The sequence below is a fragment of the Kitasatospora sp. NPDC008115 genome (genome assembly GCF_042957205.1).
Classification (GTDB): domain Bacteria; phylum Actinomycetota; class Actinomycetes; order Streptomycetales; family Streptomycetaceae; genus Kitasatospora.
Genome location: NZ_JBIBHU010000013.1, coordinates 55618 through 230581, shown reverse-complemented (window position 1 = coordinate 230581; position 174964 = coordinate 55618). Strand labels below are relative to the sequence as shown.

The 174964-nt window shown below is 73.5% G+C and carries 154 protein-coding genes, 2 pseudogenes and 3 riboswitches (1 of these 159 cut by a window edge); of the genes and pseudogenes, 85 read left to right on the top strand and 71 right to left on the bottom strand.

What is annotated here, in order from left to right; translation table 11 throughout:
* Window positions 1-407 precede the first annotated feature (407 nt).
* From ACFZBX_RS18890 to ACFZBX_RS18870, 5 genes are all read right to left on the bottom strand, one after another.
* On the bottom strand, window positions 408-2540 hold the full coding sequence (locus tag ACFZBX_RS18890; RefSeq protein WP_391534853.1) for a hypothetical protein: 2133 nt from the start codon (window positions 2538-2540) through the stop codon (window positions 408-410).
* 85 nt (window positions 2541-2625) lie between these two features.
* Window positions 2626-4344 (bottom strand): hypothetical protein, encoded by a 1719-nt coding sequence (locus ACFZBX_RS18885; protein ID WP_391534852.1) that lies wholly within the window; start codon window positions 4342-4344, stop codon window positions 2626-2628.
* Window positions 4345-4359: 15 nt separating this feature from the next.
* Window positions 4360-4746 (bottom strand): ATPase, encoded by a 387-nt coding sequence (locus ACFZBX_RS18880; RefSeq protein WP_391534851.1) that lies wholly within the window; start codon window positions 4744-4746, stop codon window positions 4360-4362.
* 19 nt (window positions 4747-4765) lie between these two features.
* A complete protein-coding gene (locus ACFZBX_RS18875) occupies window positions 4766-5617 on the bottom strand; it encodes a hypothetical protein (protein ID WP_391534850.1) in 852 nt (283 codons plus the stop codon).
* Window positions 5614-5901 (bottom strand): hypothetical protein, encoded by a 288-nt coding sequence (locus ACFZBX_RS18870; RefSeq protein WP_391534849.1) that lies wholly within the window; start codon window positions 5899-5901, stop codon window positions 5614-5616. Before ACFZBX_RS18870 ends, ACFZBX_RS18875 begins: the two co-directional genes overlap by 4 nt.
* A gap of 719 nt (window positions 5902-6620) precedes the next feature.
* Between ACFZBX_RS18870 and ACFZBX_RS18865 the strand changes: the two genes are divergently transcribed.
* A complete protein-coding gene (locus ACFZBX_RS18865; RefSeq protein WP_391534848.1) occupies window positions 6621-7394 on the top strand; it encodes a helix-turn-helix domain-containing protein in 774 nt (257 codons plus the stop codon).
* Window positions 7391-7864 (top strand): NUDIX domain-containing protein, encoded by a 474-nt coding sequence (locus ACFZBX_RS18860; RefSeq protein ID WP_391534847.1) that lies wholly within the window; start codon window positions 7391-7393, stop codon window positions 7862-7864. Before ACFZBX_RS18865 ends, ACFZBX_RS18860 begins: the two co-directional genes overlap by 4 nt.
* Before the next feature lie 8 nt (window positions 7865-7872).
* Here ACFZBX_RS18860 and ACFZBX_RS18855 read toward each other — a convergent pair whose 3' ends face one another.
* Window positions 7873-8406 (bottom strand): HD domain-containing protein, encoded by a 534-nt coding sequence (locus ACFZBX_RS18855; RefSeq protein WP_391534846.1) that lies wholly within the window; start codon window positions 8404-8406, stop codon window positions 7873-7875.
* A 28-nt stretch (window positions 8407-8434) separates the two neighbouring features.
* Window positions 8435-8869 carry a GntR family transcriptional regulator gene (locus ACFZBX_RS18850; RefSeq protein ID WP_391534845.1) on the bottom strand — a complete coding sequence of 145 codons (435 nt, stop codon included), beginning with the start codon at window positions 8867-8869 and terminating at the stop codon, window positions 8435-8437.
* A gap of 337 nt (window positions 8870-9206) precedes the next feature.
* Between ACFZBX_RS18850 and ACFZBX_RS18845 the strand changes: the two genes are divergently transcribed.
* The 4 genes and pseudogenes from ACFZBX_RS18845 to ACFZBX_RS18830 all read left to right on the top strand — a co-directional run bounded on the left by ACFZBX_RS18845 (window position 9207) and on the right by ACFZBX_RS18830 (window position 15165).
* Window positions 9207-10340, top strand: a complete 1134-nt coding sequence (locus ACFZBX_RS18845) for a toll/interleukin-1 receptor domain-containing protein (RefSeq protein WP_391534844.1) — start codon at window positions 9207-9209, stop codon at window positions 10338-10340.
* A gap of 179 nt (window positions 10341-10519) precedes the next feature.
* Window positions 10520-10609: pseudogene (locus tag ACFZBX_RS18840) on the top strand (glutamine synthetase); the annotation flags it as partial.
* Between the two features lie 153 nt (window positions 10610-10762).
* Window positions 10763-11995, top strand: a complete 1233-nt coding sequence (locus ACFZBX_RS18835; protein WP_391534843.1) for an LAETG motif-containing sortase-dependent surface protein — start codon at window positions 10763-10765, stop codon at window positions 11993-11995.
* A gap of 137 nt (window positions 11996-12132) precedes the next feature.
* Window positions 12133-15165, top strand: a complete 3033-nt coding sequence (locus ACFZBX_RS18830) for a bifunctional [glutamine synthetase] adenylyltransferase/[glutamine synthetase]-adenylyl-L-tyrosine phosphorylase (RefSeq protein ID WP_391534842.1) — start codon at window positions 12133-12135, stop codon at window positions 15163-15165.
* A 121-nt stretch (window positions 15166-15286) separates the two neighbouring features.
* Here ACFZBX_RS18830 and ACFZBX_RS18825 read toward each other — a convergent pair whose 3' ends face one another.
* The gene (locus ACFZBX_RS18825) at window positions 15287-16198 is read right to left on the bottom strand and encodes a phosphatase PAP2 family protein (protein ID WP_391534841.1); all 912 of its coding nucleotides are present in this window, start codon (window positions 16196-16198) and stop codon (window positions 15287-15289) included.
* Between the two features lie 239 nt (window positions 16199-16437).
* Between ACFZBX_RS18825 and ACFZBX_RS18820 the strand changes: the two are divergent.
* The 5 genes and pseudogenes from ACFZBX_RS18820 to ACFZBX_RS18800 form a co-directional block, all read left to right on the top strand.
* Window positions 16438-16644: pseudogene (locus ACFZBX_RS18820) on the top strand (hypothetical protein); the annotation flags it as partial.
* Window positions 16645-17025, top strand: coding sequence for a hypothetical protein (locus tag ACFZBX_RS18815; protein ID WP_391534868.1), 381 nt, complete (start codon window positions 16645-16647; stop codon window positions 17023-17025).
* On the top strand, window positions 17004-17306 hold the full coding sequence (locus ACFZBX_RS18810) for an alpha-1,6-glucosidase domain-containing protein (RefSeq protein ID WP_391534867.1): 303 nt from the start codon (window positions 17004-17006) through the stop codon (window positions 17304-17306). The genes ACFZBX_RS18815 and ACFZBX_RS18810 overlap by 22 nt, the downstream gene beginning before the upstream one ends.
* The gene (locus ACFZBX_RS18805) at window positions 17300-17383 is read left to right on the top strand and encodes an alpha-1,6-glucosidase domain-containing protein (RefSeq protein ID WP_391534866.1); all 84 of its coding nucleotides are present in this window, start codon (window positions 17300-17302) and stop codon (window positions 17381-17383) included. The genes ACFZBX_RS18810 and ACFZBX_RS18805 overlap by 7 nt, the downstream gene beginning before the upstream one ends.
* 568 nt (window positions 17384-17951) lie before the next feature.
* Entirely contained in the window at window positions 17952-20288 is a 2337-nt protein-coding gene (locus ACFZBX_RS18800) for a M4 family metallopeptidase (protein ID WP_391534840.1), read from the top strand.
* A 179-nt stretch (window positions 20289-20467) separates the two neighbouring features.
* Here the strand turns inward: ACFZBX_RS18800 and ACFZBX_RS18795 are convergent, their stop codons facing one another.
* Window positions 20468-21211, bottom strand: a complete 744-nt coding sequence (locus tag ACFZBX_RS18795) for an SDR family oxidoreductase (protein ID WP_391534839.1) — start codon at window positions 21209-21211, stop codon at window positions 20468-20470.
* Between the two features lie 391 nt (window positions 21212-21602).
* Here ACFZBX_RS18795 and ACFZBX_RS18790 point away from each other — a divergent pair, with 391 nt between their 5' ends.
* On the top strand, window positions 21603-22709 hold the full coding sequence (locus ACFZBX_RS18790; RefSeq protein WP_391534838.1) for an alpha/beta hydrolase: 1107 nt from the start codon (window positions 21603-21605) through the stop codon (window positions 22707-22709).
* A 30-nt stretch (window positions 22710-22739) separates the two neighbouring features.
* On the opposite strand, the gene ACFZBX_RS18785 is transcribed toward ACFZBX_RS18790, so the two are convergent.
* A complete protein-coding gene (locus ACFZBX_RS18785) occupies window positions 22740-23582 on the bottom strand; it encodes a hypothetical protein (RefSeq protein WP_391534837.1) in 843 nt (280 codons plus the stop codon).
* Window positions 23583-23618: 36 nt separating this feature from the next.
* Window positions 23619-24152: a sigma-70 family RNA polymerase sigma factor gene (locus ACFZBX_RS18780; RefSeq protein ID WP_391534836.1), complete on the bottom strand. Its 534-nt coding sequence runs from the start codon at window positions 24150-24152 to the stop codon at window positions 23619-23621.
* A gap of 261 nt (window positions 24153-24413) precedes the next feature.
* On the opposite strand from ACFZBX_RS18780, the gene ACFZBX_RS18775 reads away from it, so the two are divergent.
* A complete protein-coding gene (locus tag ACFZBX_RS18775; RefSeq protein ID WP_391534835.1) occupies window positions 24414-25178 on the top strand; it encodes a hemerythrin domain-containing protein in 765 nt (254 codons plus the stop codon).
* Window positions 25179-25282: 104 nt separating this feature from the next.
* Here ACFZBX_RS18775 and ACFZBX_RS18770 read toward each other — a convergent pair whose 3' ends face one another.
* A complete protein-coding gene (locus ACFZBX_RS18770) occupies window positions 25283-26857 on the bottom strand; it encodes an FAD-dependent monooxygenase (protein ID WP_391534834.1) in 1575 nt (524 codons plus the stop codon).
* Window positions 26858-26990: 133 nt separating this feature from the next.
* Between ACFZBX_RS18770 and ACFZBX_RS18765 the strand changes: the two genes are divergently transcribed.
* Window positions 26991-27641 carry a TetR/AcrR family transcriptional regulator C-terminal domain-containing protein gene (locus tag ACFZBX_RS18765; RefSeq protein WP_391534833.1) on the top strand — a complete coding sequence of 217 codons (651 nt, stop codon included), beginning with the start codon at window positions 26991-26993 and terminating at the stop codon, window positions 27639-27641.
* Between the two features lie 258 nt (window positions 27642-27899).
* Here the strand turns inward: ACFZBX_RS18765 and ACFZBX_RS18760 are convergent, their stop codons facing one another.
* From ACFZBX_RS18760 to ACFZBX_RS18745, 4 genes are all read right to left on the bottom strand, one after another.
* Window positions 27900-28502, bottom strand: coding sequence for a DUF6891 domain-containing protein (locus tag ACFZBX_RS18760; RefSeq protein WP_391534832.1), 603 nt, complete (start codon window positions 28500-28502; stop codon window positions 27900-27902).
* Between the two features lie 96 nt (window positions 28503-28598).
* Entirely contained in the window at window positions 28599-29144 is a 546-nt protein-coding gene (locus ACFZBX_RS18755) for an FHA domain-containing protein (protein ID WP_391534831.1), read from the bottom strand.
* On the bottom strand, window positions 29141-30556 hold the full coding sequence (locus ACFZBX_RS18750; RefSeq protein ID WP_391534830.1) for a hypothetical protein: 1416 nt from the start codon (window positions 30554-30556) through the stop codon (window positions 29141-29143). The genes ACFZBX_RS18755 and ACFZBX_RS18750 overlap by 4 nt, the downstream gene beginning before the upstream one ends.
* Before the next feature lie 68 nt (window positions 30557-30624).
* The gene (locus ACFZBX_RS18745; protein ID WP_391534829.1) at window positions 30625-31182 is read right to left on the bottom strand and encodes a DUF1697 domain-containing protein; all 558 of its coding nucleotides are present in this window, start codon (window positions 31180-31182) and stop codon (window positions 30625-30627) included.
* Window positions 31183-31301: 119 nt separating this feature from the next.
* Here ACFZBX_RS18745 and ACFZBX_RS18740 point away from each other — a divergent pair, with 119 nt between their 5' ends.
* A complete protein-coding gene (locus ACFZBX_RS18740) occupies window positions 31302-31772 on the top strand; it encodes a pyridoxamine 5'-phosphate oxidase family protein (protein ID WP_391534828.1) in 471 nt (156 codons plus the stop codon).
* A 12-nt stretch (window positions 31773-31784) separates the two neighbouring features.
* Here ACFZBX_RS18740 and ACFZBX_RS18735 read toward each other — a convergent pair whose 3' ends face one another.
* A complete protein-coding gene (locus tag ACFZBX_RS18735) occupies window positions 31785-32141 on the bottom strand; it encodes an arsenate reductase family protein (protein WP_391534827.1) in 357 nt (118 codons plus the stop codon).
* A gap of 223 nt (window positions 32142-32364) precedes the next feature.
* On the opposite strand from ACFZBX_RS18735, the gene ACFZBX_RS18730 reads away from it, so the two are divergent.
* Entirely contained in the window at window positions 32365-33582 is a 1218-nt protein-coding gene (locus ACFZBX_RS18730) for a cytochrome P450 (protein ID WP_391534826.1), read from the top strand.
* Here ACFZBX_RS18730 and ACFZBX_RS18725 read toward each other — a convergent pair.
* Together ACFZBX_RS18725 and ACFZBX_RS18720 are read right to left on the bottom strand one after the other, a co-directional pair.
* The gene (locus ACFZBX_RS18725; protein WP_391534825.1) at window positions 33572-34207 is read right to left on the bottom strand and encodes an exonuclease; all 636 of its coding nucleotides are present in this window, start codon (window positions 34205-34207) and stop codon (window positions 33572-33574) included. The genes ACFZBX_RS18730 and ACFZBX_RS18725 overlap by 11 nt on opposite strands.
* A 70-nt stretch (window positions 34208-34277) precedes the next feature.
* Window positions 34278-37055, bottom strand: a complete 2778-nt coding sequence (locus tag ACFZBX_RS18720; RefSeq protein ID WP_391534824.1) for an ATP-binding protein — start codon at window positions 37053-37055, stop codon at window positions 34278-34280.
* A gap of 117 nt (window positions 37056-37172) precedes the next feature.
* On the opposite strand from ACFZBX_RS18720, the gene ACFZBX_RS18715 reads away from it, so the two are divergent.
* Window positions 37173-37637, top strand: coding sequence for a pyridoxamine 5'-phosphate oxidase family protein (locus ACFZBX_RS18715; RefSeq protein ID WP_391534823.1), 465 nt, complete (start codon window positions 37173-37175; stop codon window positions 37635-37637).
* Window positions 37638-37679: 42 nt separating this feature from the next.
* A complete protein-coding gene (locus ACFZBX_RS18710) occupies window positions 37680-38123 on the top strand; it encodes a hypothetical protein (protein ID WP_391534822.1) in 444 nt (147 codons plus the stop codon).
* Between the two features lie 91 nt (window positions 38124-38214).
* On the opposite strand, the gene glnA is transcribed toward ACFZBX_RS18710, so the two are convergent.
* Window positions 38215-39627 carry a type I glutamate--ammonia ligase gene (glnA, locus tag ACFZBX_RS18705; RefSeq protein WP_380764129.1) on the bottom strand — a complete coding sequence of 471 codons (1413 nt, stop codon included), beginning with the start codon at window positions 39625-39627 and terminating at the stop codon, window positions 38215-38217.
* A 291-nt stretch (window positions 39628-39918) separates the two neighbouring features.
* Here glnA and ACFZBX_RS18700 point away from each other — a divergent pair, with 291 nt between their 5' ends.
* Entirely contained in the window at window positions 39919-40386 is a 468-nt protein-coding gene (locus ACFZBX_RS18700) for an RDD family protein (RefSeq protein ID WP_391534821.1), read from the top strand.
* A gap of 91 nt (window positions 40387-40477) precedes the next feature.
* Here ACFZBX_RS18700 and ACFZBX_RS18695 read toward each other — a convergent pair whose 3' ends face one another.
* The 7 genes from ACFZBX_RS18695 to ACFZBX_RS18665 all read right to left on the bottom strand — a co-directional run bounded on the left by ACFZBX_RS18695 (window position 40478) and on the right by ACFZBX_RS18665 (window position 48006).
* Window positions 40478-41167: a DUF4191 domain-containing protein gene (locus ACFZBX_RS18695; protein WP_380764127.1), complete on the bottom strand. Its 690-nt coding sequence runs from the start codon at window positions 41165-41167 to the stop codon at window positions 40478-40480.
* Window positions 41168-41246: 79 nt separating this feature from the next.
* Window positions 41247-41483 (bottom strand): hypothetical protein, encoded by a 237-nt coding sequence (locus ACFZBX_RS18690; RefSeq protein WP_391534820.1) that lies wholly within the window; start codon window positions 41481-41483, stop codon window positions 41247-41249.
* Window positions 41484-41669: 186 nt separating this feature from the next.
* The gene (gene lipA / locus ACFZBX_RS18685) at window positions 41670-42623 is read right to left on the bottom strand and encodes a lipoyl synthase (protein WP_344333782.1); all 954 of its coding nucleotides are present in this window, start codon (window positions 42621-42623) and stop codon (window positions 41670-41672) included.
* A 144-nt stretch (window positions 42624-42767) separates the two neighbouring features.
* Window positions 42768-43538: a lipoyl(octanoyl) transferase LipB gene (lipB, locus tag ACFZBX_RS18680; RefSeq protein WP_391534865.1), complete on the bottom strand. Its 771-nt coding sequence runs from the start codon at window positions 43536-43538 to the stop codon at window positions 42768-42770.
* 112 nt (window positions 43539-43650) lie between these two features.
* Window positions 43651-45612, bottom strand: a complete 1962-nt coding sequence (locus ACFZBX_RS18675; protein WP_391534864.1) for a helix-turn-helix domain-containing protein — start codon at window positions 45610-45612, stop codon at window positions 43651-43653.
* Between the two features lie 129 nt (window positions 45613-45741).
* Window positions 45742-47124 carry an MFS transporter gene (locus tag ACFZBX_RS18670; protein WP_391534819.1) on the bottom strand — a complete coding sequence of 461 codons (1383 nt, stop codon included), beginning with the start codon at window positions 47122-47124 and terminating at the stop codon, window positions 45742-45744.
* Window positions 47125-47244: 120 nt separating this feature from the next.
* Entirely contained in the window at window positions 47245-48006 is a 762-nt protein-coding gene (locus ACFZBX_RS18665) for a 3-hydroxybutyrate dehydrogenase (protein WP_391534818.1), read from the bottom strand.
* A gap of 321 nt (window positions 48007-48327) precedes the next feature.
* On the opposite strand from ACFZBX_RS18665, the gene ACFZBX_RS18660 reads away from it, so the two are divergent.
* A complete protein-coding gene (locus ACFZBX_RS18660; protein ID WP_391534817.1) occupies window positions 48328-50193 on the top strand; it encodes a regulator in 1866 nt (621 codons plus the stop codon).
* Window positions 50194-50205: 12 nt separating this feature from the next.
* Here ACFZBX_RS18660 and ACFZBX_RS18655 read toward each other — a convergent pair whose 3' ends face one another.
* The 3 genes from ACFZBX_RS18655 to ACFZBX_RS18645 form a co-directional block, all read right to left on the bottom strand.
* Window positions 50206-51438 carry a cation:proton antiporter gene (locus ACFZBX_RS18655; RefSeq protein WP_391534816.1) on the bottom strand — a complete coding sequence of 411 codons (1233 nt, stop codon included), beginning with the start codon at window positions 51436-51438 and terminating at the stop codon, window positions 50206-50208.
* Between the two features lie 142 nt (window positions 51439-51580).
* Window positions 51581-52909 carry an NAD(P)/FAD-dependent oxidoreductase gene (locus ACFZBX_RS18650; protein WP_391534815.1) on the bottom strand — a complete coding sequence of 443 codons (1329 nt, stop codon included), beginning with the start codon at window positions 52907-52909 and terminating at the stop codon, window positions 51581-51583.
* Window positions 52910-53267: 358 nt separating this feature from the next.
* On the bottom strand, window positions 53268-54173 hold the full coding sequence (locus tag ACFZBX_RS18645) for a TIGR01777 family oxidoreductase (RefSeq protein WP_391534814.1): 906 nt from the start codon (window positions 54171-54173) through the stop codon (window positions 53268-53270).
* 104 nt (window positions 54174-54277) lie between these two features.
* On the opposite strand from ACFZBX_RS18645, the gene ACFZBX_RS18640 reads away from it, so the two are divergent.
* Together ACFZBX_RS18640 and ACFZBX_RS18635 are read left to right on the top strand one after the other, a co-directional pair.
* On the top strand, window positions 54278-54778 hold the full coding sequence (locus tag ACFZBX_RS18640) for a GNAT family N-acetyltransferase (protein ID WP_391534813.1): 501 nt from the start codon (window positions 54278-54280) through the stop codon (window positions 54776-54778).
* A 128-nt stretch (window positions 54779-54906) separates the two neighbouring features.
* Window positions 54907-55950 carry a DUF2510 domain-containing protein gene (locus ACFZBX_RS18635; RefSeq protein ID WP_391534812.1) on the top strand — a complete coding sequence of 348 codons (1044 nt, stop codon included), beginning with the start codon at window positions 54907-54909 and terminating at the stop codon, window positions 55948-55950.
* Window positions 55951-55980: 30 nt separating this feature from the next.
* On the opposite strand, the gene ACFZBX_RS18630 is transcribed toward ACFZBX_RS18635, so the two are convergent.
* The 7 genes from ACFZBX_RS18630 to cobU form a co-directional block, all read right to left on the bottom strand.
* Entirely contained in the window at window positions 55981-56496 is a 516-nt protein-coding gene (locus tag ACFZBX_RS18630; protein WP_380763128.1) for a DUF4240 domain-containing protein, read from the bottom strand.
* A 162-nt stretch (window positions 56497-56658) separates the two neighbouring features.
* The gene (gene sucB, locus ACFZBX_RS18625; RefSeq protein WP_391534811.1) at window positions 56659-58437 is read right to left on the bottom strand and encodes a 2-oxoglutarate dehydrogenase, E2 component, dihydrolipoamide succinyltransferase; all 1779 of its coding nucleotides are present in this window, start codon (window positions 58435-58437) and stop codon (window positions 56659-56661) included.
* Between the two features lie 57 nt (window positions 58438-58494).
* On the bottom strand, window positions 58495-59901 hold the full coding sequence (lpdA, locus tag ACFZBX_RS18620) for a dihydrolipoyl dehydrogenase (RefSeq protein WP_380763539.1): 1407 nt from the start codon (window positions 59899-59901) through the stop codon (window positions 58495-58497).
* Between the two features lie 389 nt (window positions 59902-60290).
* The gene (locus tag ACFZBX_RS18615) at window positions 60291-61799 is read right to left on the bottom strand and encodes a leucyl aminopeptidase (protein ID WP_391534810.1); all 1509 of its coding nucleotides are present in this window, start codon (window positions 61797-61799) and stop codon (window positions 60291-60293) included.
* 315 nt (window positions 61800-62114) lie between these two features.
* On the bottom strand, window positions 62115-62831 hold the full coding sequence (locus ACFZBX_RS18610) for an adenosylcobinamide-GDP ribazoletransferase (RefSeq protein WP_391534809.1): 717 nt from the start codon (window positions 62829-62831) through the stop codon (window positions 62115-62117).
* 128 nt (window positions 62832-62959) lie between these two features.
* On the bottom strand, window positions 62960-64075 hold the full coding sequence (locus ACFZBX_RS18605) for a nicotinate-nucleotide--dimethylbenzimidazole phosphoribosyltransferase (RefSeq protein WP_391534808.1): 1116 nt from the start codon (window positions 64073-64075) through the stop codon (window positions 62960-62962).
* 125 nt (window positions 64076-64200) lie between these two features.
* A complete protein-coding gene (gene cobU / locus ACFZBX_RS18600) occupies window positions 64201-64773 on the bottom strand; it encodes a bifunctional adenosylcobinamide kinase/adenosylcobinamide-phosphate guanylyltransferase (protein WP_391534807.1) in 573 nt (190 codons plus the stop codon).
* Between the two features lie 76 nt (window positions 64774-64849).
* Here cobU and ACFZBX_RS18595 point away from each other — a divergent pair, with 76 nt between their 5' ends.
* A complete protein-coding gene (locus tag ACFZBX_RS18595; RefSeq protein WP_380763529.1) occupies window positions 64850-65083 on the top strand; it encodes a hypothetical protein in 234 nt (77 codons plus the stop codon).
* 53 nt (window positions 65084-65136) lie between these two features.
* On the opposite strand, the gene ACFZBX_RS18590 is transcribed toward ACFZBX_RS18595, so the two are convergent.
* Both ACFZBX_RS18590 and ACFZBX_RS18585 read right to left on the bottom strand, forming a co-directional pair.
* On the bottom strand, window positions 65137-65832 hold the full coding sequence (locus ACFZBX_RS18590; protein WP_391534863.1) for a class I SAM-dependent methyltransferase: 696 nt from the start codon (window positions 65830-65832) through the stop codon (window positions 65137-65139).
* A 257-nt stretch (window positions 65833-66089) separates the two neighbouring features.
* Entirely contained in the window at window positions 66090-66689 is a 600-nt protein-coding gene (locus ACFZBX_RS18585; protein WP_391534806.1) for a DUF3043 domain-containing protein, read from the bottom strand.
* A gap of 300 nt (window positions 66690-66989) precedes the next feature.
* Between ACFZBX_RS18585 and ACFZBX_RS18580 the strand changes: the two genes are divergently transcribed.
* Window positions 66990-67799 (top strand): PspA/IM30 family protein, encoded by an 810-nt coding sequence (locus ACFZBX_RS18580; protein ID WP_391534805.1) that lies wholly within the window; start codon window positions 66990-66992, stop codon window positions 67797-67799.
* A gap of 60 nt (window positions 67800-67859) precedes the next feature.
* Window positions 67860-68153: a hypothetical protein gene (locus tag ACFZBX_RS18575; RefSeq protein ID WP_391534804.1), complete on the top strand. Its 294-nt coding sequence runs from the start codon at window positions 67860-67862 to the stop codon at window positions 68151-68153.
* A gap of 89 nt (window positions 68154-68242) precedes the next feature.
* On the opposite strand, the gene nadA is transcribed toward ACFZBX_RS18575, so the two are convergent.
* A complete protein-coding gene (nadA, locus tag ACFZBX_RS18570; RefSeq protein ID WP_391534803.1) occupies window positions 68243-69475 on the bottom strand; it encodes a quinolinate synthase NadA in 1233 nt (410 codons plus the stop codon).
* Between the two features lie 201 nt (window positions 69476-69676).
* Between nadA and ACFZBX_RS18565 the strand changes: the two genes are divergently transcribed.
* The 3 genes from ACFZBX_RS18565 (at window position 69677) to ACFZBX_RS18555 (ending at window position 72757) form a co-directional block, all read left to right on the top strand.
* Window positions 69677-70600 carry an NADP-dependent oxidoreductase gene (locus ACFZBX_RS18565; RefSeq protein ID WP_391534802.1) on the top strand — a complete coding sequence of 308 codons (924 nt, stop codon included), beginning with the start codon at window positions 69677-69679 and terminating at the stop codon, window positions 70598-70600.
* Window positions 70601-70737: 137 nt separating this feature from the next.
* Window positions 70738-71202, top strand: coding sequence for an Lrp/AsnC family transcriptional regulator (locus ACFZBX_RS18560; RefSeq protein WP_391534801.1), 465 nt, complete (start codon window positions 70738-70740; stop codon window positions 71200-71202).
* A gap of 187 nt (window positions 71203-71389) precedes the next feature.
* Entirely contained in the window at window positions 71390-72757 is a 1368-nt protein-coding gene (locus ACFZBX_RS18555; protein WP_391534800.1) for a pyridoxal phosphate-dependent decarboxylase family protein, read from the top strand.
* A 70-nt stretch (window positions 72758-72827) separates the two neighbouring features.
* Here ACFZBX_RS18555 and ACFZBX_RS18550 read toward each other — a convergent pair whose 3' ends face one another.
* Entirely contained in the window at window positions 72828-73697 is an 870-nt protein-coding gene (locus tag ACFZBX_RS18550; protein ID WP_391534799.1) for a GNAT family N-acetyltransferase, read from the bottom strand.
* A gap of 243 nt (window positions 73698-73940) precedes the next feature.
* On the opposite strand from ACFZBX_RS18550, the gene ACFZBX_RS18545 reads away from it, so the two are divergent.
* A complete protein-coding gene (locus tag ACFZBX_RS18545) occupies window positions 73941-74294 on the top strand; it encodes an iron-sulfur cluster assembly accessory protein (protein ID WP_350549538.1) in 354 nt (117 codons plus the stop codon).
* An 85-nt stretch (window positions 74295-74379) separates the two neighbouring features.
* Here the strand turns inward: ACFZBX_RS18545 and ACFZBX_RS18540 are convergent, their stop codons facing one another.
* Together ACFZBX_RS18540 and ACFZBX_RS18535 are read right to left on the bottom strand one after the other, a co-directional pair.
* Window positions 74380-75165 (bottom strand): hypothetical protein, encoded by a 786-nt coding sequence (locus ACFZBX_RS18540; protein WP_391534798.1) that lies wholly within the window; start codon window positions 75163-75165, stop codon window positions 74380-74382.
* Between the two features lie 125 nt (window positions 75166-75290).
* Complete coding sequence (locus ACFZBX_RS18535) at window positions 75291-75509, bottom strand: hypothetical protein (RefSeq protein WP_391534797.1); 219 nt, start codon at window positions 75507-75509, stop codon at window positions 75291-75293.
* Between the two features lie 268 nt (window positions 75510-75777).
* Here ACFZBX_RS18535 and ACFZBX_RS18530 point away from each other — a divergent pair, with 268 nt between their 5' ends.
* Complete coding sequence (locus ACFZBX_RS18530) at window positions 75778-76755, top strand: carbohydrate kinase family protein (protein ID WP_391534796.1); 978 nt, start codon at window positions 75778-75780, stop codon at window positions 76753-76755.
* Here ACFZBX_RS18530 and ACFZBX_RS18525 read toward each other — a convergent pair.
* The gene (locus ACFZBX_RS18525; RefSeq protein WP_391534795.1) at window positions 76748-78142 is read right to left on the bottom strand and encodes a cysteine desulfurase/sulfurtransferase TusA family protein; all 1395 of its coding nucleotides are present in this window, start codon (window positions 78140-78142) and stop codon (window positions 76748-76750) included. The genes ACFZBX_RS18530 and ACFZBX_RS18525 overlap by 8 nt on opposite strands.
* A gap of 365 nt (window positions 78143-78507) precedes the next feature.
* On the opposite strand from ACFZBX_RS18525, the gene coxB reads away from it, so the two are divergent.
* The 4 genes from coxB to ACFZBX_RS18505 all read left to right on the top strand — a co-directional run bounded on the left by coxB (window position 78508) and on the right by ACFZBX_RS18505 (window position 82979).
* The gene (gene coxB / locus ACFZBX_RS18520; RefSeq protein WP_380764143.1) at window positions 78508-79362 is read left to right on the top strand and encodes a cytochrome c oxidase subunit II; all 855 of its coding nucleotides are present in this window, start codon (window positions 78508-78510) and stop codon (window positions 79360-79362) included.
* A complete protein-coding gene (gene ctaD, locus ACFZBX_RS18515) occupies window positions 79359-81137 on the top strand; it encodes a cytochrome c oxidase subunit I (protein WP_391534794.1) in 1779 nt (592 codons plus the stop codon). The genes coxB and ctaD overlap by 4 nt, the downstream gene beginning before the upstream one ends.
* The gene (locus ACFZBX_RS18510) at window positions 81134-81550 is read left to right on the top strand and encodes a cytochrome c oxidase subunit 4 (protein ID WP_344335590.1); all 417 of its coding nucleotides are present in this window, start codon (window positions 81134-81136) and stop codon (window positions 81548-81550) included. The genes ctaD and ACFZBX_RS18510 overlap by 4 nt, the downstream gene beginning before the upstream one ends.
* A 172-nt stretch (window positions 81551-81722) precedes the next feature.
* A complete protein-coding gene (locus tag ACFZBX_RS18505; RefSeq protein ID WP_391534793.1) occupies window positions 81723-82979 on the top strand; it encodes an Ig-like domain-containing protein in 1257 nt (418 codons plus the stop codon).
* Between the two features lie 18 nt (window positions 82980-82997).
* Here the strand turns inward: ACFZBX_RS18505 and ACFZBX_RS18500 are convergent, their stop codons facing one another.
* The 5 genes from ACFZBX_RS18500 to ACFZBX_RS18480 all read right to left on the bottom strand — a co-directional run bounded on the left by ACFZBX_RS18500 (window position 82998) and on the right by ACFZBX_RS18480 (window position 87839).
* Window positions 82998-83381, bottom strand: coding sequence for a GntR family transcriptional regulator (locus tag ACFZBX_RS18500; RefSeq protein WP_391534792.1), 384 nt, complete (start codon window positions 83379-83381; stop codon window positions 82998-83000).
* Between the two features lie 118 nt (window positions 83382-83499).
* Window positions 83500-85158, bottom strand: coding sequence for a cytochrome bc complex cytochrome b subunit (locus tag ACFZBX_RS18495; RefSeq protein WP_391534791.1), 1659 nt, complete (start codon window positions 85156-85158; stop codon window positions 83500-83502).
* A complete protein-coding gene (locus tag ACFZBX_RS18490) occupies window positions 85155-86213 on the bottom strand; it encodes a Rieske 2Fe-2S domain-containing protein (RefSeq protein WP_391534790.1) in 1059 nt (352 codons plus the stop codon). Before ACFZBX_RS18490 ends, ACFZBX_RS18495 begins: the two co-directional genes overlap by 4 nt.
* Window positions 86214-86221: 8 nt before the next feature.
* The gene (locus ACFZBX_RS18485) at window positions 86222-87031 is read right to left on the bottom strand and encodes a c-type cytochrome (RefSeq protein WP_391534789.1); all 810 of its coding nucleotides are present in this window, start codon (window positions 87029-87031) and stop codon (window positions 86222-86224) included.
* Window positions 87032-87218: 187 nt separating this feature from the next.
* Window positions 87219-87839, bottom strand: a complete 621-nt coding sequence (locus ACFZBX_RS18480; protein WP_344335583.1) for a heme-copper oxidase subunit III — start codon at window positions 87837-87839, stop codon at window positions 87219-87221.
* Between the two features lie 391 nt (window positions 87840-88230).
* On the opposite strand from ACFZBX_RS18480, the gene ACFZBX_RS18475 reads away from it, so the two are divergent.
* The 3 genes from ACFZBX_RS18475 (at window position 88231) to ACFZBX_RS18465 (ending at window position 91515) form a co-directional block, all read left to right on the top strand.
* Window positions 88231-88656, top strand: coding sequence for a hypothetical protein (locus ACFZBX_RS18475; protein WP_380760777.1), 426 nt, complete (start codon window positions 88231-88233; stop codon window positions 88654-88656).
* A gap of 140 nt (window positions 88657-88796) precedes the next feature.
* Window positions 88797-89873: an anthranilate phosphoribosyltransferase gene (gene trpD, locus ACFZBX_RS18470; RefSeq protein WP_391534788.1), complete on the top strand. Its 1077-nt coding sequence runs from the start codon at window positions 88797-88799 to the stop codon at window positions 89871-89873.
* A gap of 107 nt (window positions 89874-89980) precedes the next feature.
* A riboswitch (SAM riboswitch) is annotated at window positions 89981-90098 on the top strand.
* A 52-nt stretch (window positions 90099-90150) separates the two neighbouring features.
* Window positions 90151-91515 carry an aminotransferase class V-fold PLP-dependent enzyme gene (locus tag ACFZBX_RS18465; protein WP_391534787.1) on the top strand — a complete coding sequence of 455 codons (1365 nt, stop codon included), beginning with the start codon at window positions 90151-90153 and terminating at the stop codon, window positions 91513-91515.
* A 17-nt stretch (window positions 91516-91532) separates the two neighbouring features.
* Here the strand turns inward: ACFZBX_RS18465 and ACFZBX_RS18460 are convergent, their stop codons facing one another.
* Together ACFZBX_RS18460 and ACFZBX_RS18455 are read right to left on the bottom strand one after the other, a co-directional pair.
* Window positions 91533-91814 (bottom strand): Lrp/AsnC ligand binding domain-containing protein, encoded by a 282-nt coding sequence (locus tag ACFZBX_RS18460; RefSeq protein ID WP_350549500.1) that lies wholly within the window; start codon window positions 91812-91814, stop codon window positions 91533-91535.
* Window positions 91811-92659, bottom strand: coding sequence for a rhomboid family intramembrane serine protease (locus tag ACFZBX_RS18455; RefSeq protein ID WP_391534786.1), 849 nt, complete (start codon window positions 92657-92659; stop codon window positions 91811-91813). The genes ACFZBX_RS18460 and ACFZBX_RS18455 overlap by 4 nt, the downstream gene beginning before the upstream one ends.
* Window positions 92660-92859: 200 nt before the next feature.
* Here ACFZBX_RS18455 and ACFZBX_RS18450 point away from each other — a divergent pair, with 200 nt between their 5' ends.
* From ACFZBX_RS18450 to ACFZBX_RS18425, 6 genes are all read left to right on the top strand, one after another.
* A complete protein-coding gene (locus ACFZBX_RS18450) occupies window positions 92860-93123 on the top strand; it encodes a hypothetical protein (protein WP_380760786.1) in 264 nt (87 codons plus the stop codon).
* Between the two features lie 308 nt (window positions 93124-93431).
* Window positions 93432-94778 (top strand): NYN domain-containing protein, encoded by a 1347-nt coding sequence (locus tag ACFZBX_RS18445; RefSeq protein ID WP_391534862.1) that lies wholly within the window; start codon window positions 93432-93434, stop codon window positions 94776-94778.
* A gap of 211 nt (window positions 94779-94989) precedes the next feature.
* Window positions 94990-96033, top strand: coding sequence for an NlpC/P60 family protein (locus ACFZBX_RS18440; protein ID WP_391534785.1), 1044 nt, complete (start codon window positions 94990-94992; stop codon window positions 96031-96033).
* 345 nt (window positions 96034-96378) lie between these two features.
* Window positions 96379-96535, top strand: a riboswitch (cyclic di-AMP (ydaO/yuaA leader).
* Between the two features lie 10 nt (window positions 96536-96545).
* On the top strand, window positions 96546-97745 hold the full coding sequence (locus tag ACFZBX_RS18435) for an NlpC/P60 family protein (RefSeq protein WP_391534784.1): 1200 nt from the start codon (window positions 96546-96548) through the stop codon (window positions 97743-97745).
* 251 nt (window positions 97746-97996) lie between these two features.
* Window positions 97997-99061 carry an NlpC/P60 family protein gene (locus tag ACFZBX_RS18430; protein WP_391534783.1) on the top strand — a complete coding sequence of 355 codons (1065 nt, stop codon included), beginning with the start codon at window positions 97997-97999 and terminating at the stop codon, window positions 99059-99061.
* Between the two features lie 140 nt (window positions 99062-99201).
* Window positions 99202-100245 carry a hypothetical protein gene (locus ACFZBX_RS18425; RefSeq protein ID WP_391534782.1) on the top strand — a complete coding sequence of 348 codons (1044 nt, stop codon included), beginning with the start codon at window positions 99202-99204 and terminating at the stop codon, window positions 100243-100245.
* Here the strand turns inward: ACFZBX_RS18425 and ACFZBX_RS18420 are convergent.
* Complete coding sequence (locus ACFZBX_RS18420) at window positions 100242-101693, bottom strand: glycosyltransferase 87 family protein (RefSeq protein WP_391534781.1); 1452 nt, start codon at window positions 101691-101693, stop codon at window positions 100242-100244. The genes ACFZBX_RS18425 and ACFZBX_RS18420 overlap by 4 nt on opposite strands.
* Before the next feature lie 254 nt (window positions 101694-101947).
* Here ACFZBX_RS18420 and ACFZBX_RS18415 point away from each other — a divergent pair, with 254 nt between their 5' ends.
* Window positions 101948-103084 (top strand): glycosyltransferase family 4 protein, encoded by a 1137-nt coding sequence (locus tag ACFZBX_RS18415; RefSeq protein WP_391534780.1) that lies wholly within the window; start codon window positions 101948-101950, stop codon window positions 103082-103084.
* Between the two features lie 67 nt (window positions 103085-103151).
* On the opposite strand, the gene ACFZBX_RS18410 is transcribed toward ACFZBX_RS18415, so the two are convergent.
* Window positions 103152-104945: an AMP-dependent synthetase/ligase gene (locus tag ACFZBX_RS18410; protein ID WP_391534779.1), complete on the bottom strand. Its 1794-nt coding sequence runs from the start codon at window positions 104943-104945 to the stop codon at window positions 103152-103154.
* A 339-nt stretch (window positions 104946-105284) separates the two neighbouring features.
* Between ACFZBX_RS18410 and ACFZBX_RS18405 the strand changes: the two genes are divergently transcribed.
* From ACFZBX_RS18405 to ACFZBX_RS18385, 5 genes are all read left to right on the top strand, one after another.
* On the top strand, window positions 105285-105743 hold the full coding sequence (locus ACFZBX_RS18405; RefSeq protein ID WP_391534778.1) for an SRPBCC family protein: 459 nt from the start codon (window positions 105285-105287) through the stop codon (window positions 105741-105743).
* A 34-nt stretch (window positions 105744-105777) separates the two neighbouring features.
* Window positions 105778-106950 (top strand): ArsA family ATPase, encoded by a 1173-nt coding sequence (locus tag ACFZBX_RS18400; protein ID WP_391534777.1) that lies wholly within the window; start codon window positions 105778-105780, stop codon window positions 106948-106950.
* A gap of 113 nt (window positions 106951-107063) precedes the next feature.
* Window positions 107064-107438 (top strand): DUF5304 family protein, encoded by a 375-nt coding sequence (locus ACFZBX_RS18395; protein WP_391534776.1) that lies wholly within the window; start codon window positions 107064-107066, stop codon window positions 107436-107438.
* Window positions 107439-107630: 192 nt separating this feature from the next.
* Window positions 107631-108575 carry an ROK family glucokinase gene (locus tag ACFZBX_RS18390; protein WP_391534775.1) on the top strand — a complete coding sequence of 315 codons (945 nt, stop codon included), beginning with the start codon at window positions 107631-107633 and terminating at the stop codon, window positions 108573-108575.
* A 121-nt stretch (window positions 108576-108696) separates the two neighbouring features.
* Entirely contained in the window at window positions 108697-109440 is a 744-nt protein-coding gene (locus tag ACFZBX_RS18385; RefSeq protein ID WP_391534774.1) for an endonuclease/exonuclease/phosphatase family protein, read from the top strand.
* Between the two features lie 18 nt (window positions 109441-109458).
* On the opposite strand, the gene ACFZBX_RS18380 is transcribed toward ACFZBX_RS18385, so the two are convergent.
* Both ACFZBX_RS18380 and ACFZBX_RS18375 read right to left on the bottom strand, forming a co-directional pair.
* Window positions 109459-110241, bottom strand: a complete 783-nt coding sequence (locus ACFZBX_RS18380) for a hypothetical protein (RefSeq protein ID WP_391534773.1) — start codon at window positions 110239-110241, stop codon at window positions 109459-109461.
* Window positions 110242-110251: 10 nt separating this feature from the next.
* Window positions 110252-111046 carry an alpha/beta hydrolase gene (locus ACFZBX_RS18375; RefSeq protein ID WP_391534772.1) on the bottom strand — a complete coding sequence of 265 codons (795 nt, stop codon included), beginning with the start codon at window positions 111044-111046 and terminating at the stop codon, window positions 110252-110254.
* Between the two features lie 264 nt (window positions 111047-111310).
* Here ACFZBX_RS18375 and ACFZBX_RS18370 point away from each other — a divergent pair, with 264 nt between their 5' ends.
* From ACFZBX_RS18370 to ACFZBX_RS18360, 3 genes are all read left to right on the top strand, one after another.
* On the top strand, window positions 111311-112126 hold the full coding sequence (locus tag ACFZBX_RS18370) for a lysophospholipid acyltransferase family protein (RefSeq protein ID WP_391534861.1): 816 nt from the start codon (window positions 111311-111313) through the stop codon (window positions 112124-112126).
* Window positions 112127-112163: 37 nt separating this feature from the next.
* A complete protein-coding gene (locus tag ACFZBX_RS18365; protein ID WP_391534771.1) occupies window positions 112164-113450 on the top strand; it encodes a DUF5931 domain-containing protein in 1287 nt (428 codons plus the stop codon).
* Window positions 113451-113516: 66 nt separating this feature from the next.
* Window positions 113517-114215, top strand: coding sequence for a response regulator (locus ACFZBX_RS18360; RefSeq protein ID WP_380760098.1), 699 nt, complete (start codon window positions 113517-113519; stop codon window positions 114213-114215).
* Between the two features lie 51 nt (window positions 114216-114266).
* Here the strand turns inward: ACFZBX_RS18360 and ACFZBX_RS18355 are convergent, their stop codons facing one another.
* A complete protein-coding gene (locus ACFZBX_RS18355; RefSeq protein ID WP_391534770.1) occupies window positions 114267-116201 on the bottom strand; it encodes an anthranilate synthase family protein in 1935 nt (644 codons plus the stop codon).
* A 308-nt stretch (window positions 116202-116509) separates the two neighbouring features.
* On the opposite strand from ACFZBX_RS18355, the gene ACFZBX_RS18350 reads away from it, so the two are divergent.
* Complete coding sequence (locus tag ACFZBX_RS18350; RefSeq protein ID WP_391534769.1) at window positions 116510-117847, top strand: class II 3-deoxy-7-phosphoheptulonate synthase; 1338 nt, start codon at window positions 116510-116512, stop codon at window positions 117845-117847.
* Window positions 117848-118031: 184 nt separating this feature from the next.
* Window positions 118032-118289: a bacterioferritin-associated ferredoxin gene (locus ACFZBX_RS18345; RefSeq protein ID WP_391534768.1), complete on the top strand. Its 258-nt coding sequence runs from the start codon at window positions 118032-118034 to the stop codon at window positions 118287-118289.
* A 34-nt stretch (window positions 118290-118323) separates the two neighbouring features.
* Here the strand turns inward: ACFZBX_RS18345 and bfr are convergent, their stop codons facing one another.
* On the bottom strand, window positions 118324-118803 hold the full coding sequence (gene bfr, locus ACFZBX_RS18340; RefSeq protein WP_380760107.1) for a bacterioferritin: 480 nt from the start codon (window positions 118801-118803) through the stop codon (window positions 118324-118326).
* Window positions 118804-119049: 246 nt separating this feature from the next.
* Here bfr and ACFZBX_RS18335 point away from each other — a divergent pair, with 246 nt between their 5' ends.
* A complete protein-coding gene (locus ACFZBX_RS18335) occupies window positions 119050-119679 on the top strand; it encodes a molybdopterin-dependent oxidoreductase (protein WP_391534767.1) in 630 nt (209 codons plus the stop codon).
* 38 nt (window positions 119680-119717) lie between these two features.
* Here the strand turns inward: ACFZBX_RS18335 and pknB are convergent, their stop codons facing one another.
* The 4 genes from pknB to thiO form a co-directional block, all read right to left on the bottom strand.
* Complete coding sequence (pknB, locus tag ACFZBX_RS18330; RefSeq protein WP_391534860.1) at window positions 119718-121496, bottom strand: Stk1 family PASTA domain-containing Ser/Thr kinase; 1779 nt, start codon at window positions 121494-121496, stop codon at window positions 119718-119720.
* Window positions 121497-121623: 127 nt separating this feature from the next.
* Window positions 121624-122421: a thiazole synthase gene (locus ACFZBX_RS18325; protein WP_391534766.1), complete on the bottom strand. Its 798-nt coding sequence runs from the start codon at window positions 122419-122421 to the stop codon at window positions 121624-121626.
* Between the two features lie 3 nt (window positions 122422-122424).
* Window positions 122425-122646, bottom strand: a complete 222-nt coding sequence (gene thiS, locus ACFZBX_RS18320; RefSeq protein ID WP_380284762.1) for a sulfur carrier protein ThiS — start codon at window positions 122644-122646, stop codon at window positions 122425-122427.
* The gene (thiO, locus tag ACFZBX_RS18315; protein WP_391534765.1) at window positions 122643-123806 is read right to left on the bottom strand and encodes a glycine oxidase ThiO; all 1164 of its coding nucleotides are present in this window, start codon (window positions 123804-123806) and stop codon (window positions 122643-122645) included. The genes thiS and thiO overlap by 4 nt, the downstream gene beginning before the upstream one ends.
* A riboswitch (TPP riboswitch) is annotated at window positions 123798-123910 on the bottom strand. It overlaps the preceding gene by 9 nt.
* Window positions 123911-123993: 83 nt before the next feature.
* On the opposite strand from thiO, the gene ACFZBX_RS18310 reads away from it, so the two are divergent.
* From ACFZBX_RS18310 to thiE, 3 genes are read left to right on the top strand one after another with little or no spacing between them, the layout of a single operon-like run.
* Window positions 123994-125226, top strand: a complete 1233-nt coding sequence (locus ACFZBX_RS18310) for an NAD(P)/FAD-dependent oxidoreductase (RefSeq protein ID WP_391534764.1) — start codon at window positions 123994-123996, stop codon at window positions 125224-125226.
* 59 nt (window positions 125227-125285) lie between these two features.
* Complete coding sequence (locus tag ACFZBX_RS18305) at window positions 125286-125651, top strand: Rv2175c family DNA-binding protein (protein ID WP_350549447.1); 366 nt, start codon at window positions 125286-125288, stop codon at window positions 125649-125651.
* Window positions 125648-126322, top strand: coding sequence for a thiamine phosphate synthase (gene thiE, locus ACFZBX_RS18300; RefSeq protein ID WP_391534763.1), 675 nt, complete (start codon window positions 125648-125650; stop codon window positions 126320-126322). Before ACFZBX_RS18305 ends, thiE begins: the two co-directional genes overlap by 4 nt.
* 98 nt (window positions 126323-126420) lie before the next feature.
* Here the strand turns inward: thiE and ACFZBX_RS18295 are convergent, their stop codons facing one another.
* A complete protein-coding gene (locus ACFZBX_RS18295) occupies window positions 126421-127527 on the bottom strand; it encodes a polyprenyl synthetase family protein (RefSeq protein WP_391534762.1) in 1107 nt (368 codons plus the stop codon).
* Between the two features lie 188 nt (window positions 127528-127715).
* Between ACFZBX_RS18295 and metF the strand changes: the two genes are divergently transcribed.
* Window positions 127716-128630: a methylenetetrahydrofolate reductase [NAD(P)H] gene (metF, locus tag ACFZBX_RS18290; RefSeq protein ID WP_391534761.1), complete on the top strand. Its 915-nt coding sequence runs from the start codon at window positions 127716-127718 to the stop codon at window positions 128628-128630.
* Between the two features lie 123 nt (window positions 128631-128753).
* A complete protein-coding gene (locus ACFZBX_RS18285; RefSeq protein ID WP_391534760.1) occupies window positions 128754-129608 on the top strand; it encodes a hypothetical protein in 855 nt (284 codons plus the stop codon).
* Window positions 129609-130502: 894 nt separating this feature from the next.
* Here ACFZBX_RS18285 and ACFZBX_RS18280 read toward each other — a convergent pair.
* Together ACFZBX_RS18280 and ACFZBX_RS18275 are read right to left on the bottom strand one after the other, a co-directional pair.
* Window positions 130503-132008, bottom strand: a complete 1506-nt coding sequence (locus tag ACFZBX_RS18280; RefSeq protein ID WP_391534759.1) for a phytoene desaturase family protein — start codon at window positions 132006-132008, stop codon at window positions 130503-130505.
* 10 nt (window positions 132009-132018) lie between these two features.
* Complete coding sequence (locus tag ACFZBX_RS18275) at window positions 132019-132657, bottom strand: DUF4126 domain-containing protein (RefSeq protein ID WP_391534758.1); 639 nt, start codon at window positions 132655-132657, stop codon at window positions 132019-132021.
* A gap of 441 nt (window positions 132658-133098) precedes the next feature.
* Here ACFZBX_RS18275 and ACFZBX_RS18270 point away from each other — a divergent pair, with 441 nt between their 5' ends.
* The 3 genes from ACFZBX_RS18270 (at window position 133099) to ACFZBX_RS18260 (ending at window position 135351) form a co-directional block, all read left to right on the top strand.
* Complete coding sequence (locus ACFZBX_RS18270) at window positions 133099-133692, top strand: SAV_6107 family HEPN domain-containing protein (protein WP_391534757.1); 594 nt, start codon at window positions 133099-133101, stop codon at window positions 133690-133692.
* Between the two features lie 64 nt (window positions 133693-133756).
* Complete coding sequence (locus ACFZBX_RS18265; RefSeq protein ID WP_391534756.1) at window positions 133757-134509, top strand: methyltransferase domain-containing protein; 753 nt, start codon at window positions 133757-133759, stop codon at window positions 134507-134509.
* 452 nt (window positions 134510-134961) lie between these two features.
* A complete protein-coding gene (locus ACFZBX_RS18260; protein WP_344344599.1) occupies window positions 134962-135351 on the top strand; it encodes a DUF3040 domain-containing protein in 390 nt (129 codons plus the stop codon).
* An 87-nt stretch (window positions 135352-135438) separates the two neighbouring features.
* Here ACFZBX_RS18260 and ACFZBX_RS18255 read toward each other — a convergent pair whose 3' ends face one another.
* The 4 genes from ACFZBX_RS18255 to ACFZBX_RS18240 all read right to left on the bottom strand — a co-directional run bounded on the left by ACFZBX_RS18255 (window position 135439) and on the right by ACFZBX_RS18240 (window position 141088).
* On the bottom strand, window positions 135439-137892 hold the full coding sequence (locus ACFZBX_RS18255; RefSeq protein ID WP_391534755.1) for a DUF3488 and transglutaminase-like domain-containing protein: 2454 nt from the start codon (window positions 137890-137892) through the stop codon (window positions 135439-135441).
* Entirely contained in the window at window positions 137889-139211 is a 1323-nt protein-coding gene (locus ACFZBX_RS18250; RefSeq protein ID WP_391534754.1) for a DUF58 domain-containing protein, read from the bottom strand. The genes ACFZBX_RS18255 and ACFZBX_RS18250 overlap by 4 nt, the downstream gene beginning before the upstream one ends.
* 2 nt (window positions 139212-139213) lie before the next feature.
* Window positions 139214-140263: an AAA family ATPase gene (locus ACFZBX_RS18245; protein WP_391534753.1), complete on the bottom strand. Its 1050-nt coding sequence runs from the start codon at window positions 140261-140263 to the stop codon at window positions 139214-139216.
* A 282-nt stretch (window positions 140264-140545) separates the two neighbouring features.
* Window positions 140546-141088: a beta-class carbonic anhydrase gene (locus ACFZBX_RS18240; RefSeq protein ID WP_391534752.1), complete on the bottom strand. Its 543-nt coding sequence runs from the start codon at window positions 141086-141088 to the stop codon at window positions 140546-140548.
* Window positions 141089-141594: 506 nt separating this feature from the next.
* Here ACFZBX_RS18240 and rsmH point away from each other — a divergent pair.
* The 16 genes from rsmH to ACFZBX_RS18160 all read left to right on the top strand — a co-directional run bounded on the left by rsmH (window position 141595) and on the right by ACFZBX_RS18160 (window position 160135).
* Window positions 141595-142569, top strand: coding sequence for a 16S rRNA (cytosine(1402)-N(4))-methyltransferase RsmH (gene rsmH / locus ACFZBX_RS18235; protein ID WP_391534751.1), 975 nt, complete (start codon window positions 141595-141597; stop codon window positions 142567-142569).
* Window positions 142570-142642: 73 nt separating this feature from the next.
* Window positions 142643-143281 (top strand): cell division protein FtsL, encoded by a 639-nt coding sequence (locus tag ACFZBX_RS18230; RefSeq protein WP_391534750.1) that lies wholly within the window; start codon window positions 142643-142645, stop codon window positions 143279-143281.
* Window positions 143278-145518 (top strand): penicillin-binding transpeptidase domain-containing protein, encoded by a 2241-nt coding sequence (locus ACFZBX_RS18225; protein ID WP_391534749.1) that lies wholly within the window; start codon window positions 143278-143280, stop codon window positions 145516-145518. Before ACFZBX_RS18230 ends, ACFZBX_RS18225 begins: the two co-directional genes overlap by 4 nt.
* A 6-nt stretch (window positions 145519-145524) precedes the next feature.
* Window positions 145525-147177 carry a UDP-N-acetylmuramoyl-L-alanyl-D-glutamate--2,6-diaminopimelate ligase gene (locus tag ACFZBX_RS18220; RefSeq protein ID WP_391534748.1) on the top strand — a complete coding sequence of 551 codons (1653 nt, stop codon included), beginning with the start codon at window positions 145525-145527 and terminating at the stop codon, window positions 147175-147177.
* Window positions 147174-148574: a UDP-N-acetylmuramoyl-tripeptide--D-alanyl-D-alanine ligase gene (murF, locus tag ACFZBX_RS18215; protein WP_391534747.1), complete on the top strand. Its 1401-nt coding sequence runs from the start codon at window positions 147174-147176 to the stop codon at window positions 148572-148574. Before ACFZBX_RS18220 ends, murF begins: the two co-directional genes overlap by 4 nt.
* The gene (gene mraY / locus ACFZBX_RS18210) at window positions 148574-149635 is read left to right on the top strand and encodes a phospho-N-acetylmuramoyl-pentapeptide-transferase (protein ID WP_380759925.1); all 1062 of its coding nucleotides are present in this window, start codon (window positions 148574-148576) and stop codon (window positions 149633-149635) included. Before murF ends, mraY begins: the two co-directional genes overlap by 1 nt.
* On the top strand, window positions 149632-151080 hold the full coding sequence (gene murD / locus ACFZBX_RS18205; protein ID WP_391534746.1) for a UDP-N-acetylmuramoyl-L-alanine--D-glutamate ligase: 1449 nt from the start codon (window positions 149632-149634) through the stop codon (window positions 151078-151080). Before mraY ends, murD begins: the two co-directional genes overlap by 4 nt.
* A gap of 48 nt (window positions 151081-151128) precedes the next feature.
* Window positions 151129-152505, top strand: a complete 1377-nt coding sequence (gene ftsW, locus ACFZBX_RS18200) for a putative lipid II flippase FtsW (protein WP_391534745.1) — start codon at window positions 151129-151131, stop codon at window positions 152503-152505.
* A gap of 6 nt (window positions 152506-152511) precedes the next feature.
* Window positions 152512-153618 (top strand): undecaprenyldiphospho-muramoylpentapeptide beta-N-acetylglucosaminyltransferase, encoded by a 1107-nt coding sequence (murG, locus tag ACFZBX_RS18195; RefSeq protein ID WP_391534744.1) that lies wholly within the window; start codon window positions 152512-152514, stop codon window positions 153616-153618.
* On the top strand, window positions 153611-154387 hold the full coding sequence (locus tag ACFZBX_RS18190) for a cell division protein FtsQ/DivIB (RefSeq protein WP_391534743.1): 777 nt from the start codon (window positions 153611-153613) through the stop codon (window positions 154385-154387). The genes murG and ACFZBX_RS18190 overlap by 8 nt, the downstream gene beginning before the upstream one ends.
* Before the next feature lie 363 nt (window positions 154388-154750).
* Entirely contained in the window at window positions 154751-155992 is a 1242-nt protein-coding gene (ftsZ, locus tag ACFZBX_RS18185; protein ID WP_391534742.1) for a cell division protein FtsZ, read from the top strand.
* The gene (gene pgeF / locus ACFZBX_RS18180; RefSeq protein WP_391534741.1) at window positions 155989-156720 is read left to right on the top strand and encodes a peptidoglycan editing factor PgeF; all 732 of its coding nucleotides are present in this window, start codon (window positions 155989-155991) and stop codon (window positions 156718-156720) included. The genes ftsZ and pgeF overlap by 4 nt, the downstream gene beginning before the upstream one ends.
* The gene (locus ACFZBX_RS18175) at window positions 156720-157526 is read left to right on the top strand and encodes a YggS family pyridoxal phosphate-dependent enzyme (RefSeq protein WP_391534740.1); all 807 of its coding nucleotides are present in this window, start codon (window positions 156720-156722) and stop codon (window positions 157524-157526) included. Before pgeF ends, ACFZBX_RS18175 begins: the two co-directional genes overlap by 1 nt.
* A 228-nt stretch (window positions 157527-157754) precedes the next feature.
* Window positions 157755-158357, top strand: a complete 603-nt coding sequence (locus ACFZBX_RS18170) for a cell division protein SepF (RefSeq protein WP_380284732.1) — start codon at window positions 157755-157757, stop codon at window positions 158355-158357.
* 93 nt (window positions 158358-158450) lie between these two features.
* Window positions 158451-158732 (top strand): YggT family protein, encoded by a 282-nt coding sequence (locus ACFZBX_RS18165; protein ID WP_030301231.1) that lies wholly within the window; start codon window positions 158451-158453, stop codon window positions 158730-158732.
* 59 nt (window positions 158733-158791) lie between these two features.
* The gene (locus ACFZBX_RS18160; protein ID WP_391534739.1) at window positions 158792-160135 is read left to right on the top strand and encodes a DivIVA domain-containing protein; all 1344 of its coding nucleotides are present in this window, start codon (window positions 158792-158794) and stop codon (window positions 160133-160135) included.
* A 140-nt stretch (window positions 160136-160275) separates the two neighbouring features.
* Here ACFZBX_RS18160 and ileS read toward each other — a convergent pair whose 3' ends face one another.
* Complete coding sequence (gene ileS, locus ACFZBX_RS18155; RefSeq protein ID WP_391534738.1) at window positions 160276-163407, bottom strand: isoleucine--tRNA ligase; 3132 nt, start codon at window positions 163405-163407, stop codon at window positions 160276-160278.
* Between the two features lie 579 nt (window positions 163408-163986).
* On the opposite strand from ileS, the gene ACFZBX_RS18150 reads away from it, so the two are divergent.
* The 6 genes from ACFZBX_RS18150 (at window position 163987) to ACFZBX_RS18125 (ending at window position 170635) form a co-directional block, all read left to right on the top strand.
* The gene (locus tag ACFZBX_RS18150; protein ID WP_391534737.1) at window positions 163987-164508 is read left to right on the top strand and encodes a TraR/DksA family transcriptional regulator; all 522 of its coding nucleotides are present in this window, start codon (window positions 163987-163989) and stop codon (window positions 164506-164508) included.
* Window positions 164509-164643: 135 nt separating this feature from the next.
* Complete coding sequence (gene lspA / locus ACFZBX_RS18145; RefSeq protein ID WP_391534859.1) at window positions 164644-165393, top strand: signal peptidase II; 750 nt, start codon at window positions 164644-164646, stop codon at window positions 165391-165393.
* Window positions 165394-165449: 56 nt separating this feature from the next.
* Window positions 165450-166388, top strand: a complete 939-nt coding sequence (locus ACFZBX_RS18140) for an RluA family pseudouridine synthase (RefSeq protein ID WP_391534736.1) — start codon at window positions 165450-165452, stop codon at window positions 166386-166388.
* Complete coding sequence (locus ACFZBX_RS18135; RefSeq protein WP_391534858.1) at window positions 166385-166861, top strand: GNAT family N-acetyltransferase; 477 nt, start codon at window positions 166385-166387, stop codon at window positions 166859-166861. Before ACFZBX_RS18140 ends, ACFZBX_RS18135 begins: the two co-directional genes overlap by 4 nt.
* A 97-nt stretch (window positions 166862-166958) precedes the next feature.
* A complete protein-coding gene (locus ACFZBX_RS18130) occupies window positions 166959-169772 on the top strand; it encodes an alpha/beta fold hydrolase (protein ID WP_391534735.1) in 2814 nt (937 codons plus the stop codon).
* Between the two features lie 17 nt (window positions 169773-169789).
* Window positions 169790-170635 (top strand): ABC transporter permease, encoded by an 846-nt coding sequence (locus tag ACFZBX_RS18125; protein ID WP_391534734.1) that lies wholly within the window; start codon window positions 169790-169792, stop codon window positions 170633-170635.
* 64 nt (window positions 170636-170699) lie between these two features.
* Here ACFZBX_RS18125 and ACFZBX_RS18120 read toward each other — a convergent pair whose 3' ends face one another.
* Window positions 170700-173915 (bottom strand): LPXTG cell wall anchor domain-containing protein, encoded by a 3216-nt coding sequence (locus tag ACFZBX_RS18120; RefSeq protein ID WP_391534733.1) that lies wholly within the window; start codon window positions 173913-173915, stop codon window positions 170700-170702.
* 161 nt (window positions 173916-174076) lie between these two features.
* Window positions 174077-174964 carry the 3' portion of an alkaline phosphatase D family protein gene (locus ACFZBX_RS18115; RefSeq protein WP_391534857.1) on the bottom strand. It continues 747 nt past the right edge of the window, so 888 of the gene's 1635 nt are visible here — the last part of the coding sequence; its start codon lies beyond the right edge, outside the window; the stop codon is at window positions 174077-174079.

Below are 174964 nucleotides of genomic sequence, written 5' to 3'. Positions count from 1 at the left end.
AGTCGGACGAGGGAGGCGAGGAAGTCGTTCACGGGTCCGGCGGCGCCGGTTCCGGCGGCGGTGAAGCCGGAGAGCCAGAGCACGAGCGCGGTGGGTAGGGAGACGCGTCGGCCCCGGATGAGGACGGCGGAGATGATCGCGAACAGGACGGTGGTGCTGAGCGCAACGATCACGGCGGGGCTCTCTTCCGAGGGGCGGTTCGAGGCGTGGGCGGCCCGCCTGGAGGTGCGTGGGGGCGGGTGGTGGTGCCTGTCATCCGGGGTGTCATCCGGCCTGTCTGTCACCTGTCGCCTGTCACCTGTCTGTCACCTGTAATCCGCAGGTCACAGAGGGGGTGACAGGTTCCGGGAGCCTCAGGTGCCCCCCTGTGTGGGGCGGGGTGACAGGTGACAGACAGGCGGTCGGGGTCAGGCGTCGGGGGCGTGGTCGCGGTGGACGTAGCGGGTCTTGCTGCCCTCGCCGATGCGGAGCGCGTCGCCGCTTTCGACCCATGCCTTGAGCCAGTTCTGGAGCACCGGGCGGCGGGTGCCGTAGGTGTCCTTCAGGGCCCGTTCCATGGCGGATGCGCCGGTGCCCTCGGGCCCGGCGTCGCGCAGCAGTCGCAGCGCGGCGTCCTTCGCGTCGGGCGTCTCCGGCGCGGCGGGCTCGCGGCCGGTGGACCAGGTGGACGGGTCGGACCAGTCGGTGCCGGGCGGGGTGTTGTCGGTCTCGGTGCCGGCGGCGGGCAGGAGCCAGATCGATTCGAGGTCGTCGGCCGGCGCCTCGGCGGGGGTGTCCCATCCGGCGGTGGCCTTCCACCCACCCGTCGGGGCGGCGCCCCGGCCGGTCCCGGCACCCGTGGTGGTGGTGCCGGCGGCGCCCGGGGTGGTGGCGGTACTGGTAGCCGACGCGGGGGTGGTGACGGTCTCGGTGTCGGTGGCCCAGAGGTGGCCGCAGCGTTCCAGCAGCCAGCGGTCGGTGTAGTCGGTGCCGGCGGCCTCGAGGGAGGGGGTGTCGAGGGCGGGGCGGCGGTGGGAGGTGAGTGCGCTGATCTCCTCGATCATGTCGGGGGTGATGCGCGGCTGGCGGGCCTTGGCGGGCTGCTTGCCCTCGGTGCCGACCAGTACCGACCCCGGCCCCGAGAAGCTGTCCTCGGCGCGCAGGGCGCGCCAGCCGAAGAGGTGGCCCAGTTCGGAGTCCTCGAACGCGCCGGTCGCGAGCCGGTTGGACGCCATCTTGCGTACGAGCGGGTCGGGCATGACGTCCTGGGTGACGCGCAGGACGGACACCACGGCGCGGATGGCCATGGCGCGGGCGATGCGGATGACCTCCGAGACGCCGGCGAGGACGGCGCGGGCTTCGCGGGTGGCGGCGACCTCGGCGCCTTCGTCCATGACGATGACGATCTCCGGCACGGTGGGGCCGACGGGGAGCTTGTCGTCGTTGGCGTCGCGCATGGCGTCCTGGTAGGCGGCCTTGCGGCGCTTGGCGATCCGCACCGCCGCCGCCAGCATGCGCTTGGCCTCCTCCGGGGTGGAGGCCACCCAGTCCACGCCCGGCACGGGGATCTCGGCGTCGGCCCAGCGTGAGGTGGGGCGGTGGAGTTGGGCGTCGCGCCAGGCGTTCAGCCAGGGCAGGCCGATGCTCCCGGCGTTGAGGTCGATCACCCACACGAGCGTGTCGTTCGTCTGGAGCAGGCGGGCGATCAGCGAGTGGAGCCAGTTGGTCTTGCCGCTGCCGGTCGGCCCGGTCACGATCGTGGAGGCCTGCCGCAGGTCCATCTCCGCCCGCATCCCGTTCGACATGAGCGCGACCGGGATCGGGTTGTTGACCGTGGTGACCTCGCCCATCTCGTCGACGGGGAAGAGGAGTTGGTCGGTGAGGACCTTGGTGGTGACCTGGATGAGGACGCGGCGTCGGGAGATGCCGGGCATGACCTGGAGTCCGCAGCCGTCGGGCAGGTCGAGGTCGGAGCCGAGGCCTTCGGTGCGGTCGGTGATGGACCGTCGGGTGGTGCCGCCCTCGGGTAGTTCGATCTCCAGCGTGTAGCCGGCGCCTGAGGGCCAGTGCTCGATCCCCAGGACGGTGACGTCCACGTTGCAGACGCGCTTGATGCGGTCGGTCCACTCGGCGGCGATCTGGCGGCGGGCGCCGATCAGCAGGAGGTGTTGGCGCTTGGCCTGCTCGACTTCCTCGTGGGCGGCGAAGCCGACGGCGAGGGTGCCGGCGGCGATCCCGGCGGCGGCGAGCGAGCCGATCTCGGGCCACTGCCACGGCCCGCCGTGGGCGAGGGCCCAGGACGACCAGCCGCCGGCCGTCATCCAGCACGTGCTGCGGAAGGTGAGGGTGGCGGCGGTCAGGCGCTTGCGCAGGCCCGATCCGATGGTGCCGAGCGCCCCGGCGGTGCCGGCGGCGAGCGCCCAGGTGGCGGGCATGCCGCTCGCGTGGCCGAGCGCGGTCGTGGTCAGCGCGCCGGCGGTGGCGTTGAGGGTGCCGGACAGGACGCCGTGTCCGGCCTTCCAGTCCACCTTGGGGCCGGTGGTCTTGGTGGTCTTGGTCATGCGGTGGTCTCCAGCCGTACGGGGCCGGGCCGTCCACAGGGTGTGGACGGCCCGGCAGGGGTGTGGGTGCTGGGGAGAGGAGGGGTCAGACGTTCCACTTCCGCTCGGCGTCCAGGCCGTTGCGGGGGTTCTCGTGGCGCTCCAGGTCCTCGGCGTGGGCCTTGCGGAAGGTGGGGGCGACCTCGTCGAGGGCGTGGACGACGGCGCCCATGGCCCGGTAGCCCTGGCTGATCTCCTCGACCACGGCCGGGTCGAGGGGCAGGCGCTCGGCGGCCTGCTCGGCGAGGACGCGCAGGACGTCCTGGAGCGTGGTGAACGCGACGGGCAGGTCGTCGGCGAACGCGCCGAACTCGATCATCGTCTCGGGGTCGAAGGTGGTCGCGGCCTGGAGCAGGACGTCGGCGGCGGAGGTGAGGTTGAACGAGGCGGCGGTGGTGCTGCCGTCGAGGTCGGACACGGTGGACTCCTTCACGGTGGACTGGCCGAGGGTGATCGGGGCGACGGCGGGGGTGGTGTCGGGCCGGGAGGGGCGGCCGAAGATCTCGGCCGCGACGATGCCACCGGCATTGGGGGTGGCGGTGGTGCCGGCCGGGGTGGGGGTGGGGCGGCCGGGGATGTTGACGTACTGGGCGGGAACCGGCACCGACACCGCCCCGGCGACCGGGGTGTTGTGGGTGCCGGTCGGATTGGCGGTGCCCAGGATCGCCGCGTCCCGGGCGGCGCGCACGGCGCGGGCCCGGGCGGCCATCCGGGCCCAGGTGCGGCGCACGTGGCCCGCGACCTTGCCCTTGTGGCGCCAGTTGCCGACCGCCGCCGACGCCAGGCCGACCAGGCCGGTCGCGGCGGCGACACCGGCCATCCGCGCCCGGTGACGCGCCGCCGAGCGGCGCAGGGCCTTCGCCTGCACCGGCGAGGGACCCGAGCCGCGCAGGACGCCGGGCCCCGCCGGGTGGACGCCCGCGCCGGTCGCGGGGTCGATCCCGGCGGCCCGCTCGGCCCTGGCCTGACCCTTGGCCACCCTGCGGGCGGTGCGCTCGGCGACCTTCGCGAGCCGCCGGTCCCGCCGCTCGGCCCGCCGGTCGACCTGCCCGCCGCCGGCCCCGGCGTGCGGGGCGGAGCCGGGCAGACGGGACGCGGCCTTGGCCAGGGTGTGCGCGGCACCGCCGCCCGCCCGGTGGCGCGGCCCACCGGCCTTCGAGCGGGGGCCGGCGGCCGTGCCGGACGGCCCGGTCGCGCTGCGGGCGGGGGACGGGGTTCCGGCCGTTCGACCCATGGCGGAGGGTCCTTTCCGAGACACGGAGGAGGAGGCGGGAGCGGCGGACGCCCGCCCGGCGGCGGCCCCCGCCGGAGCGGCGGCACGGCCGGCCGAACGGGCACCGGACGGCGCGGAACGGGCCGAGAGGGAAGGCGAGCTGACGCCGCCTGCCCGGGCGCGGCTGGTCGGGGCGGGGGTGAAGAGGCCACCCGGCGCGGCGGCGCGCTGAGCGGCGGCGCGGCGGGCGGCGGTGTGCGGGGTGTGGCGGCGGGGGGTGCGGGAGCGGCGGGCCAGGCCGCCGATCGCAGCTGCGCCCGCGGCGGTGCCGGCCACGGCGAGGGCGACGGGGCCGCTGAGGGACAGCGCCCCGGCGACGGTGCCGCCGAGCGCGTTCGCCACGGCCACCGCGAGCGGCACCCCCGGTACCGCCCCGCCAACGGGGGCGGGGGCGGGGGCGGGTGGTGTCTTCACCGCAGGACCGGCGGTGGGCGGCTGGATCTGGGGGACGGTCGTGACCTCGACCAGCGTCGGCGCGGGAGGTTCGGACATCGCTTCCTCCCTGGCTCAGCGGTCCACGACGGGCTTGCCGAGGTCGCGGTGGGTGAGGTGGACGGCGGTGCCGGTCTTGCCGACGCGCCGGGCGATGGCCATGGCGACGGTCGCGGCCCGGTGCCGGCCGCCCGCGCAGCCGACCGCGATGGTCAGCGGCGCCTCGCTCGGCCCGGCGTCGAACGCGTCGGCGACCAGCGCGGCGGCGGTGATGGCCTCCCGGATGCCCGGGGTGCCCAGGACGGCCCGACGGACCGGCAGGTCGTGAGCGGTCTGGTGGCGCAGGGCGGGGTCGACGTGGGGGTCACGGAAGTGGCGGCGCAGGTCGAGGGTGAGGTGGGCCTCGGGCGGGGCGCCGTGCAGGTACCCGAAGCTGATCACATTGATCTGGGTCACGGACATGACTGCGGTCTCCCGGGGTTCAGGCGGCGACGGGCGTGGGGGCGGTCGCCTGGCGAGTGCGGAGCTGGTCCTGTACTCGCTGGGCGCGGGGCTGTCCGATGCCGTACTCGGCGCGCAGGGTACGGATGGAGGGGAGGGCGCCGTCGGCGAGTACGGTGGCGAAGTGCTCGGCGGCGACCGGGGTCAGCTCGTCGAGGTCTTCGGGCTGTTCGCGCTGGTCGGGGCGGGTGTATCCGGTGTATCCGCCGTCCTCGGGTACGTACTCGGCAGCCGGGTACGGGCGGATACGCTCCGGCCCGGCTGCGAGTACGGGGCGGGGCGGGAGCGGGCAGAACTCCAACTCCACCACCGGCTCGGCGGCGGGCAACGGGGCGGCCTCGGCTGCGGCGGGTACGGGTTGCGGGTACGCCTCGGGCGGCGCGGGTGCGGCGGGTACGTCCGCCGGATACGGCCCGCCCGGGGCGGGTACGGGCTCGGCCCACAACGGCGGCAGGTCGTCCTCCGCCGCCTGCTCCGGGTCTTCGGCGGCGGGCGTGGTGTAGGTGTGCAGGACGTGCACCCGCCACAGGACGAGCGGGGCGATCGCCGAGACGGCGACGATCAGCCGCCAGTCCGGGGTGATGACGCCGGCGCCGAGCAGGTGCGCGGCGGCGTTCGTGGCGATCATCCCGAGCACCGGCGGGAACACCTCCCGGCCGGCCCGAAGGGCCCGCAGCGCGTAGGTGTCCAGGGCCAGGGGGAGGCCGGCGGCGACGACGGGGTGAAATCCGCTGTCGACGGCCAGCGCCCACTCTCCGTGCGCCGAGACGACGACGGCCGCGCTCATCGCCAGCCAGGCCAGCAGGTCCATCCGTCCGGCGGCCCGCTTCACGCCGCCACCCGGGCGGTGCTCGCGGTGCGGCGGATGACGGCCGGGCGCCGCAGCGGCACCGGCGCGGCGCTCAGCAGGCGCTCGGCGTAGGCGGCCAGCGCCGGGTCCTCCCGGCGCAGGTCCGCCACGATGTCGGCCGCGGCGTCCATCCGGGCGGCGCGCTCCGCCTCGCTCTCACCGGGCACCCCGGTGAACAGGCGAGTGAACTCGGAGTCCACGCCGAGCGCCAGCTCGGCGAACTCGCCCTCCGTCAGGGCCGTCTGGCCTGCAACAATCGACCTCACGGGTCTACCTCTTCTCTGTTGGGGGTGTGGGCCCGGGGCCGCCGCGCGATCCTTGGCCGGGAGCGCGGCGGCCCGCTTCATTCAGGGCCCTGGCCGTTCGAACGGTCACGAGCAGCCACGGCCCCCGGCACCCGCCCCGCAGTCATGGATGCGAGGGGGTGTCGAGGGCCGTGGTCACTGGTGAAGCAAGGGGCTCGGTCTCAGCTGGACGCGGTGCAGCTCGCTCCGGGGAAATCCCTCCCGGAGATCGTCGCCGGCGAAAAGGTCGGCCGCGTCGGTCTTTTGAGTCGGCTGCGTGTCCCATGGACAGCCCGCCGTCTGAAGGGCGGGCCGAGGTGTCAGGGCGTGCGCCCCTTCTCTGCCGACTGGTCTCCACTCACCCCGACCGGCGTGGTCACGGACGGACTGCGGTGGTGGATCACTCTTTTGAGTTGTCGGGGTAGTGCGTTTATGCAGCTCAGAGCAGCCCAAAGAAGGGCCGTCAGTTCATCCGCCTCGCCATGCGAGACATGTTGAACATGTCTCTTACGATGCCGAGAAGCCGACGCTCCGTCAAGTCCTTCGTTTGGTTCGGTCGGAGATTCCGACCGTGCATCACTAGATTCGGCGCTTCGGCCGTGTCGGAACACGGCGCGTCTGGACGGCTACGATCCGACTTCGCTACGGTCGAGTCGTCCCAGATCGTCCAAGCGCCGCAACGTCGTCCAGGGGAGGGCGCGATGGCCAACGAGAGGCTGCGAGGGGCCATCCTCGCGAGCAAGTTGACGATTGAGCAGATCGCCGAGCGCCTAGGAACGAGCCCGCGGACGGTTGAGCGGTGGGTGGAGGCCAAGGATGGGCGCCGGCCCTACCGGCGTTTTCAGTACGCGCTCGCCAACCTGTTGCAGCGGGACCTGTCGGAGCTGTGGTCGGACGAGCAGACCAGCAGCGCGACGGCCGAGGCTGGCCGGGCGGAGTTGGTGAAGCTCTACCCTCACCGGGCCGTCGTCCCGAAGGAGCTGTGGACCTCGCTTTACTCGAAGGCCACGCGCCACTTCGACCTGGTGGTCTACGCGGGCTTCTGGCTGTCCGAGGACCCACTGTTCTTCCGGCTCATCCGGGAGAAGGCAGAGGCTGGCGTGCCCGTGCGGCTCATGCTGGGCGATCCCGAGAGTCCCGGCGTGGCTCAGCGCGGTGAGGACGAGGGGATCGGGCCTGCGATGGCGGGCAAGATCCGGAATGCATTGGCCAACTACGCGCCGCTGTTCGGGATTCCCGGAGTCGAGTTCCGGCTCCACTCGACGACGCTCTACAACTCGCTCTACCGCGCCGACGACGACCTGCTCGTCAACGGGCACGTCTACGGAGTCGGCGCCTACCTGGCTCCTGTCCTGCACCTCTCGCAGGTGCCGGGCGGAGAGCTGTTCAGCACGTACGCGGCGAGCATCGAGCGCATCTGGGAGGGTTCCCGGACCATCGCCTTGCCCCAGCTCGAAAGTGAGGTCGTCGTATGAGCCGGATCGACTACTTCCATGACCCGGCCGCCCCGCCGGCGAACTCCGTTGTGCCGTCCGTCACCGCGATGGTGACAGACGAGGCGGGGCGACTGCTGCTGATCCACAAGACCGACAACAACCTCTGGGCGCTCCCCGGCGGCGGGCACGACATCGGGGAATCCGTCGCGGACACGGTGGTCCGCGAGGTGCGCGAGGAGACGGGAATCGATGTCGAGGTCGACTCCGTCGTGGGCCTGTACACGGACCCGGGGCACGTCATGGCGTACGACGACGGGGAGGTCCGGCAGCAGTTCTCCATCTGCTTCAGGGCCCGGCCTGTCGGCGGCGAACTGCGGACGAGTTCGGAGTCGAAGGAGGTCCGCTGGGTGAACCCGGCGGACCTCGACGACCTAGACATTCACCCGTCCATGCGGCTGCGGATCACCCATGGCTTGGAGTCCGCCCGGGTGCAGCCGTACATCGGCTAAGCCGTGGCTCAGGCCTGGATGAGCTGGCCCTCGATCCGGCGTGCAGCCGCGTCGATCTCAGGCTCGGCACGGCGGATGAACCGCCCGACGATGCTGTCGGGCCCGTACCGGCCCACGATCTCCGCGATCCGGTCGGGAGTCGTCGTCGGCGTGCCGTCCGGCGTCGTCGTCATGTCGCAGTAGATCAGGGCGTCCACCAGGTGAGGCTCCTCCAGCGGGAACTCCTCCTCCAGCTCCCGCCGCAGGCCGCGCTCCTCCGCTTCGAGCAGCGCGCACGAGTGGTGGGCGACCAGCCGTACGACGCGCTCGTCCACGTTCTCCATGCGCAGGAATCGCGCGCCGTCGAGCGGGTGGAAGCCGGTGTCGACGAGCCGCGGTGAGTATCCGACGTCGTGCAGGACGGCGGCGGCCTCGAGTAGCTCCGCGTCCGGGCCGAGGATGCCGGAGAGGGTGCGCGCCTTGCTGGCCACCCCCTTCGAGTGGGACCAGCGGCGGGGAAGGTCGGCGGACAGGAGGGACTCGGCAAGCTCGTAGGCCCACACGGTTGTATCTGCTCCTCGGTGATCGTGGTCAGGAATGATCGGCGGGAAGCGCCCGGACGCGCCGGCCCTTCCCATGGCGGACTTCGAGAACGCCGGCGCCTTCCAGCTGGGCGAGGGCTCGTCGGACGGTGCCCCGCGCGGCGCCGGTCGTCTCGGCGAGCTCCTTCTCCGAGGGGAAGTCGGCTCCGACATCTAGCGTTCGCACCAGCGCGGTGAGCTGGTCGAGTACCGGCGGCTTGCGCTCGGCACCCACAACGACCCACCCGGCTCCGGGACGCGACGCGATGAGCCCTTTCGCCGCAAGGGAGTCCAGGGCGCGACGAACCGTGGTGCGGCCAACGCTGTGGGTCTCCATCAGTCGGGCTTCGGAAGGAAGCGACGTCACTGTGGAGTTCCCGCTGATCTCGGTCTCGATCGCGTCGGCGATCCGTAGGTAGGTACCGCGCGGGCTCCGCTCGGCCACTCGCCGCTCCCTTCTCTAGGCAGATACCTTGCTCAGGATGAGCGATTGGGGGCGGCAGATGCCAGCCTCTGGGGCGGGAACCTGCGGCTGGCATCTCTCCAGGCCATGTCGGGCCGGCTGCGGGTATTAGTCTTCTTGATGCTTCAAGGATGCCCACGGCGCGCCAGTATGAGGCTCGGCCGCTTGCCGCCGCTCCTGTCGCGTACGCGGCGACGGTGGTGGTCAGTCGCGCCGCGGAGGCCGGACGGCGTAAGGCGGATTCATCGAGATCGGAGGCGAGTGGCAATACTTGCCATTCGCCAGACGTGGGACGGTGGCAGGGTCTACGCTGCTCGCTATGGCGGAGAACGGGCCCGTGGGCTTCTGGTCTTACACGCATCGCGACGACGAATTGGTCGATGGCCGGATTCTTCGGCTAGCCAAGGCGATCGGGGATGCCTTTGAGTTGATCACGGGCGAGGAGTTGGGTGTATTCGTCGACAACAAGGATATTTCCTGGGGCGACGCATGGAGGGCAAGAATTGATTCCGCTCTGCTGAGCGGGACATTTCTGATTCCAGTAGTTACGCCCAAGTTCTTTTTGAGTCAGGAATGCAGGCGCGAAGTTCTCACTTTTGCCGGTAATGCGGCTAGTCTCGGAGTGAGCGACCTGCTTCTGCCAATTCTCTATGTGGACGTTCCGGCGCTTGCCGATAATCCTGCAAGTGACGAGGTGGTGGCTCTCGTTGCCTCACGTCAGTGGGTCGATTGGCGCGATCTCCGCTTGGAGGACGAAGGATCGCCAGCCTATCGAAAGGCTGTTGTAGGACTTGCGGAACGTCTCAATAGTATCTTGAGCGCCACCCAGATTGAGCCGATTCGTCCAGCAGTTGACGGGGCTTCTCCCGTAGATGGGGGCGAGTCGGAGAGTCTTGATGATGCTCCAGGATTCCTTGAGGTTATGGCCAAGGCCGAAGCCGCGATGCCCAAATGGGCTCAAACGATGATATCCATCTCGGAAGTTACCACCGAGGTGGGTATTATTACCGTCTGGGCTGCCGGTAAAATGAAGGAGTCTGACGAGAAAGGTGAAGGCTTTGCTGGGCGTATGGCGATTGCGAATCAGCTGAAGGATCGCCTTGAGGTGCCAGTCGAAAGGTATGCCGAGCTTGGGTCTCAGTATTCCGCTGAGCTTGTGGCGATTGATCCGGCAATTCTTGCCATGATTCGCCAAATCGCTGAGGAGGAGCTCGGGGGAGAGGTGACGGATGCCTCCCGGGAGTTCCTGTCTGGTATCAAGGCGCTCGTGGAGGCGAGTAAGGTAAGCCTGCCGTCCCTGCAGGAGCTCGCTGAGAGTTCCAAAGCCCCCGCCCAGCTGGTAAGCAGTCTTCGGCCAGTTATGAAAAAGCTTCAGACTGCTATTCAGCAGGTAGTGGACGGCAGGACAATCCTTGATGAGTGGGGTCGGCGGATCGACGAGCTGGGCCTGTAGTACTCCGCAGGGTGAGCTTGGGCATTCCTCGCCATCGTGGCCGTGAGTAGCGGCGCGGCGGGAAGTGCTGGGCCGCGTGTGGGCCGTCCGGGATCGGCCGATGGTGGCCAAGGGTACTCGCCAACGACCGCTCAACGGTTGCCCATCGGGTGCTGATTCGTCCCGCCCTGGGGAGTCATCAGTTCCTGCGCAACAAGAAGCAGGAGTGGGAGGAGTACCGCTCCGAGGTCACCCCCTTCGAGCTGCGGAAGAATCTTCAGGTTCTCTGACGGCCCGTCAATCGTTCCGGGTGGGGCGGGCGGTGTCCCCCGCGCATGGTAATCCGTTAGGCCAGTGTGGCTACTCTGCAGCGGTGCGAGCCGTTGCGGGGGCGCGAGTGGGCGTATGCAGAAGATCCGTTTTGCGGATCACCCTGGAGTGTCATGCGTACTCGAATCACCACCCTGGCCCTGTCCGGACTGACCTCGGCCGCCCTCGTGTGGGGGGCCGCCTCCGCCGCCTACGCCTCGCCCTCCGCCGACGACCACCGTGCGGCCGCCGGATCGGCGGAGGCCCAGGGTGAGTGGGTCGACGGGCTCCTCCGTGTGGCCGCGGAGGACAGCGGCAGCGCCGCCCACGCCTGGACGTTCGACAACCGGGGCGGGCTGCCGGAGGAACTGACGGTTCGTCATTCCTACTGGTCGGACGGCCTTCCCGGGGCGGCCGCCGTCGAGCAGGGCATGGCGGCCGCGACGGGCGCGACGGACTCGGCGGTCGAGCCGGCCGGGGAGGAGGCCGGGCGCGACCGGCCGACCCCCCGGCCGCTGACGCCCGAGGCCTCCGACGAGTCGGGCACGTACTCGGCCCCCACCGGCGAGCCCTGCCACGAGGAGACCCCCGTCTGCCCCTGCCACCACGGTGACCACGAGGGCCACGGCGGGCACGAGGGCCACGGCGGTGGGAACGGCGGAAGCGGCGGGAACGGCGGCAATGGCGGGGCCGGTGGCAACGGCGGGGCCGGCGGGAGCGGCGGCGAGCAGAGCCAGGCCGAGAGCCAGGAGCAGGCCCAGGGCCAGTTGCAGGGGCAGGGCCAGTCCCAGGGCCAGTCCCAGAACGGCCAGCAGACCCAGGACCAGCACGTCAACGTGACGGTCATCGTGCAGAACCACATCCACAACGACCTCAACAACAGCGCGAACAACAGCGCCACCAGCAACTCGAACAACACGTCGCAGAACTCGGCGCAGAACTCGGCGTCCAACAACGCCTCGAACAGTGCCTCGAACAACGCTTCGAACTCGAACTCCAACTCCAACACGGCCTCGAACGCGGCGCACAACAGCCAGTCGGCCTCGCAGGCGAACAACCTCTCCAACGTGAACAAGGCCAAGTTCGGCGCGGGTGAGCGCGGGTCGTACCGGCCGGGGCACGGCGGGCACCAGGGTCACCAGGGCGGCGGCGGCCAGGGCCACCAGGGTTACCAGGGTCACCAGGGCGGCGGCCAGGGCGGCCACCACGAGGAGGACGGCGGCCACCACGGCCAGGAGAACGGCCGGCACCACGAGGAGCTGGCCGAGACCGGCAGCGAGTCGACGCCGGTCCTGCTCGGCCTCTCGGCGGCGTTCGTCGCGGCGGGCGCGGCGGCCATGCGGATCGGTCGCCGCCGTTCCGCCTGACCGGAGCGGGTGGTGAACGACGGGCGGTGCGCGAAGCGGCGCACCGTCCGTCGCCGCGTCCGGGGCCGCCCGGCCGGGTTCGCGGGTGGCGCGGCGCCCGGGCGCGTAGCCTGCTGGGGCGGACGGACGGAGAGGCGATGACGGTGGAGGAACAGCGGGCCGGCAGCCGGGTCAGCCGGCCGGAGATCAGGCTGGTGCGGCGCGGCTTCACCGATCCGGCGCGGGCGCTGCGGCTGCTCGCCGAACCGGCCCTGGACGGCCTCGGCGCGGACCCGCTGCTGCTCGACGCGCTCGCCGCCACCGCCGACCCCGACCTCGCGCTGCTCGGCTTGTCCCGGCTGCTGGAGGCCGCCGACCCGGCCGACCGGCGGACCCTGCGGGACACCCTGACCACCTCCAAGCCGCTGCGCGACCGGCTGCTCGGCGTGCTCGGAGTCTCCACCGCGCTCGCCGACCACCTGGCCAGGCACCCGCACGACTGGCACGTCCTGGTCACCTTCGAGCTGCGCGACATGCACCCCGGCCCGGAGGACTTCCGCCGCGCGCTCGCCGAGGCCGTCGCCCCCGCCGTCGCCGACCCCGCCGGGCGCCCGGCCGACGCGCTGCGCGTCGCCTACCGCCGCTGCCTGCTGGCCATCGCCGCCCGCGACCTCACCGGCACCACCGACCTCTCCCAGGCCGCCGCCGAACTCGCCGACCTGGCCGGCGCCACCCTGCAGACCGCCCTCGACCTGGCCGCCGCCGAGGACCCGGACGCCGCCGAGGCCTGCCGCCTCGCCGTCATCGGCATGGGCAAGTGCGGCGGGCGCGAACTCAACTACGTCTCCGACGTCGACGTCATCTACGTCGCCGAGCCGCGCGAGGGCGTCGACGAGCAACGGGCGCTCCAGGCCGCCACCCGGCTGGCCGCCGCGCTCACCCGGCTGTGCGCCGACACCACCGGCGAGGGCACCATCTGGCCGGTCGACGCCAACCTGCGCCCCGAGGGCCGCAACGGCCCGCTGGTCCGCACCCTGGCCAGCCACCTCGCGTACTACCAGCGCTGGGCCAAGACCTGGGAGTTCCAGGCGCTGCTCAAGGCCCGTCCGGTGGCCGGCGACCAGGAGCTCGGCGAGGCGTACACCGCCGCCCTGGCGCCGCTGGTCTGGCAGGCCGCCGCCCGGGAGAACTTCGTCACCGACGTGCAGCAGATGCGCCGCCGGGTGATCGACTCGATCCCCGTCACCGAGCTGGACCGCCAGCTCAAGCTCGGCCCGGGCGGGCTGCGCGACGTCGAGTTCTCCGTCCAGCTGCTCCAGCTGGTGCACGGCCGCACCGACGAGGCGCTGCGCAGCGGCAACACCCTGGAGGCGCTGGCCGCGCTCTCCCGCGGCGGGTACGTGGGCCGCGCCGACGCCGCCTCGCTGGACACCGCCTACCGCTTCCTGCGCTCGCTGGAGCACCGCATCCAGCTGCACCGGCTGCGCCGCACCCATCTGATGCCCACCGGCGAGGAGGACCTGCGCCGGCTCGCCCGCTCGCTCGCCCCGCTGATCAACGACGACACCCGGGCCGACCCGGTCGCCGCGCTCCAGCGGGAGTGGAAGCGGCACGCGGTCGAGGTGCGCCGGCTGCACGAGAAGCTGTTCTACCGCCCGCTGCTGGACGCCGTCGCCGAACTGCCGCCGGGCGCGGCCGGCCTGCGCCCGGAGGCGGCCCGGGCCCGGCTGGAGGCGCTCGGCTACGCCGACCCGGCCGCCGCGCTGCGCCACCTCACCGCGCTCGCCTCCGGGGTCAGCCGCAAGGCGGCCATCCAGCGCACCCTGCTGCCGGTGCTGCTCGGCTGGTTCGCCGATTCCGCCGACCCGGACGCCGGGCTGCTCAACTTCCGCCAGGTCTCCGACGCGCTCGGCCGCACCCCCTGGTACCTGCGGCTGCTGCGCGACGAGAGCGCCGCCGCCGAGCAACTGGCGCGGGTGCTGTCGGCCGGCCGGCTGGCCCCCGACCTGCTGCTGCGCGCGCCCGAGGCGGTCGCCGTGCTGGGCGATCCACAGGGTCTGGTGCCGCGCGGGCGGGCCGCCGTGGAGCGGGAGGTGCTGGCCGCCGTCGGCCGGGCCGATTCCACCGCCGCCGCGGTGGCCGCCGTCCGGGCGGTGCGTCGGCGCGAGCTGTTCCGCACCGCCGCCGCCGATGTGCTCGGCCGGTTCGGCGAGGACCCGGCGCAGGCCCTGGAGACCGCCGGCGAGGCGCTCACCGCGCTGAACGCCGCCACCCTCCAGGGCGCGCTGCGGGCCTGCGTGGCCGGCTGGGAGGCCCGCAACGGCGCGCTGCCGACCCGGCTCGCGGTGATCGCGATGGGCCGCTTCGGCGGGCACGAGCTGGGCTACGGCTCGGACGCGGACGTGCTCTTCGTCCATGAGCCGCTGCTCGGCTCGCTGGAGGAGGACGCCGCCCGGGCCGCCCAGGCGGTCTGCCTGGAACTGCGCGCCCTGCTGGCCGCGCCGTCCACCGAGCCGCCGCTGGAGGTGGACGCCGACCTGCGGCCGGAGGGGCGCAACGGCCCGCTGGTGCGCTCACTTGCCTCGTACGCGGCGTACTACCGGCGCTGGTCGCACGCCTGGGAGAGCCAGGCGCTGCTGCGGGCCGAGCCGGTGGCGGGCGACGCCGAGCTGGGGGAGCGGTTCCGGCAGCTGGTCGACCCGCTGCGCTACCCGGGCACCGGGGTGCCGGAGCGGGACCTGCTGGAGATCCGCCGGATCAAGGCCAGGATCGAGGCGGAGCGGCTGCCGCGCGGCGCCGACCCGACCACCCACACCAAGATCGGCCGGGGCGGGCTGGCGGACGTCGAGTGGACCGTCCAGCTGCTCCAGCTCCAGCACGGGCACGGGCTGCCGGGGCTGCGCACCACCCGGACCAGGGCGGCGCTGGCGGCGGCGGCCGGGGCCGGGCTGGTCGGCGCGGAGGACGCGGAGGTGCTGGACGCGGCCTGGGTGCTGGCCTCCCGGGTGCGCTCGGCGGTGATGCTGGTGCGCGGCCGGCCGGGGGACTCCTTCCCGGCGGACGCCCGGGAGCTGGCGGGGGTGGCCCGCTACCTGGGGTACGGGGCCGGGCACAGCGGCGAGCTGGTGGACGACTACCGGCGCACCACCCGGCGGGCCCGGTCGGTGGTGGAGCGGCTGTTCTACGGGTGACGCGGAAGCCGGACGGGGCTGGACGGGGTGGGGCGCGGCGGGACGGGACAGGGTGGGACGGGGCGGGACGGCAGAGGGGCCCCGGTGGTGTCCGGGGCCCCTCTGTTCGTCCGTGCCGGCGCTACCGCCGGGCGCTGGTCACCGCGGGTTCGCTCCACTGCTCCGGGACGGTGACCGGCTCGGCCGGCTGCTCCGCCCTGACGGGCACCTGTGGGAGTGAGTAGACCCAGGAGTGGTACAGCCAGCGGGCGGCGAGGTAGCCCACCAGCAGGCAGAGCACGCCGCCGACGGCGTCCATCCAGAAGTGGTTGGCGGTCGCGACGATCACCACCAGGGTGGCCACCGGGTAGAGCAGGCCGAGCACCCGGACCCAGGTCCGGCGGGCCAGGAAGAAGATGGTCAGACCGCACCACGTCGACCAGCCGATGTGCATCGAGGGCATCGCGGCGAACTGGTTGGAGACATGGGTGGCCGGGCCGGAGGCCATCGAGCCCCAGGTGCCGTGCGTCTTCACGGTGTCGATGAAGCCGCCGTCGGTCATCAGCCGGGGCGGTGCCAGCGGGAAGAAGTAGAAGCCGACCAGCGCGATCGCGGTGGTGACGAACAGCACCGTGCGCACCGCGCCGTAGCGGCCCGGGTGCCGGCGGTAGAGCCAGACCAGCACGCCGATGGTCACGATGAAGTGCAGTGTCGCGTAGTAGTAGTTCATGCCGGTGATCAGCCAGCCGATGCTGTCGGCGGCGTGGTTGACCGAGCGCTCGACGGCGATGCCGAGGGACTTCTCCAGGTCCCAGATCCAGCCGGCGTGCTTCTGCGCCACCGACTCCTGCTCGGGGACGGCGTTGCGCACCAGCGAGTAGATCCAGTAGCTGAGGCCGATCAGCGCCAGCTCGAACCAGATCCGAGGCCGCGCCGGGGAACGGCGCTGCTCACGCACACGGGTGCGCAGGGTGGCGGTTCGGGAAGGGGCCGCGCTAGTGGCTCCGTCGGGCATGCGGCCGCCGTTCTGCTGGATCTCGGTCGGTTCCCCCATGGACGAGAAGTCTGCCAGACGTCCCGTAGCCGTCCGCTCATCCTCCGGAAGTGGATTCTTCACCAGCTGTCCCCCTTGAGAGGTAGGGGGTGGCTCCCACCGGGGGAGGGGGTGCGATCGGGTCTGGTGCGAACCGGTGGGACGGGCATACGTCCCATTGTCATGCCGGGAGGGCCGGGTGGCGCAATCGGGGGTGGGCATCAGGAAGGGGGACGCATTCTCCTTGCCCGAAGCGCTTTCTGCATCTTGCCGGAACATATTGCAGGCCGCCGGCGTCTCGGCAACCCGAGCCGGTCCGGCCGCCCTCGCCGCCGCCCGCCCGGCCCGGCCCGCCCACGGACGCCGCGCTCGCCGCCACCGCCGGGCGGCACGACCTCACCCGTGAGCAGTTCTCCTTCGTCCTGCCGGACCGCTTCGCCAACGGCGACCGGGGCAACGACACCGGCGTGGAGAAGAACGGCGTCAAGGACGTCGAGACCGACCGGCACATCGACATCGGCGCCACCGGCGAGGTCCGGGTCGCCGAGGGCGACCCGGCCGTCCGCGACAAGGACCTGCCCGACGACCAGTCCCTCGACCTGGCCGCCGACAGCCGCGAGGTCTGGCTCCTCGGCGGCCGCCCCGGCCACCTGCTGCCGCAGTCCGCAGGCGCCTCCTCCCAGCTGGACCCCGGTACGGCCAAGGCGCAGTGGATCGACGCGCGGACCGTCGTCGTCCCACCGGGTTTCTCGGTCCAGGTCTTCGACACCGCTACCGGCGGCACCCCGAAGACCCTGCCGCTCAAGCGCGACGACGAGACAAGGCCCTGCCGGCCGATCCCCGGCTGACCGTCGGCGCCGCCGACATCCGGGCGGCGAGCGCGCAGTACCAGGACCTGCCGCGGATCAAGCGCTCCTCGCCGCTGTTCGCGCTGCCCACCCTGGAGGCCGTCCAGCAGTGGCTCTCCTACCCGCTGTCCGGCACGCCCGGCGAGCCGCCCGGGGTGATCACCCTGCACCTCGACGGCACCGGGCTGCCGGGCGCGGAGAAGGGCGTCACGGTGGCGTCGCTCGCCGGGACGGCCCAGGCGCTGCACCCGGTGCAGGCGAAGGCGCCGATCCGGTGGTGAGGCAGGCCGGCTTCGACGCCGCGACCGGCACCTTCACCGTGCCGGGCCGCACCGTGGCGGTGTTCGTGCAGGGCTGACGGAGCGCCGCCGTTCGGGTCCCGTGCCGCCATCGGCGGTGCGGGACCCGAACGGTTTCAAGCCGCTTCCGGTTCCATTCAATGAATGGAGTTGTCCGAAAACCGCCCCTGGCACGGCCGGAAAGGTGAGGTGCCGCGCCGGTCCGGCGCCGGCCCGCACCGTCCGGGCCGGACACGCCTCCTGAGCGCTGGTCAGTGCCCGCGGGAGGTGGCCAAACCTCTTCGGCGGGGATGAAAACGATTTCCAGGAGTTCTCATCGGCGTAACACCGCCACGCTCCTGACGGATGTACGGGCCGGTAGCTAATCGGCCAATCCATGGCATGCATCTGTCATTAACGGCTCGTTTGCTGCCACGATTCCTGCGGCTGCAGACGAGGGGGCCCCACCCCCCGGTGCAGCTGTCCCAGGTGAGGAACGGCGCGTCCCCTGCCGGAAACCGCTCGACCACCTCGCTCCGCAACCGCACCCGCGCCGCGTATCGGCGGCGGGGGCCCCCACTGAGTCGCAACCCCGCGGCCAGGTTCTCTCCACCGCCGCGACCCGCGGCGGTCGGAAAAGGAGTCCGCATGTCCCGTTACGCCCACGCCCGGAAGGCGGCGGTTGTCATGGCCGCCACCACCGCGCTGCTGGTGACCGGAATCCCGGTCATCGCGCAGGCGGCCACCCCTGACGCACCGGCGGCCGTCGCCGCGCAGCAGGCGAGCCGGGCCGAGCTGATCGCCTCCGCCAACCAGCAGACCGTCGGCATCGCCCAGACCCTGGGCCTGACCGGTGACGAGAAGCTGGTCAGCAAGGACGTCGTCCAGGACGCCACCGGCGCCCGCCACCTGCGCTACCAGCGCACCTACGCCGGCCTGCCGGTGCTCGGCGGCGACCTGATCGTCCACCAGGACGCCACCGGCGCCACCACGGGCGTGACCAAGGCCAGCGAGGCCGTGCTGAGCGGCGTGAACACCACTCCGAAGCTCGCCGCGCCGAACGCCCAGGCCGCCGCGCTGGCCGCCGAGGCCGGCTCCGCGCTCGACACCGCCCCGCGCCTGGTCGTCTGGGCCGCCGACGGCACCGCGAAGCTCGCCTGGGAGACCGTCGTCTCCGGCAAGCAGGAGAACGGCACCCCGAGCCGCCTCAAGGTCGTCACCGACGCCACCACCGGCGCCGTGCTGAGCAAGGTCGAGAGCGTCAAGACCGGCACCGGCAACGGCGTCTTCGTCGGCACCGTGCCGCTGACCACGACCCAGAGCGGATCCTCGTTCCAGCTCAAGGACGGCACCCGCGGCGGCCAGTACACCACCGACATGGGCAACCGGACCACCGGCAACGGCACGCTGTTCTCCAAGTCCAGCGACACCTGGGGCAACGGCTCGGCCACCAACCGCGAGTCCGCCGCCGTCGACGCCCAGTACGGCGCCGCCGCGACCTGGGACTTCTACAAGAACACCTTCAACCGCAGCGGCATCCGCAACGACGGTGTCGGCGCCTTCAGCCGCGTCCACTACGACACCGGCTACGTCAACGCCTTCTGGGACGACGGCTGCTTCTGCATGACCTACGGCGACGGCGACGGCGACACCCACCCGCTGACCGAACTCGACGTGGCCGGCCACGAGATGAGCCACGGCGTCACCTCCGCCACCGCCGACCTCAACTACTCCGGCGAGTCCGGCGGCCTCAACGAGGCCACCTCGGACATCTTCGGCAACGCGGTCGAGTTCTACGCCAACCTGGCGAAGGACAACCCCGACTACCTGGTCGGCGAGCTCATCGACATCAACGGCAACGGCACGCCGCTGCGCTACATGGACAAGCCCTCCAAGGACGGCCGCTCGGCCGACTCCTGGTACTCGGGCGTCGGCAACCTGGACGTGCACTACTCCTCCGGTGTCGCCAACCACTTCTTCTACCTGCTGGCCGAGGGCAGCGGCGCCAAGGTGATCAACGGCGTCAGCTACAACAGCCCGACCGCCAACAACGTCACCGTCACCGGCATCGGCCAGGCCAAGGCGCTGCAGATCTGGTACAAGGCGCTGACCTCGTACATGACCTCCACCACCAACTTCGCCGCGGCGCGCACCGCGACGGAGAACGCCGCCAGGGACCTCTACGGCGCCGGCAGCCCCGAGGTGATCGCGGTCGGCACCGCATGGGCCGGCGTCAACGTCGGCACCGTGCCCCCGAACCCGGGCGGCGTCACCGTCACCAACCCGGGCAACCAGAGCACCAAGACCGGCACCGCGGTCAACCTGGCCATCAAGGCGAGCGGCGGTGCCGCCCCGCTGACCTACTCGGCCACCGGCCTGCCGGCCGGCCTGTCGATCAACGCCTCCACCGGCGTGATCACCGGCACCCCGACCACCCTCGGCACCTCGAACGTCACCGTGACGGCCAAGGACTCGGCGAACAAGACCGGCACGGCGAGCTTCACCTGGACGATCACCGACTCCAGCAGCACCTGCACCCCGGCGCAGCTGCTCGGCAACGCGGGCTTCGAGACGGGCACGGCCTCGCCGTGGACCGCCTCCAGCGGCGTGGTCGACAACTCCTCCTCGCAGGCGGCGCACGGCGGTTCGTGGAAGGCCTGGCTGAACGGCTACGGCTCGACCCACACCGACACGCTGTCCCAGACGGTGAGCATCCCGGCGGGCTGCCGCGCGACGCTGGGCTTCTACCTGCACATCGACACCGGTGAGTCCGGCTCGACGGTGTACGACAAGCTGACCGTCCAGGTCAACGGCACCACCCTGAAGACCTACTCCAACGTCGACGCGGCCGCCGGCTACCAGCTGCGGACCTTCGACCTGTCGGCCTACGCGGGCCAGACGGTGACCCTCAAGTTCACCGGCACCGAGGACGCCTCGCTGCAGACCAGCTTCGTCATCGACGACACCTCGATCGCCACGAGCTGACCCGGCGCCGGTGACGCCGGCGGAAACCAGGTGAGACAGGGGCAGGGCCCGGCGGGTGCGACCGCCGGGCCCTGTTGTCGTGCGCGGACGGCTGCGTGAGGCCTGCACGAGGCCTGTACGAGGCATGTGACGCTGAACGACACCTGGCGTCCGTAGCCGTCCCCCTTCCTCGTGCGGGTTCAGCCGCGACCGATGAACGGCATGGCGCTCGCCATCACCGTCGCGAACTGCACATTGGCCTCCAGCGGCAACTCCGCCATGTGCCGCACCGTGCGCGCCACATCGGCGACGTCCATCGTCGGCTCCACCACGATCCGCCCGTCCGCCTGCGGCACACCACGGCTCATCGCGGCCGTCATCTCGGTGGCGGCGTTGCCGATGTCGATCTGCCCACAGGCGATCCGGTACGGACGGCCGTCCAGGGAAAGGGACTTGGTCAGCCCGGTGACGGCGTGCTTGGTCGCGGTGTACGCGGCCGAGCGCGGCCGTGGGGCGTGCGCGGAGATCGATCCGTTGTTGATGATGCGGCCGCCCTGCGGCTGCTGTGCCCGCATCTGCCGGAACGCCGCGCGGGCACAGAGGAAGGTCCCGGTGAGGTTGAGGTCGACCGCCGCCCGCCACGCATCGACGTCGATGTCGTCCACGGTGCCTGCGGGCCCGAACGTCCCGGCGTTGTTGAACAGCAGATCCACCCGCCCGAACCGCTCCACCGCAACCCCGAACAGCGCCTCCACGGCAGCCGCGTCGGTGACATCCGTCGGCACCGCGAGCGCCCCCACCCCACTCAACCGCCCGGTCTCCCGCAACGCCTCCTCCCGCCGTCCCGCCAGCACCACCCGCCAACCCCCGGCCGCGAGTTCGACCGCCACCGCCCGCCCGATCCCACTCCCGGCTCCGGTGACAACGGCGACGCGTTCCAACATGTCAGGCTCCTGAGGTCTCCGACGGTCTGCTCGATCCGCTCAAAGATGTCAGCGCCGGTCTCCTGCGGCCATCCCGCCGGCGGCGGGCGGTCGCTCGGTGGAGTGGTTCGGGGGTGGTGGGGTGCACCCCCGTCGGGTGGCGGGGGTGGGGGCCCGTCGGGTGGGAGGGGTGGGTGGGGGGCTTTGCCCGATTGGGGGCAAACATTGGATACGTGCTGGCCAAGGCGCAACCGGGGGGTGGTGGGGGACGTCATAAGATCGCAGGACGGCGTGCCCCCGGGGTGGGCGGCGCGCTGTCTCCCGGGGGTCTCCCGGGTCTGTCCGGCCCCACCCGGGGGCCACCGCCCGGCTCCGTGGGAGCGGGCGCGACACCGGTCGGAGAGTTCTCACCGTGCAGCCGCAGTCCTCCCGTTTTCGCGCCGTGCTGACCGGCGCCACCGTCGTCACCCTGGCCGCCGCGTTGGCGGCGTGTGGGAGCAAGGACGGTGGGAGCGCGGGGAAGTCGGGGGATGCGGCGGCGGCCACGGGGGCCGCGGGCTCGGCGTCGTCGTCCGCGCCCGAGGCCCCGGCGACGACTGCCCCGGTGACGACGGCTCCGGCCACGACGGCTCCGGTCACGACCGCCCCGCCGGCGACCGCGCCGCCCGCGCCCTCCGGCAAGGTGCTGATGCCCACCGGCCCGCAGGCGGCGTTCAGCAAGGCCAGGGACACCGCCGCCGGCCAGATCATGATGACCACGCTGGCCGGACCCAAGTCCGGGGTCACCGGGAAGGTCTGGGTCTGGGTGCCGCCGGAGTACAACGACCCCAAGTACGCGAAGACCGGCTTCCCGGTGCTCACCCTGTACGCGGGCGGCCAGAGCGCCGGCTACAACACCTGGACGGACAACCAGCTGCCGATCCAGGAGATCGACGCCGACCTCGCCCGGCAGGGCAAGGCGCACCCGTTCATCATGATCATGCCGGTGCAGAACCTCGAATCCAACGAGGCCAAGGCCCTGGAGTGCGCGGACATCCCGGGCCAGCCGAAGATGGGCACCTGGATGGCCGAGGACGTCCCCGACTTCGTCCGCGCCAACTTCCGCACCGTGAAGGGCCGTGACGGCTGGGGCCTGATGGGCGCCTCCACCGGGGCGTTCTGCAGTGCCAAGCTCGCGCTCCAGTACCCGGACCGGTTCAAGGCCGCCGTTCCGATCGACGGCTACTTCAACCCGGACTCGCCGCTCTGGAGGGGGCACGAGGCCGAGCGCCAGGCCAACAGCCCCGACCTGCTGGTCGCCCAGGGCAAGGCCGACGTGCGGATGCTGGCCACCGCCGGCGGCGGCAACGCGTACGAGATGAGGCTGGTCAAGGCCTGGATCGCGAAGGCCGCACCGCCGCTCACCGTCGAGTACTACGAGCAGCCCGGCGGCAAGCACCTGACCAGCGACTTCAAGAAGATGATCCCGGACACCCTGCAGTGGCTCAGCAGGAACCTCGCGGGGCCGCAGAGCGACTGAGCCCGCAGGGCGTCCGGGCGGGCTCGGCTCTCAGCGGACCGCCGAGTCCTGCCACCCCTCGTCGACCGCCCGGACGAACCCGGGCGCCGCGGCGAGGTCCCGCACCGCCTCCAGGGGGACCGTGGTGTAGGTGCCGTCGACCGGGGTCGAGTCGAGGCTCAGGGTGAACTGCCGGCCCTGCGCGGTGACGAGCCGGATCCAGACCGACTTCGGCTGGTCGCGGTACGTCGGGTGCAGGACCCAGGCCAGCGCCCCGTCGGGGAGCGGCACGGTGAGGCAGCCGGTGCCGACGGGGTCCGCCGTCTCGCCGTTGGGGAGCGTCCGGGCGGCGCAGGGCGACCCCCGGTCCCCGGGGGAGCCGACGGGTCCCTCGAACTCCCGCATGAACCTGACCTGGCCGTCGTTCGCGCGGCGCATGGTGAACTCCCGGACGCTCGTGGTCCCGTCGACGCCGGTGACGCCCGGCAGTGGGTGGTCGCGCAGGAATCGCAGCAGTTCGGCGTGGCCGGCGCCGTTGAGCCGCCGGTCGGCGGCCAGGGGGTCATCGGCGGGCGAGGCGGGCGGGGTGGTCGGGTCGGCCGGCCCGGTCGGGGTACCGGAAGGGGACGGCACGTCCGGCACGCTCGGCGTGACGCCCGCGGCCGGGGCGTCCGGCCCGGAGCGGCCGGTCACCGCGACCCCGGCCGTGGCGACCGCCGCCACGGCGACCGCCGCCGCCGTCACGGTCAGCACGCGCCGCCGCAGCCGAAGCCGGGCGCCGGCCCGCTTCACCTGCGGACCCACCGACGGCACGGCGGGCTCCCGCTGGTCCAACACCGTACGGAACAGCGCGCCCACCCGCTCGGCGTCGAGATCCCGGTCCTCCTGGCCCATCGCCCTTCCTCTCCTCATCAGCTCGCGGTGGTCGGGTCAGCCCGCGGCGATCTCGTGCACCGAGTCGCCGAGGATCGCCCGCAGTTGGGTCAGGCCCCGGTTGGTCGCGGACTTCACCGCGCCGGTGCTCTGCCGCAGCGCGGCCGCCGTCGACTCGATGGACTGGTCTTCCCAGAACCGCAGCACCAGCACGGCCCGGTAGGCCGGGGTGACCTGGGCCAGCGCCGCGAGCAGCGCCAGCCGCCGCTCCGGGTCGGCCTGCGCCCCGGTCCGCCGCCCGCCGTCGCGGCCGTCCTCCAGGAGGACGGCCGGGTCGGGCGCCGCCACCTCCTGCGAGTCGCGCCGCCGCCGGGTGTCGATGTAGGCGCGGACCAGCGTCGTCCGGGCGTAGCCGTACGCCGCCTCGGGCTCGCGCAGCCGCGGCCAGCGGGCGTAGAGCCGCACCAGCGTGGTCTGCACGAGGTCCTCGGCGAGGTGCCAGTCGCCGCAGAGCAGGTACCCGGTGCGGCGCAGCGCGGCGTACCGGCCCGCGACGAACTCGTCGAACGTCCGTTCCTGATCCGGTGACATCCGGCCTCGCTGTTCCTCGTCGGCTTCCCGGTGCGGCGTACGACGCACCCTCGCCCTGGTACACGGGACGGGTGCGGCGGAATGTTGCGCCGCGTTCGCCGGAGCGCCCGCCGGAACCGGCCGTACGGCCGCTGAGCTGCACGTCAATCGGACATTGATTCGCCTCTGATGTCCTCTCACCACTGTGGTGGAGCACCGTCCCCGCCAGCTGTGCCAGGCCGTGCCAGTGCCAAGCCCTTGTCCGAGCGTGAAAAGAGTGCCATGCCCACCCACCTGCTGCCCGTAGCGTCCCCGGTCTCGCCGGCCGTGCCCGCCCAGGGCGGCCCCGTGCACGAGCACATCGCCGACGAGGAGCCGCAGGCCGTCCGGTTCGCCGGACTGCGGCTGGTCCACGCCGCGCTCCGCCGCGACCTCGCCCGGCTGCCCAACGCGCTGCGGCTGCTGCAGCCCGACGAGGACGAGAAGGGGGCCGCGCTGCTGCGGCACTGGACCTTCGTCACCGCCATGCTGACCTGCCACCACGAGCAGCAGGACACCCGGGTCTGGCCGATCGTGCGCCGGTTCGCGCCCGAGCTGCGCCTGTTGCTGAACTGGCTGGAGGCGGACCACCACAACCTCGACCACTCGTTCACCAGGGTCACCACCCTGGTCCGGATCGCCAGCCGGGACACCGGGTCGGTCTGGCCGGTGGCGTACGCCATCGAGGACCTGGCGGCCCGGCTGGAGACCCATCTGCGGATCGAGGAGCGCCAGCTGCTGCCGCGGATGGAGTCGGTCTTCGCGGAGGGCTCGCGGGTCGGCAGCCTGCCCGAGCTGCTGGACGTGCTGCACTCGGCCGACGGGCCGGGCAGTCCGGACGCGCTCGCCTGGCTGCTGGACGGCGTCGAGCCGGCGGTGGTCGAGTGGCTGCTCGCCGACTGCGACGACATGGTGGCCCGGCACTGGCCGCACTGGCAGGCCACCTACCAGCGATGCACCGAGCCGCTGTGGGGGGCGCCCGGCGCCTGGGAGGCGGTGGACGACTGAGCGCCGGGGGTTTTCGCGGGCCGTTGATCTACGCGCGGAGCATATGCCTCCGGCGTATGCCGGGCACGCTACCGGGGTGGTCGGGGGCCCCGGGCGGGGAGGGTTCAGCGCAGGCCGAAGCGCTCCAGGTACCCCGGCAGGTCGGCCGGGTCGTGGGTGGCCAGGCCCAGGTAGCCGTCCGGCCGGACGACGAACAGGCCCCGCCCGTACGCCTGCTCCGCGACGCCGCCGTCGACGCGGTGCCCGCGCACCCCGGCGGGCAGTGGCGGCAGGGGGTGGCCGACCGCGAGCACGGTGACGTGCGGGCCGCGGAACAGCTCGAACAGCCGGCGCGCGCCCGCGCCGTCCAACGGGGTGTCGTCCGCCGACGCGTCGTTCGCCGACGCACCGTCCAACGGGGCGTCGGGTGCCCGCTCGCCGGCCCGCAGCGCCTCCTCCGGCAGGCCGGGGCGCAACTCGACGGTCAGCGGGCCGTCCTCGTAGCCGAGCCCGAGCTGCTCGGTGCGCGGGCCGCGCCGCAGCGCGCCGGCCCGGACGCCGCCCGCGCGGTGCAGCCGGGTGGAGATCTCCAGCACGTCGGCGGCGATCGGCAGCCGCTCCTGCTCGTAGCTGTCCAGCAGCGACTCGTCGGCGCCGTGCCGCAGCACCTGGCCGAGCTTCCAGCCCAGGTTGTAGGCGTCCTGGACGCTGGTGTTGAGGCCCTGGCCCCCGGCCGGGGAGTGGATGTGCGCCGCGTCGCCGGCCAGGAAGACGCGGCCCTCGCGGAACCGCTCGGCGAGCGCCGCGCGCGGCCGGAAGGCGGACGCCCAGTGCACGGCGCCGACCGCGGACTCCGGCAGGTGGGTACGGGCGGCGATGGTCCGCCGCACACCCTCCGCCGAAGCGTCGGGCTCCTCCCCGGGGCCGCCGTCCCCGGGGCCGCCCTCCCCGGAACCGCCCTCCTCGCCGAACTGGGCGAACAACTGGAAGGCGGTGGTGCTCGGCAGCGGGCAGAGCAGCAGGGCGCCGCCGGGGCCCTTCGGCCAGCAGTGCCAGTTCTCGCGGTCCAAGCCGTCGATCTCGACGTCGGCGACCAGCGCCGGGCGCGGGTCGACCTGCTCGCCCGCCATCGGGATGCCCACCGCCCGCCGGGCGGTGGAGCGCCCGCCGTCGGCGGCGACCAGGTAGCGGGCGGTGACCGTGCGCCCGGTGCCGTCGGGCCCGGTCAGCCGGGCCTCGACCCGGTCGGGGTGCTGGTCGAGGCCGCTCAGCGCGGTGCCGAAGGCGACCTCGCCGCCGAGCTCGCGCAGCCGGTCGTGCAGCAGTTCCTGGGTGCGCCACTGCGGGAGCATCCAGACCGCCGGGTAGGGCACGGTCGGTTCCGGCTCGGCGCGCCCGACGAGGTCCCACTCACCCTGCCGCTCGCCGTTCTCCCAGCTCACCATGCGCGGGTACGGGCGGCCGGCGGCGTGCACGGCGTCGAGCAGGCCGAGGTCCTCGAAGACCTCCTGGGTGCGGGGCTGGAGGCCCTTGCCGCGTGAGCCGGGGAACAGCGCCGGGGCCTGCTCGACCAGTAGCGCGGAGACCCCGCGCCGGGCCAGGTCGCAGGCGAGGGTCAGCCCGGTCGGCCCGGCACCGACGATCAGGACCTCGGTCGCGCTCCGGTCCTGGGCCCGGTTCCGGTTCTGGGCGTGCGCCATCGCACACTCTCCTTAACGTTGTTAAGTGGCGGACGTCCAGAAGCATGGGCTTAACGGTGTTAAATTGTCAACGCCGGACGTCGAGGCTGGACGTCGCGGCCGAGCGAGAACAGCCGCCCGGAAGGAGCGCGACATGCCGCCGAAGCTGGACCGCGCCCAGGTGGTCGACACCGCCCTGCGCCTGCTGGACGAGACCGGCCTCGACGGGCTCACCCTGCGCCGGATCGCCACCGAGCTGGACGTCAAGGCGCCCGCGCTGTACTGGCACTTCGCCAACAAGCAGGCGCTGCTCGACGAGATGGCCACCGAGATGCTCCGCCGGATGTCCGCCGGGCCGACCGCCGTGCCGGACAGCTGGCAGGAGGCGGTCACCGGTACCTGCCGCACCCTGCGGACCTCGCTGCTCGGCTACCGGGACGGCGCCAAGGTCTTCAGCGGCACCCGGCTCACCGACTCCGGGCACACCGAGGGGCAGCACGCCCTGCTCGCCGCGTTCGGCCGGGCGGGCTTCGAACTCGGCGACGCCGTCCTGGCCTTCACCACCGCCTACGCGTTCACCATCGGCTTCGTGATCGAGGAGCAGGCCGTCCACCCGGTGCCGGGGGAGCGGGCGCCCGGCTACGACCCGGAGCAGCGGGCCGCCGGCATCGACCCCGAGCACGCCCTCGCCGCCGCCGCGGGCCGGGACCTCTTCGGCGGCTTCGAGCAGCGCTTCGAGCGCGGCCTGGCGATCGTCGTCGCCGGGATCGAGGCCGCGCTGCCGTCCTCGCCCGGCTCGGGGTGAGGCGCCGCCCGCTCAGGTGCGGCGGGTGGTGGACGTCCGGATGAAGGTGACGGTCCCGGTGACGGGGTGGGGCCGAGTGCGGGTGAGTCCGTCGGGCAGGCGGCTGTTGGCATCGTCGACGGCGAAGCCCACTCGGACGCGCCCCCGCCCACGTCGGTGAGCCCCTTGACCTAGGACATCCGGGAGTTCGGCCTCACCTTGGCCGGGAGCCGAACCCGGGTTCCACCTCCTGACGGACCGTCCGGGAGGCGGCGGCCGCTACTCCGGCAGGCGGTTGAGCCAGGTGATGGGCGTGACCGCGATCGCCGTCTCCGGGGAGCCGTCCCACTCCACCGGAAGCCCGGCCGCCGTCAGCGCGGCGGCGACCTCCCGCCCGACCTCGGCCGTCCGCCGCACGGCCGCCTCGGTCGGCTCGCCGTCCACCTGGAACCCGCCGTACCGCAGCATCAACGCACCGCCGTCGGCGGCCCGTTCGGTGTCCTGCTGATGGAAGAACACGAACCCGCGCGAATCCTCCTCGGCCTCGCCCCCGATCTCGGCGTAGCCGCAGTTCGCGCAGCAGGTGAAGTCCATCGCGGCGACGATGCCCAGCTCCTCCAGGGCGTCGAAGGCGGCCTCCAGCCGGTCGACGTCGGTCGTCTCCGGCCAGGCGGCCTGCTCCCGCAGACGCTCCCGCCACAGCGGAGCGACGATCCGCTCCGCCTCCTCCACCGTCAGTCCCTGGTCGTCGAGGTCATCGACCAGGGACTCGGCTATCTCGTCAGGCTCCTGGAAGCCGCACCGGATCAGTTCGAGGGCCCGCTCCTCGGCGTCCCGCAGTACCTCGGCGGCAAGGGTGGTCTGCACGGTGTCCTGGTCCATGCCCGCATCCAACCACCCGCTACTGACAATCCGGCCCTCCCGTCGGCCCTCCCGTCGGCGCTCCCTCCGGCCCGGCACCCGGGCGTCCTCGTGTGCTCAGCCGGAGGCCAGCCGGAACTCCAGGTTGCCGAACCGCACCTGGTCGCCCGGCCGGACCCGCGCCGCGCCGACGATCCGGTAGCCGTTCACATGCGTCCCGTTGGTCGACCCGAGGTCGTACAGCACCCAGCCGTCGCCCTCCCGGCGCAGCTCGGCGTGGTGCCGGGAGACCGACGCGTCGTTCAGCCGAAGCCCCGACCCGGGGATCCGTCCTATCGTCAACTGCCCGGCCCCGGCCTCCGGGAGGCTCAGCCCTGGCAGCCGCTCGGCGCGCCAGGCGTCGCCCAGCCGCACCCCGAACGCGGAGGCCCAGCCGACCGTGCGCAGCACGAAGCGCCCCACCGGGTTCCCGCCCGGCAGGTCCGCCATCACCGCGTTCAACTCGGCGCGGCTGCCCGCATGGAGCACGAGGTCCAGCCGCCCGAGGAAGGTGTCGTGCGACAGCCGGCCGTTCCCCGCGCCCTCCCGCAGCACTCCGAGGGCCCGTTCCCGCTCGGCCTCGGACGGCCGGACCACCCGGGTCCGGTTCTCACGCGACATCATGGACCGATTCTCGGCCGCTCCCCGCCGACCTGTCCAGATTCCGCGGACCGCCGCTCCAGCGTGAAGTCGGCTCCCACCGTCAGCCGTTCGCCGTCCTCCCGTACCGCCCGCGCCGTGCCGAACGCCGCGGGCCCGAGCCGGAACCGCTCCAGACGCCCGGTCTGTTCGACGATCAGCCCCCACGGTCCGCCCTCCCCCGTCGGCACCGCGAGGTGGACGACCGCCGATGCGGGCTCGTCCGGGTCGTGGCCGTGGCCCTCGAAGTGGACCGCCAGCAGCCGCACCGCCGCCCTCTCGGGCCGCGGCCGGGGTTCGGCGACGGGCGGCGGCACCTCCCGCAGCCGATCGACCAGGCGCTCCGCCCACTCCCCGGTCCGGCCGGGCCGGCTCCGTGAGGCGAGCTGATCCGCGAACCAGCCCGCCCAGGGGTCGCCGCCGCGTGCCACCCAACGTTCGATCAGCGCGCGCCCGCCCGCCTCGCCCTGCCGTGCCGCCGCCGCCAGGTCCGTTCCCGCCCCCTCGAAGATCCGGCAGAGCTCCAGGATCGCGCGTCGGGAGACCGCGTGGGGGTGCCGCGCCAGCCGGATGTCCAGCATCGCGCGGTGGACGAGGACCGCCGCCAGCCACTGCGACCCGCCGTCGCGGACGGTGAACGGCGGGCCGGGCGTCCGCTCGGCGAGCCCGGCCGGCCGGCCGAACGGCCCGGACCGGCGGTCCGCCGACCAGTCGGCCCCGATCGGGTGCCGGTGCCGGTCCTCGACGGTCAGCGAGGCCCGGGCCGCCCGCAGCAGGCCGGCCCCGCCCACCCGGAGCTCCACCCCGTCCGCGTCCACCCGCCACTTCAGCGGGCCCGCTGCGGCCGGTCCCGCCTCGAACGCGACCGCCGACACCTCGTCCAGCGACAGGAACAGCCTCGGCGGCCTCCCACCTCCCGCGGGCAGGGCGTCCGTGCGCGGCGCCGCCACGTCCAGCGCCACGTCCAGCCGGTCGCCGGAGTGTTCCGCCAGCAGCCGCAGCAGCCGGCAGCGGGAGAGGTCGTACCCGTCCACGGCCGTCTCCGCCAAGGGCAGGGGCGCGTACCTCCGGAAGAGGCCGGGCCCGTCCGGTGGCGGCGGCGGTATCAGACCCTCGACCGGGTGCCCGGCCGCCGCCGACTGCTCCAGCATCCACGCGTACCGCGCCTCGCCCAGCCCGGCCATCCAGCGCAACCCGGCCCGGGCGGCCCGCTCGCGGCGCAGCGCGGTCCGGCGGACCGCGGTCGCGGACAGCGGGAAGGTGTTGTTGTCCCAGACGTCCGCGCAGCGCACGATCGTCGAGCGGTCGAAGGCGCGGCCGTCGGCCGCCGCCTCCGCGATCCGGGCGAACGAGCGGTCGAGCAGCGCGGTGTACGCGTTCAGCGCGGAACGGGCCAACAGGGCCTCCGGATCGTCGTGGACGGGCCGTGGACGGGCGCGAGCGGGTCGCGGGCGGGCCCGGGGCGTCAGGCCTTCCGGGCGGCGGCCAGAATTTTGGCCGTGGTGTGCAGGAACCGGGAGGTCACCGAGCCCCGGTAGGACTTCCCGAAGAGCGCACCGCCGGTGACCCACTTGCCGTCCTTCAGGTGCACCACGACGTACGCGGTGCCCGGGTCGGCGCCGATCACCTCGTAGTCGCCCTTCGGCGAGGTGTAGGGGACCGGGAAGTCGGCGGGCAGCGGTTCGGAGAGGAAGTTGACCGTGAGCCGCACGTCCGGGGTGGCCTCGACGCCCGCGAACGGCTCGGCGTCCAGCACCGCCTGGACCTCGTCGGCCGTGCGCAGCAGCACCGGCACCGGGAAGCCCAGCCGCTCCTCCAGATGGCGTTCGATCCGCCCGGTCAGCGCGGCCCGGCCCGCCGTGTCGGCGGCCTCGGCGGTGAAGAAGACGTTGCCGCTCTGGATGTAGGAACCGACGCGTTCCAGGCCCAGCTCGCCGAACAGTGCGCGCAGGTGCTCCATCTTCACCGTCCGGCCGCCGACGTTCACGGCCCGCAGGAAGGCGATGTAGGTGGTGGTGGTCACCCGCCCAGTGTGGCACCGGGCACGGACACCGGACGGGACGCCGGGCACCGACGCCGGGCAGCGACACCGGACGCGATCGCCGGACGGCGGCCGTCGGTGCCCGGTGCCACACTGGCGCCATGGCTACCTGGCAGGATTTCGAGCACGAGGCCCCGGACCTGGCCCCCGCCGTGCGGGCCCGCTTCGAGGCCAACAAGCACCACGTCCTGGCGACGCTCCGCAAGGACGGCTCGCCCCGGGTGAGCGGCATCGAGGTGGACTTCATCGGCGCCGACCTGATGATCGGATCGATGGACGGCGCGGTCAAGGCGCTGGACCTGCGCCGCGACGCCCGCTTCGCGCTGCACAGCAACCCGAGCGACGAGACGCTGGCGGGCGGCGACGCCAAGGTGTCCGGCCGGGCCGTCGAGCTGACCGACGCGGCCGAACGCGCCGCCTACGAGGCCGAGCTGCCCGAGCCGCCGCCCGGCCCGTACCAGGCCTTCCGGCTGGAGCTGGAGTTGGTGGTGCTCACCACCGTCGAGGGCGACGCGGTGCGGATCACCTCCTGGCACCCGGGCGAGCCGGTGCGGCGGTTCGAACGCCGCTGACGGCGGCGGCCGTCAGGGCAGCACGGACTTGAGTGCCTCGGGGGTGCGGGCGACCACGGCGTGCCCGTCGTCGGCGGTGATGATCGGGCGCTGGAGCAGGATCGGGTGCTCGGCCATCGCCGCGAGCCAGCGCTCGCGGTCGCCCGCCTCCCGGCCCCACTGCTTCATGCCGAGGTCCTTGGCCACCTGCTCGTCGGTCCGGGCGATGTCCCACGGCTCCAGGCCCAGCCGCTCCAGCACCTGCTCCAGCTCGGCGACGCTCGGCGGGTCCTCCAGGTAGCGCCGCACGGTGTACGTGACGCCCGCGCCCTCCAGTCCGTTCAGCGCGGTACGGCACTTCCCGCAGCGCGGGTTGATCCAGATCTCCATCCCGCCACCCTACCGACCGCACGTGGCCCGGGTGCCGCGTGCGGCCCCGGTGCCCGGGCCGCGCGCCGCCCCGCCCGGCCGCCGCCCCGGCTTCCGCCCGCCGGCCGAGTCGCGCCGCCGGCCCCGTCCTCTCCCGGGAACTCCCCTCCGGCCACCAACAGTTGTCCGTCGGGGAGTCGGATCCGCGGTGGATCCTGGCCGGTTCCACGGAGGGGTAGGCCGCATGGACGGCGCGTCGATCATCGAGCAGCTCATGACCATCGAGGGGCGCTCCAACCCCTACCCGCTGTACGCGCGGGCGCATGAACTCGGCCCGGCCGCCCCGGCCGGCCCCGGGGCGGTGCTGGTGGTCGGCCACGCCGCCGCCAACCAGGTGCTGCGCAACCCCGCCTTCGCCCTGGAGGACACCGAGGACCTCGCCGCCGACTACGCGGAACTGCTCGCCCACCCCTCCATCGAGCTGCTGGGCCGCTCGATCCTCCAGCGCAACGCCCCCGACCACGGCCGGGTCCGCTCGCTCGTCGCCTCGGCCTTCAACGCCCGCCGGGTCGCCGCCCTGCGGCCGGCGGCCGAGGCCGCGGTGCACCGGATGCTCGACGAACTGGCCGACCGGGGAGCCGACGGCTCGCCCGTCGACTTCATGGACGCCTTCGCCTTCCGCCTCCCGGTCGAGGTGATCTGCGAGCTGCTCGGCGTTCCCGCCGCCGACCGCTTCCGCTTCCGCGGCCTGGTCTCGGACCTCACCGTCGTCCTGGAGCTCATCCAGGACTTCGCCGAACTGGCCGCCGCCGATGCCGCGGCCCTTGAACTCTCATCCTACTTCGAGGAGTTGAGTGCCGAGCGGCTGGCCCGTCCGACCGGCGACCTGGTCAGCGAGCTGGCCCGGACCGCCGTCGACTCCCCGGACCGGATCTCCGGCGAGGAACTGCTGAGCAACCTCGTCCTCCTCCTGGTGGCCGGCTTCGAGACCACCACCAACCTCCTCGGCAACGGCCTCGCCCTGCTTTTCCGCCACCCGGAGGCCGCCGGGGGCCTGCGCACCGGCGCGATCGACCCCGCGCTCTTCACCGACGAGGTGCTGCGCCACGACTCCCCGGTCCAGGTGACCTCCCGGATCTCCACCGCCCCCGGCCTCGACGTGGCCGGAGTGCCCGCCCCGACCGGCACCATGGTGTTCGTCATGCTGGGCGCCGCCAACCACGACCCGGCCCGCTACCTCCGCCCGGACCGCTTCGACCCCACCCGCACCGACAGCCAGCCGCTCAGCTTCGGCGGCGGCCCGCACTACTGCCTCGGCAGCCAACTCGCCCGCCTGGAGAACGACATCGCCGTCCCCGCCCTCCTCGACCGCTTCCCCCGGCTGGCCCCCGGCGGCGTCGCGACCCGCCGCGACCGCCTCGTCCTGCGCGGCTACGAGACCCTGCCCGTCATCACCCGCTGAGCTCCGGCCCCTCCCACTCCATCAGGTTGGCGAACAGCACGGCCTGCTCCCGGGCGTCGTCCAGCGCGTGGTGCGTGTGGGGGAGGCCGGGCAGCAGTTCCCCGGGCATCGAGCGCTTGCCGATCCCCGCGAACGGCACGCCCGCGCGCGCCGCGTACAGCGTCTTCATGTCCAGGCACCCGGAGTGGCCGAACGGGCTGGAGCCGGTGAACCGTACCAGGTACCAGTAGAGGAACTGCCAGTCGTAGACGGCGGGATAGCCCACCATCACCGGCCGGTACCGCCGCCCGTCCGGCCCGGTGCGCGACTGCTCCAGCCAGCCGGTGAACGCGCGCATGGCGACGCCGGGTTCGGTGCCGCCGGCGAGCAGCGCCGCGCGGTCCAGCCCCGAGACGGCCAGTGCCTCGGGCACCCAGGTGTCGGAGACGGGCCGCAACTCCCGGTAGAAGCCCGACGATTCGACGTTCCCGGACCGCCGGAAGCCGTCCGCGTCGTGCCACCCGGCCACCACCGCGCCGAAGCTGACCATCGAGTAGGGGCCGGGGATCGGCCCGTCCGCCTCGACGTCCACCGACACGTACACCGTCGGCGTGACCTTGACCGCCGCCCCGCTCCGCTTTCCCATGAGCCAAGTCTCGTCCCCCGGAACGGCCTTGACCACCGGGTTTCGGCGGGACGGCCGACGGCCCGGCGCGTCAGCCGCCGCCCCGCCCGCCGTCCGCGAGGTGCAGGGTGCGGGCGGACTGGTAGGGGCAGCCGACGGCGTCGAAGGCCGCCGCGACGGCGCGCAGCCGTGGCAGGTCGCCGTCCAGGAGGGCCTGCGCCCGGTCGAGTTGGGCGGTGGCGACCGGGTTGCCGGCGACCACGGGGCGCGCCTCGGCAAGACGGGCGCGGGCGTCCGGGTGGCCGGCGAGCACCGACGCCTCGACGCGGGTCGCCGCGTACCAGTGCAGCCAGACCCAGGAGACCCACTTCCACACCTCCCCGGGCGCCGGCGCGATCCGCTCCAGGGCGGCCCGCGCGTCCCCGTGGTGCAGCAGCACCATGGCGTCGAACACCGCGCCGTAGCCGTACCGGTGCTCCTCCTCGGGGCCGGCCCGGCCGGCGACGGCGAGCCAGGAGGCCCGGGCGTCCTCGTCACCGCGCAGGCCGTGGACCATGGCGACCGCGGCGGCGGCCGGGCCGAGCGAGAAGGAGCGCGGACGGCCGTCCTGCTCCCACGCGTCGAGGAAGCGCACACCGGTGGCCGGCACCTCCTCGGTCCGCCCGGCGAAAGCGTCCGCGACCAGCAGCCAGGACGTCGCGTGGTGGCCGACCTCGGCCAGCAGCGGATGCCCGGCGAGCCGCCGGCCCCACTCCCGGGCCCGGTCCAGCTCGCCGACGCCGATCGCGGTGGCGGCCGCCATCGCCAGGGCGTCCACCCGTTCGTGCGTACCGGCCGGGGTGCCCGGCGCCGGGGCCGGCAGGCCGACCCGGCGGCGGGCGGCCTCGGCGGCCGCGAACGGCTCACCGGCCCAGCTGCGCGCGCCCGAGAGGGCGTCCAGGGCGGCCGACTCGGCCACCGGGTCGCCGGTGCGCCGGGCCAGTTCGACGGCCCGCTCGGCGTAGGCGACGGTCTCCCGCGCGGTGTTGTCCGGGCTGCCCTGGACGGAGCCGTAGGCGTCCGCGAGCACCGCCGCCTCGGCCAGCGCCAGGGCGGCGCGGGTCGCGGTCGCGGTCGCGGGGGAGCCCTTGGAACCGTCGGGCTCGTCAGCTGCCGCCCGCGCCCGCGCGAGCAGGCCGGCCACCTCGTCGGCGGGGGGAATGCGGGTAAAGGTGCTGGAGAAGCGGTATGCGACGGTGGCGGCGGCCGCCAGGTCGCGGGCCGCGCCGGCGCCGTCCCCGGCTTGGTGGGCGGCCTCGGCGGCGGCGCGGTGCAGGCGGTACAGGTCGTCGCCGAGCCGGCGGCACCCCGCCACCCCGGCGGCCTCCCGCAGCGCCGTCGCGGCGCCGGCCGCGTCCTCGGCCAGCGCGGCCGCCTGCTCGTAGCGCTGCTGCGACTCCCCGAGCAGGTTGCGCGCGAACGCGGCCTCCCCCAGGGCCAGCGCGAGCCGGTGCGCCCGCTCCCGCAGCTCCGGCCGCCCGGCCGCCCAGCCGAGGGCGGCCCGCAGGTCGTCGGCCACCGCGTCGAACCGGGCCCGCAGGTCCGGGCCCTCGGCCCGCGCCAGCCCGTCCGCGCCGGCCAGGCACCAGGCGAGGTGCCGGGAGCGGACGTCCGCCGCCTCCCCGGCCTGTTCGAGCCGCTCGGCCCCGTACTGGCGGATGGTCTCCGCCGCCCGGTACCGGGTGCCCTCCGCCGCCGGGGCGACGGTGAGCAGGCTCTGCTCGGCGAGCCGCCCCAGCCCGTCGGCCACGGCCGCCGGATCCAGCGGGTCGGACCCCGCCACCGCGACCGCCGCCCCGGCGGTGAACGGCTGGACGAACACCGACACCCGGCGCAGCAGCGCCCGGTCGGCGGGCTCCAGCAGGTCGTGGCTCCAGTCCAGCACGGCCCGCACCGACCGGTGCCGGTCGCCCGCGCGCGGACCGCCGGCCAGGATCCGCAGCTGGTCGCCGAGGCCGGCCGTGAGTCCGTCCAGGCCGAGCGTCGGCCAGCGGGCCGCCGCCAGCTCGATCGCCAGCGCCATGCCGTCGAGCCGCTCGCAGACGGCCGCTATCCGCTCCCGGAGCGCCGGGTCGGGGGCCGCGCCGGCCGCCGCCGCCCGTTCGACGAACAGCGCGACCGCCTCCGAGTCGCCGCCGCCGTCCCGGGACAGCGGCGGCACCGGGAAGACCCGCTCGAACGGCACCAGCAGCCGGGCCCGGCTGGTCGCCAGCACCTTCAGCCGCGGACAGTCCGTCAGCAGCCGCTCCAGGAACGGCGCCACACCGTCCCTGACCTGCTCGCAGTTGTCCAGCACCAGCAGCGCCCGGTGGTCGGCCAGCGCGGCGGACACCGCCTCGTCGTGACCGCGCCCGGGCCGCTCGCCGACGCCCAGCGCGGCCGCGACCGCCGCGGCCACCCGCTGCGGCTCCGTGACCGGGGCCAGGTCGACGAACCAGGCGCCGTCGGCGAAGTCGCCCGCCAGGTCCGCCGCCACCGCCAGCGCCAGCCGGGTCTTGCCCACCCCGCCCGGGCCGACCGCGCTCACCTGCCGGTGCGCGGCCACCGCCCCGGCCAGTCCGGCGCGCTCCCGCTCCCGGCCGACGAACGCGGTCAGCGGCGCCGGCAGGGCGGGCGCGGGCCGTGAGCGCCCGGCGCGGGCGAGTTCGGCCGCGTGCCGGGTGAGCGCCCGCCGGTCCGGCAGCTCCAGCTTGCGCAGCAGCGCGGAGGTGTGGGACTCGACCGTGCGGACGGAGATGAACAGCCGAGCGGCGATCTCGGCGTTGCTGAGGTGCTCGCCGAGCAGCGCGAGCACATCGGCTTCACGGGGCGAGATCACGGAACCGGACACCGCGCCATTATGCGGGGCGGCTCCGTAGGGCGTTCCGTAGTCACTACGGATGCGGCGCCCACCCCGCTCGCGGGAGGCTGTGACCACGCCCGCCGACAACGACAGGAGTGAGAGACCATGGCCGGACCGCGTCCCCGCGCCCTGCGCCGCCACGACGCCGAGCAGCGCCTCGCCGACGACGTCGACGTCTGGGTGGCCACGGCCTCGCCGGACGGCGCGCCCCACCTCGTCCCGCTCTCCTTCGACTGGGACGGCGAGGCACTGCTGCTGGCCACCCCGGCCGGCAGCCCGACCGGCCGCAACCTCGCCGCCACCGGCACCGCCCGCCTGGCCCTCGGCCGCACCCGGGACGTCTGCCTGATCGACGGCGCGGTCGAGGTCCTCGCCCTCGACGCCCTCCCGCAGGAGCGCGGCGACCGCTTCGCCGAACGCACCGGCTTCGACCCGCGCGCCTCGGCCGCCTCGTACCACTGGTTCCGGGTCACGCCCCGCCGCGTCCAGGCCTGGCGGGAGGCGAACGAGCTGGCCGGCCGCGACCTGATGCGCGAGGGCCGCTGGCTCGACCACCCGACCGGCTCCTGAAGCACCCCCCTCTCCCCGACTCCCCGAAAGGCACCCCCCCCCATGACGACCAAGCAGAACTTCGACGGCTTCACCGAGGACGAGCGCGCGGCCATGAAGGAGCACGCCAAGGAGCTCAAGGCCGCCGCCCGCCGCAGCCCCCGCACCGCCAAGGCCGACGCCGAGCAGGACGTCCTCGCCAAGATCGCCGACATGGAGCCCGCCGACCGCGCCCTCGCCGAACGCCTCCACGCCCTCGTCAAGGCCGCCGCCCCGTCCCTGACCCCCAGGCTCTGGTACGGCATGCCCGCCTACGCCAAGGACGGCAAGGTCCTCTGTTTCTTCCAGAGCGCCCAGAAGTTCAAGTCCCGCTACGCCACCCTCGGCTTCAGCGACGTCGCCACCCTCGACGACGGCCCGATGTGGCCCACCACCTACGCCCTCACCACCCTCACGCCCGCCGTCGAGTCCCGCATCACCGCCCTCCTCACCCGCGCCACCTCCTGACCGCCCGGCCGGCCGGCGGGAAACGAAACGGCCCGCGGGAGCGCACCGTCGTCGAACGGTGCGCTCCCGCGGGCCGGGGTGCCCGGTGCCTCTAGAGGTCGTAGTAGAGCTCGAACTCGTGGGGGTGGGGGCGGAGGGCGATGGGGGCGATCTCCTGGGTGCGCTTGAAGTCGATCCAGGTCTCGATGAGGTCGGGGGTGAAGACGTTGCCGGCGAGGAGGTACTCGTGGTCGGCTTCGAGGGCCTCCAGGACGGCGGGGAGGGAGGAGGGGACCTGGGGGACGTTGGCGTGGTCCTCGGGGGCCAGTTCGTAGAGGTCCTTGTCGACCGGCTCAAGGGGTTCGATCTTGTTCTTGATGCCGTCCAGGCCGGCCATCAGCATGGCGGCGAAGGCCAGGTAGGGGTTGGAGGAGGGGTCGGGGGCGCGGAACTCGATGCGCTTGGCCTTGGCGTTGGAGCCGGTGATGGGGATGCGGATCGCGGCGGAGCGGTTGCGCTGGGAGTAGACCAGGTTGACCGGGGCCTCGAAGCCGGGGACCAGGCGGTGGTAGGAGTTCACCGACGGGTTGGTGAAGGCGAGCAGCGACGGGGCGTGCTTGAGCAGGCCGCCGATGTAGTAGCGGGCGGTGTCGGAGAGGCCCGCGTAGCCCTGCTCGTCGTAGAAGAGCGGCGATCCCTCGCTCCACAGCGACTGGTGGACGTGCATGCCCGAGCCGTTGTCGCCGAAGATCGGCTTCGGCATGAAGGTGGCCGTCTTGCCGTTGCGCCAGGCGACGTTCTTGATGATGTACTTGAACAGCATCAGGTCGTCGGCGGCGTGCAGCAGGGTGTTGAACTTGTAGTTGATCTCCGCCTGGCCGGCCGTGCCGACCTCGTGGTGCTGGCGCTCGACCTCCAGGCCGGCCCGGGCCAGCTCCAGGGACATCTCGGCGCGCAGGTCGGCGAAGTGGTCGACGGGCGGGACGGGGAAGTAGCCGCCCTTGTACTTGACCTTGTAGCCGCGGACGTCGCCCTCGGTGGAGCCGCTGTTCCAGGCGCCGGCCTCGGAGTCGATGTGGTAGTACGAGGCGTTGGCGCTGGTGTCGAAGCGGACCGAGTCGAAGACGTAGAACTCGGCCTCGGGGCCGAAGAACGCGGTGTCCGCGATGCCGGAGGAGGCGAGGTAGGCCTCGGCCTTCTTGGCGACGTTGCGCGGGTCGCGGCTGTAGGCCTCGCCGGTCACCGGGTCCTGGATGAAGAAGTTGATGTTGAGGTGCTTCTCCTGGCGGAACGGGTCGAGCCTGGCCGTGGCGAGGTCGGGGACCAGCGCCATGTCGGACTCGTGGATGGCCTGGAAGCCGCGGATCGACGAGCCGTCGAACATCAGGATCTCGGACGGGTCGAACGTCGCCGCGGGTACGGAGAAGTGCTGCAAGACGCCCGGCAGGTCGCAGAAGCGGACGTCGACGAACTTCACGTCGTTGTCCTGGATGAACTGCTTCACTTCGGCGGCGTTGTTGAACATCCATCCTCCTCGGTGTGGCGAATTGGGGCTCACCCTAGGAATGGGCCGTTTCCGGCCGGTGACCCAGTCGTTTCCTGAATGTTAACCGCCGTCGCGGCCTGGGCGGCAAAGCCGTACGGGACGGGGCAAAGCACCTCGCCCCGCCAGGTGGGGTGGCCGTAGTGGTCTAGACCATTGGTGCGGGGCGGTGGAAAGCCGCCGGTGACCGGGTTCACTCTTCGGTGGCGGATCCGGCGGGCCCGCGGGGGAGGCGGTGGCCGTCCCCGGCGTTCGCCCGGTTAGTGTGGATTCGTGGACACCAGAGAAGCGTTGGGATCGTGGATCGACGGCCCGAAGGCGGCCGCCGAGAAGATGGGGGCCGACTTCGGCCACCGCGGTGAGCGCCTCGGACTGCCCAAGGACGGCCCGGGTTCGATCGCCGGCCCCGGCCGCCGGATGGGCGCGCTGTTCGTCGACGGCTGGCTGATCGCCCTGATCTCCTACGGGCTGATCGGCAAGGGCTCCGCGGCCTCGGCGAACATGTGGACCACCCCGCTGTTCTTCGCCGTCACCGTGCTGCTGCTCGCCACCACCGGGACGACCGTCGGCAAGCGGCTGTTCGGGCTGCGGGTCGTCCGCCTGGACGGCAGCCGGGCGACCATCCCGCAGGTGCTGCTGCGCACCGTGCTGCTCTGCCTGCTGGTGCCGGCGCTGGTCTGGGACCGGGACACCCGCGGGCTGCACGACAAGGCGGTCGGCACCGTCGAGGTCCGGATCTGATTCCGGGAGCACCGGCCCGAGAACGTCGAACGGCCCCGCCGCGGAAGCTTCCGCGGCGGGGCCGTTGTCGTGCTGTCGACGGGGGAGGGGCTCAGCGGACCTGGCCGCCCTTGGGCATCCGGGCGCCCTTGGGCATCGGGCCCTTGGGGATGGGCGCCTTGGAGAGCAGGTCGCCCAGCGCGCGCAGGCGGTCGTTGGTCTCGGTGACCTGGGCGGGCGTGATGGCGCGCGGCAGGCGCATCAGGTGGATCTGCAGCTTCTTGAGCGGGACCTCGTCCTCGCCGTTGCCCACCACGATGTCGTGCACCGGCACGTCGCCGACGACCCGGGCCATCTTCTTCTTCTCCGACGCGAGCAGCTGGCGGACCCGGTTCGGGTTGCCCTCGCCGATCAGCGCGATGCCGGCCCGGCCCACGGCGCGGTAGACCGCGTCCTGGCTGCGGGTGACGGCCACCGGGGTGGTGCTGGCGCTCCAGCCGCGGCGGATGTTGTTCAGCACCGCCGCGACGGCGCCCGGCTGGCCCTCCATCTGTCCGAACGCGGCGCGCTCGGCCCGGCGCCCGAAGACGATCGCCATGGCCAGGAAGGCCACGATGAAGCCCAGGATGCCCAGGTAAACGGGGTGCTCGATCGCGAAGCCGATGGCGAGGAACACGCCGAAGGTCAGCAGGCCGACGCCGGCGATGATCAGGCCGATCTTGGTGTCGACCTTCTTGGTCATGGTGTACGCCAGGCGGATCTGCTTCAGCCGCCCGGGGTTCTCGGATGTTTCCCTCGCCATAACGCTCATGGTACGTGGCGTGGGTACGGGATATCCAAGCCCGGGTGCCCGTTCGCCCCGAACCGTGACCCGGGTGCCGCTACGGAGGCGTCCCCCGGCGCACCGGCCGGCCCGCCGCGGCGCCCGTCCTCGCCCCGCCCGCCGCCCCCGCCGGCGTCCCCGACAGCAGCGCGTCGTGCCGGCGGTCGGCGGCGTACCGGCGGTTCTCGCACACCGCCGCCCAGGCGTTGCGCCGGGCCTGCCGCTGTCCGCCGGACAGCAGGACGCTCTCGGCGAAGCGCAGCGCAACCCCCATCGACCGCATCCGCATCCGCATGCCGAACAGCTCCCCTCGCGGCCGTGGCCGTGGCTGAGAAGAATCGAACAACCGTGACGGGTCCATCGTCACCACCCCGTGTTACCAGCCCGTGACCTGGCAGTCAAAGCGTGATGAACGCGGAAGGGCGGAGCCGAGGCTCCGCCCTTCCCATGGCTCGAACACGCCCACGCGCGCCCGGTCGGCTCAGACCGAGGCCTGCTCGCGACGCTCCAGCGCCTGCCGGTACAGCCGCCCGGCGCGGTACGACGAGCGGACCAGCGGGCCGGACATGACCCCGGCGAAGCCGAGCTCCTCGGCCTCCTCCTGCAGCTCGACGAACTCCTGCGGCTTGACCCACCGCTCCACCGGGTGGTGGCGCAGCGACGGGCGCAGGTACTGGGTGATGGTGATCAGCTCGCAGCCGGCCCCGACCAGGTCGGCCAGCGCCTGGCTGACCTCCTCGCGGGTCTCGCCCATGCCCAGGATCAGGTTGGACTTGGTGACCAGCCCGGCGGCGCGCGCCTGGGTGATGACGTCCAGCGAGCGCTCGTAGCGGAAGGCGGGGCGGATCCGCTTGAAGATCCGCGGCACCGTCTCGACGTTGTGCGCCAGCACCTCGGGGCGGGACGAGAAGACCTCGGCCAGCTGCTCCGGCACCGCGTTGAAGTCCGGGATCAGCAGCTCGACGCCGGTGCGGCCGCCCTCGCGGCCGGCGGTCATCGCGTGCACCTGGCGCACGGTCTCGGCGTACAGCCAGGCGCCGCCGTCCGGCAGGTCGTCGCGGGCGACGCCGGTGATGGTGGCGTAGTTGAGGTCCATGGTGACGATGGACTCGGCGACCCGGCGCGGCTCGTCCCGGTCGAACTCGGCGGGCTTGCCGGTGTCGATCTGGCAGAAGTCGCAGCGGCGGGTGCACTGGTCACCGCCGATGAGGAAGGTCGCCTCGCGGTCCTCCCAGCACTCGAAGATGTTGGGGCAGCCGGCCTCCTGGCAGACCGTGTGCAGCCCCTCCTTCTTCACCAGCGACTGGAGGGCGTTGTACTCCGGGCCCATCTTCGCGCGGGTCTTGATCCACTCGGGCTTCCGCTCGATGGGGGTCTCGCTGTTGCGGACCTCCAGGCGGAGAAGCTTCCTGCCGTCGGGTGCGACAGCGGACACGTGCGACTCCTAGAACTAGACGGGGTACCCCCAGGGTACGCCTGTGCTTGTACGGCCTTCGCCGGGGCCACGGCCCCGCAATCGCAGGGCAACACGGCTACCGGCGGGTAGATTCCCGGGGGTCGGCCCGGGGACGGGAGGGCCTCAGCGGCCGGGCGCCGGCTCCGGCAGCTCGGCGAACACCTCGGCCAGGTGCTTCTCGACCAGCGGCACCGCCTCCGGCACCGGGAAGTCCCGGCCCAGCTCGCCGGCCAGCGAGGCGACCCCGGCGTCCCGGATGCCGCACGGCACGATCCTGTCGAACCAGGTCATGTCCGGATCGCAGTTCAGCGCGAAGCCGTGCATGGTCACCCCGCGCGCGACCCGGACGCCGATCGCGGCCAGCTTGCGGTCGTCGCCGCGCTGCCCGGCGTTGGACGGCGCGTACTCGGGGCCGGCCAGCCGGGGGTCGATGCCCAGCGGCAGGCCCATCCGCAGGGTGAGCTTGCCGATGTCCACCACCTGCGCGGGGTCCACCACCGCGTCCGGGATGGACCGGCCCAGCACCCAGACGCCGCTGCGGCCCTCGACCCGGGTGGTCTCCACGCCGAACCCGCCGCAGGCGCGGATCAGCGCCTCCTCCAGCCGCCGCACGTACGCGATCACGTCGATCGGGTCCGGCAGCTTGACGATCGGGTAGCCGACCAGCTGGCCGGGGCCGTGCCAGGTGATCTCGCCGCCCCGGTTGACCTCGACCACGGGGGTGCCGTCCAGCGGCAGGTCGGCCGGGTTGGTGCGCTTGCCCATGGTGTAGACGGGCTGGTGCTCCAGCAGCAGCACCGTGTCCGGGATCTCGTCCGCGACCCGCAGGGCGTGCAGCCGCTGCTGCTCCTCCCAGGCCTCCTGGTAGGGGACGGCGCCCTCGCCCGTGCCCATGCGTATGAACCGCACGTTCTCGCTCACCGCTGCTCCTTGCCAGGCGTTCGAGACCAACCTCGCCACTGTACGCCCGAGCCGAGCGGACCCGGTCCGGCCCCACCCGCCCACGTCACGGCCCGGACAGCAGTTGGAGCCGCAGCGCCAGCTGGAGCTCCAGGGAGCGCTCCGGGCCGTTCCAGTCCGGGCCCAGCAGCACCTCGACCCGGTCCAGCCGCTGCACCACGGTGTTCACGTGCACGTGCAGTTCGTCCTTGGCCCGGGTCAGGCTGCCCCCGCAGTCGAAGTACGCGCGCAGCGTGCGGACCAGCTCGGTGCCGCGCCGGGCGTCGTACTCCAGCAGCGGGCCCAGCGCCGCGCGGACGAAGCCCGCGACGTCGTGGCCGTCGCCGAGCAGCACGCCCAGGAAGCCGAGCGCCCGCGCCGAGGCGCCCTCGCCGGACCGGCCCAGCACCCGCAGCGCCCGGACGCAGCGCAGCCCCTCGCCGTACGCGGCGGCCAGCGCGACCGGTCCGGCGGTGGGACGGCCGGCGCCCACGGTGACCGGGAACCCGGCCAGCCGGGCGAGCCGCTCGGCGGCCTGCCCGGCGGCCCGCTGCGCGGCGTCCCCCTCGCCGGACCCGCCGGACCCGCCGGACGCACCCGAGGCACCCGATCCGCCGTCCCCGGCCGGGACCAGCAGCACCACCGCCTCCCCGTGCTCCGCGCTGATGCCGCGCGAGCCGAACAGGTACCGCCCGGCCGCGCCCGCCAGCCGGGAGCGGGCGCCGGTGTCCCGCGCCCCGCCCGGCTCCGCGACCAGCACCAGGTGCGGGCGGCCGAGGTCCACGCCCAGCCGCCGGCCGCGCGCGATCAGCCCGGCCGGGTCCCGGTCGGGGGCGGTGAGCAGGTCGGCCAGCAGCTCGCCGCGCACCCGGTTCTCGGTCTCGGCGACCGAGCGCCGCAGCAGCAGGAGCAGCGCGGTGACCACACCGGCCCGCTCGAACAGCCGGCGGTCGGCGTCGTCGAGGTCCGGGCGGCCGCGCAGCACCAGCGTGCCCAACTGCTCCTGCCCGGCCAGCACCGCGCACACCCAGGCCTCGCCGTGGCGCACCGAGCGCCCCTCGGCGCGGGACGCGGCCGCCGCCTCGGCCAGCCCGGTGCCCGGCGCGGCGGCCGGTCCGGCCAGCGGCTCGCCCTCGGCGTCCAGGACGGCTATCCCGCCGCCGAGCAGGGCGGCCACCGCGGCGGCCACGTCCGGTACCTCGGCCCCGCGCAGCACCAGGTCGGTGAGCCGGTCGTGGCCCTGCTCGGCGCGCTGGACGGCGGCGGAGTGGGCGCGGATCAGCGCGTTGGCGCTGTTCAGCTCGGTGAGCGCGGCCCGGGTGTCGGCCAGCGACCTGGCGGTGTCCAGCGCGATCGCGGCGTGCGCGGCCAGTGTGCAGAGCAGCGCGACCTCGTCGGGGGAGAAGGCGCGCGGTGAGCGGTCGGCGGCGAACAGCACGCCGATCACCCGGCCGCCGAGCAGCAGCGGCACGCCGATGATCGCCACCAGGCCCTCGTCCAGCACGCCCGCGTCGATGGTGCCGGTGTGGTGGAAGCGCTCGTCGGCGCGGTAGTCGGGGGTCGCGTACGGGCGGGCGGTCTGCGCGACCAGGCCGCCGAGCCCGTCGCCGAGGCTGAGCCGCAGGGTCTGGAAGAGCACCGAGACCGAGCCGTCGGTGACCCGCATGTAGGTGTCGCCGGCGTCCTCGTCCGGGAGGGTCAGATAGGCGGTGTCGGTGCCGAGCAGCATCCGGGCCCGGCGGACGATCGCCTGGAGCACCGCGTCCAGGTCGCGGGAGGCGGCGAGGTCGCCGGCGGTGTCGAACAGGGCCGTCAGTTCGGCCTCCCGGCGCCGGTGCTGGCGCATCGTGCGGTGGACCCGCAGCGCCTGCCAGGTGGCGTCGTCGATCTCGCTGAGCACCGCGGCCGGCGCGCCCCGCCGGCGGGCGTCGGCGAGCACGTCGGCGAAGTCCTCGGTGGCGGCGCCGGAGGCGAGCAGGTCCAGCAGGCGGCGGAGCGCGGGCGCGGAGCCGGAGTGGAGGTCGTTCATGGTGCGGCCGCCCATCGACAGTGGGTGTACGTGCCCCGGGGAGGGAAGCGAGATCGTAACCGCTCGGCCCGGTCGGTCGTCGGCGGCCGGCGCGCGTGCGGTAGTGCGCGCCGACCGCCGGACGCCACGTCAGGCGGTGGCCGCCTTCCCGGCCGCGGGCGCCGTCGTCCCGTCCTGCCCGGCGGGCGCCTCCACCTCCGCGAGGTCGTGCCCGCGGGTCTCCCGGCCGCACAGCACCGCCAGCACCGTGACGGCCGCCGCGATCGCCACGTACACCGAGATCGGCGTCGAGCCGCCGTAGTCCTTCAGCAGCGCGGTGGCGATCAGCGGGGCGGGGGCGCCGGCCGCCACCGAGGCGAACTGGGCGCCGATCGACGCGCCGGAGTAGCGCATCCGGGTGGCGAACAGCTCGGAGAAGAAGGCGGCCTGGGGCGCGTACATCGCGCTGTGGAAGACCAGCCCGACGGTCACCGCGAGCACCAGCGACCCGAAGGACCTGGTGTCCACCAGCCCGAAGAAGACGAACGCCCACACCCCGACGCCGACCGCGCCGACCAGGTAGACCGGCTTGCGCCCGACCCGGTCGGAGAGCGCCCCGAAGAGCGGGATCAGCGCGAACTGGACGGCGGAGGCGATCAGCACGGCGTTCAGCGCGGTCTGCTTGGGGAAGTGCACGTGCGAGACGGCGTAGGCCAGGACAAAGGTCGTCATCACGTAGTACGAGATGTTCTCCGCCATCCGGGCGCCCATCGCGACCAGCACCTCCCGCCAGTGGTGGCGCAGCACCCCCACCAGCGGCGGCTGCTCGGCGCCGCCGCGCCGCTCCGCCCGGGCCAGCGCCTCCTTGAACAGCGGCGACTCGTCCACCGCCAGCCGGATCCACATCCCGACCCCGACCAGCACCGCCGACAGCAGGAACGGCACCCGCCACCCCCACGCCAGGAACGCCGCCTCCGACTGCAGGCCGGTCATCAGCGACAGCACCCCGGCCGCCAGCAGATTGCCGGCCGGCGCCCCGCCCTGCGGCCAGGACGCCCAGAACCCGCGCCGGCGCGCGTCCCCGTGCTCCGACACCAGCAGCACCGCGCCGCCCCACTCGCCGCCGAGCGCGAACCCCTGCACCAGCCGCAGCGTGGTCAGCAGTACCGGCGCCGCCACCCCGATCGAGTCGTACGTCGGCAGGCAGCCGATCAGCGTGGTCGAGCCGCCCATCAGCAGCAGGCTCACCACCAGCAGTCGCTTGCGCCCCACCCGGTCCCCGAAGTGGCCGAACACCAGGGCGCCGAGCGGCCGCGCCGCGAAGCCGATCGCGTAGGTGAGGAAGGACAGCAGCGTCCCGGTCAGCGGGTCGCTGTTCGGGAAGAACAGCTTGCCGAACACCAGCGCCGCGGCCGTACCGTACAAAAAGTAGTCATACCACTCGATAGTGGTACCGATCAGACTCGCCGCCACGACTCTGGGCAGCGAACTCCTGCTTGCGCGATCCGATGGATCCGGGACAGCGGCCGTCATGGCTCACCACTTCCAGGCTCGGGGGGAGGGTGCTGGCACGAGGTGGGGAGCGCGGGGGCCGGCACTGTGTGACCGGCCCATACATCCCGGCGCCCTGTCATAGGTGCAGGGACCACGTCCTCAGCGGGCCGTCCAGGCGCCGTCGAGCGGGAGCGAGGCACCCGTGATGGAGGAGGCGTGGGGCAGGCAGAGATAGAGGGCGAGCCCGGCGACCTCGGCGGGCTCGATCAGGCGCTTGACGGCGGTGCGGTCGAGCAGGACGCGCTCGACCACCTCCTCCTCGGGGACGCCGTGGACGCGGGCCTGGTCGGCGATCTGGTGCTCCACCAGCGGGGTGCGGACGTAGCCGGGGTTGATGCAGTTGCTGGTGACGCCGTGCGGCGCGCCCTCCAGGGCGACGGTCTTGCTGAGGCCCTCCAAGGCGTGCTTGGCCGTGACGTAGGCGGACTTGAAGGGGCTCGCCCGCAGCCCGTGGACGGAGGAGACGTTGACGACCCGGCCCCAGCCGCGCGCGTACATGTGCGGCAGGGTGCGGCGCAGGATGCGGAACGGCGCCTCGACCATCACCCGCTGCATCAGCGCGAAGCGGTCGGGCGGGAACTCGTGGACCGGGGCGACGTGCTGGAGGCCGGCGTTGTTGACCACGATGTCGGCATCGTCCGGCAGCGACTCCATCGCCTCCGGGTCGGCGAGGTCGGCGACGTGCGCGACGCCGCCGATCCGCTCGGCGAGCCGGCGGGCCGGGTCGGCGGCGAGGTCGACGACGTAGACCCGGGCGCCGGCCTCGGCGAAGGCCTCGGCGCAGGCCCGGCCGATGCCCGAGGCGGCTCCGGTGACCAACGCGGTGCGGCCGTCGAGCGGGCGGGCTGAAGTGGTGTCCATGGCCGAGAACGGTAGGAATCCGGGGCCCGCGCTCCTATGTGGCGGTCCCCCACAGCACCCCGCTGAACTGTGGTGTTCCGCGCTATCACGCCGCCGTCGCGACCGTCGGCCGGCGGACGCCCTCGAAGCCAAACCCATCCTGAGGTGTCTTCCCCACAATGGGCGCGGATGCTTCACCCGTTCGGAGGATTGCTCGGTCAGAACCACCCATAGCGCCCGAATGCTCGCTACATTCACGCCGAATTCCCGACAGGGGGCGTCGCCACAGGCAGCCGAACCGCTGGTGGAGCCGGTGCGGCGTCCGAGAGGTGTTGACTGACTATGCCCCAAAGGCCTGCAACCGACAGCCCGGCGTACGGACCGCTCGACCCGCTCGACCAGCACCGGGGTCCGGTCGGCCGGTCCCTTCCGGACGCCCCCGAAGCCCCGTCCGCCGCCGACGACCTGCGGCTGCCCGAGCAGGCCACACCCGCCGACCGGCCGGGGCCCGAGCGCCACGTCCCCGAGCGCCATGCCCCCGAGCGCCACGCGGCCGAACGGCACGTCCCCGAGCGCCAGACGCCGCCCGAACGGCACGCGCCCGAGCGCCACCAGCCGGCCGGCACCACCCAGAACCTCCAGCTCGCCGCGCTGATCGAGGAGGCCGGGTTCTCGCACGCGGGCCTGGCCCGCCGGGTCGACCAGCTCGGCCTGGAGCACGGCCTCGACCTGCGCTACGACAAGACCTCCGTCACCCGCTGGCTGCGCGGCCAGCAGCCCCGCGGTGCCACCCCGGCGCTGATCGCCGAGGTGTTCACCCGCCGGCTCGGCCGCCGCCTCACCGCCCAGGACCTCGGCCTGGACGCCTGCGCCCCGGTCTACGCCGGCCTGGAGTTCGCCGAGACGCCGCAGGAGGCGGTGGACATCGTGGCGAGCATGTGGCGCAAGGACATCGGGCCGCAGTCCGAGCTGCGCCGGATCGCCTTCACCCCGGCCGGCCTGGTGGTGCCCAGCCGGGACTGGCTGATCGGCCGCACCGACGAGCGGGTCGCCAGGGACGGCTCCACGCTGGCCCGGCCCGACCCCGGAACCGGGTCGCCGCCCGCCGGTCCGCCCGGCGCGCCGGGCAGCCCCGTGACCCGCGGTCCGGCCCCGGGCGTCCGGACCGGCCCCGCCGCGGCGCCGACGGCCGGTGCCGGCTCCGCCGCGCTCGGCGCCCGGGTGCCCACCCAGAGCCGCCGCCCGCCGATCGCCGTCGAGCCGCCGTACCACGACCCGGGCCGCGACCAGCGCCCGGCGCTGCGCGTCGGCCGGGGCGACATCGCCGCCATCCGCGCCGTCGGCGACCTGTTCCGCGCGCTGGACCACGCCTACGGCGGCGGCCACGCCCGCCAGGCGCTGGTCCGCTACCTGGAGAGCGAGGCCGAGCCGATGCTGCGCGGCCGCTACGGCGAGCAGATCGGCCGCGCCCTGTTCGGCGCCGTCGCGGACCTCACCCGGCTGGCCGGCTGGACGTCCTTCGACATCGCCGCGCACGGCCTGGCCCAGCGCTACTTCGTCCAGGCGCTGCGGCTCTCCCAGGCCGCCGGGGACCGCGCGCTCGGCGGGTACGTCCTGGTGACGATGAGCCAGCAGGCCGTCCACCTCGGCCACGGCCGGGAGGCCGTCCAGCTGGCCAGGGTCGCCCAGCAGGGCGTGGGCACGGCGGTGCCGCCGACCGTGCAGGCGCTGCTGCACGCCGCCGAGGCGCGCGGCCACGGCCTGCTCGGCGACGTCCGTTCCTGCACCACCGCGCTGGTCCGGGCCGAGCGGGCGCTGGCGGCCGTGCGGACCGGCGACGAGTTGCCGTCCTGGGCCCGGTTCTTCGACGAGGCGCAGCTCTCCGACGAGTTCGCGCACTGCTACCGGGACCTCCAGCAGTGGCGGACGGCCGCCCAGCACGCCGAGAAGTCGCTGCGGCTGCGCTCGCCCGCGTACGCCCGCAGCCGGATCTTCTGCCGGCTGGTGCTGGCCACCGCCCGGCTCGGCATGGGGGACCTCGACGAGGCCTGCGGCATGGCGACCGACGCGCTGCGGGCGGCGGGGGAGATGCGGTCGGCCCGGTCGCTGGAGTACGTGCGCGACTTCCACCGCCGGCTCACCCCGTACCGGGGCAGTCCGGTGGCGCGCGCGTTCGAGGAAACGGCCCGCCAGGCGGGGGTGATCTGACCGGCCCGAGGACTACCAGCTCTCGGCGTTCACCCGCGGCCGGCCGCCCCCGACGGCGGCCGGCGGCCGGACGTCCCCGCGCAGCCGCTGCGCGGTCAGCGGGAACAGCAGCACCGAGAGCATGCCCGCGCCGACCAGGGCGGCCGCGGTCGAGGACGGCAGGTGGCCGGCGTCCACCTCGATCGTGGTGATCACCACGACCAGCGGCAGCGCGGTCGCGCCGTACAGGCCGAGCGCGGCCCGGTCGCGCCGTCCCAGCCCGGCGGGGGCGAGCAGCGCGGCGGGCAGTCCGCGCAGGGTGAGCAGCAGGAGCAGGAAGACCGGCAGGAGCAGCAGCGTGCCCGGATCGCCGAGCAGCGCGTCCAGGTCGAAGTTCATGCCGCTGACCACGAAGAACACCGGGACGAGGAAGCCGAAGCCGATGCCCTCCAGCTTGGCGTCGACGACCTCCGCGGTGTGCCGCGGGATGTCGGCGAGCAGCAGCCGGGAGACGATGCCGGCGGTGAACGCGCCGAGCAGCATGTCCAGCTCCAGCCAGAGCGCGGCGGCCACCATGGTGGCGAGCACCAGGATCACGGTGCGTACGGCGAACTGGCCGGAGGTGCGCAGGGTGCGCCGGATCAGCCCGGTCATCCAGGCCGGCCGGGGCCGCCGGGCGCCGCCGACCGCGACGGCGGTGATCACCGCGAAGGCGGCCAGGATGACGGCGGTGCGGGCCGGGGTGTTGCCGCTGAGCAGGGCGGCGACGGCGATGATCGGCCCGAACTCGCCGACCGCGCCGGTGGCCAGGACCAGTGAGCCGAACGGGGTGGGCAGCTCCCCGGAGTCGCGCAGCACCGGCAGGATGGTGCCGAGCGCGGTGGTGGTGAGCGCCAGTCCGGCGAAGGCGCCGTCCAGCGGGTCGGGGTTGACCAGCGCGCCGAGGCCGAGCGCGGCCGCCACGGTGACCAGCCAGGCGGCGACGGAGCGGCGCAGCGGGCCGCCGCGCAGCCGGGCGAGGTCGATCTCGTACCCGGCCAGGAACATCAGCATGGCCAGGCCGAACCGGGAGAGCGCGTCGACCAGGACGTCGGTGTGCACCCAGCCGAGCACGTCGGGGCCGATCAGGACGCCGAGCAGGATCTCGAACACCACGGTGGGGACGGCGATCCACCGCAGCAGCCGGTCGGCCAGCAGCGGGGCGGCCACCGCGGCGGCGGGGACCAGGACCAGCGCGAGCGGCTGGACGGCGGGCCCGGCGCTCACGCGGCGGCCGGCGGTGGAGCGGGCATCGGTGATGAGGCGGGAATCATCCGATCAGCGGTCATATCGGCATATTGGCACGCGGTCCTGCACCGGTCCGACAGCCGGACCGGTGCAGGACCGCGCGCCCGCTCCTCGCGGGTCGTCAGGCCGCGGCCGCCTCCCGCTCGGTGGCCGGCAGCCCGAGGTCGCGCGCCACCGCCTCGGCCGCGCGCCGCCCGGAGACCAGCGCCCCCTGCACGCTGCTGGTGTCTCGGTGGTCGCCGCAGACGTACAGCCCGGCCAGCAGCCGCACCGGCCGGCGGGTGTTGTGCGGCGGCGGCATGGCGGGCACCGCGTCCGGCAGGTGCCGCACGCTCAGGAACTGCCAGCCGCCCACCGGGGTGCCGTACAGCTCCGCCAGCCGGCCGCGCACGGCCGGCTCCAGCGCCGCCGGCCCGCCGGCGTCGAAGGTGCGGCGGCCGAGCACGGTGGTGGCGATCAACGCCTGCCCGGGCGGGGCGTACGAGGGGTGCAGTTCGCTGAGCACCAGCGAGTGCGAGACCAGCGACGGCTGCCCGCCCGGCCGGTCGCCGTCCAGCAGCAGCGCGGCCTCGCCCAGCGGCGCCCGGTCGGCCGCGTGGTAGAAGGTCGTGACGGGGTGGAAGTCCGGCAGCCGCAGACCGGGCAGCAGCCCGGCGGCGGAACGGGGGTCGGTCGCGACGATCACGGCCTGTGCGCCGATCCGCCCGTGCGCGGCGGTCTCCACGCCGTCGGCCGCGATCGAGACCACCCGCACGCCGGTGCGGACGGTGCCGGGGGGCAGCGCGGCGGCCAGCTGGGCCGGCACGGCCGCGATCCCCCCGGCGGGCAGACAGAGCCGACCGCGGGCGTAGCAGCGCAGCACCAGGTCGGCGACCCGGCTGCTGGTGCCCAGGGCGGGGTCGCTGAGCAGGGCGCCGAGCAGCGGGCGCAGCAGGCCGTCGACGGTGCGCGGGGCGAGCCCGCGTTCGCCGAGGGCGCGGGCGGCGGTGGTCTCCGGCCGGGTCTTCAACCGGGCGGGCGGGGTGGCGGCGAGCCGGTTGAGCCAGCCGCCGAGGCGCGCCTTGTCCAGCGGGTTGCCGAGCGGCGCCCGGGCGGCGGCCTGCCGGGCGGTGGTCAGCTGCGGGTCCCCGACCCGGTACCGGCGCCCGCCGTTGTGCACCAGGACGCCCGGGGAGAGCGGGCGCAGGTCGAGGCGGTCGAGGTCGAGCGCGCGGCGCGGCTCGGGGAACGCGGTGTTCAGCAGATGGCTGCCGTGGTCGAGGCGGAAACCGTCCAGTTCGTGGGCGGCGGCGCGGCCTCCGATCAGGTCCGCGGCCTCCAGGAGCTGGACGGTGACGCCGTGGCCGGTGAGTACGCGGGCGGCGGTGAGGCCCGCGAGGCCGGCTCCCACCACGATGACGTCCGGGTCGGACTGTCGGCGGGTGCGGCGGATGAAGTCGTACGTGGGCACGGGTGGCTCCCTCCCTGGTCCCGGATGTTTCGGGCCGGCGCAGGCAGCGGGGTGCTGGGACACGGTCCGATCGGTGTGATGCCCAGTCAGTGCGAGGGTCAGACAGTCGTACCGGTCCTGATTCCGGGGCCGGGAAGGGGAGTGATCGCATCCAGTGGGCGTGCCGTCACGGAATGTGCGCAGATCCGGCCGCGATTCCCGCCGGACGGGCGCGCACGGTCACCGACGGCGCGGAACGCGCCCACCGTGTGCTCCTGTGCGCCCCCTCCCAGAGCCCCTCCGGAGAGCCTTCCGGCGGTCACCCGCCCTCCGCCCGGCGAACCGCCGGTCCCGAGCCCCGTCCCGGGCCGACCCGTGCTCAGAGGGCCGCCCGCACCGCCGAGTCGACGTCCGGGTGCTCGAACCGGAAGCCCGCCTCCAGCAGCCGGGCCGGCACCACCCGGTGGCTGCCGACCACCTCGACCGCCAGCTCGCCCAGCACCGCGTCCAGCACGGCCCTCGGCACCGGGAACGGCGTCGGCCGGTGCAGCGCCCGCCCGAGCGCCTTGGTCAGCTCGGCGTTGGTCACCGGCTCCGGCGCGGTCAGGTTGACCGGGCCGCTCACGTCCTCCCGGTCGATCAGGAAGCGCAGCGCCGCGACCTCGTCGGCGAGCGAGATGAAGCTCCAGTACTGCCGACCGTCGCCCAGCCGCCCGCCGAGGCCCAGCCGGAACAGCGGGAAGAGCCGCCCGCCCGCGCCGCCGGCCGCGGAGAGCACCAGCCCGGTGCGCGGGTGGACCACGCGGATCCCGGCCCGTTCGGCCGGCCCGGCGGCGGCCTCCCACTCCACGCAGACCTCGGCCAGGAAGTCGTCCCCGGCGGGTGAGGACTCGTCGATCACGCGGTCCCCGGTCTGGCCGTAGTAGCCGACGGCCGAGGCGCTGACGAAGACCTTCGGCGGCTCGTCCAGCCGGGCCAGCGCGGCGGCCAGGGTCTCGGTGCCGAGCACCCGGCTCTCCCGGATCTCCCGCTTGTAGCCCTCGCTCCAGCGCCGGTCGCCGACGCCCGCGCCCGCGAGGTGCACCACCGCGTCGACGCCGGCCAGCCCGGCCCGGTCGACCTGGCCCAGCAGCGGGTTCCAGCCGATGGCGGTGGTGCCGTCCGGCCGCGGCCCGGTCTTGGAGCGGTACCGCACCAGCCGCACCACCTGGTGCCCGTCCGCCAGCAGCGAGTCGACGAGCGCCGAGCCGATCAGTCCCGTGGATCCTGTGACCGCGATTCTCATGCGCCCATCCTCGCAGTGGGTCCCGCGCGGACCGGAACGCCCGCTCCGTCCGGTTCCGGGTAATTCCGTGTACGCCCGCGCGCGCGATCGTTAGCATGCCGCGCATGCGCGAAACCGACGATCTGATCATCCGCCCCGCTCAGGCCGACGACGAGAAGGAGCTCGCCGTCCTCAACCGCCTCACCTGGACCCCGCTGGCCGAGGTAGGCCCGCGGCCCGCCGAGGACGCGGGGGTGTTCGACGAACGCCACACCCCGGACCAGTTCCACCTCGCCCTGCTCGACGGCAGGATCGTCGGTTACATCCGGATCGTCCCGCCGACCCCGCTGCCCAGCAACCGGCACGTGCTCCAGATCCAGGGGCTCGCCGTCGACGCCGCCGCGCGCGGCCGGGGCATCGGTGTCGCGCTGGTCGAGGAGGCCTGCCGGGTGGCCCGCGCCCGGGGCGCCCGCCGGATCACCCTGCGGGTGCTCGGCCACAACGCCCCGGCCCGCGCCCTCTACGCGCGCTGCGGCTTCGTGGTCGAGGGCTCGCTGACCGGGGAGTTCCTGATCGACGGCGCCTACGTCGACGACATCTGGATGGCCCGCCCGCTCACCGGCTGAGCCCCGGCGGCACCGGCCGTACCACCCGTTCCGCTACTGACAAGTCGTCAGGGCCGGTACACGGGTGGTGCAGAGTCGTGACAGACCCGGCCTGTCTGGAGCATCACCCGGACGGGTACGGTCTTGCCGTGAGCAACTCGACGCCTCCCGGGTGGTACCCGGTTCCGGGTGCGGACGGCACGGCCGGCCACGAGCGCTGGTGGAACGGTACGGCCTGGACCAGTGACGTGCGCCCCGTCCAGGCGGGCGGCGGCCAGATTGCCGACGCCCCGACGCAGGTCTCCTGGCAGAACCCCGCCCAGTCCGCCGCGCCCCCGCCGCCGTCCTACGGCTACGGCGCGCAGCAGCAGGGGCAGCCCGGGTACGGCTACCCGGCGCAGAACCCGCCGGCCTACGGCTATCCGCCGGACGCCTATCCGCCGCCGTCCCGGCCGAACCGGATGAAGCCCGGTACGGCCGTCGGCATCGGCGTCGCGGTGCTGGCCGTGGTCGGCGTGGTCGCCGCCATCGCGCTCAACAGCGGCGGTGACGGCCCGTCCGCCAAGCCGACCCCGCCGGTGACCACGGTCACCGTCACCGACACCCCGAGCCCGACCGCCCCGGCGCCGACCACGACCAAGCCGGTCTCGCCGCCGCCCACCACCACGCCGCCGCGCCCCGCCCCGGTGCTCAAGGACACCGTGGCGGACCCGCAGCACGCCATCACCGTGCCGGTCTTCGAGGGCTGGGAGGCGAACACCAGCGGCTCGCACTCGACGGTCTTCCTCGGCACCGGCCAGTACACCTGCCCCGGCGGCGGCAGCTGCATCCGAGGCCAGTTCTCGGTCGAGAAGGAGACCATCTCCGGCAGCACCGCCCGCGCGGCGGCCGAGGCGGCGATGCCCGCCTACGCGGCGGCGATCTTCAACAGCATCACCTCGCACACCGACGCCGGCTCGTCCAGCACCACGGTCGCGGGCATCTCCGGCTACGCGGTGCGCTGGCACGTCGTGACCTCGGACGGCAGCAAGGGCTACGTCCTGATGGTGGCCGTCCCGGCCAAGGGCGGCGGCTACGTGGCCTTCGAGGGCGGGGTGGACGACGCCGCGGGCGCGCCCGACCCGTCCGTCCTGGACCAGATCCTCAAGGGCATCAAGCAGGACACCAGCGCGGCCGACGACTCCGGCGCCTGAGCCCCGCCCGGGGACGGCGCCGGGCCGGGCTCACTCCCCGTAGCGCTCCCAGAGCTTGGGGAACCGTTTCGCCATGACGTCCGGGTCGTCGAAGTCGAAGCCGGCCCCGGACGGCCGCGCGGGCTGCCGCCCGCCCACCTCGGGCAGCGGCAGCCCGGTCAGCTGCTCGTACGCCTCGTCGGCCGCGTAGCCGAGGTCCTCGGCCTCGCCGTCCTCCTCCTCGTCGAACTCCGGCAGCAGGTCCGCCAGGTCGTCCGGCTCGTGCAGACCGCCCTCGAAGACCTCCCGGCCCTGGCCGATCAGCCAGCAGCGGAAGTAGTCGAAGGAGTCCTCGGAGGCCCCGCCCAGCAGCAGGTACGCCGCGCCCCACAGGTCGTGGCGGTACGCGCGCTGGAAACGGGCCTCGAAGAGCCGGGCGAAGTCGATCACATCGTCCGGGGCCAGCTCGCCCAGCCGTTCCACCAGGCGGTCCGCCTGCTCGTCGGGGTCGCCCTCGGCGGCCTCCCGGGTCTCGTCGATGATCAGCCAGAAGTCGGTCTCGTCCATCACCGCTCCAGCATCCCTGTTCGGCCGCACGCGCGCATGCGAAGAACGGGTGAATCACCCGGAACCGCGCGAAAAACCCGGAACCGGGCCCGGACGCGCGGAACCCCGCACCGTCCGGGGACGGTGCGGGGTTCCGGTGCCGTGGAGCGGACTCCCGGGGCCTTACAGGCCGAGTTCGACCTCGAACTCGCCGGCCTCCAGGATCTCCTTGACCGCCACCAGGTAGCGGGCGGCGTCGGCGCCGTCCACCAGGCGGTGGTCGTAGGAGAGCGACAGGTAGGTCATGTCGCGGATGCCGATGGCGGTGCCGCCGTCGGCCTCGATGACCACCGGGCGCTTGACGGTGGCGCCGATGCCCAGGATCGCGGCCTGGTTCGGCGGCACGATGACGGTGTCGAACAGGGCGCCGCGCGAACCGGTGTTGCTGATGGTGAAGGTCGCGCCGGACAGCTCGTCCGGGGTGATCTTGCTGTCGCGCACCTTGCCGGCCAGCTCGGCGGTCTTCTTGGAGATGCCGGCGATGTTGAGGTCGCCCGCACCCTTGATGACCGGGGTCATCAGACCCTTCTCCGAGTCCACCGCGATACCGATGTTCTCGGTGTCGAAGTAGGTGATGGTGCCCTCGGCGTCGTTGATCCGGGCGTTGACGACCGCGTGGGCCTTCAGCGCCTGGGCGGCGGCCTTGACGAAGAACGGCATCGGGGAGAGCTTGACGCCCTCGCGGGCGAGGAAGCCGTCCTTGGCCTTGGCGCGCAGCGACATGATCCGGGTGACGTCCACCTCGACCACGCTGGTGAGCTGCGCCTGCTCGTGCAGGGCCTTCATCATGTTGTCGCCGATGACCTTGCGCATGCGGGTCATCTTGACCGTCTGGCCGCGCAGGGCGGACGGAGCGGCGGCGGCCTTCGGCGCGGCGGCCGGGGCGGCGGCGACCGGGGCCGGAGCCTGGGCGGCCTTGGCGGCGGCCAGGACGTCCTGCTTGCGGATGCGGCCGCCGACGCCGGTGCCGGCCACGGAGGACAGCTCGACGTTGTGCTCGGCGGCGAGCTTGCGCACCAGCGGGGTGACGTAGGCGTCACCGGCGTCGGCCACCGGGGCGGCCGGAGCAGCCGGGGCGACCGGGGCCGGAGCGGCGACCGGGGCCGGGGCGGCGGGGGCAGCGACCGGAGCCGGAGCCGGGGCGGCGACCGGGGCGGCCGGAGCGGCGGCGACCGGGGCCGGAGCCGGAGCGGCCGGGGCGACCGGAGCCGGGGCGGCGGCGGGGGCCTGCGCGACCGGGGCCGGGGCGGCCGGAGCGGCGGCGGGGGCGGCGACGGCACCGGCGGCACCGATCAGCGCGAGCTGGGCGCCGACCTCGGCGGTCTCGTCCTCGCCGACCAGGATCTTCACCAGCGTGCCGGCGACCGGCGACGGGATCTCGGTGTCGACCTTGTCGGTGGAGACCTCGAGCAGCGGCTCGTCGACCTCGACGGTGTCGCCCTCGGCCTTCAACCAGCGGGTGACGGTGCCCTCGGTGACCGACTCGCCCAGCGCGGGCAGCAGCACCGGGGTGGCGTCGCCGGCCGGGGCGGCGGCGGGAGCGGCCGGAGCCTCGGCGACCGGCGCCGGAGCGGCGGCCGGAGCCTCCGCGGCCGGGGCGGCGGCGGGGGCGGCGGCCGGAGCGGCCTGCGCGGCCGGGGCCGGCGCGGCGACCGGGGCGCCCGAGCCGTCGTCGATGATCGCCAGCTCGGCGCCGACCTCGACGGTCTCGTCCTCGCCGACCTTGATCGAGGCCAGGATGCCGGAGGCCGGCGCCGGGATCTCGGTGTCGACCTTGTCGGTGGAGACCTCGAGCAGGGGCTCGTCGACCTCCACGCGCTCACCCTCGGCCTTCAGCCAACGGGTGACGGTGCCCTCGGAAACGCTCTCGCCCAGCGCGGGCAGTGTTACTGAGACCGCCATGGTTTCAGCGACTCCTATCAAGTCTTGCGAACTGGAATGGGGGGTTTGGGGGCGCGATCAGTCGTGCGCGTGCAGCGGCTTGCCGGCCAGCGCCAGGTGCGCCTCGCCGAGGGCCTCGGACTGGGTCGGGTGGGCGTGGATGAGCTGCGCGACCTCGGCCGGCAGGGCCTCCCAGTTGTAGATCAGCTGGGCCTCGCCGACCTGCTCGCCCATGCGGGCGCCGACCATGTGGACACCGACCACGGCGCCGTCCTTGACCTGGACGAGCTTGATCTCGCCGGCGGTCTTCAGGATCTTGCTCTTGCCGTTGCCGGCCAGGTTGTACTTGAGGGTGACGACCTTCTCCTTGCCGTACAGCTCGACGGCCTTGGCCTCGGAGATGCCGACGGAGGCCACCTCGGGGTTGGAGTAGGTCACGCGCGGGACGCCGTCGTAGTCGATCGGCACCGGCTTGAGGCCGGCCAGGCGCTCGGCGACCAGGATGCCCTCGGCGAAGCCGACGTGCGCCAGCTGCAGGGTCGGGGCGAGGTCGCCGACGGCCGAGACGGTCGGCACGTTGGTGCGCATGTACTCGTCGACGAGGACGTAGCCGCGGTCCATCGCGACGCCGTTCTCCTCGTAGCCGAGGCCGGCCGAGACCGGGCCGCGGCCGATGGCGACGAGCAGCAGGTCGGCCTCGATCTGCTTGCCGTTCTCGGTGGAGACGCGCACACCGGTCTCGGTGTACTCGACGCCGGTGAAGCGGGCCTTCAGCTCGAACTTGATGCCGCGCTTGCGGAAGGCGCGCTCCAGCAGCTTGGAGGAGTTCTCGTCCTCCAGCGGGACCAGGTGCGGCAGGGCCTCGACGATGGTGACGTCGACGCCGAACGACTTCCAGACGGAGGCGAACTCGACACCGATCACGCCGCCGCCGAGGATGACGGCCGACTTCGGGATGCGGTCGAGCTTGAGGGCGTGGTCCGAGGAGATGACGCGGTTGCCGTCGATCTCCAGGCCCGGGATCGAGCGCGGCACGGAACCGGTCGCCAGGACGATGTGGCGGCCCTCGATGCGCTGGCCGTTGACGTCCACCGAGGTCTGCGAGGAGAGCTTGCCCTCGCCCTGGATGAAGGTGACCTTGCGGGACGCCACCAGGCCCTGCAGACCCTTGTACAGGCCGGCGATGACGTCGTCCTTGTACTTGTGGACGCCGTTGATGTCGATGCCCTGGAAGGTGGCCAGCACGCCGAACTCGGCGGCCTCCTTCGTCTCGTCGGCGATCTCGGCCGCGTGCAGCAGCGCCTTGGTCGGGATGCAGCCGCGGTGCAGGCAGGTACCGCCGAGCTCACCCTTCTCGATCAGGGCGACGCTCAGGCCCAGCTGGGCGCCGCGGAGCGCCGCGGCGTAACCGCCGCTTCCGCCTCCGAGAATGACTACGTCGAAAACGGTGCTGGCGTCGTTCGCCACGTCACGTCCTCCATGCAATGGGGTGTGGATCGCCGGGCCGGTCGCGGTCCGGTGGGTCGGAAGCCTTTGTGGGGCGCCCAGTCGTGCCGGAAATACATCTTCGCACTTGTTCGCGGCCGCTGATGTCCGGGTCCGCTCCAGGGGTGTCCCGAGGGGCGGTCGCGGGGGTGGGAACACCCCGGACGGAGGGGCATCGTCGCAGCTCAGGGCGGGGTTGACAGGGGGAGGGGTGGGGGCTGGCGGGGCCTGCGGAGCCCGGGGTTCCGCACTGCGGAACAAAGTTTCGCCCGCAGCGAACAGGGGTGCGGCGGGCGGCCCGGCCCCTACCAGCGGGTAACCGGCCCCGGGAAGCCGGACGGGGTCCGGCGCGCGCGCACCGGACCCCGTCCCTCGGTCGTACCCGGCCGTCAGGCCTTGCCGCCCGCCGCCTTCTGCTCGGCGAAGCGGACCAGGGTGCGGACCGCGGAGGCGGTGCCGCCCTTGGGGGTGTAGCCGAACGGCGCGCCCTCGTGGAACGCCGGGCCGGCGATGTCCAGGTGGGCCCAGTCGATGCCCTCGGCCACGAACTCCTTCAGGAACAGGCCGGCCACCAGGCCGCCGCCCATCCGCTCGCCCATGTTGGCCAGGTCGGCGATGGTCGACTCGGTCATGCCCTTGCGCAGCTCGGCCGGCAGCGGCATCGGCCAGGACTGCTCGCCCACCTCGCCGGCGGCCGCGTGCAGGGTCTCGCGCAGCTCGTCGGCGTTGGCCATCACACCGAAGGTGCGGTTGCCCAGCGCCATCATCATCGCGCCGGTCAGGGTGGCGACGTCGACGATCACGTCCGGGTTCTCCTCGCCGGCCCGCACGATGGCGTCGGCCAGCACCAGACGGCCCTCGGCGTCGGTGTTCAGCACCTCGACGGTCTTGCCGCCGTACATGCGCAGCACGTCACCCGGGCGGGTGGCGGAGCCGGACGGCATGTTCTCCGCCAGCGCCAGCCAGGCGGTGACGTTGACCTGGAGGCCGAGGCGCTTGGCGGAGACCACGGCGGCGAACACCGCGGCGGCGCCGGCCATGTCGCACTTCATGGTCTCGTTGTGGCCGGCCGGCTTCAGCGAGATGCCGCCCGAGTCGTAGGTGATGCCCTTGCCGACGAACGCCAGGGTGGCCTTGGCCTTCGGGTGGGTGTAGGCCACCTTCACCAGCCGCGGCGGGTTGACCGAGCCGTTGCCGACGCCGAGCAGGCCGCCGAAGCCGCCCTTGAGCAGCGCCTTCTCGTCCAGCACCTCGACCTTGAGGCCGTGCTCCTTGCCGGCCGCCTGGGCGAGCGCTGCGAAGGACTTCGGGTTCAGGTCGTTCGGGGCGGTGTTGACCAGGTCGCGGGCGCGGTTCATCTCCTCGCCGACGACCAGGGCGCGCTCGACGGCGGCCTTGGCCTCCTTGCTGCCCTTGCGGGTCGACAGCAGCACCAGCTCGCCGACCGGCTCCTTGCCCCCGTTGCCGTTGTTCTTGTAGGTGCCGTACGCGTACGAACCCAGCAGGGCGCCCAGCGCGACGGCCTCGATCTCGTCGGCCGACTCGGCCGGCAGCGCCAGCGCGGCCTTCTTGGCACCCGCCAGGGTGCGGGCGGCGACACCGGCGGCGCGGCGCAGGGCCTCCAGCCCGTAGCCGCCCTCGGCGGCGTCACCGAGACCGACCGCGAGCACGAGCGCGGCCTTCAGGCCGGCGGGGGAGGGGACCTTGACGGTCTCGCCCTCGGCGCCGGTGGCGCCCAGCGTGCTGAGAACCTCGGCCAGCTTGCCCTCGAACGCCTCGGCCACGGCCTCGGCGCCGGGGGCCAGCACGATGCCCTTGGGGCCCTTCGCCACACCGATCACCAGGGCGTCCGCGCGCAGCGAGGCGGCGGAGGAGGTGCTCACAGACAATGCAGTCACGTAAAACGTCCTGTTCTTTCGCGGTCCACGACCGGCCGCGGCGCGAGTGCCGCACCGGCGCAGCCGGGACCGCCGGACAGGCCGCCGACCGGCCGGCGTCCGCCGGGCCCGGGGCCCCTGGCTGCGCGCGCCCACCGACGCGGCGGTCGCGCACACCAGAGGCCCCGGCGCCCCAACGCGCGCCGGACGGGCAGGACCTGCGGCGGTGCAGGGCTGCGGTGCTCCCCGCATGGTAGTCCGCATGCTGGGATCACGCGCCGCCCGGTGTACCGCCTTTCGGCACACGGCCTTTGGCACCTTCCCTGGTTGTCCGCCTCAGCGCAGCAGCGCGAGTGCCAGCAGTCCGCCGGTCGCGGCGGTCTCCGCCATCGCGCCGAGCACGTCCCCGGTGACCCCGCCGAACCGCCGCAGGCAGCGCCGCAGCAGCAGCCGTGCTCCGCCGACGCCCAGCACAACGGACAGCGGCAGAAAGACGATTGACCGATCGTCGGAAAGGCCCGCGAGGGCGAGCAGGGCCGCCGCGCCGCCCGTCGAGGCGAGGGCCGCACCCGGCGCCACGGTGCTCGCCACCATCGCGCCCAGCCCGCCCGGACGGGCCGCCGGCACCGACCGCAGGCACCCCCAGGCGAGCGCGCAGCGGGCGGCCACCGCCGCCGCGAGCACCGCGAGCGCGCCGCGCAGCGGGGAGGCGGCGAACTGCCCGGCCAGCGCCGCGACCTGCGCCAGCAGCACCAGCACCAGGGTGAGCACCCCGAACGGGCCGATGTCCGACTGCTTCATGATCCGCAGCGCGTCCTCGGCGGGCTTCCCGCTGCCCAGGCCGTCCGCGACGTCCGCGAGCCCGTCCAGGTGCAGGCCCCGGGTGAGCACCGCGAGCACCCCGACCGCCGCCACCGCCCCGAGCAGCCCGCCCGCGCGCCAGGCGACCAGCGCGCCGGCGCCCGCCGCGACCGCCCCCAGCACCACCCCGACCAGCGGCGCGAGCACCATCGCCCGGCCCCCGGCCTCCCGGTCCCACCGTCGCACCCGCACCGGCACCACCGACAAGGTCCCGAACGCGAACCGCACCCCGTCCCACACACCGACCACCCACCGACCACTCGGAAACAGCGAAAGGGCCCGGACCGGTCATCACGACGCGGCCCGGGCCCGGACTCCGACTACAGCTTCCCCAGCAGCTCCGCCGCCGTCGGCAGCCTGGCCGGCTCCTTGGGCGCGGCCGGGGTGAACGGCTCCGGCATCTTCTCGGCCAGCGTGTCCGCCGCCGCCTGGAGCAGCGGCAGCGCCATCAGCGCGCCGACCCCCTCGCCCATGGTGATGCCCTGCTCCTGCAGCGGCGTCAGCGTCAGCCGGTCGTACGCCTTCGCCTGCGCGGGCTCGCCGCTGCTCTGCCCGGCCCGCCACCACTCCGGCGCCCGGAACGCGATCCGCTGCGCGACCAGCGCGCAGGCCGCCGAGACCACCCCGTCCAGCACCACCGGCAGCTTGCGCACCGCGGCCTGGAGCAGGAACCCGGTGATCGCCGCGAAGTCCGCGCCGCCGGTGGCCCCGAGCAGCGCCAGCTGGTCGCCCAGCACCGGACGGGCCCGCCGCAGCGAGTCCCGCACCGTCGCGCACTTGACCATCCACACCCGGTCGTCGATGCCCGAGCCGCGCCCGGTGACCGCCGCCGCGTCCGTCCCGCAGAGCGCGCCGACCAGTACGGCCGCCACCGTGGTCGCACCGACGCCGAGGTCGCCCAGCACCACCAGGTCGGTCCCCGCGTCGGCCTCCTCGTCGGCCACCGCCATACCGGCCCGGAACGCCTTGGCGGTCTCCTCGGGGCTCAGCGCGTCCTCGACGTCGATCCGCCCGGAGCCGCGCCGCACCCGGTGCGCCGTCACCTCGCCGGGGAAGTCGCCCGCGTCGGCGTCGACCGCGACGTCCACCACCCGCACCCCGGCGCCGAACCGCCGGGCGAGCAGCGCGACCGGCGCGGTGCCGGCGAGCACGGCCCGCACCCGTGCCGCGGTGCCGCCCTGCGCGGGCAGCCGCGACACCCCGAGCCGGGCCACCCCGTGGTCGGCGGCGAACAGCACCACCTTGGGCGCCGACAGCGGCCGCACCGGGGAACACCCCTGCACGGACGACAGCCAGGCGCCCAGCTCCTCCAGCCGGCCGAGGCCGTTGCGCGGCCGGTCCAGCGTCTGCCACCGCTCCTCGGCGGCGCGCCGGGCGCTCTCGTCGGGGCGCTCGACGAGCGAGGAGAACGTATCGAGATCCACGGTCGTGTCCATCGTCCGGAAGGCTACACGCCGCGGCTGTTCACCGGAGGGGTGCGCCGGTGCCGAAAGGGAGAAGGGCCGAGCCGCCGACCGTCGGCGCCGGACAGGTGCGTCCCGGAGGTGAGTGGACGGATCGTTCAGCCGGCGGCGGGCTTGACGGTGAGAACCTGCCCCGCGACCACCAGCAGCACACGCTCGGAGGCGTCCGCGACCGCCATGTTGAGCCGGCCCAGGGTGTCCCGGAACCGCCGGCCGGCCGCGGTGGCCGGGACGACGCCCATGCCCACCTCGTTGGAGACCGCCACCACCCGGCGCCCGGTGCCGGCCCAGGCCCGCGCCAGCGCCTCGCACCGCCGCTGCACCGCCGCCTCGCCGCCGTCCGCCCAGAGCGCGTCGTCCCAGGCCCCGCACTCGTCCATCACGGCGGTCAGCCACAGCGCCAGGCAGTCGACCAGCACCGGCGCCGGGTCGGCGGTGTCGGCCAGGACCGCCTCCAGGTCGCAGGTCTCGGCGGTGCGCCAGCCCGCCGGGCGCCGCTCCCGGTGCAGCGCGACCCGCTGCGCCCACTCGGCGTCGCCGTCCCGGCTCCCGCTGGTGGCGACGTACAGCACGTCCTCGTGGTGGGCGAGCAGCTGCTCGGCCCTGGTGGACTTGCCGGACCGGGCGCCGCCGAGGACGAGGGTGCGGGGGAGCGGGGCGTCAGGAGTCATGCGACCCATCCTCGCGCACCGCGCATACCGAAGATCCCGCCGGGCAACCTGAGGGCTTAGGGTGCGCTCACAGCGCATGGCTGATCGTCGGCGGGAGGAGCCGGGCATGGTCTGGACGTGGCGGTACGAGAAGGCGGACGGCACCGTGGTGGCCCCGGACAGCGGCCAGGCGGAGGAGTTCGCCGGCCAGGGGGACGCGGAGACCTGGATCGGGGAGAACTGGAAGCAGCTGGCCGAGGACGGCGTGGACCGCGCCGTGCTGCTGGACGACGACCGTGAGATCTACACGATGAGCCTGCACGAGGACTGAGTCCTGCCGGACGGCCGCCGCCCGCGCGGGTGGCGGCCGCCGCGTACCGGCGGCTACTTCATCCCGACGACGTGCAGCAGCGCGGCGACCCGCCGGTACGGGTCGGTGCGCCCGGCCCGCTCCTCGGCCTCCAGCAGCTGGGCGAGCTGGCGGCCGTCGACCGGCGCCGCGTCGTCGGGGGCGTGGTCGGTGAAGACCCGGACGCCGTACCAGTGCCGCAGCGGCACGGACACCTCGGAGAGGGTCACGGTGAGGTCGGCGATCCGGTCGGCGCGGGCGGCCAGCCCGAGCCGGTTGTAGTACCGGTCGCTCTCGAAGGCGTCCAGGGCGGCCCGCCAGTCGCCGGCCGCGGCGGGCCGCAGCGCGAGCGCGTCGCGGTTGCGCACCACCAGCGAGAGCAGCCCGCCGGGGGCGAGCAGCCGGGCCAGCGAGGCGATCATCGGATCGGGGTCCGGCAGGTACATCAGCACGCCGTGGCAGAGCACGGCGTCGAAGCTGCGCGCCCCGAACCAGCGCCCGCACTGGTGCCCGTCGCCGATCAGCAGCTGGACCCGCTCGCGCACCGCGTCGGGCTCCGCGGCGAGCACCTCCTGGGCGGTGCCCAGCGCGGCCGGGTCGGAGTCGATCCCGGTGACGTAGTGGCCGGCCCGGGCCAGCCGCAGCGCCTGGGTGCCCTGGCCGCAGCCGATGTCGAGGACGCGCTGCGCGGTGCGGCCGGCGAGCTGCTCGGCGAGCTGCCGGGCGACCATCTCCTGCCGGACGAGGTTGCGCAGCGAGCCGGGCCGCCCGGGGGAGGGGCCCGCGCCGCCGGCGAAGGAGCCGCTGCGCGAGGGCAGCCGCCGCTCGTACCCGGTCAGCTCGTGCCCGCCGCGCTCGTAACCCGCGCGGTCGTACCCGCGCTCCTGGGCGGCCCGGTCGTGGCCGCCGCCGCCCTGGCCGGGGAGCGCGTAGAGGCCGGGCCCGTCCCAGACGGGAGGGGCCCAGCCGGAGTCCACCGGTTCGGCGGTCAGGGCTTCTCCCCGCGCCGCACCTGCGGCTTGGGCAGTCGCAGCCGGCGCATCTGCAGGATGCGCATCATGCCGTAGGCGACCGCGCCGCGGGTGTTCTGCCCGGCGAAGCGCTCGGCGAGCTGCTTGCGCAGGCCGAAGCCCAGCCGGACGAAGTCCAGGATCACCAGGACGAAGAAGAGCAGGAACAGCACCGTGGAGAGCAGCTGGAGGGCCGGCACCTTGACGATGCTGAGCACCAGGATGAGGACGGCGGCCGGAAGGAAGAACTCGGCCAGCGACCAGCGGGCGTCCACGTAGTCGCGGGCGAACTTGCGCACCGGGCCCTTGTCACGGGCCGGCAGGTGGCGCTCGTCGCCCTCCAGCAGCGCGGTGCGCTGCTTCTCGCGCTCGGCACGCATCCGGTCGCGGGCCTGGCGGGCGGCCTCCTTGCGGTCCTTGGGCACGCTCACCCTGGTCCGCCGGTTGGCCTCGGCCTCACTGCGCTTGGGCGTGGGCCGGCCCTTCTTCGCCTGCGGGTCGCGGGGCTGGGTCGTCTCGTCCTGCTTCTCCAGCACGGCGGCGGAGGCAGCGGCATCATCTGAACGGCGTCGGAACACACCACCAGCCTACGGGGTGCGGGACTCCGTTCTCCGGTCCCCCGGGAACCAAACGCATATCGATCGCGTCCCGGGCCGGCGGCTTCGGGTTTCCCCGGGGTTCCCCGTAGGGGATCACTCCGCTGACCGGCGGGTGGAAGGAGAACGGAATCCACCCCCCGGAGGAGGCTTTGCGGGACCGACCTGTAGCAGGCTTGTTGCAGGCAGGTGCACTGCGGCGACGGGCTCGCTGCACATACACTCGTCGTGTCTGGTAACGAGAAAAAGACCGCAGGCCGGAGAAGGGGGCACCCGAGGCCCATGAGCGACGGAATCATGAAGCGTATGGGGCTGATCTTCCGCTCCAAGGCGAACAAGGCCCTGGACCGGGCGGAGGACCCGCGCGAGACGCTGGATTATTCGTACCAGAAGCAGCTGGAGCTGCTGCAGAAGGTGCGTCGCGGCGTCGCGGACGTGGCCACCTCGCGCAAGCGCCTGGAGCTCCAGCTGACCCAGCTGCAGCAGCAGTCGGCGAAGTACGAGGACCAGGGCCGCAAGGCGCTCTCGCTCGGCCGGGAGGACCTCGCCCGTGAGGCCCTGACCCGCAAGTCGAACATGCAGTCCCAGATCAACGACCTTCAGGTGCAGTACCAGCAGCTCCAGGCCGAGGAGGAGAAGCTCACGCTCGCCTCCCAGCGGCTGCAGGCCAAGGTCGACGCCTTCCGCACCAAGAAGGAGACGATCAAGGCCACCTACACCGCGGCCCAGGCGCAGACCCGGATCGCCGAGTCGTTCTCCGGCATCTCGGAGGAGATGGGCGACGTCGGCCTGGCGATCCAGCGGGCCGAGGACAAGACCGCCCAGATGCAGGCCCGGGCCGGTGCGATCGACGAGCTGCTGGCCTCCGGCGCGCTCGACGACGCCAGCGGTCTCGGCCGCAAGGACGACATCGAGGCCGAGCTGGAGCGGGTGGCCGGCGGCTCCGACGTCGAGCTGGAGCTGGCCCGGATGAAGGCCGAGCTGACCGGCGGCTCCCCGGCCTCCGGCCCGCAGGCGATCGAGCAGGGCCGTCCGCAGGACGCCCCGCCGCAGCAGCAGCAGGACAGCCCGCGGATCAACTACAACAAGTGACCTGAGCTCCGCCCCGGAGCACCTCCGGGAGAAATCCCCAGGAACAGGGAGACGCACGGCATGATCATGAGGGTCATGGGTGAGGGCCAGTTCGAGGTGGGCGAGACCCACCTGAACCGGCTCAACGAGCTCGACGAGGAGCTCCTCACCGCACTGGAGACGGGGGACGAGGAACACTTCCGCCGGGCGCTCGGTGAGCTGCTCGGCGCGGTGAAGGAATTCGGCACCCCGCTGCCGGACGACTCCCTGGAGCCGTCCGACCTGATCCTGCCGGACGCCGAGGCCACCATCGACCAGGTCCGCGAACTGCTGCGGACCGAGGGCGACGGCCTCATCCCGGGCGTCCCGGGGTAACCGCCGTCTCGGCCAGACACCGGGGCGGGCCCCCTCCCACCGGGGAGGGGGCCCGCCCTTCGTCGTTGCGCGGCCCGTGCGGCGGGCCGCTACGGCAGGGCCAGCATCCGGTCCAGCGCCGCCTTGGCGTGCTTCTCGGTCTCCGGGTCGACGGTGATCACGTTCGGCACCCGGCCCTCGACCAGCGACTCCAGCGCCCAGACCAGGTGCGGCAGGTCGATCCGGTTCATGGTCGAGCAGAAGCAGACCGCCCGGTCCAGGAAGACGATCTCCTTGTCCGGGTGCGCCTTGGCGAGCCGGCGGACCAGGTTCAGCTCGGTGCCGATGGCCCACTTGGAGCCGGGCTCGGCGGCGTCCAGCGCCTTGATGATGTACTCGGTCGAGCCCACCATGTCGGCGGCCGAGACGACCTCGTGCCGGCACTCCGGGTGCACCAGGACGGTGACGCCGGGGATCCGCTCGCGCACGTCGTTCACCGAGTCCAGGGTGAACCGGCCGTGCACCGAGCAGTGGCCGCGCCAGAGGATCATCCTGGCGTCCCGCAGCTGCTCGGCGGTCAGGCCGCCGTTCGGCTTGTGCGGGTTGTAGACGACGCAGTCGTCCAGCGAGAAGCCCATGTCGCGCACCGCGGTGTTGCGCCCGAGGTGCTGGTCGGGCAGGAAGAGCACCTTCTGGCTCACCCGTCGCCCATCACCGCCCTCGATCGAGGCGCTTCGCGCCGCACCTTCCTCGAACGCCCACTCCAGCGCCCGCTTGGCGTTGGAGGAGGTGCAGATGGTGCCGCCGTGCCGGCCGGTGAAGGCCTTGATGTCGGCGGAGGAGTTCATGTACGAGACCGGGACGGTGACGTCGGCTATGCCGGCGTCGGTCAGGACGTCCCAGCACTCGGCGACCTGCTCGGCGGTGGCCATGTCGGCCATCGAACAGCCGGCCGCGAGGTCCGGCAGGACGACCTGCTGGGCGTCGCCGGTGAGGATGTCGGCCGACTCGGCCATGAAGTGCACACCGCAGAAGACGATGTACTCGGCCTCCGGGCGGGCCGCCGCGTCGCGGGCGAGCTTGAAGGAGTCGCCGGTGACGTCGGCGAACTCGATCACCTCGTCGCGCTGGTAGTGGTGGCCCAGGATGAAGACGCGGTCGCCGAGCGCGGCCTTGGCCGCCCGGGCGCGCTCGACGAGGTCCGGGTCGGAGGCCGGGGGGAGGTCACCGGGGCATTCGACGCCGCGCTCGCTGTTCGGGTCGGCCTCACGGCCGAGCAGCAGCAGAGCGAGCGGCGTCGGGGTGGGGTCGACGCCGTAGGTCTCGGTGATGGTGGTGGTCACGGGCGGGTGCCCTTCTGTGCGGCCGATCAAGCGGTGCAGCCTTTTCGTCTATCTGACGCAATCTATGATAACCGGTTAGCGTCAGAGTGACGATGGCCATCCTGTCGATGTGACGAGAACCGCTCGCCGGTTCGGAGCCTTCCCGGCCTCCTGCGGCGTGGCCGAAACGGGATCCGGGTCCGTCCGGGTTTCGCTGGTCACATGAAGGCAATCGCGATCCACCGCTACGGCGGCCCCGAGGTGGTCGAGTACACCGACCTGCCCGATCCGAAGGTCGGTCCGGACTCGGTCCTGGTGCAGGTCAGGGCGGCCGGGGTGAACCCGGTCGACTGGAAGGTGCGGGAGGGCCGGCTGGACGGCCTGCTCGACGCGCACTTCCCGCTGGTGATGGGCTGGGACGCGGCGGGGGTGGTCCGGGCGGTGGGCGGCGGCGTCACCGAGTTCGCCCCCGGCGACGAGGTCTACGGCTACGTCCGCAAGGACACCGTCGAGCACGGCACCTACGCCGAGCTGGTCGCCGCGCCGGTCCGCACGCTGGCCCGCAAGCCGGCCGCGCTGGACTGGGCGCAAACCGGCGGGCTGCCGCTGGCCGGGCTCACCGCCCTCCAGGCGCTGCGGGCGGTGGGCGTTGGTGCCGGGGACACCGTCCTGGTGCACGCCGCCGCCGGCGGGGTCGGCCATCTGGCGGTCCAGATCGGCAGGGCCTTCGGCGCCCGGATGATCGGCACCGCCGGCGAGCGCAACCACGACTACCTGCGCTCGCTGGGCGCCGAGCCGGTCCGGTACGGCGAGGGCCTGGCGGACCGGGTCCGGGCGCTCGCCCCGCGGGGCGTGGACGCCGTGCTGGACCTGGTCGGCGGGGACGCCGTCGAGGTCTCGGCCGGGCTGGTCGCCGACCCGGCGCGGATCGCCTCGATCGCCGACTTCGGGGTCAAGGCGCTCGGCGGACGGTACGTCTGGGTCCGTCCGGACGCCGCCGGGCTGGCCGAACTCGCCGCACTCGCCGACGACGGGCGGCTGACCGTGACCGTCGCCTCCACCTTCCCGCTCGCCCAGGCCGCCTCGGCCCAGGCACTCAGCGCGGAGGGACGCACCCGGGGCAAGATCGTCCTGCTGATGCCCTGAGCACCTCCATCGCTGTCATTCGTCAGAGGTGGACTCGCTCCTGTCATCCGCCAGAATGGGTGCCGAACCGTTTCGGCGGGCCGCCGCCGCCCCCGCCCCCGTCCCCGACGCCGCACGACCCGTGGAGCCCCGCACCGATGAGCAGCAGCCGAGCGCACGAGACGGTCGGGGCCTCCCTGGACGAGACCGACCGCCTCCTCCTCGCCCGGCTGGCCGGGGACGGCCGCGCCTCCTACGCGGAGATCGGCCTCCAGGTGAACCTCTCCGCCACCGCCGTGCGCCGCCGGATCGACCGGCTGCGGGCCCGCGGGGTGGTCCGCGGCTTCACCGTGGTGCTCGACCCCTCGGTGCTCGGCTGGCAGACCGAGGCCTTCGTCGAGGTCTACTGCCGCGAGCGGACCGCCCCCGAGGAGATCCTCGCCAGCCTGCGCCAGTTCCCCGAGGTGGTCGCCGCCTGGACGGTCACCGGTGACCCGGACGCGCTGGTCCACCTGCGGGCCGGCGACATGCGGCACCTGGAGGCGGTCATCGAGCGGATCCGCCGCGAGCCCGGCGTCCAGCGCAGCCGCTCCTCCGTCGTCCTCTCCCAGCTCATCGGCTGACCCCTCCGGGGCCCGCGCAGGAATCCTGCGCACGCCCCGTCGAAGACGCCCGAAAGCTGCCCGACCGGCCGCGTTCCGACGCGCGGCCGGGGCCCGTCGCTGCCTACGCTGATCATGTCCGGCCGCGCGGTGCCGATCCCCGTGCCGCCGGACCCTCCCCGACACCCCACAGCCGAGAGGGACACCCGTGTCCGCAGCCCCCGACCGCATGCACCGGCCCGACAGCGACCTGGTCGACCTGGTTTTCGACTACATGCGCGAGCGGCTGCAGTACGACCCCGTCCCGCTCGACCACCCCGGTGACGGCGAGCACCTGCGCGCCCGGCTGTCCGGCCTGCTCAACCAGGACGGCAACAACGCGGCCGACGTGCTCAAGCTCTACGACCACGAGCTCTCCCGCGCGGTGATCTCCGCCGACAGCCCGCGCTACCTGTCCTTCATCCCGTGCGCCCCCACCAAGGCCGCGCTGCTCTTCGACATGGTCGTCTCCTGCGCCTCGCTCCAGGGCATCTCCTGGCTGGAGGCGGCCGGCGCGATCGCCGCCGAGAACCAGGTGCTGCGCCTGATAGCGGACCGCGCGGGCATGCCCGAGTCGGCCGGCGGCGTCTTCGTCTCCGGCGGCTCGGCCGGCAACCTCTCCGCGCTGGTGGTCGCCCGCGACACCGCCCGCCGCAGGCTCGGCGTCGGGCCGGAGGCCCGGCTGCGGATCGCCGTCGCCGACCAGGTGCACTCCTCGGTCAAGAACACCTTCAACATCATCGGCGTCGAGGCGTTCAAGGTGCCGACCGTGAACCGCCGCTTCACCGGCGAGGCGCTGCGCGCGGCGCTGGCCGCCGACCCGAACCCGGAGACCGTGATCGCCGTCGTCGGCACCGCCGGCACCACCAACGAGGGCATCGTCGACGACCTCCAGGGCCTGGCCGAGGCCGCCCGCGAGCACGGCCTCTGGTTCCACGTGGACGGCGCCTACGGCGGCGCGGGCCTGTTCGCCCCCTCCGTCCGGGAGCGCTACAACGGCATCGAGCACGCCGACTCCTTCGTCGTCGACCCGCACAAGTGGCTCTTCGCGCCGTTCGACTGCGCCGCGCTGATCTACCGCAACCCCCAGCTCGCCCGCGCCGTGCACACCCAGGACGCCTCCTACCTGGACGTCCTGCACACCGAGGGCGACGAGTGGAACCCCACCGACTACGCCTACCACCTGACCCGGCGCGCCCGCGGCCTGCCGCTCTGGTTCTCGCTCGCCGTGCACGGCGTCCAGGCGTACACCGACGCCATCGAGGCCGGCCTCACGCTCGCTCGGGAGACCGCGCGGCTGATCCGCGAGAGCGACCACCTGGAGCTGCTGTTCGACCCGCAGCTCTCCGCGGTCTGCTTCAAGCGCAAGGGCTGGACCAACGACGACTACTACCGCTGGTCGCAGCAGCTGCTCGCGGACCAGATCGGCTTCGTCACCCCCACCGGCTGGGACGGCGAGACCGTCGCCCGCTTCGCCTTCCTGCACCCGGGCACCACCATGGAGATGGTCCGCGAGATCCTCGACACCATGGCGTGATCCGCACGCACCGACGGACCCCCGCCCGGCACCCGCCGCGGCGGGGGTCCCGCCGTTCCGGGGGTGTGCCTCACAGCAGCCCGCCGTTCGGCACGTACGTCGCCGGCGGGCGCATCCCGCGCAGGCCCACGAAGCCCCGGGTCTCCACGGTCAGGCCCACCTCCAGGCCGACGTCCAGCGCCCACTCCTGCTCCGCGGTGAGTGCCTCCACCCGGGCCTCCACGCCCTCCGGCACCCGGGCCAGCGCCTCGCGCAGCAGCCGGGTGGCGATCCGCTTCGAGGTGGCCGCCAGCAGCTTCACCTCGCCGCCGTCCCGGTAGCAGTAGCCGCTGCCCGCCAGCGCGTCCGCGATCAGCAGCTCCTCGCAGTGGGCGAGCAGCAGCTCGTGGTCCGGCCCGTGCGCGGAGCCGCGCTGGCGCCGGTCCACCGAGTCCAGCAGGTGCAGGTGCGTCGCGTTGCCCCGGTGCACCGGGATGTCCCCCGGATCGACCAGCCCGGACCGGTCCACCCGCCCGGTCAGCTGCATCGCCGGGTGCAGCGTGAACCCCGCCAGCCGGTAGCGGCGCACGGCCGCCGGCGACGGCGAGGCGCACAGCATGCCGCGCAGACAGCCGCGCCCGTACGCCAGGCCCCGGTCCAGCAGCAGCCGGCCCACCCCCTTGCCCTGCGCCTGAGGCAGCACCACCAGCAGCGCCAGCACCCAGACGCCCTCGCGGCGCAGCGACAGCACCGCACCGACCGGCTCGCCGTCGAGCTCGGCGATCCAGCAGCCCTGCGGATCGGTGCGGGCCAGGTGTCTCGTCCTGGCCAGCTGGTACACGGACGGCCGGGGCGGCCCGGCCTCCGCCGGGGCGTCGGGGAGGGAGGCGAACGCGGCACGGGCGACGTACTGGACGACCTCCGCGTCGGCGGCGGTGTCCTGGACCGGGCGCAGGATCATGCCCACCATCCTGGCGGCCCGGGCGCCGCCGCGGGGCCGGTTCGCCCCGATCGGTCCGCTCGGACGGTGACCCGTGTCCGCCGGTGTGCGAGCATGGGGAGCGTAGAGGGAGCGGGTGCACGCCCGGCCCACGGAAACGCGCCGCCACGAAGCCGCCGAAAACACCCGCCGTCCGGGAAATGAAACCGGGCGGCCGTCGGTTGGCATTGGCGGCAGACCGTCGTCAAGACCGGGAGTAAGCAGATGACCGTCAAGGACGAGACCACCGTAGAGGGTGGCATCCTCCTCACCGACGCCGCCGCGGGCAAGGTCAAGGCCCTGCTGGAGCAGGAAGGCCGGGACGACCTCGCGCTGCGCGTCGCCGTCCAGCCCGGTGGCTGCTCCGGCCTGCGTTACCAGCTGTTCTTCGACGAGCGGTCGCTCGACGGCGACGTGGTCAAGGACTTCGACGGCGTCAAGGTCGTCACCGACCGGATGAGCGCCCCGTACCTGGGCGGCGCCACCGTCGACTTCGTGGACACCATCGAGAAGCAGGGCTTCACGATCGACAACCCGAACGCCACCGGCTCCTGCGCCTGCGGCGACTCGTTCAGCTAATGGTCTTAACCGAGGGCGGCCCCGGATTGCCGGGGCCGCCCTCGTCGTGTCCGGGCACCGCTCACGCGGTCACGGGCTCACGCGGTCACGGGGCGCCCGGGACGTCCGGGACCACCGGGTCCGGGCCGGCTTTGGCGTCCGCCTCCAGCGGAACCTCCTGCCCGGTCGCCAGGTCGGTCACCGTCCGGCCCCGCAGCGGCTGCTTGAGATCGGCCGTCACCGTCTGCCGCCGGGCCACCGCGACGCAGTCCTGCCCGGCCGGCACCGGCGCCGCCGTGGTCACCCGGATGTCCACCCGGCCGGGCTTCGACTCGTCCGCCTTGAGCGCGTACCGCTCGCAGACCCCGCCGTAGAACCAGACCGTCAGCCGGTTGCCGTCCGCCCGGTAGGTGACCGCCGGCTGCGCCTGCGGGCCGTTCCCCGTCCCGTTCGGCGCCGGCTCGCCCACCGCGATGCCGTTGCCGCCCAGGCCCGGGGGAGTGGCCGCCGGGAACGGGGTCGACGCCGGGCCGGTGGCGGCGGTGTCCGGGCCGGTCGGCCGGGGGTCGGGCGCGGTGGCCGAGGGATCGGCGGGCGGCGTGGTCACCGGCGCCGGAGCCGGGGCGGACGGCGCGCCCGTCGGCGCTGCCGTCGACGCGGGGGCGGCCGGATCGACCGGGGCGGTAGGGGCGGTAGGGGCGGTCGCGGTGCCCGGCTCGGCGGAGGCGGACGCGCCCGCCGACGCCCGCTCCGCGCCGGAGCCCGCCGTGTCCGAGCCCGCCGTGGTCCCGCCGCCGCACCCGGCCACCACGGCCACCGCCGCCAGCGCGAGGCCCGCCAGTGCCGTCGCGCGCACCCGGCCGGAACGCCGGGGCATGGTCTCCAGATCCATCTGCACATCCTCCCGAGGGTTCGGCGGCGCTCCGTGCCGGCCGCACCGCGCGGATGTGACGTGCCCCGGACGATCCCGGTTCCCCGTCCGCCCCTCGGGGCCCGCGCCCCGTCCGGAGAGCCGGCTCAGGGACCGTACTCGGGCATCCCCGCGACCAGTCGCTGCGCCCCGGAGGAGACCTGGAAGCCGGACCGGGCCGGCGCGCTGTCCTGCCCGCCGGTCGCCAGCAGCGGCCAGAACCGCCGCAGCCGTCGCGAGGAGTCCACCAGCGCGTCCAGCGACTCGCCGTCCGCGTCGCCGCGCAGGGCGGGCGGAACCCGCAGCGGGTGGTGACTGGGCATCATCGGCCATCACTCCGATCCACCGTGCCGTGGCAGCGGCGCCACGGGCCTGGGCGGGGGCCGGAAGGGCGGCCCCTCCCCTGCGACCCTAGGCCGGGCGGACCGGGGCCCACCAGAGCTACCGGAGGGTAGTACACGTTCGGGGACGACGGGTGACAGCCGACCGCACCCGGAGTGTTCGCGCTCTTGCTGGCGCCCCGCCTCCGCCGGGTACCGTGGGTGGGTTCCACTCCGTTGCCCCATGGCCCCGCCGCCATCCTGAGGAGACCCCGTGCGTATCGCCGTCGCCGGCTCGATCGCGACCGACCACCTGATGACCTTCCCCGGCCGGTTCGCCGACCAGCTGGTCGCCGAGCAGCTGCACACCGTGTCGCTGTCCTTCCTGGTCGACACCCTCGACATCCGCCGCGGCGGCGTCGCGCCGAACATCGCCTTCGGCATGGGTGTCCTGGGCCTGCGCCCGGTCCTGGTCGGCGCCGCCGGTGCGGACTTCGCCGAGTACCGCAGCTGGCTGGAGCGCAACAACGTGGACTGCCGCTCCGTCCACATCTCCGAGACCCGGCACACCGCGCGCTTCATGTGCACCACGGACGAGGACCACAACCAGATCGCCTCGTTCTACACCGGGGCGATGGCCGAGGCCCGCAACATCGAGCTCCAGCCGATCGCCGACCGCGTCGGCGGCCTCGACCTGGTGCTGATCGGTGCCGACGACCCGCAGGCGATGGTCCGCCACACCCAGGAGTGCCGCACCCGCGGCTACGCCTTCGCGGCCGACCCCTCCCAGCAGCTGGCCCGCCTCGACGGCCACGACATCCGCGAGATCGTCGACGGCGCCGCGTACCTCTTCACCAACGAGTACGAGGCCGCGCTGATCGAGACCAAGACCGGCTGGGACTCCGACGAGATCCTCACCCGGGTCGGCACCCGGGTGACCACCCTGGGCAGCAAGGGCGTCCGGATCGAGCGCAAGGGCGAGGCCCCGGTGGTGGTCGGCTGCGCCCCCGAGACCGCCAAGGCCGACCCGACCGGCGTCGGCGACGCCTTCCGCGCCGGCTTCCTGGCCGGCCTCTCCTGGGACCTGGAGCTGGAGCGCGCCGCCCAGGTCGGCTGCATGCTCGCCACCCTGGTGATCGAGACCGTCGGCACCCAGGAGTACGAGCTGCGCCCGCACGACTTCCTGCAGCGCTTCACCGCCGCCTACGGCGAGGCCGCCGGCGCCGAGGTCGGCGCGCACCTGGTCAGCTGACCCGCCGCACCAGGTAGGCCGAGCCCCGGTCGCCGCCGTACCCGGCGGCCGGGGCCTCGCCCAGGTACTCCTGCCCGCGCATCGCGCACCAGGCCGGGACGTCCAGCCGGGCCGCCTCGTCGTCGGCCAGCACCGCGACCGTCCCGCCCACCGGCACCTCGCCGATCCGCTTGGCCAGCTCGATCACCGGCAGCGGGCACCGCTTGCCCAGCGCGTCGATGGTGAGCGTCCCGTCGGACGCCTCCCCGGCCCCCGCCGGCGGCGCCAGGTCCAGCCCCAGCGGCGCCCGGACGCCCGCCACCACCTCCGGCAGCACGGTCAGGAACCGCTCGACGTCCGCCTCCCCGGTGCCGAACGGCAGCGAGACCCGGACGTTGCCCTCGGTGAGCACCCCCATCGCCGCCAGCACATGGCTGGGCGTCAGCGTCGAGGAGGTGCACGAGGAGCCGGAGGAGACCGCGAACCCGGCCCGGTCCAGCTCGCCGAGCAGCACCTCGCCGTCCACGTACAGGCAGGAGAAGGTGACGAGGTGCGGCAGCCGCCGCACCGGGTCGCCGACCACCTCGACCTCGGGCACCAGCCGCGGCACCCGGGCCCGGATCCGCTCGACCAACTGGTGCAGCCGGGCGTTCTCCCGCTCGGCCTCGGCCCGCACCGCCCGCAGCGAGGCCGCCGCCGCGACGATCGCCGGCACGTTGACGTACCCCGGCACCCGGCCGCCCTCGCGCTCGTCGGCGGGCAGCGGCGAGGCGTACCGCACGCCCTTGCGCACCGCGAGCACCCCGACCCCGGCCGGCCCGCCCCACTTGTGCGCGCTGGCCGCCAGCAGCGACCAGCCGGCCGGCACGTCCACCCGCCCGGCGCTCTGCGCGGCGTCCACCAGCAGCGGCACGTCCCCGCAGCGGTCGGCGGTCTCGGCGACCGGCTGCACGGTGCCCACCTCGTGGTTGGCGGACTGCAGCACGGCGAGCGCGGTGTCCGGCCGCAGCGCCGCCGCGAACGCCGCCGGGTCGACCCGGCCGAGCCGGTCCACCGGAACCGAGGTCACCTCGCCGCCCGCCGCCTCGTGGCGCTCCGCGGTGTGCAGCACGCTGGAGTGCTCGACGGCGGAGTGCACCAGGTGCCGGCCGCGCCGCCGGTTGCCGTGCAGCGCGCCCAGCACCCCGAGCTGGACGGCCTGGGTGCCGCTGGCGGTGAAGGAGATCTCGTCGGCCCGGCAGCCGAGCACCCCGGCCACGGTCTCCCGGGCGGCGTCCAGCAGCATCCGGGCCTGCCGCCCGGAGCGGTAGAGCCGGGCCGGGTCGGCCCACCCCTCGTCGAGGGCGGCGGTCAGCGCCTGCCGGGCGACGGGGTGGAGCGGTGCGGTGGAGGCCACATCGAAGTACACGGTCACATTTAACGACACTCCCGGGTGTGTTCCGGGCTCCGGCGGCGGCTCAACGGTCGTCAGTCGATCATCCAGAATGTCCGGATAGTCCGCGTCCGACGGGGCGTCATACACGTTGTCCGAGGTCATCCCCCGATCGGGCGTACGGACCCCGAATGCCTAGGATGACCTGCGGCGCAGCCCCTGCCGGGCCTGATCGGGTGTCCGGGCGGCGCGTTACCGGGACCTGCCCGTCAGCAGCGCATAAGGCTGGAGTAGGGTTTGGCCCGCATAAGCATTCAAACCGTGCCCGTGGACGGGTCGCCGAGGAGGGGAAGCCTCCCCGGGGCGACGCGAAGGCGGGCGAGACTTCGGGAAGGCGCTACGTGAGTCCCAACGGCTCCGACCGCTCGCCGCGGCGCACGATGCGGCGGAAGCTGCCTCAGGCGCTGGCACTGGGCCTCGTCATCGCGACCGCCACCGGCTGCTCGGCCAACGACCTCCCCAGGCTTGGCCTCCCGAGCCCCGTCACCAAGGAAGGGCCGATGGTCCTCCACATGTGGCAGGGCTCCTGGATCGCGGCGCTGGTGGTCGGCGTACTGATGTGGGGTCTGATCATCTGGAGCGTGATCTTCCACCGGCGCAGCCGCACCGGCGTGCAGGTCCCCCCGCAGACCCGGTACAACGTGCCCATCGAGGCGCTCTACACCGCGGTCCCGATCATCATCGTGTCGGTCCTCTTCTACTTCGTCGCCCGCGACGAGTCGAAGCTGATCGCCGTCTCCGAGAAGCCCCAGCACACCGTCAACGTGGTGGGCTTCCAGTGGAGCTGGGCGTTCAACTACGAGAACACCGAGACCCCGGACCCGGCCAACCAGGAGGCCGCGTACGAGGTGGGTACCCCCGGCGAGCCGCCGACCCTGTACCTGCCGGTCGACGAGACGGTGCAGTTCCGCCTCACCTCTCGTGACGTGATCCACGACTTCTGGCCCATCAACTTCATGATGAAGATGGACGTCGTGCCGGGTGTGGTCAACAAGTTCGAGGTCACCCCGACCGTCAAGGGTGAGTACATGGGCAAGTGCGCCGAGCTCTGCGGCGTCGACCACTCGCGCATGCTGTTCAACGTGAAGGTCGTCGACCGTGCCGAGTACGACCAGCACCTGAAGGACCTGCGGGCCAAGGGTCAGACCGGCGCGGTGCCCTCCGGCATCACGACCATGGGAAGTGAAGAGAAGTGACCATCCTCAACGAGCCCGCCGCGGCCGGCGGGGGCGCCGGGGCCGTCACGGTCGGGGCGCAGCGGACCCGGAAGCCGGGTTCCACCATCATCAAGTGGCTCACCACCACTGACCACAAGACGATCGGCACGCTCTACCTGGCGACGTCGTTCGCGTTCTTCCTGATCGGCGGCGTGCTGGCGCTGGTCATGCGTGCCGAGCTGGCTCGTCCGGGGACCCAGATCCTGTCGAACGAGCAGTTCAACCAGGCGTTCACGATGCACGGCACGGTCATGCTGCTGATGTTCGCGACGCCGCTGTTCGCCGGTTTCGCGAACTGGATCATGCCGCTGCAGATCGGCGCGCCCGACGTCGCGTTCCCGCGTCTGAACATGTTCGCCTACTGGCTGTACCTGTTCGGCTCGCTGATCGCCGTCGCCGGCTTCATCACCCCGCAGGGTGCCGCCGACTTCGGCTGGTTCGCCTACGCGCCGCTGTCGGACGCGGTCCGCTCGCCGGGCATCGGCGCCGACATGTGGATCATGGGTCTGGCCTTCTCCGGCTTCGGCACCATCCTGGGTGCGGTCAACTTCATCACCACGATCATCTGCATGCGGGCCCCCGGCCTGACGATGTTCCGGATGTCGATCTTCACCTGGAACGTCCTGCTGACCGCGGTGCTGATCCTGCTGGCCTTCCCGGTCCTGGCCGCCGCGCTGTTCGCCCTGGAGGCGGACCGCAAGTTCGGGGCGCACGTCTTCGACCCGGCCAACGGCGGTGCGCTGCTCTGGCAGCACCTGTTCTGGTTCTTCGGCCACCCCGAGGTGTACATCATCGCGCTGCCGTTCTTCGGCATCGTGTCGGAGATCATCCCGGTCTTCAGCCGCAAGCCGATGTTCGGCTACTCCGGCCTGATCGCGGCCACCATCGCGATCGCCGGTCTGTCCGTGACGGTGTGGGCCCACCACATGTACGTCACCGGCCAGGTGCTGCTGCCGTTCTTCTCCTTCATGACGTTCCTCATCGCCGTCCCGACCGGTGTGAAGTTCTTCAACTGGGTCGGCACCATGTGGAAGGGCTCGCTCAGCTTCGAGACCCCGATGCTGTGGACCGTCGGCTTCCTGGTGACCTTCCTCTTCGGTGGTCTGACCGGTGTGCTGCTGGCCTCCCCGCCGATCGACTTCCACGTCTCGGACTCGTACTTCGTCGTCGCCCACTTCCACTACGTGGTCTTCGGCACCGTCGTCTTCGCGATGTTCGCCGGCTTCCACTTCTGGTGGCCGAAGATGACCGGCAAGATGCTGGACGAGCGCCTCGGCAAGGTCACCTTCTGGACGCTGTTCTTCGGCTTCCACGCCACCTTCCTGGTGCAGCACTGGCTCGGCGCGGAGGGCATGCCCCGCCGCTACGCCGACTACCTGGCCGCCGACGGGTTCACCACCCTGAACACCGTCTCGACCATCGGTTCGTTCCTGCTCGGTCTGTCGATCCTGCCGTTCCTCTACAACGTCTGGAAGACCGCCAAGTACGGCGAGAAGATCGAGGTCGACGACCCGTGGGGCTACGGCCGCTCGCTGGAGTGGGCGACCTCCTGCCCGCCGCCGCGGCACAACTTCCTCACCCTGCCCCGGATCCGCTCCGAATCCCCGGCCTTCGACCTCCACTACCCGGAGATCGCCGCGCTGGACTACCTGGAGAACCACGGCGAGCCGGCCAAGCACCTCGCCGGTGTGACCCCGGCGAAGTACGACGCCCCGCAGCTGGGCAAGGGCAAGAAGGAGGGTGACGCCCGATGAAGGAACAGGGCAAGATTTTCCTGGGCCTGTCGGTCTTCGTGCTGGCCATGGCGATCACCTACGGCCTGTGGACCAACAGCTCCGACCACGGCATCGAGGCCGCCGGTACCACCGCGCTGTTCCTCGCCTTCGGCCTGTGCGCCTTCATCGGCTACTACCTCGCCTTCACCGCCCGCCGGGTGGACAGCGGCGCGGGTGACAACCCCGAGGCCGAGGTCGCGGACGACTCCGGCGAGCTGGGCTTCTTCGCCCCGCACAGCTGGCAGCCGCTCTCGCTCGCGGTCGGCGGCGCGCTCGCCTTCCTCGGCGTGATCTTCGGCTGGTGGCTGATGTTCTGGTCGCTGCCGATCATCCTGATCGGTCTGTTCGGTTGGGTCTTCGAGTTCTACCGGGGCGAGAACCAGAACCAGTAGGCACTGGCTCCCCTCGCACAGGGCCGGGCATCCCGCACGGGATGCCCGGCCCTGTTGCGTCCCCGGAGTGACGGCCTCACCCCGGCGGCCCAACGGCGCCCCATTCGGTTGTCGCTCGGCCGGAGGCGGTTCCTACGATCTGACCAATCGTGCGAAACCCCGGGAGGCGGTCATGGCCGACAGACGCGGAATCGCGGGTCTCGGTGGCATCACGCTGGCCCTCGTCGTACTGGTCCCGCTGGCGGGCTGCACCTCCGGCGGCGACGACGGCGGGGCGGTCCGCAAGGTCGACGCCGCCGCGCTGGTGCACCTGTCCGTCACCGAGCGGGCGGACCCCGCCCAGCCGCTCACGGTGACCGCCGAGCCGGGCAGCCGGCTGACCGACGTCACCGTCGTCGGCCCGGACGGGCGGGTGGTCGCCGGGCGGCTGTCCGAGGACCAGCGCAGCTGGCAGACCACCGGACGGCTCAAGGCCGCCACCTCCTACACCGTGCGGATCGCCGCCGACGACGGCCGCGGCGGCCGCGGCGAGACCACCGCGGGCTTCTCCACCCTGGCCGCCCAGCACCTGCTGACCGCCAAGCTCGGCCCGGACTCCTCCGGCAGCGGCGTCTACGGCGTGGGCCAGCCGCTCACCGTCCAGCTCTCCGAGGCGGTCAAGGAGCCGCAGGCCCGCCAGGAGGTGGAGCGCGCGCTGACGGTCGTCTCGCAGCCCGCCGTCACCGGCGGCTGGTACTGGGTGGACGACCGGAACGTGCACTTCCGTCCCGAGGACTACTGGCCCACCGGAACCACCGTCAGCCTGGTCTTCGAGGCCACCGGCAGCCGGATCTCCGAGGGCCTGTACGGCGGCGACCGGGCCGCCCTGGCGCTGCGGATCGGCGAGCGCGTCGAGACGGTGGTGGACGCGGCCGCGCACCAGCTGACCCTCAAGCGCGACGGCCAGGTGGTCCGGACGATGCCGGTGACCACCGGCAAGCCCGGCTTCGACACCCGCAACGGCGTCAAGGTGGTGCTGGGCCAGGAGCGCAAGGTCCGGATGAGCGGCGAGACGATCGGCATAGCGGCCGGCAGCGAGGAGTCCTACGACCTCGACGTCGAGTGGGCCACCCGGGTCACCTGGAGCGGCGAGTACGTGCACGCCGCGCCCTGGTCGGTGGGCTCCCAGGGCGTGGAGAACGTCAGCCACGGCTGTACCGGGATGAGCACCGAGAACGCCCGCTGGTTCTACCAGAACACCAGGGTGGGGGACCTGGTGACGGTGGTGAACAGCCGTGGCAAGACCATGGAGCCGTTCGGCAACGGCTTCGGCGACTGGAACATCACCTGGGCCGAGTGGCTCGGCCACAGCGCCCTCGGCGGGCCCGTCAGCACCACCGCCCCGGTCACCCGGGCGCCCGCCACCGGGATGATCGCCCCGCAGCTCTGACGGGGCCGCGCAGGTCCGCTAGCCCTCCGCGGCGTCGTCCCGGTACGCCACCCGCAGCGCGCCGTCCACGGCGGCCAGGGCGTCCGCGAGCGGCACGCCGAGCCGCCGGGCCCGCTCGGCGTACTCGGCGGCGGCCGCGGCGGCCAGCCGGTGCGCGGAGTCGCCGACCGCGGCGATCAGGGTGCCGCGCCGGCCGTGCGTCTCCACCACCCCGTCCGCCTCCAGCTCCCGGTAGGCGCGGGCGACCGTTCCGGCGGCCAGCCCGAGCGTCTCGGCCAGCGCGCGGACGGTGGGCAGCCGCAGCCCGGTGGCCAGCTCGCCGGTGCGGGCCTGCTCGGCGATCTGGGCGCGGATCTGCTCGTACGGGGGAGTGGCCGAGGCCGGGTCGACGGACAGCTGCACGGTGGGCTCCTGGGGTTCGCTTCGGGGGAGGGGCGCGGGTACGGCAAAGCCCGAGGGCCGCCGACCAGAAGAACTCTGGTCAGCGGCCCTCGGGAGTGACGCGGGGGTGCGTACGGGATCAGTGGTGGCCGTGGCCGCTGGTGATCTCGTGGTGCTCCTCGGCGGTCGGCTTGGGGATCTGGCTGCCCTCGCCGTAGAAGCCGCGGGCGAGCTTGGCCCGGGTCCGGGAGAGGACGCCGGCCTTGCGGGCCACGCCGTTCTCGTCGGTCTCGGCCGGCAGCTCGTACGGCTGGACCTGCTCGTGCGCGGTGAGCTTGTGCAGGTCCTGCTGCGGCAGCTGGGCGTGCACCTCGATGAACTCGCCGTGCGGCAGGCGCTTGATGACGCCGGTCTCGCGGCCGTGCAGCACCTTCTCCTTGTCCCGGCGCTGGAGGCCGAGGCACCAGCGCTTGGTGACGATGAAGACCACGACCGGGATGACGAAGAAGCCGACGCGGACGAAGTAGGTGACCGAGTTGATCGACAGGTGCAGGTGGGTGGCGAACAGGTCGTTGCCGCCGGCGACCAGCAGGATCAGGTAGAGGCTGATCCAGGCGGCGCCCAGCGCGGTGCGGACCGGGGCGTTGCGCGGGCGGTCCAGGATGTGGTGCTCGCGCTTGTCACCGGTGATCCAGCCCTCGATGAACGGGTAGACCGCGATCGAGACCAGCACCAGCGGGAAGATCGCCAGCGGGACCAGGACACCCAGGTTGAGGGTGTGGCCCCACAGGCCGATCTCCCAGCCCGGCATCAGGCGGATCAGACCCTCGGAGAAGCCCATGTACCAGTCGGGCTGGGCGTCCGTGGACACCTGGTCCGCGCGGTACGGGCCGACCGACCAGACCGGGTTGATGGTGGCGATCGCCGAGATGGCGGCGATGACGCCGAACACCAGGAAGAAGAAGCCGCCGGCCTTGGCCATGTAGACCGGCATCAGCGGCATGCCGACGACGTTCTTCTCGGTCTTGCCCGGGCCCGCCCACTGGGTGTGCTTGTGGTAGAAGACCAGGATCAGGTGCGCCACCAGCAGGCCGAGCATGATGCCCGGGATCAGCAGCACGTGGATGGTGAAGAACCGGGGCACGATCTCGGTGCCCGGGAACTCGCCGCCGAACAGGAACATCTGGATGTAGGTGCCCACCAGTGGGACGGCGAGGATCGCGCCTTCCATGAAGCGGATACCGGTGCCCGACAGCAGGTCGTCCGGCAGCGAGTAGCCGAAGAAGCCGTCGAACATGCCCAGGACCAGCAGCAGGAAGCCGAAGACCCAGTTGACCTCGCGGGGCTTGCGGAACGCGCCGGTGAAGAAGACGCGCATCATGTGCACCAGCATCGCCGCCACGAAGACCAGGGCGGCCCAGTGGTGGATCTGGCGGACCAGCAGACCGCCGCGCACCTCGAAGCTGATGTCGACCGTCGAGGCGTAGGCCTCGGACATCGGGAGGCCCTTGAGCGGCACGTACGAGCCGTTGTAGATGACCTCGCCCATCGAGGGCTTGAAGAACAGCGTCAGGTAGACGCCGGTCAGGATGATGATGACGAAGGTGTAGAGGCAGATCTCGCCCAGCATGAAGGACCAGTGGTCCGGGAAGATCTTGCGCAGGTTGGCCTTGGCGAGGGAGTAGATCCCCAGCCGGCCGTCCGTCCAGTCGGCCGCGGCCTCCCACTTGTTCGCGGGCTTGGCGCGCGTGCTGGCCGGCTTGGCGGCGCCGGATTTGGTGCTGCTCGCACTGCTCATCGAGCACGCTCCCAGAAGCTCGGGCCGACGGCTTCGTCGAAGTCGCCGTGGGCGACCAGGAAGCCCTTCTCGTCAGTGGTGATGTTCAGCTGCGGCAGCGGGTGGCCGGCCGGGCCGAAGATGACGCGCGCGCCGTCCGCCAGGTCGAAGGTCGACTGGTGGCACGGGCAGAGCGCGTGGTGGGTCTGCTGCTCGTACAGGCTGATCGGGCAACCGACGTGGGTGCAGATCTTGGAGTAGGCGAGGATGCCCTCGAAACCCTTCTCCTTGGACTTCTCGTCCTTGATGTCCTCCGGCGCGATGCGCACCAGCATGAGGGCGTCCTTCGCGATGCGAACCTGGAAGTCCTCGGAGTGCGTGGTCAGACCCTCGGGCATCGCGAACACCAGGGAGCCCTGGATGATGTCCTCGGCCTTCATCGGCAGGTTGGTGTTCATGTTGATCAGCTGCAGGGGCTTGGCCTCGGTGGCCTCGTCCCAGCCGGTGTGCTGAAGCTTGTCCTCGGGCAGCGGGCCCAGGTCGCGGAGCAGGACCACGCCGGAGAGCGGGACCAGCGCCATCGAACCGATGAGGGTGTTGCGGATCATCTTGCGGCGGCCGAAGCCGGACTCCGCGGCACCGGTCTTGAACTGCTCGATGACGTCGGCGCGGACCTCGTCGTCGGCCTCGATCGGGTGACGCTCGGCCGGGATCTCGTGGTCCGACATCAGGGTGCGGGCCCAGTGGACCGCGCCCGCGCCGATCAGGAACAGGGCGACGCCGAGGGTCATGCCGAGCGCGAAGTTCATCGCGCTGACGTGGCCCAGCGGCCAGATGTAGACGATCTTGTCCGGGTCGATGGCCACGTACGAGGCGATGAAGCCGACGGTGGCGATCATCGACACGACGAACATCAGCGACACCTGGCGCTCGGCCCGCTTGGCGGCCCGCTCGTCGATGTCGGTGCGGCGCGGCTCGTGGGCCGGCAGGCCGGGGTCGGCGAACGGGTCACCGTGGGCGGCAACCTCGTGGTGCCCGGCGGAGCCGTGCGACTCCGGGAGCTTCTCTTCTGACATGTCGTGGCTCATGACTTCTTGGCCTTGGTGGTGTGGGCGGCGACCCAGATCGCGACCGCGATGAGCGCGCCGAGACCGAAGATCCAGCCGAACAGACCCTCGGTCACCGGACCGAGGCTGCCGAGCGTGAGACCGCCGGGGTTGGGCTCATCGTTGGTGGTGTGGCGTACGAAGGCCACGATCTGCTTCTTCTGCTCCTCGGGCATGATGCTGTCCGGGAACGAGGGCATGTTCTGCGGGCCGGTCTGCATGGCCTCGTAGATGTGCTTGGCGTCCACGCCTTCCAGCGACGGGGCGTACTTGCCCTGGGTCAGGGCACCGCCCTGGCCGGCGAAGTTGTGGCACTGGGCGCAGTTGGTGCGGAACAGCTCGCCACCCTTGGCAAGGTCCTCGGGGTTGGTCGAGGTGAACTGCTCATCGGTCGGCGTCACCGGGCCGGGGCCGAGCGAGGCGACGAAGGCGGCGAGCTGGTCGATCTCCGCCTGCGAGTAGATGTTCGGCTTGCGCGGCACCTGGGCGCCGGGCTGCTGGGCAGGCATGCGGCCGGTGGCCACCTGGAAGTCCACCGCGGCGGAGCCGACGCCGACCAGGCTCGGACCGTCACTGGTGCCCTGGCCGTTCAGGCCGTGGCAGGAGGAGCAGCCCACGGCGAAGAGCTTCTTGCCCTCGTCGATCGCGAGCGACTGCGCGGCGACGTCGGCCTGCGCCTTGTCGGCGGGCGCGAACGCGGCGTACAGCCCCCCGGTTGCCGCCAGGGCGAGAAGTAGGACGACCAGCGCCGCCAGTGGGTGGCGCCGTCGTGCGGAGAGCTTTTTCACGGAATAACCCCGGTGTCAGGATCTGGTCGACTGGTGGGTGCACCCGGCGGCCGGTCTGGCCGGCACGAGGCTGCCTGTCTAGGGCTGCGCGCGCGGTCGGTCGGTGGGAGCGTCGGCACCGGCGAAATCGGGCCGTCGCCGGTGAGGGCGGGACCCGAGGCCGGTGGCCAGCGACCTGATCAGCTGGTTACTTGATCAGGTAGATGGTCGCGAAGAGGCCGATCCACACGACGTCGACGAAGTGCCAGTAGTACGACACCACGATCGCGGCGGTGGCCTGCTCGTGCGTGAAGCGCTTTGCTGCGTACGTCCGTCCCAGGACCAGCAGGAAGGCGATCAGACCACCCGTCACGTGCAGACCGTGGAAGCCGGTGGTCAGGTAGAACACCGTGCCGTACGGGTCGGAGGACAGCGTCAGACCGTCCTTCTTGACCAGCTCGGTGTACTCGAAGACCTGGCCGCCGATGAAGATCGCGCCCATCACGAAGGTGATGATGAACCACGAGCGGAGCTTCTTCACGTCCCCACGCTCGGCGGCGAAGACACCGAGCTGGCAGGTGAGCGAGGAGAGCACCAGGATCGTGGTGTTGACCGAGGAGAAGGGCACGTTGAGGGCGTGCGCCTTCTCGGTCCAGAACTCCGGCCCCTTGACGGAGCGGAGCGTGAAGTACATCGCGAAGAGGGCCGCGAAGAACATCAACTCGGAACTGAGCCAGACGATCGTTCCGACGCTGACCATGTTCGGCCGGTTGACCGATCCGTGCGCGTGCCCGGTTTCTACTGCTGTTGCTGTCGCCACGACGGACATTATGTCGGTCCCTTATTCCGTCTTCACGCCGGGGGGTGTCCGTCGGAGTGTCCGGTGCGTGCGGTATGCCCCCCTGGCACCCGATGGGCTGTCGGTACCCCTGCTGAGCAGCGGCGTGTCCCTTTTCTGACGGTTGTTGGAAGGCCTCTTCGGGGCCCTTCGCGGCGTGTCGCGACGGCCCTTCGGGGCCGTCGGTAGTAAGGGGAGAGACCACCCGTCCGCCGTACGGGTGGTCTGTGCGGGCGGGGTGACGCGCGGTGCTCCGCCCGGACCAGTCGCGGGGGCGCCCGGCCGAGGAGGATCTCCCCGGAAGGGCTCGGCGGCGGGTGATCGGGAGTAGCATCCGGGGAGAGGCGAACGTGGTCCGGATCACACGTGAGGGAGCAGGCCCATGGCGTACACGACCGACGAGACCTTGACCGTTCTCGTCTACAGCCACGACCGCACCACCCGCGAGCAGGTGCTGACCGCTCTCGGCCGCAGGCCCGCGGAGGACCTGCCGGAGCTGGAGTACCTGGAGTGCGCGACCACCCCCGCGGTGCTCAAGGCGCTGGAGAAGGGCGGGGTGGACCTCTGCGTGCTGGACGGCGAGGCGGTTCCGGCCGGCGGGCTCGGGCTCGCCCGGCAGTTGAAGGACGAGATCTACGGCTGCCCGCCGCTGCTGGTGCTGATCGGCCGGCCGCAGGACTCCTGGCTGGCGGCGTGGAGCCGGGCCGACGCGGCGATCTCCCAGCCGGTGGACCCGGTGGCGCTGGCCGGGGCCGCCGCCACCCTGCTGCGGGCCCGGCTGGCCAAGCGGACGCCCGCCGCGCGTTAGGGCGGGGCCGGTGTCTCACGCCGGCGTCTCAGTACAAGAGAAGAAGGGTGAACGGCGGAGCCCGGGGCCCCGCCGCTCGATAGGCTGACTCCGTCCCTACGTCCTTCCCCGTCCGCGGGGAGCGAGAGCTGGAGTCGGTCATGGTGAACGTGCAGCCTGCGAACGGCGGTAGCGAGCCCGCGCAGGTGGTCCGCACCTGGCCGGACATCCTGTCGGCGCTGCTGCGGGGGGAGGACCTCGACCGCTCGGCCACCGCGTGGGCGATGGACCGGATCATGAGCGGGGAGGCCTCCCCGGTGCAGATCGCCGGCTTCATGGTGGCGCTGCGGGCCAAGGGCGAGACGGTCGACGAGATCTCCGGTCTGGTCGACTCGATGTACTCCCACGCGGAGCCGCTGCTCATCCCCGGCCCGGCGGTGGACATCGTCGGCACCGGCGGCGACCGGGCCAAGACCGTCAACATCTCCACCATGTCGGCGATCGTCGCCGCGGCGGCCGGTGCCAAGGTGGTCAAGCACGGCAACCGGGCCGCCTCCTCGGCCAGCGGCTCCTCGGACGTGCTGGAGAAGCTGGGCATCAGCCTGAACCTGCGGCCGCGCCGGGTCGCCGAGGTGGCCGAGGAGGTCGGGCTCACCTTCTGCTTCGCGGCCACCTTCCACCCGTCGATGCGGCACGCCGGCCCGGCGCGCAGCGAGCTCGGGGTGCCGACCGCCTTCAACATCCTCGGCCCGCTCACCAATCCGGCCCGGGTCACCGCGCACGCGATCGGCTGCTTCGACACCCGCCTCGCCGGGCTGATCGCCGGCGTGCTGGCGCGGCGCGGTGCCAGCGCGCTGGTCTTCCGGGGTGACGACGGGCTGGACGAGCTGACCGTCACCACCACCTCGCGGGTCTGGGTGGTCCGGGACGGCGACGTCACCGAGACCTCCTTCGACCCGCGCGACGTCGGCATCGAGCCGGTCGGCATCGAGGCGCTGCGCGGCGGGGACCCGGCGTACAACGCGGAGGTCGCGCGCCGGCTGCTGGCCGGGGAGCACGGGCCGGTGCGGGACGCGGTGCTGCTGAACTCGGCGGCCGCGCTGGTGGCGCTCGACCTGACCGACGCGCCGCTCGCCGAGCAGCTCGGGGCCGCGATGCGGCGCACCGCCGCGGCGATCGACTCGGGCGCGGCGCGCGATCTGCTGAAGCACTGGTCGGAGGCCACCACCCGGGCGTGACACGGGAGTCGGGGCCCGTGGGAGACACCTCCCACGGGCCCCTGCGGCTGTCCGGGATACGGACTCCTGTTTGACCGCGGGACGCACGCGACCTAGAGTCTTCGCCAGGTCATGAGCGACAGCGTCAAGCCCCAGCTGGCTGTCCGGCAACCCTCCGTCCGTGGCGGGGTGCCCTGGGTGAGGACCGGGTCACGCGGCGATCGGTCCGCGTGGCAAGCGCGGACGCCGGACTGAACGCACTCCCGGGGTCCCTGACCCGTCACAGGAGTGCATCCTCATGTCCCTCGCCACCTCCTTCCGCGCCCCGCTTCCGGTCCTCGGCCACGACGTCCAGGTCCCGCTCGCCAACGGCGAGAAGGTCGGCTACGCGGCGCTCGACTACGCCGCCAGTTCCCCGGCGCTCCAGCGGGTCTGGGACGACGTCGCCGCCTACGCCCCCTACTACGGCAGCGTGCACCGCGGTGCCGGCTACCTGTCGCAGCTCTCCACCGACCTGTTCGAGCAGAGCCGCCGCACCGTCACCGAGTTCCTCGACCTGCGCGAGGGCGACCAGGTGGTCTTCACCCGCGCCACCACCGACTCGCTCAACCTGCTGGCCGGCGCCGTCCCGGCCGGGACCCAGGTGTTCGCCTTCGAGACCGAGCACCACGCCTCGCTGCTGCCCTGGGCGCACGCCGGCCTGCCCGTCACCTACCTGCGCGCCCCCCGCTCGCACGCCGAGGCGGTCGCCGCCTTCGACGCCGCGCTGGCCGGCGCGCCCGAGGGCCCGAAGCTGCTCTGCGTCACCGGCGCCTCCAACGTCACCGGCGAGCTGTGGCCGGTCGCGGAGCTGACCCGCACCGCGCACCGCCACGGCGCCCGGGTGGTGCTGGACGCCGCGCAGCTGGCCCCGCACCACCGGGTCTCGGTGCGCGAGCTGGACGTCGACTGGATCGCCTTCTCCGGCCACAAGCTGTACGCGCCGTTCGGCGCCGGGGTGCTGGCCGGCCGGGCCGACTGGCTGGACGAGGCCGAGCCGTACCTGGCCGGCGGCGGCGCCACCCGCACGGTGGCCCGGGAGACCGACGGCTCGGTGGCCGTGCAGTGGCACACCGGCCCGGCCCGGCACGAGGCCGGCTCGCCCAACGTCATCGGCGCCTACGCGATCGCCTCGGCCTGCCGGGCGCTCACCGAGGCCGGGTTCGACGCGCTGGAGGCCCGCGAGCGGGAGCTGGTCGCGCGGCTGAAGGACGGGCTGGCGCAGATCCCGGAGGTCCGGGTGCTGAACCTGTTCGGCGCCGAATCGGACCGGGTGGGCGTGCTCTCCTTCGTCGTCCGGGGCTGGAACAGCTCGCACTTCTCGGCCGCGCTGTCCGCCGAGTACGGCATCGGGGTCCGCGACGGCCTGTTCTGTGCCCACCCGCTGGTGCGCACCCTGCTCGGCGACGAGGAGGCGGCGCCCTCGGAGTGCGGCGCGCCGGAGCCGTCGCTGCCCGGCGAGCGCAGCCTGAACGCGATCCGGGTGAGCTTCGGCGCGGGCACCCCGGACGAGCACGTGGAGCGGTTCCTGACCGCCGTCCGCGAGCTGGTCACGGACGGCGCGGCCTGGACCTACCGCAACGAGGGCGGTCGCTGCGTGGCGGACACCCGCCGCGAGGGCTGAGCCCCCGAAGGCGTGGCCTACTCGTCCAGGCCGATCGCGAACGCGGCCTCCAGGTCGTGCTGGGAGTAGGTGCGGAAGGCGATCTGGGTCTCGGTGTGGGCCACGCCCGGGACCTTGTTGAGGCGGCCGGGGATCACCTCGGCGAGGTCGTCGTGCCGGGCCACCCGCACCATCGCGACCAGGTCGTAGCCACCGGTCACCGAGTAGACCTCGCTGACGCCCTCGATGGCGGCGATCGCCTCGGCGATCTCCGGGATGCGGTCGACGCTGGTCTTGATCAGGACGATGGCGGTGATCACGGTGGCGTACTCCTTTGTGAGGTGCCGCCAGGGTATCGGGCGTCGGCGGCACCGTCGCGGGGGCGGGTGGCCCGCGGACGGCGCTCGGTGAGGGTGCAGGCGTAGAGGAAACCGGCCGCGAAGCCGATCACGTGCACCAGGTACGCCACCCCGGGCCCGGCGGAGTGCACCGACCACCACTGCAGGGCGAACCAGAGCCCCAGCACCAGCCAGGCCGGGAAGCGCAGCGGCAGGAAGAGCAGCAGCGGCACGAGCGTGGTGACCCTGGCCCGCGGGTGGAAGCGCAGATAGGCGCCGAGCGCGGCGGAGATCGCCCCGGAGGCGCCGATCAGCACCCTGGTCGAGTCCGCCGAGTGCGCCTCGGCCAGTGCGAAGCCGTAGGTGGCCAGCGCCCCGGACGCCAGATAGAAGAGGAGGAACCGGGAGCGCCCCAGCCGCCGCTCCACGGTCGGTCCGAAGACGTGCAGGAAGAGCAGGTTGCCGAGCAGGTGCAGCCAGCCGGCGTGCAGGAACAGCGCGCTGAGCACCGAGAGCGCCGGGTGCTTGCCCGGGGTCGGCGCGGCCGGGCAGCCGGGCACCGGGTCGGGGGCCTCGGCGAGCTGGCCGGCGGTCAGGGGGCGCCCGGTCAGCAGTTCGGCGGGGACGGCGCCCCAGCGCTGCTCGTAGCGCTGCTCCGCGCAGACCCGGCTCTGGCCGCGGCCGTAGAGCGGGTTGAGACCGGCGGCCGGTCCGAGCAGGAAGACCGCGGTGTTGAGCGCGATCAGCGCGTAGCAGACGGCCGGGGCGGTGCCGGCCGGCCGGCCGCGGCGCGCGCCGGGGTGGGCGGGGAGGACCGGGATCGCCATGGGCCCAGCATCCCTCCGGCACCGGGCGGGCACCGCGCGGTTACGGCAGGTGGGCTACCGGCGGGGGCCGGTCGGCCGGTGGCCGCGAAGGTTGCCCCAGGCAATAGGCTTGGGCCGGGCATTCCCGCCTCCCGCCGCCGACGCCGGGGCTCCGGGGGGAGCGCCTGAGCCCGTTCAGGGACCACCCGAGAGGACCCCCGATGACCGTCCCCGCCCTGACCGCCGAGACGCGCTGGCGCTGCACGCTCTGCGGCAACCTGACCCGCTTCGACGTGACCCGGACCGCCCGGGTCACCGAGTTCCTCCACTTCGACCTGGCCGGCGAGTCGAAGGTCGAGGAGACCCAGGTGCTCAGCGAAACCGTCGAGTCGGTGCGCTGCCGCTGGTGCAACGCGGTCGACCAGGTCGAGCTGGTGGCCCGCCCCGGCGCGGCCGATGGCGCCGAGGCCCCCGAGCAGGCCTGACCGCCTGATCCGTGCGGCGGGCGGTGCAGGGCGTGGCCGGTCGCCGCACGGGACAATACAGAGGGAACGTACGGAGTGTGACGGGGGTGGCGGCCGGGGCCGTACCCCGCTGGACCAGGATCGGAGCCGAGGACGTGGTGGACGCAGCGAAGGAGCCCGGCGGCCCGCAGGGGCGGCAGCCCGCTGTGGACGCGCAGGCGCCGGACGCGGCAGGAGCCGCCCCCTCCGGCACCGGGGCCCCGGCCGAGGCGGCCGCCGGCGAGGAGTCCGGCGGCGGTGACGACCCGGCGGCAGCCGTCGAGGGGTCGGTGCGCGACGGCGGGGACGCCGCAGGCGCGGGCGACGCGGAGACGCTGGACCGGCCGCTGCCCGAGGGCGTGCGCCGGCGCGTGGTGGGCCTCGCCTCCGACGCGCTGGGCGGGCTGCCGCTCGCGGAACTGCCCCAGTCGCTGCGCCAGTACGCCAAGTTCACCCCCGCGCGCCGGGCCAAGTACGCGGCGACCGCGCTGGCGGCGGCCCTGGAGGCGGAGCCGGCCTTCCGCTCGCGGATAGCGGAGCGGCTGCGGCTGGGCCAGCCGGACCTGGTCAGGGCGCTGGAGTCGGGCACCGTGCCGGGCGCCGCCGACCCGATGGACGTGGCGGCGGCCGCCTACCTGGTGCGCTCCGCCGGGTGGAGCCGGCTGGTGGCCGAGGCCGGCGAGGAAGCCGAGCGGGCGGGCGCCGAGGGTGCGGCGGCCGAGGCGGCCCGGCTGGTGGAGAAGTTGCAGGCCGAGCTGGCCGAGGTGCGCTCCGCGGCGCGCTCCGACCTGGAGCGCCAGCGGGCCGAGTCGGAGGACGTCCGGCGCGAGGCGGACTCGCTGCGCCGCAGACTGCGGTCGCTGGAGAGCGACACCCGCCGGGCGCAGGCGGAGACCCGCAAGGTGGCCGCCGAGCTGGAGGCGGCCAGGGCGCAGGCCGCGGCCGAGCGGAGCACGGCGGAGAGCGAGGCGCGCCGGCTGCGGCACCGGGTCACGGAGCTGGAGAACGCCGTCGAGCAGAACCGCCGGTCGGCCCGTGAGGGGCGCAGCGTCGAGGACATGCGGCTGCGGCTGCTGCTGGACACCGTGCTGCAGTCGGCCCAGGGGCTGCAGCGGGAGCTGGCGCTGCCGGTGTCCCAGATCCGTCCGGCGGACCTGGTGGAGGCGGTGGTGCCGGGCGCGGCCTCGCCGCACGACGTGGCGCGGCGCGGTCTGGCCGAGGACGATCCGGCGCTGCTGGACCAGTTGCTGGCGATCCCGCAGGTCCATCTGGTGGTGGACGGCTACAACGTGACCAAGACGGGCTATCCGACGCTGCCGCTGGAGCAGCAGCGGATCCGGCTGCTGGGCGGGCTGGCGATGCTGGCGCAGCGCACCCAGGCGGAGGTCACCTGTGTGTTCGACGGCCAGGACCTGGACGTGCCGGTGATCATGGCGCCGCCGCGCGGGGTGCGGGTGCGGTTCAGCCGGACCGGGGAGACGGCGGACGAGCTGATCCGCCGGCTGGTGCGGGCCGAGCCGCAGGGGCGCCCGGTGGTGGTGGTCTCCACCGACCGGGAGGTCGCGGAGGGCGTGCGGAAGGCCGGCGCGCGCCCCGTCGCATCGGTGCTCCTGCTGAACCGGCTGGCCCGGCCGTAACCGCTTCCGGGGTGCGGGCCGGTCGGTATGACGGCTGGTCAGCGCCCGGATTGCGGTGTTGTGCGAGTTTTGTGAAGTCAGATGGGCGGTCCAGGTTCACGCGATCGGGGGAGTGGCGCGAACCGTGGATCTTGACTAGTGTCTGGCGTCAAACCTATTTTCCGGATTCTCACCCGTTCGGGTGAGGCCATTGGAAGAAGGAGCCGGTCCCTTGGCCTCCCACCGCCGTCCCAAGCAGCCGAGCCGCGCGCGGGTCTCCGTGCTCACCGCTGCCGCTGCGACCGCGGTCGCCCTCTCCGCCCAGGTCGCCGCTCACGCCGCGCCCAGCCCGTCGCCCAAGAAGGACGACGTGAAGGCGCAGATCGACCAGTTGCAGGAGGAGGCCGAGCAGGCCACCGAGAAGTACAACGGCGCCAAGGAGCGCGCGGACCAGCTGCGCAAGCAGGCGGACCAGCTCCAGGACCAGGTCGCCCGCGGCCAGGAGCAGATGACCCAGCTTCAGGCCGGGCTGGCCGAGGTGGCGGGCGAGCAGTACCGCACCGGCGGCATCGACCCGTCCGTCCAGCTGATGCTGACCTCCGACCCGTCCGGCTACCTGGACAAGGCCTCCAGCGTGCAGCAGGCCAGCTCCAGCCAGGCCGAGGCGCTGAAGGGCCTCCAGGACCAGCAGCGCCGGCTCGACCAGCAGAAGGCCGAGGCGGCCGCCGTCCTGGCTTCGCTGGACAGCACGACCAAGGACCTGAACCAGTCCAAGGCCGAGGTCAACAAGAAGCTGAAGGAGGCCCAGGACCTGCTGAACTCGCTCAGCGCCTCCGAGCGGGCCGCCCTGAAGGCGCAGCAGCAGCAGTCCGAGCGCGCCTCGCGCGGCTCCGAGCGCACCGACCTGGGCAGCCTGCCGCAGGCGAGCGGCAAGGCGGGCGCCGCGGTCTCCCTGGCGATGAGCAAGACGGGCTCGCCGTACGTCTGGGGCGCCACCGGCCCGAGCGGCTTCGACTGCTCCGGCCTGATGGTCTGGGCGTACGGGAAGGCCGGCGTCTCGCTGCCGCGCACCTCGCAGGCGCAGGGCAACTACGGCACCCGGGTGCCGTCGATCGCCGAGGCCCAGCCGGGCGACCTGGTCATCTACCGCGACGACCGCAGCCACGTCGGGATGTACATCGGCAACGGCATGGTGGTGCACGCGCCGCGCACCGGTGACGTGGTGAAGGTGATGAAGGCCGACGCCATGAAGATCAACACCATTCGCCGGGTCTGACGGACCGGCACGACACGCCCGGGGGCCCGTCGACGCCCCTGTGATCAGCGCCACCTCCGAACCGGGGGTGGCGCGAGGCGTTTCGGGTGGGTGTTCGACCGCCTGACGGAGAATGATCAGCCGCTTGTGGGGGTGTGGTCACACTCGGTCATATTCACAAAAGAACTTGGGTATTCTTCCGGCTTTTTTCTGACAAGGATTTGAACGGATCACGGATCTGTTACTAGGGTCTTGCTTCGAACCACGCACAGTCGATCACCCAGCCTGGGTGGCGGCGGGGTTCGCCGCCGAGTTCGTGAAGCAGCGGGACGGGGCCTTCCGGGTCGCCCGTCCGAGTGAGGGTCCAGCAGTCGGGGGCCCGCTGTGGAGCGGAGCCGGGGAACCACGTTCCTCCGGGGTGAATCGGCGCCAGGCCGGCCGCGGGAGCGGCGGGTGAGGCGTCGTAGGGCACGCTTCCGCCCGAACCCGTCAGCTCACCCGGTAGGCGGATGAGGAAGAAGGAGTCCGCCTTCGTGGCGTCCCATCGTCGTCCCAAGCCCGCCGGCCGCACCCGTGTCTCGATCCTGACCGGTGTCGCCGCCGCTGCCGTTGCCCTGTCCGCGCAGTCCGGCGCCCACGCCGACCCGGCGCCGACCAAGGACCAGGTCAAGGAGCAGGTCGACCAGCTCAACGAGCAGGCCGAGGTCGCCACCGAGAAGTACAACGGCGCCCAGGCCAAGCAGCAGGAGCTGCAGAAGCAGGTCGCCGAGCTGCAGGACAAGGTGGCCCGCCAGCAGGCCGTGGTGACGGAGGCCCAGGGCGGCCTCGCCGAGATCGCCGGCGAGCAGTACCGCACGGGCGGCATCTCGCAGACCGTCCAGCTGATGCTCTCCGCCAGCCCGGACAACTTCCTCAACCAGGCCGACGCCCTGAACCAGGCCGGGTCCACCCAGTCCGGCGCGCTGAAGGAGCTCCAGGAGCAGCAGCGCAGGCTCGACCAGGACCGCACCGAGACCCAGGCCAAGCTCGCCGAGCTGGAGTCCACCACCCAGCAGCTGAAGAGCTCCAAGGAGGACGTCCAGGGCAAGCTGCAGAAGGCCCAGGACCTGCTCAACACGCTCACCGAGCAGGAGCGCCAGGCCCTCCGCGCGGCCGAGGAGAAGGCCGCCGCCGAGGCCAAGGCGAAGGCGGAGGCCGCCAAGGCGGAGGCCGCCAAGGCCGCCAAGGAGAAGGCCGAGGCCGAGCGCGCCTCCCGCGACAACAACCGGACCAACCTGAGCGCGCCGTCCACCGGCTCCTCGGCCCCCGCGGCGTCCTCCCCGTCGGCCCCGGCCACCGCGGCCGCCAAGCCGGCCGCGCCCGCCGCCCCGGCCGCCAACGGCTCGCGTGCCGCCGCCGCGATCGCCGCCGCCGAGAGCAAGCTGGGCTCCCCGTACGTGTACGGCGCCACGGGCCCGAACTCCTTCGACTGCTCGGGCCTCACCAGCTGGGCGTACGCCCAGGCCAACGTGTCGCTGCCGCGCACCTCGCAGGCGCAGGCCACCGCCGGCGCCCAGATCGGTACGGACATCTCCAAGGCCCAGCCCGGCGACCTGGTGATCTTCTACGGCGACCGCCACCACGTGGGCATCTACGTCGGCGGCGGCCAGGTCATCCACGCCCCGAAGCCGGGCGCGTCGGTCCGCTACGAGGCGGCGTCCAACATGCCGGTCACCGGCATCGTGCGCATCTGACCGTCGGCCGACAGGCTTCGTCGGGCCCGGTCTCCCCGTGCGGGGAGGCCGGGCCCGCGACTTTTCCGGGCCCGCCGGGACGCTCGGTCCGCGAACCGATCTGACGTCCGATAAGTGTCTGAATATTCGGGTTCGGAGGGGTTTGGATTCGGTTGCCCGGACTCGCTAACGTCTGCCACCGGACGCCCGCTTCGACAGCCGCCCACCCCGGTGCGGCAGCGGGTCGGGCCCAGGATCGGAGCCGACGTCGCATGGCCGTGCACCGCCGTTCCCCGCTGTCAGGTGCGCAGGTGCTCGCCCGGGCGCTGGTGCTCACCGCGGCGGCCACCACCGCGTTGGGCGTGGCGACCGGCGGCAGCGCCCAGGCCGTACCCGGCGCGCCGGACGCCCCGGTCGACCGCAAGGACGTCAAGGCGCAGGTGGAGCAGCTCTACGACGAGGCCGAGCAGGCCTCCGAGCGGTTCAACGCCGCCCAGGAGGCCCAGCAGCGGCTCCAGAACGAGACCGGCACGCTCCAGGGGCAGATCGCCGTCGGCCAGGACGAGCTCAACCGGCTGCGCGGCGACCTCGCCACGGTGGCCGGCGCCGAGTACCGCGGCGGCGGGATGACCAGGACCGTCCAGCTGATGCTCGCCACCGACCCGGCGGGCTACCTCTCCCGGGCCCGCGCCCTCGACCAGACCGCCGAGCGGCAGAACGAGACCCTGCACGAGCTGCTGGGCCGTCAGCGGGTGCTCGACCAGCGCCGGGCCGAGACCACCGCCAAGCTCGCCGAACTGGAGCAGACCCGCAAGGCGCTCGCCGAGAGCAAGCAGCAGATCCAGCAGCGGCTCGCCAAGGCCCAGCGGCTGCTGAACAGCCTGGGCACCGCCGAGCGCGCCCGGCTCGCCGCCCAGGACGCCCACGACGCGGAGCAGCGCGCCACCCGGGGCAAGGACCGGCTGGACCTCGGCGACACCCCGCCGGCCTCCGAACGCGGCGCCGCCGCGCTGGCCGCCGCGGTGCGGATGATCGGCGCGCCCTATGTGTACGGATCCACCGGGCCCAAGGCGTTCGACTGTTCCGGTCTGATGTACTGGAGCTGGCGGCAGGCCGGAGTGACCCTGCCGCGCACCTCGCAGGCCCAGGCGTACGCCGGGCGGCGGGTCAGCCTCTCCGAAGCGCGGCCGGGGGACCTGGTGATCTTCTACCGGGACATGCACCACGTCGGGATGTACGCCGGCGGCGGGGTGATCGTGCACGCCCCCTACCCGGGGGCCAAGGTCCGCTACGAGAGCGTCACCACGATGCCCGTCTCGGGGGTGATCCGGCTCTGAGCCGCCCGGATCCCGCCGCCGGCCGCAGGCCGTCCCGGCGCACCGCCCTGCTGCTCGCGGCCGGCGGGCTCGCCCAGCTGTCGCTGCCCGGGGCCGCCCCGGCGCCGCCCGCCGCCGCGGCCCCGGACGAGCACGCCGACGTGCTGGCCCTGCTCGACGCGCGGGCCCGGGCGCTGACCGCCGGGCCGCCCGCGCTGCCGTTGCGCGCCGGGTACCGCAACCTGCTGCTCGGGCCGGTGGACCGGGCCGGGAGGTGCGCCGCCACCGCCGAGCTGACCGTGGAGGTGACCGGCTACGACCGGTGGCCGGTCGTCCATCCGCGCCGGCTGGCGCTGGCCCGCTCCGCCGCCGGCTGGCGGGTCGAACACGAGGAGGGCACGGACGGCCCGCCCCCGCCGTGGGACCTCGGCACCGTCCGGGCCGAGGCCGGCGCGCGCTGCCTGGTGCTCGGGATGGACGCCGGGGGCACGCCCGCCCCCACCGGGCTCGCGCCCGTCGGCGACCGGGCGGTGGCCGCCGTGGAGGCCCTCTGGGGCACCGCCTGGGCAGGCCGGCTGCTGCTCGAAGTGCCCGCCACGGGGGAGCAGTTCACCCGGCTGCTGGCGGACGGGCAGGCCGGCTGGTCCGGCATGGCGGCGGTCACGGTGGCCGCGCCCGGCGCGCCGCTGAACGCCCCGGCCGACCGGGTCCTGGTCAACCCGGAGACCTACGCCGGCCTGAGCGACTTCGGCCGCCAGGTGGTGGTCACCCACGAGGCGGTGCACGTGGCGACCAGGGCCGACACCCGCGCCTGGACGCCGCTCTGGCTCTCCGAGGGCGCCGCCGACTGGACCGGCTACCGCGACGCGAACCGGCCGGCCCGCCGGATCGCCCCGGAACTGGCCCGGGACGTCGCCGCCGGGCGGCTGCCCGCCGCGCTGCCCGAGGACGCCGCCTTCACGGCCGGCGGGGAGGGCCTCGCCCAGGTCTACGAGCAGGCCTGGCTGGCCTGCGACCTGATCGCCCGCCGGTACGGGCCGCAGCGGCTGGTGGCGCTCTACCGGGCGGTCGGCGCGGCGGCCCCGGGCGCGGACCGGCAGGCCTGGCTGGACGGGCTGCTGCGGGACGGGCTCGGCCTCGGCCTGGCCGAGTTCACCCGCCTCTGGCAGGCCGAGGTCCGGGCGCTCGCCCAGGGCCCGTCCTAGGGCCGGGCCGAGGGCCGGGCGCCCTGGCGGCGGTCGCCGGGTGAGGTCCGCGGCCGGTCGATGCCGTCCAGCAGGTCCTGCTCGTACGCGATGCCGGGGCGCACCGAGAACGCGGCTGCCGCGATCGGCTCGGGGCGGGCCAGCACCACGGTCTCCGGGAGCCGCTCGGCGCGCCGGGTGGAGCGCCAGAGCCGGATGCAGGACAGCACGGTGGCGGCCAGCAGCAGCAGGTTGCGCAGCGTCAGTACGGCGATCGCGCCCGGCTTGCTGGCGACCACGTCGCCGAAGAGCAGCGGGAACTCCACCAGCGTCAGCGGGGTCGCGGCCAGGATCAGCAGCGCCACCGGCCGCTGGCTGCTGCCGCGCACGGTCAGGCAGACGGCCGCCACGCCGACCAGCCAGACCAGGTACTGCGGGCTGATCACCCGGCTGGTCACGGTGAAGATCAGCAGCGCCGCGAGCGCGGCGTCGTACATGGTGGCCGCGTTGCGCCGCCGGGCGGTGAAGCGCCACAGCAGCAGCCAGCCGAAGCCGAGCACCGTGCCGGCCAGCATCACCTTGCTGACCACGTCCACCCACGGCCCGAGCATCTCCACCGAGCCGTAGTTCATCATCACCTTGCCGTCCCAGGCCCCGGTGATCCGGGCGAAGTGGATCGGCAGCGCGCCGACCGACTCCACCTCGATGCCGCGGTCCTTCTGGAACGTCAGGAACTCGAACGCGCCGTTCATCCCGGCCGCCAGCAGGAAGCCGATCGAGGCGGCCGTGGCGGCCGCGGCGGTCCAGGAGCGGCGGGTGCGCCGGCCGGAGGGGGTGCCGATCAGGCCGAGCAGCGGCCAGATCTTGACGATGCCGCCGAGGCCCAGCAGCAGGCCGCCGACCGCCGGCCGGCGGATCAGCGCCAGCAGGCCGGCCACCGCGATCGCGGTGACGATCACGTCGTAGCGGTTGTAGATCATCGGACCGAGCAGCGGGACGCCGGCCACCCAGACCCAGGCGCCGGTCAGCGCCCGGCCCTTGCGCATCCCGGTGCGCACCAGTAGGGCCATCGCGGCCGCGTCGGCGATCCCGCAGATCACCCAGAACGACACCAGGTACGACCAGGGCAGCAGGCCCGGCAGCAGGATCACCAGGGCGGCGCCGGGCGGGTACTGCCAGGTGACGTCGTCCAGCGGGAAGGTGCCGGTCTGCAGCACGCCGTACCAGCCGTGGTAGATCAGCCAGACGTCGGCGGTGATGTCCCCGCCGGGCATCCGCAGCACGCCGGTCACCAGCAGCACCAGGAGCGTCCGGGTGGCCACCCAGGTCGCGCCGAGCGCCAGGAGCGCGCCCGAGCGCCCGGAGGGGCGCGTGGTGCTCTGCGCGGGCTCGCGCCGGACGGCGAGCGCCGTGCCGGGGCCCTCGGCGCCGCTGGATGTACCGGACTCGGTGGCCGGGGCCAACTCCACTGCGCTCCCTCGTTCGTCTCGGACGTCCCGTCGGCGGCGCCGCGCGGCGGGCGCCCGGGCGGTCCGGGCGGATCGGGATCGGCCGCCGTCACGGGGCCTGACCGGCCGCGCCGACCACCCGGGTACTAGGACAGACCCTGGGGTGGAACGGTTGCCGTGCGTGGTTCCGTTCCCGGCGGGTCGTGGTGTTGACCTATCGTACGGATCACCCAGCGGTACACCGAGCACCCCCCGACCGAGCGAGCCGTGGCCTGATGCACAAGACCTTGATCGTGACCAACGACTTCCCGCCCAGGCCGGGCGGTATCCAGGCCTTCGTCCACAACATGGCCGTGCGTCAGCCCGCAGGGAGCGTCGTGGTGTACGCCTCCACCTGGCGCGACGGCACCGAGGTGGCGCGCTTCGACGCCGAACAGCCGTTCCCGGTGATCCGCGACCGGACGAAGGTGATGGTTCCCACACCGCGGGTCACCCAGCGGGCCGCCGAGATCCTGCGGGCCGAGGGCTGCGACTCGGTCTGGTTCGGCGCCGCCGCCCCGCTCGGCCTGATGGCCCCCGCGCTGCGCCGGGCCGGGGCCGGGCGGCTGCTCGGCATGACCCACGGCCACGAGGCCGCCTGGGCCCAGCTCCCGGCCGCCCGGCAGCTGCTGCGCCGGATCGGCACGGGCACCGACGTGCTCACCTATCTCGGCGAGTACACCCGCTCGCGGATCGCCTCCGCCGTCGGCCCGGAGGCCGCCGCGCGGATGGTGCAGCTGCCGCCCGGCGTCGACGAGCGGAGCTTCCACCCGGACTCCGGCGGCGCCGCGGTGCGCGAGCGGCTCGGGCTGGCCGACCGGCCGGTGGTGGTCTGCGTCTCCCGGCTGGTGCCGCGCAAGGGCCAGGACACCCTGATCGAGGCGATGCCGCAGATCCTCGCCGACGTGCCGGACGCGGTGCTGCTGATCGTCGGCGGCGGCCCCTACCGGGCGGACCTGGAGAAGCTGGTGGACGCCCGCGGCGTGCGCTCCGCCGTCCGGTTCACCGGCTCGGTGCCGTGGGAGGAGCTGCCGGCCCACTACGGCGCCGGGGACGTCTTCGCGATGCCCTGCCGCACCCGGCGCGGCGGGCTGGACGTCGAGGGGCTCGGCATCGTCTACCTGGAGGCCTCGGCGACCGGCCTGCCGGTGGTGGCCGGGGACTCCGGCGGTGCGCCGGACGCGGTGCTGGAGGGCGAGACCGGCTACGTGGTGCCGGGCGGCACGCCCGCCGCGGCGGCCGAGCGGATCGTCCGGCTGCTGCGGGACGAGGAGCTGCGGCGCCGGATGGGCGAGGCCGGACGGCGCTGGGTGGACCGCTCCTGGCGTTGGGACCTGCTGGCCGGGCGGCTGACCTCGCTGCTGGCGGGCTGAGAGTGCGCCGGTGCGGCCCGCCCCACCGTTCAGGGGGCGGGCCGCACCGGCGGCTCGGGGGAGGCGGCTACCTCCGGTAGATCGCCTCGACGTCGGCCGCGAAGTCCTTCAGCACGACATTGCGCTTGAGCTTGAGCGAGGGCGTCAGATGGCCGCTCTCCTCGGAGAAGACGGTGTCGAGCAGCCGGAACTTCTTCACCGCCTCGGCGTGCGAGACGGCAGCGTTGCCGTCGTCCACCGCGCTCTGCAGGGCGGCCAGCAGCTCCGCGTCCTCGCGCAGGTCGGCCACCGTGGCGCCGGCCGGCTTGCCGTTCAGCTCCTTCCACTTGGGGAAGAAGTCCTCGTCGACGGTGATCAGGCAGGCCACGAAGGGCTTGCGGTCGCCGACCACCATGACCTCGCCGACCAGGGCGTGCGCCCGGATCCGGTCCTCGATCACCGCCGGGGCGACGTTCTTGCCGCCCGCGGTGACGATGATCTCCTTCTTGCGGCCGGTGATGGTCAGGTAGCCCTCGTCGTCCAGCGAGCCGAGGTCGCCGGTGGCGATCCAGCCGTCCTTGAGGGTCTCCGCGGTGGCCTGCGGGTTGTTCCAGTAGCCGGTGAAGACGTGCGGACCCTTGAAGAAGACCTCGCCGTCCTCGGCGATCCGCACCGAGGCGCCGGGGACCGGCTGGCCGACCGTGCCGATCTTCGGCTTGTCCCACGGGTTGAAGGCGGTGGCCGCGCAGGTCTCGGTCAGGCCGTAGCCCTCCAGCACCGTGAAGCCGATGCCCCGGTAGAAGTGGCCGAGGCGCTCGCCGAGCGGCGCGCCGCCGGAGATCGCGTGGGTGGCCCGGCCGCCGAGGGCGGCCCGCAGCTTGCCGTAGACCAGCTTGTCGAAGACGGCGTGCTTCAGCTTGAGCAGCAGCCCGGCGCCGCCCGCGTCCAGCGCCCGGCTGTAGGCGATCGCGGTGTCGGCGGCCTTGTCGAAGATCTTTCCCTTGCCGTCGGCCTGCGCCTTGGCCCGCGCCGTGTTGTAGACCTTCTCGAACACCCGGGGCACGCCCAGGATCAGGGTCGGCCTGAACGCGGCCAGCTCCGCGGTGACGTCCCGGATGTCGGAGACGTGGCCGAGCTTGATCGGCGCCATCGCCGGGGCGATCTCGGCGATCCGGGCGAGCACGTGGGCCAGCGGCAGGAAGAGCAGGACCGAGCTGTCCCCGGTGCGGAACAGCGGGGCCAGCCGCTCCACCACATTGCCGCACTCGGCCAGGAAGTTGCCGTGCGTCAGCTGACAGCCCTTCGGGCGGCCGGTGGTGCCCGAGGTGTAGACGATGGTGGCGATCGCGTCCGGGCCGGCCGCCGAGCGGCGCTCGGCGACGGTGGCGTCGGCGACCCCGTGGCCCGACTCGGCGAGCGCGGCGAGCGCGGTGCCCTCGATCTGCCAGGTGTGCCTCAGCTCCGGCAGACGGTCGCCGACCTCGGCGACCACCGCGCTGTGGGTCGCGGTCTCGGTGAACACGGCGACCGCCCCGGAGTCGCCGAGGATCCACTCGACCTGCTCGGCGGAGGAGGTCTCGTACACCGGCACGGTGATCGCGCCGGCCGTCCAGATCGCGAAGTCCAGCAGCGTCCACTCGTACCGGGTGCGGGACATGACGCCCACCCGGTCGCCCGGTGCGATCCCCGCGGCGATCAGCCCCTTCGCCGCGGCGCGCACCTCCACCAGGAACTGGGCGGCGGTCAACTCCTGCCACCGGCCGTCCACCTTGCGGCTGAGCACCGCGACGTCGGGGTGCCGCTCGGCGTTCTGGACCACGAGGTCGGAGAGGTTACCGCCGCTCGGTACCTGGTAGAGGGCCGGAAGGCTGAAGTCGAGCAAGACTGCTCCTCGTTCGCGACGCTGCGGGACGGCAGGACGTTACTGCCCGGTAGGCAGCTTCGACCAGGGGGGTCGGCTCCGGTGTTCGAAGTGTCACACCTTGACCCGTCCGACCAGGTCGGGACCGGGTCGTTCGAATGGCACCCTACGGCAGCCCGCAGGTGACCGGCCGGTAGCCGCCGGAGCGGCACGCGCGGGCCGCCCGCGGCGCCGTCCGGCCCCCTCGGGGGTGCACCGAAGGAGGGGCCGGATCACGGGGCGCGATAGCCTGCTCCGGGCGCACCCGGCCGAGCAGGCTCGGCCGGACCGGCAGCACGGGACGACGCGGAGGGCCATTCCATGGCGGAGCACACCAGGTCGAGCATCACCATCGACGCGACCCCGGCGAAGGTGATGGCCGTGATCGCCGACTTCGCCGCCTACCCGGCCTGGACCGGTGAGGTCAAGGAGATCGAGGTCCTGGAGACCGCGGAGAACGGCCGCGCCGCCCAGGTCCGGCTGGTGCTCGACGCCGGGGCCATCCGCGACGAGCACGTCCTCGCCTACACCTGGGACGGCGACCGCGAGTGCGCCTGGACCCTGGTGCGCAGCCAGATGCTCCGCTCGCTCGACGGCTCCTACACCCTGGCCCCGCTCGGCGCCGACCGCACCGAGGTCACCTACCAGCTGGCCGTCGACGTCAAGATCCCGATGCTCGGCATGATCAAGCGCAAGGCCGAGAAGGTCATCATCGACCGGGCCCTGGCCGGCCTGAAGAAGCGCGTCGAGGACACCGCCGCCGCCGGCAAGGCGCTCTGAGCGCGGCGGCGCGGACGAACGGGGGCGGCACGGCATGACGGCGACACGCACCATCCTGGTCAGCGGCGACCACGCGGCACCCGCGGTGGCCGCCGCCACCGCCCTGCACGCCGCCCGGCAGGGCCGGCGCACCGTGCTGCTGGCGGCCGACGACCCGCACCGCACCCTGGACGCCGCGCTCGGCGTCCGCCTGGAGTCCGGGCCCGCCGTGTACGCGCCCGGGCTGACCGTCGCCCGGACCGACGAGCAGGCCGCCTTCCGGCACGCCCTCGGTGAGATCGGCGGCCGGCTCAAGCCCGCCCTCGACCTGCTCGGCGCCGACCCGCTCGACCCCGAGGAGCTCACCGCCCTCCCCGGCACCGCCCGGCTCGCCCTGCTGCGGGCGCTGCCCGCGGCCGACGCGGACGTCCTGGTGGTGCTCGCCCCGCCGCCCGCCGACCTGATCGCCACCCTCGCCCTGCCCGAACAACTGGAGCGCTACCTGGCCCGGCTGGTCCCCGAGCAGCGTCAGGCCGCCCGGGCGCTGCGCCCGCTGCTGGCCGGCCTCGCCGGGGTGCCGATGCCCGCCGACTGGCTGTACGAGGCGCGCGGCAAGGTGGTCGGCACGCTCGCCGCCGCCCGCGCCGCGATCACCGCGCCCGGCACCAGCGTCCGTCTGGTCACCGCGGCCGACGCCCACCCCTTCGACGAGCTGCGCCGGATCCGCACCGGGCTGGCCCTGCACGGCCACCGCCCGGACGCGGTGGTGGTGCACGGCGTGCTGCCGCAGGCCGCGGCCGGCTCGCCGGACCCGTGGCTGGCCGACCTGGCCCGTCGCCGCCAGGACGAACTGGCCGCGCTGGCCGCCGCCTGCGACGGCATCCCGGTGCTCACCACCGGGCCCGCCGGGGCCACCCCGGAAGCCGTCGCCGACCGCCTCTACGGCTCCGGTTCCGGCCCCGAGCCGCGCCCGGCCGGGCCGTGGACCGTCGAGGACCGGCTGGCGTCGGACGGCCTGCTGGTCTGGCACCTCGCCCTGCCCGGCGCCGAGCGTGCCGACCTCGACCTCGTCCGGCGCGGCGACGAACTGGTGGTCGGCCTCGGCGCCCACCGCCGGGTGCTCGCCCTGCCCTCGGCCCTGCGCCGCTGCACCGTCGCCGGCGCGGGCCTGCACGACGGCGTCCTCACCGTCCGCTTCGCGCCCGATCCCGCACTCTGGCCGAAGTGACCCACCCCTTCGCCTCCCGCGTGCTCGGGCGTCCGGGGGCCTTCGCCCGGTCCGGTAGCGTCGGGGCGGGTGGCCGCGGGTGCGGCCGCCGCTGCTGAGGAGGCGTGCGCGAGATGACCACCACGGACGGGACCGAGCCCACCGCCGAGCAGGACGGGAGCCCGCACCCGTTCGGCCCGGAGCTGGGCCCGCTGGTGGACGAGGTGCGCCGGTTCGCCGCCGCCGTCGGCGGGAAGGCCCAGGAGGCGAGCGCCGAGACCCTGATCTCGCTGGCCGGGCTGGCCGACCGCCTGCGCGAGAAGCAGCCCGAGGTGTACGGCCACCTCGCCGCCGCCGGCACCGGTCTGGCCGCCGCCGGTTCCGAACTTCTGGCCGCCTACCGGGCCGCCGTCGCCGGGCACGAGCACCGCTGGACCGCGGGCGGTCCGGCCCGCACCGAGCGGGTGGACCTGGACGACACGCCTGAAGGCCCGTCCGACAAGCAGTGAACCCCGGATGCCCTCCGGGTGCTCTTCCGGCTTCATCCTGTGATGCGACCGGTGAAAATGTACGACTTTTGAAGGGTCTAGGCCCGGTTGTTGTCGGATTGTCTTCGGTTAATGTAGGCGGAGGTGTGTACGGGGGCATGGTTGGGCGGTAGCGTTCCGTCCAGCGGGAACGAGTGAATAGCTGAGGGACACATGGCTCTGACCATCGGCGTCGACGTCGGCGGGACCAAGATCGCGGCAGGTGTGGTCGACGAGGCCGGCGAGATCCTGGCCCGGACCAGGGTGCCCACCCCGGCCGACCCGCAGTGGGCGGTCGACGCGATCGCGCAGGCCGTGCGCGAACTCAAGGAGCAGTACCCCGATGTGACGGCGGCCGGCATCGGCGCCCCGGGCTTCGTCGACCGCAACCGCTCCACGGTGATCTTCGCTCCCAACATCGCCTGGGAGGACGAGCCCCTGCGCGGCCGGATCGAGGAGCTCACCGGCCTGCCCGCGGTCATCGAGAACGACGCCAACTGCGCCGCCTGGGCCGAGTTCCGCTTCGGCGCGGGCGTCGGCCACGAGGACATGGTGCTGATCACCGTCGGCACCGGCATCGGCGGCGGCCTGGTGCTGGACGGCCGGCTGCACCGCGGCCGGTTCGGCGTGGCCGGCGAGATCGGTCACCTCAACATGGTCCCGGACGGCCTGACCTGCGGCTGCGGCGGCAAGGGCTGCTGGGAGCAGTACGGCTCCGGCCGGGCGCTGCGCCGCTACGGCCGCGAGCGCTCCGCCGCCGACCCGCTGCGCGGCAAGCGGATGCTGGAGCTCAACGACGGCGTCGCCGAGACGATCCGCGGCATCCACATCACCCAGGCCGCCGAGGAGGGCGACCCGCTCGCCCTGGAGTGCTACGCCGAGCTGGCCGACTGGCTGGGCCGGGGGATGGCGGACCTCGCGGCGCTCTTCGACCCGGGCGTCTTCGTGCTCGGCGGCGGCGTCTCCGACTCCGGCCGGCTACTGCTCGACCCGGTCGCCAAGGCGTTCGGGCACTACCTGACCGGCGGGGTGCACCGCCCGCGCGCCGAGGTGGTGCTCGCCTCGACCGGCTCCGCCGCCGGCATCGCCGGCGCGGCCGACCTGGCCCGTACGGTCTGACCCGCACGGTCCGCCCCGGGTACGGTTCCCCGCGGCCCGCCCCTCCGCCCGGAGGGGCGGGCCGCGTCGTGTGCCGTCCTGCCGTACGGTCGTCACCGAGGACGTCCAGGGGAGGAACCGCATGACCACCGCACCGGCCGAACTTCCACCGCCCGCGCCCGGCCGGCTGCGGCTGCTGAGCTACAACGTCCGCTCGCTGCGCGACGACCGGCGCGCGCTGGTCCGGGTGATCCGGGCCTGCGCGCCCGACCTGGTCTGCGTCCAGGAGGCGCCGCGCTACTGGCGCCCCGAGGGGCAGGCCGGTTGGCTCGCCCGGCGGACCGGCACCGTGGTCCTCGCCGGGGGCGGCCGGGCCGCCGCCGGGCCGCTGCTGCTCGGCCGCCCCGGCGTCCGGGTGCGGTCCGTCCACGACCGGCTGCTGCCGAAGACCCGCGGACTGCACGCGCGCGGCTTCGCGACCGCGCTGGTCGAGGTGCCCGGCGCCGCGCCGCTCACCGTCACCAGCTGCCACCTCAGCCTGGACGCCGACGAGCGGCGGCGGCAGTTCGACCTGCTCGCCGGGCAGCTGCGGCACGCCGAACTCGGGGTGATCGCGGGGGACTTCAACGAGCACCCGGACGGTCCCGGCTGGCGGTCGCTGGCCGGGCGGCTCCAGGACGGGCACGTGGTGGCGCCCTGGGGCGGCGAGATGACCTCCGTCCCGGAGAACCCCTACCAGCGGCTGGACGCCGTCTTCGCCACGCCGGGCGTCGAGGTGCTCGCCTGCGGCGTCCCGCACGGACTGCCCGGGGTCACCGAGGCCGACCTGCGGGCCGCCACCGACCACCTCCCGGTGCTCGCCGTCCTCCAGTTGCCCATCGGATAGGCCCGGGGCGGGCGACCGTCAGACGACCGCGCCGCCGTGCGGGTCCTCGGGCTCGTCCTCGTCGTTGTTCTTCATCCGGACCACCAGCGTCGCGAAGCCGCCGAGGAAGGCGGCCACCCCGACCCAGGCGGGCCAGCCGGAGACCTCGCGCCAGACGACGGCGTCGAACAGCAGCAACGCGGGCCCGCCGAGCACCGCCAGCCAGGCGAACTTGGCGGTGACGTCGGCCTCCGGCAGCGGCGGCGGCTCCGGCGGCTCGAAATGGCCCTCGTCGGTCTCCTCGGCCAGCTCGAAGTCGCGCGGGCCGGAGCCGGCGGCCGGCACGACCGGCCGGTCGGAGCGGGGGCGCGGCTGGGGCGCCAGGTCGGAGAGGTCGCCGGTCCCGCCGGGGAGGCCCTCGCCGGGGTCCTTGAAGCCCTTGAGCTCGCCGCGCGCCCGGAGGTTCTCGATCTCCGGCCAGTTGGGGTTGTTGAGGTCGACCGGGTCGTCGAACTGGGCGACCAGCGCGGCGAAGATCTCGTCCTGCTCGGCCTGGCTGCGCTCGGGCGCGCGCCTGGCCCGGGACGGCCCGGCCGTGCTGCCCGCGCCCGTCGTGCCCGTTCCCGCGCCGCCCTCGCCCACCGCGCCGTCCGCCGCCGGGGCGTCACCGGAGCCGGGAGCGTCGGCCACCGTCTCGCCTACCGGTCCGCGGCCCGGCTGCCCGTCGTCCGCCCGGCCGGTGCCCGGCCGCGTGCCGCCGGTGGCCGCACCCTCCTCGCGGGGCGTCTCGTCCTCGCCGCCCGCCGTGCTGCTCTCGTGCACTTCCGGCCCTTCAGCCTTGGTGGTGGTCGGATTTCACCGGGGTGGCGCCCGCCGCGTGCGCGGGAGCCAGCCGTCGGATGAAGTCCTGGGCGGTCGCGAATATTTCCGCCGCGTCGTGGTCCAGCGTCGCGACGTGGTAGCTGCGCTGGCACAGCCGCTCCGTCACGTCGGTCGAGGATATCCGGGCCAGCACCAGCTCGGAGTTGGCCGCGGAGACCACGTGGTCCTGCGGGCTGTGGAAGAGCAGCACCGGCTGGGTCACCTGCGGCAGCCGGGCCTGGACCTCCTTCCACAGCCGGGACAGCGACCAGGCGGCGTGCAGCGGCGTCCGGTCGTAGCCGAGCTCGACCGCGCCGGGCCGGGCGATGTCGTTGGCGATCCCGGGCAGGCTCGGGAGGAGGTGGCGCAGCACCGGCAGAACGACACTCGCGGGGTTGTCCGAGCGCACCGACGGGTTGACCAGCACCAGCCCGGCGACCGCCGGCCCGTGCAGCGCGGCCAGCCGCAGCGCCAGCGCGCCGCCCATCGACAGCCCGACGACGAACACCCGCTCGCACCGCGCCGTCGGCTCCAGCAGCTCCCGCTCGACCTCGGCGTACCAGTCCTCCCAGCGGGTCGGCTGCATGTCCTGCCAGCGGGTTCCGTGGCCCGGCAGCAGCGGCAGCCCGACGGTGTACCCGGCGGCGGCGAGGTCCTCCGCCCACGGCCGCAGCGACTGCGGCGAGCCGGTGAACCCGTGGCAGAGCAGGACGCCCACCGGCCCGCCCCGGTGGCGGTACGGTTCGGCGCCGGGCAGCAGCGGCATGGCGGACTCCTTCGCGGGCGGGGACGCTGGAGGGGACGCTGTACGTGCGGGGGCGTGCGGGTCGGGCCGGTACGGGAGGCTGCGGAATTCGCATCGTCCCACGTGCCCGCCCGCTCCGTACACCCCCGCCGGGAACCCGGCCCGACGCCCCGTCACCCGGGGGCCGGGCACCCTGCCGGGGCGGGGCGGGGCACGGGCGGACGCCGAGGGGCATTAGGATCGACCGGTCCGCAATACAGGAGGCCCGGGTTGTTCTACCGACTGATGAAGATGATCGTCGCGCCGCTGCTGCGGATCTTCTTCCGGCCGTGGATCGAGGGTGAGGAGAACATCCCCACCGAGGGTGCCGCGATCATCGCGAGCAACCACCTCTCCTTCTCGGACTCCTTCTTCTTCCCCGCGCTGATCAAGCGCCGGGTGACCTTCATCGCCAAGGCCGAGTACTTCACCACGCCGGGCATCAAGGGCCGGCTGACCGCCGCCTTCTTCAAGGGCGTCGGCCAGCTCCCGGTGGACCGCTCGGGCGTGCGCGGCGCGGGCGAGGCGGCGATCCGCTCGGCGATCGCCGTGCTGGACCGCGGCGAGCTGTTCGGCGTCTACCCGGAGGGCACCCGCTCGCCCGACGGCAAGCTCTACCGGGGCAAGGTCGGCGGCCTGGCCCGCGTCGCGCTGGCGACCGGCGCGCCGGTCATCCCGGTCGCGATGATCGACACCGAGAAGGTGCAGCCGCCCGGCCAGGTGGTCCCGAACTTCGGCATCCGCCCGGGCATCCGGATCGGCCGCCCGCTGGACTTCTCCCGCTACCACGGCATGGAGAACGACCGCTTCATCCTCCGTTCGGTGACGGACGAGGTGATGTACGAGATCATGCGGCTCTCCGGCCAGGAGTACGTGGACATCTACGCGACGGCCGCCAAGCGGCAGATCGCCGAGGACAAGAAGAAGGCCGACGCCGAGCGCAAGGCCGTCCAGAAGGCCGAGCAGGCCGCCGCCAAGGCCGAGAAGGCCGAGGAGAAGGCCGAGGCCGAGAAGGCGGGGAAGGCCGGGCAGGAGCAGCAGAAGGAGACCGGGTCGGCCTGAGACAGGGCCGGCCGGGACCGGGGGAAGGACGGCAGGCATGACGGGCGGCGGTGGAACCGGGCCCGGCCCGGGTACGGTCGGCGCCGCGGTGGCGGCCGGCGGCATGTCCGTCGAACTGCCGCTCTGGCGGGCGATCTCGCTCTTCCGGGTGCTGGCGCTCTGCTACGCGCTGCTCCGGTACTTCGACTCCTACCTGCAGTTCGTCCACCCGGTCGCCGGCTGGATCTACCTCGGCGCGCTGACGCTCTGGACGCTCGCCTCCACCCGGGCCTTCTCTGGCCCGCACCGCTGCACCTGGTACGTGCTCGCCACCGACCTTGTCCTCGTCGTCACCGGCATCGTGATGAGCGGCATGATCGACGAGGCGTCCCGGATCAGCCGCGGCGCGCCGACCCTGCCCACCATCTGGGCGGCCGGCACCGTGCTCGGCTTCGCCGGCCGGGGCGGCTGGCGCTGGGCGGCGGCGGCCGGCTCGGTGATCGGGGTGGCCAACATCCTCGGCCACGGCGGTCCGACCGGCGACAACGTCCACAACATCGTGCTGCTGATGCTGGCCGGCTGCGCGATCGGCTACGTCATGGAGCTCGCCCGGGCCAGCGAGGCGACGCTCACCCGGGCGCTCCAGGTCGAGGCGGCCACCCGGGAGCGCGAGCGGCTCTCCCGGGACATCCACGACGGCGTGCTCCAGGTGCTCGCGCTGGTCCAGCGCCGGGGCACCGAGGCCGCGCCCGGTTCCTCCGGTGGGTCATCCTCCGCCGGGTCATCCTCCGGTGGGTCCTCCTCCGCCGATGCGGACCTCGCCGAGCTCGGACGGCTGGCGGGCGAGCAGGAGCGCGCCCTGCGCGCGCTGATGAGCGGCGGCCCGCTGCCCGCCCAGCGCGGGACGGAGCAGCCGGAGCAGCCCGAGCGCCCGCAGGACCTGCGCGCCCTGCTCGCCCCGTACGCGGACGAGCGGGTCACCGTGTCCGCTCCCGGCACCCCGGTGCTGCTGCCCGCCCCGGCGGCCGGCGAACTGGCCGCGGCCGTCGGCGCCGCGGTGGACAACGTCCGCAAGCACGCCGGCCCCGCCGCGCGCGCCTGGATCCTGGTGGAGGACGAGCCGCAGGCCGTCACCGTCTCGATCCGCGACGACGGCCCGGGCTTCGCCCCCGGGCGGCTCGGCGAGGCGGAGCGGGCCGGCCGGCTCGGCGTCTCCCAGTCGATCCGCGGCCGGCTGCGGGACCTCGGCGGCACCGCCGAGCTTTACTCGGCGCCCGGCGAGGGCGTCGAGGTGGAGCTGAGGGTCCCGCGCACCGGTTCCGACGCCCCGGCCGGCCTCCTGTGAAAGCCTCCTGTGCAAGCCTTCCCGGAAAGCCCCGACGCCGATCCCGCTCCTGAAAGGGCCCCGATCATGACCATCCGGCAGCCGATCGACCAGCAGGCGCCCGCCGAGCGGCCGGTGCGGGTCATGGTGGTGGACGACCACCCGATGTGGCGCGACGCCGTCTCCCGTGACCTCGCCGAGGCCGGGCTGGACGTGGTGGCGACCGCCGGCGACGGCGAGGAGGCCGTCCGCCGGGCCCGCGCCTGCACCCCGCAGGTGGTGGTGCTCGACCTCAACCTGCCCGGCCTGTCCGGCGCCGAGGTCTGCCGCCAGGTGGTGGCGCACGACCCGACGGTGCGGGTCCTGGTGCTCTCCGCGAGCGGCGAGCACGCGGACGTGCTGGAGGCGGTGAAGTCCGGCGCGACCGGCTACCTGGTCAAGTCGGCCGGCCGGGACGAACTGCTGGACGCGGTGCGCCGCACGGCCGTCGGCGACGCGGTGTTCACCCCGGGCCTGGCCGGGCTGGTGCTCGGCGAGTTCCGCCGGCTGGCCGCCGAGCCGCCCGCCCCGGCCGCGCCCGTCGTCCCCCAGCTGACCGCCCGGGAGACCGAGGTGCTGCGGATGGTCGCCAAGGGCCTGTCGTACAAGCAGATCGCCGACCGGCTGGTGCTCTCGCACCGCACGGTGCAGAACCACGTCCAGAACACCCTGGGCAAGCTCCAGCTGCACAACCGGGTCGAGCTGGTCAGGTACGCCATCGAGCAGGGGCTGGACGACGAGATCTGACACCCGGCCGGGCGGGGCGCACCCGGCGCCCCGCCCGGCGTGCGTGACGGTTCAGCGGGCGGCGGCCACCGCGCCGCGCAGCAGGTCGGCGACGATCTCCACGCCCTCCCGGGTGAGCACCGACTCCGGGTGGAACTGCAGCCCGGCGAAGCCGGGGCCGCGCAGCGCGTGCACGTCCCCGGTCAGCGGGTCGCGGGCTACCTCGACGCCCTCGGCGGCCAGCCGGGCGGCGTCGGCGTCCGTGCAGCGGGCGGTGAAGGCGTTGTAGAAGCCGACCGTGCGCCGTGTCCCGAACAGCTCGACGCTCTCCTGCGCGCCCTGGTAGGGCACGGCCTTGCGGACCAGCGGCAGGCCGAGCGCGGCGGACAGCAGCTGGTGGCTGAGGCAGACGGCGAGCAGCGGGGCGGTGCGCCGGCCCTCGCGGACGGCGGCCAGCGCGTCGGCGACGACCGGGCGCAGCACGGCCATCTTGGGGTCGCCGTCGGCGGCCGGGTCGCCCGGGCCGGGGCCGAGCACCAGCGGGCCGGGGTGGGCGGCGACCCGTTCGCGCAGGCCCGGCTCGTCGTAGCGGACCACGGTGACTCGGTGGCCGAGCGAGGTCAGCAGGTGGGCGAGCATCGCGGTGAAGGTGTCCTCGCCGTCGACGACCAGGGTCTCCAGCGCCTCGGTGGCCTGCGCCGGCTGCTGCATCCGCAGCCAGAACGGGGCGAGGCCGGCCCGCCGGGCGTCCAGCGCGGCCTGGACGCGGTGGTCGTCGGCGAGCCGGGGGGCGGTGGGGCCGGCCGTCCGGGCGGGGGCCGGGAGGGCGCCGATCGCGGTGAGCACCCCGGCGGCCTTGGCGTGCGTCTCGGCGACCTCGGAGAGCGGGTCGGAGTGGCGTACCAGGGTGGCGCCGACCCGGACGGCGAGCCGGCCGGTGGCGGGGTCGATGTCGGCGGTGCGGATGCAGATCGGCGAGTCGAGCAGCTGGCCGCCGCTGGCGGAGCGGCCGATCAGGGCGAGCGCGCCGGAGTAGTAGCCGCGGCCGCCGCGCTCGTAGCGCTTGATCACCCGGGTGGCGTTCTGCACCGGGCTGCCGGTGACGGTGGCGGCGAACATGGTCTCCTTGAGCACCTCGCGGACGTCCAGCGAGGTGCGGCCGCGCAGCTCGTACTCGGTGTGCGCGAGGTGGGACATCTCCTTGAGCCGGGGGCCGAGCACCTGGCCGCCGAGGTCGCCGACGGTGCACATCATCTTGAGCTCCTCGTCGACCACCATGGTCAGCTCCTCCAGCTCCTTGGGGTCGTGGAGGAAGTCGAGCAGCGAGTCGAGGCCGGCGCCGGCGGCCGGATAGCGGTAGGTGCCGGAGATGGGGTTCATCACGACGGTCCCGCCGCTCTGCCGGACGTGCACCTCGGGGGAGGCGCCGACCAGCACGCGGTCGCCGGTGTGCACCAGGAAGGTCCAGTAGGCGCCGCGCTCCTGCTCCAGCAGCCGGCGGAACAGGGTGAGCGCGAGCGCGGGCTCGAAGTTCTCCAGCGTCGCGGTGAAGTCGCGGCGGATGACGAAGTTGGCGCCCTCGCCGCGGCCGATCTCCTCCTCGATCACCCGGCGGACGATCGCGGCGTACTCGGCGTCGTCGATGTCGAAGCCGCCGCCGCCGAGCGTGACCGGGACCCGGGGCAGCGCGGCGGTGACCTCGGCGAGCGGCAGGGCGTACTGCTCGGCGACGGCGAGGGCCTGGAGCGGCGTGCCGTCGTCGTGCGCCTCGAAGCCGCGCTCGCGGATCTGCCGGTAGGGGACGAGTGCGAGCAGGTCGTGCACGGGTCCGTCGGCGGGGACGCCGTGGCGGACCGGCAGGTCGGCCAGCCGCTCGTAGGAGCCGACGGTGCCGAGCAGGACCTCGACGGTGTCCGGGGCGGTGCGCGGGGTGCGGCGGTGCAGCAGGGCGAAGGCCGGTGCGTCGGCGGCGGTGAGGCGGGCGAACAGGTCGGCGGCGCTGGTCACGGAAACGGCGTTCCTTCCGGGGGGCTACTGCGGCGGTGGGGGTTCCGCTCCCGGGAGGGCTGTCGGCCGGCTGAGAACGCCGACGGCCGCCCCGAGGGGCGGCCGGTCGTCTGCGTCTAGGAACGCGCGGGCTGTGGGCCACCCAGGGGGTCGGCCCACCACCAGGAGAAGGTGTGCGGCGTGTTCACGGGCCCGAGCCTAGCGGATGTCCGGCCGGGAGTGAGGCCGGTCACCCGAATGTCCGTGAGGTGTCTCACCCCTCGGGCGGTGGTCACAAATCGGTTGTCGCACCCCGTAGCCTTGAGCGCGTGACCGTGACGAATCCCCACACCTGGCAGTCCCTGCCCGCGGCGCAGCAGCCTGAATGGCCGGACCAAGAGGCTCTGCGCAAGACCCTTGCCGAGCTCGCCTCGTATCCGCCGCTCGTCTTCGCGGGCGAGTGCGACCAGCTGCGCGCCCGGCTCGGTGCCGTGGCCCGTGGTGAGGCGTTCCTGCTGCAGGGCGGCGACTGCGCCGAGGCCTTCGACGGCGTCTCGGCGGAGCACATCCGCAACAAGCTCAAGACCCTGCTGCAGATGGCGGCCGTGCTGACGTACGCGGCCTCGGTGCCGGTCGTCAAGGTCGGCCGCATCGCCGGCCAGTACTCCAAGCCGCGCTCCAAGTCGACCGAGACCCGTGACGGCGTGACCCTGCCGGTCTACCGGGGCGACTCGGTGAACGGCTTCGAGTTCACCCCCGAGTCCCGCATCCCGGACCCGGAGCGCCTGAAGCGGATGTACAACGCGTCCGCCGCGACGCTCAACCTGGTGCGCGCCTTCACCACCGGTGGTTACGCCGACCTGCGCCAGGTGCACGCCTGGAACCAGGACTTCGTGCGCAACTCGCCGGCCGGCCAGCGCTACGAGCAGCTCGCCCGCGAGATCGACAACGCGCTGGCGTTCATGAACGCCTGTGGCGTGGCGCCGGAGGAGTTCAGGACGGTCGAGTTCTTCTCGTCCCACGAGGCGCTGATCCTGGACTACGAGACCGCGCTGACCCGCGTGGACTCGCGCACCGGCGAGCTGTACGACGTCTCCGGCCACATGGTGTGGATCGGCGAGCGCACCCGCCAGCTGGACCACGCGCACATCGAGTTCGCCTCGAAGGTCCGCAACCCGATCGGCGTGAAGCTCGGCCCGACCACCTCGGTCGACGAGGCGCTGACCCTGATCGAGAAGCTGGACCCGGAGCGCGAGCCCGGCCGGCTCACCTTCATCACCCGGATGGGCGCGGGCAAGGTCCGCGAGCACCTGCCCACCCTGGTGGAGAAGGTCACCGCCTCCGGCGCGCAGCCGGTGTGGATCTGCGACCCGATGCACGGCAACACCTTCGAGGCGTCCAGTGGGCACAAGACCCGCCGCTTCGACGACGTGCTCGACGAGGTCAGGGGCTTCTTCGAGGTGCACCGCGCGCTCGGCACCCACCCGGGCGGCATCCACGTGGAGCTGACCGGCGACGACGTCACCGAGTGCGTCGGCGGCGGCGACGAGGTGCTGGTCGACGACCTGCACCAGCGCTACGAGACGGCCTGCGACCCGCGGCTCAACCGCAGCCAGTCGCTGGACCTCGCCTTCCTGGTCGCCGAGATGTACCGCGACGGCCACTGAGCGCCCGCGGGCGTTCCGAGTGTGAGAAAAGCCTCTCCGGCCCGGGGTTCTCCCGGGCCGGAGAGGCTTTTGCGTACCAGCGCCACCGGGGTAAGGTGAGGCTAACTGAACTAAGGCTTGCCTTAGTCAAGATCCACTCCGCTTCACCGCTTCACCCCCGGGAGAGACCGCGATGTACGTGTGCATGTGCCATGCGGTCACCGAGGACCAGGTCAAGCGGGCGATCGACGGCGGTGCCAGCACCCCGCGCCAGATCGCCAAGGGCTGCAAGGCCGGGACCGACTGCGGCTCCTGCGTGCGGCGCATCCAGGCGCTGCTCGGCGAGCACGGCGCCAGGCCCTGCCCGACCGCCCGGCTGGCGGCCCGGCTGGGGCTGGCGGACCCGGCGGCCGAGGACGCGCCCGCCGCCCTCCCGGAGACGGCGCCGCTGCGCGCCGCCTGACCGGCGCCCCGGGCCGGCCCCGGGGCTGCGGCGGTCAGGACTCCGGCTGCTCGATCAGCTGGGCGATGTAGAGCGCCTCCCCGAGCTTCTCGACCAGTTCGAGCTGGGTGTCGAGGTAGTCGATGTGCGACTCCTCGTCCGCCAGGATCGATTCGAAGATGTTGGCCGAGGTCACGTCGTTCTTGGCCCGCATCACCACGATCCCGCGCTTGAGCCGGTCGATCGCCTCGACCTCGACCTGCCGGTCGGCCTCGAACATCTCCTTGACCGTCTGGCCGATCCGGACGTGGAAGAGCCGCTGGTAGTTGGGCAGCCCGTCGAGGAAGAGGATCCGGTCGGTGAGCACCTCGGCGTGCTTCATCTCGTCGAAGGACTCGTGCCGGGTGTACTTGGCGAGCTTCGTCCAGCCGAAGTTCTCCTGCATCTTGGCGTGCAGGAAGTACTGGTTGATTGCGGTCAGCTCGGCGGTGAGCTGCTCGTTGAGGAACTCGATGACCTCTGCGTCGCCCTTCATGGCGCTGCCTTCCTGCTCGCGTGCGGGACCAGGGCCGTTCACCCTCCGGCTCCGGCTCCACGCATCCTGGCACCGTGATGGGAAGAAATTCCAGTAAGTTCACACTCACTAGGACATGTGTCGGAATATCCGATTTGCCCAGCGCGGGCGATGACCCCCGCTCCACCGTTGGCCCGTACGAGCGGGCGTGCGATGCGGTGAAGGGGCGCGCGCCGGGCGTTGCCCGCCGTCTGTCACCATGGATCCATGGGTCAGTCCGAACAAGAACCGCCGCCGCCGTCTGACCCCAGGCTCCCGCCGGGCCAGCGCGTCCAACGCGGCTGGCCCGCTCTGCACTACGGCCCGGTGCCCCGCTTCAAGCCGCTGACCTGGGACCTCCAGGTGTTCGGCGCCACCGCCTCGGCGGAGAAGCGCAGCTGGGACTTCGAGGGCTTCAACGCCCTGCCGCGCACCACCGTGCGGGCCGACCTGCACTGCGTCACCCGCTTCTCCGTGCTCGACGGCGAGTGGACCGGCGTGGCCGCCGCCGCCCTGCTCGACCTGGCCCCGCCGGACACCGGGGTCACCCACGTCATGGTCTGGGCCGAGTACGGCTACAGCGCCAACCTGCGGCTGGAGGACTTCGCCGCCCCCGACACCCTCCTCGCCACCCACCGTGACGGCGAGGCGCTCACGGCCGAACACGGCTTCCCGGTCCGGCTGGTCGTCCCCCGGCTGTACGCCTGGAAGGGCCCCAAATGGGTCCGGGCGATCGAGTACATGCGGGCCGACCGGCGCGGCTTCTGGGAGGAGCGCGGCTACCACAACCGGGCCGACCCGTGGCGCGAGCAGCGCTACTCCCACCAGGAGGAGCCCGGCGACGGCCCGCTGCGGTAGCGGGCGCCCCGGGCCTGCGGGAACGTCTACGGGAACGCCTACAGGAACGGGAAGCTGACCGTCACCACGGTGCGCTGCTGGCGCCGCTCGCCCGCCGCCGGGGACTGGCCGGTCACCTTGCCGGTGCCGAACAGGTTGACCCCGCTGCTCTGCATGGTGAACCCGGCCGCCTGGAGCGCCTTCTCCGCGGCCTCCTTGGACATCCCGGTGACGTCCGGCACCGGCACCATGCCCTTGCTGACCACCAGCGCCACCGGCGTGTTCTCCGGCACCTGCTGCCCGGCCGCCGGCGAACTGCTGATCACCGAGCCCTCGGCGACGCCGTCGTTGTACGTCTCGGTCACCGTGCCGGCCGTCAGGTGCGCCCCGGTCAGCGCCGAGGAGGCCTGCGCGGACGGGCGGCCGACCACGTCGGGGACGGCGATCCGCTTGGGCCCGCGCGAGACGGTGAGGGTGACGGCGTCGCTCTTCCTGGTCCGGGTGCCGACCCCGGGATCGGCCGCCATCACCTGGCCGACCGGGACGGACTCGCTGTACACCTCGGAGACCTTGCCGTGCATGCCGGCCGCGTCCAGGATGCGCTCCGCCTCGGTCCGGTTCTTGCCGAGCACGCCCGGTACCGTGCCGTACACCGCGCCGGAGATCGCGTACGTCGCGCCGCCGACCAGCAGGGCCACGGCGGTGATGACGGCCGTCCAGATCAGCGGCCCGCGCGGCAGCCGACGGGTGGTGGAGCGGGGGCGCCGGCGCGGGGCGCGCACCGGGGCCGGCTCGTCGTACGGGCGCGGCTCGGTGAGCAGCTGGTCCATCACGTCCGGCGGCACGTCCAGCACGCTGGTGCGCTCGACCGGGGGCGCCGGCGGCAGCACCGGGGTGAGCACCGAGGTGGCCTCGCCGGTGGGGTGGCGCGGGCTGGGGCGGGTGGAGGCGGGCGGCTCGGCGTCCAGCTGGGCCGGGGTGAGCCCGCGGCGGACCCGCTGGAGGGCGGCGAGCAGCTCGACCGCGTCGTACGGGCGGTGCGCGCGGTCCCGGGCGCAGGCGCCCGCCACTATGGCGTCCAGCGCGGGCGCCACGCCGGGGACGGCGGCGGACGGCGCCGGGACGTCCTCGTGCAGATGGCGGTACATCACCTGGACCGGGTTCTCGCCGGTGTGCGGACGGGAGCCGGTGAGCATCTCGTACAGCAGGATGCCGGCCGCGTAGACGTCCACCCGCTGGTCGGTCTCGGCACCCGGGCGGATCTGCTCGGGCGCCAGGTAGGAGACGGTGCCGAGCACGGTGCCGGCGGTCGCGGTGGTGGAGGTGGTGGCGCCGTCGGCGGTGTTCAGCACCCGGACCAGGCCGAAGTCGGCCACCTTGACCAGGCCGTCGTCGGTGATCAGCACGTTCTCGGGCTTGACGTCGCGGTGCACCAGCCCGGCCCGGTGGGCGGCGCCGAGGGCGGCGAGCACCGGTTCCAGGATGTCCAGGGCGGCCCGGATGGAGAGCGCGCCGCGGTCGCGCAGCAGGTCGCGCAGGGTGCCGCCGGGCACGTACTCCATGGCGAGGAAGACGTGCGCGCCGTCGGCGCTCTGGTCGAAGACGTTGACCACGTTGGGGTGGGCGAGCCGGGCGACGGCCTTGGCCTCGCGGATGAAGCGGGTGGTGAACGCCGTGTCGCCGGCCAGCGAGGGGTGCATCACCTTGAGCGCCACGGTCCGGTCGAGGCGGCTGTCGGTGCCCTGGTAGACGGTGGACATCCCGCCGGCGGCGATCCGCCGCTCGACCCGGTACCGGCCGTCGAGCAGGGTACCGATCAAGGGGTCGCGCAATGCCATGTCCACCCGGCGAGTCTAGGGCGTGGCGGTTCGCCGGCCCCGGGGGACACCGCCCCCGGGGCCGCTCTGTGCCCGGTTTGTGACACCGGGAGGACGGTCGGACGAGCTGTCCGGCCCGCCCCTGGCGCTAGAACGCCGGGTGCTCGCGGGTGTCCAGGTCGGCGCGGCCGGCCATGGCGGAGGAGGCCTCGGCGTGGAAGCGGCGCGGGATCCGGCCGGCCCGGTGGGCCAGCCGGCCCGCCTCGGCGGCGTGCCGCATCGCGTCGGCCATCAGCACCGGGTCCTGGGCGCGGGTGACGGCGGAGGCCAGCATCACCGCGGCGCAGCCCAGCTCCATCGCCAGCGCGACGTCCGAGGCGGTGCCCGCGCCGGCGTCCAGGATCACCGGGACGCCCGCGCCCTCCACGATCAGCTGGAAGTTGTGCGGGTTGCGGATGCCGAGGCCGGAGCCGATCGGCGAGCCCAGCGGCATGATCGCCGCGCAGCCGACGTCCTCCAGCTTGCGGGCCAGCACCGGATCGTCGTTGGTGTACGGCAGCACCGTGAAGCCGTCGTCGACCAGCGTCTCGGCGGCGTCCAGCAGCTCGATCGGGTCCGGCAGCAGGGTCCGCTCGTCGGCGATCACCTCCAGCTTCACCCAGTCGGTGCCGAGCGCCTCGCGGGCCAGCCGGGCGGTCAGCACGGCCTCGCCGGCGGTGAAGCAGCCGGCCGTGTTGGGCAGCACCCGGATGCCGTTGCGGGTCAGCACGTCGAGCACCGAGCCCTGGGTGCCGGCGTTCACCCGGCGCATCGCCACCGTGGTCAGCTCGGTGCCGGACACCCGGAGCGCCTGCTCCAGGACCTCCAGGCTGGGGGCGCCGCCAGTGCCCATGATCAGCCGGGAGGAGAAGGACGTCCCGGCGATGGTGAGAAGGTCGTCGGCCATCGGTCAGCCTCCCTGGACGGCGGTGAGGATCTCGATCCGGTCGCCCGCCGACAGCGGCGTGCGCGGCCACTCGGCGCGCGGCACCACGGCCTCGTTCAGGGCGGCGGCGACGCCGGAGTGCGCCTGGCTGAGGGTGGCGACCACCTCGGCCAGGGTGGTCGAGGCGGGCACCTCGCGGGGCTCGCCGTTGACGCTCAGGGGGATGTCGCTGGTGCGGGGGCTCATGCCGGGACCTTCGTGAATCGGGTGGGGGAGAACGGGCGGGCGAGTTCCGGCAGGTCGCCGGTGGCCAGGTACTCGGCCACCAGGTCGCCGGTGACAGGGGTCAGCAGCACGCCGTTGCGGTAGTGGCCGGTGGCGGCGACCAGGCCGGGCAGCGCGGTCGGGCCGAGCAGCGGCGCGTTGTCCGGCGAGCCGGGGCGCAGCCCGGCGCCGGTCTCCACCAGCGGCAGCTCGGTGATGCCGGGGACCAGCTCGTGCGCGTCGCGCAGCAGCTCGTACACCCCGCCGGCGGTCACGGTGGTGTCGTAGCCCTGCTCCTCGGTGGTCGCGCCGACCACCAGCTCGCCGTTCTCGCGCGGCACCAGGTAGAGGTGGCCGCCGCGGACGACGGCGCGCACGTTGCGGGAGAGGAACGGCCGGTACGCCTCGGGCACCCGCAGCCGCAGCACCTGGCCCTTGACCGGGCGGATCGCCGGCAGCACGCCCGCGGGCAGGCCGGGCAGCAGGTGGCTGCGCGATCCGGCCGCGAGGACCACCCGGTCGGCGGTGACGGTCTCCTCGGTGGCCAGCCGGGCGCCGGTCGCCCGGTCCTGCTCGACCAGCAGCTCGGTGACCTCGGTGCGGTGCACCACCACGCCGGCCCGTTCGCACGCGTGCAGCAGGGCCCCGGCCAGTCGGCGGCCGTCCACCTGGTGGTCGTCGCCGACGTGCAGGCCGCCGCGCACGCCGGGGGCGAGCATCGGCTCCAGCCGGCGGGCCTCGCGGCCGGTGAGCCACTGGGAGTCCAGGCCGAGCCGCTGGTGGAAGGCGTGCAGCTCGCGCAGTTCGGCGCGGTCGTCGGAGTCGAGGGCGACGGCGATGGTGCCGCACTGCCGGTAGCCGGTGTCGTGGCCGCCGCTCGCCTCGGTGAGTTCGGCGGCGAAGGCCGCGTACCGCTCGTTGGAGGCCATCCCGAGGCGCAGCAGCGGCTCCTCGCCGTACTGGAGTTCGGTGACCGGGGCGAGCATGCCCGCCGCGACGTCGGCGGCGCCGTGGCCCGGCCGGGCATCGATCAGGAGGACGCGCAGTCCGCGCTGGGCCGCCCGCCAGGCGACGACGAGTCCGATGATCCCACCGCCGATGACCAGCACCTCGGCGTGGGCGCCCCGTACCAGGCGTGTCAAAACTGTTCTCCCTTCGCCGGAATGACCCGGATCAGGTTCGGACGGTCGCAGGCCGTGCCAGCCCGCCTCTCAGCCCGGTCCGCCGGGCTCCCGCGATGGTGCCCCCACCTTAACTCCGGGCGGTGCGCCCCCTGAAGGCGCCTGCTGCGGGCCCTAGGTCCGGAGACCTCGGACCGGGCTCAGTACAGTGACGGGCGTGGCTGAGCTGAGCGGAACGGGACAGACGGATCGGGTGGTCGTGGTCGGCGCCGGGCTGGCCGGGGCGCAGTGCGCCGCGGTGCTGCGGCGCGACGGCTGGCAGGGGCGGATCACGCTGGTCGGCGAGGAGCCGCACGCGCCGTACGACCGGCCGCCGCTCTCCAAGGACGTCCTGCTCGGCAAGACCGACAACCCCGCCCTCGACCTCGACTTCGACCAGCTCGGCGTCGAGCTGCTCCCCGGCCGCCGCGCCACCGGCCTCACCCCCGGCGGCGCGGGCGGCGTGCTGCACACCGACGCCGGGGACGAGCCCTACGACGCGCTGGTGATCGCCACCGGCGCCGAGCCGCGCGCCCTGCCCGGCGCCGAGCGCGCCCACCTGCTGCACACCCTCGACGACGCGCTCGCGCTGCGCGCCCTGCTGCGCCCCGGCCTGCGCCTGGTGCTGGTCGGCGCGGGCTGGATCGGCGCCGAGGTGGCCACCGCCGCCCGGGCGGCCGGCTGCGAGGTGACCGTCGTCGAGGCCGGCCCGGCGCCCGTCCCCGGCGTGCTGCCCGCCGAGGTCGGCCGGGCGATGGCCGCCTGGTACGCCGAGGCCGGCGTCGACCTGCGCTGCGGCACCGGCGTCAGCGCCGTCGAGCCGGGCGCGGTGCTGCTCGCCGACGGCTCGCACCTGCCCGCCGACGAGGTGGTGGTCGGCGTCGGCGCCCGCCCGGCCACCGGCTGGCTGGCCGGCACCGGGGTCGCCCTGGACGCCGCCGGCGCCGTCCTGGTCGACGAGCGGCTGCGCACCACCGTGCCCGGCGTCCTCGCGGCCGGCGACTGCGTCAGCTACCCCTCGGCGCGCTCCGGCACCCGGCTGACCGTCCAGCACTGGGACCACGCGCTGCAGTCCGGCGAGGCGGTGGCCGCCACCCTGCTCGGCACCGACGCGCCGCCGTACGACCCGGTGCAGTACTTCTGGTCCGAGCAGTTCGGGCGGATGGTGCAGTACGCCGGGCGGCACGGCGCGGACGACGAGCTGCTGTGGCGCGGCTCGCCGGACGGCGCCGGCTGGTCGGTGCTCTGGCTGCGCGACGGCGCCCTGCGCGCGCTGCTCGCGGTGGACCGGCCGCGCGACCTCACCCAGGGCCGGCGGCTGATCGAGCGCGGCGCCGTGCTCGACCCGGCCCGCGCCGCCGACCCGGAGGTCCCGCTGAAGTCGGCGCTCGCCGCCGGGTAGCGGCGGGCGGCGGCCCCGGTTGGTGCGCGGCGGGCCGCCGAGGTGGCAGTCTGGTGCTTGTGAGTGAGATCGAAGCCAAGATTGAAGCCCTGGTCCCCGCGTGGCTGTACCTCCCCGACATCTCGGAGAAGTGGGGACTGGTGGTCACCGAGGTCCGCAACATGGTCAAGAAGGGTGACCTGATCGCCGTCCGCCGCGGTCCCAACAAGTCGCTCCAGGTCCCGGCGGCGTTCATCGACGAGACCGGCCCGGTGAAGCACCTGGTCGGCACGCTGACGGTGCTGCGCGACAGCGGGTTCAGCGACGAGGAGATCCTTGAGTGGATGTTCTCCGAGGACCCGTCGCTGCCCGGCACCCCCGTCCAGGCGCTCTGGGAGAACCGGGCCACCGAGGTCAAGCGCCGCGCCCAGGCGATGGCGCTGTGACCGACCTGGCCGCGACCGGCCCGGCCGTGACCGACCGCCGGGCCCGGCTCGCTGACGCGCGGCTGTACCTGTGCACCGACGCCCGGCGCGAGCGCGGCGACCTCGCCGAGTTCCTGGACGCCGCGCTGGCCGGTGGCGTGGACATCGTCCAGCTCCGGGACAAGGGCCTGGAGGCCAGGCAGGAGCTGGCGGCACTGGAGGTCTTCGCGGACGCCTGCCGCCGGCACGGCAGGCTGCTCGCCGTCAACGACCGCGCCGACGTCGCCCACGCGGCCGGCCCGGACGTGCTGCACCTCGGGCAGGACGACCTGCCGGTGCCCGCCGCCCGGGCGATCATCGGCGAGGACGTGCTGATCGGGCGCTCCTGCCACGCCGAGTCCGAGGTGGACGCGGCCGCCGCCGAACCCGGCGTCGACTACTTCTGCACCGGCCCGGTCTGGCCGACCCCGACCAAGCCGGGCCGCCACGCGCCGGGCCTCGGCCTGGTCGAGTACGCGGCGAAGCTCGGGACCGAGCGGCCGTGGTTCGCCATCGGCGGCATCGACCTCGGCAACCTGGACGAGGTGCTGGCCGCCGGCGCCCGCCGGGTCGTGGTCGTCCGGGCCATCACCGCCGCGGAGGACCCGGGGGCCGCGGCCGCCGAGTTCGCCCGCCGGCTGCGCGCGGTCTGAGCGACCGGGGCCGCCGCCGTCCGTCCCGCCCCGTGCTCCGCGCGGGCGGGTCGGTTCTCGCGGAAGTCAGTACTAGCGGATTTCAGTACTAGCGGACGTCAGTACTTGCGGACGGTGGCGGCCTCGGCCAGCGCCAACAGCGTCTCGCGGGCCCGCGGGTCCGCCAGCGGGGCCGCCTCCAGTGCGGTCAGCGCCTGCCGCAGCAATTCCTCGATCCGCTGCTCCACCCGCTCCGGCGCGCCGCTGCGGGCCACCAGCCTGCGCAGTCCGGCGACCTCCTCGGGGGTCAGGTCCGGTGCGCCCAGCCGCTCGTCCAGGTGCCGCGCCTCGGCAGCCGCAAGGCCCCGCATGGCGTGCGCGACCAGCAGCGTCCGCTTGCCCTCGCGCAGGTCGTCGCCGGCCGGCTTGCCGGTGACCGCCGGGTCGCCGAACACGCCGAGCAGGTCGTCCCGCAGTTGGAACGCCTCGCCCAGCGGCAGGCCGAACGCCCCGTAGGCCTCCACCAGCCGAGGCGGGGCGCCCGCCAGCAGCGCGCCGACCTGGAGCGGCCGCTCGATCGTGTACTTGGCCGACTTGTAGTGCAGGACGGTCTGCGCCCGCTCCAGCGCGCCCTGGTCGGTGGAGTCCCCGGCGACCGGCTCCAGCACGTCCAGGTACTGGCCGACCATGACCTCGGTGCGCATCAGGTCGAACATCGGCTTGGCGGCCAGCACGGCCGCCGGGTCGAGGCCGGAGTTCAGGAAGAGCTCGTCGCACCAGATCAGCAGCAGGTCGCCGAGCAGCACCGCCGCCGAGGCGCCGTACTGCTCGCGGTCGCCGCGCCAGCCGCGCTCGCGGTGCATCGCCTCGAAACGGCGGTGCACGGAGGGCAGGCCGCGGCGGGTGTCGCTGCGGTCCATGAGGTCGTCGTGCACCAGCGCGCTGGCCTGGAGAAGCTCCAGGGCCGCCGCCGCCCTGGCGATCCCCTCGCCGCTCGCCGAGCCGCCGGCGCCGCGCCAGCCCCAGTAGCAGAACGCCGGACGGAGTCGCTTGCCGCCGTCGAGCAGGAAGTCGCGCAGTGCCTCGGTGACCGGCTCCAGTTGCGGGGAGACCTTGCCGAGCAGGGCCGACTGGCCGTCCATGAAGCCGGCGAGGGCGGCGTTGACGCGCTCGCGCACGTCCTCCACGTCAATCGGATTGGCCGGCCGGTGGCTGGACGAGGTCACGATGGGGCTCCGGAGGTAGCTGGGGTGCAGCGCAAGCGTATCCGGGGTGGAGGGGAACAACCGTACGCACGGGCTCCGGCCGGTCGCGCCGCCCGGCGTTCGCCCGGAGTCCACCACTCGTCCATCCGGCGTCTCAGGAATTGGGACCAAGTTGTCCGCGCCCTTGCGCCGACGGCTAACCTGCCATCATGGCACTCGGTATCGCTTCGACCAGACCGGACCGCGCGCAGACGGTCCGCGAACTCCTGGCCGCCGGAAAGCGGTCCTTCTCGTTCGAGTTCATGCCGCCGCGCACCGAGGCCGGTGAGCAGAAGCTCTGGGACGCCATCCGGCGGCTGGAACCGCTCGACCCCAACTTCGTCTGCATGACGTACGGCGCCGGCGGCTCCTCGCGGGAGCGCACGGTGAACATGGTCGGGCGGATCGCCACCGAGACCACGCTCACCCCGGTCGCCCACCTGACCGCCGTCGACCACTCGGTGGCGGAGCTGCGCAACATCATCGGCCAGTACGCCGACCAGGGTGTGCGCAACGTCCTCGCGGTGCGCGGCGACCCGCCCGGCGACCCGATGGGCGAGTGGATCAGCCACCCGCAGGGCGTCACCTACGCGTACGAGCTGGTGGAGCTGATCAAGGGGATCGGCGACTTCTGCGTCGGCGTGGCGGCCTCGCCCAACATGCACCCGCGCTCGACCAACTGGGACGACGACATCCGGCACTTCGTGGCGAAGGTCCGCTCCGGCGCCGACTACGCCATCACCCAGATGTTCTTCGAGGTCGACGACTACCTGCGGCTGCGCGACCGGGTGGTGGCCGCCGGCTGCGAGACGCCGATCATCCCGGAGATCATGCCGGTCACCAACGCCAAGCAGCTGGAGCGGTTCCCGCAGCTGAGCGGCTCGGCCTTCCCGCCGGACCTGGAGGCCAGGCTGCGCGCGGCGGTCGACGACCCGGCGGCGCTGCGGGCGATCGGCATGGAGCACGCCACCGCGATGTCCGAGCGGCTGCTGGCGGAGGGCGTCCCCGGGCTGCACTTCATCACGCTGAACCACTCGACGGCGACCCTGGAGATCTACCAGAACCTCGGCCTGCACCGGCGTTGATCTGCGGCGCATCGCGTTCCCGTCCGCGGCGGGAACGCGATGCGGTACCCGGGCCGTTGAACCGGTACAGTCGCCGCACACGCGCGGCGGGCGCGGGCACGCGACTGGGAGGTAGCGGGCGGGATGGGCATCGGATACCTGCTGCTGTACGCCGCGTTGGCGGTGGTGGCGCTCTGGCTGGTCGCCGAGCTGCTGTTCCAGAACCGGGCACCGCTGCACTGGCGCGGCCTCGCCCTGGCCGGCTTCCTCGCGGTGGCCGGCGGGATGGCGGCGGGCTCCGTGCCGGTGATCGGCGCGGGCGCCGCGATGTTCGCGGTCGGGCAGACCTTCGTGACGCTCTCGGTGAAGCGCGGGTACGCGGCCGGGTGGTCGCTGCGCGCGGCGGACGGCAGTCTGCCCGGGCCGCTGGCCAAGGTGCCGCTGCTCGGCGCGCTCACCGGCGGGGGAGCGGCGGTCGCCGCGACGGCGGTCGCGGTGAAGCAGGTCGGCGAGGTCGGCAAGGTCGAGGAGGCCCCGGCACCGGTGGCGGTGGCGCTCGCGGAGGAGTCGGCCGTCGAGCAGACCGCGGCGTTCGAGATGCAGGAGCTGGCCGCGGACGGCGTGTACGCGTCGGCGTACTACGAGCAGCAGGCGGTCCCGCAGCAGGACGCCTACACCGAGGCCTACCAGCAGCAGCAGTCGTACGGCTACGACCAGCAGCAACAGCAGCAGTGGCAGCCCGACCAGCAGCAGCCGGCCTTCGGCTACGACCAGGGCTACGGCGGCTACCCCCAGCAGGAGCCCTACGGCACTTACCAGCAGCAGCCCGACCCCTACGCCGCCTATCAGCAGCAGCAGTCGTACGGCTACGACCAGCAGCAACAGCAGCAGCCGCAGCAGCAGTGGCAGCCCGACCAGCCCGTCAGCGGCATCCCCCAGCAGCCCCAGTACGACCAGTACGGCTACCAGCAACACCCCACCTGGCAACAGCAGCCCTGAAGCCACGCCCCTCCGCTCGATCCGCACCCGGAGCAGGAAGTCGACCCACCCGACTTCCCACTCCGCGCACCCCCGACCTGCAGTGCCCGCGCCGCCCCGGGCTAATCTATGCGCGTAGATGCGGTCTCCGCCCGGCGCCGAAAGTCGGCCGGCCCGACTTTCCACTCCGCGCACCCTCTCGCTCGCCGCCCGGTGCGAGAGATCGGCCCACCCGACTTCCTGCTCCGCACCCCCTGGGCTTGCGGCTCCCGCGTCATCCCGGGGAGGAATCTATGCGCGTAGAGCCTGGGGTGTGCGGCGCGAGAAGTCGACCGGGCCGACTTCCTGCTCCCACGCCCCCGGATGTGCGGCGCCCGTGCGGCTTCGGGTGAATCTGTGCGCGTAGGGCCGGCTCGCTGCGGCGCGCGGAGTCGATGGGGCCGACTTTCCACTCCGTGCGCGCTCTCCCGATCGCCGCGCGGCGCGAGAGATCGGCCCACCCGACTTCCTGCTCCACGCCCCCTGGGCTTGCGGCTCCCGTGCCGCCCCGGGGGGGATCTATGCGCGTAGATCCCAGGGTGTGCAGCGCGAGAAGTCGACCAGGCCGACTTTCCACTCCATGCGCGCCTTTTTGATCGACGCCCGGCGTGAGAAGTTGGGCGGGCCGACTTCCTGCTCCCGCGCCTCCTGGATATGCGGCGCCGGCGCGGGCTTCGGGTGAATCCATGCGCGTAGAGTCGGCGCGCGGAGTCGGCTGGGCCGACTTTCCGCTCCGCTTGTGCGCTTCCGGTCCATGGCTGGAGTGAAAAGTCGGCCCGGCCGACTTCCTGCTCCGGGGGCGTGCCGTTCCGGGGGAATCTATGCGCATAGATGTCCCCGTGTGGGAAGTCGGGTGGGTCGGCTTTCCGGGGTGGGTCAGGCGGGGCCGATGAGGTTGGCGACGATGCAGGCGGACATGCCTACGCGGGCCAGGCCGCCGCCGGGGTGGGCGGCGCCGCCGGTGAGGTAGAGGCCGGGGTGGTCCTCGTTGGGGGCCTGGAGGAGGGTGCCGTCGAGGCCGGCGAGGGCCGGGGGCGGGACGGAGCCGAAGAAGGAGCCGGCCTCGCGCTCGGTGTGCTCGGGGGTGCGGACCACGCGCCAGAGCAGACGCTCGCGCAGGTTCAGGCCGGCCGCGTCGACGTGGTCGAGCATCCGGTCGGCGAAGGCGTCCGCCACTCCGGGGGCGCCCCAGTCGAGGTCCAGGGACGGGGTGGTCGCGGTCAGCACCACGGCCTCGTGCCCCTCCGGGTGCAGCGACGGGTCGTCCGGCCGCAGCACCTGCACCGTCGGCCGGTCGGTCAGCGGCACGCCCGGGTCGAAGACGCCCGCCAGCTCGGCATCGGGGTCACCGGCGTGCACCACTGTGCGGTGCGCCGTGCCCTCCGGGCGCGCTCCGCGCAGCGCGAGCAGCACGCTCACCCGCCCCGGCACGCCGTGCAGCCGGTCCGCGGCGGCGGGCCACTCGTCCGAGCTCTCGGCCGGCCCCATCCACTGGGTGTGCAGCACCCGGGCGTCGATCGACGAGACCACCACGTCCGCGTCGATCCGGTCGCCCTTGGTCTGCACGCCGCACGCCCGGCCGTCGCGGACGATCACCTTGGCGACCGGCGTCTCGAAGCGGAACTCCACCTTGCGCTGCTCGCAGCGGCGGTACACCGCGTCGGCCAGCGCGCGCAGGCCGCCCTTGACGTACCAGACGCCGAACGACTGCTCCATGTACGGCAGCACGGTCGCCCCGGCCGGGGTGGTGCGCGGGTCGAGGCCGAACCGCAGCGCGTGCTCGTGCAGCAGCGCGGTCAGCCCGGGGTGCCCGCCGAGCTGTTCGGCGGCGACGTCGGCCAGCGTCCACTGGCGCGGGCCGCGCCGCAGGCCGAACAGGCCGCGCCGGGGCGGGCCCGGCACGGGGTAGGGGTCGGTGCGCAGCGCCGCCGGGTCACCGGGCAGCGGCTCCTCCAGCAGCGGACGGCGGGTGGCCTCCCAGACGGTGCGGCCGTGGTTGAGCACGTCGGCCCACCGCTCGCCGGCGCCCGGGCCGAAGGCCTGGTCGAGGGCCTGGATCACGCCGCCCCGGGAGGCGTTGGGCAGGGACACCGCCGTCCCGTCGGGGAACAGGTGCCGGCTCTCCGGGTCGACCGGGCCGAGCTCGACCAGTTGCTCCAGCGGCTCGCGCCCGGTCTTCAGGGCGAGGTCCCGGTAGACGGCGGGCAGGGTGAGCAGCCCGGGGCCGGTGTCGAAGGCGAAGCCGTCGCGCTCGTAGCGGCCGACCATGCCGCCGTAGGTGCGGCGTGCTTCGCAGACCGTCACCCTGTGCCCGAGGGTCGCCAGCCGGGAAGCCGCCGCGAGCCCGCTCATACCTGCGCCGATGATGACGATCCGTGCCATGGTCCCGATCCTAGGTCCGCCGGGCGGCCCCCTCGGCCACCGGCTGCCCGCCCACCGCGCCCGCGGCCCGGGCGGCCCGGCGTTCGCGGCGGCGGGCGCGGAAGGCGCGGATCCGGTTGATCGCGAACCACACCAGCAGCACGCCGACCAGCAGCAGTACGGCGGAGATCGAGGCGGCCAGCCACGGGTGGAAGATCGCCAGCGTGACCAGCCCGGCCACCGAGACGTCCTCGGCCAGCGAGACCGCGATGTTGCTGGCCGGCTCGGGCGAGGTGTTCACCGCCATCCGCAGCGAGGCCTTCACCAGATGGCTGACCAGCGCCGTCGTGCCGCCCATCGCGCCCGCCGCGACCTCGCCCAGCGAACCCGGGTCGGCGGAGGCGATCAGCGCGCCGACGGTGGCGCCCGCGACCGGCCGGATCACCGTGTGGACGGCGTCCCAGACGCTGTCCACGTACGGGATCTTGTCGGCCACCGCCTCCAGCAGGAACAGCGCGGCGGCGGCGAGCAGCACATCGGTGCGCTCCAGGGCCGACGGCACCGAGTCGGCACCGGCGAACCGGCCCAGCAGGCCGAGCAGCAGCACCACCGCGTAGGCGTTGATCCCGCTGGCCAGTCCGCTGGTGAAGATCAGCGGGACGATCGTCATCCGGTTCCCCGTCCGTTCCTGCTCGCGGCCCCGCCGGATTCGGCCGGGCTCGCCGTACCGTACCGGGACGCCGCCGCCGGGGCCGGTGGTTGCGGTCCGCACCGTCTGAGTACGGATACTCAGATCACCGATTGAGTATCTGTGCGGATGGCCTCCGACCTGCGCGGACGCCAAAGTGGTGGCACCGGGACGGCGGCGCGTCGGGCGCCCCGCCCCGTGCCGGCCGGTGGCCGCGCACCGCCGGCACGGGGCGGCGGAGCGGGCCACGGGGGAGCCGGTGCCCGGGGGGACCGGGGAGTCCCGAAGCGCCGTCCGTGGGGGACGGCGCTTCGGCTGCCGGACGGACGGGGGTCCGGACGGGGCCCGATTGTCAGTGGTGCCGTTCACGATGGAGGGGCACGGGCCGTCCGACCCGTGCGCTGCCTCGGAACGGGGGAGACCATGACCATCAGCCACCCGGAGCCCGTCACCGCCCGCCTCCACTCCGCCGCCTACCGACCGGGGAGCGCCGCGCGCTCCTCCGCCCACCGGCCGTCCGCCGGTGCCGACGTGCACCCGGTGCTGCGCCGGGCCGCCGCTCCGCCCGCCGCGCTCGACCTGCTCGCCGAGGCCCACCGCACCCTCACCCGGGCCCGCGCCCTGGAGGACCCGCTGGAGCGGTACGCCGCCGCGCACCTCGCGGCGCTGCGCACCGTCGCGGCGGTGCTCGCCGTGCGCGGCCGCCCGGAGAAGAGCGAACGGCGCCGCCGGGCGATCCGCAGCGCCTGGGAGGTCCTGCCCGAGGTGGCCCCCGAGCTCGCCGAGTGGGCGCCGTACTTCGCGGCGGGTGCGCGCCGCCGGGCGGCCGCCGAGGCGGGCATCCGGGGCGCGGCCTCGGCCCGGGACGCGGACGACCTGGTCCGCAACTCGGCCCTGTTCCTGCGCCTGGTCGAGCGCCTGCTCGGCCTGAACGCCGCCCCGCCCGCCCCGCGGCTGCCGCTGGACGACGCGGACGGCGGCGACGACCGGCTGCCGGAGGTGCGCGAGGCGGGGTGAGGGACGGACAGGGCCTAAGGTGGAGGCAACCTGATCGACACTGCACGTGCCAAGGAGCCTCGCCTTGTACCCGACGCGTCCCCGCAGCGCCCTGCGTACCGCCGTGGTGTGGGAGGTGGTGCGCGCCGCCCTGGAGAAGCGGGTGGCCGAGCTGGACCAGCCGGTGCTCGACGTGGTCGACACCGGCGGGGGCACCGGCAACTTCGCCGTGCCGGTGGCCCGGCTGGGCCACCGGGTCACGGTGGTCGACCCGAGCCCGGACGCGCTGTTCGCGCTGGAGCGGCGGGCCGCCGAGGCCGGCGTGACCGACCTGGTCCGCGCCGTGCAGGGCGACACCCAGACGCTCCCCGACCTGGTCGCGCCCGGCACCGTCGACGCGGTGCTCTGCCACGGCGTGCTGGAGGTCGTCGACGACCCGGCCGAGGCGCTCGGCAGCCTGGCCGGAACCCTGCGCCGGGGCGGTTTCGTGAGCCTGCTGGCCGCCAACCGCAACGGCGCCGTGCTGGCCCGGGCGCTCGGCGGTCACTTCGACGACGCCCGCGCGGTACTGGGCGCCAGCGACGGCCGCTGGGGCGCGAGCGACCCGATGCCGCGCCGCTTCACCGGCGAGGAGCTGGACCGGCTGGCGGCCGGGGCCGGGCTGCGGGTGGAGTCGGTGCACGGTGTGCGGGTCTTCGCCGACCTGGTGCCGGGCGTCCTGGTGGACACCGAGCCGGGCGCGCTGGACGCGCTGCTGAAGCTGGAGGAGGCCGCTGCCGGGCAGCCGGCCTTCCACGCGGTGGCGACCCAGCTTCACCTGCTGGCCACCCTCGGCTGACCGGACGGCCCACCGCCGGCCCACCCCCGTCCTACCGCCGTCCCACCGCCGTCCCACCGCCGTTCGCCGACGGACTTCCCGTCGTTCGCCGCCGGACCTTCGGCACTTCTCCCGCCCGTCTCCCCGCCTTCTCCCCGGGATCTCCCCAGGTCCGGGCCGATTCCAATGGATCGGGCACTTGTCCGCAGTCCGCCGCGTTGAGGTGGGTGCGGCGAGGAGCCGCCGAAGTGGCCGGGCCCACGCGTGGTCGACCGCTCCGCGAAGGGTCCGTGGACCGTATGATCTGGGTAAAGCCGGAAGCATGACCGCCGGACGCTCGGGGCATATGGACGACACGGGCCCGGGCCCCCGCACAGGCGTCCGACCGCGTGTTCTGAAGGCTGATTTGGACTTGCCACCCCGACCGGGGCGGCGGACCGGTCGCACCCGCGACCGACGAGTAGGAGGACTCCGTGCCGCTCTCGGAGCACGAGCAGCGACTGCTCGACCAGATGGAGCGAGCGCTGTATGCCGAAGATCCCAAATTCGCGACGGCGCTTGAGGGAACCGGCCTGCGCACCTACACCCGTCGACGGGTCTATCTGGCCATCGGCGGCTTCGTGGTCGGCATCGGCCTGCTGATGGGCGGCATGGTCGTCGACCAGATCTGGGTCAGCGTGGTGGGCTTCCTGGTGATGCTCGGGTGCGCCGTCTTCGCCGTGACGGGCTGGCGCCGCGGGCCCGCCGGACAGGCGCAGCGCCCCGGCGGCCAGGCCGCCGCTCCCCGCCGCAAGGCCGGGATGATGGACCGGGTCGAGCAGCGCTGGCAGCGTCGTCGCGACGAGCAGACCGGCGGATTCTGAGACCTCCCGCCCGTACCGGCGGACGGTACGGACGTGACGAGGGCGGGCAGTCCAACGACTGCCCGCCCTCGTCACGTCCTGCCGCTGTCAGGACTCCGCGCCGCCCCCGCCCCCGCCACGGCGGCGCCGCCGGGGCAGGACGCGGCGGACCGGTCCGGTGACCGCCCCGACCGTCCGCGCCACCCCGGCGCCGGTCCGCAGCCGGGCGGTCAGCAGCGCCTCCGAGATCCGCCACCGCAGCTGGGCGGAGGACGCCGGCAGCAGCACCGCCCTGATCCGTCCCCGCCGCCCGAGCCGAGCCCGCAGGCCGTCCCGGGCGGTCCGGACGTCCGCCGCCAGCGGTTCGCCGACCTGCGCGGAGCGGGCGTAGAGCACCCGTTCGGTGGCCAGCGCCACCCGCCCGACGGCGGCCGCCGAGGCCTCGTCCAGCTCGCCGGTCTCGACGATCCGGCGGGCGGCGGCGCGCGGGGTGCGGGACTCGTCCGGCGGGATGCCGAGGTCCCAGGCGGAGTTGGTCAGCTCGTCCCAGGCGGCCAGCACCTGGGCGTCGGTGAGCCCGCCCGGTCCCGGTCGGCCGGGGCGGCGCCGTCCGCCCGTGCCCAGCCGGCGCCGGCGCACCAGGGCGCGCCAGACCATCGGGGTGAGCAGCAGCCCCACCAGGAGCAGGGCGACGCCCGAGGCGCCCAGGGTCTTCCCGGAGGGCAGGCCGATGCCCTCGTCGGAGGCGGCCGCGGTGTCGCGCTCGTCCCCGCAGTCGCCGGTGCGGCGCAGCCTCGCGTCGCAGTCGGGGTCGGCGGACGGCGCCTGGGCCGTGGCGCCGGTCTCCGGCTTCGGGGCCGGCGCGGTGGTCGGCTGGGTGGCCGGGGCGGCGACCGGGTCCGAGTAGTCGGGCTGGACGCCGCGGTTCGGGGTGGGCTCGAAACGCAGCCAGCCGTAGCCCTCGAAGTACAGCTCGGGCCAGGCGTGGTACATCTCGTCGGTCACCGAGTAGAGGTTGCCGCCCTTGCTGTTGCCGGGGGTGAAGCCCAGCGCGACCCGGGAGGGGACGTCCAGGTAGCGGGCCATCACCGCCATGGTGGAGGCGAAGTGGACGCAGAAGCCGCGGCGGCGGGCCAGGAAGTCGGCCATCGCGTCGCCGCCGCTGTCGGACCTGGTGGTGGCGTCGTAGGTGAAGTCGGGGCCGGTGAACCAGTCGCGCAGCGCGTTCATCTTGTCGTACGGGGTCACCGCGTTCTTGGTGATGTCCAGCGCCGTCTGCTCGACCACCTCGGGCAGGTCGGACGGCACGTCGAGGTACTGCCGGGCGATCCGGTCGGGCGGCTTGGGCGCGCTGCGCAGCTCGCCGGCGGTGGGCTGGACCGTGAGCCCGGTGGCCGTGTACTTGAGCCCCTTGATCGCCTTGTCCTTGGCGGGGATCAGGCTGGCGGTGGCCGGGTCGAGCTGCCAGGCGCCGTTGTCGCGCACGTTGACGGTCCGGGCCGGGTAGGGGAGCGGCAGCCAGGCCTCCTCCAGCCGGTTGCCGATCACGACCTCGGTCTTGGCCTCGGGCACGTCGGTCGAGCCCAGGCCCTCGGGGGCGGGCATCGTGCCGGTGAACGGCACCGTGTTCGTCGAGCCGCGCTTCCAGGTCCTGCCGTCGAAGGAGTCCAGCGCCCCGGTGCGCAGATAGGTGGAGCCGGCGGACGGGTTCTCCGTCCAGTAGGTGAAGAGCTCGACGCGGCGGGGGTTGGGCAGGGTCCCGGTCAGGGCGACCAGCGGGTCGAGGCTGCTGGCGCCCGCGCCGCCGCCCCGGCCCGCGGCCGTGCCGGAGCCGGTGTGCAGCAGACCGGAGCCCCAGCGCGGCAGGAAGGCCGGCACCAGCAGGGCGAGCGCCAGGGCGACCACGCCGACCTGGCGGCCGCTCTGGCCGAGCGCGCCGAGTCCGCCGCCCTCGCCGCGGTCGGAGCCGCGGAAGATCCGTCCCCAGCGGGAGACCCGGTCCTGGCCCTCGGCGAAGAGCAGCACCAGGTAGCCGGCGGCGGCGGTGGCGAACCAGAGCCAGCTGCCCTGGTCGCCGGCCAGGCCGTTGCCGACCGAGTAGAGCGCGAGCAGCGGCAGGCCGGCCAGGGCGGAGCGGCGGTAGGTGACCGCGACGGTGTCCACCGCGACGGCGATCAGTCCGACCGAGCCGACCAGGATCAGCCGCAGGCCGGGGTTGGGCGGGGCGGGGATGGCGTAGTCGCGGACGTCGGTGAACCCCTGGCCGAGGACCCGGCCGAGGGTGCGGACGGACTCGGGGCCGGGCACGACGCCGCCGAAGACCGCCGAGGAGGAGGCGAAGCCGAGCAGCAGCACGACGAACAGCGCGGCGAACTGGCCGACCGGGACGGTCCACCGGTAGAACGGCGTGCGCCGCAGCCCGGCACCGACCGCCGCGACGACCGCCACCACCAGGAAGGCGTGGACGATCCAGCCCTTGGACGTCAGCAGCGGGGTCAGGCAGAGCGAGGCCAGGGCGGTGGCCAGCGCCGCGTAGACGGTCAGTTTGGCCCGGGTGGTCACGCGCCGGCCTCTTCTCGGTAGGGGGCGGGCGACTCGGCCCGGTCGGCGGCCCGCCACAGCTCGGGGACGGAGTCGCCGGCGCGGACGGTGAGCACCGTCCAGCCGGCCTCGCGCAGCCGGCGCGCCCGGTCGCGGAACTCCTCGCCGCCGGTGTCGGGGGCGAGCATCCGCAGGCCGGCCCAGGTGCCGGTGTCGAGCAGGAAGACGACGGCGCCACCGGTGCGGCTGCGCAGCCGGGCGAGCCGGGCGGTCTGCTCCTCGTCGAGTTCGCCGAGGACGGCCACCAGCAGGCCCTCGCCGCCGGCCCGCAGGGGCTCCTCGGCGCGGGAGAGCCCGGCCCCGTCGGAGAGGTCGACGACCGCGAGCGCGTCCAGGATGACGCCGGAGGTGTCGGCGGCGCTGTGGCCGCCGTCCCCCTCGGTCCCGGGCACGGCGTGGCCGGTGTCGGTGAGCAGGCGGGTCTGGTAGCCGCGCTCCAGCAGGTGCGCGGCCACGGAGGCGGCGCAGGCGACGGCCCACTCGAAGGAGGAGGCCGGACCGCTGCCGCGGTGGCCGGTCTCGCGGGTGTCCAGCAGGACGGTGGCGCGGGCCCTGCGGGGCTGCTCCTCGCGCCGGACCATCAGCTCGCCGTAGCGGGCGGTGGACTTCCAGTGCACCCGGCGCAGGTCGTCGCCGGCCCGGTACTCGCGCAGGATGACGTCGTCGTCGCCGGCCAGTGCGAGGGAGCGGGTGTGGCTCTCGCCCTGCCCGGCCCACTCGCCGCTGAGTCGCACGTACGGCAGCGCCAGCACCTGCGGAACGACGGTGAGCACGTCGGAGGCGGAGAAGGAACGGTTCAGCTCGCACATCCCGAACGGGTCGGAGAGCCGCAGCTGGAGCGGGCCGAGCGGGTAGCGGCCGCGCAGGTCGGAGCGGACCCGGTAGGAGACCTCGCGGTGGCCGCGCGGCTCGACCCGGTCCAGGACGAACCGCGGGCGCGGCCCGAGCACGTAGGGGACCTTGTCCTCCAGCAGCAGCACGCCGGTGGGGACCCGCGAGACGTTGTCCACCCGCAGGTGCACCCGGGCCTCCTGGCCGGCCACCGCGCGGTGCGGGGTGAGCCGGCGTCCGCTGGCGACCCGGTAGCGGGTGTTGGCCAGCATCAGGGCGGCGGCCAGCGGAAGGATCGCGAGCAGCACACCGACGCGCAGCAGCGCGTCCTGGCCGAGCAGGTACGCGCAGACCACGGCGGTCAGCCCGGCGGCGAGGAAGGAGCGGCCCCGGGTGGTGAGGCCGCGCAGGCCGGCGCGCAGGCCCGACGGTTCGTCGGACGGGCCCACCCTCAGCCCCTCCGGACGGCCGTGCCGCCCTGCTGCGGGCGCGGCAGCGGCAGGCGGGCGACCAGGTCGGCGACGATCTGCTCGGCGGTGCGGCGGCTGAGCTGGGTCTCGGCGGTGGGCATCAGGCGGTGGGCGAGCACCGGGACGGCGAGGCGCTGGACGTCGTCCGGGGTGACGTAGTCGCGGCCGTCCAGGGCGGCGGCGGCGCGGGCGGCGCGGACCAGGTGCAGGGTGGCGCGCGGCGAGGCGCCGAGCCGCAGTTCGTGGCTGTTGCGGGTGGCGGCGACCAGGTCGACGGCGTAGCGGCGGACCGGGTCGGCGACGTGCACGGTGCGGACCAGGTCGATCAGCTTGAGGATGTCGGCGGCGTGCGCGACCGGCTGGAGGTCGTCCAGCGGGCTGGCGCCGGCGTGCACGTCGAGCATCGCGAACTCGGCCTCGGGGCTGGGGTAGCCCATCGAGATCCGGGCCATGAAGCGGTCCCGCTGGGCCTCCGGGAGGGGGTAGGTGCCCTCCATCTCGACCGGGTTCTGGGTGGCGACCACCATGAACGGCGAGGGCAGCTCGTAGCTGGTGCCGTCGATGGTGACCTGGCGCTCCTCCATCGACTCCAGCAGCGCGGACTGGGTCTTGGGCGAGGCCCGGTTGATCTCGTCGCCGACCACGATCTGGGCGAAGATCGCGCCGGGGCGGAACTCGAAGTCGCGCTGCTGCTGGTCGAAGATGTTGGTGCCGGTGACGTCCGAGGGCAGCAGGTCGGGGGTGAACTGGATGCGCCGCACGGTGCAGTCGACGGACCGGGCGAGCGCCTTGGCCAGCATGGTCTTGCCGACGCCGGGCACGTCCTCCAGCAGCAGGTGGCCCTCGGCGAGCAGCACGGTCAGGGCGATCCGGACGGCCTCGGGCTTGCCCTCGATCACGCTCTCGATGTTGGCCCGGATCCGGTCGACGACGGCGGCGAGTTCCGGCAGGCCGACCGGGGCGTAGCCCGTCGCCTCCTGGCCGCCTCCCGCACGACCGTTGAGACCGGCCTGATCGCTGTAGCTCGTCACCCGTTCGCTCCCTGGCACACCACGACCGGCTCCGTCCGAGCCCGGCCCCACCCCATGCTGGACGCGGCCCCTCCGGGTGCGGTTCCGCGTGCGGGAGCCGGGTGCCGGGGGACGGCCTGCGGCTGGCCGCCCCAGGTGGTTCGAGGTCAGACCGGCAGGCGCATTCTCCCCCCTGCGGAGGCCAGAAGTCACCACTTGGAAGGGCCGCGCAGGTCGGAGGGGGCCCGGGAACGCCCGGCGGGGCCCGGACGGCGCTGGCCGGGCCGGTCGGGCGGGTGGGGGTCAGCCGATCTCGCGCAGCAGGCCGGTGTGGACGTCGAACACGAAGCCGCGCACGTCGTCGGTGTGGAGCAGGAAGGGAGAGGTGCGGACCCGCTGCATCGACTGCCGGACATCGCTGTCCAGGTCGACGAAGGCCTCGACCGCCCACTGCGGGCGCTGGCCGACCTCCACCTCCAGTTCGCGGCGGAAGTCCTCGGTGAGGCCGAGCAGGCCGCAGCCGGTGTGGTGGATCAGCGCGATCGAGCGGGTGCCCAGGGCGCGCTGGCTGATGGTGAGCGAGCGGATGGTGTCGTCGGTGACCACGCCGCCCGCGTTGCGGATGACATGGGCGTCGCCGAGTTCGAGGCCGAGCGCGGCGAACAGGTCGAGACGGGCGTCCATACAGGCCACCACGGCGATCCTCTGCACCGGGCGGGCGTCCATGCCGCCGTCGCGGAAGGTCACCGCGTACTCGCGGTTGGCCGCCACGAAGCGGTCGATGATGGCCGGTGTGGCGGAGTCGGCAGCGGCGGTCGGCGTGGGCCGGTCGGGGGTCACTGTCATGGTGAAGACGTTAGTGCGATTTCCGCGTTCATGGTGGGGCTGATTGCTACAGAGCGGGCACCTGTGACCGAAGGCATATCCACAACGCCCGGACGGCGCTCCGTCGGCCGACCGGGTGGTGCGCCGGGCCCCTGGCATGTGCCACGAGCACCGTCGCGACCTGCGGTGATCCGTACCGCCGCCCGGGTGGTGCGCCGGAGCGGGCCATTGACTGACGGGGCGTGCGCGATAGAGTTGCGGCGCAGTGGAGCACACCTGCCGGGGCCCGTCAACCGGGCCTTTCCGGCCGTGCGGTGACCGACGCGGCCCGTGGCCTCCACCCGCTCTCCGTGCCACCTGGCGCACCTTCCCCGGCGCCGGGCGGTCACGACCTTCCCCATGAGCGGGCGGGGACCACGGGCCGCGCGGCCCGGCCCGTGCGACGGCTCCGCGGCCTGGTGGGTCAGAATGGTCGGAGCTTCCCGGACGTCGGGCGGCTTTCGCACCGAGGAAGGGCGCCACAGCGCATGACCACCAATGAGCCGGCACCCAAGCACGTCCCGGTGATGCTGCAGCGGTGCATGGACGCGCTGGCCCCGGCGATCTCCCGGCCCGGCGCGGTGGTGGTGGACGCCACCCTCGGACTCGGCGGTCACAGCGAGGCGCTGCTCACCCAGTTCCCGGACGTCCGGCTGATCGCGGTGGACCGCGACCCGGCGGCGCTGCGGCTCTCCGGCGAGCGGCTGGCCCGTTTCGGTGACCGGGCCACCCTGGTGCACGCCGTCTACGACGAGATCCCCGAGGTGCTGGAGCGCCTGGACGTCCCCGCGGTCGACGGCGTGCTGTTCGACCTCGGCGTCTCCTCGATGCAGCTGGACGAGGCCGACCGCGGCTTCGCCTACGCCCAGGACGCGCCGCTGGACATGCGGATGGACCAGACCCGGGGGATCAGCGCGGCCGAGGTGCTGAACACCTACAGCCACGGCGAGCTGGCCCGGATCCTCAAGCTGTACGGCGAGGAGCGGTTCGCCGGCAAGATCGCCTCGGTCATCGTCCGGGAGCGCGAGAAGGAACCGTTCACCACCAGCGCGCGTCTGGTCGATTTGGTCCGCAACGCCATCCCGGCCGCCACCCGCCGCACCGGCGGGAACCCGGCCAAGCGGACCTTCCAGGCGCTGCGGATCGAGGTCAACGGTGAGCTGGAGGTCCTGGACCGGGCGATCCCCGGGGCGCTGGACGTGCTGGCGCTCGGCGGTCGGATCGTCGTGATGTCGTACCAGTCGTTGGAAGACCGCCTGGTCAAGCAGTACCTCGCGGCCGGGGCGACCACCACCGCCCCGCCGGGGCTGCCGTTCATCCCCGAGGAGCACCAGCCCTGGCTGAAGCTGATCACTCGCGGTGCCGAGCTGGCCACGGAGGAGGAGATCGAGGAGAACCGGCGCGCCGCGCCCGTGCGGCTGCGGGTGGCGGAGAGGATCAGGGACCGAAGCACCCGGGGCTGACCGGCACCGGGACGGTCCGAAGGGCGGAGGAAAGACAGTGGGGCCGGTGGCCGGAGGCGGGGCGGGGAGCCGATTGCTCCCCGGGCAGAGCGGCAGGGCGCGGATCACCGTGCGCCCGGGCCGGCCGGTGCGGGGGCGGACGCCCTTCGCGGTGCTGGTGGTGCTGTTGCTCGGGGCCGGACTGCTCGGGCTGCTGGCGCTGAACACCGCGCTCAACGAGGGCTCCTTCGAGCTGTCCCGGCTCCAGCGGCAGACCACCGTGCTGACCGATGAGCAGCAGGGGCTGCAGCACCAGATCGACCAGAACTCCGCACCGGACGCGCTGGCCCGCCGGGCCGCCGAGCTTGGCATGGTGCCGGCCGGCGGGATGGCCTTCCTCGACCTGCCGAACGGCGGCGCGGTGGTCGGCACGCCCAAGGCGGCCCAGGACAGCCCGCCGGTGAAACGGTCCACCGCGGAACCGTGGCCCGGGAAGCAGCCCGCGCCGGGCGCCCAGCCGAGCGGTCAGCCGACCGCGCAGCCCGCCCCGGGCGCGCCGGCCGCGGGCACCGGCACCCCGGCCGCCCCGCCGCCGTCCGCCGCCGCCGTCCCGCCGCCCACCGCCGCCTCGCCGACCGGCCCGGTGTCGGGCGGCGACATCACCGTCCAGGTCAACCCGGGCCCGGCGCAGCCGCAGCCGTCGCCGCACGCGGGCGGGGGTGCCGGCCGATGAGCACCCCCCGCCAGCCCTCCGGCGGCGGCGCCGACGGCCGCCGCCCGGTCAAGGGCGCCGCGCCTCGTCCGGCCGCCCCGCGCGGGCAGTCCGCCGGCCGCGCCCCCAGCCCCAAGGCGCAGAGCCCCAAGCAGCAGAACCCCCGGGCGCAGAGCCCCAGGCCGCAAGGGTCCAAGGCGCAGCCCGCCAAGCCGGCGCCCGCCAAGGGCCAGGGCGCCCGCGGCCAGGCCCCGAGGGAGCAGTCCGACCGGCCCCGCCCCCCGCGCGCCCCGCAGCAGCGCCGCCCCGACGGCCGCCTCCCGGCCCCCCGGCCGCGCCCGCAGCGCCGTCCGCCGGCCCGTCGGCCCGCCTCCCGGGGGATCCGGCTGGCCGACCCGCGCCGCCGGCTGCGGGTGATCACCATCGTGCTCTCGGTGGTGTTCTCGATCTTCGCCGGCCGGCTGGTCCAGCTCCAGCTGCTGGACTCCGACGCGCTGGCCGCCGACGCCAACACCAACCGCTACCTGAACATCCCGATCACCGCCGAGCGCGGCTCGATAACGTCCTCCGACGGCGTCGCCCTGGCCGCCACCGTCGACGCCTACGACATCACCGCCGACCCGGCGATGTTCACCCCCGAGGCGACCGGTCTGCCCGACGCCCCCGAGCAGGCCGCGGCGCTGCTGGCGCCGATCCTCGGGCTGCCCAAGGAGAAGATCGCCGCCGACCTGCACACCCCCAAGACCCGCTACAAGCGGCTGGCCGCCCAGCAGACCCCGGACGTCAAGAACCAGATCAGCGACCTCAAGTCCGGCCTGGAGAAGCAGGCCGGCTCGCGGGCCTGCCAGGCCCAGAAGCGGCTGCTGAACAAGCCCGCCGAGGAGGGCGGGCGCACCCGGCTGGACAACGAGTGCGTCAACCCGCTGGCCGGCGTCTTCAACCGGGACACCCAGAAGCGGGTCTACCCGTCCGACGGGCTGGCCGCCAACCTGGTCGGCTTCGTCAACGCCGAGGGCGAGGGCGCCGGCGGGCTGGAGCAGCAGTACCAGAAGCTGCTGGCCGGCAAGGACGGCCACAGCAGCTACGCCCAGGCCGGCGGCCGGCTGGTGCCCACCGCGGGCGGCTCGCTGGAGCCCGCCGTGCCCGGCACCGACCTGCGGCTGACCATCAACCGGGACATCCAGTGGGCCGCCCAGCGGGCCATCACCGACCAGGTCTCCAACGCCGGGGCGGAGAAGGGCTACGTGATCGTCCAGGACACCCGCAACGGCCAGGTGCTGGCGATGGCCACCTCGCCCGGCTTCAACCCGAACGACCTGAGCACCGCCAAGAACTCGCAGCTCGGCAACCCCGCCCTCCAGGACGCCTACGAGCCCGGCTCCACCGCCAAGCTGATGACCATGGCGGCCGTCCTGGACACCGGCAAGGCGGCCTGGGACACCAAGGTCACCGTGCCGTACCCGCTGGTCCGCGGCGACGTGGCGTTCAAGGACGACATCGAGCACGACACCTGGTACCTCACCCTGGCCGGCGTGCTCGCCAAGTCCTCCAACATCGGCACCATCCTGGCCGCCCAGACCCTCGGCGCCACCCAGCCCGAGGCCAACCAGGTGCTCCACGACTACCTGCGCAGGTTCGGCATCGGCCAGCAGACCGGCCTCGGCTTCCCCGGCGAGACCGCCGGCCTGCTCGACAAGCCGGAGGACTGGAAGGCGTCCAAGCAGTACACGATCCCGTTCGGCCAGGGCCTGTCGGTCAACGCGCTGCAGGCGACCTCGGTGTTCTCGACCATCGCCAACGGCGGGGTCCGGGTGGCGCCCAGCGTCGTCCAGGGCACCACCGCGCCGGACGGCAAGTACAGCGCGGCCCCGGCGTCCGAGCAGTCCCGGGTGGTCAGCGAGCAGACCGCCAAGACCCTCACCGAGATGCTGGAGTCGGTCGTCTCCGACGAGCAGGGCACCGGCGGCAAGGCGGCGATCCCGGGCTACCGGGTCGCCGGCAAGACCGGCACCGCCAACCGGGTGGACCCGAACGGCGGCGGCTACCGCGGCTACACGGCCTCCTTCATCGGCTTCGCCCCGGCCGACCAGCCCCGGGTCACCGTCTCCTGCGTGATCCAGGACCCGGTCAACGGCCACTTCGGCGGCCAGCTGTGCGGCCCGGTGTTCAAGCAGGTGATGGAGTTCACCCTCAAGACCCTCCAGGTCCCGCCGAGCGGCAGCGAGGCGCCCAACCTGCCCGTCGAGTGGAAGCCGTGATCGACCATGAGCAACGACCTGGCGGGTGCGGCCGCCGGTGCGGAAAAGGCCCGGTTTGGCCCTGGACGCCCTTCGGCGGATAGCCTCTCCGCCGTGCCGAAACCCGATCAAATCACCGTGAGCCCGCCCCGCCCCGCCCGGACCGGCGCCAGGCCGCTCGCCGAGGTCGCCCGCCTGCTGGGCATCGACCCCGTCGAGGGACCCGAGGTCACCGGGGTCACCCACAACGCCCGCGAGGTCCGCCCCGGCGACGTGTACGTGGCGTTCCCGGGCGCCAACCACCACGGCGCGGCCTTCGCCGGGCAGGCCGCCGCGGCCGGCGCGGTCGCGGTGCTCACCGACCCGGCCGGCGCCGAGCTGGCGGCCGGCACCGGCCTGCCGCTGCTGGTGGTCGACCGGCCCCGGGCCCGGATGGGCGAGCTCGCGGCCGCCGTCTACGACCGGCCGTCCGAGCGGCTGCTGATGATCGGGCTCACCGGCACCAACGGCAAGACCACCACCTCCTACCTGGTCGAGGGCGGCCTGCGCGGCGCCGGCCGCCACCCCGGTGTGATCGGCACCGTCGAGATGCGGGTCGGCGACGAGCGGATCAAGAGCGAGCGGACCACCCCCGAGGCCACCGACCTGCACGCGATCCTCGCCGTGATGGGCGAGCGCGGCGCGGACGCGGTGACCATGGAGGTCTCCAGCCACGCCCTGGTCTACGGCCGCACCGACGGCGTGGTCTACGACGTCGCGCTGTTCAACAACCTGACCCCCGAGCACCTCGACTTCCACCCGGACATGGAGGACTACTTCCAGGCGAAGGCCCGGCTCTTCCAGCCCGGCAAGTCCCGGGCCGGCGTGATCAACCTGGACGACGCCTACGGCCGCCGGCTCGCCGCCGAGGCGAAGATCCCGGTCGCCACCTTCTCCGCCACCGGCGCCCCGGAGGCGGACTGGCGCGCGGTGGACGTGCAGCTCGGCCCGGTCGGCTCGACCTTCCGGGTGCTCGGCCCGGACGGCGCCGAGGCGGACGCCGCCGTCCCGCTGCCCGGCCCGTTCAACGTCGCCAACGCGCTGGCCGCGATCGTCCTGCTGGCCTGCGCCGGGCTCCCGCTGGAGCGGGCCGTGGCCGGGGTCGCGGCCGTCCCCGGCGTGCCCGGCCGGCTGGAGCGGGTGGACGCCGGACAGCCGTACGTCGCGGTGGTCGACTACGCCCACAAGCCGGACGCCCTGGAGGCCGTCCTCGGCTCGCTGCGCGAGGTCACCAAGGGCCGGCTGCACGTGGTGGTCGGCTGCGGCGGCGACCGTGACCCGCACAAGCGCGCCCCGATGGGCGGCATCGCCGCCCGGCTCGCCGACACCGCCGTGCTGACCAGCGACAACCCCCGCAGCGAGGACCCGCTGGCGATCCTCGCCACGATGCTGAACGGCGCCGCCGCGGTGCCCGAGGCCGAGCGCGGCGCCGTCCTGGTCGTACCCGACCGCGCCGAGGCGATCGAACTGGCGGTCGCCCGCGCCCAGGCCGGCGACACCGTGCTGGTGGCCGGCAAGGGCCATGAGCTCGGCCAGTACGTACGAGACGAGATCCGCCCCTTCGACGACCGGGAGGTGCTGCGCGAATCCATCGCGCGGACCACGGCCGCCCGGGGCACCGGAGGAGTAGAGCAGCCGTGATCGCACTGACCCTCGCCGAGGTGGCCGCCGCAGTCGGGGGAACCCTGGCCGGCGCCGACCCCGACGCCCTGGTGACCGCCCCGGTCGAGGTCGACTCCCGCAAGGTCCGCCCCGGCGGCCTGTTCGCGGCCTTCGTCGGCGAGCACGTGGACGGCCACGACTACGCGGCCACCGCGGTCGGGGCCGGCGCCGTCGCGGTGCTGGCCTCCCGCCCGGTCGGCGTGCCCGCGGTGCTGGTCGACAGCGTGGTGGACGCCCTCGGCAAGCTCGCCCGCACCGTCGTGGGCCGCTCCGACGCCGCCGTGGTCGCGCTGACCGGCTCGGCCGGCAAGACCAGCACCAAGGACCTCATCGCCCAGCTGCTGGAGCGCCTGGGCGACACCGTCTACCCGCCCGGCTCGCTCAACAACGAGATCGGCCACCCGATGACCGCCCTGCGGGTCGAGGACGCCACCCGGCACCTGGTGCTGGAGATGGGGGCCCGGCACAAGGGCGACATCGAGTACCTCACCTCGATCACCCCGCCCCGGATCGGCCTGGTGCTCAACGTCGGCACCGCGCACGTCGGCGAGTTCGGCTCCCAGGAGGCGATCGCCGAGGCCAAGGGCGAACTCGTCGAGGCGCTGCCCGCCGACGGCGCGGCGATCCTCAACGCCGACGACCGGCTGGTGCGCGCGATGGCCTCGCGGACCAGGGCCCGGGTGGTGTTCTTCGGCGAGTCCGCGGATGCCGACGTCCGGGCACAGGACGTTCGCCTGGACTCCACCGGACGGCCATCCTTCACGCTGAGCACCCCGGCCGGTTCCGCACCCGTGCAGCTGCGCCTGTACGGTGAGCACCACGTCTCGAACGCCCTCGCCGCCGCCGCGGTGGCGATGGAGCTCGGGATGACCGTCGACGACACCGCCGAAGCGCTGAGCCAGGCGGGTGCGCTGTCCCGCTGGCGCATGGAGGTCGTCGACCGGGCCGATGGTGTCACCGTCGTCAACGACGCCTACAACGCGAACCCCGACTCGATGCGGGCCGCGCTGCGGGCGCTGATCTCGATGGGGGGGCGCGGCCCGGAGCGCCGCCGCACCTGGGCGGTGCTCGGCGAGATGCGGGAGCTCGGCGAGGACAGCCTGGCCGAGCACGACGCCATCGGGCGGCTCGCCGTCCGGCTGGACGTCACCAAGCTGGTGGCGGTCGGCGGACGCGAGGCGGCCTGCATGGAACTGGGCGCTAGGAACGAAGGTTCGTGGGGTGAGGAGTCGGTGCTGGTGTCCGACGCGGACGCGGCGGTCGAACTGCTGCGCAGTCAGCTGCGGCCGGGGGATGTGGTGCTGGTGAAGGCCTCCCGTTCGGTGGGGCTGGAGAAGGTGGCCGAGGCCCTCCTCGCGGACGGTGCGGCCGAGTAATGAAGCAGATCCTCTTCTCCGGCATGATCGGCCTGATCCTGTCGCTGGTCGGCACCCCCGCGCTGATCAAGCTCCTCGCCCGGCAGGGCTACGGCCAGTACATCCGCGACGACGGCCCCAAGGCGCACCACAGCAAGAAGGGCACGCCCACGATGGGCGGCATCGCCTTCATCCTGGCGACCCTGGTGGCCTACTTCGCGACCAAGGCGATAACGGGCGAGAGCCCGACCGCCTCCGGCCTGCTGGTGCTGTTCCTGACCACCGGTCTGGGCCTGGTCGGCTTCCTCGACGACTACATCAAGGTCGTCAAGCGCCGCTCGCTGGGCCTGCGGGCCAAGGCCAAGCTGGCCGGCCAGTCCATCGTCGGCCTCGCCTTCGCCGTGCTGGCCCTGCAGTTCCCCGACAACGCCGGCCGCCGCCCGGCCTCCGAGCACCTGTCCTTCGTCCGGGACTTCGAGTGGGCGATCGGCCCGGTGCTGTTCGTCATCTTCGCGTACTTCCTGATCGCCGCCGCCTCCAACGGCGTCAACCTGACGGACGGTCTGGACGGCCTGGCCACCGGCGCCTCGGTGATGGCCTTCGGCGCCTACACCTTCATCGGCGTCTGGGAGTACGGCCAGAGCTGCGCCTACGTGGCCTCGGCCACCTCCAACTGCTACGACGTCCGCGACCCGCTGGACCTCGCGGTGGTCGCGGCGGCCCTGATGGGCTCCTGCTTCGGCTTCCTCTGGTGGAACACCTCGCCCGCCAAGATCTTCATGGGCGACACCGGCTCGCTGGCCCTCGGCGGCGCGCTGGCCGGTCTGGCGATCTGCTCGCGCACCGAGATCCTGCTCGTCCTGCTGGGCGGCCTCTTCGTGATCATCACCCTCTCGGTGATCATCCAGGTCGGCTCGTTCCGGATGACCGGCAAGCGCGTCTTCAAGATGGCGCCGCTGCAGCACCACTTCGAACTCAAGGGCTGGAGCGAGGTCCTGGTCGTGGTCCGGTTCTGGATCATCCAGGGCCTGTGCGTGGCCGTCGGCCTCGGCCTCTTCTACGCGGGATGGGTGACCGGATGACCGCCCCCGAACCGACCGGCCCGGACTGGGCCGGACTCCCGGTCGCGGTCGCCGGGCTCGGCGTCTCCGGCATCAGCGCCGCCCGCGTCCTGCACGGCCTCGGCGCGCGCGTCACCGTCGTGGACGGCGGCTCCGGCGAGGGCCTGCGGGCCCGGGCCGCCGAGCTGGAGGCGCAGGGCGTCACCGTCCGCCTCGGCGACGGCGCCACCCTGCCCGAGGGCACCCGCCTGGTCGTCACCTCGCCCGGCTGGCCGCCGAGCAGCCCGCTGTTCGCCGCCGCCGCCGAGGCCGGCGTCGAGGTCTGGGGCGACGTCGAGCTGGCCTGGCGGCTGCGCCGGCCGCTGCCCGCCACCGGCGAGCCCGCCCCTTGGCTGGCCGTCACCGGCACCAACGGCAAGACCACCACCGTCCAGATGCTCGCCTCGATCCTGACCGCCGCCGGCCGGCGCACCGCCGCCGTCGGCAACGTCGGGGTCTCGGTGCTGGACGCGGTGCTCGCCGAGGAGCCCTACGACGTGCTCGCCGTCGAGCTCTCCAGCTACCAGCTGCACTGGGCGCCCTCGCTGCGCCCGTACGCGGCGGCCGTGCTCAACCTGGCGCCCGACCACCTCGACTGGCACGGCTCGATGGAGGCGTACGCCGCCGACAAGGGCCGGATCTACGAGGGCAACGTCGTCGCCTGCGTGTACAACCTGGCCGACCCGGCCACCGAGGCGCTGGTCCGCGAGGCGGACGTCGAGGAGGGCTGCCGGGCGATCGGCTTCGGCCTCGGCGCGCCCGGCCCGTCGAACTTCGGCGTGGTCGACGGCCTGCTGGTGGACCGGGCCTTCGTGCCCGACCGGGCCAAGAACGCCGCCGAGCTGGGCTCGGTCGAGGACGTGAACCCCCCGGCGCCCCACAACATCACCAACGCCCTCGCGGCCGCCGCGCTGGCCCGCGCCTACGGCGTGGAGCCGAAGGCCGTCCGGGAGGGCCTGCGGGCCTTCCGGCCGGACGCGCACCGGATCGCCGAGGTCGCCGTGGTCGGCGGCGTCACGTACGTCGACGACTCCAAGGCGACCAACACCCACGCCGCCGCGGCCTCGCTCGCCGCGTACCGGCCGATCGTCTGGATCGCCGGCGGCCTGGCCAAGGGCGCGACCTTCGACGACCTGGTCCAGGGCGCGGCCGAGCGGCTGCGCGGCGCCGTGCTGATCGGCGAGGACCGCGCGCTGATCCGCGAGGCGCTGGCGCGACACGCGCCGGATGTCCCGGTGATCGAGGCGGCCGAGGGCCAGACTGGCGCGGTGGCGATGACCGAGGCGGTCCGCGCGGCTGTGTCACTCGCCCGAACGGGTGACACGGTGCTGCTGGCCCCGGCCTGCGCCTCGATGGACATGTTCACCAACTACGGCGAGCGCGGCGACCTCTTCGCCGCGGCCGTCCGGGAGCTGGCGGACCAGTAGGGGACAGGGACGGGCTCCGGCCCTGAGGCACGAAAAGGGGAGCGGAGCGTGGCCGGGAGCGGCAGGGTGGGTGGTTCGAGCGCGCCGGAGAAGGGGCGCCCGGCCGGGTCCTTGCGGGTGATCTCGGCCACCACCACCGCCTACAAGTCGGCCGGTCCGGTGGCCCGTCTGCAGGCCTTCCGGGCCCGCGTGCGGTACGCCCTGGACCGGCCGCTCACCCCCTACCTGCTGATCGCCGGCACCGCGCTGCTGCTGGTCGTGCTCGGGCTGATGATGGTCTTCTCGGCCTCGCAGATCCTCGCGCTGGGCCAGCACCGCTCCACCCAGTTCTACTTCTACAAGCAGCTGCTCGCGGTGGTGCTCGGCCTCGCGCTGCTGCTCGGCTTCGCCCTGGTGCCGGTGGCCGTGCTGCGGGTGATCGTCTACCCGGTGATGCTGGTGGTGATCGGCGCCATGGTGCTGGTCGCGATCCCGGGCATCGGCATGGAGGTCAACGGCAACCGGAACTGGCTGGATTTCGGCGTGTTCCAGTTCCAGCCGTCGGAGTTCGCCAAGCTCGCCCTGGTGCTCTGGGGCGCCGACCTGCTCGCCCGCAAGCAGAAGGCCGGCACCCTCGACCAGTGGAAGCACCTGCTGGTCCCGCTGGTGCCGGGCACCCTGCTGCTGCTCGCGCTGATCATGCTCGGCGGCGACATGGGCACCTCGATGATCCTGGTGGCGATGCTCTTCGGCCTGCTCTGGATGGTCGGCGCGCCGCTGCGGCTGTTCGTCGCCACCCTCGGCGTGGCCGTCGTGGTCTGCACCGCGCTGGTGGTCACCGTCCCGCACCGCGCCGAGCGGCTCTCCTGCATCGGCGTGACCGAGCTCGACCCGGCCGGCGCCTGCTTCCAGGCCCTGCACGGCGTCTACTCGTTCGGCCTCGGCGGCCTGTTCGGCTCCGGACTCGGTGCCGGCGTGGAGAAGTGGGGCCAGCTCCCGGAGGCGCACACCGACTTCATCTTCGCCACCACCGGCGAGGAACTGGGCCTGGTGGGGACGCTGTCGGTGATCGGTCTCTTCGCGGCACTAGGCTACGCGGGTATCCGTGTGGCCATCGGCACGAAGGATCCCTTCGTCAGGTACGCCGCGGGAGCCGCCACCACCTGGATCATGGCGCAGGCCGTGATCAACCTGGGGTCGGCGCTGGGACTGCTGCCCATCGCGGGCGTCCCGCTCCCGCTGTTCTCCTACGGCGGTTCCGCCATGCTGTCGGCCATGTCCGCGATCGGGGTGCTGCTCTGCCTGGCACGCAGCAGCTCGGGCGCGAAGGCGGCCCTGGCCGCCCGGAGCAAGAACTCCCGGATCAGGAAGCAGCTGGCCCGGGTGCTGCCACGACGACGAACCACAGCGCGCCCGGCCAGCGGGCCGGCACGCAGGGAGCGGTGAATTTCGGTGCATGTCGTACTCGCCGGCGGGGGGACCGCCGGTCACATCGAGCCGGCCATGGCCCTCGCGGACGCCCTCCGCAGGCATGACCCGTCCGTCGGGATCACCGCCCTCGGCACCGAGCGCGGCCTGGAGACCCGGCTGGTCCCCGAGCGCGGCTACCAGCTGGAGCTGATCCCGGCCGTCCCGCTGCCCCGCAAGCCCACCCCCGAGCTGATCACCGTCCCGGGCCGGCTGCGCGGCACCGTCCGGGCCGCCCAGGAGATCATCGAGCGGGTCAAGGCGGACGCCGTGGTCGGCTTCGGCGGCTACGTCGCGATGCCCGCCTACCTGGCCGCCAAGCGGGCCGGGGTGCCGATCGTGGTGCACGAGGCCAACGCCCGGCCCGGCCTGGCCAACAAGATCGGCGCCCGGTACAGCGACTTCGTCGCCGTCTCCACGCCGGACAGCAAGCTGCGCGACTCCCGGTACATCGGCATCCCGCTGCGCCGGACCATCGCGACGCTGGACCGCAGCGCGGCCCGCCCGGAGGCCCGGCACTACTTCGGCCTCGACCAGCGGCTGCCCACCCTGCTGGTCTCCGGCGGCTCGCAGGGCGCCCGCCGGCTGAACGAGACGATCGCCACGATCGCCCCCCGGCTCCAGCAGTACGGGGTGCAGATCCTGCACGCGGTCGGCCCGAAGAACGAGCTGCCGCAGGTCGACGAGATCCCCGGGATGCCGCCGTACCGCCCGGTGCCGTACCTGGACCGGATGGACCTCGCCTACGCGGCGGCCGACATGATGCTCTGCCGGGCCGGCGCCATGACGGTGGCCGAGCTGGCCGCGGTCGGGCTGCCCGCCGCGTTCGTGCCGCTGCCGATCGGCAACGGCGAGCAGCGGCTGAACGCCCAGCCGATGGTCAAGGCCGGCGGCGGGCTGCTGGTCGACGACGCCGAGCTGAGCCCGGACTGGGTGCTGCAGAACGTGCTGCCGGTGCTCACCGACCCGCAGCGGCTGTGGGACATGAGCCGGGCCGCCGCCGAGTTCGGCCGCCGGGACGCCGACGACCTGCTGGTCGGCATGGTCTACGAGGCCATCGAGGCCGCCCGGGGCGGCCGCCGTCGTGGCTGACGCCCGGCCCGCCGATCCCCTCGACGAGGAGTTCGAGGCCGAGGAGTACGCTCCTCGGCTCCGGCTCTCCCGGCGGGGGGTGGTGGTGCTGGGCGCCCTGTCCGCGGTGCTCCTCGGCGTTCTCTCCTGGCTGGTGTTCTTCTCCTCGGTGCTCGAAGTGCGTTCGGTCTCGGTGCAGGGGATGCGGGACGACCGGCTGACGGCCGACGAGGTCCGCTCGGCGATCGGCGGGGTCGGTTCCGGCCCGCTGGCCCGGGTGGACCTCGACGAGGCCCGCCGGAGGGTCGAGGCGATACCCCGGGTGGCGAAGGCGGAGGTCTGGCGGGGCTGGCCGAACACCCTGCGGGTGAAGGTCACCCAGCGCACGGCGGTCGCCGTCGTCAAGGGCGAGGACGGGCTGTTCACCCAGGTCGACGCGGGCGGCGTGAGCTTCGCCACCGAGGAGGGCCCCCTGGAGGGCGTGCCGGTGGTGGAGCTGAAGCCGAGCCAGCAGGCCCTGGACGTCGAGTCGGTGATCGGCCGTGGGCAGCTGGTGCAGGGCGCGGTGGCGGTGGCCGCCGGTCTGCCGGAGGACGTCCGGCAGCGGGCCGGATCCGTCCTCGTGTATTCGTACGACGACATCCGGCTACAGCTCAGCGGGGGTTCGACGGTGCGCTGGGGGAGTCCCGAGCAGACCGATCGAAAAGCCCGGGTGCTGGTGGCGCTGCTGAATCAGAAGGGTACGAACTTCGACGTGAGTGCCCCTGACTCGCCTGCGGTGTCCGGATGATCCGGTAGGTTTCTTCAGGCAGGGCGGGCTTGACGCGGTTTCGCGTCGGGCCGACCCTGGGTGGTCACCCCGGTTTCATTCGCCGGTCGATGATCACATAGGCTCAAAAGAAAAAGGGAAGCTCGGCGTGTTCGTTGAAACACGTGGCCGGAGCCACCTAGTGTCCTGTGTCACCAGACTGTGTTCACTGGTGATGTGACAGAGGCACAGCACTAACCCTAAAGGTCAAGTTTAGGGTTGGGGTCGGCGGTCGGCATTTCGGACATTAAGTCAGAAACCAGGCTCCCTACCCATCGACATCCGTCGGTTCGGCCCCATCGGGTAGCGAACCGACCCGGAAATTCGAGGCGAGAGGCCTTCGACGTGGCAGCACCGCAGAACTACCTCGCAGTCATCAAGGTCGTCGGCATCGGCGGCGGTGGTGTCAACGCCATCAACCGGATGATCGAGGTCGGTCTCAAGGGCGTCGAGTTCATCGCGATCAACACCGATGCGCAGGCCCTCCTCATGAGCGACGCCGACGTCAAGCTCGATGTGGGCCGTGAACTCACCCGGGGCCTCGGCGCCGGCGCCAACCCCGAGGTCGGCCGGAAGGCCGCCGAGGACCACCGCGAGGAGATCGAGGAGGTCCTCAAGGGGGCCGACATGGTCTTCGTCACCGCCGGTGAGGGCGGCGGCACCGGCACGGGCGGCGCGCCGGTCGTCGCCAACATCGCCCGCTCGCTGGGCGCGCTCACCATCGGCGTGGTCACCCGCCCGTTCACCTTCGAGGGCCGGCGCCGCGCCAACCAGGCAGAGGACGGCATCGCCTCCCTGCGCGAAGAGGTCGACACCCTCATCGTGATCCCCAACGACCGGCTGCTGTCCATCTCGGACCGCCAGGTCAGCGTGCTGGACGCGTTCCGCTCGGCCGACCAGGTGCTGCTCTCCGGTGTCCAGGGCATCACCGACCTGATCACCACCCCCGGTCTGATCAACCTCGACTTCGCCGACGTCAAGTCCGTCATGTCGGACGCCGGCTCGGCGCTCATGGGCATCGGCTCGGCCCGCGGTGAGGACCGCGCCAAGGCCGCCGCCGTGATGGCGATCTCCTCGCCGCTGCTGGAGGCCTCGATCGACGGCGCCCGCGGCGTGCTGCTCTCCATCTCCGGCGGCTCCGACCTCGGCCTGTTCGAGATCAACGAGTCCGCCCAGCTGGTCAGCGAGGCGGCCCACCCCGAGGCCAACATCATCTTCGGCGCCGTCATCGACGACGCCCTCGGCGACGAGGTCCGGGTCACCGTCATCGCGGCCGGCTTCGACGGCGGGCAGCCGCCGGCCATCGTCCGCGAGCCGGTGGTCAAGGCGAGCGCGGCCTCGGCCACCCCGTCGGCCGGCTCGTCCGGCGGCGGCAGCGCTCCCGAGCGCCCGGCCGGCCGCCCCTCGTACGGCGGCATCGGCTCGGTGACCTCCCGTCCGGAGGGTGAGGGCGCCGCCCCCGCCCGCCCGGCCGAGGCCCCGGCCACCGCGACCGCCGCCCCGGTGCCGCCGCAGGTGCAGCCGGCCCGCCAGCCGTTCGTGGAGAGCCCGGCCGAGGAACTCGACGTCCCGGATTTCCTTAAGTGATCGACCACGCGGTCCGCGACGGTGCTCACTTCGCCTTCACCACCCGGTGGGGCGGGGTGAGCACTTCGCCGTACGGGGAGCTGAACCTCGGCGGCGCGGTGGGGGACGACCCGGCGGCCGTCCGGGAGAACCGGGCGATCGCGGCCCGCGCGCTCGGCCTCGACCCGGCCGACGTGGTCTGGATGAACCAGGTGCACGGCGCCGACGTGGCCGTGGTGACCGAGCGGCAGCCGGCCGGGCAGGCCCCGACCGTGGACGCGGTGGTCACCGACCGGCCGCTGGCGCTGGCGGTGCTGACCGCCGACTGCACGCCGGTGCTGCTGGCCGACCCGGTCGCGGGCGTGGTCGGCGCCGCCCACGTCGGACGGCCCGGCCTCGCCGCCGGGGTGGTCCCGGCGGTGGTCGCGGCGATGGTGGAACTCGGCGCCGAGCCCGGGCGGATCACCGCCGCCACCGGGCCCGCCGTCTGCGGCCGCTGCTACGAGGTGCCCGCGCCGCTGCGCGCCGAGGTCGCCGGCCTGGTGCCCGCCGCCCACGCGCAGACCTCCTGGGGGACCCCGGCGCTGGACGTGCCGGAGGGAGTCGCGGCCCAGCTGGCCGCCGCGGGCGTCACCGGGCTGGTGCGGTCACCGGTCTGCACCCTCGAATCCGCCGATCACTACTCCTACCGCCGCGAGCAGCGCACGGGCCGGCTCGCGAGCTACGTCTGGTTGGGCTCTGAAGACTGATGACGAACGACATCTACGGACCGTTCCCGAGCGACTCCGACCGGTTTCCGGACAAGGACTGGCTGGACGCGCTGACGGACGGTCAGCGAGCCCGCTACGAGGAACTGGGCACCAACCTGGAGGTCGTCGAGCGCCGGATCGCCGACGCCTGCGCCGCCGCCGGGCGGGCGCGCGACGAGGTCCGGCTGATCGTGGTCACCAAGACCTACCCGGCGCAGGACACCGCGCTGCTGGCCGGGCTGGGCGTCACCGACGTCGCGGAGAACCGCGACCAGGACGCCGCGCCCAAGGCGGAGCAGTGCAGAAACCTTCCTCTTACCTGGCACTTCGTCGGCCAGTTGCAGACCAACAAGGTCCGCTCGGTCGTCCGCTACGCCGACCACGTCCACTCGGTGGACCGGCCGCGGCTGGTGGAGTCGCTCGGCGCGGCGGTGCGCAAGGCCGGGCGCGCCGACCTCGGCTGCCTGGTCCAGATCGCGCTGGACAAGGAGCACGGTGAGGGCGAGCACCGCGCCGGGGTCGCCCCCGCGGACGTCGCCGCGCTGACCGACGCGATCGCCGACACGCCCGGGCTGCGCCTGGACGGTGTGATGACGGTCGCTCCGCTCGCCGGACCGCTGGCCGGCGACCCGGTCGCGGCCTTCGATCGGCTGGCGGAAATCGCAACCGCCGTACGGACCGCCCATCCGGCTGCCACCATGGTGTCGGCAGGGATGAGCGGTGACCTTGAGCAGGCCATTGCCGCCGGAGCGACACATGTGCGCGTCGGAACGGCGGTACTCGGAGTGCGGTCACCCCTCGGGTAACGTCACCGGGTAGTAGATCAGACTGCAGGACAAAATAGGACAGAAGCTAGCAGCTTATCTGAGCGCTAGCCAACCGTGGATCGCAGCTCCGCGGCCCTCAACCACGAACTTTGACCGGCCGTCGGCCTGACGGAGCGTCGTGGGCGGACCGCGGAGATCCGCAGGCGGGGCCGCTCGGCCCGGCCGCCGGGACGGAGCCGGTCCACCACAAGCGGAGGAGACAGGAGCATGGCCGGCGCGATGCGCAAGATGGCGGTCTACCTCGGCCTCGTGGAGGACGAGACGTACGACGGCCAGGGGTACGACCCCGACGACGACTACGACGCGGACCCCGAGCCGATCCGGACCGGACGGACCGAGGACATCCCCCGGCCGGCCGCGCCGGTGCCCGCGCCGGTCTCCTCGATCGCCCCGCAGCCGGTGCCGGCCGCCGTCCCGATCCGCCAGGAGACCCCGAGGATGGCCCCAGTGTCGTCCATCACACCCGAACGCCGCCACAACCTGGAGAAGAGCGCCCCGGTGATCATGCCCAAGGTCGTGAACGAACGAGAGCCCTACCGCATCACCACGCTGCACCCGAGGACCTACAACGAGGCCCGTACCATCGGCGAACAGTTCCGTGGCGGTACCCCCGTGATCATGAATCTCACGGAGATGGACGACACCGACGCGAAGCGACTCGTAGACTTCGCCGCTGGACTCGTCTTCGGTCTGCACGGCAGTATCGAGCGCGTGACGCAGAAGGTGTTCCTGCTGTCGCCTGCTAACGTCGATGTCACGGCGGAGGACAAGGCTCGGATCGCCGAGGGTGGGTTCTTCAACCAGAGCTGACCCGGCCACGACTTTACGTGTGGATCTGATCGACAGTGAGTTAGCGACAGGAGAGCGGCCCCCAGGGCCGAGAACAGGGGAGAGGGAAGCGCGATGGAGATCGTGTGGGCAGTGCTCTACTACGCACTGACCGTCTTCCTGGTGTTCCTGCTCGTGCGGTTGGTGATGGACTGGGTCTTCCAGTTCGCACGTTCGTGGCGACCGGGCAAGGCCATGGTTCTGGTCCTGGAGGCCACGTACACTGTCACGGATCCGCCGCTCAAGCTTCTGCGGCGGTTCATTCCGCCGCTGCGTCTCGGGGGCGTGGCGCTCGACCTGTCCTTCTTCGTACTGATGATCATTGTGTATGTCCTGATCTCGCTTGTGCGGCCCTAGTCGTAGGTGAGCGATGCGACAGGATGCCGGTGTGCCGACGATCACGTTGAGGTGAAGAGATGCCATTGACCCCCGAGGACGTTCGGAACAAGCAGTTCACGACCGTCCGCCTGCGCGAAGGCTATGACGAGGACGAGGTCGATGCCTTCCTCGACGAGGTCGAGGCGGAGCTGACCCGTCTCCTCCGCGAGAACGAGGACCTGCGGGCCAAGCTGGCCGCCGCGACCCGGGCCGCCGCGCAGAACCAGGCCAACATGCGCAAGGAGCCGCCGCAGGACGCCCGGCCCGGCGCCCCGGTGCCGGCCGCCATATCCGGCCCGCCGGTCCCCGGCCAGCAGGGCGGCCCCGGTGGCCCGCAGCAGCAGATGGGCCCGGGCGGTCCGCAGCAGCAGATGGGTCCCGGCCCGCAGCAGCAGCAGATGGGCAACCAGCCGCTCGGCCTGCCGTCCGGCGCCCCGCAGCTCCCCGCCGGCCAGGGCGGCCCGATGGGCGGCCCCGGCGGCCCGCAGCAGCAGATGGGCCAGACCATGGGCGGCCAGCAGCAGCTGGTCCAGCCGATGGGCGGTCAGATGCTGCAGCCGATGGGCGGCCCCGGCGGCCCGCAGGGCATGGGCAACCCCATGGGCCAGGGCATGGGCCAGCAGCAGATGCAGCAGATGGGCGGCCCCATGGGCGGCCCGCAGCAGATGCAGCAGATGGGCGCCCCGATGCAGCAGCAGGGCCCCGGCGGCGACAGCGCCGCCCGCGTTCTGGCGCTCGCCCAGCAGACCGCCGACCAGGCGATCTCCGAGGCGCGCTCCGAGGCCAACAAGATCGTCGGCGAGGCCCGCAGCCGCGCCGAGGGTCTGGAGCGGGACGCCCGCGCCAAGGCCGACGCGCTGGAGCGGGACGCCCAGGAGAAGCACCGGGTCGCGATGGGCTCGCTGGAGTCCGCCCGCGCCACGCTGGAGCGCAAGGTCGAGGACCTGCGGGCGTTCGAGCGTGAGTACCGGACGCGCCTGAAGTCCTACCTGGAGACCCAGCTGCGCCAGCTGGAGTCGCAGGCGGACGACTCGCTCGCCCCGCCGCGGATCCCGGCCACCGCTTCCCTGCCGCCGGCCGCGTCGTCGATGGCTCCGGCCGGCGCCGGTGCGATGAGCAGCCCGTCGCCGAGCTTCGGCGGCAGCCAGCCGTCGTTCGGCGGGAACCAGCCCTCCTTCGGCGGGCAGAGCTCCTTCGGCGGGAACTCGGGCGCACCGGGCTTCGGTGCGCAGGCCTCGGGCGGGAACTCGGGTGCGCCGCAGATGCAGCCGGCCGGGATGACCCAGCCGATGGCGGCGGTGCGGCCGCAGCCGCCGCAGCCGATGCAGCAGGCTCCGGCGCCGATGCGGGGCTTCCTGATCGACGAGGACGGCGACAACTAGGCGCGCTGTTCGTAGCGGGCGCCCCCTCTTTGACCCTTCGGGGTCGGGGAGGGGGCGCTTTCGCATGGAGCGGGCGCGGGGGAGAACGAAAGGACCGCCGCCACCTCAGGAGAGGTGGCGGCGGTCCTTCGTGGGTTCGGTCAGGCCTTGCGGAGCTGGAAGGCGAGGCCGAGGGAGTCGTCGGAGAAGGTGTCGGACTGCCAGTCGGCGGCGCCGGCGGCGAAGTCGGTGGCGAGCACCTCCTCGGCGACGAGGGCGCCGTGCTCGGCGATGGCCTCCGCGGTCTCGTCGCTGGTGGCCCGCCAGCGCAGGACGATGCGGTCGGCGACATCCAGGCCGGAGTTCTTGCGGGCCTCCTGGATCTGGCGGATGGCGTCGCGGGCGATGCCGAGGCGCTTCAGCTCGGGGGTGATCGCCAGGTCGAGGGCGACGGTGGCACCGGACTCGTTGGCGACGGCCCAGCCCTCGCGCGGGGTCTCGGTGATGATCACCTCATCGGGGGAGAGGGCGACGCTCTCGCCGTTCAGCTCGACGGAGGTGGTGCCCTCCGCGCGCAGTTCGGCGGCGAGCCTGGCGGCGTCCGCGGCGGCGACCGCCTTGGCGACGTCCTGCACGCCCTTGCCGAAACGCTTGCCCAGCGCACGGAAGTTGGCCTTGGCGGTGGTGTCGACCAGCGAACCGCCGACGTTCGCCAGCGACTCCAGGGCGGAGACGTTGAGCTCCTCGGCGATCTGCGCGCGCAGGTCGGCGGGCAGCTCGTCCCAGCCCTGGGCGGCGACCAGCGCCCGGGACAGCGGCTGACGGGTCTTCACGCCCGACTCGGCGCGGGTGGCCCGGCCGAGCTCGACCAGGCGGCGGACCAGCGCCATGTGCCGGGAGAGGTCGGCGTCGATCAGCGACTCGTCCGCCACCGGCCAGCTCGCCAGGTGGACCGAGGCCGGCGCGTCCGGGGCGACCGGGACGACCAGGTCCTGCCAGACCCGCTCGGTGATGAACGGGGTGAGCGGGGCCATCAGCCGGGTGACGGTCTCCAGCGCCTCGTGCAGGGTGGCGAGCGCGGCGGCGTCGCCCTGCCAGAAGCGGCGGCGGCCGCGGCGCACGTACCAGTTGGAGAGGTCGTCGACGAAGCCGGAGAGCAGCTTGCCGGCGCGCTGGGTGTCGTACGCCTCGAAGGCCGCGTCGACCTCGCGGACCAGGGTGTTCAGCTCGGAGAGCACCCAGCGGTCCAGCTGCGGGCGGTCGGCCGGGGCCGGGTCGGCGGCGGACGGCGCCCAGCCGCAGGTGCGGGCGTAGAGGGCCTGGAAGGCGACGGTGTTCCAGTAGGTGAGGAGGGTCTTGCGGACCACCTCCTGGATGGTGCCGTGGCCGACCCGGCGGGCCGACCAGGGCGAGCCGCCGGCGGCCATGAACCAGCGGACGGCGTCGGCGCCGTGCTGGTCCATCAGCGGGATCGGCTGCAGGATGTTGCCCAGGTGCTTGGACATCTTGCGGCCGTCCTCGGCCAGGATGTGGCCCAGGCAGACGACGTTCTCGTAGCTGTTCCTGTCGAACACCAGGGTGCCGACGGCCATCAGGGTGTAGAACCAGCCGCGGGTCTGGTCGATCGCCTCGGAGATGAACTGCGCCGGGTAGCGCTTCTCGAACAGCTCCTTGTTCTGGTACGGGTAGCCGTACTGGGCGAAGGGCATCGAGCCCGAGTCGTACCAGGCGTCGATGACCTCGGGCACCCGGGTGGCGGTGCCGCCGCAGTCGCGGCAGGCGAAGGTGACCTCGTCGATGTACGGGCGGTGCGGGTCCAGGCCGCTCTGGTCGGTGCCGGTCAGCTCGGTGAGCTCGGCCAGCGAGCCGACGCAGGTGAGGTGGCCCTCCTCGCAGCGCCAGATCGGCAGCGGGGTGCCCCAGTAGCGGTTGCGGCTGAGCGCCCAGTCGATGTTGTTGTTCAGCCAGTCGCCGAAGCGGCCGTGCTTGACGTTCTCGGGGAACCAGTTGGTGGCCTCGTTCTCCCGGACCATGGCGTCCTTGACCGCGGTGGTGCGGATGTACCAGGACGGCTGCGCGTAGTAGAGCAGCGCGGTGTGGCAGCGCCAGCAGTGCGGGTAGCTGTGCTCGTACGGCAGGTGGCGGAAGAGCAGGTCGCGGGCCTGGAGGTCCTTGACCAGGGCCTCGTCGGCCTTCTTGAAGAACTGACCGCCGACCAGCGGGACCTCGGGGGCGAAGGTGCCGTCGGCCAGCACCGGGTTGACCACCGGCAGGCCGTACTTGCGGCAGGTCGCGAGGTCGTCGGCGCCGAAGGCGGGCGACTGGTGGACGATGCCGGTGCCGTCCTCGGTGGTGACGTACTCGGCGTTGAGGACGTAGTGCGCGTCCTCGATCTCGACCAGGTCGAACGGGCGGCGGTAGGCCCAGCGCTCCATCTCGGCGCCGGTGAAGGACTCGCCGGTCGGCTCCCAGCCCTCGCCGAGGGCCTTGGCGAGCAGCGGCTCGGCGACCACCAGCTGCTCGGTGCCGTCGGTGGCCACCACGTAGGTGACCTCGGGGTGCACGGCGGCGGCGGTGTTGGAGACCAGGGTCCACGGGGTGGTGGTCCACACCAGCAGGGCGGCCCGGCCGGCCAGCGGGCCGCTGGTCAGCGGGAAGCGGACGAAGACCGAGGGGTCGACGACGGTCTCGTAGCCCTGGGCCAGCTCGTGGTCGGAGAGGCCGGTGCCGCAGCGCGGGCACCAGGGGGCGACCCGGTGGTCCTGGACCAGCAGGCCCTTGTCGAAGATCTGCTTGAGCGACCACCAGACGGACTGCACATAGGACGGGTCCATGGTGCGGTAGGCCTCGTCGAGGTCGACCCAGTAGCCCATCCGGGTGGTGAGCTCGGTGAACGCGTCGGTGTGGCGGGTCACCGACTCGCGGCACTTGGCGTTGAACTCGGCGATGCCGTACGCCTCGATGTCCTGCTTGCCGGAGAAGCCCAGCTCCTTCTCGACGGCCAGTTCGACCGGGAGGCCGTGACAGTCCCAGCCGGCCTTGCGGGCGACGTGGTAGCCCTTCATGGTCCGGTAGCGGGGGAAGACGTCCTTGAAGACGCGGGCCTCGATGTGGTGGGCGCCGGGCATGCCGTTGGCGGTCGGCGGGCCCTCGTAGAAGACCCACTCCGGGCGGCCCTCGGACTGCTCCAGGCTGCGCTGGAACACCTTGTTGTCCTGCCAGAAGGAGAGGATCTGGTGTTCGAGGGCGGGCAGGTCGACCTGCGCGGGGACGGGGTTGTAGGTGCTGGCCATCGCGGGCGTCTACCTCCGGCGGATGCATGGACGGGATCCGACGGAGGGACGAGACGGCGTGCCGTCCCGCGGTACCACCCTCCTTGGCCGCGGTCCTGCGTGCGGCCCTCTTGTTTGGGCTTGCGGCCGGGTCTACTGGGCCGGCGAGCGAGATCGCGACCGTTCCTCCGGCGGCTCCGGGGTGATCTTCGCGCCGTGCACACCCCCGGGCTCGCACCGTCCCCGGGTCGCTGGTGGCTGCGTACTGCGGTACTCGTCCCCATCTGCGCCTTGCAGGCCCAGTGTATCGGCCGTCGCAAGTCGGTTTCGGCGCGCCGGGGCGGGGGGCACAACTCTGTTCGGCGTGCTGGGCGTGGCGCCTGGGACGTCTGGCCGGGTGGGATCATTGTGAGACGTCGGTATGTCCTGTTGTGACCATTTTTGATCGGGATTATCGTTCCGGCACTGGAGGCCGCCGGGAACCGGCGGCTCGATTCGTTCGTAGATGGGGTCGAAGCCATGGCTGAGAAGGCAACCGGCGCGGGTACCGCCACCAAGCGGACACGCAAGGCCGTGGCAGGCGACCCAGGGGAGGGGACCGTGACCACTACCGCACGGCGCAAGAACACCACCGACACCACCCTCGTGGCCCCGGGCCGCACCCGTACCCCGGCCGCGGCCGGGACCAGTGCCAGGCCCGCCGGCGGCGGCGCCGAGTCGGTCGACCCGGCCGAGCTGCCGGTCCGCCCCGGCGAGGAGCCGTGGACCTCCGAGGAGGTGCACGAGCTGCACGCCGAGCTGATCAGCGACATCGACCGGCTCCAGCACGAGATCGACGCGGCCGAGGCCGCCATCACCGGTCTGATGCGCGACTCCAACGACGGGGCCGGCGACGACCAGGTGGACGCCGGTACGAAGAACATCTCGCGGGAGAGCGAGCTGGCGCTGGCCAACAACGCCCGCGACAGCCTCGCCCAGACCGAGCACGCGCTGGCCCGGCTGGAGGGCGTCGGCTTCGGCACCTGCGAGTCCTGCGGCCAGGCCATCGGCAAGGCGCGGATGCAGGCCTTCCCGCGGGCCACGCTGTGCGTCCAGTGCAAGGCGAAGCAGGAACGCCGCTGACGGCTCCGGGCGAGCGGCCCGGGGAGACGCGGGGGGTCGGGCTTGCCGTAGGCTCGACCCCGTAACGTCGCCCGATCCCTCGGTGGACCGGGCTTCCCACCGGCCTCGGCCTCCCACGTCACGGCAGCGGAGCGGATCATCAGTACGCAAGGTTCCCCCCAGACCCGGGACGAGTCCGTCCCGACGCCCGCCGACGTCGCGGCCGGGGCCGTCCCGGCCGACGGGGAGACGGCCGTCGCCGAGCCGGAGGCGTCCGTCCGGCCGGAGCCGGTCGGGGAGGCCTCGCCGGCGGCAGTGGCCGCACCGGCCGCTTCGGCCGCAGAGGGCGCGGTGGCCGCAGGGGCCGGACCGGCGGACGAGCCGAAGGGGCCCCGGCGGATCGGTGTGCTGCTGGTCGTCGCCCTGCTCGCCTTCCTGATCGACCTCGGCAGCAAGCTGCTGGTCGTGGCCCGGCTGGAGAACCACGCGGCGATCGAGGTGATCGGCGACGTGGTGACCTTCCAGGTGATCCGCAACTCCGGCGCCGCCTTCGGCATGGGGCAGGCGCTGACCGTCGTCTTCACCATGATCGCCTCGGCCGTCATCGTGGTGATCTGGCGGATCGCCCGGCGGCTGTACAGCCTTCCCTGGGCGATCGCGCTCGGCCTGCTGCTCGGCGGGGCGCTCGGCAACCTCACCGACCGGCTGTTCCGTTCGCCCGGCGTCTTCCGCGGACACGTGGTGGACTTCATCTCCGTCCAGCACTTCGCGGTCTTCAACCTCGCCGACTCGGCGATCGTCTGCGGCGGCATCCTCGTCGTCCTGCTCTCCTTCCGCGGCAGCAACCCGGACGGCACCGTGCACCAGCCGGCGGAGAAGGACGAGAAGGCCGGCAAGGCCGAGTAGCACCCGGCGCCCCGGCGCGTCCGGCGGGGCCGCGCGCGTCCGGCATACTCGTACGGGTGAGTACCGCAGCGCAGATCCGCAGCCTCCCCGTTCCCGACGGCCTGGAGGGCGAGCGCCTCGACGCCGCCCTCGCCCGGATGTTCGGGTTCTCCCGGACCAAGGCCGCCGAGCTGGCCGCCGACGGGAAGGTGACGCTCGACGGCGCCGTCGCCGGCAAGTCGGACCGGGTCACCGCCGGCTCCTGGCTGGAGGTCGAGATCCCGGCGCCCGCCGCGCCGGTGCGGATCGTCGCCGAGCCGGTCGAGGGCATGCGCATCGTCCACGACGACGAGGACATCGTGCTCGTCGACAAGCCGGTCGGCGTCGCCGCGCACCCCAGCCCCGGCTGGACCGGCCCCACCGTGATCGGCGGGCTGGCCGCGGCCGGCTACCGGATCTCCACCTCGGGCGCCGCCGAGCGCCAGGGCATCGTGCACCGGCTCGACGTCGGCACCTCCGGGCTGATGGTGGTGGCCAAGTCGGAGCGCGCCTACACCGACCTCAAGCGGCAGTTCCACGACCGGGTGACCGAGAAGAAGTACCACACCCTGGTCCAGGGCCACCCGGACCCGCTGAGCGGCACTGTCGACGCGCCGATCGGGCGGCACCCCAGCTCCGACTGGAAGTGGGCCGTCACCCGCGAGGGCAAGCCGTCCGTCACCCACTACGACCTCATCGAGGCCTACCGGGCCGCCTCGCTGCTGGACATCAAGCTGGAGACCGGCCGCACCCACCAGATCCGCGTCCACATGTCGGCGCTGCGCCACCCCTGCGTCGGCGACCTCACCTACGGCGCCGACCCGACGCTCGCCAAGCGGCTGGGCCTGACCCGGCAGTGGCTGCACGCGGTCTCGCTCGGGTTCGAGCACCCGGCGGACGGCGAGTGGGTGCAGTTCGCCAGCGAGTACCCGGCGGACCTGCGCAAGGCGCTGGACATCATCGCGGCGGAGAGCTGAGGGTGACGGGGACGGCCGGGACGATCCGGGTGGCGCGGGACGAGGCCGACCTCGCGCTCGTGCACCGCGTGCGACGGGACGTCTTCATCGTCGAGCAGGGGATCTCCGAGGAGGAGGAGTGGGACGACCTCGACCCCACCTCGGAGCACCTGCTGGCACTCGGCCCGGATGGTGAGCCGGTCGGGACCGCCCGGCTGATCCACGGTGCGCAGGCGCTGCGGGTCACCGGCGGGATCGAGGGGCGGGTGCTGCTCGGCCGGCTCGCGGTGCTGAAGGCGGCCCGGGGGAGCGGGCTCGGCGCGGAGCTGGTGCGGGCGGTCGAGGCCGCGGGGCTGGCGCGCGGGGCGCGCGAGGTGGAGCTGCACGCGCAGGTGCAGGCGCTCGGGTTCTACGAGCGCCTGGGGTACACGGCCGAGGGGCCGGTCTACGACGACGCCGGCATCCCGCACCGGACGATGACCCGGGTGCTGTAGCGCGTCTCCTGCGGCGGTGCTCCGGCGGCCCCGGGCCCGCCCCGGGCGCCGGTGGTTTTATCGGACGCCTACTCCGGGGGCGGCTACGATCACCGCCATGGAGCTCGGTGGGGCATGGCGCCGGTGGCGAGGCCGTGGGACGGCCGCCGGACGGAGACTGGTGGCCGGGGCGGTGGCCCTGCTGGTCGTCGCCGGGGCCGGGACGGCGGTGGCCGTCGCGGCCGGTGGTGAGCAGTCCGTCCGGCAGGAGGACCGTTTCCTCGCGATGCCCGAGACCCCCGGCAGCGCCCAGGTCGTCCAGCTGGACACCTCGTTCTTCACCACCGGTGACAGCCCGCGCCCGGCCGTTCTGCTCGGCCACGGTTTCGGCGGCTCTAAGGAGGGCGAGCGGGAACGCGCCCAGGAGCTCGCCCGGCAGGGGTACGCGGTGCTGACCTGGTCGGCGCGCGGTTTCGGGCGCTCCGGCGGGCGGATCGGGCTGAACGCGCCGGACCGGGAGGTCGAGGACGTCAAGCACCTGGTCGACTGGCTGGCACAGCGCCCCGAGGTGCGGCTGGACGCCACCGGCGACCCCCGGGTGGGGATCACCGGCGCCTCCTACGGCGGCGCGGTGGCGCTGCTCGGCTCGGCGTACGACAGCCGGATCGACGCCGTGGCCAGCGCGATCACTTGGTGGAACCTGGCCGACGCGCTGTTCCCGCAGGGGGTGCGCGGCTCGGGCGCGATCGACGGCGTGTTCAAGCGGCTCTGGGCCGGGATCTTCTTCACCACCGGCTCGGTGGGCGACCTCGGCCCCTCCGGCGGTGCGGCGCGGCCAGCCCTGGCGCCCGATCAGGGCGGCGGACAGGTGGGCTGCGGCCGGTTCCTGGACGAGCTGTGCCGGATGTACGACCGGGTGGCGACCTCCGGGCGCGCCGATCCGGAGGCCGTCGCGCTGCTCGACCGTTCCAGCCCGTCCTCGGTCGCCGAGCGGCTGAAGGCGCCCACGCTGGTGATCCAGGGGCAGCAGGACTCGCTGTTCCCGCTCGACCAGGGCGACGCGATCGCCCGGGCGGTGGCCGCCAACGGCGCGCCGGTGGCGGTGGACTGGTTCGCCGGCGGGCACGACGGCGCGACCGACACCAGCGCGCGGGTGGACACCCGGATGGTGGGGTGGTTCGACCGCTATCTGAAGGACGACGGGGGTGACACCGGCGCGGGGTTCCGGGTGACCCGGACCGGCGGCGTCGACTCGACGGGCTTCCAGGCGGTGCTGCGAGGGGCCACCGCGGACGCCTACCCGGGCCTCGGCGGCACCGGCTCGCGGCAGTTCGACCTGAAGGCCCCCACCGGCGAGCCCGAGCAGGCCTTCGCCAACCCGCCCGGCGGCTCGCCGCCCAACATCTCCGCGCTGCCCGGCTTCGGCGGCGCGCTCAGCCAGGCGTCCTCGCTGGGCGCCGGGCTGTCGCTGGACTTCCCCGGCCAGTTCGCCGCCTTCGAGTCGGCGCCGCTGGACGCCTCGGTGCACCTGACCGGACAGCCGACCGTACCGGTCCGGGTGCGGGCCGACCGGCCGGACGCGGTGCTCTTCGCCAAGCTGTACGACGTCGCCCCGGACGGCCGGCAGAGCCTGCCGCAGCAGTTGTCCGCGCCGCTGCGGGTGACCGGCGCGGACGCGCCCGAGGGCCGGACCGTCACGGTGGCGCTGCCCACCGTCGACCACACCTTCGACGCCGGGCACCGGCTGCGGCTGGTGCTCGCCTCCACCGACCTCGCGTACGCCTCGCCCGTCGAGCCCGCCACCTACCGGGCGGCCGTCACCGGACCGGTGACCCTGCCGACCGTGGACGACCTGGTCACCGAGGCGGCCCCGCTGCCCTCCCGGACGTGGGTGCTGCCGCTGGTGGCGCTCGCGCTGGCCGCCGCGCTGGTGCTGGTGCCACGGCTGCGCGCGGCCCGCTCCGCGCGCCGGGCGCACGGACCGGCGTACGATCCGGCGCTCGCCGGTGTCCCGCTCCAGATCACCGGCCTGAGCAAGCGCTACAAGGGCGCCGCCGACCGGTACGCCGTCCGTGACCTGGGCTTCCGGGTCGAACAGGGCCAGGTGCTCGGCCTGCTCGGCCCCAACGGCGCGGGCAAGACCACCACGCTGCGGATGCTGATGGGCCTGATCCGCCCCGACGCCGGCGAGATCCGGATCTTCGGCCACCGGGTGCGGCCCGGCGCGCCGGTGCTCTCCCGGGTCGGCGCCTTCGTCGAGGGCGCGGGCTTCCTGCCGCACCTCACCGGGCGGGCCAACCTGCGGCTGTACTGGCAGGCCACCGGCCGCCCCGAGGCGGACGCGCACCTGGAGGAGGCGCTGGCGATCGCCGGGCTCGGCGAGGCGCTGGACCGGGCGGTGCGCACCTACTCGCAGGGCATGCGCCAGCGCCTCGCGATCGCCCAGGCCATGCTCGGCCTGCCGGACCTGCTGATCCTCGACGAGCCGACCAACGGGCTCGACCCGCCGCAGATCCGTGAGATGCGCGAGGTGATGATCCGGTACGCGGCGGCCGGGCGGACCGTCATCGTCTCCAGCCACCTGCTGTCCGAGGTCGAGCAGAGCTGCACCGACCTGGTGGTGATGGACCGGGGCCGGCTGGTGACCACCGGCGCGGTCGCGGAGATCGTCGGCGCGGGCGCGCAACTGCTGATCGGCACCGATGCCTCGTTCGGGGCGGCGGACCTGGCGGCGGCGGCCGACAAGGTGGCCGCGCTGGAGGGGGTCGGGTCGGCCGAGGCGGTGGAGGGCGGACTGCTCGTCCGGCTGGACGGCATGGCGGGCAGTCAACTGCTCGCCGAGCTGGTGCGGCTCGGGGTGCCGGTGGAGTCGGCCGGGCCGCGGCGCCGGCTGGAGGACGCGTTCCTGTCGCTGATCGGAGGTGCGGCGTGAGCGCCGTGGGAGCTGAGGTGTCGGCCGATCACGCGGCCGGCTACCGGGCCGGGCGGACGCTGCCGTTCCGGGTCGAGGTGGTCCGTCAGTTGCGGCGCCGCCGGACGCTGGTGGTCGGCGGGGTGCTGGCCGCGATGCCGCTGGTCGTGCTGGCGGCGTTCGCGGTCGCGGGCACCCCCGGGCGGACCGACCGGACCACCTTCATCGAGCTGGCCACCTCGTCCGGGCCGAACTTCGCGGCGACCATGCTCTTCATGGGCACCGGCTTCATGCTGGTCATCCCGGTCGCGCTGTTCTGCGGCGACACGGTGGCCTCGGAGGCGAGCTGGTCCTCGCTGCGCTACCTGCTGGCCGCGCCGGTGCCGCGGGCGCGGCTGCTGGTGCGCAAGTTCCTGGTGGGGCTGCTCTTCTCGGCGGCGGCCGTGGCGCTGCTGCCGCTGGTCGGGCTGCTGGTCGGCACGATGGCGTACGGCTGGGGGGACCTCCGGCTGCCGGCCGGGGCCAGTCTGACCGCCGGGGAGGCGCTGCCGCGGCTGGCGGTCGCGGTGGCGTACGTCTTCCTGAGCGAGATCGTGATCGCCGCGGCGGCGTTCTGGCTCTCCACCGCCACGGACGCGCCGCTGGGGGCGGTCGGCGGGGCGGTGTTCGCCTCGATCATCACCGGGGTGCTGGACGCGATCACGGCGCTCGGCGACCTGCGGGCCTGGCTGCCGGCGCACTGGCAGTACGCGTGGGCGGACGCCCTGCAGCCACGGATGGAGTGGGGCGGCATGGTGCAGGGCGTCTCGCTCTCGCTGTCCTACGCGGTGGTGCTGCTGGCGCTCGCCTTCCGGGGGTTCACCCGCAAGGACGTGGTGTCGTAGCGGTTCGCGGAACGCTCCCGCCCCCGGCCTCCTGCGCGGGGGCCGGGGGCGGGACCGGTCGGTGCTACGGGGTGGTGCCGGTGGCGTCGGCGGTGTCGGCCGCCGCGCGGCGCCGGGCCCGGTGGACCAGCAGGCCGCCCGCGGCGACGAGCAGGCCGCCGGCCGCGATCAGGCCGGCGGCCGGTGCGCCGGTGTCGGGCAGGCTGCTACCGCCGTTGTGGTGCGGCGGGGTCGGCTGCGGGGCGGAGCCGCTGTCGTGGGGCTTGTCGTGGGGCTTGTCGTGGCCGCCTCCGGGTCCGTTCCCTTGGCCGCCTCCGTGGCCGGGGTGGCTGGGGTGGCCGCTGGGGTGGCTGGGGTGGTCACCGGGGCAGCCCTTGTGGTCGTTCCCCTTCGGCGGGCAGGTGACGACGGTGATGCAGAGCTCCGCGTCCGGGCTGCGGACCTGTCCGCCCTGCGGGTCGGTGCCGGTGGCGTGGGCGCGGTTCGTCACATGGCCGGCCTTGCCGTCGGCGGCGGTGACGACATAGGTCGCGTGGCAGGTGGCGCTCTGGCCGGGGTCGAGGGTGGTGCGGTCGCAGGTGACGTTCGACGCGTGGTCGTCGGTGACCGTGAGGTTGCCGACCGTGGATCCGCCGGTGTTGACGACGGTGTAGGTGTAGGTGACGGTGTCACCGACGCGGACCGGACCGGAGTTGTCGGCGGTCTTGGTGATGCCCAGCTTCGCCGCCCCGCCGGCGACCGGGAGGTTGACCTGGGCGTCGGGGCTGCGGACGGTGCCGCCTTGGGGGTCGGTGCCGGTGGCGTGGGCGGTGTTGGTGAGGTGGCCGGCTTGGGCGTCGGCGGCGGTCACCTGGTAGGTGGCGTGGCAGGTGGCGCTCTGGCCGGGGTTGAGGGTGGTGGGGTCGCAGGTGACGTCGGGGGCGTGGTCGTCGGTGACGGTGAGGTTGGTGACGGTGGTTCCGCCGGTGTTGGTGACGGTGTAGGTGTAGGTGACGGTGTCACCGGCGTGGACCGGGCCCGGGGTGTTGGCGGTCTTGGTGAGGGTGAGCGCGGCGGTGACGGGCGCCACCGGCAGGACGACCTGCGCCGGCGGGCTCTCCACGGGCTGGCCCTGCGGGCCGAGCGCGTCCGCCAGCGCGGTGTTGGTCAGGTGTCCGGCGGCGACGTCGGCCGCGGTGACCGTGTAGGTGGCCTGGCAGGTGGCGGCCTCGCCCGGGTCGAGGGTGGTGCGGTCGCAGGTCACGCTGGTGGCGTGGTCGTCCCGCACGGTGAGGCTGTTCACCGTCGTCGAGCCGGTGTTGGTGACCGTGTAGGTGTAGTGGACGGTGTCACCGGCGTGCACCGGGCCGGCGGTGTCGGCCTGCTTGCGCAGGTCGAGCCCGAACGTCCCGATGATCTCGATGGTCGCCTCGGCCTCCGGCGAGGTGACCGGCTGGTCGCCCGACGTTCCGGTGGCGCGGGCGTGGTTGGTGACTGAGCCGAACTGGCCGTCGGCGGCGGTGACGGTGTAGCTGCCGCGGCAGACGGTGCTGTCGCCGGGGCTGCCGGCCGGGGCCAGCGTGGTGGCGTCGCAGGTGATGCCGGTGACCTTGTCGTCCGTCACGCCGACGGAGTCCAGTTGGGTGCCGCCGGTGTTGGTGACCACGTAGCTGTAGGGCACGACGGCCCCGACCGCGAACGGTCCCGGGGCGTCGACGTGCTTGGTGAGGTTGATGCCCGGCGGCGCCACCACCGGCACGTTCTCCGAGGAGGGCGGTGACTCGACCGGGTTGCCGTCGGAGGTGCCGGTGGCGATGGCCGTGTTGGCCACCTGGCCGGCCTGGGCGTCGGCGGCGGTCACCTGGTAGGTGGCCGTGCAGGTGACGGTCTCGCCCGGGTTCAGCGTGGACACCGGGCAGCTGACCGGGCCGACCTTGGGGTCGTTGACGCCCAGGTTGTCGATGGCGACGTTGCCGGAGTTGGTGACGACGAAGTCGTACGGCAGCGGCGTGCCGGCCGTGATCAGCCCGGGCAGCGGCCGGCGGACCTGCTTGACCAGGTTCAGGGCGGGCAGCGGCTGGTCGGTGGTGACGGTCACGTTGCGGATCAGGTGGACGTCCGTGAACAGGCCGGTCGACCCCGCGAAGCCGAACTTGTAGGTGGAGGGCACCGGTTCGGGCGCCGGGGTGGACAGCACCTGGTGCACGCCGGTGCCGTCGTTGAAGTCGACGCCGACCGTCAGGACCGGTGCCGGGGCCTGCGTCAGGTGCACGTTCACCCGGCGGCGGGACGGCTCCAGCAGGGTCTGGGCCTGGTCCGGGGTCACCCCGGGCGGCAGCGAGGTGAGCGGGCCCTGGAGGGTGCCCGGCAGGGTGGAGGGCCAGGGGCCGGTGGTGGTGAAGTTGCTGGTGGTCGCGGTCAGGAAGCAGTAGCCGGTGGTGCCGTCACCGGGCCCGCGGACGGTGACCATGTTGGCGCCGGGCGCGGGCACGTGGAACCCGGTGCCGGCCGGCGAGCGCTGGGCGCAGCCGTTGCCGCGCTGCTCCCAGTCGCCGAAGTAGTTGCCGAGGACGTCGAGGCCGACGCCGAGGTAGCCGCGGTCGACGCCGGGCAGGAAGGTGAGGTTCGGGTTGTCGTCGGGCAGCTTCTGGGCGTAGCCGAGGCTGCCGCCGAAGGCGCCGGGGTGGGCGAGCGAGGTGTCGCCGTTGACCAGGAAGAAGGAGATGCCGTCGGCCGGGGTGTTGGGCGTGGTGCTGCCGTACTGCCACTGGTCGAAGGTGACGTCCAGGCCGTTGCCGGCCGGCAGCGCCTGGTCGAACAGGACGGCGCCGCTCTGGTCGTTCGCGGAGTCGGTGATCCGGAGGTATCCGAGCGGCGCGCTGTCCAGTGGGGGGACCGGTCCGACCTCGACGGCCGGGCAGCCCGTGAGCGGGTGGTTGCCCGGGCCGAGCGGGCCGGGCGGCGCGCCGGTGAGGCAGGCGGAGCCGACGGCGATGAAGCGCGGGTCGGCGGTGGCGTCGGTGAACCTCTCGTCGAGCAGGACGCTGCCGGTCGCGCGGACGCGGGCCGGAGCCGGGGCGGTCTTGGCGGCCGGGGCGGCGGGGGTGGCCTTGGCGGTCTGGGCGCTCTTGGCGGTGGAGGCGGCCGGGGTGGCCGGGGTGGCCGAGGGGTGTGGTGGTGCGGCGGCCTGGGCGGTGGCGCCGGCCAGGCCGGTGCCGAGGATTCCCAGTGCCGCGATGGTGGTGACGAGGCGGGCCGTTCGGGCGCGGAGCCACGGGGGACCCCCGGATTTTCTGATCATGCCGTCACTATGTGCGACGAGCGCATAATGTGACGTTATGAATGCTCTGAGTGATACTCAAGGATCGCCCGGACGAACGAGCCCGCTCCGTCCGGGTGCCCCGGGCGGCAGTGGCCCCGCCCTCCGGGGGTGGCCGGGGGCGGGGCCTGGTGCGGTGGTGGCTACCTGACGGGGGAGTAGACCCGCTCGATCTGCTGGGTGCCGGACTTGGTGCGGTAGGAGCGCGACCATTTGCTGGTGGCGTCCTTGCGGGTCCGGTCGGAGAGGACGTAGTAGTCCATCTGCGCCTGGGCGGGGGTGACCTCCAGGACGCCGTAGCCGTGCGAGTCCAGGTCCACCCACTTGACGTGCGGGTTGGCGCCCTTGATCGCGGCGGCCGCGACCAGTGAGAGGGTCTGCGGCGCGACCTTGAGGAAGTCGTCGATGTTGTCCGAGGTGACCGAGGTGACCACGAACTCGGTCGCGGCGCTGCCCGACAGCGGGTAGGTCGCGGCCTCGTACGGGACGTCCGAGGCCCAGGCCGAGTGGATGTCGCCGGTGAGGAAGACGGTGTTGGTGATGCCGTTCGCCTTGAGGTGGCCCAGCAGTTCGCGGCGGTCGTGGGTGTAGCCGTCCCACTGGTCGGTGTTGATCGCCAGGCCCTCTCCGGGCAGGCCGAGCAGCTTGGCGAGCGGGCGCAGCAGGTAGTCCGGCAGCGAGAAGAAGGCGACCGGCGAGATCATCACCTCGTTGCCGATCAGGCGCCAGGCGGTGTCGGAGGAGGTGAGTCCGGCCTTCAGCCAGTCCATCTGGGCACGGCCGGTGATGGTGCGCCCGGCCGAGTCGACCTCGCCGTTGCCGACCTTGACCTGCTCGGAGCGGAACGAGCGCTGGTCCATCAGGTGCAGGTCGGCCAGCTTGCCGTAGCGCAGGCGGCGGTAGGTGGTGCCGGCGACGGACGGGCGGACCGGCATCCACTCGAAGTAGGCCTGCTTGGCGGAGGCGACCCGGGCCGCCCAGTCGCCCTCGGCGCCGGGGGTGTGGTTCTCGGCGCCGCCGGACCAGGCGTC

Bases quoted from the DNA above. Each gene is read 5' to 3' on its own strand.
- ACFZBX_RS18510 (WP_344335590.1), top strand. From the start codon at position 81,134: ATGAAGGAACAGGGCAAGATTTTCCTGGGCCTGTCGGTCTTCGTGCTG.
- sucB (WP_391534811.1), bottom strand. From the start codon at position 58,437: ATGGCGGTCTCAGTAACACTGCCCGCGCTGGGCGAGAGCGTTTCCGAG.
- ACFZBX_RS18505 (WP_391534793.1), top strand. From the start codon at position 81,723: ATGGCCGACAGACGCGGAATCGCGGGTCTCGGTGGCATCACGCTGGCC.
- ACFZBX_RS18465 (WP_391534787.1), top strand. From the start codon at position 90,151: ATGTCCCTCGCCACCTCCTTCCGCGCCCCGCTTCCGGTCCTCGGCCAC.
- ACFZBX_RS18670 (WP_391534819.1), bottom strand. From the start codon at position 47,124: ATGACGGCCGCTGTCCCGGATCCATCGGATCGCGCAAGCAGGAGTTCG.
- ACFZBX_RS18880 (WP_391534851.1), bottom strand. From the start codon at position 4,746: ATGTCCGTGACCCAGATCAATGTGATCAGCTTCGGGTACCTGCACGGC.
- ACFZBX_RS18885 (WP_391534852.1), bottom strand. From the start codon at position 4,344: ATGTCCGAACCTCCCGCGCCGACGCTGGTCGAGGTCACGACCGTCCCC.
- ACFZBX_RS18550 (WP_391534799.1), bottom strand. From the start codon at position 73,697: ATGATCCTGCGCCCGGTCCAGGACACCGCCGCCGACGCGGAGGTCGTC.
- ACFZBX_RS18370 (WP_391534861.1), top strand. From the start codon at position 111,311: ATGAAGATGATCGTCGCGCCGCTGCTGCGGATCTTCTTCCGGCCGTGG.
- ACFZBX_RS18630 (WP_380763128.1), bottom strand. From the start codon at position 56,496: ATGGACGAGACCGACTTCTGGCTGATCATCGACGAGACCCGGGAGGCC.
- ACFZBX_RS18365 (WP_391534771.1), top strand. From the start codon at position 112,164: ATGACGGGCGGCGGTGGAACCGGGCCCGGCCCGGGTACGGTCGGCGCC.
- ACFZBX_RS18240 (WP_391534752.1), bottom strand. From the start codon at position 141,088: ATGACAGTGACCCCCGACCGGCCCACGCCGACCGCCGCTGCCGACTCC.
- ACFZBX_RS18540 (WP_391534798.1), bottom strand. From the start codon at position 75,165: ATGGATCTGGAGACCATGCCCCGGCGTTCCGGCCGGGTGCGCGCGACG.
- ACFZBX_RS18360 (WP_380760098.1), top strand. From the start codon at position 113,517: ATGACCATCCGGCAGCCGATCGACCAGCAGGCGCCCGCCGAGCGGCCG.
- ACFZBX_RS18475 (WP_380760777.1), top strand. From the start codon at position 88,231: ATGGCGTACACGACCGACGAGACCTTGACCGTTCTCGTCTACAGCCAC.
- ACFZBX_RS18120 (WP_391534733.1), bottom strand. From the start codon at position 173,915: ATGATCAGAAAATCCGGGGGTCCCCCGTGGCTCCGCGCCCGAACGGCC.
- ACFZBX_RS18325 (WP_391534766.1), bottom strand. From the start codon at position 122,421: ATGGCCGACGACCTTCTCACCATCGCCGGGACGTCCTTCTCCTCCCGG.
- glnA (WP_380764129.1), bottom strand. From the start codon at position 39,627: ATGTTCAACAACGCCGCCGAAGTGAAGCAGTTCATCCAGGACAACGAC.
- cobU (WP_391534807.1), bottom strand. From the start codon at position 64,773: ATGACTCCTGACGCCCCGCTCCCCCGCACCCTCGTCCTCGGCGGCGCC.
- ACFZBX_RS18770 (WP_391534834.1), bottom strand. From the start codon at position 26,857: ATGGCGCACGCCCAGAACCGGAACCGGGCCCAGGACCGGAGCGCGACC.
- ACFZBX_RS18455 (WP_391534786.1), bottom strand. From the start codon at position 92,659: ATGGCGATCCCGGTCCTCCCCGCCCACCCCGGCGCGCGCCGCGGCCGG.
- lipB (WP_391534865.1), bottom strand. From the start codon at position 43,538: ATGGGCACGGGCGAGGGCGCCGTCCCCTACCAGGAGGCCTGGGAGGAG.
- thiS (WP_380284762.1), bottom strand. From the start codon at position 122,646: ATGAGCCCCCGCACCAGCGACATCCCCCTGAGCGTCAACGGCGAGCCC.
- ACFZBX_RS18220 (WP_391534748.1), top strand. From the start codon at position 145,525: ATGAGCAACGACCTGGCGGGTGCGGCCGCCGGTGCGGAAAAGGCCCGG.
- metF (WP_391534761.1), top strand. From the start codon at position 127,716: ATGGCACTCGGTATCGCTTCGACCAGACCGGACCGCGCGCAGACGGTC.
- ACFZBX_RS18645 (WP_391534814.1), bottom strand. From the start codon at position 54,173: ATGAGAATCGCGGTCACAGGATCCACGGGACTGATCGGCTCGGCGCTC.
- ACFZBX_RS18860 (WP_391534847.1), top strand. From the start codon at position 7,391: ATGAGCCGGATCGACTACTTCCATGACCCGGCCGCCCCGCCGGCGAAC.
- ACFZBX_RS18400 (WP_391534777.1), top strand. From the start codon at position 105,778: ATGACGGCGACACGCACCATCCTGGTCAGCGGCGACCACGCGGCACCC.
- ACFZBX_RS18710 (WP_391534822.1), top strand. From the start codon at position 37,680: ATGACGACCAAGCAGAACTTCGACGGCTTCACCGAGGACGAGCGCGCG.
- ACFZBX_RS18780 (WP_391534836.1), bottom strand. From the start codon at position 24,152: ATGTCACCGGATCAGGAACGGACGTTCGACGAGTTCGTCGCGGGCCGG.
- ACFZBX_RS18405 (WP_391534778.1), top strand. From the start codon at position 105,285: ATGGCGGAGCACACCAGGTCGAGCATCACCATCGACGCGACCCCGGCG.
- ACFZBX_RS18345 (WP_391534768.1), top strand. From the start codon at position 118,032: ATGTGCCATGCGGTCACCGAGGACCAGGTCAAGCGGGCGATCGACGGC.
- ACFZBX_RS18535 (WP_391534797.1), bottom strand. From the start codon at position 75,509: ATGATGCCCAGTCACCACCCGCTGCGGGTTCCGCCCGCCCTGCGCGGC.
- ACFZBX_RS18495 (WP_391534791.1), bottom strand. From the start codon at position 85,158: ATGAGCAGTGCGAGCAGCACCAAATCCGGCGCCGCCAAGCCGGCCAGC.
- ACFZBX_RS18565 (WP_391534802.1), top strand. From the start codon at position 69,677: ATGAAGGCAATCGCGATCCACCGCTACGGCGGCCCCGAGGTGGTCGAG.
- murD (WP_391534746.1), top strand. From the start codon at position 149,632: ATGACCGCCCCCGAACCGACCGGCCCGGACTGGGCCGGACTCCCGGTC.
- ACFZBX_RS18395 (WP_391534776.1), top strand. From the start codon at position 107,064: ATGACCACCACGGACGGGACCGAGCCCACCGCCGAGCAGGACGGGAGC.
- ACFZBX_RS18480 (WP_344335583.1), bottom strand. From the start codon at position 87,839: ATGTCCGTCGTGGCGACAGCAACAGCAGTAGAAACCGGGCACGCGCAC.
- ACFZBX_RS18835 (WP_391534843.1), top strand. From the start codon at position 10,763: ATGCGTACTCGAATCACCACCCTGGCCCTGTCCGGACTGACCTCGGCC.
- ACFZBX_RS18165 (WP_030301231.1), top strand. From the start codon at position 158,451: ATGGAGATCGTGTGGGCAGTGCTCTACTACGCACTGACCGTCTTCCTG.
- ACFZBX_RS18280 (WP_391534759.1), bottom strand. From the start codon at position 132,008: ATGGCACGGATCGTCATCATCGGCGCAGGTATGAGCGGGCTCGCGGCG.
- ACFZBX_RS18640 (WP_391534813.1), top strand. From the start codon at position 54,278: ATGCGCGAAACCGACGATCTGATCATCCGCCCCGCTCAGGCCGACGAC.
- ACFZBX_RS18335 (WP_391534767.1), top strand. From the start codon at position 119,050: ATGGGTCAGTCCGAACAAGAACCGCCGCCGCCGTCTGACCCCAGGCTC.
- ACFZBX_RS18735 (WP_391534827.1), bottom strand. From the start codon at position 32,141: ATGGAGATCTGGATCAACCCGCGCTGCGGGAAGTGCCGTACCGCGCTG.
- mraY (WP_380759925.1), top strand. From the start codon at position 148,574: ATGAAGCAGATCCTCTTCTCCGGCATGATCGGCCTGATCCTGTCGCTG.
- ACFZBX_RS18170 (WP_380284732.1), top strand. From the start codon at position 157,755: ATGGCCGGCGCGATGCGCAAGATGGCGGTCTACCTCGGCCTCGTGGAG.
- ACFZBX_RS18285 (WP_391534760.1), top strand. From the start codon at position 128,754: ATGGGCATCGGATACCTGCTGCTGTACGCCGCGTTGGCGGTGGTGGCG.
- ACFZBX_RS18430 (WP_391534783.1), top strand. From the start codon at position 97,997: ATGGCCGTGCACCGCCGTTCCCCGCTGTCAGGTGCGCAGGTGCTCGCC.
- ACFZBX_RS18385 (WP_391534774.1), top strand. From the start codon at position 108,697: ATGACCACCGCACCGGCCGAACTTCCACCGCCCGCGCCCGGCCGGCTG.
- ACFZBX_RS18730 (WP_391534826.1), top strand. From the start codon at position 32,365: ATGGACGGCGCGTCGATCATCGAGCAGCTCATGACCATCGAGGGGCGC.
- ACFZBX_RS18275 (WP_391534758.1), bottom strand. From the start codon at position 132,657: ATGACGATCGTCCCGCTGATCTTCACCAGCGGACTGGCCAGCGGGATC.
- ACFZBX_RS18890 (WP_391534853.1), bottom strand. From the start codon at position 2,540: ATGACCAAGACCACCAAGACCACCGGCCCCAAGGTGGACTGGAAGGCC.
- ACFZBX_RS18845 (WP_391534844.1), top strand. From the start codon at position 9,207: ATGGCGGAGAACGGGCCCGTGGGCTTCTGGTCTTACACGCATCGCGAC.
- ACFZBX_RS18390 (WP_391534775.1), top strand. From the start codon at position 107,631: ATGGCTCTGACCATCGGCGTCGACGTCGGCGGGACCAAGATCGCGGCA.
- ACFZBX_RS18415 (WP_391534780.1), top strand. From the start codon at position 101,948: ATGCACAAGACCTTGATCGTGACCAACGACTTCCCGCCCAGGCCGGGC.
- ACFZBX_RS18690 (WP_391534820.1), bottom strand. From the start codon at position 41,483: ATGCGGATGCGGATGCGGTCGATGGGGGTTGCGCTGCGCTTCGCCGAG.
- ACFZBX_RS18580 (WP_391534805.1), top strand. From the start codon at position 66,990: ATGAGCGACGGAATCATGAAGCGTATGGGGCTGATCTTCCGCTCCAAG.
- trpD (WP_391534788.1), top strand. From the start codon at position 88,797: ATGGTGAACGTGCAGCCTGCGAACGGCGGTAGCGAGCCCGCGCAGGTG.
- ACFZBX_RS18675 (WP_391534864.1), bottom strand. From the start codon at position 45,612: ATGAACGACCTCCACTCCGGCTCCGCGCCCGCGCTCCGCCGCCTGCTG.
- ACFZBX_RS18755 (WP_391534831.1), bottom strand. From the start codon at position 29,144: ATGATGTCGCGTGAGAACCGGACCCGGGTGGTCCGGCCGTCCGAGGCC.
- ACFZBX_RS18865 (WP_391534848.1), top strand. From the start codon at position 6,621: ATGGCCAACGAGAGGCTGCGAGGGGCCATCCTCGCGAGCAAGTTGACG.
- ACFZBX_RS18590 (WP_391534863.1), bottom strand. From the start codon at position 65,832: ATGGTCGCCCGGCAGCTCGCCGAGCAGCTCGCCGGCCGCACCGCGCAG.
- ACFZBX_RS18740 (WP_391534828.1), top strand. From the start codon at position 31,302: ATGGCTACCTGGCAGGATTTCGAGCACGAGGCCCCGGACCTGGCCCCC.
- ACFZBX_RS18760 (WP_391534832.1), bottom strand. From the start codon at position 28,502: ATGGACCAGGACACCGTGCAGACCACCCTTGCCGCCGAGGTACTGCGG.
- pknB (WP_391534860.1), bottom strand. From the start codon at position 121,496: ATGGCATTGCGCGACCCCTTGATCGGTACCCTGCTCGACGGCCGGTAC.
- ACFZBX_RS18665 (WP_391534818.1), bottom strand. From the start codon at position 48,006: ATGGACACCACTTCAGCCCGCCCGCTCGACGGCCGCACCGCGTTGGTC.
- ACFZBX_RS18575 (WP_391534804.1), top strand. From the start codon at position 67,860: ATGATCATGAGGGTCATGGGTGAGGGCCAGTTCGAGGTGGGCGAGACC.
- ACFZBX_RS18595 (WP_380763529.1), top strand. From the start codon at position 64,850: ATGGCTGATCGTCGGCGGGAGGAGCCGGGCATGGTCTGGACGTGGCGG.
- bfr (WP_380760107.1), bottom strand. From the start codon at position 118,803: ATGAAGGGCGACGCAGAGGTCATCGAGTTCCTCAACGAGCAGCTCACC.
- ACFZBX_RS18800 (WP_391534840.1), top strand. From the start codon at position 17,952: ATGTCCCGTTACGCCCACGCCCGGAAGGCGGCGGTTGTCATGGCCGCC.
- ACFZBX_RS18795 (WP_391534839.1), bottom strand. From the start codon at position 21,211: ATGTTGGAACGCGTCGCCGTTGTCACCGGAGCCGGGAGTGGGATCGGG.
- ACFZBX_RS18605 (WP_391534808.1), bottom strand. From the start codon at position 64,075: ATGGACACGACCGTGGATCTCGATACGTTCTCCTCGCTCGTCGAGCGC.
- ACFZBX_RS18225 (WP_391534749.1), top strand. From the start codon at position 143,278: ATGAGCACCCCCCGCCAGCCCTCCGGCGGCGGCGCCGACGGCCGCCGC.
- ACFZBX_RS18725 (WP_391534825.1), bottom strand. From the start codon at position 34,207: ATGGGAAAGCGGAGCGGGGCGGCGGTCAAGGTCACGCCGACGGTGTAC.
- ACFZBX_RS18560 (WP_391534801.1), top strand. From the start codon at position 70,738: ATGAGCAGCAGCCGAGCGCACGAGACGGTCGGGGCCTCCCTGGACGAG.
- ACFZBX_RS18785 (WP_391534837.1), bottom strand. From the start codon at position 23,582: ATGGGCCAGGAGGACCGGGATCTCGACGCCGAGCGGGTGGGCGCGCTG.
- ACFZBX_RS18830 (WP_391534842.1), top strand. From the start codon at position 12,133: ATGACGGTGGAGGAACAGCGGGCCGGCAGCCGGGTCAGCCGGCCGGAG.
- ACFZBX_RS18775 (WP_391534835.1), top strand. From the start codon at position 24,414: ATGCCCACCCACCTGCTGCCCGTAGCGTCCCCGGTCTCGCCGGCCGTG.
- ACFZBX_RS18825 (WP_391534841.1), bottom strand. From the start codon at position 16,198: ATGGGGGAACCGACCGAGATCCAGCAGAACGGCGGCCGCATGCCCGAC.
- ACFZBX_RS18375 (WP_391534772.1), bottom strand. From the start codon at position 111,046: ATGCCGCTGCTGCCCGGCGCCGAACCGTACCGCCACCGGGGCGGGCCG.
- ACFZBX_RS18545 (WP_350549538.1), top strand. From the start codon at position 73,941: ATGACCGTCAAGGACGAGACCACCGTAGAGGGTGGCATCCTCCTCACC.
- ACFZBX_RS18715 (WP_391534823.1), top strand. From the start codon at position 37,173: ATGGCCGGACCGCGTCCCCGCGCCCTGCGCCGCCACGACGCCGAGCAG.
- ACFZBX_RS18175 (WP_391534740.1), top strand. From the start codon at position 156,720: ATGACGAACGACATCTACGGACCGTTCCCGAGCGACTCCGACCGGTTT.
- ACFZBX_RS18695 (WP_380764127.1), bottom strand. From the start codon at position 41,167: ATGGCGAGGGAAACATCCGAGAACCCCGGGCGGCTGAAGCAGATCCGC.
- rsmH (WP_391534751.1), top strand. From the start codon at position 141,595: ATGACCACCAATGAGCCGGCACCCAAGCACGTCCCGGTGATGCTGCAG.
- ACFZBX_RS18490 (WP_391534790.1), bottom strand. From the start codon at position 86,213: ATGTCAGAAGAGAAGCTCCCGGAGTCGCACGGCTCCGCCGGGCACCAC.
- ACFZBX_RS18160 (WP_391534739.1), top strand. From the start codon at position 158,792: ATGCCATTGACCCCCGAGGACGTTCGGAACAAGCAGTTCACGACCGTC.
- ACFZBX_RS18765 (WP_391534833.1), top strand. From the start codon at position 26,991: ATGCCGCCGAAGCTGGACCGCGCCCAGGTGGTCGACACCGCCCTGCGC.
- ACFZBX_RS18270 (WP_391534757.1), top strand. From the start codon at position 133,099: ATGACCATCAGCCACCCGGAGCCCGTCACCGCCCGCCTCCACTCCGCC.
- ACFZBX_RS18450 (WP_380760786.1), top strand. From the start codon at position 92,860: ATGACCGTCCCCGCCCTGACCGCCGAGACGCGCTGGCGCTGCACGCTC.
- ileS (WP_391534738.1), bottom strand. From the start codon at position 163,407: ATGGCCAGCACCTACAACCCCGTCCCCGCGCAGGTCGACCTGCCCGCC.
- ACFZBX_RS18130 (WP_391534735.1), top strand. From the start codon at position 166,959: ATGGAGCTCGGTGGGGCATGGCGCCGGTGGCGAGGCCGTGGGACGGCC.
- ACFZBX_RS18660 (WP_391534817.1), top strand. From the start codon at position 48,328: ATGCCCCAAAGGCCTGCAACCGACAGCCCGGCGTACGGACCGCTCGAC.